Raw genomic sequence first — 226,767 nt, forward strand, 5'->3', positions numbered from 1 at the left:
GCGCCGCCCCGGTCGGTTCCGCAACCCTCGCCCCGCGGGGCCCCCACCCGTGGGGGGGCCCCCCCACTGCTGTTCCCGAAGGCGGCGCCGCCCGGGCGCGGGCCTATGCGGCGGACCGGTTTACCGGTTGAGGGCGGCAATCTCCGCGCTGACCGGAAGGTTGACCCGGTAAACGGTCCCCTCCCCGGGATTATTGACGAAGGTCAGGTCTCCTCCATGCTCTTCGATGATGCTCTTGGCTGCCGCCAATCCTGCCCCCGGAGTAACCGAAGCAAGGGCACGGCGGGAACGCGCGAACTTCGGTGCAGCCTTTTCCTGTTCGGCCTCGCCGGATCCCATGCCGGTATCGGCAATCCGAAGGCAGACAGTCTGCCCTTGCTGCCACAGATGCACATACACGGTTCCGCCCGCCGGCGAAGCCTGCACCGCACTGACCAGCAGGTTGCCCACCACCTGGGAAAGCTTCTGCGGATCAACATCCACCACAGTGGAGACCGGGACATCCGTGAGGAAATCGACTTGGCGGTTCTTTGAACGGGCTGAGGTGATACCCGCGCGGACGGCATCCGCAAGGTTCACCGGGCGGCGCTGCGGTTTGCTGGTTTCCGAAGGCACGGCCACCATGCCGGAAACCGTCGCGAAGAGGCGTTCAGAATTGCGCACCGCAACATCCAGCGCGCCGCGCAGGTGGGGTGCCAGCCTGCTGTCCTCCAGCACCAGATCTAGGTATCCCATAATCGAGGTCAGCGGCGTCCTCAGCTCGTGCGAAAGGTTGGCGGCGAATTCCTCCTGCGCGGCGACGGCACGGGCCAACCGTGTGACCTCGTGGACCGCTAAAACCGATCCGGAGAACGCACCGTTGGCTTTGATGGGGCTGGCCGAAACACTCACTGCGATTTGCTTGTCCCCGGTACCTAGCCACAGCTGCTGATCCGTAAAGGCTTTACCCGAGGAAGCCCGGAGGACGGGGCTTTCCGCCTTCGGCAGGGGCGTCACGCGGTCCGCAGCCAAGACCTGGTCCGGCTTGTGGCCAAGGGGCACCCCCGCAGCCGACGGCCAGATGGAAGACAGATAGTCGTTTGACAGCACTGCGTTCCCTTGGGCATCAACGGCCAGCAGACCCGTATCAGCAGCATTCAGCACCGTTTCCAGCAGAGCGTTTTCCGTGGTTTTCTCAGCCAGGCCCTCCTGCAGGAGCCGGTTCTTTGCCTCCAACGCCCGCTGTTTTTCCCGCAGTTCCGCCTCAACCTCTGCGCGGGCTGCTTCTGCGGCCTCCGCCTTTTCCAGGGCATCCACAAGCTCACGTTCCCTGATCCGGCGGGCAGAGGCCTTGACCACGGTGACGCGGTCTATTGTTCCGCCGTCCGGCCGGGTGGACCGTACGGCGGAAAGGAGGACGGAGAGGTATTCTCCGTCCTTGCAGAGCAGATCCGCTACCAGTTCGTTGACGCTTCCGGCCACTGCCAATTGCGGTACCACGTAGGAGGCGAACACCACCTGAACTGCTCTGGGCATTAGCTCCGCGACGTTGCCGCCGAGAAGTTTTTCCCGCCGGTGCCCGGTCCAGCCGGCAAATGTTTCGTTGACGTCGAGGATTGCTCCATCCGGTGACAGGATGAGGTAGCCGGAGGGTGCCTCATGGAAATGTGCCGCATAGTCGGGAGTTGTTTCCGCTCCCCGGGGCCCGGCATTTTTCCGCAGGCGCGCGGATTTACGCGTTGTGGCGGTTTTCCGCAGTGTCCTAGCCACCGTGGACCTCGCCCAGGTACTTCAGGATGGCCCGTGCAGTTGCGCCGGGAGAGCTGACGTGCGGCATGCTTCCACGGCCTTCCAGCAATGCAAAAGTGCTGCCTGGAAGATGATCGCGCAGGTGCTGCGTTGCCGTGCCCGGGGTCAACGGGTCCAGGGGCGTCTGCAGGATTAATGCCGGTGTGTGGACCAGGGGCAGAAGATGCCGGATGTCCGTAGTGAAGGACATCCGCAGGAAGTCCCGGACGTATTCGGGATCCAGGCGGCAAAACCGGTCGGCCAGTTCCGAGCGCACCGGGGATCCGGCAGGTGTCCCGGACATTTCCACAGCCGCAGCCGTGGCCCACAAGGGATAGTTGGCCTCCGTCGCATCCAGGACCATGTCTATGTCCTGCGGGTCCAGCCCGCCCGCATATTCGCCGTCGTTCAGGTAACCGGGCGAGGTGCAAAGCAGGACCAGCCGTCCGATCCGCGGATTGTCCACCGCAGCGGCCAGTGCCATGGTGCCGGCAATACTGTGGCCCACGATAGTAGCGTCCTGGAGATCAAGGGCGGCCAAAACCTCCTCCAGATCGCTCAGGTAGCCGGCCAATGCTGCATACTTCACTGCGTCGTAGGCGGTGGGATCGGCGCCGCCGGTGCCCACGTGGTCGAACAGGACCACTTTGTACTTGTCCGTAAACTCCGGCAGCATCCGGTCCCAGATCACCTGGTCGCACCCGAATCCCTGCACCAGCACAAGCGCGGGGCCCTCCGCGGGTCCCAAAACCTTCACGTTGTTACGGTAAAGAACCTTTTCCGTGTTCACTTTCAGCCTGCCTTCCGAAAACCTGACGTATTCCCATGTCCTGCAGTAGAGCCCGGGATCCAACCGGGGCTTACGGGCGCCGGGGGGTCCCTCCGGAACGCCTGCGTCGGTAGAGCCAAATGAACATGCCGGCAACCAGGAGAACGGCAGCCGCCACCGCGGCAGCAAGGACCGGACCGTTCCCCGGTTCGGCCGGTGGAACCGCCTCGGTGCCGTTGAACGTCAGATCCGCCTCGGCCTGGGCCGTGGCCAGCCCGCTCTTCAGGTTCAGTTGGGCGTGCCAGGAGCCGGAGGGCAACTCCGGATCCAGGGTGACCGTCACCGGCGCAGATCCTCCCGGGGGGATGGTGACCATACCGTCCAGGGAAACGGGGCCGGCCGAGAGACCGCCCGGCCCGGCGCTAAGTGTCAGGTTCCCCTGCACGTCGATTGTGCGTCCGCCGGTGTTGTTCACCTCGGCGGTGATCCGGCGGACGCCGTCCACGTTTTGTCCTGGCTGCAGGGAGCCCGCGGTGAAGGCAGCGGGCGGCCCATTGCCGGCACCTACGGAGAGGTAGACGCGGATACCAACCCTGCTGGCCGTGACCACCTGGGTATCGGGTGCAGGCGCGGACCGAACCTCCGCCCACAGGACGGCAAACTGCTCACCCTCGGGTGCGTCGCCCGGCACCGCAATCTCCACCACAGCCTGGGCACTCTCACCTGCCGCAAGGTCCACCACCGGCGTATCCGTCTCGATCCATCCGGTGAGTTCGTTCCGGTCCTCCCGCGCCAACCCGGTGAAGGAGCCGTCCCTTACCTCGGCGGCCGAGACATAAAGCGCAATGGACTGCCGTTCGGTGGAGCTGTTCTGCACCTCGACCCGGCGCTTAACAGTTGTTCCGGGCGGAAGGTTATCCACTATGTAGGACCGAGCCCTCGGATCCGCCTGGCTGGCCTCGGGAATGTCGACCAGCCGGATGCCGATTCCCCCGGCCGGGGGAGTATCTGCGGCATATGACGCCGTGGCGGGGGCGAACAGGAAAAGCGCGGCAAGTAAACCGCTATATAAGGTACGCAAAAAAAGACCCCTGGCAGGCAAAAAAATACGGCGTGAAAAAGCGAATACAGCGCTGGGAATAGCGCCGGAAAACGGCGGCCGCGGGTTAGCCGGCCAATCGCAAAAGTGGTGTCGTCCCGGAAAGCCGGGCCTCCCGGGACGACAGCCGCGCTAAAGGACCGAGTGGGTCAGAGTTGCCTTGTATGTTCCAGCCAAGGCGTCATCGGGAACCGGGACACTAAGGGTGGCATTCCATTCAGCCGTATTGTTGCCGCGGACGCCCGACGCCAGTACGGCGTCTTCCGCCCTGGTTGATTCGCTGTCGCCAGCCAGGGTGACGGGAGCCGAGACAAGCGATTCGATAGTACCCGTGTGCGTAAGGCTTTCTTCTGCGGCTGAATAGGTGGCGCCGGCGGCCGGGATCGGCTTCGCCCCGGCAACCTCAGTTTTGAAATCGCTCAAGGACACCGAAACGCTCCAGCTGCCGAGGACGGCGCGGTCATCGGCCACCGCGACGCCGGGAACAGCGAAGGTTGCGGGCGTGCCGGGCTTCAGTTCCGTGGATTCAAGGGCCTGGACAACGTTAATTCCGAGGATTCCGCCCTGAACCTCGATGGTGGCCGAGGAACCATCCTCAGCTGCCGAAGCGGGAATGGCAGAAGTGCTCAGCAGGGCAGCTGATACGCCGAGGGTAAGTAAAATACGGGTTGCTTTACGCATGGAGGTAGAGACCTTTGTGTTGATTCATAAACCACCGGTGAGATTGCCGGTGCCGGAGATGCGCCTGAGAAACGCATTTGACTCTCCGCTGGAAATGTAACAGAGCATCGGTGGATAAAAAAATTCATGCATTTGCATGAAGTGGGCACGTGCTCGCCGGGCCAATGCTCGAATATCCCGGTCTGACCGGGATGCAGGCTTTACGAAGAGGGCTTCGTTTCTCAGGCGAAGCCCTCTTCGCGCGGGGTGGTTGTGATTAACCGCACCGCAAGTCTGTAGGGGTCTCTACGTCCCACAGCCTACTGATCTTTCCACGCCATCCTCAGTGGCAGCTCGGGTTCCCCGCAAGATATGACAAATTTCACTCCGGGATGCCTCCTGTGCGGGTGCCCCCCCAGTCCGGCCGCCCGCTACCGCTGCGTCGGTACGCCGCCGGTCAGTTCCCCCAGGATCCTCGCCAGCTCGGCCCTATCCTGCGGTTCCAGCACGGAGAAGAACTCGTCGGCCTCGCGTTTGCGGTCCGCCAACACCTTCTCCCGCAGCTTTTCCCCCTCCCCGGTCAGTGTGAGCAGCGTGGCCCGCCGGTCCGCGGGGTGGGCGCTGCGTTCCACCAGCCCCTTGGCAGCAAGCTGGTCCACCACCTCGGTGGCTGAACGCGGCGCAATATGCAGCCGCTCGGCCAGCTCCTTCAACCGCAGCCCCGGCCCGCCGCCGTCCGGCCCGCCGCCGCCGGGGCCCCCCGCACTTTCCCCGGCCCGGCCCACAACATTCAGCGCCCGGAACTGGTGCGGCGTCAGCTCAAACGGGGCGAGCTGGAGCATCCACCGTTTGCGCAGCCCGCGGAATGCACCGTGCATCAGTTCTCCCAGGGCGGCCGGATCGGCGCGAGCATCAGTCATGGCACCAGTCTACCCATTTTGCGGTAACCACATAGTGAGGTAACCTCTGCAATAGCTGCCGCGTACGATCCCGGCAGCATAGGAGGACCCCATGGCTATACCCGGACTCGATACCGACCGCTCCGGCGGACCCCGCAGCCCAGCAGGAGAAGGCAGGCCCGGCGGCGGACCAGGCGGCGGCCGCGGCCCCGCAAAACTCAACCCGGCGGACCGGAAGCAACTGAACCAGCACCCCGTCTCCCTGCGCCGCATCGCCGCGCTCTTCGCCCCGCACAAGGGGACCATCGCCGTCGTGGTGCTGCTCATCAGCGCCTCCTCCATGGTGAACCTGGCCCAGCCGTTCCTGGTCCGCGGCGTGATTGACAATGCGCTGCCGCAGCAAAACATCCGCTTGCTCGCCCTCCTCACCGCCTCGATGGTGGCCGTGGCCGCCGTGACCGCAGCCATCGGCGTGGTGCAGACCTGGATGGCCACCAGCATGGGCCAACGGGTGATGCACACCCTGCGCGTGGATCTGTTCACCCACCTGCAGGCCCAGTCGCTGGGCTTTTTCACCCGCACCCGCGGCGGTGAAGTGCAGTCCCGGCTCACACACGACATCTCCGGCATGCAGTCCGTGGTCACCACCACCGCCACGGGCGTGGCCTCCAACCTCACGACGGCGGTCGCCACCGCCGTCGCCATGGTGGCTCTCTCCCCCGGGCTGAGCCTGATCTCCCTGGTGGTGCTGCCGCCGGCCATCTGGCTCTCGCGCCGGGTGGCGAAAATCCGCCGCGAAGTCACCGACGAACGCCAGCGCGAACTCGCCGCCCTGCACACGCAGGTGGAGGAAGGCCTCTCGGTCTCCGGCGTGCGGCTGGCCAAGACCCTGGGCACCATCCCGCGAGACGCAGCCCGCTTCCGCGACCGCTCGGACAAGCTCGTAGGCCTGGAGCTGCGCAGCCAGCTGGCCGGGCGCTGGCGGATGGCCACCATGCAGATTGTCTTCGCCGCCATCCCCGCAGTCATCTACCTGGCCGCCGGCTTCCCCGCCACCAGCGGCGGGATGACCATCGGCACCCTGGTGGCGTTCACCGGCCTGCAGGGCGCCATCTTCCGCCCGGTGATGGGCCTGCTGAACATCGGCGTGCAGTGGGTGACCGCCCTGGCGTTCTTCAGCCGGATCTTTGAGTACCTGGACCTGGTGCCGCAGATCCGCCCCGCAGCCAACCCGGTCCGGCTGGATCCGGCCGCAGTGCGCGGCGAGGTCCGGTTCGAGGACGTGCGCTTCGCGTACGACGACGGCGCGGACGTCCTGCGGAACATCAACATGATCCTTCCGGCCGGAACAGCCACCGCCGTCGTCGGCGCCACCGGCTCCGGCAAAAGCACGCTGGCCTCGCTGCTGCCGAGGCTGAATGACACCAGCTCAGGCACGGTTCTCATTGACGGCGTGGACGTGCGCGAAATAGCCCCCGAAGACCTGGCCCGGATTGTCGGCGTCGTCTCCCAGGAGAGCTACCTGATCCACGCCTCGGTGCGCGAGAACCTGCTGCTGGCTGATCCGGACGCCGGCGACGAGCAGCTCTGGTCCGCCCTGGCCGCTGCCCGGATGGCGGACACGGTCGGTGCCCTGCCCGAGGGCCTGGACACCATGGTGGGCGCCCGCGGGCACCGCTTCTCCGGCGGCGAGCAGCAGCGGCTGGCCATTGCCCGCACCATCCTGCGCAATCCGCCGGTGCTGGTGCTGGACGAGGCCACCTCCGCCCTGGACAACACCACCGAGGCGCAGGTGCAGGCGGCGCTGGAACACCTCTCCGCCGGGCGGACCACGCTGACCATCGCCCACCGGCTCTCCACCGTGGAAAACGCGGACCAGGTGGTGGTGCTCGACGCCGGGCGGATCGTGGAGCGCGGCACCCCGGCTGAGCTGCGGGCCGCAGACGGCGCGTTTGCCCGGCTGGCCGCGCACAGCGCCGCGCGCTAACCGGATTTGCGGCCGGTTTGCGCTTTTGCTGCCGGTTCAAACCGGCAGCAAATGCCTAAACCGGCAGCAGAAGGTGAGGAGCTAGGCCTGGCAGAGGCAGAACGGATGCCCGGCCGGATCCAGGAACACCCGGAAGCTGGTGCCGGGCTGGTGCGTATGCTTGGTGGCCCCGAGCAGGAGCACCGCCGCCTCGGCCTCATCCAGGTCATCCACATCCACGTCAATGTGCATCTGCTGCGGGATGTCCTGCTCCGGCCAGACCGGCGGAGTGTAATTCTCCACCTGCTGGAAGCAGTAGCGCTGCCCGGTGACGTCGGAAATTTCGGTCCAGTTGTCGTAGGGCTCATCCTCGTGCAGGTTCACCTTCCAGTCGAGGAGGGCGCCGTAGAAGGTGGCAAGGGCAACTGCGTCGGGGCAGTCAAGGACAGTGGTGGGATAGCGAGCGATAGCCATGGCGTGAAGCCTAGATGCCGGTGGCGTACCCGGCTACCCCTTGGCCTGAAGCAACCGGTTCAACGCGCCCAGCGATTCCGAGGCAGCCTCCAGCGCTGCCTTCTGTTTGCCGTCCAGCTGCTCGAGGGCTGCACGGACGGGCCCGGACCAGGCCGCGGCGATGGCTTCATTCTGTGCGCGGGCCTCCTCGGTGGGCACCAAGTGGCTGACACGCCGGTCGGTCGGGCTGCTGGACCGGGTGAGCAGACCCCGCTCGGTCAGGGTACGCACTGCGGCGCTGGCGTTGCTTTGCTTCAGCCCCATGAGCCGCGCCACTTCCGTGACCGTGAGACCCGGTGCGTCCAGCACATGCTTCAGCAGGGCCAGTTCGGTGGCCGGCAGCGGATCAATTCCGGTGATCTCCGGCGCCCTGCGGTGGATGTTCCATGCAAGGTCCCGGAGCAGGTCGGCCACGGAGCGCTGCGCCTCGGGCACGCCGTCGATACTCATGCTGACCATCCTAGCGCATATACTTACATATATATGTTGACATATGTTATGCTCGTTCGGCATTCTGACGGTTTAGAAAGAAAGACCCCTCCATGACGAGCTCTCCGCTCCCCGCTCCACCCGCCAAGCGCTCCAACGGCGCACTGCTGACGGGAATCCTCGCCCTGCTGACCGCAGTGGCGCCGCTGTCCATCGACATGTACCTGCCGGCCTTCCCTCACATGGCACAGGATCTGGACACCACGGCCACCGGCATCCAGCTCACCATGACGGCCTTCCTGGTGGGCCTGGCCCTGGGCCAGCTGCTCATCGGCCCGCTCTCGGACGGTGTCGGCCGCCGCAAGCCCCTGCTGATCGGTTCCTTCGTTGCCCTGCTGGCCACAGTGGTCTGTGCCCTGGCACCGAACGTGGAAATCCTCACAGCGGCCCGCTTCCTGCAGGGCCTGGGCGGTGCGGCCGGTATTGTGCTGGCCCGTGCCATTGTCTCCGACACTTCCCGCGGCCCGGCCGCCGCGAAACTGCTGGGCGTGCTGACCATGATCAGCGTCATCGCACCTGTGGTGGGCCCGCTGGCGGGCGGCGCCATCCTGTCCGCCGGCAGCTGGCGGACCGTGTTCTGGGTCCTGTCCATCCTCGTGCTGCTGATGTTCCTGGGTGCACTGTTCGGTGTTCGGGAAACGCTGGATGACGCCGATCGGAACCGCGGCGGCCTCAAGACCACCTTCAAGGTGGCCGGCATCGTGCTGCGCAACCGCAACTACACCGGCTACCTGCTGACCTTCTGCTTCTCCTTCGCCGGGCTCTTCGCCTACATTGCCGCATCACCGTTCGTGGTGCAGAACATCCTCGGCCTGTCCGAAACCCGGTTCTCGCTGATCTTCGCCATGAACGCCGTAGCCATCACCATCGTTAGCGCCGTGGCCGCCGCGCTGGCCGGCAAGGCGCCCTACCGCACCATGATCAGCATCGGCCTGGCTGTGGGACTCCTGGCCGCCGCCGGAATGCTCATCACCGTTGCCAATGGCACACCCATGGTTCCCACCCTGGTGCTGTTCGCCGTGTTCCAGGGCTCAATGGGCATGGTCTTCGGTAACGCCACCGTGCTGGCGCTGGAGGAGGCAGGGCACCACGCCGGCACCGGTTCGGCCTTCCTTGGCTCCCTGCAGTTCCTGCTCGCCGCCCTTGCCTCCCCGCTGGTGGGCCTATGGGGTGAGGAAACCGGCGTGCCGATGGGTGCGGCCATGTTCGGCTTCCTGGTCCTGGCCGCGGCGTCCTACCTGCTGCTGACCCGCAAGGCTCCGAACGCAGTTCCGGACACGGCCCCGGACACGGCGGCGGACACGGCACCAGCCAGTGCTGCCGGGACGGACACGCACACCGCGGTCTAGCCCAGCGGGCAGCACTCCAACACAAACGGCAGGCGCCGCTCCCCCTTTTTTGGGGAAGCGGCACCTGCCGTTTTGGCTATCCGTAGAAGGCTAGCTGCGCGCGTGCGCCTCGACGTTGTCCGACGCCGGCTGGTCCTCCGCGTGCGGATGGCGGCGTTCCAGGGACGCGCCCTCGACGTCGACGTCCGGCAGGATCTTGTCCAGCCACTTCGGCAGCCACCAGGCCTTGTCTCCGGCCAGGTGCATCAGGGCCGGAATCAGCAGCATCCGCACCACGAAGGCGTCCACCAGGACACCGAAGGCCAGGGCGAAGCCGATGGGCCGGATCATGGTGCTGTGCGAGAAGATGAAGCCGCCGAACACGGACACCATGATGATGGCCGCAGCCGTCACCACCGAGCGTCCGTTGCGGAAGCCCTGCATCACGGCCACCCGGGCCGGCGAGCCGTGGACGTAGGCCTCGCGCATGCCGGTGCCCAGGAACAGCATGTAGTCCATGGCCAGGCCGAACAGGATGCCCACCAGGATGGTCGGCAGGAAGTTCAGTACCGGGCCCGGGGTTTCCACGCCGAAGACGCCGGCGAGCCAGCCCCACTGGTAGATGGCCACCACGCCGCCGATCGCGGCGAAGTAGGACAGGATGAAGCCCAGCGTCGCGATGACCGGAACGAAGATGGACCGGAAGACCAGGATCAGGATCAGCAGGGACAGGCCCACCACTACGCCCAGGTAGATCGGCAGGGCCTGGGACAGCTTCTCGGAGATGTCGATGTTGCCGCTGGCAGTGCCGGCCACACCCAGCTCCACGTCCCCGTTTTCGGTCTCCAGCGGGGACAGGTCCCGCAGGGTGTGCACCAGTTCCTCGGTGGATTCGCTGGTGGGGCCTTCGGCGGGAATCACCTGGAAGGCAGTGACGGTGCGGTCCTCGGAAGAGCCGACGGGGGCCACGGCCACTACGTCATCCTGGTCGAAGAGCTTCTGCGCAATCTCGGCCTGCGCCGCCGCGGATTCTTCCTCGGTGGGGTTGCCGGGAAGGTCCGCAACCACCAGCAGTGAACCGTTCTGGCCCTCGCCGAACTTCTGCGAGACCGTTTCGTAGGCCCGGTACTGGCTGGAGTCGTGGGCCTCGGAGGAACCGTCGGGCAGGTTGGTGCGCAGGTCCAGCGACGGAATGGCGATGACCAGCAGCCCCGCGATGGACAGCACCACGGTGAGTACCGCACGCAGCGTGGACATCTGCTTCACCGGGATGCTTTCCGGCTTGCCGGCCGAAGCGGAGGCACCGTGGTCCTTCTCCGCCGCGGCCCGCTCCTTGCGGCTGAGGATCTTCCGGCCGGCCAGCTTGAGCAGTGCCGGAGTAAGCGTGGTGGCCACCAGCACGGCAATGGCCACGCAGGCCGCGCCCACGGTGCCCATCAGGCCCAGGAAGGGGATGCCGGTGATGTTCAGGGCCAGCAGGGCGATGAACACGGTGGTTCCGGCGAACACCACGGCGTTGCCGGAGGTGCCGTTGGCCAGGGCGATGGATTCCTCCAGCGCATAACCGGCCTTCAACTGGCGGCGGTGCCGGTTGACGATGAACAGGGCATAGTCGATGCCCACGGCCAGGCCGAGCATAACGCCCAGGATGGGGGTCACGGACGCCATTTCGACGACGCCGGAGAAAGCCAGCGCACCGGCGGCGCCAACGCCCACGCCGATCAGCGCGGTCACCAGCGGCAGGCCGGCACCGATGAAGGTGCCCAGCATAACCACCAGCACAACCGCGGCGACCACCAGGCCAACCACCTCGCCCACACCCAGGATGCTGGGCACACCGGCGGAAACCTCGGATGAGAAGTCCACCTGCACGCCGTCGACGGGCTCATCTTCGAAGGCCGCTACGATAGCGTCCTTGGTTTCCTGCTCGACCTCCATCTGGGTCTCGCTGAAGACAACGTTGACCACTGCCGCGCTGCCGTCCTCGGACACAGTGCGGATTTCGGCGGCCGCGTCCAACAGGGCAGCACCCTGTTCGGCCTGGGCGGCACCGGCTTCCAGTTCTGCGCTCTTGGCATCAAGCTCGGCGCGGCTGGCGTCCAGCGTGGCCTGCTGAGCGTCCAGCTGCGCCAGCATTTCGGCGGGGGCACCGGCTGCTTCGGCCTGCTGCCGGGCGGCGTCGAGCTGGGCCTGGCCGTCCTCGAGCTGGGCCCGCCCCTGCTCGATCTGGGTGCGGCCGGCGTCGACCTGTGCCTGGCCGGACTGCAGCTGCTGGGCCTGGGCGGCGCGGTCCGCTTCGGTGCTGAACGGGTCCACGACGGTTTCCACGCCGTCAATGTCCGCAGCCTCGGTGATCAGTGCCGAGATGTCCTGCTTCTGGGCATCCGTGAAGGCCGAGCCGTCCTCGGTGCTGACCACCACGGAGCCGGAGCCGCCGGAAGCCTGCGGGAGTTTCTCCTGCAGGTGGTTGGTGACCTGCGTGGTGGGGGTGTCCGGGATGGAGAAGCCGGTGGCAAGCGTGCCGCCGAAGAGCATAAAAGCTCCTCCGGCAACCACAAGCACTCCGATCCATGCCGCAAGCACGGTTTTCGCGCGGCGGGCGGCCGCGGCTCCGAGGCGGTAGAGGAATTCAGCCATTTGAGGGTCTGTCCTTTTATGGTGGGTTGGGAACTACGGGTGGAGTGATTTGGGGGAGGCCGGGTCCCGGACATAGCCGGAGCGCACCTTTTCAAGCAGCGCGTCCAGCAGTTCTGCCCAGACGCGGCGGGATTCGGGGGTATCCACGGCTCCGGTGGCGCAGTGCCAGTGGTGGTACAGCACGCCCAGACCGCTGGTGAGGGCACCGACCAGCAGGTCCACGCCCAGCTTGTTGGCTTCCGGATACCGGCCGAGCATAGCCGCGGAGAGCCGTTCGCTCAGTTCGGTGAACGCCCGCAAGGCAATCGGGTGTGCCTGCGTCTGGGCCGGAGCAGGAATGGGCCCGTCTCCCAGCAGCCGGGTCAGATACGCCATGGGCGCCACCAGGTCCGCTGCTCGGAACGCCTCGGCAATTTCGTCGAACATGGCCGGGCGTCCGACGTCGGAGGCCGGGACGGCGATCAGGCTCTCCACTGCGGAACTGAGGACGTCACTGCACACTTCCGACACAATGTCGCGGACTGAGGAGAAGTGGTTGAACACTGTGCGGCGCGAAACATCGGCGGCCTGGGCCAGCTCGTCCACGGTGAAATCGGTGCTCTGCCGCTCATGCATCAGCGCCGCCGCGGCTGCCACAATGGCCTGCCGGTGGCGGTCTTTTAGCGCCTTGCGGCGGTCTTCCGACGGAACACTGTTCAGCACGCTTACTACACTACGTGCACGTTTGCACTCGGTGCAAACGGTTCCGGCCGTCCCGCTAGTACCGGCTGCCCTCCGGCTGCGGGGCGTTGTCCAGCATCGCCAGGTCCTCGTCGCTGAGCACCAAATCCCCGGCCGCGACGTTGTCGCGCAGGTATTTGGGTGTTTTGGTCCCCGGGATGGGGATGACCCGCTGTCCCTGGGCCACCACCCACGCCAGCGCCACCTGGGCCGGCGTCGCGCCCACCCGTTCAGCGACGTCGCGCACCCGCTGCACAATGGCCAGGTTCGCCATCAGGTTCTCCTGCTGGAAGCGCGGAAGACGGCGGCGCATGTCATCCGGCGGGAGCTGGTCAAAGGAGGTGAACCGCCCGGTGAGGAACCCGCGGCCCAGCGGGGAAAACGGCAGGAACGCGAGCCCGTTCTCCACGCAGTAGGGCACGACGTCGGCCAGCCTGTCCCGGGTCCACAGCGACAGTTCGGACTGCACCGCGGTGACCGGATGCACCGACTGCGCCCGCTTAATCTCCTCCACGCTGGCCTCCGAAATGCCGATGGCGCGGGCTTTGCCGTCCCGGACCGTCTGCGCCATGGCACCCCAGGAATCTTCCAGCGGCACCTCCGGATCCACCCGGTGCAGGATGTACAGGTCCACGTGGTCCGTACCCAGCCGGCGGAGGCTGGCGTCGATGGACTGGCGGATATGGTCGGGGCTGCCGTTCTTCACCAACCCGGGCATGGTCCCCGCCGCCGGGGCCGCGTTGCTGACCTCCAGGCCAACCTTGGTGGAAAGCACGGCCCGCTCCCGGTAGCCGTCCTTCAGGGCCCGGCCCACCAGTTCCTCGTTCGTGTAGGGACCGTACACATCCGCCGTATCGATCAAGGTGGCGCCGAGTTCAATGGCGCCGCGGATCACCGAAATGGAGGTTTCCTCCTCCCGTTTGGCTTCCATGTCATAGGCGTAGCTCATGCCCATGCAGCCCAGGCCGATCACGCCGACCTCGGGTCCGTTGGTTCCCAGTGTGGTGGTACGCATTAGCGGGTTCCTCCCTGCGGTGCCTGCCTTACGGACCCGGGCGGGGCCGTAACCCTAGGCTAGGAGTGTCGCGGCCCGCGCGGGAGGGGCAGGCGCTTATCCGTTCAGATTCACTTCCAGCAGCCCGTCACGGACGCGGGTGGCAAAGCAGGGCTGCGGCGCCGTGGCCGGCCCGTGCACCACTTCGCCGCTCTGCACGGCGAAGGTGCTGCCGTGCCAGGGGCAGATGATGCACAGCTGGCCCTTCTCCTGGCGCAGTTCCCCCTCATGCAGCGGTCCGCCGAGGTGGCTGCAGGTGTCGGCCAACACGGAAATGGAACCGTCGGCGGCGCCGTCGGTCCGCTTCAGCACCATCAGGTCCACCTCCCCCAGCCTTGCCCGCTGCGGTGTGCCGGAGGCAAAGGAGTCCACCGGGCCCAGGGAATGCCATCCGGGCGATACCTCTTCGGGCAGGTCATCGTTGCGGTTCACCCCGGCACCCTGCCGGTAGGACAGGTGCCCACCGAGGAACCCACCGATCATCGTGCTCGTCAGGCCGGCAAAACCCAGGGCCCGGCCCAGTCCCTGGCTACCGCGGAACCGGGCCAGCCAGGAACCTGAATAGAGTCCGAGGGCCAGGATGTTGGAGAGCTGGTGCACCACCCCGGTGCGCTGCTGCTCAGTATCCAACTCGGCGAAGTCCGCGGCTCCGGCGAGCGCAGTGGGAGCGGCGGACAACACGCCCACTCCTATCAGTGTCCGGGCGGCCCGCTCGTTGCCGGGCAGCACATCCAGCACAGCGGCGGACACCCAGGCGCCCAACGGCACTACGATCATCAGCGGGTGCAGCGGGTGGCCCAGCGGGACGCCGTGCAGCACGTCCTTCACCCCTGTGGGCAGCACGGTCCGCACGGAGCGGGCCACCCAGGAGGCGGCGGGATCCAGCCAGCCGGCGTTTTCCAGTTTGTCGGCAACGGTGACCAGTGGCAGGCGGCGCATGGCTTCTCCTAGCGGGGCGGGAACGGTGCCCACAGACTAGGCAGCCGGGGCCGCGGGCGCCACCGAAAACGGCGGGAACTCTCAGATGGCCTTGCCCGGGTTGAGGATGCCCAGCGGATCCAGTGCGGCGCGGAGGGTGTTCATGACCTCCAGCGAGGTTCCGCCCAGCTCGTCTTCCAGCCAGTCCCGTTTCAACAGCCCGACGCCGTGTTCCCCGGTCAAGGTACCGCCCAGCCGGTGCGCCAGGTAGAACATCTCCCCCAGCGCCGCCTTGGCCGGTCCGGCGGTGACCGATTCTTCGGGGTCCGTCACGATCATCGGGTGCAGGTTGCCGTCCGAGGCGTGCGCGATAGTGAAGATCCGCACCCCCGTGCGCGCGGAGATCTCTTCCAGCCCGCCCACCACCTCGGCCAGCTTGCCGCGGGGCACCCCAATGTCCCCGATGGACACCCGTCCCAGCTTCTCCAGCGACGGAATCGCTTCGCGCCGCGCGGTTATCAGGGCCGCGGCGTGCTCGTCATCCACCGCCTTCTCGCAGCTGCCCAGCGGCGACACAACGTCCATCACCACGTCCTGCTCCAGGAACGCGCCGTACCCGTCGGTCTGCACCAGCAGGAACGCTCCGCCCTTGGCGCGGTAGTCGGTGCCCATGGCCATGTCCACCGCCTCCAGCGTGGGCCCGTCCATCAGTTCCATCACCGAGGGCTGGATGCGGGCGGCGACGACGGCGGATGCAGCCCGCGCGGCGGCCGTGACGTCGGGGAAGAACGCGGCCACGGTGGCAGTGTGCACCGGCATCGGGCGCAACCGCAGGGTTGCTTCCACCACCACCCCGAGCGTTCCCTCCGAGCCGATCATCAGGGCATTCAGGTCATAGCCGCTGACCCCTTTTATGGTTTCACGGCCGGTCCGCAGCTCCCGTCCGTCGGCCAGGATAACGCGCAGGGCCAGCACCGATTCGCGGGTGACGCCGTACTTGGCGCAGCGCATGCCGCCGGCGTTGGTGGCAATGTTCCCGCCGATGCTGCAGATGGCCGTGCTGGCCGGATCCGGGGCGTAGAACAGCCCGTATTCGGCGGCCGCGGCGTTGAGGTCTGCGTTCAGGACTCCCGGTTCCACCACGGCCAACTGCTCTTCCGGGTCAATCCGCAGGATCCGGTTCATGCCGGAGACATCCAGCACCAGTTCACCGGCCCGGGCGGAGGATGCGGCTGCCAAACCGGTGCCGGCACCGCGGGGCACCACGGGAATCCGGTGCCGGGTGGCCAGCTGAAGGGTGGTGACGACGTCGTCGGCGGTCCGGGCGAACACCACGCCGTCCGGCAGCGACTCGGGGACATACCCGGAGCGGTCGGTGCTGACCCGCTTGCGGTCCTCTTCCAGGACGGACACGGAAGGAAATGTGCTGAGGAAACCCGGTCCGCCCAGGGCGTTGCCGGGATCCGGATCGAGGGAGTGCGTACTCACGGGATGACTCCTTTTGCTTCGGGGCGTTTGCGGTCGGGGCGCTCAGGGCACCATCCAGCCCAGGATCGAGGTGGACTGCAGCCAGATCAGCAGGGTGAGGAACGCGAGCAGGCCAAGGCTCCAGCCAATGAGCTTGCGCAGCAGCGTGGATTCGGCGCCGTTCAGGCCCACGGCGGCGGCGGCAATGGCCAGGTTCTGCAGCGAGAGCATCTTGCCCATCACGCCGGCGGAGGAGTTGGCGGCGGCCATCAGCGTGGGTGAGAGTCCGGTTTCATTCGCCGCCGCCACCTGCAGGGCACCGAAGAGGGAGTTGGAGGAGGTGTCGGAGCCCGTCAGTGCCACGCCGATCCACCCGAGCAGCGGGGACAGGATGGCGAAGAAGCCGCCGGCGGAGGCCAGTGCGACCCCCAAGGTGGTGGTCTGCCCGGACAGGTTCATTACAAAGGACAGGGCCAGGACGGCGCAGACGGTCAGGATGGTCCAGCGCAGCTGCACCAGGGTCTCGCCGTACACCCGGACCCCGCGCCGTGGCGTAATCCGGTACAGGATCATGGTGATGATGCCGGAGAAAAGCAGCAGGGTTCCGGTGGCGCGGATGTGGTCGAAGCGCAGGGTCTGGGCGGCCACGGGTTTGCCGTTGGAACCGGTGACGTCCAGGCCCGGCCAGGAGAACGTGGTGCTGCCGATGCTGGTCAGCCAGGTTTTGATGCCGGGGACCTGGGCCAGGGAGAACACGGCAATAATGACCAGGTAGGGGGCAACCGCCATCCACACGTCATGCCCGGAAGGCCGGCCGGTCCCCGCGGATGCACCGGTATCACCGCTGCCGCGCGCCCCGCCGTCTTCTTTGGGGACGCGGCCGCCGTCGCCGACGGCGGTGGCTCCCCCGGTGCCCGGGGCCCCCGTCGCTCCCGTGGCCAGAGGGTCGCTGCGGCCGGGTCCGGTGAGAGTATCCGCGCCGGCGGTTTCGGCTACGCGCTCCCCGGCCTCCTCCGCTTCCCGGGTTTCCCCGGTCATTCCGATGATTTCCACCGGTTGCCAGACCCGCAGCATCAGCAGCACGGCCACCACGGTGACCACGGCGGCCACCACATCGGTGAGTTCCACAATGAAGAAGTTGGACGCCACGAACTGGGACAGCCCGAAGGCCGCCCCGGCCACCAGGGCCACCGGCCAGGTCTGCCGCACCCCGCGTTTGCCGTCCACCAGGAAAACCAGGATCAGCGGAACCACCAGCGCTATAAAGGGTGTTTGCCGGCCGGTCATGGAGGACAGTTCCTGCAGCGGGATGCCGGTGACGCCGTTCAGGGCGATGATCGGTGCCGCCATGGCACCGAAGGCCACCGGCGCCGTATTGGCCAGCAGCGCCACGACGGCGGATTTGAGCGGCTTCATGCCGGCAGCCATCAGCATGGCCGAAGCAATGGCCACCGGAGCACCGAATCCGGCCAAGGATTCCAGCAGGGCGCCGAAGCAGAAAGCGATCAGGATGGAGAGGATGCGCAGGTCATCGGAGATCGACCGGATGGTGCGGCCCAGCACCTCGAACCAGGGCGTGGCTACGGTGAGTTTGTAGATCCACAGGGCGTTGATCAGGATCCAGAGGATGGGGAAGACGGCGTAGAACGCGCCAAGCCCGGTGGCGGAGAGGACCTGCCCCACGGGCATCCGCCAGCCGAGGATGGCTAGGAGGATGGAGAGCACCAGGCTGATCAGGGCCGCCTGGTAGGCCTTCATCCGGAACACGCCCAGCATCACGAATAACAGGAGCAGGGGCAGCGCTGCAAGGATTGCGGACAGGGCCAGGGATCCGGCGATGGGTTCGAGCGGCTGTTGGAATGCGGCTACCTGCGTCTTCACAAAAACTCCCTTGTTTTTGTTTCCACACCGTTTGCCCTCCGCCGTTTGGTGTTCCCGGGGGCTGCCCCGGGGGCATGTACGCGGTGAGGATGGGTCCGACACTAGGCCCGGGCTGTGCGCAGGGTCAACGGTTCAGGCGCATCTTAAACACAGCAGCCGCCGCGGTTCCCGTCCGTGAGGAGCGGGAGCCGCGGCGGCGTGCGGTGCGGTGCTGCGTGGAGCCGCCGACCTATTGCCGCGGATCGGGATTCTGCGGCTCTTCGCTCCCCATGTCGGCGGCACCGAAGAGTTTCTCCGCCGGGGAATTCGCGGCGCTGTTCGCGCGGGCCATCAATTCCGGATGATGCAGGTCCAGAGCCGGCCGCTCGGAGCGGATGCGGGGCAGGGAGGTGAAGTTGTGGCGCGGCGGCGGGCAGGATGTGGCCCACTCCAGCGATCCGCCGAAGCCCCACGGATCATCCACTTCCACCTTCTTGCCGTGCCGCCAGGTGATGTACACATTCCAGAAGAACGGAATCATGGACAGCGCCAGAATGCCCGCCCCGATAGTGGAGAGCTGGTTCATTCCGGTGAAATTGTCCTCCACCAAATAGTCTGCATAACGGCGCGGCATTCCGAGCACGCCCAACCAATGCTGGATCAGGAACGTGGTGTGGAAGCCGAGGAAAAGCAGCCAGAAATGCAGCTTCCCGAGCCGCTCGTTAAGCATCTTTCCGGTCCATTTTGGCCACCAGAAATAGAAGCCCGCAAACATTGCGAACACCACAGTTCCAAAGACCACGTAGTGGAAATGCGCCACCACGAAGTAGGTGTCCGACACGTGGAAGTCCAGGGGCGGGGAGGACAGGATGACGCCGGTCAGCCCGCCGAACAGGAAGGTGATCAGGAAGCCGATGCTCCACAGCATGGGCGTCTCAAACGTTACGGATCCCCGCCACATCGTGCCGATCCAGTTGAAGAACTTCACCCCCGTCGGCACCGCAATCAGCATGGTCATAAAGGCGAAGAACGGCAGCAGCACCGACCCGGTCACATACATGTGGTGCGCCCAGACGGTCATGGACAGGGCGCCGATGGCGATGGTGGCAAATACCAGCCCCTTGTACCCGAAGATGGCCTTCCGGCTGAAGACCGGCAGTATTTCGGAAATGATCCCGAAGAACGGCAGGGCAATGATGTACACCTCGGGATGGCCGAAGAACCAGAACAGGTGCTGCCAGAGGATGGACCCGCCGCGCTCCGGGTTGAAGATGTCCGCGCCGAACCGGCGGTCCGCACCGAGGGCGAACAGGGCAGCCGCCAGGGGCGGGAAGGCCATCAGCACCAGGATCGAGGTGACCAGGGTGTTCCAGGTGAAAATGGGCATCCGCCACATCGTCATCCCCGGGGCACGCAGGCAGGTGATGGTGGTGACGAAATTGACCGAGCCCAGAATGGTGCCGAAACCGGACAGCGCCAGCCCGAAGACCCAGAGGTCTCCGCCCACACCGGGGCTGAATTCAGTGCTGGACAACGGCGTATAGGCAGTCCAGCCGTAGGAGGCGGGACCTTGGGGCAGGAGGAACCCCGCCATCGCCACGGAGGACCCGAACAGGAAGAACCAGAACGCCAAGGCATTCAGCCGCGGGAACGCGACGTCCGGCGCCCCGATCTGCAGGGGCATGATCACGTTGGCGAACCCGGCGAAGAGCGGGGTGGCGAACATCAGCAGCATGGCGGTGCCGTGCATGGTGAACAGCTGGTTGTACTGTTCCCGGGTTTGCAGGATCTGCATCCCGGGTTCGAAAAGTTCCGCCCGGATGATCAGGGCCATCACACCGGCCAGCGAGAAGAAGACAAAGGACGCTATCAGGTACATGTAGCCGATGGTCTTGTGGTCCGTTGAGGTGATCCAGCTGACGACAATTCGGCCCTTGGATACCGGCACGACCCGGGGGGCAACGAACGTTCCATCCGGTTCCGCGGTGTACTTCATGGTCGACATGGAATGATCCCGATCCGCTGTTGGGGGTAGTGCGCTGCCAGGAACCACCGAGACTGTCCTTGGTATCGTAGGGCGGCAGCGCACCGCCCACCAGACCCCGCCGGGAATCGGCTGCGTCCGCCGCCAACCTCCGCGGCAGTCGAAGCGAACCGACCGGTTCGGGGAAACGGTGCGGCCGGCGGGGACGGCAAGGCAGAATCGGAGGATGGACACGAATCCCCTGCCCACGCAGCCGCACGACGCCGCCCCGCCCCGCACTGCGGTGGTCACCGGTGCCGGCTCCGGCATTGGCCGTGCCGCCGCGAGGGCCTTCCTGGCCGACGGCTTCCAGGTGGTGCTGGCGGGCCGCCGCGAAACGGAGCTGCGCGAAACCGCGGACGGATCTCCCCGGGCCCTCGTGGTACCCACCGACGTTACGGTGCCCGACGACGTCGAACGGCTTTTCGCCGCGGCCGTCGGGGCGTTCGGAAGGGTGGACGTGCTGTTCAACAACGCGGGGACCTTCGGCCCCACCGGGAGCATTGACGAACTCAGCCTTGAGGACTGGAACCGGACGCTGGCGGTCAATGTCACCGGCACCATGCTGTGCACCGCCGTTGCGGTGCGGCACATGAAGGCACAGTCCCCGCAGGGCGGCCGGATCATCAACAACGGGTCCATTTCGGCGCACACGCCCCGCCCGCTGTCGGCCGCCTATACGGCCACCAAGCACGCGGTGACCGGGCTGACCAAGTCCATTGACCTGGACGGACGCCCCTTCGGCATCACCTGCGGGCAGATTGACATCGGCAATGCCGCTACGGAACTGCTCAGCGGAATCGGCGGCGGCCAGGGCGCGCTGCAGGCCAACGGTACCCGGGCGCAGGAGCCGTGCTTCCCGGCGGAGGAAGCCGCAGCGGCCGTGCTGTTCATGGCCTCTGCCCCGGCGTCGGCGAACGTCCGCTCGCTGGTGCTGACCGCCGCCGGGATGCCGTTCGGCGGCCGCGGCTAAGTCCCCGGCCGCCGGCCCCGGCTGGTTCGGACCCTAGCCCTGCCGGGCCTTCCGGGTCGGCGAGCCGTTCTTGCCGGTCTTAGGCATCCTCGGCCTCCGTTGCTTCGCTGGTAAAGGCCACTGCTGCCCCACCGGCGGGTGCGGTGCCGTTCGGGTCCAGGGCAGCCAGCACGTCCTCGGAATCCGTGTCGTCGGGCATTGGCTCGGGCTGGCGCCACTCCGCCACATGGTCCGGATGGGTGTTTCGGGTCAGCCCGGAGGTCTCAGACTTCATTTCGTCATCGAGCCGGCGCCCGTGAGTGCTGTTGCCGCGTTCCGCCATGATGCGTTCCTTCCGGTGAACCAACAGTAAGTGTACTTACGGTTTAGCACCCGGATGGCGGAGCCTCAACCCGTTACGGGGACGGAATCAGCATTCCACCACATTCACGGCCAAGCCGCCGAGCGCGGTTTCCTTGTACTTCGAGCTCATGTCGCGGCCGGTTTCACGCATGGTCACGATGACCTCGTCCAGGGATACGCGGTGGTCGCCGTCGCCCCACAGGGCCATTTTCGCCGCGTTGACAGCTTTGGCGGCGCCAATCGCGTTGCGTTCGATGCAGGGCACCTGCACGAGCCCGCCGATGGGATCGCAGGTGAGGCCCAGGTTGTGTTCCATCGCAATCTCGGCGGCGTTTTCCACCTGCTCCGGGGTGCCGCCCAGGATTTCCGCCAGTCCGGCTGCGGCCATGGACGACGCCGACCCCACCTCACCCTGGCAGCCCACCTCGGCGCCGGAAATGGAGGCCTGCTCCTTGTAGAGCACGCCCACGGCACCGGCTGCCAGCAGGAACCGGACCACAACGTCGTCTTTCTGCTCCTGCGTGGCGTTTTCCATGCCGGGGCCGTAGTGGGTGGCGTAGAACATCACGGCCGGAATGATCCCGGCGGCACCGTTGGTGGGCGCGGTGACCACCCGGCCGCCGGAAGCGTTTTCCTCATTGACGGCCAGCGCCACCAGGTTCACCCATTCCTGCCAGAACTTCGGATCCCGGTTCGGATCCTCGGCCCGCAGCCGGGTGTGCCAGGCCGGGGCCCTGCGGCGGACCTTCAGTCCGCCGGGCAGCAGCCCCTCGCGCCGGATGGCGGAATTCTTGCATTCCTCCATCACGTCGCGGATGTGCAGCAGGCCGGCGCGGATGTCCGCCTCGGACCGGGCCGCGCGCTCGTTGGCGAGCATCACCTCGCTGATGCTCAACCCGGTGCCGGTGCAGTGCCGCAGCAGTTCGGCCGCGGTGCGGAACGGATAGGGCAGCTCGGATTTGCTGGCCTCCAGTTCCATGGCGTCGGCCCGCTCCTCGCCGTCGCGGACAATAAAGCCGCCGCCTACGGAGAAGAAGGTCGCGTCCCGGAGCACCGCGCCGTCGGCGTCCAGCGCCGCGAACTTCATGCCGTTGGTGTGCCGGGGCAGCACCGTGAGCGGGTGCAGCACAATGTCCGCCTCGCCGTATTCCAGCGGGCGGGCGACGGCGCCGGGAACCTGGGCGCACAGCTGAAGCTTCCGGGTGGCCTGGATGTCCGCCAGCCGGTCCTCCACCTGTTCGGGCAGGATCAGTTCCGGAGCGAATCCTTCCAGCCCCAGCAGGACGGCGGTCATGGTGCCGTGGCCGCGGCCGGTCGCCGCGAGGGACCCGTACAGGTCTACGCGGAGGCCGGCCACGGCGGACAGGATGCCGGCGGTAACCAGTTCCTCCGCGAACACGGCAGCGGCACGCATCGGACCCACGGTGTGTGAGCTCGAGGGGCCAATGCCCACGGTGAACAGGTCAAAAACGCCAACAGCCAAGGGGTATTTCCTAACGGTGTGCTGCAGCCGGTGCTGCGGAAAGGTCCGCCAGGCCGGGGTACAGCGGGTGGGACTGCGCCAGGGCCGTAACCCGTTCGCGCAGCGGTGCCAGGTCCTGCTCCGGTCCGGCGACCAGGGCAGAGGCGATGATGTCGGCTACCTCGCGGAACGCGTCCTCGCCGAAACCGCGGGTGGCCAGTGCCGGGGTGCCGATCCGCAGGCCGGAGGTGACCATGGGCGGGCGCGGGTCGAAAGGCACGGCATTGCGGTTCACGGTGATGTCGATCTGGGCCAGCCGGTCTTCGGCCTCCTGCCCGTTGAGCTCGGCGTTGCGCAGGTCTACGAGCACCAGGTGCACGTCGGTTCCGCCCGAGACGACAGAAATCCCCGCGGCGGCGACGTCGTCGGCCAGCAGGCGTTCGGCGAGGATCCGAGCGCCGGCCAGCGTGCGCTCCTGCCGTTCGCGGAACTCAGGGGTGGCGGCGATCTTGAAGGCCGTGGCCTTGCCGGCGATGACGTGTTCCAGCGGGCCGCCCTGCTGGCCGGGGAAGACAGCAGAGTTGATCTTCTTGGCGATGTCGGCGTCGTTGGAGAGGATGATGCCGCCGCGCGGACCGGCGAGGGTCTTGTGCGTGGTGGTAGTGACAACGTGCGCGTGCGGCACCGGGCTCGGGTGCAGGCCCGCGGCCACCAGGCCGGCGAAGTGCGCCATGTCCACCATCAGGTAGGCGCCCACCTCGTCCGCGATGCGGCGGAACTCGGCGAAGTCCAACTGGCGCGCGTAGGCGGACCAGCCGGCCACGATCAGCTTGGGCTGATGCTCCTTGGCCAGTGCTTCCACCTCGGCCATGTCCACGCGGTGGTCCGTCTCCGAGACGTTGTACGGCACCACGTTGTAGAGCCGGCCGGAAAAGTTGATCTTCATGCCGTGGGTCAGGTGCCCGCCGTGCGCCAGGGACAGGCCCAGGATGGTGTCGCCGGGCCGGATCAGGGCGTGCATCACCGAGGCGTTGGCCTGCGCGCCGGAATGCGGCTGCACGTTGGCGAAGTTGGCTCCGAAGAGCTCCTTGGCGCGGTCAATGGCCAGCTGCTCAATGACGTCCACGTATTCGCAGCCGCCGTAGTAGCGGCGTCCCGGGTAACCCTCGGCGTACTTGTTGGTCAGCACCGAGCCCTGCGCCTCCATGACGGCCACCGCGGTGTGGTTCTCGGAGGCAATCATTTCCAGCCCCTGCTGCTGCCGGCGCCGCTCGTTGTCGATCTGCTCGGCTACCTCGGGATCAACGTCCCCTAGGGACGAGTTGAGGAAATCGCTCATAGTTCGCCGCCGTTCTTCTCTGCGTACTCCTCGGCACTGAGCAGTTCACCCTCGGCCGTGGCGTTGACGGTGAACAGCCAGCCGGCGCCGTACGGGTCCTCATTGAGCAGGGCCGGGTTGTCGATGGCTTCCTGGTTGATCTCCACGATCTCGCCCGAAACCGGGGCGTAGAGGTCCGAGACGGACTTGGTGGACTCAACCTCGCCGCAGGTTTCGCCGGCTGTGACCGTATCGCCGACGGCGGGCAGGTCAACGTAGACCACGTCGCCGAGGGCATCAGCGGCGACGGCGGAGATGCCAACGCGGATGGGGCTGGAGGAGTCGACCCACTCGTGTTCGGCGGAGTAGCGGAGTCCTGCGTTTACTTTGCTCATCTTGGGCCTCTCGAAAGGTTGATCGTGTCTGGTTCAAAGTCTAGGTTCCGAGTGCCCCCGGGGCGGCATTCGCCGCCTCTTAGACACCTCGCTCGTTCCTCGCTCGGCGATGCGGGGCTACACGAATGCCGTACCACCAACGTGTCTCGCCTTAGCGCTTCTCGCGCTTATAGAACGGAAGCTCCACCACCGTGAAGGATTCAGGCTTGCCGCGGAGGTCGACGTCTAGGAGTGTGCCGGGGGCTGAATGGGGGGCGTCGACGTAGGCCAGGGCGACAGGGTAGCCGAGGGTGGGGCTGGGAGCGCCGGACGTGACTTCACCGATGACGTTGCCGTCCTTCAGGACCGGATAGGAGCTGCGGGCCGAACGGCGGCCGGAACCCTTCAGGCCCACCAGGGTGCGGGCCGGACCGGCTTCCTTGCGGGCTTCGAGGGCTGCACGGCCCACGAAGTCACCGTCCTTGGAAAGGGCGACCACGGGGCCGAGGCCAGCCGCGTAGGGATCGGTGTCGAGGGTGAGCTCGTTGCCGTACAGCGGCATACCCGCCTCCAGGCGGAGGGAATCGCGGCAGGCCAGACCTGCCGGAACCAAGCCCGAGTCCGAGCCGGCGGCAAGCAGCGCTTCCCAGAGGGCCGCGGCGTCGTCGTTGGGGACGTAGATCTCAAACCCGTCCTCGCCGGTGTACCCGGTGCGGGCCACCAGCAGGTCCAGGCTGCGCTCCCCCGCGGCAAGGTCCACGGTGTCTGCGGCGTAGTACTTCATACCCGTGACGGCGTCGCGCTGCCCGGCCGGAACCAGGGCCAGCAGGATGGCCTCGGCGGCCGGTCCCTGCACCGCTACCAGCGAGGTCTCGGCGGACACGTTCTTCACGGTGACGTTGAAGCCTTCGGCGCGGGCCGCCAGCTCGGCGGCCACGGTGTCCGCGTTGCCGGCATTGGGGACCACCAGATAGGCGTCCTCCGCCAGCCGGTAGCTGATCAGGTCGTCAATGATTCCGCCGTCGGAGTTCGTGATCAGCGAGTACTTGGCCCGTCCCGGCTTCACGGCGGAAAGCTTGCCCACCAGGGCGTAGTCCAGGAACGCTCCGGCGTCGGGACCGGTGACCTCCACCTCACCCATGTGGGAGAGGTCGAACAGGCCGGCGGCGCTGCGCACGGCCTTATGCTCGGCCAGTTCCGAACTGTACTTGAGGGGCATCTGCCAGCCCCCGAAGTCGGTGAAGGAGGCACCCAGCTGTTTGTGCGCCTCGTAGAGCGCGGTGTATTTCTCAGTCACTGGAGTATCCCCTAGTTCTCGAACTCTTCGATGGGCGGGCAGGAGCAGATCAGGTTCCGGTCCCCGGCGGCACCGTCAATGCGGCCCACCGGCGGGAAGTACTTGTCCGTCCGCAGGCTGCGCAGCGGGAAGGCCGCCTGCTCCCGCGGGTAGGCGCGGTCCCACTCATTGCCGGCCACCACGGTGGCGGTGTGCGGCGCGTTGCGCAGCGGGCTCTGCTCGAGGGTGAAGTCCCCGGCCGCCACCTGGTCGATTTCGGCGCGGATGGCGATCATCGCGTCGATGAACCGGTCCATTTCGCCCAGGTCCTCGGACTCGGTGGGCTCCACCATCAGGGTGCCGGCCACCGGGAAGGACAGGGTGGGGGCGTGGAAGCCGTAGTCCACCAGCCGCTTGGCCACGTCTTCGGCAGTGACGCCGGTCTTCGCAGTCAGTTCGCGCAGGTCCAGGATGCACTCGTGCGCCACCAGTCCGCCCTTGCCGGTGTAGAGCACCGGGAAGTATTCGTTCAGGCGGGCGGCCACATAGTTCGCCGCAAGCAGGGCGTGCTTGGTGGCGCTGGTCAGGCCCTCACCGCCCATGAGGTTCACGTAGGCCCAGGAGATGGGCAGCACGCCGGCGGAGCCGAAGCGCGACGCCGAGACGGGGATGTCCTCGCCGTCGGTCCAAGTGGCGGCGTCGCCGGGCATAAACGGTGCCAGGTGGGCCTTGGCTGCCACGGGTCCGACGCCGGGACCGCCGCCGCCGTGCGGGATGCAGAACGTCTTGTGCAGGTTCAGGTGGGAAACGTCGCCGCCGAATTCGCCCGGCTGGGCCAGCCCGACCAGGGCGTTGAGGTTGGCGCCGTCAATGTAGACCTGGCCGCCGGCCTCGTGCACGGCCTCGCAGACGTCGCGGACGTCGTCGTCGAACACGCCGTGCGTGGAGGGGTAAGTGATCATGATCGCGGCGAGGTTCTCCCGGTGCGCGTCGATCTTGGCACGCAGGTCCGCGTGGTCGATGGCGCCGTCGTCGGCGGTGGCAACCACCACCACCTTCATCCCGGCCAGGACGGCGGAGGCAGCGTTGGTGCCGTGGGCCGAGGCCGGGATGAGGCAGACGGTGCGCTGCTCATCATTGCGGGAGTGGTGGTAGCCGCGGATGGCCAGCAGCCCGGCCAGTTCGCCCTGCGAGCCGGCGTTGGGCTGGATGGACACCGTGTCGTAGCCGGTGATGACGGCCAGCTTCTGTTCCAGGTCCGCGATCAGTTCCCGCCAGCCCTCGGTCTGGGAATCCGGGGCGAAGGGATGGATGGAGGCGAACTCGGGCCAGGTCATGGCCTGCATTTCGGCCGTGGCGTTGAGCTTCATGGTGCAGGAGCCCAGCGGGATCATGGTCCGGTCCAGGGCCAGGTCACGGTCCGAAAGGCGGCGCAGGTAGCGCAGCATCTGGGTTTCGGAGCGGTAGGAGGCGAACACCGGGTGCGTCATGAACTCCGAGGTGCGCAGCAGGTCCGCGGGCAGCCCGAAGCCGTCCGCCGAATCCACCGGGGAGGCACCGAACGCGGCGGCCACCTCGGCGATGACGGCCGGCGTCGTGGTCTCATCCGCGGAGATGCCCACGGTGTCAGCGTCGATGGAACGCAGGTTGATGCCCTTCGCTTCGGCGGCGGCAATGATCTGCGCGGCACGGCCGGGAACGCGGGCTGTCACGGTGTCGAAGAAGGACTCATGCAGCAGCTCGACGCCGGCGGCCCGCAGGGCGGTGGCCAGGGACCGGGCGGACTCGTGCGCGCGGCGGGCAATCGCCGTCAGGCCTTCGGGTCCGTGGTAGACGGCGTACATGGACGCCACGATGGCCAGCAGCGCCTGCGCGGTGCAGATGTTGGACGTGGCCTTCTCCCGGCGGATGTGCTGTTCGCGGGTCTGCAGGGCCAGCCGGTAGGCGGGGGTGCCGGCGGAATCCTTGGAAACGCCGACCAGTCGCCCGGGCAGCGACCGTTCCAGTCCCTTGCGCACGGCCATGTAGGCGGCGTGCGGGCCGCCGAAGAAGAGCGGGACACCGAAGCGCTGCACGGAACCCACGGCAATGTCCGCGCCCTGCTCACCGGGAGGGGTGATCAGGGTCAGGGCCAGCAGATCCGCGGCCACGGTCACCAGGGCACCGCGTTCCTTGGCTTCCGCAATCAGGGCCGCCTGGTTGCGGACCACACCGGAGGCGCCGGGCTGCTGCAGGACGACGCCGGCCAGCTCGCCCTCGGGGAGTCCGTTGGCCAGATCGGTAACGATGACGTCGAAGCCGAGCGCCTTGGCGCGGCCCTTCACCACGGCGATGGTCTGCGGGAAGGCTTCGGAGTCCAGCACAATGGCGCCGTTGCTGTGGGCCTTGTTGGAGCGGCGCATCAGCAGCACGGCTTCGGCCACGGCGGTGGCTTCATCCAGCAGGGAGGCGTTGGCAATGGGGAGGGCGGTGAGGTCCTGGACCATGGTCTGGAAGTTCAGCAGCGCTTCAAGGCGGCCCTGGGAGATTTCGGGCTGGTACGGGGTGTAGGCGGTGTACCAGGCGGGGTCCTCCACGACGTTGCGCAGGATCACCGGCGGGGTGTGGGTGCCGTAGTAGCCCTGGCCGATCATCTGGACGGCGGTCTTGTTCTTCCCGGCGATCTTCCGCAGGGCGGCGAGGGTTTCCTCTTCGGATTTTGCCGGATCCAGCACCAGCGGGAAGCCCTGCCGGATGGCGGCGGGAACGGCCATGTCTGCCAGCCCGTCCAGGGTGTCATACCCCACGGCCTTGAGCATGGTGTCAACGGCGTCGGCACGGGCACCGATATGCCGGTCCGCAAACGCGGCGGCAAGGGTAGGGGAGGACGGATCTACAGGCATGAGGGGCTCCAGGAAAGGCAGACGGGGGTACGCCAACTAACGAAGGCTCCTCCCCGCTCTGTATTGGACCTGAGAGATTCCGCGGGTGTACTTCCGCTTGCACCGTCGGTGAGTTCCGGCCGTGCCGGAACTGCTTTCCAGAGTTGCCTCGCCCTGGCGGTACAGGGGCCTGAGAGATTCCCGGGGAGGGTTTGCTCCTACGGCGCCCGGCGCGATGCTCATGTGCATCCGGCAGGACTCTCCCGCCACGGCTGATAAAGGCATGTTCATTTGTAGGTGTCACAAGCATGTGACACAGCAAACTCTAACCTGCCGCCTGCACCGCCTCAACCCCTCGACACACCCGGGCGCGGGGGAGCAGCCGGCCTCGAATGTGCCCTGTGACCTGCAACGTCACAATCCCTTGATTTGACGGGGCCAGCAAGCGGCTTTCAAACTGAAATGTCGGCGGCAGCGCCAACAGCAGGGTGCTGTCCCCCCGGGGAGCGGCATAGGCGATTACGGCGGTTAGCTGCCGGCGGGTGCCTATTAGAAGGATTTTGATGTCTGAGCGCATTACCCGCCCCCCGAGCGACAGCGCTGTTTCCGCGCCGCAAAACAACTCCCCCGAGCCGCATCTTGCCCGCTCCCTGTCCAGCCGCCACATCCAGCTGCTGGCCATCGGCGGAGCCATTGGCACCGGCCTGTTCATGGGCTCGGGCAAAACCATTTCCGTGGCCGGCCCGTCCGTGATCTTCGTCTACGCGATCATCGGCTTCATGCTGTTCTTCGTGATGCGGGCCATGGGTGAACTGCTGCTCTCGAACCTCAACTACAAGTCCTTCAGCGATTTCTCCGCGGACCTCCTCGGCCCCTGGGCCGGCTTCTTCACCGGCTGGACCTACTGGTTCTGCTGGGTGGTCACCGGCATTGCCGACGTAGTGGCGATTGCCCATTACGTGACCTTCTGGTGGGGCAGCGCCCCACTGTGGATTCCGGCGCTGGCCTGCATCCTGCTGCTGCTGGCCTTGAACCTGCCCTCGGTGAAGGCCTTCGGTGAAACCGAATTCTGGTTCGCGCTGGTCAAGATTGTGGCCATCCTGACCCTGATTGTGGTGGGCCTGGTGATGATCCTTACCGGCTTCACCCACGGCGACGGCGTGACGGCCGGCTTCGGGAACCTCTGGGAGCACGGCGGGTTCTTCCCCACCGGACCCATGGGCTTTGTTGCCGGCTTCCAGATTGCCGTGTTCGCTTTTGTCGGCATCGAGCTGGTGGGCACCGCCGCCGCCGAAACCAAGGATCCCGAAAAGAACCTGCCGCGCGCCGTGAACTCCATTCCGATCCGCATCCTGCTCTTCTACGTAGGCGCCCTGGCCATCCTGATGGCAGTGGTGCCGTGGGACGAGTTCAGCGCCGACGAGAGCCCGTTCGTGGGCATGTTCACCCTCGCCGGGCTCGGCACTGCTGCGGCCGTGGTGAACTTTGTGGTGCTCACTTCCGCGGCTTCGTCGGCGAACTCGGGGATATATTCCACTTCGCGCATGGTTTTCGGTTTGGCGCACGACGGCGACGCCCCCCGGCCGTTCGGCCGGCTGTCCCGGCGCAAGGTCCCGCAGAACGCACTGTTCTTCTCCTGCACCTTCCTGCTGGCCGGCGTTGTCCTGCTGTACGCAGGCGAGTCGGTGAGCGCGGCCTTCACCCTGGTGACCACCATTTCGGCGCTGTGCTTTATGTTCGTCTGGTCCATCATCCTGGCCAGTTACCTGGTCTACCGGAAGCGCCGCCCGCAGCTGCACGCGGCGTCGAAGTTTCCGATGCCCGGCGGCGTCGTCATGGTTTACGCGGTGTTCGCGTTCTTCGCGTTCCTCCTGTGGGCCCTTACCACCCAGCCGGACACGCTGCAGGCCCTGCTGGTGACCCCCATCTGGTTTGTCCTCCTGGGCATTGTGTACGCGTTCCTGCGCCGCACTCCCGTGCACCAGGCACGGGTGGCAGCGCACCGCGACGCCGTCGCCCGCGAGCGCGCCGGACTGGCCGACGCCGGACTGGCCGACGCCGGAACACCGGTCCGCGGCTAATAAACCACTGTCCCCCGGGAGCTGACCGCTGCGCCGCCTCCCGGGGCGCCCGCCTTGGCGCTTGCGTCAATTTCCAGCCCGAAGGTATTCAGCGGCACTTCCAGCGCGGAAACCAGGTGCGGGACTACTTCGTGCTGGATCCGGCCGATTACGCCCTGCACATCGGCATCCGAGTTCACCGTGACCTTCATGGCCAGGTCCGGTTCGTCGGCTGTGCCGCGCAGCCGGACGGTTGAGCCCACCACGCCGGGGAGCTCCGCGGTTTCACGGTTGGCTGCGGCCGCCAGGATCTGCGGGTCGCACACCGTGATGCCGTGCGTGGGGTCTTCCTGCAGGCGGAACGTTCCCGCCGCCCGGTTCCGCGGAATCTGGGCGAGCAGCCACCACAGGCCCAGCAGCCCCAGCACCACTCCGGCGAGCAGGACACCCCACGGCGCGTACTCCCCGCTGAGGAAACCTTCCCCGTCCGCCAGCAGTGGTTCCGACGGGTCCGCAGCGGCCGTGCCTTTGAGCGCTCCTCCTGCGATCAGTGCAGCCAGGACCCCGGCGGCGAGGAGGATGATCCCCAGGACAATCAGCCAGGTCCGGTTCGCTGGTCCGGCATGTGCTCTCATAGGACTGCCCTTCCTACTCCCTGGTCCGGATGCTGGCGGTAACCTCCGGCACGGGGTCCAGGCCGGTGGCCGCCAGGCGGGAGCGCACCCCGTCCACCACCCAGTGCTCCAGGTCGGAGGTGCCGTGCAGCGCCGTCGTGACGTCCAGGTGGACCCGGCGCGCGGAGGCGGTGGCGGAAGCTGATGCCACCCCGTCAATGTGGTCGCATGTGGAGGCCGCAAGCCGGGCAACTGCCCGGCGGCTCATCACCACGGTTTCGCCGCCCCGGACCGACGGTACTCCGCCGGTGTCCGCCGCTCCCGGCATCCCCGGCATGTTCACCGGCTTGGCCCGCAGCGGCAGGGAGCGGTACTCGCCCGGAATGATGCCGCACAGCAGCAGGATCAGGCCAAGCACGCCCAGGATGACGGCGGCGGTCCATCCCTGGGTGCTGTCCCAGCTGGTCTCCCGGAGCCAGCGCAGGGGTTCAGTGACGAACACCGGCCAGCTTCCGTTGACGAGCCGGAGCACCGCGGCCCACACCAGGGCCACTCCGAGGGCCAGCAGCAGTACAGCGGTGATCGTTGCCGGTACGGACCGGCTGGGCCGGCGGCGCATGGACACCGGCGGATGGATTCTGGCACTCATTGCAGCTTCCTCCGGCGGGGTTCGGATTGCGGCGGACGGAGCCAGGCCACCGTGATGTCCACCTGCCGCACCTGCACCCCGGTCAGGGCCGTGACCCGTTCGGTGATCCGCCGCCGCAACTGTTCCGTGGCTTGGCGCAGCGGCACCGGATAAGGCAGTCCCACCGTCACTTTAAGGCTGGCGATATTGCCGGCCAGCTGGACGCTGGCATCCGGCCGGGCGGAAAGGTCCGCCCGTACGCCTATGCCCAGGAAGCCTCCGCTGCTGCCGCCGGCGAAGGTTTCGTCCCGGGCCACCTGGCTGGCGGTTTTTTCGAGCACCCGCCGGGCCAGGACGGTTTCCCCGCGGTCATTGATGTCCCGGGCCGGCCGCAGCGGCACCTGCGCCGAGGGCATACTCATCGGCTCGACGCTCTACCGAGCATTCCCTGGACGTCCACCTTCCCGTCCGCCACCAGCCCCACCATCAGTCCAATCAAGCCGAACAGGAGCGTGATGAGGAACGGCACCCAACCACCGAAGGCCAGCACGATTCCCAGCACCAGCCCGACTACCAGACACCACCGCGTTGCAGACATGGAGTCCTCCTTTTGGTTGTTGTTTACTCAAGGCTCTTGGACGGCTTGGCATCCTGGCTGTCGTCGTCCTCGTCCTGGTTGTCCCCGGGCAGGTGCACGTCGGTGACGTTGACGTTCACTTCGAGGACCTCCAGCCCGGTGGCGTTTTCCACGGACCGGATGACGTTGCGCCGAATGCCCTGGCTGACCTCCACTACGGAGTAGCCGTACTCCACCACAATGCTGACGTCCACCGCCGCCTGCCGCTCACCCTTTTCCACCGAGACGCCGTTGCTGACATTTGTCTGCGAACCCGGTATCCGTTCCGTCATGGAACTGAAGGCCCGGCGCGCCGCATTGCCCATGGCATACACCCCGGGCACCTCTCGGGTGGCCATGCCGGCGAGCTTCTGCACCACGGTTTCCTCAATGGTGGTGTCGCCCCGGGGTGTCTGCAGCGGCCCCGACCTGCGCTGGGCGTCTGGGGGCGCCGGCGCTTCCGGGGTGCTCAGTGTGCCCTGCCCCTGTGCTCCCTGCCCTGGTGCTCCCTGCATCCCTTGTGCGCTTTCGACGCTCTGCGCGCCCCGCGGACTGGGCGCTGACGGCGTGGGGGTCTTTGACGGATCTGCCATGGAAATCATCTCCTGCGTATCAACGCGGACTCACCGCGCACGTCCCTTACAGAATTAATGACGTGCGCGGGCCGGATTCGTCACGGCGAAAGCCAAAGTTTGGCTATCTTTCCCGCCGCCCGGGACGGTGTTGTTCCGCCCGGGTCCGCCCTCTGGGAAAATCGGGGCATGGTCCGGTCGCTGCCGGACGGAACAGGGACACCATGGCAGGATCCGAGCTGCCGCAGGCGGCACATAACCATTCTCCCCGCGGCCGTGCCGGGACCGCACTTTCCCTCCCGGACGAGGCTGCGTTGGTGGCGCAGGCCCGGAGCGGCGACCTCCCAGCCTTCGAATATCTGGTGGCCCTCTATCAGGGGCGGCTGTTCCGGCTCGCCTACCGGATGCTGCGGGACCGCGGCGACGCCGAGGACGTAGTCCAGGACACCCTCACGGCCGGCTGGCGGATGCTGCCCACACTGGACCGGGGCGAGGCGTTCGGCGGCTGGGTTTACCGCACCGCCACCAACCGCTGCCTGGACGTACTCCGCCACCGCACCGCGCATCCGCAGGACCTGCCCGGAACCGAGCACCTGGCAGCGGCACTGGATGCGGGGGCAACCCGGCGCGGAGCCGATCCGCACCACAGTGCCGAGGTTTCCGCAGAACTTGAAACCCTGCGGCGCGCACTGTCCCTGCTGCCGGCGGACCAGCGGGCCTGCTGGCTGCTGCGCGAGGTCCACGGCCAGAGTTATGCGGAGATCGGTGCCGCCCTGCGTATCAGCCCGCCGGCGGTGCGCGGGCGGCTGGCCCGGGCACGGGAACACCTCACGGCCGCGATGACCCAGTGGCGGTGACGGCACCCTTGAACTTCCATTTACCAGACAATAATATCCACGATACGGAAGAAGTAACCGGGATCACCCGCCTGTTTTCCCGCTGGTTTCCGCCACTCCCCCTCCGCCGGGGCACCGTTCACAGGAGAACCATCATGGCCGTTGAAGTAACCGACTCCTCCCCCGCGGAGGGAGCGGAGCACATCCTGACTCCCGAAGCACTGAAATTCATTGAAGAACTCCACCGCCGCTTCCGCAGCACCCGCGACGAGCGCCTGGCCGCCCGCGCTGTCCGACGCCGGGAGGTCTCGGCCAGCGGAACGCTGGATTTCCTTTCCGAAACCGCTGATATCCGCAGCGGTGACTGGAAGGTCGCCGAGGCGCCGGCCGCGCTGCAGGACCGCCGGGTGGAAATGACGGGTCCGGCGTCCCCCGCCAAGATGGCTATCAACGCCCTGAACTCGGGGGCCAAGGTATGGCTTGCCGACCTTGAGGACGCCTGCACGCCCACGTGGCACAACCTGGTGGATTCCCAAGTGAACCTTTACCGTGCAGCCCGCGGCGACCTTTCCTACACTTCACCGGACGGCAAGGAATACTCACTGCGCACGGACGTTCCGCTCGCCGTCGTCGTGATGCGCCCGCGCGGCTGGCACCTGCCGGAAAAACACCTGCAGATCGACGGCGAACCTGCCGTGGGTGCGCTGGTGGACTTCGGCCTGCACTTCTTCGCCAACGCGAAACAGCTGCTGGAAAACGGCCAGGGACCGTACTATTACCTGCCCAAGATGGAGAGCCACCTCGAAGCCCGCCTCTGGAACGATGTCTTCGGCTTTGCCGAGGAGTACGTGGGCGCGCCGCAGGGGTCGGTCCGCGCCACCGTGCTGATCGAGACCATTCCGGCGGCCTTTGAAATGGAGGAAATCCTCTACGAACTGCGGGAGCACGCCTCGGGCCTGAACGCCGGGCGGTGGGACTACCTGTTCAGCATGATCAAGGTCTTCCGCGACGCCGGGAAGTCCTTCCTCCTGCCGGACCGCGCGGACGTGACCATGACGGCACCGTTTATGCGGGCATACACCGAGCTGCTGGTGAAGACCTGCCACCGCCGGGGTGCCTTCGCCATGGGCGGCATGGCTGCCTTCATCCCCAACCGGCGGGAACCCGAAACCACGGCAGCTGCGCTGGAAAAGGTGAAGGCGGACAAGACCCGGGAGGCCGGTGACGGTTTTGACGGTTCCTGGGTGGCCCACCCGGATCTGGTGGCCACCTGCACGGAGGTCTTCGACGGCGTGCTGGGCGACAAGCCGAACCAAGTGGACCGGCTGCGCGAAGACGTGTCCGTTACCGCCTCGGACCTGCTCGATGTCAGCACCGCCGGCGGGTCGATCACCGAGGCCGGGCTGCGCTCCAACCTGTACGTGGCCGTCAACTATGTGGCCATCTGGCTTTCTGGCAACGGCGCCGTGGCCATCCGCAATTTGATGGAGGACGCCGCCACCGCCGAGATTTCCCGTTCCCAGGTCTGGCAGCAGGTCCGGAACCACGTAGTCCTGGAGGACACCGGAGAGACCGTGACCGAGGACCTGGTCAGCCGGCTCTTGGCGGAGGAGACCGAGCGGCTCCGCGGCGAGGTGTCAGAGGAGATGTACACCGGGTATTTCGAGCCGGCCAGCAAACTGATCGGCTCGATCAGCCTGTCAGCGGATTACCCCGATTTCCTTACCCTTCCCGCCTACGAGTTGATTGACTAGGCGCGGGCCCGCAGGTACCCGCCGGACCACCGAGTGATGGCATTGTAGGCCTGCGCCCGGACCACCGGGGCAGAGAGGAACACGTCATGCATGGCGTTGGCTATCCGCACCACGCTGACCGAGGGGCCCAGCGATAGCGCCCGGTGGGCCACCACATTCACATCCAGGGCAACGTCGGATCGTTCGGCATCTTCAGACCAGCGCGGGTGCAGGTAGCTCTTGTCCGAGAGGAGCACCAGCACGGGCACGTTCAGCCGCAGCCCGGTGGCTACGGTGGCCTGAGCGGAAAACACCGCATTGAGGAACGCCACGGTCACCGGAAAGCCCCGGACCGGCCGCCATTGTGTGTTGTAGTTCCATTCGCCGCTAAAAGCCGCGGACACCGTCCGGCTGTAGATGCCCGGATCCACCGGAGGCAGCGGCATCCGCGGCCGGCGCTGTGCCTGCATGCTGACCAGCGGGGAGATCATGCGGCGGGCCAGTTCCGTTGCCTGGAACTCCAGCCAGGGACTGTTCAGGATCAGTGCCGCGGTCCGTCCCGGGTGACGGTAGGCCCACGTGGACAAGGTGAGGCCACCGGTGGAATGGCCCAGCAGGAGCAGGGGCCGGGCGTCCGCTGCACCCTGGCCCATGGCGTCCAGCGCCGCTTCCAGGTCCGCGTCGTAGTCGCTGAGGCTTTGCACATACCCCGGTTCCTGCCCGGGGCGCAGGCTGCGGCCGTAGTTGTGCAGGTCCAGGGCGAAGAACCGGGCCCCCTGCGCAGCCCAATAGCGCGCGAGCTCGGTCTGGAAAAAGTAATCGGACCAGCCGTGCACGTACAGGACATCCAAGCCTTCGCTGCCGGCATCCACGCCGGAAAGCATCAGTTCCGGAACCTGCCGGACACCGGCGGGGAGTACCTCATTTCCCGGGGCCGGCGTGTAGCGGACCAGGGTCGCAACGTTGCCGCCGGGAAGGTCCAGGGTGAGCTGCTCGAAGCCCTCTCCGAGGATGTCCGGCTCCCAGCCGCGCAGCGGCGGCCTAGCCACGGGATACCGGGGCTGCCGGGTCCTCGAACAGGATCACCTGGCGGATGGCTTTTCCGTCCGCCAGGGTGTCCATGGCGGCATTGATGTCATCCAGGGCGATGGTCGAGGAAACCAGTTCCTCCACCGGCAGCTTCCCCTCCCGCCACAGCTGGGCGTAAACGGGGATGTCCCGGGCCGGAACCGCGGAGCCAAGGTAGCTGCCGATGATGGTGCGGGCCTCCGCAGTGAGGGTCAGCGGCAGAATTTCGGCAGTTTGATCAGGAGCAGGCAGCCCCACCGTCACGGTGGTCCCGCCGGCAGCGGTGATCCGAACGGCAGTTTCAAACGCACGGGGGTGCCCGGCGGCCTCGATGACCAGGGCTGGGCGGATCCCGGCCTCGAGCGCTTCCTGCGGAGTGTAGACGGCGTCCGCCCCCAGTTCCCTTGCCCGGGCCAGTTTCTCCGGCAGGGAGTCGATGCCGATCACACTGCGGACCTCCAGGGAAAGTGCGGTCAGCAGGGCTGCCATGCCGACGCCGCCAAGTCCCACCACGGCGACGTCGTCGTCCTTGCCCGGGCGGGCAGGGTTCAGCACCGCGCCGCCGCCGGTAAGCACGGCGCAGCCCAGCAGGGCCGCCACCTGCGGGGGGATGTCATCCTCCACCGGAACCACGGATTTACGGTTGACCACCGCGTGGCTGGCGAAGCCGGAGACCCCCAAGTGGTGGCGCACCTCCTCCCCGTCTTCGCCGTGCAGGCGCATGCCGCCGTCGAGCAAGGTGCCGGCGTTGTTGGCCGCCGAACCCGTAAGGCACGGCATTTTGCCGTCCGTGCGGCAACCGGCACATTCGCCGCAGCGCGGCAGGAAGGCCATCACCACGCGTTGGCCCACGGCCAGGTCTTCCACCCCCTCCCCCAGCTCCTCCACCCTGCCGGCGGCCTCATGGCCCAACAGCATGGGCAGCGGCCGGACCCGGCTGCCGTTCACCACGGACAGGTCCGAGTGGCACAGGCTGGCAGCTTCAATGCGCACGAGGATCTCTCCCGGGCCAGGGGCGTCGAGCATCAGGTCACGGACGGCCACGGGCCGGGACCGGGCGTAGGGGCGCGGGGCGCCAATGGTTTCCAGGACTGCGCCGCGGATGGACCTGCTGCCGTTGATAGCCATGAACTCTCCCTTGAAATCCCTGCCCTGCAGCCGCTGTGTTCCCGCCCGGCCGGTGCTGCGGCGCCCGCTCCTCCCGCCATTTGATCATGTCCAGGCCGATCCCACACGGCTTGGGTGGCTGCCGGGGGCAGATTCGTTTGGCAAGATTAGGGCCATGAGCCAGAGTTCCCGAACCGTACCGGCGCTGCCGGACAAAGACATCCGTGCCCTGAAGCGGGCCCTCGCCGCCGGCGACGTAACGGTCTTCGTGGACGGCACGGCACTGCGCCTGCCGGACACCGCCCGCGACGCCGTACTGGACCTGCTCTCGCGCCTTGCGGAAGGGTCCCCCGTAACCCTGTCCACCGCGGCACCCGCTCCCGCGGAAGCCGGTCAGGACGCACCCCTGCCGGCCGGACCCATGCCTCTGCTGACTACCTCGCAGGCCGCTGCTGCTGCCGGAATATCGCACACCTACTTGCGGAACCTGACCGACGCCGGCATCATCCCGGTGGAGTACCGCGGTTCGCACCGCCGGATCCGGATGGAGGACGTGCAGTCCTGGCTGGAGTCCCAGCAGGCCGCGAAGGCCGCTAAGGAAGCCCGCCCGCAGGGCAACGCCGGCTGACCCGGACAAGCGCCGGGAAACCGGTCCTGCAGCGGTCTGCCGGCACGCCGGATGGGCATCTATGCTGGGGCTGTGTCGGCGGACACCTCGCCGGCTGACCCTACTGACGGAGCAATACTGTGATCATCGGTATCCCCAAGGAAATCAAGAACAATGAATTCCGCGTAGCAATTACTGCCTCCGGCGTGCATGAACTGCGCACCCACGGCCATGAGGTGCTGGTACAGAGCGGTGCCGGCACCGGTTCCAATATCACTGATGCGGAATACACCGCGGCCGGGGCGCAGATCCTGGACTCAGCCGACGACGTCTGGTCCCAGTCCGCCATGGTCCTGAAGGTCAAGGAACCCATCGCCTCCGAGTACCGGCATTTCCGGCCGGGCCTGATCCTCTTCACCTACCTCCACCTGGCCGCCGAGCCAAAGCTGACCGCGGCACTCTTGGAAAGCGGTGTAACCGCCATTGCCTATGAAACCGTGCAGCGCGGACGCACCCTGCCCTTGCTTGCCCCCATGTCCGAAGTTGCCGGCCGGCTTTCGGTACAGGTGGGCGCCCAGTCCATGATGGCTCCGGCCGGCGGTCCGGGCCTGTTGCTCGGCGGGGTGCCGGGCGTGCGGCCCGCCCAAGTGGTGGTGCTCGGTGCCGGCGTGGCCGGCACCAACGCCGCTGCAGCCGCCGTCGGAGGCCATGCCGATGTCACGGTGCTGGACATCAACATTGACCGGCTCCGGGAGCTGGATGCGCTGTACGCCGGCCGGATCAAGACCGTAGCCTCCAACGCATTCGAGATTGAACGCGCGGTGGTGGACGCGGATCTGGTGATCGGCTCGGTCCTGGTTCCCGGGGCCAAGGCGCCCAAGCTCGTCACCAACGCCATGGTGGCGCGGATGAAACCGGGCAGCGTCCTGGTGGACATTGCCGTGGACCAGGGCGGCTGCTTCGAAGACAGCCACCCCACCACCCATGAGGATCCCACGTTCCGGGTGCACGGCTCGCTGTTCTACTGCGTTGCCAACATGCCGGGCGCAGTGCCCAACACCTCCACCTACGCGCTGACCAATGTGACCCTGCCGTACGCGGTGGCGCTGGCCAACCTCGGTGTTGCCGCTGCCTTCCAGAAATATCCGGACCTCGCGCACGGCCTGAACATCGCCGGCGGCAAGGTGACACATTCCTCCGTCTCGGCAGCGCACGGACTGGAACTTGCCGCCGACTGGCCGGAACTGGTCGCGTCCTAATCCGGTACGGTACCCGGGTCCGCAGCCGTTCGCGCGGACCCGGGTGCCGGCCATTTTGGCGGGCCGTTCCCCGCTAGTGGACGGGGGCCGGGTCCTTCTCGACCGGACCGTGCAGCGCCGGCTTGCCCAGCATGGAAATAACGACGGCGCCCAGGGCCATGGGGAGCACAAACAGGAAGTAGAGGTCCCCGGCGCTCCAGCCGCCGTCGATCAGGGCGCCGGCAAGAATGGGCGAAATGATGGCCCCAAGCCGGCCCATGCCGATCACCAGGCCCAGCGCCGTGCCCCGGACCTCGCCGGTGTAGTAGGTGGGACTAATGGCAAGCATCCCGGCAATCGGCGCGTTGGAACCGAAGCCCACCAGCGCGGCTGCGAAGAGAGCCCAGCCCACTGATCCGGTGGTTGAATTCGCGAAGACCACAAAGGTTGCCGCTCCGGCCACAAAGAACACCGACAGGACCTTGCGCATCGGGAAACGCGCACCGAACAGCCCCAACGTTATGCCGCCGGCAATGGCGCCGACGCTGAAGAGGACACCGGCGTTGATCCCGTCCCGGGCAGTGAACCCGCTGTCCGTGATCAGCTTGGGTGTCCAGGAATTCGCGAAGTAGAAACTGGCCATCAGGATGAAATAGGCCAGGGACAGCAGGATGGTGCGCCGGGTGTTGTAACCGGTGAGGACATCGGCAAACCGAGAAGTCTTCCGCTGCACCGGTACGGCGTCCGGAAGGGCATCCACTGGCGGCTGCCCTATTGAGCGCAGGCTGCGGTTGAGCTGCGCCAGTGCGTCCGCCGGGCGCCTGGCCAGCAGGAAATCCACCGATTCCGGGAACACCTTCATCACCAGGGGAATCATCAGGAAGGTTGCCACCGCTCCGAGCAGGAACGCGGACCGCCAACCATACTGGCTGATCAGCACGCCGCTGGCCAGCCCGCCCAGCACCCCGCCAATGGGCTGGCCGATGGTGACAATGGACAGGGCGGTGGAACGCCGCTTTGCGCTGGAGAACTCCGAGGCAAAAACGCCGATGGTCGCCTGCAGTGTGCCAATGGCTAAGCCGGTGAGCAGGCGAAGAACCAGCAGCACCGCATAGTTCGGGGCAAAGAAGGACGCCAACATCCCCAGTCCGACAATGCACACACCGACCAGCATGGTGCGCTGCCGGCCGAAGATGTCGGCAACCGTGGAGACGAAGATGGAGCCCACCGCCATCCCCACCAGTGCTGCGCTGAGCAGGTAGCCCAGCTGCGCGCCGTTCAGCCCCCATTCTTCTTCCACATGGCTTGCACTGAAGGCCATCACCAGGACGTCGAAACCGTCGATCATGTACAAGGCTGTACAGATGGCAATGATGGCCACCTGCCGTCGACTCATCGGGGCTTCTTCGATCCGGTCCTTGATGTGCATCGTACAAAGCTATCTGAGGTGCTCATCACACCGGTATTCGGGTCCCCGGGTGACTGTACGGTGACGGGCGGTTCCGGCTCCGCCAAGCCGTCCGCCGCCATAATCCCGCTTGTCAGCGCCGGATAGTCCACCGTAAGCTGTCCTCTGGTCAAGACGTGGCCGAGGCCTGTTTCTGCACAGCCGCACCCTCTTTTAGACCCCAAGGAACAAGTGCCGTTTCGACACGTCAACCCCGACCAGTCCGGGAACTCCGAGCAGCCCGATTCCAGTCCCGGCCCTGATTCCGTTTCCGCATCCCACACCGCTCCGGCCACCCCGGGCTATTTCCCCCGGCTTCTGTCCGCTGCTGCCCATGTCACCCATGTGGCGTCCGACGGCGCCTTGGAACGCTTTGGCCTGAACCGGAACTCTTTCGCCCTGCTCACCCTCCTGGCCGCAGCTGCAACGGGTGACGCCGTAAAGGACACCGCGCTGGCTGCAGGTACCAGGCAGCCGCTGCCGGCCGTCCGGCGGGAGTTGTCTTCCCTTGTTTCGTCCGGATATGCGGAACAGCGGGGCTGTGTGCCGGAGGACCCGGAGACGGCTGGCGGGACCGACCCGGATGTTTTGTCCTGGGCCGTCACCGAAGCCGGCCGCGAGGCCATCAAGTGCGCACAGCTGGCCGAGGCGGAGGTAACCCTGGACGCAGAGGACAGCCAGGAACTGCGCCGGGCGCTGCGGTCCCTGATCGCCTCCCTCGGTTTGGAGCATCCGGACAACTAGTCCCCGGCCAGTCCCGGGCTAGGCCCGGACAAGGGCAGCCACCAGATCCGTCCAGCCCTGCTCAAGCCGCGTCTGGTCCATTCCCGCCTCCCCGCGCAGATGAAGCAGCAGCCCGGCGTCCAGGAACGCCGCCAGCTGGTAGGCGGCAAGTTCGGGGTCCCGCACCGGACCCGCTTCCCGCAGCAACCCGGCCAGATGCGCCACGGCGAGGGCACGGGACGGGTTCCGGTAGCGGGTGCGGGGGTCGACGTCGGCTGCCCGGGCCAATTCGCTGTTCACCATGAGGAGCGACAGGCGTGCCGAGCCGAAGGCCTGTAACCGGGCGAGTGCCGGCGCGCCGGGCCCCAGCGGCGGCGGACCGGACATCCAGTCTGCGCGGAAACCGGCCTCCACGTGCTCCAGGAGCGCCTGCATCAGTCCTGACCGGCTGCCGAACCGGCGGAAGACCGTCCCTTTGCCCAATCCGGCCCGCCGGGCCAGGGCTTCCATGGTCAGCGCATCGGCGCCGCCTGCCGCCACGAGTTCCCGGGCCTCCTCCAGCAGGCGGAGCCGGTTGCGCTCCGCGTCCCCGCGGATGCCGGACGGTACGGGCTGGCTTGCCTCCATCGCGCAAGTGTAACCCGGAGGGAATATATCCGGACCGCGGTCCGTTTAAGCGATCGAAGACAGAACCGCGTCCGTGCCCGGGGGAAATCGGCACGGCCTAGACAGGAGTTCCCTATTTTGAGCACCACCATCCTGACCCTCGTCGGAAGCCTCCGCGCCGGATCCATCAACCGCCAGCTCGCCGAAGTGGCCGCAAGCGGTGCCCCTGAGGGCGTTGACGTGAAGGTATTTGACCGGCTGGGCGAGATCCCCTTCTACAACGAAGACATCGACGCCGAGGGCCTGGTCCCCGAACCCGCGCTGGCCCTGCGTGAAGCGGCTGCTGCCTCCGACGGCCTGTTGCTGATCAGCCCGGAATACAACGGCACCATGCCCGCAGTACTGAAAAACGCCATCGACTGGCTGTCCCGCCCCTTCGGCGCCAGCGCCGTGTCCGGAATGCCGACCGCCGTCATCGGTGCGGCCTTCGGCCAGTACGGCGGCGTATGGGCCCAGGATGATGCCCGGAAGTCCGTGGGCATTGCCGGCGCACGCGTCGTGGAGGAAGTGCGCCTGGCGATTGGCGGCTCGGTCACCCGCTATGCGGAAATCCACCCCAAGGACGACCCCGAGACGGTGGCCCAGCTCAATGAAGCCGTCCGCGTCCTCGCCGAGGCTTCCATTTCCGTAGCCTAGGCGTCAAAACCGGCACCATTTCGCAGGACAAACACAAAAGGGACGGACCCACATGGTCCGTCCCTTTTGTGTTTCTGCCGCACAGGTCCAGCGGACCCCGGCGCCTCAATACCAGGCCTGATCCGCCCACGCAGCATCCCGCAGATATTCGCGGGCCGGCCCAACATTCCACGCTTCACCGAAGGGTTCCAGCAGTCCGCTGTCCTTCATATCGGCCAGCAGATCTTCCGAGCAGCCCAGGACCAGACCCAGGTCTTGGGCGTCTGCCACCACTACCTCTTCTTGTTCGGCCACAGGCTGGGCCCCCTTCCCAATTGTGCGCACGTTTCAGCGCTTATCCAGCAGTACTGATTCCCGTTCCGGGCTCCAGGTGCGTGCGTACAGCCCCATGGCGGCTTCTTCCCGCAGGCTGAGACCAAGGCGGTTGAGGAGCATATGGGCTTGATATACCGTCAAGTGCTGGGCGCTACGGCTCAGCCGGGCCTTGTCCGCCCGGTAGAGGTAAGTGTCGATGCCGCGGAACCACCGGCGGCGCCAGTTTTCAACCGCCGATTCTGCTGCAGTGGCTGCCATTAGCCGGTGCGTCGGCATTACCTTGGCGCCTACCTGAACCGTCATTGCCTGCCGCACGCCTGCCGCCCGGGGGCCAAACCCGGCGGTGCAGCTGCGTAGGTGGCTGTCCCAGTAGTAGTCCCAGGACAAACGGCGCCGGTCCGGCCAGGCCGAGGCGCGCGGTCCCTTCATCATGCTCCGGGCCGCGTCGAAGAGCAGCAGCGACCCGAGCGCCCACCGGTTTTGGACCTTGGGGAAACGCGCGGTTGCCCAGCTGGCCAGATCCGAGGAAAGTTCAAATACTTCTTCGGCGAGGGACAGCCCCTCCACCCCGCCGTACTTTGCGAGGTCCGCTTCGATCCGCGGGTCCTGAGGCTCTCCGCCGCCCGGGCTCAGCCGGTCGGTGGCGGGTTCAGTGAGCTGCTGGCTGGTCTCCAGATGGCCGATCACTCCGCTGGATTGTTCCTGCAGGGCCGGCAAAAGCGACTGCAGCCGGTCCAAGGTCTCGGTGGTTGCCAGCACCCGCATCTTTACGTGCGCAAAGGCCGGATCCGAGCACCGGGTGAAATACCAGCGCTGGGCTCCCAGGACCTGCGCCTGCGCCGCCAGCGGGGTAACCAATTCTCCAATGATGCCGTCCGCTACATCGAAGCCCCCGGTATGGATGGAAAGTGACCACCAATGAGTGCCGGTTTGCGTCCGTGAGGCTGGTCGAACTGCAGCTAGCTGGCTCATGTGGATCTTTCCCCTCGGGGTTGGTTACCGCCGCTGGGGCGGGCCTGCATTGTTGTTATTTCCTGTGTTCGGCCCCTCGGGGGCCGATGGTTAGAACCAATCCCAGCTCTTCATGATTGCTGTCCCCCTTGAATCTCTTGGCTGTTGCTCAGCCGGCACCTTGATTTGACTCCGAAAGCTTCCCCCGCCGTTGACGCGTCTGTAAATAGGCTCCGCTGCCCTGTTCCGGACATGGCCGCTTCCGGCACCGGAACCCGGCATACCCGTGCCAAAATCGGACGCCTGAACGGGTATGCCCCACCTCTGCTTCCTGTACCGGCAGCGCCGCCGTCGTTGGCATTAACCGGACATGTCCGACTTTCCACAGTGTGTTGGCGACATAAAGCACTTTCGTAACGAGCGGACCGGAAACATGCTGTGCTGGGTAGGGTAGCCGTGGGGGCTTCAGCTTGCTGCTTTGAAAGGATTCGCCGTGCTGTCTCAGGTTTCGCTGGACGTCTACCGATTTGCCGTCAGCCGTCCCGGGTGGACGGCTGAAGATGCATCGGAGGCACTGGGATACACCAGCCGCTCCATTGACGCGGCCATTGCCGAGCTGACCTCCCGGTGCCTGCTGCTGGCGCAGGCTGCGGACTGCCCCAGCTACACCGCCGTCTCCCCTGACGTGGCACTGGCCGAACTGGTGGATCCGGACGAGCGGGCACTGCTGGAGCTGCGCGGCCGGATCAATTCCCGGCGCCGGGAAATGGCCGCCCTGACCCCCGCCTATGTGGAGGCACGCAAGCGGCTCGCGGCGGATTCCTCGGTGGAGGTGGTGGAGGACCAGGACAAGGTCCAGCGCGTCCTGATCGAATACGGGCGCAGCGCCACGGACCGCGTCCTGATTGCCCGTCCGGGCCAGGGGGCAAATGCAGACATCCACGAAGAGAGTGTGCAGAAGGACCTGGACCTGCTGCGCAGCGGCGTCCAGCGGCAGACGCTCTACCACTCCAGCACCCGGGACCACGTTCCCACCCGCAAGGCGGTGGAAACCATCACCGCGGCCGGCGGCCAGTTCCGCACACTTCCCTACATGCCGCTGCGGACACTGATTTTTGATGAAAAGGTCGCGGTGGTTGCCCGCCAGCTGCACCCCGGAGACGTTGCCGGCCTGGTCATCCGCGATCCCAACCTCATCCGCATCTTTGGCCTGCTGTTCGAGTTCGCCTGGGGCCTTGCCGAGCCGTTTCTCACGGAGAATCCGGCCCGGGACGAGCTGACCAGCACCCAGCGCTCGGTCCTGACCGCCCTGGCCGCCGGATATTCCGATGAAGCCATCGCCCGCCGGGTGGGTATCAGCGTCCGGACGTGCCGCCGGCACATTGCCTGGATGCTGGAGGAACTCGGTGCCGAGAGCCGGTTCCAGGCCGGAATCAAGGCCCACAAGGCCGGATGGATCTAGGGACGGGAACCTAGATTCAGCCAACGGTGTGCGAAACAGCCGTTGCATAGAGGTCAACACCCGGGGTTAGCATGGTTGCCATGACCCGCGAGGAATTCTCCGATGCCGTAGAACTGCCCGTAGACACCATGGCCGCCCTGGAGCGGGCCGCCGGTGCGCACCGCCATGAGATGCTCTTCTCCAACCGCGCCTTCCACATCAAGCAGTCGGCGGTGCGGGACGTTTTCGACATTTCCATCCGGCCCGGGCTGATTTCCCTCGCCGGCGGCAGCCCTTACCTGCGCTCCCTGCCCCTGGAAGACCTGGGCGAGACCGCCCGGAACATCATTGCCCGGCACGGACTGGAGGCACTGCAGTACGGCGGCGGGCAGGGCATGGAGGACCTGCGGATGCAGGCCTGCAGGGTGATGGCAGCCGAGGGCATCCTCGACGCCGACCCAGCGGACATTGTGATTACCACAGGCTCCCAATCCGCCCAGGATGTCGCCGCGAAGGTGTTCTGCGATCCCGGCGACGTCATCCTCTGCGAGGACCCCACCTACGTCGGCGCCCTGAACGCGTTCGAGGCCTACGAGGTGGACGTCCAAACGGTCCCGATGGACGACGACGGCCTGCTCCCCGAGGCGCTGGAGCAGCGGATTGGCCAGCTGCGCGCCGAGGGCAAAACCATCAAGCTGCTCTACACGATCCCCAGTTTCAACAATCCCAGCGGAGTCACGCTCAGCGCCGAACGGCGGCAGCTGGTGGTGGACATCTGCCGGCGGAACAACATCCTTGTTTTGGAGGACAACCCGTACGGCCTGCTGCGGTTCGACGGCGAACCCCTGGCACCCATGCGGGCCGGGAACCCCCAGGACGTGCTGTACCTGGGCTCGTTCTCGAAGATTTTCGCCCCCGGGGTCCGGCTTGGCTGGGCCCTGGTTCCCCGCCACCTCTACCGGCGGTTCTACCTTGCCTGCGAAGCCGTGGTGCTCTGCCCCTCACCGCTGACCCAGATGCTGGTCTCGGCCTACCTGCGCGACTACGACTGGATGGGCCATGTGAAGGATTCGCGGGCCCTTTACGCCGACCGCTGCGCCTCCATGCTCGCCGCCCTGGACGAGCACATGCCCGAGGGGGTTACCTGGACGCGGCCGGACGGCGGCTTCTTCATCTGGGTGACGCTGCCGGAGGGCGTGGACACCTATCCCCTGCTCTATGAAGCGATCGATGCCGGCACGGTCTTTATCCCCGGAGCTGCATTCACGCCCGGCGAGGGTCCGTCCAACAAGCTGCGGCTGGCCTTCAGCGCGGTGTCGTCGGAAGACATCGGCGAAGGGATCCGCCGGCTGGCACCCATCCTCGGCGCCGCCGTCGGGCCTGCCACGGTCCGCTAGCGGCGGGCGCGGTTCAGCCTCAGTCCAGCAGCAGTGCCGGTTCCTCGAGGATCGAGGCGACGTCGGCGATAAAGCGGGCCGAAAGGTCGCCGTCGACCACCCGATGGTCAAAGGAACCGCCCAGCGTGGTGACCCAGCGCGGGACCACCGCTCCGTCCACCACCCACGGCTTCTGCTTAATGGTCCCGAAGGCGACAATCGCCACCTCGCCCGGGTTAATGATGGGCGTGCCGGTGTCCAGGCCCAGCGAACCGAGGTTGGTGACGGTCATGGTGCCGCCCTGCATGTCCGCCGGGGGCGTCCGTCCTTCCCGCGCCGTGGCCGTCAGGTTGTTAAGCGCGACGGCGAGCTCCTTCAGCGAAAGGTCCTGGGCGTCCTTGATGTTCGGCACCATCAGTCCGCGCGGGGTGGCAGCGGCAATACCGAGGTTCATGTAGTGCTTCACGAGGATCTCGTCCCCGGCCCATGCGGCGTTGACCAACGGGTTGCGGGCGGCGGCCCAGATGACGGCCTTGGCCAGGACCAGCAGCGGTGAAACCCGGATCCCCTCAAAGTCCCGGGAGGCCTTCAGCCGCTTCACGAACTCCATGGTCCGGGAGGCGTCCACGTCCACGAAGATGCTCGCGTGCGGTGCGCTGAAGGCACTTTCCACCATGGCTCGCGCGGTGGCACGGCGCACGCCCTTGACCGGGATGCGTTCGATCCGCGCATCGGCTTCTCCGGTGCCGGTTGTGCCGAACGTCCCGGCGGATTCCGGCGCCTGGCCACGCCGGGCTTGGAAGCCCATCAGGTCCTGCTTGGTAACTTCACCGCTTGCTCCGGTGGCGGGCACCTCGGCAAGGTCGATGCCCAGGTCCTTTGCCGCCTTGCGCACCGGCGGCTTGGCGAGGACCCGCTGGACCAGCCGGTTGACCCGGTCCTGGACGGCGGCAGCCGTCTGGACTGCGGCCTCAACGGGGGCCTTGGCCACCGTTTCTGCAGCAGCAGCCGGGGCCGCGGGCGGGGCCGGACGGCGGCGCTCCCGGCGGCGGACGGCGTCGGGCTTGGGGCCGGTGCCGGTGAGCGAGGCGGCGGGCGCCTCCCCCGTTTCAGCTGCCGGGGCAGACGCTGCCGGGCCGGCAGCCGGTTCCGGGGCAGACGCTGCCGGGGCGGCCGGCGCCGGTGCAGATGCTGCACCGGGGGCGCCCACGGTGACGCTGATGATGGGCGTCCCCACGTCAACCGTTTCGCCTTCGGCCACCATCAGGGCGGAGACCGTTCCGGCGTACGGTGAGGGAAGCTCAACCAGCGACTTGGCGGTTTCGATTTCCACGATGACGTCGTTGACGGCAACCGTGTCGCCCGGCTGCACCTTCCACTGCACAATGTCGGCCTCGGTCAGGCCTTCGCCAACGTCCGGCAGGTTGAATGTCTTTTCAGTCATGGTTTCTCGATCTTGTATGGGCTGCTGATGGGCGCAGCTAAAAGGGGGCGGGCCGGGTTCCGACGCGAGGTCCGTCAGTAGGAGAACGAGCGGTCCAGCGCCTCCAGCAGGCGGTCAATGTCCGGCAGGTAGTGTTCTTCGACCTTGGCCACAGGGTAGGGCATGTGGAACCCGCCCACGCGGAGCACGGGAGCTTCCAGGGACAGGAACGCCCGCTCGGTCACCCGTGCGGCAATTTCTCCGCCGATGCCGCCGAAGGTGGGTGCCTCGTGCGTGACGATCAGCCGGCCGGTCTTCTTCACCGATTCGGTAACCGTGTCGAAGTCGATCGGCGAGATGGACCGCAGGTCCACCACCTCCACGGAACGGCCGTCCTCCTCCGCCGCGGCTGCGGCAGCCAGGGCCACCGGGACCAGCGGCCCGTAGGCGACGATGGTGGCGTCGGTGCCTTCCCGCACGATGTGCGCTGAGAAGGGGTCCGACGTCGGCGCCGAGGTATCCACCTCGCCCTTGAGCCAGTACCGGCGCTTGGGTTCGAAGACGATCACCGGGTCCTTGCAGGCCACGGCCTGCTGGATCATCCAATAGGCGTCCTGCGGGTTCGACGGCGTAATGATGCGCAGCCCGGCCGTGTGCGCGAAGAGTGCTTCCGGCGATTCGGAGTGGTGCTCGATGGAGCCGATGCCGCCCCCGTAGGGAATCCGGATGACCACCGGTGCGCTGAGCGCACCCTCGCTGCGGGAATGCATTTTGGCCAGCTGGGTGGTGATCTGGTTGAAGCCGGGGAAAACGAAACCGTCGAACTGGATTTCGCAGACAGGCAGGTAACCGCGCAGCGCCAGGCCGATGGCGGTACCGATGATCCCCGATTCAGCCAGCGGCGTGTCCATCACCCGGTCCCGGCCGAAGTCGGCAAGCAGCCCTTCCGTGATCCGGTAGACCCCGCCGAGGGCGCCGATGTCCTCGCCCATCAGCAGCGAGTTCGGGTGGCTTTCCAGCGCGGCGCGCAGTCCGGCGTTGATGGCCTTGGCCATGGTCATGGTGCTCATGCAGTGTGCTCCCGGGAAGCGGAGGTGGTATCGGTGCCGGCGGCGGTGTCCGTGTCGGTGTCGGCGAAGCCAGCTTCGTACCGGCGGTGGGCGTCCAGTTCCTCGCGTACCAGCGGGTGGGCTTCGGCGTATACATCGGCGAAGGCGTCTTCGAAGCCGGGTGCCTCCATCTGCTGCACGTTCTCACGCAGCCGGACGGCCATGTTGGCGCCTTCCTTCCGCAATTCGGCGAAGAAGGCACCGTCGGCCAACCCCTGGCTGCGCAGGAACTTTTCCATCCGCAGCAGTGGATCCCGGTCCAGCCAGGCTTCCTCGTCCGCGCTGACCCGGTATTTAGTGGGGTCGTCCGCCGTCGTATGGGCACTCATGCGGTATGTGAAGGCCTCGATAAGGACCGGACCGCCGCCTGACCGGGCGTGTTCCAGCGCCCAGCGGGTCACCGCGTGGACGGCCAGGACGTCGTTGCCGTCCACCCGTACTCCCGGGAAACCGTAGCCCTGCGCGCGGTTGGCCAGCGGGATCCTGGACTGGACCTCGGTGGGAACGGAAATGGCCCAGTGGTTGTTCTGGCAGAAGAACACCACCGGCGCGTTGTACGAGGCGGCGAACACCATGCCCTCGTGCACGTCGCCTTCGGAGCTCGCGCCGTCGCCGAAGTAGGCCACGGTGGCCGCCTCGGGGAGCTTCGGGTCCACGAGCCGGTCACGCGCCATACCCATCGCATAGCCGACGGCGTGAGGCACCTGTGCGGCCAGCACGAGCGTATAGAGGTGGAAGTTCGCTTCCCGCGGATCCCAGCCGCCGTGGGAGATGCCGCGGAAACGGCGCAGCAGATGCGCCAGCTCCAGTCCGCGGGTATACGCGACGCCGTGCTCGCGGTAGGTGGGGAACACATAGTCCTGGGGCAGCAGGGCGCGGCCCGAACCGATCTGCGCACCTTCCTGACCGGTGAGCGGCACCCACATCACCAGTTCGCCCTGGCGCTGGAGGGCCGTGGCCTCTTCGTCAAAGCGGCGCACCAGGAACATGTCCCGGTAGAACCCGCGCAGCTCTTCGGGACTCAGGTCCTGCACGTAGCTGCTGTAGGCCTCATCCTGCCGGAGCTCGCCGTCAATGGTGAGCAGCTGGACCATGTCCGGGACAGGGTTGTCCTCGGGAGCACCCATCAGGGATTGCTCAAGTCCGGCAGCGTTGAACTCGCTTGCCGGCAGGTGTCCTACGTCCATGCCTGCTCCTCGCCTGGACGGCAAAAGCCGCGCCCGCGCTAGAAATATGCCTCGTCGGGAATACATTCCCTGTTTTGCATATGTGTGGAAGTTACTTCCCACAGCCTAACGACGGCGCGGCTTTTGACCCTACTTAGGACCCGCTAGGAAACCCGCGGCCCTTTTGTATAGGTTGCACATAGCTCCAGGAACCGGGTGTTTGCCTCTTCCTCGCCGATGGTCACGCGCACACCCTCGGTTCCGAAGGCCCGCACCGCCAGGGCCTGCTGCTCTGCCATTGCTGCAAACTCGGGGGTGTTCTCGCCCAATTCCAACCACACGAAGTTTCCCTGGGCCGCCGGAATCTTCCATCCAAGGCCCTGCAGGCCCTCCACGACGCGGGTCCGTTCCGCGACCAGTCCTTGTATCCTCTCCACAAGTTGGTCGTGGTGGCGGAGGGACGCAATGGCTGCCTGTTCAGCGATGGTGGAGACCGCAAACGGGACGGCGGCCACGCGCAGGTGCTCCGTGATGTGCGGGTGGGATACCGAGTAGCCCACCCGCAGTCCTGCCAGCCCGGCACCCTTGGAGAACGTGCGAAGGACCACCACGTTGGGGCGGTTGCGGTACATGTCGATGCCGTTGACGGCGGCCGGGTCACGCACGAAGTCTTCATACGCTTCGTCAATCACCACGATGATGTCGGACGGGACCCGGTCGAGGAAGTCCTCCACCTGTGCGGTGGTCAGGACCGGCCCGGTGGGGTTGTTCGGGGTGCAGAGCAGAATGACCTTGGTGTTTTCGGTAATGGCCGCGGCCATTGCGTCGAGGTCGTGGGTCCCGTCTGCCTGCAGCGGAATCTGCACGCTTGCGGCTCCGGCCAGGCCCACGCTGATGGGGTACGCCTCGAAGGAACGCCAGGCATAGATGACCTCGTCGGCTGTTCCGTCCGGGTTCCGTCCGGCGAAGGTGGCCAGGAGTTGGTTCAGTGCCCCCAAGCTGCCTCCGCCGGTGACGATGTCTTCGGCGGGAATGTCCAGGAAGGCAGAGAGTTCGTTGCGCAGTTCCGTGGAAAGCGGGTCCGGGTAGCGGTTGACCGTGGCATGGTCATTGATCGCTTCCAGGACGGCGGGCAGCGGAGCGTAGGGGTTTTCGTTGGAGGAAAGCTTGTAGCTCTCCAGCCCATTGACGACCACCGGCGGTTTGCCCGCCTTGTACTGCGGCAGTTGGCCCACGATGGGCCGCGGGGAGATGCCGATGGCGGGAAGTACAGCTGCGTCGGTGTCATTCTCGGTAGTGGTCATGGCGTTAACAGTAATGGTCCTGCATCTGCCAGCATGGGTGCATGGTCACACTGTTTCTGCGGATTGTCCTGAACGCCATTGCCCTTTGGGTAGCCAGCTGGCTTCTTCCCGGCCTGACACTGACCTCGGAAACGGGCGGCATGACAGGAAACCCGACCCTGGACACGGTCCTGGCCTACCTTTTTGTCGGCTTGATCTTCGGTTTGGTCAACGCCCTGGTCCGCCCGATTGCGCAGGGCCTGACCCTGCCCCTGGCCATCCTGACGCTCGGGCTTTTCCGGATCATCATCAACGCCGCCATGCTCGAACTCACGGCATGGCTGAGCAGTTACACTCCCATCCGTTTCGAGGTGGATTCCTTCTTCTGGACGGCCATTTTCGGGGCGGTCATCATCAGTGTTGTTTCCATGGTGCTGGACACCGTGACCGGCGCGCGGAGGCGCAGCCGGCGCTAGCGGGCAGCGCTAGTTGTACTCAGGCACCACGTTAGTTACACGGGTGATGGGTGTTTGCCGGCCTGGTTTTCTATGTTGTGACTTCGCTCTAACACTGCTGGAGGCAATGGCGTGATCAGATCTGGAAGCTGGATCGTACCTGCGAGTAACCACAGATTCTCCTTACTGGTATCGCCTCCTCCTGTCGATCAGGCTCGGCTTGTAGAGGCCTTCATGGCATCTCGAGGCCAAGCCGAGCCTGATCCTCTCCAAGATTTGGGACTGCAGGTGGTCACGGGCATTTGGGGAGGGCCAGTGCTAATCAATCTGGAAGTATTGAGCGAGGCACCCACGTTGCTTACACATGATCATTGGGAAGATGTCGAGGAGACATCAGTCAAGCTCGGTGAAGGCACGCTCACTCTGGGTAATGACGAAGTCAGGTCGATAATGATCGGTTCACTGGAGAGTCAGGACCATCATCGGTACAGATTCCGTATCTACTCCTCCGGTCGGGACATCAACCGAGACCAAATAGTAGAGGAGCCCAGTGAACGCTACCTCCTCCAGTGCTGGCCGGAACCGTTGGGTCGACCTCCGTTAGTTTTTCGGAGCGGCTCATCGTACGGCGGCGGCAATTATGAACCTCGCAGTTTGACGGCGAAGATGCTCCACGACCCGCAAGTTGTGGAGAGCTTTGAGTGAAGACCTCTTAGTTTCGGGTGTGTAGTAACCACCAAATCCAAGAGGTCTTCACCTATTTGCCGTGTAACTAACGTGCTGTCTGAGCACAGCTAGCGGCCGGCACTACCGTCCGCAGCGCTCCGGCGGTCATCTGTTGGACGGGAGCCGGCTGAACGGCGGGGTAGGCGTTGAAACGTCCGCGGGTGCGGCTACCCGGGCAGGGGGACGTGCAGGGAGCGGTTCCCGCTCGAAACGGTACAAGTGCCTGGTGGCATGGCCTGCCCCCACCGCCAGCGCGAGCGAGCCCAGTGCGGTCCGCACCGAAGCATCGCCGCTGGCATCCGCGAGCGCCGCACCGTCGAGGTAGTTCTCCAGCCGGTGCGCCGGGCCCAGGCCAGCCGGCTCCCCTTCCGGGGTGGCAACCGGATCCGTCAGGGTCAGGGTGACCCGGTCCGGGGTATCCGGGTTGGGCATGCTGTCGATCCCCGGGACCCAGTCCCGCTCGTGCTCCAGGTGCAGCGCCGGCACACCTGGCGGGAGGTTGGCCGTGCCGGTGGGGCTGCCGGCGCTCAGCACAAAATCCACCTGATACGGGCTCTTAGCGGCGAGGAACGCTGCCACATTGGCGGCATGGTCTCCGCCCTGGCTGTATCCGGACAGCACCACGGAATCGCCGGCTTCCGCGTTAGCCTGCCGGAGTGCGTCCGCCACGGCAGCGGCAACATACTGGCTTTCGCGGCCCCGGGCCTCCCCCATTCCGGCGAGGTCAAACGGCACGGATCCCCCGTCGGAAAACCAGCCCTGCGTGCCCGGCAGGACGACGATAAAGGTGTTTTTGCCGCCCTCCTCGATACGGAGGACTTCGACCACTCCCGGATCGTTTTCGTCCTTGAGCACCTGCGACCGGGCGAGCAGGCCGGCCGCCGTTCCGTCCAGCCGGATGTTCTCCGGCTTCCCGGGAAGCGCGGTTACCGTCACGGGCCGCAGCTCCGTCACCCCTGCAGTCTTCAGCAGCGCCAGGGCCGCCAGCAGGGCCACTTCGTCAGCCACGGAACCCAATGCGGCCTCCATTTGGCCGCGGGTCGGCACCAGGGTTCCTCCGCTGGCTGGCGCTGCCGGCCAGGGGGACACCTCGCCGGCCCAGGGCATCCGCAGCTGCACCCGACCCTCGGTGGCGGCGTAGCTGCGGGCGCTCTCCCGCACGCCCTCGGTGAGCTCCTCGAGCGCGGCCGCCGATCTCCGCAGGGCGAAAGACGCATCAAGCATCCGTGCCCGGACACGGTCCGCGGTCACGGAGCCGCCTCCCCACGCTCCGGCCTCCAGCCACAGGCCATTGACCCGTTTCTCAAGGTTCCGCAGCATGGACGTAGTGGTTCCCAGCCGATCCGCCACCCGTGCAAGATCCTCCAACTGCACCAGAAGTCCGGCCGAACCACCCCTCACTTGGAACGCCGGCTGATCGCGGAAGCTATCCGCAGCCCCGATGGCACCCACCCCGATCAACCTCCCGCGATCATCGCGGCCGGGTCCTGTTCCAGATCTGCGGCGGCCGCCCGCAGCTGGTCCGCCACCCACGGCAGCTCCTGGACAGATGCCGCCAAGGCGTGCCGGAATGCATCTGCAGCAGGCGATACCCAGCGGACGCCCGCCGCCGCGGCCACTTCGTCCTCACGTTGGTCCGTTTCCCCGGCGCAGGCCACCAACTGATGCGCGGTCTCCTGTGCATATGCGGCCGCAGCCATTTGATTCATGGGTTCCTCCGCTGTGCTCTTTCAAGTGCCGTGTTAGTGCTGACCGTGCCTGTGCCCGCCCCACAAAAGCTAGGCGCCACAGCTCACCGCCGACGATGACCGGGCGCAACGGTGGGGACTCCCCCGCCCTCCGTCTCCTACCGGAGGCTCTGTGGAGGAGATGTCATCCGACGTCGCCCTCCGGAAAGTCACACACCGGCTCCAACGCACCGGCATGAAAGAATTGCCGCATGGCCGAATCTGAATCCCGTGTATCCCTTGCCTCCGTGACTCCCGCCATCGCTCTGGGCCCCCTGGACGGCCGGTACCGCAGCACCGCAGCACCGCTGGTGGATTACCTGTCCGAAGCCGCCCTGAACCGCGACCGGACCCACGTGGAGGTGGAATGGCTGATCCACCTCACCAGCAACGCCGTCCTTCCCGGCACCGAACCGCTGAGCGCCCAGCAGCAGCACCAGCTGCGCGAAATCGTCACCGGATTCGACGGCAATTCCGTCACGGAGCTCGGCGAAATCGAGAAGCGCACGGTTCACGACGTTAAAGCCGTGGAGTACTACATTGCGGACCGCCTGGCCGCCGCCGGCATCGAGGACCTCAAGGCACTGGTGCACTTCGGCTGCACCTCCGAAGACGTCAACAACCTCTCCTATGCACTTGGCATCAAGGGCGCCGTGGAGAACGTCTGGCTCCCCGCCGCCCAGCACCTAGTGGACCAAATCGCGGCCATGGCCGAGGACACCCGCAGCATCCCCATGCTCTCGCGCACGCATGGACAGCCGGCCACCCCCACCACCCTGGGTAAAGAACTGGCGGTTACGGTACACCGCCTCTCCCGCCAGCTGCGCCGCATCCGAAACACCGAATTCCTGGGCAAGATCAACGGTGCCACCGGCACCTACGCAGCCCACTACGCGGCAGTGCCGCAGGCCGACTGGCAGCAGGTGGCACGCAGTTTCGTGGAGGGCCTGGGCCTGACCTGGAACCCGCTGACCACCCAGATTGAATCCCATGACTGGCAGGCCGAGCTCTACGCCGACATGGCCCGTTTCAACCGGATCCTGCACAACTTCTGCACCGATGTGTGGAGCTACATCTCCATCGGCTACTTCGCGCAGGTACCCGTGGAAGGCGCCACCGGCTCTTCCACCATGCCGCACAAGGTGAACCCGATCCGCTTCGAGAACGCCGAAGCCAACCTGGAAATCTCCAACGGACTGCTGGACACCCTGGGTTCCACCTTGGTGACCTCCCGCTGGCAGCGCGACCTGACTGACTCCTCTTCGCAGCGCAACATCGGCGTGGCGTTCGGCCACTCCCTCCTGGCCATCTCCAACGTGGCCAAGGGCCTGGAGCGCCTGGATGTGGCAGCGGACGTCCTCGCCGCCGACCTGGACACCAACTGGGAGGTGCTCGGCGAGGCGATCCAGATGGTGATGCGCGCTGAGGCGGTTGCAGGCACCCCGGGCATGGAAAACCCGTACGAACGCCTGAAAGACCTCACCCGCGGACACCGGGTGGATGCCGCCCGGATGAAGGAATTCATTGCCGGCCTTGGCCTTCCGGCCGAGGCGGAAGCCCGCCTGCAGGCGCTCACCCCGGGTAAGTACACGGGCATCGCGGAAGAGCTGGTGAACCACCTGTTGTAGTCCGGGCACGCGGCCAGGCCGCCGCACCCCACGGCACTGTCTGACACACGAGAAGGCACGATTTACCGTTTTCCAGCCGAAAACCGGTAAATCGTGCCTTTTCGTTTCCCCGGGGCGGACCGCCCCAGCGGGAACCGGCACCCCGGTCACACCACCAAACCCTTGAATCCGCGACCGCTCACGATATATCGTGATGTTATTGAAGCGCTTCTTTGAGACTCAGGTTGATGATCGTGCAACGACCAGTGCGAATGTCTTCGGAAGGAGAAGGCCATGCATAAATTCCATCCCTTTGACACCCCGCAGGAGGCGGCCCAGGAGCCGAACCGCTGCCACCGCACCCCCGGAGGGCCGGCAGGCTTTGGCGGATCCGGGCCCGGCGGGCCCGGCGGGCTCGGCGGCTTTGGCCCGGGCGGCCCCCGCGGAGCAGGAGCCATGCCCGGGGGTATGCCGTGGCGGGGCCGCGGCAGGGGCCATCACGGTCCCGGCGGCCGCCGCGCAGGCCGCGGTGATGTCCGCGCGGCCGTCCTGCTGCTGCTCGCCGAGGAACCCATGCACGGTTACCAGCTCATCCAGGCGATCAGCGAACGCACCAATGGCCGCTGGCAGCCCAGCCCGGGCGCCATTTACCCCACGCTTTCACAGCTGGAGGACGAAGGCCTGGTCACCATAGAGGTCCGCGGCGGCCGTAAACTCGCCAGCCTCACCGAGGAAGGGCGGGGCGCCGCACAGGCCGAAACCGGGGATCCGTTCGGGGATTTCACCGGAGCACACAGCGGCCCCGACCTGCGCGGCCTGCTGCATGAGCTGGCCGCCGCCACCCGCCAGGTGGGCATGGCCGGGGATCCCGGACAGGTAGCCGCCGCAGCCGCCCTGCTGGGCGAGACCCGGCGGGCCTTGTACCTGATCCTTGCCGGGGAAACGCCCGAAACAGATACTGACGAAACCGGCGGTGCTCCCGGCACCCCCGGCGCACCCCGGGACTGAGCCCCGGAAGCGGCGGACGTTAAACGACGACGGCGGGCAGGGCATTGTGCCCGGCCCGCCGTCGCTTTCTCCACGGAGCTGGCTGCTAGTCCGCGGCAGCGAGCTGGCCGCAGGCGCCGTCGATCTCCTTGCCGCGGGTATCCCGGATGGTGGTGGGGATTCCGGCGTCGAGCAGGTGGTTGATGAATTCGGAGATGACCTCCGGCTCAGGGGAAGTCCAGATGGAGCCGGGCGTCGGGTTCAGCGGAATGGGGTTCACGTGCACCCAGCCGCGGCCGCGGGCGTTGAGCTTCTTGGCCAGCAGGTCCGCACGCCAGGCGTGGTCGTTCATGTCCTTGATCAGGGCATATTCAATGGACACCCGGCGGCCGGTGACGCGGTAGTAGTTGTACGCGGCATCCAGCGCCTCATCCACCTTCCAGCGGCTGTTGACCGGGATCAGCTCATCGCGCAGCTCATCGTCCGGGGCGTGCAGGCTCAGCGCAAAGGTCACCGGGATGTTCTCCTCGGCGAGCTTCTTGATGGCCGGGACCAGGCCCACGGTGGAGACCGTGATGTTGCGGGCGCTCATGCCCAGGCCCTCGGGGACCTCGGCGGCCATGCGGTGCACGGCGTTCATCACGCGCTTGTAGTTGGCCAGCGGCTCACCCATGCCCATGAACACGATGTTGGTGACGCGCTCGGCGTCGTGGCCGCCGTCGCGCCGCTTGCCGCCCAGGCCGCCTTCCTTGATCACCCGGTTTGCCTGGACAATCTGGTCCAGAATTTCCGCGGTGGACATATTCCGGGTCAGGCCGGCCTGGCCGGTGGCGCAGAACGGGCAGTTCATGCCGCAGCCGCACTGGCTGGACACGCACAGGGTGATCCGGCCGGGGTAGCGCATCAGCACGGACTCAACCAGGGAACCGTCGAAGAGCCGCCACAGGAACTTGATGGTGTCCCCGTTGTCCGTGGTCAGGCGTTTGACCTCGGTGAGCAGCGGAGGGAACATCTCCGCGGCGATCTCGGCCCGGCGTTCCTTCGGCAGGTCGCTCATGGCCTCGGGGTCGGTGGTGTAGTGCTGGAAGTAGTGCACCGAGAGCTGCTTGGCGCGGAAGCCGGGCAGGCCCAGGGACTTCACCTTCTCCTGACGCTCGGCCAGCGTCATGTCGGCCAGATGCGCCGGCGGCTGGGATACGCGCGGCGACTTGAACTGCAGCAGCGGGCGGCCGTCCGGTTCCTTGGCCTGTTCCCAACCCTCCGTGGCAGGGCGGACCTGGGGTCCGGTGGCGGTGGGAAGCGCGCGGGCGGGGCGCTGCTTTTTTGCGGGGGGAATTTCGAGGCTTGACATCGCCACTATTCTCGCACGGTTCGCACGCCCGGAACATTCCTTTTGCCCGTCAGCCACATCACGGAAACACGGTGGAAACCCGCTGCTCCTAGCGTGGGGGCATACCCCTTGGCCGCTGGAGGCAGCATGTCGGATTTGCGACCCTTTTCCGGATTCCGTCCCTACTCGACCCCGCACCTGCGGATCCGCGAAGTGCCCTGGACCAACCCGGTGGGCGCGGACCTGCGCGAAGCCCAGCAGGCCGAACTGGATGCCCGCTACGGCAGCACCGCCCACGATCCGCATCCGCCCGGAGCCGCAGACTCGGCTGTGTTCCTGGTGGCCTACGAGCGGAGCACCGGGCAACCGCTGGGCTGCGGCGGGCTGCGGCGCGTGGATTCCGTGACCGCGGAAATCAAGCGGGTGTACGTCCTGCCCTATGCCCGCGGTTCAGGAGTGGCGACGGCGGTCCTCGCGGCCCTGGAAGCACGCGCCAAGCAGATGGGCTACGCCGTCCTGACGGCCGAAGCCGGATCCGCCCAACCGGACGGCCGCCGCTTCTACGAAAACGGAGGCTACAAAGTGGTGCCGAACTTTGGCGCCTACCTGGGCTCGGACGGTTCCACCTGCTACTCCAAGACCATCGGCGCGGCGGTGCCGTTCTGACCTGCGGTGAAGTCCCGCCGGCGCCTTAGTAGTCGACCCGTCCGGCGGCAGCGGTCCAGGCATCGAAGGGCGCTGTGGCCGGCACGCCGTCCACTGCCAGCTGGTTCACCTGCATGGAGCGGCGCTCCAGCGGCGTTTCGAAGTATTCGTAGAACGCGGCGTCGTCGAAACCCGCGGCGGCGGCGTCGTGCCGGTCGGCGGCGAAGACCACCCGGTCCACCCGCGCCCACAGCGCCGAGGCCAGGCACATGGGGCACGGCTCGCAGCTGGTGTACAGCACGGCCCCGGTGAGGTCGAACGTGCCCAGGGTGGCACAGGCATTGCGGATGGCGGTGACTTCGGCATGCGCGGTCGGATCATTGTTGGCCGTCACCCGGTTTACGCCCTCAAAGGCTGCCCCCTCGGCGGTGACGACGACGGCGCCGAACGGCCCGCCGTCGTCGGCTACGTTCGCGGTGGCCAAGCTAATGGCCTGGGACAGGTAGACGTCGTCGGTGGTCAAGTCATCCGTGCTCATGTGGCTTCTCCCGTGGGTCCTGATGCAGTGCCGATGCAGGTATGCCAGGTAGATAACCGGAGATGCCGGCCCGCCTTCGCAGCTGCGAGATTAGCAGTTTTCCGGGCGGCAGCGAATATGGGCGGCGTCACGAACGGACATCCGGTTTCCGTTCCCCCGGACGGGGCTTTCGGCTACCCGTTGTCACGGCCTTCGGCCGGTGGGAACGTGAAAAGTACCCCGCCCGAAAGGACCAGCCATGGAACGCATGATTTTCCCCAACCTCCCCGTCGCGGACCTGAAAACCGCGGAGAACTTCTACCTGGGCCTCGGCTTCACCAAGGACCCGCAATTCAGCAACGACCAGGGCACCGCCATGGTCATATCGGACAGCATTGTGGTGATGCTGCTGCAGCAGGATTTCTACCAGGGATTCCTGCCGCAGGGCGACACACCGCACCTCGCTTCCTCCGGCAAGGAAGTGCTGAACTGCCTCAGCTGCGACAGCCGCGACGAAGTGGACCGGTTCCTGTCCGCCTGCCAGACGGGCGGCGGCGCCGTTTACGCCCCGGCGGAGGAACGGATGCCGGGCATGTACAGCGGCTCCGCCACGGACCCAGACGGCCACGTCTGGGAGTTCCTGTGGATGGACCCGGCCAACACCGGGGAGGCCGAACGAACCTTCGAGGTCTCCTCGAACGCCACGGTGCAGGAGCAGAACCAGGCCCTGTAAGCACGGGTTCCCCCAACCCGGTGTCCCCTACTTGACGGCGCCCATCGACAGTCCTCGCACCAGCTGTTTCTGCGCCACCCACCCGGCCAGGACCACCGGCAGCGACGCCAGGACGGAAGCGGCCGAGAGCTGTGCCAGGAACAGTCCCTCACTGGTCATCTGGGACACCAGGAACACCGGGACCGTGGCGGACTTTCCGGCGGTCAGGATCAGGGCAAAAAAGAACTCATTCCACGCGAAAATGACGCAGATGAGGGCGGTGGCCGCCAACCCTGGCGCGACCATGGGCATCAGCACCCGCCACAGCGTTTTCATCAAGCCGGCACCATCCATCTGTGCCGCCTCCAGCACCTCGCCGGGGACTTCCAGGAAGAACGAGCGCATCATCCACACCGCAATGGGCAGGTTCATGGAGGTGTACAGGACCACCAGGGTCCACACGTTGTCCAGCACCTTCAGCTGCCCGGCAATGACGTAGATGGGCATAATCACGGCTACCACCGGCAGCATGCGGGTGGAGATGAAGAAGAACAGCACATCGGATGTCTTTTTCACCGGCCGGATACTCACCGCGTAGGAGGCCGGGACCGCCAGCGCGATCACCAGGATGGTGGAGACCCCGGTAGCGATGGCCGAGTTGGCAAAGTAGCTGCCGGCCCCGCCCGACAGCACCGCCCGGTACTGGTCCAGGGTGGGCGCGAAAAAGAAGACCGGAGGCGACGACGCCGCAGCGGACTCCTGCTTGAAGGAGGTCAGCACCATCCACAGCACCGGGGAGAAGAAGATCAGTGCCAGCACCCAGGTGACGGTGGTGAGGATTGGGCCGGAATTGAACCGGCGGACCGGCTTGCGGACGGTTCGCCCGGAGGGGGCCGGCGTTTCCTTGCCGGCGGGAGTGGGGGCAGCAGTCTGGGTAGCCACGTCGTTAGTCCTTTACGTCGAAGCTTCGGAAGATCAGGCGCAGCGCGAGGGTGGCAACAACCATGGTTGCAATGACCACCACCACGCCCATTGCGGCGGCCTGGCCGACGTCGAAGCCCAGGAACGCGCGCTGGTAAATGTAGAACGGCAGGTTGGCACTTGCCGTACCCGGCCCGCCTGCGGTCATCAGGTAGATCTGGTCGAAGGTGTTCACCACGTAAATGGCCCCGAGCAGGACGCCCAGTTCGATATACCGGCGCAGCTGGGGAAGGGTGACCGACACGAAGGTCCGCCACCAGCCGGCACCGTCCACCTGCGCTGCTTCGAGCACGTCCTTTGACTGTGCCTGCAGGCCGGAGAGGACCAGCAGCATCATAAACGGGGTCCATTGCCACACCAGCGCCATGAGGATGGAGACGATGGGGTGCTGCGACGTCCAGTCCACCGGCGGGATTCCCACCAGCCCGATCAGCCAGTTCAGGAGGCCGTAGCTGGGGTTGAGGATGGAAATGGACCACAGCAGCGAGCTGGCCACCGGCATGATCAGGAACGGGGTGATCAGCAGGGTGCGCACAATCCCGCGGCCGGGAAAGGAGCGGTCCAGCAGCAGCGCAAAGACAATCCCCAGCACCATTGCGAAAAGCACGCAGCCGACCGTGAAGATGACACTGTTCAGGGCCGCGCCGCGGAACGTGGAATCGGAGAAGATGTCCACGTAGTTGGACAACCCGACAAACTTGTTGCCCTGCGGACGCAGCAGGTTCCAGTTCTGGAGCGAATACCAAAGGGTAAACAGGAACGGGATCTGGGTGACGATCAGGGTGAAGATCAGCGCCGGAAGCAGCGGCAGCCGCCGCCGCCATCCTTCCGCCGATGACATTCCGCCGCCCTGCCGCTCCTCGGCGGCCTTCCGCGCCCGGACCTGCTGGCGGGCTACCAAGGTGGACATCAGCCGCCTCCGTCCTGGTAGCCTTCGGCCACCGTCTCTGCGTAGCTCTGGGACTGCTCAAGTGCTTCCTGCACCGTTTGCTGGCCGGCAATCGCAGCCGAAATCTGCTGGGCCACCCGTGTGCCAAGGTCCTGGAATTCGGGGATGCCGACAAACTGCAGGCCCGTGTAGGGCACCCCCTGGTTCATGCTGTTTTCCTGCGACGCTCCCGCCATGGCGTTGAGGGTGGGCTCCGCATAGGCCTCGGCAATCTCGGCGTATTCGGGGATCTCGTAGGTGGAAAGCCGGCTGCCCGGCGGCACCCGCTCCCAGCCGATCTCGTTGCCGACCAGCTTGATGTAGTCCTTATTGGTCATCCAGGACACAAAATCCCAGGCAGCGTCCTTCTGCTCACTGGTCGAAGGAATGGCAAGCGACCAGCTGTACAGCCAGCCGGCGGAGTCCGTTTCCTGGACAGGTGCTGGCGCGTAGCCGGTTTTGCCCACCACCAGTGACGACGAAGGGTCCTCGATAGCGGAAACCATGGCGGTGGCGTCGTACCACATGGCGGTGTTGCCCTGGCTGTACAGGGTCAGGCAGTCCCCGTAGCCGCTGGTGGCCGGTCCGGCCTGCCCGTAGTTCTGCACCAGGTCCACATAATCCGTCACCGCCGCCTCGACCTCAGGGGAGTCCAGGGTGGCGTTCCAGTCCTCGTCGAACCAGCGCCCGCCGTAGGTGTTGATCATGGTGTCCAGCGGGGCCATCACCTCGCCCCAGCCGGCCAGGCCGCGCAGGCACACGCCGCTCATGTCGGCGTCCGGGTCATCCAAAGTTTCGGCGAATCCGCGGATGTCGTCCCAGGTGGGCTGCTCCGGCATGGTCAGTCCGGCTTCTTCAAACAGGTCCTGGCGGTAGGCCACAAAGGAGGACTCACCGTAGAACGGAACCGAATAAAGGTCCCCCTCGTAGCTGAGCGCCTCGCGAATGTTCGGCACAAAGTCCTCGGGGTCATACCCCTCGGTGGAATCCGCGTAATCCTGCAGGTTGGTGATCCACCCGTTTTCCGCCCACATGGGCGTTTCGTAATTGGAGATCATCACGACGTCGAATTCCCCGCCCTGAGTCGCCACGGAGGCGGTGATCTTTGCCCGGGCCTCGTTTTCCGGAAGGGATACAAAACTGACATCGATATCCGGATACTGGGCCTTGAATTCATTCTGGAGCGAGATGGCGTCCTGCATCTGCGGGTTCGACACAATAGCCACGACAATTTCCTTGTTGCCCCCGGCGTCCGCGTCGCCGCCGCAGCCGGTGAGCACCAGGCCCGTCACGGCGGCGCAGGCCATAAACTGCCGGAGCCGGAAGTGTTCCCTGCGGCGGGTCCGCCTGCTGGGTGGGAATCCCATATGGTCACCTTTGCTCATTTGAGATATCGGTACCGCTGCGTAGGCCGTGACACTACGTCCAGAGCTCCCGTCCGGGCAAGACTCCGGACCCGGAAAGGGGAAAAGAATAATCAGCTACGCGGAAACGTAAGTATTCATCACCACTTCGACGGCGCCGTCGAGCGTTTCGGAAGTCAGCCGGACGGAAATACCCGATATGTCCGCCAGGGAAGACAGATGGGTCCCGCCGCAGGGCATGCTGACCGTTCCGTCGGGAAGTTCGCATACCCAGCGCCGCATTCCGGTGAGCAGCTCCGATTCCCGGTCAATGCGCACCTTCGCTCCGGACGCCGTCCACGCCGCAAGGGCCGCATTCACGCCGGCCTCAACGGCAGCCAGATCCGCCAGCAGAGCCTCAGACTGGAAACCTTTGCGGCGCAGCGACTTCCCCAGCCGGTACACGTCCCGCGAGCCGAATTCCCTGATGGCAGTGGTTTCAACAGCCAGCGCGTCGAAGTTCGGGTTGCCCGCGGCGTCGGGCTGGACGTCCTTCTTCCACCCGTGGGCCAGCTGCCGGTTCAGGGCCAGGGACGCCAGGTGGCAGGCGGTATGTCCGGCGGAGATCCCCGCCCGGTAGCCTTCATCGACCCGGAACCGAACCTCGGCGCCTTCGGCGAGGACGGTCCCGGCGGGCAGGATGTGCACCACCGTAAAAGCCCACCCCTCCGTGCCTTTCCGGACCGGAATATCCCGCCCCAGGAACAGTGTGCTGCCGTCGGTGGCGCCCACAATGCAGTCGGCCACCGGTACCTCGGTACCCTCCGGCGTCGTCAGCGTTGCCCGGTCCGGTCCCTGGTCCGGCCATCCCGCATCCACCGGATGCACGGGTGTGGCATCCACCAGGACCGCCAGCCGCCCGTCCGGGAGGGTCTCGGTGTGCAGAACCGTTCCGGCGCCGGTGAGGGCGCCTGCAGGGTAGGTGACGGCGGTATCAGCGGTAGGCATAGTCATCGGCCCACCCTACCGAAGCGGACCGACCGCAAATGTGAACAGGACCACAGGATTACGCGGCAGGGAGAATGTGCGGTAAAGTCGTAACCACGCCGCGGGGTGGAGCAGTTCGGTAGCTCGCTGGGCTCATAACCCAGAGGTCGCAAGTTCAAATCTTGCCCCCGCAACCAATAAAAAGATCCCGATCCGGATTCCCGGATCGGGATCTTTTGTGTTTGGCCAGCCGCAGGTGGACTGCCCCCAGTAAGCGGATCCCCGGCACTGGGGTCTCGGTCCACCCACCGTTGGCAGCGCCTTTTGGTTGTTCCATTCCCTCCCCTTCCGGTAAGTTGCAGAAACGATCCGTCAACGGAGAGGCGGCACACTCTTATGGAAGCCCGGATAACCCTGTTGGTGGACGGCACACCGCGCACCTTGACGGTGGATACCCGCACCACGGTCCTGGACGCGCTGCGGAACCTGCTGGGCGTCACCAGCCCCAAGAAGGGCTGCGACCACGGCCAGTGCGGGGCCTGCACGGTGCTGCTGGACGGACGCCGCGCCAACTCCTGCCTCACCTTGGCGGTGGCGCACGAGGGCGCTGACATCGTCACTGCGGAGGGCCTGGCCGGCGGTACGCCCGACGGCGGGCTGCACCCCGTCCAGCGGGCCTTCCTGGAGCAGGACGCGTTCCAGTGCGGCTACTGCACCCCCGGCCAGATTTGCTCAGCCGCAGGCATCATTGAAGAGGCCGCGGCCGGGCACCCTTCCACCGCCACCGAAGACCTGCAGGCCGAGGGCGGGATCGAGCTCAGTGACGCGGAGATCCGCGAGCGCATGAGCGGGAACCTGTGCCGCTGCGGCGCCTACGTAAACATCGTGGCCGCGGTAAGGCAGGCCGCGGAGGCAGCCGCCGCCCGGCGAGGCGGCGTCCCCGATCCGGCAGAACCCGCCGTGGAGGATTCTCCCACTGCGGAATCCATGCCCTCCCACGTTGAGGAGCGGTCATGATTCCCTTCGACTACCGCCGCGCGGAGGACGCCGCCGCCGCCGTCGCCCTGGTCAGCGCCAACCCGGACGCCGCCTTCCTCGCCGGCGGCACCAACCTGGTGGACCGGATGAAGCTGGGCATTGCCGATCCGACACTGCTGGTGGACATCAGCCGGCTGCCGCTGGACACCGTGGACGTGCAGGAGGACGGACGGGTGCGGATCGGCACGAATGTCCGCAACGCGGACCTCGCGGCCAACACATTTGTCCGCAGCCGCTATCCGGCCCTGGCCCAGGCACTGCTTGCCGGCGCATCCGGGCAGCTGCGCAACCTTGCCACCACCGGCGGAAACCTGCTCCAGCGCACCCGCTGCGTGTACTTCCAAAACCCCACCACACCGTGCAACAAGCGCGAACCCGGCACCGGATGCTCCGCCGTCGACGGCTACACCCGCTACCACGCCATCCTCGGCGCGTCCGAGGAGTGCATAGCCACCCATCCTTCCGACATGGCTGTGGCCCTCGCTGCCCTTGACGCTTCGGTGGTGGTCCTGGGTCCGGCCGGTGAAAGGATTCTTCCGCTCAGCGAGTTCCACCGGCTGCCCGGCAACGAGCCGCAACGGGATACCGTGCTCGAGCACGGAGAGCTGATCACCGCCGTCGAGCTGCCCCCGGCACCCGCCCGCTCCGCCTACCGCAAGGTGCGGGACCGCGCGTCGTACGCCTTTGCCCTGGTCTCCGTGGCCGCGGCACTGGAACTGGAGGACGACGGCGTGAATCCACCGGTTATCCGCGACGTCCGCATTGCCCTGGGCGGGGTGGCGCACAAACCCTGGCGTGCGCTGCAGGCCGAGGCAGTGCTGCGCGGGGCGCCGGCCACGATCGCCGCCTTCCGTGCCGCGGCGGACGCCGAACTGGCCCAGGCGCGGCCGCTAAGAGGGAACGGCTTCAAGGTACCGATGGTCCGCAACACCATGGCCGCCGTCCTGCGGGACCTGGCCGGGCTGCCCGCACCGGACGCGGGCGCTGCGGGAACCGGCCATCCGGAAGGTCCGGACGGCCCGGAAGATGCCGGCTGGGAGGAGCAAACCCCATGACCATGCCCGCCTCCGCCATTGGCACGCCGTTTGAACGGCTCGACGGCGAACTCAAGGTCACCGGCACCGCCCCGTACGCGTATGAGCAGCCGGTAGAGAACCCCGTCCACCTGTATCCCGTCCTCTCCACCATTGCACGCGGCCGGGTGGAGCGTGTGGACACCGCCGAAGCAGAGGCGCTGGACGGGGTCCTGACCGTGCTCACCGCCGAAACAGCGCCTCGTCTGGCGGACACCTCTGACCGCGAACTGGCCGTCCTGCAGGACACCCGCGTGGGCTACCGCGGGCAGATCGTGGCCGCTGTCCTGGCGGAAACCCCGGAAACCGCGCGGCAGGCGGCCGACTCCGTGAAGGTGACGTACGCAGCGGAGCCGTTTTCCGCCCAGCTGCGCGCTGATGACCCGGCGCTCTACGCGCCGGAGGAACTCAACGCCGGCACGCCCACGGACAGCAGCCAGGGCAACGCGGAGTCCGCCTTCGACACGGCAGCCCTGAAGATCGACCAGACCTATTCCACCCCGCCCGAACACAACAATCCGCTGGAACCGCACGTCACCGTGGCGCAGTGGGACGGCGCTACCCTGACCCTCTGGGACTCCACCCAAGGGGTGCATACGGTGAAGGGCACCCTGGCGCAGGTCCTGGGCCTTGATGAAGGCCAGGTGCGGGTGATCGCCCCGCACGTGGGCGGCGGCTTCGGGTCCAAGGGGATGCCGCACGTACACGTGGTGATGGCCGCCCTGGCCGCGCAGTGCACGGACGGGCGGCCGGTGAAATTCCCGGTCAGCCGCCAGCAGATGTATTCACTGACCAGCCACCGCACCCCCAGCATCCAGCACATCCGGCTTGGCGCCGCCGACGACGGCCGGCTCACCTCCATGTCCCTGGACATCGTGGAACACACCTCCCGGATCAAGGAATTCGCCGAGCAGACCCCTGCCCCGTTCCGGATGATGTACGCCGCCCCCAACCGGCGCACCACCACCCGCCTGGCGCCGCTGGATATCCCGGTGCCGTCCTGGATGCGGGCTCCCGGCGAGTGCCCCGGAATGTTCGGTCCCGAAGTGGCCATGGACGAACTCGCGGCCGCAGCGGGACTGGACCCGATTGAACTGCGCCGGCGCAATGAACCGGAGACCGACCCGGAAACCGGCAAACCCTGGTCCAGCCGGCATCTGCTGGAGTGCTTTGAGCTGGGCGCGGAACGGTTCGGCTGGGACCGGCGGGTCACCCGGCCCCGGTCCGTGCAGGAGGACGGCTGGCTGGTGGGCATGGGCACCGCCAGCGCCGTTTATCCCTTTATGCGCCAACCGTCCAACACCGCCCGGATCGGCTATGAGCAAGACGGGATCTACTCCGTGCAGATAGGCGCTGCGGACATCGGCACCGGATCCTGGACGGCACTGACGCAAATAGCCGCCGACGCGCTGCGGGTGCCGGTGAACCGGATCCGCCTTGGAATCGGCGACACCCGTTTCCCGGTCGCCAGCGTGGCCGGCGGGTCCTCCGGCACGGCCAGCTGGGGCGGCACAATCATCGCCGCCGCACGCGCATTCCGGGCGGACCACGGCGAGCACCCCTCCCCCGGCGCCGCCACCGAAGCGCAGCCGCCCGAAGACGCCGAAGCACAGGAGTACGCCCTCTACTCCTTCGGTGCGCATTTCGCCGAGGTGCGCATCAATGCCGATACGGGGGAAATCCGGGTGCCCCGGATGCTCGGGGTTTTCTCCGCCGGACGGATCATCAACCCCCGCACGGCCCGGTCCCAGTTCCTCGGCGCCATGACCATGGGCCTGGGCATGGCGCTGCACGAGGCGGGCGTCATGGACCCGCGGTTCGGCATCTTCGTCAACCACGACCTGGCCGAATACCACATCCCCACCAACGCGGACGTGCTGGACATGGAGGCCCTGTGGATTGAGGACGACGACGAGCACGCCGGCCCGCTGGGCGCCCGCGGCATCGGGGAAATCGGGATTGTGGGCAGCGCGGCGGCCATCGCCAACGCCGCCTACAACGCCTCCGGCGTCCGGGTGCGGGACCTGCCCCTGACACCGGACAAGTTCCTGGCATAACGAAGCGGTGCGTGGCGCCGCCGCCGGCCTGCGGTGTGCCAAACTGGCGCCCATGACTGCCGTGCGTCCCCTTCCCGCCGTCCTCGCGGGCCGGTTTGTCCGGCTTGAACCGTTGACCGCTGATCTGCTGCCCCAGCTGTACCGGGCCATTGCGGTGCCCGAGGTGTTTGCCGGCGGCTACGGCGGCGGCCCGGCGGGGCTCCGCGAGGATTTAGACGGGTTCACTGAGTGGGCGCGGAGGTATTACCGGTGGAATGAACTGCCCTTTGCGGTCCGCCTTCTGGCCGGGACGGACGCCGGCACGGTGGTGGGCACCAGCAGCCTGGCCGACCTGGAGCTGCACACGGAATCGGCCCAACTGGGATGGACTGCCTATTCGCCTTCCGTCTGGGGCACCGCCGTGAACCCAGAGACCAAGCTCCTGCTGCTGGGACATGCCTTCGCGGCCGGATTAGGCCGCATCACCATTCAGGCGGACGCCCGCAACGAGCGGTCCCGGGCCGCCATCAGCGGGATCGGCGCGGCGTTCGAAGGCATCCGCCGCCGGGACCGGCGCCGCGCCGACGGCAGCTGGCGGGATACGGCCGTGTATTCGCTCCTTGCGGAGGAATGGCCGCAGGTCCGGGCGGGGCTCGAACAAAGGCTGGACCGGTTCGCCGGCCCAGCGGGTCGCGCCGCTGCCAAGAGCGCCCGGGAGTAGCATTTCCGCCACAGGAGCATTCCGGCGACGGCGCCGCGAATGAGATGAAACGGGGACAACAATCGTGAGCGCTAACTTCGGCGACTATCAGCTGGGCATTTACATGAACGGAGCACGGGGAACACTTCCCGGGCTGCCGATGGGCTTTGCCGCCACGGAGGAACTGGCGCAGACCGTCATGGATCCGCGGGTCCTGGGCTACGTGGCCGGCGGCGCCGGCGATGAACACACCCAGCGGGCCAATGTTGCAGCCTTCGAGCGGTTGGGCATCATGCCCCGGATGCTCGTGGGCGCGGCACAGCGGGACCTGGGCATCGACCTGTTCGGGCATCATCTGCCCTCACCCTTGTTCTTCGCGCCCGTGGGCGTGCTGGGCGCAGTGGCCGACGACGGCGACCTGGCCACCGCGGCGTCGTCGTCCGAGCTGGGCATACCGATGGTGGCTTCCACCCTCGCCTCCGCACCGCTGGAACAGGTCCGCGCAGCGGCCGGTGAAACACCCGGATTCTTCCAGCTCTACCCGCCCGCAGACCGGGAACTGGCCGAGAGCCTGGTGCACCGCGCCGAAGCAGCCGGTTACACGGGCATCGTGATCACCCTGGACACCTGGGTCAACGGCTGGCGTCCGCGCGACCTCAGCGCCGCCTACCTGCCGATGCTCTCCGGCCAGTGCCTGGCCAACTACCTCACGGACGACCGCTTCCGGAAGCTGCTGGCCGAGCAGGGCTCCGCCGATCCCGCCGCCGCCGTGATGCTGTGGGCATCCCTGTTCGGAAATCCCACCATGACCTGGGAGGACCTGGCGTGGTTCCGCTCCCTGACCAAGCTGCCGATCCTGCTCAAGGGCATCTGCTCCCCGGAGGACACCCGGCGCGCCCTGGACGGCGGGATGGACGGCATCTACTGCTCCAACCACGGCGGCCGCCAGGCCAACGGCGGCATCCCCGCCATCGACTGCCTTCCCGGCGTGGTGGAAGCGGCCGACGGCGCCCCGGTGCTGTTTGATTCAGGGGTGCGTTCCGGGGTGGATGCTCTGCGTGCACTGTCCCTGGGGGCCACCGCCGTGGGGATCGGCCGGCCGTACGTGTACGGGCTGGCCGCGGGCGGACAGGCCGGGGTAACGCATGTGATGCGCAGCCTGCTGGCCGAGGCGGACCTCACCATGGCCGTCAACGGCTACCCGGACCTGGCCTCGCTGAGGGGAGCCCTGCACCGGCTCTAGGGGGCCGGTGCAGCTGCTGGCCGCCGGGACGGTGCTGATGGCAGTTACCGCGGGCGGGACTAACCCGCCTGCGGGAAACCGTCCCGCGGCCACCAGGCAGGCAGCAGGTTCCGCAGGGAGGCCAGCCATGCTTCGGCGTCGTCGTCCTCGCTGATGACCCACTGCTCAAACCAGGAGGCGTAGGCGCCGCCCAAAAATCCCGCCGTGGCCTCCAGATTGATGTCCGGCAACACCTCGTGCGCCTGCCAGACGTGCAGTGCCAGGAGAATCCGCAACCGCAGGTCCTCGACGAGGACGCCCAGGAACGTCTCCGTATGGAACAGGGCCCGGTAGACGCGCTGCTCATCCTTGGTGTGCCGCAGGATCTGCCGGATGGACTCTACGTAAAGGTCCCCGATCTCCGCGACAGTCCGCCCGGTCCCGCGCTGGTCCAGGTCCACGGTGCCCAGCCGGTCCACCACGCCAGCGTATACGGAGGCGGCAAAGTCGAAAATGTTCCGGTAATGGCCGTAGAACGTGGTGCGGTGCACCCCTGCCTGGCGGCAGAGCGCCGACACGCTGATGTCTGCCAGTTCATGCTCCCGGAGCAGCTCCCAGAGGCCTGCTTCAAGCGCTTCGCGGGTGCGGGCAGTCCGGGGTTCTTCCGGGGAGTGCCGCCGTAGCGGCTTGGGGTCTTCCGGTGCTGGCATGAAATTAATCTTCGCAGATACACCGAAGGGCCCTGCCTAGGCGGGGCCCTTCGGTGCCGCGGCGCTGGGGGACGCCGCAAGCTTTTGGTGTGGAGCAGGCCTAGTAGTTGGCCAGTCCTGCGGTCTCGCCGCCGTCAACCACGAATTCCGCCCCGGAGGAGAAACTGGAATCGTCGCTGGCCAGGAACAGGACCATCTGGGAGACCTCCTGCGCCTCACCCATGCGGTGCAGGGCAACGTGGTTCATGGGGTTCTCCATGCCTTCCGTCATGGGCGTCTTGATGACGCCCGGGTGCACCGAGTTCACGCGGATGCCGTACTTGCCAAGATCCAGGGCAGCAGACTTGCTCAGGCCGCGCACCGCGTACTTGGTGGCGGTGTAACCCGGCAGCTCCACGAAGCCCTGCAGGCCCGCTGTGGAGGAGATGTTGATGATCGATCCGCCCGCGGATTCCTTCAGTGCCGGGATGGCGGACTTGATGCCAAGGAACACGCCGTTGAGGTTGATGTTCACAATGGTGTTCCACTGCTCGAAGCTGTAATCCTCGATGTGCCCGAAGTTGGCGATCCCGGCGTTGTTGACCAGCACGTCCAGTCCGCCGAATTCGGTGACGGCGGTGTTTACCGCGGCGTCCCAGTCGGCAGCATTGGTGACATCCAGGTGGACGTAGCGGGCGGCGTCGCCAAGCTCTTCGGCCGTCTTCCGGCCATCCTCGTCGAGGATGTCGCCGATAACGACCTTGGCACCCTCAGCCACCAGCAGGCGTGCGTGTGAGGCACCCATGCCGCGGGCCCCTCCGCTGATGAGGGCTACTTTGCCGCTTACGCGTCCCATGTCTTTCTCCTTCTAAGTGTTTCAATCCTGCCTTATTCAACACCTGTAGAAGAAATTTGCATTCCCGAATGAGACGAATGTGACTGACAGTACAGCCGGGTAGAACGTCTCAGACCGCCGGCCGGGGGCGGCGGGGCGGCAGCGGAAGGAGCGCCGAGGTGCGCTGCTGGTATCCGGCGTAGGCGGGGTAGCGGGCGCGGGAGATGCTCTCGGTGAAGGCGGTGGAACCGGCGAACAGCATGCTCAACAGAAGCGGCCCGGCCAGGGTCCAGTGCAGCCAGGAGCCCGCGGCGGCAACGGCAAATCCGTAGAAAAACCACCACTGGGCCTGTTCAAAGAAAAAGTTGGGGTGCCGGGAGAAGCGGAACAGGCCGGTCTGCAGAAAGCCGGGGCCCGATTCCTGTCCAGCGGCGCGCCGGGCTTTTTTCCATTGCTGGAAATTCCACTGCTGCTGGTCCGCGATGGTCTCCCCCGCGAGGGCGGCCAGGAACAGCACCGCCAGCCCCCCGTCCCACCCGGTGAGCGGCCCGGGGTGCCGGTAGACGGTAAGGATCGGAAGGGTCATCAGCCAGATGATGAGGTTCTGGTAGATGCTGATGAACCCCAGGTTGAACAGCTGGAACTGCCAGGGCCGCAGCCGGCGGCGAAGGATGCCCCAGCGGTAGTCCTCTCCGCCCGGGGCATACCCGCCCTTGCGGGCGTAGTTGAAGGTCAGCCGGGCGCCCCACAGGGTCACCAGCGCCGCCATCAGCACCACACGGGCGGCTGCACCGGATGCCGCGGCAAACACCCACACATAGGCCACCGGGGTCAGCGACCAAATACGGTCTGTCCACGAGTATTCCCGCGTGGCCAGGGACAGCAGCCACGTGCCGGCGGTGCTGGCGGCGAAAATCCAGAGACAGACGCGTACCGGGTCCATAGGAGGAGGATACGCAGGGCGCTGCCCTTGGCGGGAGCCCTTCAGCCCATGAGCCGGTGCTCGTAGGCGAACGCCACCAGCTGGATCCGGGTGGCCAGGCCCAGCCGGTCCAGAATGCGGCGAATGTGCGTTTTGACCGTGGCCTCGGAGAGGAACACACTGGCGGCTATGTCCGCGTTGCTGAGGCCTTTGGCCACCAGCACAAACACGTCCTTCTCCCGCGCCGACAGCTCGGCGATGGCTGCCAGGTCCGGTTCCGGCGGGTCAGCGCTGCGGGTCAGGTGCGCAAACAGGTCATGTGCGGAACCCGGCGCCACTACTGAATAGCCTGCGTACACCGTGCGGATGGCCGAGAGCAGGAACTCCGGTTCGGCGCTTTTGAGCAGGTAACCGCTGGCGCCGGCGCGGATCACTTCCACCACTGCCTGGTCCCGGTTGAAGGTGGTCAGTGCAATCACCTTGGGCCGGTCCCGGCCGGCTGCGTCGGCGTCAGCCATGATCCGCCGGGTGGCAGTAATCCCGTCCACCACCGGCATCCGCAGATCCATCAGCATCACGTCCGGACGGGCTGTTTCAGCCAGTTCCACTGCTTCCATCCCGTCACCGGCGCCGCCGCAGTAGGCGAGGTCGGGCTGCGAGCGCACCAGCATCTGGATTCCCGCACGGAACAGCGGCTGGTCATCCACCAGGGCCACGCGGATCGGTTCCTCCGCAGCACCTCCGCCCGGTTCACTCATCTGCGCCTACCAGTTCCGCGGCATAAATCTCAGCGCCCGGTGCGCTCAGCGCCAATCCGTAGGGCAGGAACGCACTCACCCGGAAGCTTTCCCCGTCCGGGCCGGCCGTGAGCCAGCCGCCGGCCAGGTGGGCACGTTCGCGCATGCCGGCAATACCGCGACCGGTGCCGGCCGTCGTCGCGCTTGAGTCGCTCCCGGCCGACGACGCCGCGCGGCCGGGATAGGAGGCGATTTGCAGGGAAAGCCCCGGGCCGCTCCAGTCCAGGTGCACCGTAACGCGTGTTCCGGATCCGCCGTGGCGCAGGGCGTTGGTGAGGGATTCCTGCACAATCCGGAACACCGCCAGCTGCTGCCCCTCGGGCAGGTCCACCGGCGACCCGGACTCTGTGCGTTCCACCTGCAGGCTGTTGCCCTGCTGCTCGAGAAGTTCGTCAATATCCGCCAGCCGGGGCTGGGGCAACGCGGAACCGCCGTCGCCCACCCCTTCAATCACCCGCTGGGCATCGGTCAGGGCGCGGCGCGCGGCCGAGGCTATGTTCTCCAAAGCGTCCAGCACCGGCTGGGGCTGGTTCTTCCCCAGGTAGCGCGAACCGTCGGCCTGCGCCGCGATGACGGCCAGGGAGTGCGCCAGGACGTCATGCAGGTCCCGGGAGATGCGGGTCCGCTCCTGTTCCACGATCAGGTCCACTTCCGTGGCCTTCAGGCTGGCCACGGCGGCAGTCCGTTCGGCGGACAGGGTACGGCGCTCTTCCCAGCTGCGCAGGGCATGGCCGGCAAGCCAGGCCGCAGCGAAAATCACCAGCAGGAACGAGGAATAAAGTATCCAGAAATCCCGCATCGTGTACCAAGAGGCCCCGTAAACCGGCAGCCAGCCGACACCGCCCGAGTAACTTCTGTTCAGCATCAGATATGACATGGCACCGGCAAGGAAAGGCGCTGCCGCAATTCCTGCCACCCGCGGCCATTTGCCACCCGACAGCGCCACGAAAAAGAGCACAATCCCCGAACCGAGGTAAATGGGCCAGCTATTGGGCTCCAATGGCGGCACAGCCCTGAGGAACTGCGCGGCGAGGACCAGAACGGGGATGAGGAGCGCGGCGTACGCCACCCGTGACGCAAGCCCGATGGCCAAGGCAAAGGCCAGCAGCGGGAATGCCCCGCCCCAGGTGGCGAAATCGCCACCCATCCGGCCTGCCTCCCCGATGATCCAGAGCACCAAAAATACTGCGGCAGCCGCTGGGGCACCCCAGATACGCGTGTAATTCAGCAATTGAGTCATGGCACCGAAGCTATCCCGCCCCCAAACGACTTTCGGTTGAAAACGCAGTCTTTCATCCCGGCGGCTGGGAATCCTGTCCATTTGGATGGTTTCGCTTTATCGAATTACACCGTCATAGAATCCCCCAATGGCAACCCTGATTACTCCCGATGCCCATTTCCGGAACAGCTGGCTGGCCGCCGCCGAAGAATTCGGCGGCGAGAACATGGACGGTTCCGGTGTGTACGGCGAGAACCGGCTCGAGCGCGTCCGCACGGAAATTTCCGGAGATTTTGCGGCCTTCGTCGACGGGCTGGTGGCAGACCGGCTGCCGGAAACACCCCGTCCGCCGGAATTCGTCGCCTGCACCTACCTCTGGCTGGTGGAAGGAGAGGAGTTCCTCGGTTCCCTCGCCATCCGGCACATCTTGAATGACTTCCTCTTCGAGCGCGGCGGACACATCGGCTACAGCATCCGTCCCTCGGCCCGGCGGCAGGGCCACGCAACCCGCGCCCTGCATGATTCCCTGCCGGTGGCCCGCGGGCTGGGCATCTCACCCGTGCTGGTCACCTGTGCCGAGGACAACGCCGGTTCCCGGGCCGTTATCGAGAAGAACGGCGGCGTTTACGAGGACAGCCGGGAAGGCACTCGCCGGTACTGGATCGACCTGGCGTAGCGCTACTCAGGGGCTACCGGGACCCGCCGGATACGGTCTTCACCCCCGGTTGCGCCGCTCCTGTGCAGCGGGAAGGCCACGGTGAACCGGGTGCGCCCGGGCCTGCTTTCGACGTCGATCGTCCCGCCGTTCACTGCCACCAGTGCCTGCACAATGGCCAGCCCCAAACCGCTGCTGCCGGTGCCGCTCTCAGTCCCCGTACGGGCCGAGTCCGCCTTGCTGAACCGGGCGAAAATCGAGTCAGCGAACGAAGGATCAATGCCCTGGCCGTTATCGGTCACCGTGACCGTGGCCTTGCCCGCGGCCGCCTGCAAAACGATCTCCACCCGGGTCCCCGGCGGTGTGTGCTTGTGTGCATTCGAGAGCAGGTTGATCAGCACCTGCCGCAGCTCGGACTCGGCGGCGTAAACGACGACGGGCTCGTCCGGCAGCTGAAGGGTCCACTGGTCCTCCGGTGCTGAGACCTGCGCGTCGCTGGCGGCTTCCACCACCAGTTCGGAGAGATCGACCCCGGCACGCTCACCGCGCCGGCCTTCATCCAGCCGGGCCAGGAGCAGCAGGTTTTCCACCAGCACCGACATCCGTTTGGACTCGCTGTCCACCCGTTCCAGGGCCGACCTGCCGGCCGCACTGACCTGTTCACTGAGCAGGACGAGTTCGGTGTAGCCCCGGATGGAGGTCAGCGGCGTCCGAAGCTCGTGGCTGGCATCGGCAACAAACTGCCGCACTTTCATTTCGCTGGCCTGCCGGGCGCGCAGCGCCTGGGTGACGTGGTCAATCATGCCGTTCAGGGCCATCCCCACCGTGCCCACTTCAGACCCGGGTGCGGCGGCCGACGGCGGCACCCTAACCGGTATTTCCACCTCGCCCGAGGCCAGCGGAAGTTTTGACACTGAAGTGGCCGCTGCGGCGAGCTGGTCCAGGGGGCGCAGTGATCGCCGGATAATCACGGTTCCGGCCACACCGGTCACCAGCAGGCCGCCCAGGGACAGGACAACCATGGTGAGGTTCAGCGAAGCCAGGGTGCTGTCGCGTTGGGCCGTGGAAAGGCCCGCCACCAGGACGGCGTCCCCTGCAGGTGCCCCCGGGGGCGCCGTGAAAGCGTCCACCCGGTAGCGGCCGGTGGAGAGGGTGAGGTCTTCCGGCCCATCGCCCGGTTTGACCGCGGCAAGCCGTTCCACGTCCTCGTCGCTCAACGGCTGCGCCGCGCCGTCGTCGGGCATCAGCGACGACCGGCGGGGCTCACCGCCCACGAAGAGGGCATTCAGTGAGCCGGGGCGCATGCCGTCCGCCTTGCGGGGAGCAGTGCGGCGCTCCGGCGGCTGGGCGTCGCCGGAGGACCCGGGACGGAAACCAGACCGGACTGCGGACCGCTCCAACCCGTCATCAAGCACCGACGTGAGGTAGTGGCTCATCGCAAGGTGGCTGAAGAGGCCGACGGCGGCGCAGATGGCAGTCAGGAGGGCCAGCGTGGCGAGGATGAGCTTGGTGCGCAGCGGATGGTTGCGCAGGCGGGGCCACTTTCCGGACCGGGGAACGGATGTGTTCACGCGGCCACCGGTTTCAGGACATAGCCCGCACCGCGCACCGTGTGGATCATGGGCGGGCGGCCGGCATCGATCTTCTTGCGCAGGTAGGAAATGTACAGTTCCACGATGTTGGCCTGGCCGCCGAAATCGTAGTTCCAGACACTGGCCAGAATCTGGGCCTTGCTCAGGACCCGCTTCGGGTTCTCCATGAGGTAGCGCAGCAGTTCCCACTGGGTACTGGTCAGGAAAATGTCCTCCCCGCCGCGCGAGACTTCCCGGGTCTCCAAGTTCAGGACCAGGTCACCGACCACCAGTTCGGCGGAGTCCGACGCCGCCACCCCCGAGCGCTGCACCAGCCGATGCAGGCGGAGCATCAGTTCCTCCATGCTGAACGGCTTGGTGACATAGTCATCACCGCCGGCTGCCAGGCCGGAGATCCGGTCTTCCACGGCGTCCCTGGCGGTGAGGAAAAGGGCCGGAACCGCGGGGGAAAAGGAGCGGATCTTCTGCAGGGCCGCAAGCCCGTCCAGCCCCGGCATCATCACGTCCAGCACCAGCACGTCCGGGCGGAACTCCCGGGCAGCCGCCACGGCCCGGTGCCCGTCCGGGGCAGTCTGCACGTTCCAGCCCAGCATACGCAGGCCCATGCCTACCAGTTCGGCCAAGCTTGTCTCGTCGTCGACCACCAGCGCCCGGACCGCGCTGCCGTCCGGATGGGCCAGGCGCGGGAGGTTGACCGTGGGGGACAGTGCGGAAGCGTCTGCCATGGGTTGCGTCCTTTGACTCATGCCGTCGGCCGGCCCGGATTTGAGCCTGACGCCCATTGTGCAGGCCCGGGCCGACTGAACCTGTTCCGAAACTGTGCGTCACGTGTACGGCTTTGCGCAACAGTTCATCAGTAGGCTTATGACGTAGGTGCAGTTTCGCTGCACCGGAGAGGACATATATGAGCGAGGAACGTCGCAGGGAAATCGGCTCCTCCGAGGCGCCCGTGGAGGACGAACTCCAGGAGTCATTCGAGAACACTGTGACGGAAGGTGCCGAGCGCCTGCACCGCACCTTCCGCACCATCCTGATCACCGGGGTGTTCGGCGGCCTCGAAGTAGGCCTCGGAGTGATGGCATACCTGGCCGTGATGCATGAAACGGGTGACCACCTGTTGGCCGGCATTGCCTTCAGCGTGGGCCTTATTGCTCTCTTCCTGGCGCACAGCGAGCTCTTCACCGAAAACTTCCTGATGCCGGTGGCTGCTGTTGCGGCCAAGGAAGGCAGCGTCAAGCAGCTCGCCAAGCTCTGGGCCGGCACGCTGGTGGCGAACCTGGCCGGGGGCTGGGTCTTTATGTGGATTGTGATGCAGGCCTTTCCCCAGTGGGCGCCCACCGTAGCCGAATCGGCAAAGCACTTCACCGAAGCACCGTTTTCACTCCAAACCGTGGCCCTGGCGATCCTGGGCGGCAGCACCATCACCTTGATGAGCCGGATGCAGCAAGGCACGTCTTCGGATCCTGCGAAGATTGTCGCCACGGTTATCGGTGGATTCCTGCTGGCCGGCCTGCAGCTGTTCCATTCCATCCTGGATTCACTGTTGATTTTCGGTGCCCTCCAGTCCGGGGCGGAAATCACCTACCTGCAGTGGCTGGGCTGGTTCGGTTACACACTGCTGTTCAACATGGTGGGCGGCCTGGTGCTGGTGACCGCCCTGCGCCTGGTGCGCACCAAGGAGCTGCTGGCACAGCGCCGCCGCGACGCGCCGGAGGACCCCGACGCCGCCCACCGGGACGCCTAGCTGCGCTTGCGTACCAGTGCGGCTGTGCCGCCGGCGGCACAAAACGCGGTAGCTGCTGCCGCCAGGGCAACGGGGCTCCAGTCTGCGGCGCCAATGGCGGCGGACCCCAGCGCCTGCCCGGTGGCCAGCGCGATAAACAGCACCGAGGTGCCGGCCCCGGCGGCCTGCGGCCACGCGGACCGGGCCCACAGGATCAGCACGGCCGACATTGCCATGTAGCCTGCCCCGAAAACCGCCATGCCGGCGTAGGCCGCCGCGGTGTTGGCCGTGGCAACGGAGAGACCCACGGCGGCGGTGGCCAGAGCCAGCAACCCGGCACAGGCACACCACCCGCTGTGCAGCCCGATGCGTTTCACCAGATGGCCGGTGAAGGTTCCCAGGAGCCCGCCGGCGCCCAGGGCAATCCATAACCAACCAACCTGACCGCCGGAGACGGCGCCGGCCCCAGTGACCAGCAGCGGGCCGAAAGTCCAGGTCAGGGAGGACCCCGCGCCCACCACCAGGGCGGCGGCCGCCGGGAGCAGCAACGCCCGCCAGGCCAGCGGCCCGGAGGTCTCCTCCTGCCGTGCGGTTTGGCTACCTGGCCGGGCTGCCAAAGCGTTGCGCGAGCGCACCGGGTACAGTGCGGCCGCGGCGGATCCTGCGCAGATCAGGGCCATCAGCACCCAGGCGGCACCTACGGATGGAACGGCGAACACAACCACACCCGCCCCGATCACGCCCACTGCTGTGCCGGCGTTGGCAACGGACTGGGCCGTGGCCGCCGCCTCGGGCTTCACCAACGCGTCAATCACCGGAACGAGGGCCGGGGAGGCGAAACCGCCTCCAAGCCCTCCCACGAGAACCGCAAGGATGAACATCATTGGGTCCGTGGCCACTGCCACCCCCAGGCAGCCCGCAGTTGCGGTGGCGCCGGCCAACACCAAGCCCGTCCGCGGATAGCGGTCCACCAGCCGGGCGGCAGCCAAGGCCGCCAGCGAATAGGAAGTGAACTGGGCAGCGGCGGCCCAACCCAGCACATCAACGAGCTGCGGCCGGGACGCTGACAACGCCGGGGCGAACAGCCCCACACCGAAACGGGCCATGCCGTAGGTGGCGGCAATCAACAGCATTCCGGCCGCCGCCATGCCTGCTCCCGCGCCGCCCTGCACACGAATCCCCGCCTGCTGCACATTGCCTCCGTCGCCAGTTAAACGTTCGTTTCACTGAAACGAACGTTACACTAGCGGTATGCCTCTCCCCCAGCCCACCCGGGACCGTATCCTCGACGCCGCCGAAGGACTGTTCTTTTCCGACGGCATTGCCACCACGGGGGTTGACTCCGTGGCGGCGACGGCAGGGGTATCCGTAGTGACCCTCTACAAGCACTTCGGAGCCAAGGACAACCTGCTCCACGCCGTGCTTTCCCGCCGGCTTGAGTCCTGGACCTCCCACTGGGATGCAGCCGTAGCCGCGGCCCAATCCCCGAGGGAGCGCCTGGTGGCAATCTTCGACGCCGTGGACACGTTCCGTGCCGCGGCCGGCCCCACACAGTGGTGCTGCTTCCTCGCCACGGCTTCCGAGCGGCCTGTCCCCGCGGAGGGGGCAAGTGATCCCGTCTTCGACCTTGTAGCTGAAGACACCCGCCTGGTTACCCGCCGGCTTACGGACCTGGCACGCGAAGCCCGCTGCCAGGACCCGGAGCGGGTCGCGGAACTGCTCCTGCTGCTATACAACGGAGTCCTCAGCAGCCTGCTGCGCGGGACGCCCGCAGCTCCGGCAGCCCGGGCGCGCACAGCTGCTTGGACTCTCCTGGACCGGGAATTGCCGGGGCAGTAGTCCCCCGGCCCCTCCCCGCGGAGGCGGTGGATGAGCCGGGGAAACGCGCTACTTCGCCAGGATGTTGCGCACAAACAGCTCAGTGCGTCCGCGCAGTCCCTGGATCCGCTCTGCGGTCACCGCATCCGGATCCGGATGGATGGGCGTGGGCGCAACGTCTGCCCGCACGTTGACCGAACATGTGAAGTCAGCATGGATGAGGGTGCCCACGGTGTTGCCGTCCCGGCCCCGCTGGCCGGCCCGGCGTGCCACGTAGAGGAAGACTTCCTCCTCCGAGAACACATCTTGGCAGAGGGCGCACAGCACCCGCCGGTTCTTCGGGGCGCTCAGTTCCGGTGCGCGCAGCAGCACTCCCACCGGCTTTCCGTCCAAGGGCAGCACCAGATAGGCGCGCTGGGGCATTTTGTGGTCCCGCCAGCCCAGCTGGTCGAGGATCTCCCAATTGATGTTCTCGAACCCGATGGGCAGGTTCATGGCGGCCACCTCGGAGCGGGTGGCGTTGATGAAGGATTTGCGGATGGCCGTTTCAGACAGGGGTTCCATGATGTTCGGCAGCACTTTCGGCGGTTGGGAAAGGCGCGCCGCGGGGGCGCGTCAGGGGCAGCGGGCAGCGGAGGACGCAGTGCAGGGCCCGGGGCCCACCTGCCCTTCCGCGGCGGCAGAGCGCGCGCACATCATGTTGGTCACGCCGCCATCCTAGCAACCGGCGGCGGCGGGCCGATGCCGGGGACTTGCGCAGGGGGGATAAGCTAGCGGCACAGCGTGAGGGCACAAAACGGGAGCGGTACGGCTGAAAGTCAACCCTTCCCCGCAGTTATGCACCTCCTCGCCTGGAATACGACTCCTTCTCTATTGCCCGTCCGTCAGGCCGCCACCACTGGTGGCTCGGCTGGTTTCTCGGTCTTTGGGAGCCCGCGCATCTCGGAACCACCTGAACTCGGAACCACCTGAACAGAGGGACGTCATTTTGAATTTCACCGTTGGGCAGACGCTGGTGTACCCGCACCACGGAGCCGTCACCGTTACCGACATCTCCCCCATGACCGTCAAGGGGATTGAACGCGAAACGCTGACCTTCCGCGTGCACGCCACCGAACTCACCATCAAGCTACCTTCGGACAATGCCGAAGACGTTGGCGTGCGCAGCGTCATTGACGACGCCGGCGTGCAGGCCGTGTTCACCGTACTGCGCGGACCGGCCGGGATGGAACCGGACAACTGGTCCCGCCGTTTCAAGGCCAATGAGGGCAAAATGGCCACCGGCGAACTGCACCTGATCGCTGAAGTGGTGCGCGACCTCTGGTGCCGGGAGCGGACGCACCCGCTGTCCACCGGCGAAAAGCGGATGCTCCTCAAAGCCAGGCAGCTGCTGGTTTCGGAGCTGGCCCTGGCCCGTTCGGCGTCCGCTGAAGAAGCCGGAGAGATGCTGGACTCGGTGCTGATGGAAGCTGCCGGCGAGGCAGAGCTGGCCAACAGCTAGGCGGCGCGGCCCGGCGCCGGTTTCCAGCGCCGGGCCCGTTTTGGCACGGGCCGCACCTTGGTTGTATCAAGGAAAGTAGGACGGATTCCGTCCCCACGGGACACGTCCGGAGTCACCAGAAGATCTTCGAGGGTCCTGCGCCTTCAGGGACCCGGAAAGGCGGCCGTGAACTTTCCCTGCACCTGCTTCTGCCAGCCCATGCCCGGCACCGGCCGGCTGGGGATCGAGATCTATGATCCGTTCTGCCTGGTGCGCCAGCACCGCGTGGCCGGTTCCACCAACCGCGAGCCCAGCTACGGGCAGGGCCGGCGGTAGTCCACTTCCCGCCCCCGCCCCCGCTCGGGCTCCGGCTCCGGCTGGAAAAATCCTTGGAACCGCGCCCAGACGCATCCTGTAATATTCCTTGGACTATGGATGACCCTCCCTCACATAAACCCTTGCCCCTCCCCGTCCTGACCGCAATGCAGACCGTGTCCGCTCCGGCTGCACCGGCTATCGCGAGAGAGGGGCAGCCCCATGTATGAATGGCTAATGGTTGGCGTAGGTTTGCTCCTCACCGTCGGCACCGGACTGTTTGTCGCGTCCGAGTTTTCACTCGTCAACCTGGACCGCGCGGAGCTTGAAGCCCGCCGGGACAAGGGCGAAAAACGGCTTAACCCCACCATCAACGCGCTGAAGATTACCTCGACGCATCTTTCCGGCGCCCAGCTCGGCATCACGCTGACCACCCTCCTGACCGGTTACACCTTCGAGCCGGCCATCAGCTCCATGCTGGCCACCCCGCTTGCGGCGCTGGGTATTCCCGACGCCCTGGTGCCCGGAATCGGCGCCGTGGCCGGCATCTTCCTGGCCACCATCTTCTCCATGATCATCGGTGAACTGGTGCCCAAGAACTTCGCCCTTGCGCTGCCGCTGGCCACGGCGAAGCTGGTGGTTCCCTTCCAGGCAGTGTTCACCACCGTGTTCAAGCCGGTGATCCTGCTTTTCAATAACACCGCCAACGCGATCATCCGGTCCTTCGGCATTGAGCCCAAAGAGGAACTTTCCGGTGCGCGCAGCGCAGAGGAGCTCAGTTCCCTGGTCCGCCGCTCAGCCCTTGAAGGCGTGCTGGACCTGGACCATGCCGTGCTGCTGAACCGCACATTGCGCTTCGCGGACCACAGCGCCGCCGATGTGATGACGCCGCGCGTCCGCATGCATACGGTTCACGGCACGGATACGGCCGAACAGGTGGTGGCCGCTGCCACCGCCACCGGCTACTCCCGCTTCCCCGTGATCGGCCGCGATTCGGACGACATCCTCGGCGTGCTGCACGTGAAGCAGGCGTTCGGAGTTCCGCTGGCCGGCCGAGGTTCCGTGACCGCCGCCGAGCTGATGGTGGAACCGATGCACGTGCCCGAGTCCATGGATGCGGACACCCTGCTGGGGCTGCTGCGCGCCCAGGGCCTGCAGGTGGCCATCGTCTCCGACGAACACGGCGGCACTGCGGGGATTGTGACCCTTGAGGACCTGGTCGAGGAAATTGTCGGCGAGCTCGAGGACGAACACGACCGCGCCCGGGTGGGCGTGGTCCGCACCGGCCGGGCCATCACTTTTGACGCCGCACTCCGGCCCGACGAACTGCTGGACCGCACGGGCATCGAGGTACCGGACGGCGAGGAGTACGACACCATCGCCGGATTCGTCACCGATGAACTGGACCGCATTCCCGAACTCGGCGACGAAGTGGAGATCGGCAGCGGAACGCTCCGCGTCGAACGGGTGAACCGCAACCACATTGAGCGGCTGCGGTTCACGCCGTCGGGTTCCCTGGAGGCGCCCGTAAGTGCCCATGACCGCATTGTCGACTCACTGACCAAGGACCTGACCCATGAGTGAATACCTGCCCGGAATCATCTGGCTCGTAGTGCTGCTGGTGGTCAACGCCTTCTTCGTGGGTGCCGAGTTCGCCGTCATCTCAGCCCGCCGCTCCCAGATCGAGCCCAAGGCCGAGGCCGGCAGCAAGGCCGCCAAAACCACCCTCTGGGCCATGGAACACGCCACCCTGATGCTGGCGACCAGCCAACTGGGCATCACCGTCTGCTCCCTGGTGATCCTGAACGTCTCGGAACCGGCCATCCACCACCTGCTGGAGATCCCGCTGGGCCTGACCTCGCTGTCCGCGGACGCCATCGGGATGATTGCCTTCGTAGTGGCGCTGCTGCTGGTGACCTTCCTGCACGTGGTGGTGGGTGAAATGGTGCCCAAGAACATTTCCTTCTCGGTTCCCACCGGCGCCGCACTGCTGCTGGCCCCGCCGCTGGTGATGGTGTCCCGGATTGTCCGCCCTGTCATCCGGGCCCTGAACGGTATAGCGAACGGTGTGCTGCGCCTCTTCAAGGTAGAGCCCAAGGACGAGGCCACCAGTGCCTACACGCTGGACGAAGTTGCCAACATTGTGGAGCAGTCCACGCGCGACGGCGTGCTCACCGACCGCAGCGGCACCCTGACGGCGGCCTTCGAGTTCACTGAAAAGACCGTGGCCGACGTCGAGGTTCCCATTGCTCAGATGGTGCTGCTGCCCGAAACGGCCTCGCCGGCGGACCTGCAGCAGGCCGTGGATATCCACGGCTATTCGCGGTACATCCTGACCAACGAGGACGGCGACCCGGACGGCTACCTGCACCTCAAGGACGTCATGGACCTGACCGGTCCGGATGAATTCGCCGCGCCGGTGCCGGCCAAGCGCATCCGCCGGCTTGCCTCGGCGTACCGGGGAGGCGAACTGGAGGACGCACTGGCCACCATGCGCCGCACCGGCGCCCACGTGGCGCGGGTCTTCGACGCCAAGGGCAACACCACCGGCGTGCTCTTCCTGGAAGACATCATCGAAGAGCTTGTGGGCGAAGTCCACGACGCCACCACGGTCTAGGCCGGGTCCGGGCTAACGTCGCCGCTTCCGCCGAAACCACCGCCGCCGCTCCGCTTCCGGGGCGGCGGTTTCTCTTTGCGCCTCTTCCGCCGCCCCGGCCGCAGCCTTCCGCTCCCGCCAGCGCAGCATTTCCTGCTCGACGTCGCGGGTCCTGGTCACCACGGGCGGCCCGCCTTCGAGCTGGCGGCGGGCATTGATGACCCGGGCGTTGAAGTCTTCCAGGATCTCGCGGACCTGCCGCTCGCTCCACCGGGTGTCCAGACGGGCATCCAGTTCCGCGTCCTCGGTGCGCAGCAGGATGGCCGCAGGCCCCAGGCCGGTAACGTTTTCACGCTGCAGCAGTCCCTTGATCCACCAGTCCGGATCATGGCCATCGCCCAGGCCGGGGATGGGCTTGCCCGCATATTTCAGGTTGTCGAAGTCGCCGCGCGCCATAGCGTCGCGGACCAGGTAGTCCGCACGTGCGGCGTCGTCCACCTGCCGCCGCTTGTGCTGCAGTTCCTCTTCAGCCGCGGCCTGCTCCACGTCCTCCGGGTCCAGGCCGCCCCCGGCACCGGCCGCCCTCAGCTGTGCCGCGCGTTCCATCCGGCGCCGGTACTGTTCAACACCCCTGCCTTCCATGACCTCTCACCGCCTCACCCGTCCGGCTTCCGTTTTGCGTCCCCACCAGTATTCCGCCGGGGGCGGAGGCAGGCAACGCAACCCCAATGCCTAGCTGCGCAGCCGGCGTACCGCTGCCGCGATGCCCGCGGCCAGCCCTGCACCGGCCAGCAGCCACGGTCCGCCGATGAGGATGGGGTCGATCCACTGGTGGTTAACATCCGCTCGCTTCCGTCCGACCCGGGAGGAATACCCGCGTCGGGAGAACTCACTCAGCACCCCCGTCTCGATCACGGGATTGTCCGGATGCAGGGTCAGGAAGGAGGCCAGATGGCTTTCCACCGCGTCAACCCGGTCCGCTGCCAGCAGGATCAGCCAATGTGCCGCCCGTGCTTCGCTGAACCGGCGGTAGGCGTACCGGCGCATCACACCGGACAGTCCCTTGGGCGGGCAGGACGTGCCGAACACGGGAGTGAGGAACTTATGCTCAATGGAACGTTCGCGCGGATATTTCTCCTCCTGGCGCTCCGGGAACTCCCAGTGGGCGCCGCTGAGGGTGGGGTCGAACTGCAGCTTGGGCACCGCGGGGCGGTCCTTCGGGTCAAGGTCCGCGCCCCAGCCCGGGATCCGTGCGCGCAGTTCATCACTGGTGGGAGTCAGGGCCGGTTTCTGCGGGGTATAGGCCATGGTTGGGTGCTTCCTTTCAGGAACCGGGGACGATCACGGGCTTGATGCAGTTATCCAGCTTGGCCGAGAACATGTGGTACCCCTCGGCGATGTGCTCAAGCGGAATCCGGTGCGTGATGATCTCGTTCGGCCTCAGGTATCCGGCCTTGATGTGCTCGAACAGCCGCGGCCACTGCCGCTTCATGGGCGTCTGGTTCATATTCAGCGTCAACCCCTTATTCATGGCGTCGCCGAACTTCACGGCACTGAACATGGGGCCGTAGGCACCCATCACGGATATGGTCCCCGCCTTGCGCACCGAGTCGATGGCCCAGTTCAGGGCTACGGGCGAACCGCCCTGGAGCTTGAGCTTGGTGCTGGTGACATGCTGGAGGAAGTTGCCGTCCGCTTCGGCGCCCACTGCGTCAATGGCGACGTCGGCGCCCAGATGGTCGGTGATTTTCTTCATGTGCACCACAATGTCGTCGTACTCGGTGAAGTTGTACGTTTCGGCATGCGCGAAGATGCGGGCCTTTTCCAGCCGGTAGTCCAGATGGTCAATCACGATGACCCGCCCCGCACCCATCAGCCACGCCGACTTGGCGGCGTAGAGGCCCACCGGGCCGGCACCGAAGACCACCACGGTGTCGCCCTCCACGATGTCTCCCAGCTGGGCGCCGAAATAGCCCGTTGCCAGCGCATCGGTACACATCAGGGCATCCTCCTCGTCCATCCAGTCGGGAATCAAGGAAGGCCCGATGTCCGCGAAGGGAACGCGCACGTACTCCGCCTGGCCGCCGTCGTATCCGCCGGTGGTGTGGGAGTAGCCGTACAGGCTTCCAACGGCGGTGGCGTTCGGGTTCACGTTGTGGCAGTTCGAATACATCCCGCGGGCGCAGAAATAGCAGGTGCCGCAGTAAATGTTGGCCGGCACCATCACACGGTCCCCCACCTTCAGGTTCCGCACCGAGGGTCCGACCTCTTCGACCACACCGATGAATTCGTGGCCGAAGGTATGGCCAACCCGGGTGTCGGGCATCAGTCCGTGGTAAAGGTGCAGGTCGGATCCGCAAATGGCGGCCAGGGTGACCCGGACAATGGCATCGTTGGGATGCTCTATGGGGGGCCGCGGCTTTTCTTCCACCCGAACCTTGTAGGGTCCTCGGTACACCATTGCTCGCACGGGCCTGCCTCCTCAGTTCTGCCGGATCAACAGCTGCGCGGGACTGCCGTCCCTCCGGGACGCGCCCCGGGCACCTTAACCATAAGCAGACTTACTAGCTTTGCAAGTCCGTATCCGGTCCGGCCACCGGCAAACTCACGGTAAAGAGCGTTCCGGCTCCCGGCTCGCTGCGGACCCGGATGTTGCCGCCGTGCTCTTCCACGATGCGGCGGCTGATCACCAGACCGAGGCCTGCACCGGGAATGGCGGCCGTAAGCGCCCGTCCCGAGCGGAAGAACGGGGTGAAGGCTGCCTCCTGCTCCTCCTGGGACATCCCCATGCCGCTGTCAGCAACTTCAATCACTGCCATGCCCGCTTCAACCCGCGCGCTCACCTGCACCACGCCGCCGTCGGGCGAATACTTGACCGCGTTGGAGACCAGGTTTTCCAGCACCTGCCCAATCCGCCTGGGATCGGCCACGGCAGAAAGGTCGCCCGGCAGGTCAACCTTGAATTCCACCCCGTTCACCCGGGCGCGCGGCCCAAAGGAATCGACAGCAGCACGCACGACGGCGGCGAGGTCGACTTCCCTGGCCTCCACGGTTTCGTTCCCGGCGGCCACCGAGAGCAGGTCCGTTACCAGCTGCAGCAGCCGCTCGGCGTTCCGCACCGCCGTCTGCAGGGCGGAACGGACGTCTTCGGCCAGGTTTTCGCCGCTATCCAACGCCATGTCGAGATAGCCCAGGATCGACGTCAGGGGAGTGCGCAGCTCGTGGGACACATTGGCTACAAACTCACGCTGGGCCGTCAACGCCCGGACCAGCTGCGTCACGTCGCTGAACGCCAGGACAGATCCCTTGAATCCGCCGCCGCCCCGGACGGAGCGGGCCGAGACGCTGACCGCCAGTTGTCCCTGGCCGGTACCGACCCAGACGATTTCCTCGGCGAAGGACTCCCCGGAAACGGCCCGCCGGATGGGGCGCTTGCTGTCCGGAAGCGGAGTAACCCGGTCCGGGCCGTAGACGGGCCACTCGGAACCGCCGGGGCCGGCAATATCTCCGGTGGCTGCCCCGGCGCGGCTGCTTTCCATCAGCGCATTGGCAAGGATTTCCCGGCCGTCCCGGTCCACCACCAGCACGCCCACATCCACGGTGTCCAGCACCGCGTGCAGCAGTGATTCCCGCTCGCGGGCGCGCAGTTCCGCCGCTCCGCGGGCTTCGTCGGCGGCTTCGGCCTGCTGCAGGGCTTCCACCAAGTCCCGTTCATACCGGCGCCGCCCGGTTTCGGGAAGAACACTGATCAGGTCCAGGCCCCGCCCGGGGCTGCGTGCCCCGGCGATCAGGGCCGGGAGCCGCTCACCGTCCGGGCCGTGGAAGTCCACCGCCAGGTTCTGGACCGGCCCGGTTCCGGATCTGAGGGCCGCCGTCCAGCGCTGGTATTCGAGCAGGTCTTCCGGAGCGAGCAGGTCCGTAAAAACGGTACCTTCCAGCGCACTGCGGTTCCGGCCGGTCCAGGCAGCAAACGAGTGGTTGGCCTCTTCGATCACCCCGCGTGCGGAAAGGACCACATATCCGGAGGGAGACTGGTGGAAAAGCGTGGAAAGATCCGGGACGGACCGCCGCCGCCGCCCGCCAATGCGCGGGAAGCCGCGGGAAAAAATATGCATGCCGGACCTTTGGGGAAAGAACAGATATCTACAGCGCGCTGCGGAAACAGGCGCACCCGGCGGTTTCGTAATTCGCCGGTAAGTGAACTTATCAGGCTGCTTCCCGGCACCATGAATGTGACACGGCAAACCGGCGGCTTGCCCCGGCGGGAACCGCGTCCGGTGGCCGCTTCCCACCAGCATCCGGGCAGGTGATATTACTCCAATTCGGGCCATCTGGGAGGGGGTACAGCAGTCTTCGCGGAGAGGTTCCGCGGGCTGTGGACACGGTCCCCGGATTGGGAAAGACTTCCTTCCCGGGACATGCTGCGAGAAGGTGTTCCGGCAGGGGTGGCCCAGCATGAACAGCACCGAAAGGATGGCCATGAGCCAGCCAGCCGCGCTCCGCACCTCCTCCCGCACCCCCTCCCGCACCTCGCCCCGGCCCGCCGCCGATCTCCTATGGTGGAATCTGTCCATTGACGCCGGCGGTTTCGATTTGGCTGACCGCATTATCAGTGAACTGGTAACTCCCCTAGTTGCCCAGGCGAGGCTCTGGGGCACCCGGCGATGGTTTTTTACCCGCCGCATGCAACCGCCCAACGCGCAGGTTCGGCTGCGTGTCCTGGCCCCGACGGAGGCCTTGGACCGGCTCAAGTCCCTCCTCGGGGCCCTGCAGGAGCAAGCCGGGGACCCCGTCCGCAGCATGGCGGTGGCACAGGAATTCAGCGAGCCGGTGCTGGACCGGACGGTTGGAACCGAGCCTTTGCTTCCCTGGGTCGAAGCGGACCTGGCCCGCTACGGCGGCGTGGAGGGGCTCGCCCAGGCCGAGGAAGTCTTTGAGTTGTCCTCGGATCTCTGCCTTTGGGCCACGGCGCGCTTTGCGAAGGCGCAGAACCGCTCCGCCCTGGCCTCGCTGCTGCTGTTCGATTCCGCCTACGCAATGATGAAAGGGCCGCGGGCGTCCACCTGGCCGGACCGCCGCCGGGTTTCCTGGGAATACTACTGGGACAGCCACCTGCACAGCTGCACGGCCTCGGACCCCCGGGCGGCAGGCGTGCAGAAGGCCACCGGAGCCCAGGCACAGGCACAGCTCATGCCGGTCCACCGGCTGATGGTCGCAACGGCGTCCGAATCCGCCGTCGCGAACTGGCGCCGCCGCTGGCTGCGGGCCATTGACACCTACCTGTACCGGGCGGACAAGGCCGGCGCCAGCCGCAGCGCCCAGCACCTGACCGTCTATCAAGCGCATACCCTGCTGAACCGGCTCGGATTCACCCTCCGCCAGGAAGCCCTGATCGGTGTCTACGCGCGAACCTGGAGCCGGGAAAAGGAAGTCGAAATGAGCGACACGCTCTAGCGGACGCCTAGCCCCGCCGGGCCCTGTCCGTAACGGTAACGGGGCCCGGTGGCGATAGACTCAGCCCATGAACCTAGTCCCGGAGCAGCACTCCGTCGCGGCCGAACTTCAGCAGATCCTTCTGCGGACCGAGTCGGTGGAGTTCTTCCTCGAGGCCTTCGTTGTCCACGCCGCCGAAAAGTTCAGCAAGGACACGGAAGTGCTGGCAGGAGTGACCCTGCTGCGGAACAAGGAAGGGACTACGGTGGCCAGCAGCAGCGAGGCGGCCAAGGCACTGGATGAGGTTCAGTACGGTTTTGGCGACGGCCCTTGCCTGCGGGCCTCCCGCACCGGACGGACGGTCCTGGTGGCGGACGTGCGCACCGAAGAGCGGTGGCCGGACTATACGGATGCCATTCAGGACCGGGGCTTCTATTCGATCCTTGGCGTCCCGCTCCTCTTGGGCAACGACGGCGGTGCAGGACTGAATCTCTACACCCGCGAGCCCGGGTACTTCACGCCGGAAACGGTGCAGGCCGCGGAAGCTTTTGCAGCAGAAGCGGCGATTGCCCTGCAGTTGGCAGTCCAGTTGTCCCGGCACAAGAGTGCTGCCGAACACCTGCGCGCCGCCATGCAGGCACGCACGGTCATTGACCTGGCGGTGGGAATTGTGATGGCCCAGAACAAGTGCAGCCAAGAGGCGGCCTTTGAAATACTGCGCCAGGCCTCCAGCAACCGGAACGTCAAGCTGCGGGACCTGGCCAGCCGCATAGTCAGCTCGGTAACATCCGAGGGCGTTGAAACCCACTTCGTGGACTAACGTCCCAGCGGTACAACGCAAGCCGGTGCTCAGGCTCCGTCCACCAAGCCGGCGACGGCAGCTTTCGCGCCGTGGCTGTGCAGGGCGTCCAGGGCGGCGAGATATGCCCCGGTGAACCGCGGATCCGCAGCGAGCTCACCGAAGAACTGCGGCTGCGACACAAAGGCCAGCGGATCCTCCCGGTTCCGGGCCGCCGCCTTCATCACGTCTTCCCGGTGGCGATCGAGCACATTTATGGGTTCCCCTGCTTCGTCCACACCCTCGGCGTAGCGCGCCCAGGCGGCAATGATGGCCGCGGAACGGGACACCTCGCCGTCCCGGGCCAGGTTTTCCCGCACTACCGGTACCAGCCATTTGGGAATCCGGTCCGAGCTCTCGGCACACAGACGCGCCAGGGTGTCTCGCACGTATTCGTTGCCGAAGCGTTCCAGCAGCCGCCGTTTGTAGGCGTCCAGGTCCACCCCGGGCACGGGCAGCAGCGTGGGCGTGGCTTCCTTGTCCATGTAGTCGAGCAGGAACCTGGCCAGCTTCGGGTCCGCCACCGCCTCGTGCGCGTACCGGTACCCGGCCAGATAGCCCAGGTAGGCAATTCCCTGGTGTCCGCAGTTCAGCAGGCGCAGCTTCATCCGCTCAAACGGTTCCACGTCTGCCGTCACGCTCACGCCTGCGTCCTCCCAGGGCGGCCTCCCCTGCACAAACGTGTCCTCCAGCGCCCACTGCGCAAAGTCCTCGGACACTACGGGCCAGGCGTCCTCCACCCCGAACTCCTGTGCCAGCAGGGTGCGGTCCTCGTCCGTTGTCACCGGTGTGATCCGGTCCACCATCGAGGAGGGAAAAGCGACGTTGGCCAGTACCCACTCCCCCAGTTCCGGATCCAGCAGCCGCGCAAACTCTCCGAAGGCCTTCCTCGCGACCTCCCCGTTGCCGGGGATGTTGTCGCAGGACATCACGGTGAACGCCCCCAGACCCCTGTCCCGGCGGCGGCGCAGGGCCTCGGTCACCAGGCCGAAAACCCCGGAAGGTACGGCCCCGGGTGCCAGGTCCGCGGCAACCTGCGGCGTTCCGGCGTCGAACTCCCCGGTGGTGTCACTGATGCTGTAACCGCCCTCGGTGATGGTCAGGGAGACGATCCGGGTGCCCGGCAACGCCATCTTTTCAATAACGGCTTCCGGGTCCTCCGGGGCGTAAAGGTATTCAACGATGGAGCCGATCACCCGGGCTTCGCGGGTACCGTCCGGATACTTCAGCATCAGCGTGTACAGGCAGTCCTGGCTGTCCAGGACAGTTTTCATGGCCGCATCCTGGGGCAGCACGCCTACGCCGCAGATCGCCCAGTCCAAGGCCAGTCCCTGGTTCATCAAGGTGTCCAGGTACATCGCCTGATGCGCGCGGTGGAAGCCGCCCACACCAAAATGCACAATGCCGGTGCTCAACTGCGACCGGTCATAACCGGGCCGCGCGACACCGGGCGGCAGGTGGGAAAGGGACTCTTCACTGAGTTTGGTCATAACGCCGCCTTAGGCCGGAGGTCCGGACAATCTAGCAGGTCCGTACCGTTCTTGGCACGCGTCCGGCCGTCCGGGCGGGTTCATCCCAGGAGAGGTCTCCGCTTGGCCGCCCTACTCCACTGCCTGGGCATCGAGTTCAATGAATACCCAGTCCGGCTCAGCAAGAATGGGGTCCATTACCGGGCCTCCGGCCTCGGCAATCCGGTCCTGCACCTTCGAGGGCAGACCGTCCTGCCGGAGGTTATGCCTCAACCAGTCCTTGGCCGAACCGTCCAGGTACGGCCACCAGCGTTCTATTCGGATAGGTTCCACAGCAGCCCCCTTCAGCGTTGCGTAAACCCACGGTGACACCGGCCGTCAGGGGGCGCAAGAGGGCACCGTAAGAGGAGTTGCGGCAGGCGGCGGGATACCGGAAGGTAGGCCCCAAAGCCGTGGAAACTACTTCCGGACGGTGATCGATTCCATGGCTGCGCGGGCCTCCTCGGCGAGGGATTTGGGGATGGGCGCGCTCTTCGCCGCGTCCGCGGATGCCTGCTGGCCTTCCTCGCTTACAACGTATTTACCGAAGGCCTGAACGCGCTCTACCAGCCCGGCGTCGTCATAGGAGCTGCAGTAGATCTGGTAGGACACCAGTACCAGCGGATAGGCGCCCGCCGCTGTGGTTCGCCGGTCCAGCTGCAGCGCAATGTCGTGTTCGCTGCGCCCCGGGACCCGGGTGGACTGTTCGACGGCGGTGCTCGCGGCGTCGGCGCTGATCGGCACGAAGTCCTCCCCCACCAGGAGGTTGGCGGTGCCCATCGACTCGTCAATCACCGAGTCATCGGCATAGGTGAGCGCCCCTTCCGTCCGGGTCACGGTGCTGACGACGCCGGAGCTGCCCTGCGCGTTCTCGCCCTGCAGCCCGCCGGGCCAGGTCCCGGACGGCGCGTCCGGCCAGGCATCCGGGGCCACCTCATGCAGGTACTCGGTGAAGTTTTCCGTGGTCCCGGAGTCATCCGCCCGGCTCACGGGAGTGATCCGGGTGGAGGGCAGGTCCACATCCGGGTTGAGCGCAGCAATAACCGGATCGTTCCACTGGGTGATTTCGCCGCGGAATATCTTGGCGATGGCGGCCGCGTCCAGGTTCAGCGACTGGATGCCGGGAAGGTTGAAGGCCACGGCTATGGGGGAAATGTAGGCCGGGATGTCCAGCGCCCCTTCGGGACCGCAGACCGCCCGGGCGTCCACCAGTTCCTCCTCCTGCAGGTAGGCGTCGGAACCGGCAAAGTCCACCGCGCCGGCCAGCAGCGCGCTGCGTCCGGCACCGGAGCCGTCCGGGGAGTACTGCAGCTGAACGTTCGGATGCAGGGTGCCGAACCCGGCGATCCAAGCGTCCATCGCCGGGCCCTGCGCGCTCGAACCGGCGCCCGACAAGACACCGCTGAGCATGGAGGTGCTGTTCTCGGCTGCGTCCCGCTGGGCGTCCCCGAGCGGATAGTCGGACCCGCAGGCGGCCAGCGCCAGCGTGGCTGCCAGTGCGGCGGCGAGCGTGCGGAGGGGACGGATTGGGCGCAAGGGATGTCCTTCCTGGGGAAGCGGCGGTGGCGTCCAAGGCCGGCGGGGGAGCTGCGGGGGTGCAGCGGTCAACCGGCCGCTCTTTCAAGGCTAGCTGGCTTTGGACCGCAGCCGCCATCAGATAGTCCAGCTTCCCCTTGAGGGGCCCGGCCCCGGCTGTCAGGATGGACGGCACCGCGGAGATTACCCGCCGCCATGTGCCGGGGCCGGCGGGCTCCGCCCACGCTCAACCCTCTGCCGGCGCCTTGCCTAGGGAGCACCCGTGCTGATTGCCGCAGCTATCCTCGCCGTCGTCGCAGCGGCCGTTGCCTTCTATTTCTTTATGCTCGAATCCCTGCGCTGGACCGAGCCGGACACGGTGGCCATCTTTCAGCTGCGGGGCGCGGGCACTCCAGCCGCCACGGCGCAGCTTGCCTACAACCTGGGCTTTTACAACCTTTTCCTGGCTGTGGGGGCCGGGCTGGGGGTAGTGCTGCTGGTGGCCGGCAATCCGGTGGCCGGGCTGACCCTGATGACGTTCACCACTGCCTGCATGCTGCTGGCTTCCGTAGTGCTTGCCCTCAGTGACCGGCGGCTGGGACGGCTGTCCCTGATCCAGGGCGGGCCCGCAGCCTTTTCCCTGGTTTTTTCGCTGCTCGGGACCTGAGCGGTTAGGCCTCGGCTGACGTCTATGCCCCGGAGGGTGCCGGGGCGTAAGCCGCCTCTGTCCACAGGTGGAACAAGGCGTAGGAGCGCCACGGGCGCCACGGCTGGGACAGCCGGGCCGCTTCGCGTCCGGTTCTGACTCCGAGCGCGCGCTTGAGCACCAGATCGTCGGCAGGATACGCGTCCCGGTCCCCCAGCACACGCACCGCCAAGTAGTCGGCCGTCCACGGGCCGATGCCCGGCTGGGCCAGCAATCCTGCCCGGACCTGCCCCGGATCGGCGCCCGGCTGCAGCGGCAGCCCGGCGGCGACGGCAGCGGCCAGGGCCCTAACGGTCCTGGCCCTGGCGTGCGTGATCTTTACGGCCGCCTGGATCTCCTCCGCCGGGACCGCGGCGAGCCGGTGCGCGGAGGGGAAGGCAGTGAGTCCTGCCGGGCCGGGCTCGCCGAAGGCTGCCACCAGGCGGGCACCGAAGGTTCGGGCCGCGGCGAGGGATACCTGCTGGCCGAGGACCGTTTGGATCCCGGTCTCGAAGCCGTCCGTGGAGCCGGGCACCCGCAGGCCGGGATGCCGCCGGACCAGCGGCGCCAGCACATCAAATCCGGCGAGGAAGGGATCCACCACGCCCGGATTTGCGTCCAGGTCCAGCCAGGCCCGGACCGTCGTGATGAGGGCGGCTTCCTCCGGCTGCGGCAGCGCCGGTGCTTCCAGGTCCACCCCGTCCGGGTGCAGGTGGACCTTCAGCGGAACCACTGTGGATCCAACCGTCAGCAGCCGTTCCACGCCCACCCCGCCGCCGGGCTTCGGCGTTACCCGTTCCAGCCCCGGGACGGCGTGGGCGAGCAGTGCGCTGGCCAGCGGCGCCCAGGCCAGCGGTCCCCGGAAGGGCAGGCTGCGGGTACGCGCGCCGCCGGCCGTTCCGCCGGCCGCGCCGCCGGCCGTTCCGCCGTCGAGCTTTTCTTCCCCTGTTCCTTTCCCCGTTTCTTCCCCCGTCAGCGTCATCCGCTGAGGCCGGTCATGCGCAGGGTGATGTTGATCCGGCCGGTGGCCAGTCCCGACTCCGGGTCCGCGGTTCCGGCCACCGTGCGCGGGACACCGTGGTAGGCGAACCGGGACGGTCCGCCGAAGACAAACAGGTCACCGGACTCCAGCTCCAGGTCCGTGTAGGGGCGGTTGCGGGTTTCGGTGTTGCCGAACCGGAAGACACAGGTATCGCCGATGCTGATGGAAACCACCGGGGCGCTGGACTTTTCATCCTTGTCCTGGTGCATCCCCATATGTGCGCCCTCGGCATAGTAATTAATCAGCGCAGTGTCCGGCGTGTAATTCTCCGGGCGGAAGTCCTCCCTCGCGTAGCTGCCGTCCGCCTGCCGGTAGGCCTCTTTGAGCGCGTCGCGGCCCAGCTGCACCAGCCAGTCGGGCAGCTCCGCGACGCGCCCGCCGCCGGCGTCGTCGGCCGTGCGCGTGTACTTGTACGGCTGCCAGTGCCAGCCCAGGCACACCGTCTGGACCGACATGGGATGCCCGCCGGGCAGCACTGCCGACCGCATCGGCACCGGTCCGATGGCCCACTGACGGCACGCTTCAACAATGGATCGCTGCTGTCCCGGCGGCAACCAGCCGGGCACATGCACCGCCCCGACGGCGGGTTCGGAGCGTTCGCGGGGGAAAAGGGAGGAGCTCATGCGGCGGCTTCCAGGTCGAGGAGGGTTTTCTTGACAGCCGGGCCGCCGCGGTAACCGCCGGTGGTTCCGTCGGAGCGCAGCACGCGGTGACAGGGAATCACCAGCGGCAGGGGGTTGCGGCCGCAGGCGGTGCCCACAGCGCGGACGGCCCCGGGATTGCCGGTCAGGGCTGCTATGCCGGCATAGGTCACCGTGCGCCCGTAGGCGATCCCCTGCAGCGCCTCGACGACCGTCCGCCGGTAGCCGGTGGTCAGCCGCAGGTCCAAGGCGAGGTCGAAGCTGCGCCTGCTGCCCTCGAAATACCCGCGCAGCTGGGCAGCGGGTTCGGCCAGCCGCTCCGGCGCTTCCAGCAGCCGCGGACTGATCCGGGTGCTGAGGTCCTGCAGCACGGTATCCACTCCTTCACATTCGAAGGCCACCCGCACCAGGCCGGCGTCGGTGGCGGCGAGGATGAGTCCACCGACCGGACTGTCCACCACGGTGTAGGCCACATCCAGCACCCCGGCGGCCTGCGCGTCCTCCGCCAAGCGGGAATGCAGGGCGGTGAGGGCGGCGGTTTCCTGCGGATCAGCGGCGGCTGCGTCCGCAGCGGCAAGGACAGGTTCGGGTACGGACGCTGCGGGGAGATTGAATGCGGGCACATTGAACAGGTCAAAGGACGCCATTGCTGTCCTCCTTATACAGGGCACGGAGTTTCTTGATGCCGTCGGCGGCGGATCGGCGGCAGGCGGCTTCGCTGCTTCCGAGCACACGGGCCACCTCGGCGTACGGGAGCCCGGCCAGATGGTGATAGGCGAGCGCCTCCCGCTGCCGGACAGGCAGGGTCTTCAAGGCAAACCACAGCCCGTCGGTGTCGGCCGGTACGGGAGCGGGTGTATCCGGAACCGCCTCCACCGGCAGCGGGCTGCGGGAGGTGCTCCGGTACTGGTCCACTGCCTTGCGCTTGGCGATGGTGACCAACCAGGCCTGCACATTGGCCCCTTCGGGCAGGTCCGGATAGGCGCGCAGGGCAGCCAGGAAGGTTTCGGACCAGGCATCCTCGGCCTGGTCCGGCCCCACAACGGCGCGGCAGACCCGCAGCACGGCCGCGCCGTGCTCCCGGACAATCTGCTCAAAGGGTTTCACTTCCACATACGGTAGACGGTTTCAGCGGACGGTTTGTGAGCCCGGTGCCGGAAAAAAGATTTACGGGCAGCCGGCTGTGGCTAGACTGCCTCCTACATCGCAGGGATCAGCCGCCCGACGATGCCGCAGAGATCAAAGGAGATCCTTATGCAGAACCTCGCCGGAATCCTTACGGAAACCGCGGCCCGCTTTCCGGAGCGGACCGCCCTGAAACTCGACGACACAGTGGTGTCCTACGCCGCCCTGGACGCGATGAGCTCCAAGGTAGCCGGGCTCCTGGCCGCCCGCGGGGTGGTGCCGGGTGAGCGCGTCGGCCTGATGATGCCCAACATTCCGCAGATGGCCTTCGTGTATTACGGTGTCCTGCGCTACGGCGCCGTAGTTGTCCCCATGAATCCGCTGCTGAAGGCGCGCGAGGTTGCCTACCACCTGCAGGACTCCGGCGCCCAGCTGGTTTTCGCCTGGGAGGGCGTGGCCGGTGAAGTCTCTGCCGGAGCAGAAGAGGCCGACGGCGGCGTGGAAGTGGTGCCGGTGGACTCCTCCTCTTTCATGGGACTGCTGGCCGGTGCCGATTCCCGGCCGGACCTGGCGGAGGTGGACGGTGAGGACATCGCGGTGATCCTCTACACCTCGGGCACCACCGGACGGCCGAAGGGTGCTGCCCTGACGCACCGCAACCTGCGCAGCAACGCCATCGTGTCCAGGTCCCTGCTGGATACCCGGGAAAACGATGTGATCTTCGGCGGGCTGCCGTTCTTCCACGTGTTCGGGCAGACCGCTGCGTTGAACTCGGCCCTGCTCGCCGGCGCGTCCATCAGCCTGCTGCCCCGGTTTGATGCCGGCAAGGCCCTGGAAATCATCGAACGCGACGGCGTGACGATCTTTGAGGGTGTCCCCACCATGTACGTGGGCATGCTCCGCCATCCGGCTGTGAAGGACACCAAGCTCTCCTCGCTGCGCGGCGCCATCACCGGCGGCTCCGCAATGCCCCTTGAAGTGCTGCACGAGTTCGAGGACGTGTTCGGCATCCAGCTGCTTGAAGGGTACGGGCTTTCGGAAACTTCTCCGATCGTCTCGTTCAACGTTCCGGGCGAGGGCCGGCGTGCCGGCTCCATCGGAAAGACGGTGGACGGCATGGAGGTGCGGATGCTGGATCCCGACGGCGCTGACGTCCCCGTGGGAGAGATCGGCGAACTCTCCGTCCGCGGAGAGGGCGTCATGAAGGGTTACTGGCGGAACGACGACGCCACCGCTGCGGCCATTCCCGACGGCTGGTTCCGCACCGGGGACCTGGCCCGGTTTGACGAGGAGGGCAACATCTACATTGTGGACCGCAAAAAGGACATGATCCTGCGCAGCGGCTACAACGTGTACCCCCGGGAGGTCGAAGAAGTGCTGTACGAGCATCCCGCCGTGGCCGAGGCCGCAGTGATCGGGGTGCCCGATTCCCTGCACGGCGAGGAAATCGTGGCCGTGGTGGGCCTGCGCGAGGAAGCCGCCCCCGCCGACGACGCCGCCCGCGAAGCCCTGCTGGCGGACATCGCCCAGTTCGCCAAGGACCGGCTGGCCGCCTACAAGTACCCGCGCCGCATCGAACTCACGGACGCTCTCCCCAAGGGGCCCACGGGCAAGATCCTCAAGCGCGAAATCAGGGTCTCCGCCCCTCCCCGCCCGCTTCTGGACGAAACCCCCACGGCGTAGTTCTCAGGAGTACGGCTCGACGTCGGCGGCAGCTTCGCCCGGAAGCCCGGCCGGTTCATCGGAGCGGACCAGCACTACGCCGGCAACAATCAGGGCTCCGCCGGCCAGCTGTACCGGGCGTGGCAGCTCCGCAAGGAGCAGCCACGCCCACAGCACGGCGAAAAGCACTTCGGTCAATGAAACGAAGGAGGCCACACGTGAGCCCAGGGCCCGCGCGGCGATGATGCCGGTGACGTAGGCCAATACGGTGGAGAACAGGACCAGTCCGGCCACGGGCACCCACCAGGTGGTGTGCCAGCCGCCCAGTTCCACTCCGGCTGTGCTGAAGCCCAGGGGAAGAATCCCCATCAGGCCAAGCAGTGCCATGGTGGCGCCGCCCACGAGCATGCCCCCGGTGGCGAGCACCAGCGGCGGAAGCGAGTCATTCTGCTTGGCGGTGATGAAGAAGTAGATGGCCAGGCAGACTGCGGCGGCCAGGCCCCACAGCACACCCACAGGATCTATCCGGATGCTGCCGCCGAGGTCCAGCACCAGGACCAGCCCGGCGATGGCTGCCAGGGCACCGAGGATGGTGCGGATACCGGGACGGCGCCGGGTGGCGGCCCAAATCCACAGCACCATCAGCACCGGTGCCAGGAATTCCAGCAGAAGCGCCACACCCACGGAGAGGCGTTCCACCGCGTTGAAGTAGAAAAACTGGCAGCCGGCCACCCCGATGAATCCGAACAGCACAATGGTGCGCCAGTTGCCGCGCACCTGTTCCCAGCGGCCGTGCAGCGCAATGAAGGCCGGCACAGCCAGGACCGCCGCGGCTCCAAGCATCCGCACGGCAACGGCACCGGCAGTGGTCCACCCAGTTTCCAGCAGGGACTTGGCGAAGGAGCCGGAGAGCCCAAAGACGGCGGATGAGGACAGGGCAATCACCAGCCCGGAAACGCTGGCGGGCAGCGCCTTGGGGGCGGCTCTCTGCTCTGGCTCCATGGGTCTCCTCAGGACTGGTTCCCGGTACCGTGCCGGGAGGGAACAACGACGGCGACGCTACCCCGGGGCGGGACGGGTTTCAATACATTTGCACCCCCGACCACTCGGTGCGGTTGCCGTATCCATCGCGGACGGATATGGCAACCATCCGTTCCTGCACAGTGCGCCCGGCCGGATGGCAACCCCTCGGCCGCCAAATCGGAGCCATGCACGGCAGAACCCCCGCACGCGACGGCGAGGTGCCTAGGGTTGATGGGTCAAGAAGACGGCGCCTCCAATCTTCCCCGGGATTTTCCTGCCATGAAGCAGAAACTGATTACCCTTGTCAGTCAGCGCACCGCCTGGCTCCTCCTGGCCGTATGCATAGCCTTCTGGGTGGTTTCCGCCGCCGGGTTCCTTGAGGCGCCGCTCGGCACCCCGGCTGCCCTGATGTTCCTCTGGATGTACTGCAACCTCATGGTTGCGTTGGCCACCGCCCTGGCCGCGGCAGCCGCCGTCGCCGCCCTGGTCCTGCACCGCAGCGCGAAGACGACGGCGCGTGAACGGGGACGCGGCCCTGCAGCGGGACAGGAGCCGGTGCAGGAGCCGGTGCAGGAGGACGGCGAGGCGGGGACTGCCGCTCCGGACCATTCCGTCACCTCACTTCGCAACCTGCTGGCACGGAGGCGCTAACCGCCTTCCCCCGCCGCCGGACCTTATACCTTCTGCTCTCTGCGCATTTCAAGGAGCAGCAGCAAAACAAGTGGTCCGGACTCTTGATAACAGGTGGCCGCTCTGGTGTCCTGTTCAGGCGGTCCAGCAGAGGGCCGGACCTGCGGCTGAAATACCTGCCCGCCCATGCGCTCCTCCAGCAGCCCTCCCCTGTCCCTGCACCACTTCGAAGAAGCCCGCCAGGCCCGCGGGGACCTGCAGCAGGCGCTGCACAACGAACTGGTCCTTAAGTACCGCGACATAGCCGAAACCGCTGCCGCCGCCTACGCGGGCCGCGGCCGTGAACTGGCCGACCTGCGCCAGGTGGCCTACATGGGATTGATCAAGGCCGTCCGGCGCTTCGACCCGGCGGTCGGTCCGCATTTCCCGGCCTTCGCAGTGCCCACCATCCACGGCGAGCTCAAGCGGTACCTGCGCGACCATTCCTGGGTGGTACGCCCGCCGCGCCACCTGCAGGACCTCCGCACCGCCATCGCCCGGCTGCAGCCGGAGCTGTTCCAGTCACTGGGGCATGCGCCCTCGCTCTGCGAACTGTCCGAGGCGCTGGGCGTGGACGCCAAAACGGTTGCCGAGGCGCTGAACTGCCAAAGCAGCCTGCGGCCGGAATCACTGGACGCCATCGCCGGCACCACCGGCGCGGAACGGTGGGCTTCGGCCGACGGGCGGCTGGAACACGCGGAAAACCTCGCCATGCTCCGCCGGGCCGTGCGGAACCTGACGGATGCTGACAAGGAGCTGCTGTTCCGGCGGTATTTCCACGAGGAATCACAGCAGGCCATCGGTACCCGGCTGGGCCTTACCCAAATGCAGGTTTCCCGGCGGCTCGCCCGGATCCTGGTGCAGTTGCAGCACGAGCTGCTCGGCCCTTCAGAAGCTGCCGCAAACGCGGCCCGCCCGGCAACTGCCTGACCCGCCGGAACCCTCTGAACCGAACCGCCCGCGCACCCGTGGGCCAGTGCCTACAGGGCGTCGAGCTTATCGACGGCGGCCAGGACATCTTCCACCGTGACGGCCATAAGCGCCGGGTCGGGATCCACGGCGAAGGTGTCTCCGCGGCGGCGGCTTTCATCTGTCAGGGCAATGTGCGGGCCCGGCGGCGGACCCCATTCTGCTACCGGCGCCGGGCCAAACAGCACCACCGACGGCCGGGCGTAGGCCGAGGCCAGATGGGCAGCACCAGTGTCTGCCGAGACCACCAGACGGGCGCAGGCGATCAGGGCGGCGAACTCCGCCAGCCCCAGCTCGCCGGCCACCACTGAGTCCGCATCCAGCCCGGCAGCCTCCGCCACGGCAAGTGCCCGCGGCCGTTCGGAGCTGCTGCCTGTCAGCAGGACCTGTCCGCCGGCGGCATCGAGTTCCCGGGCGACGTCCGCGAACCGGCCCGCGGGCCACAGCCTGCTGCCGTAGGCGGCACCCACATGGAGCACTACGGCCCCGGGGACGGAAACCGCCGCGGCCGGCGGGTCCAACCGGTAATCCAGCGGATCGGCTGGAATTCCGTGCCACGACAACAGACCGGCCCAGCGCTCCCGTTCATGCACGCCGTCCTTCCAAGGCGGACCGTCCCATCCCGGCCCGGCGTGGCCGATCAGCCGGGCCGGCTTCAGTGCTTCCAACCGGCCGCAGCTTTCCGGGCCCCGGCCATGCAGGTTCACTGCCACGTCCACCTGTCCGGGCGGCAGGTCAATGGGCACGTCCAGGCCGTGCAGCGGCAGCAGGCCATCCACGGCGCCGGTCAGCGGCAGCAGCGGGCGCAGCCATTCCTGCGCTGCGTATCGGATGCGGTGTCCGGGGAAGGCCCTGCGCAGGGCCTTAAGTGCCGGGACTGCCACCAGCAGGTCCCCGAGTTTCAGGGCCCGCAGGACCAGGAGTTCGGGGCGGTCCGATGCCTGCTCGGGCATGGTTCAGGGTCCTTCCGATTGAGGATTGGAGGGACATCCTGCCAGATCAGCGGCCCGCCCGGTACAGGTGTGTTCCCCCGTGGCTGGAGGCACCCCCGGAAAAAGATGTGGCTGCGGGTGTTTAGCAGCAGTGCCGAAGGGGGACAGAGGCGGTATGGAAGTTATGCCGTCACCGCCGCGTGCCGTCCTGTTTGACCGGGACGGCACGCTGATTGTTGACGTGCCCTACAACGGGGACCCGGAACTGGTGCAGGCGGTGCCCGGGGCTGCCGATGTGCTGGCACGGCTGCGGCGGGACGGCATCCCGGTGGGTGTGGTGACCAACCAGTCCGGCATCGGCCGCGGGCTGCTCTCCGCCGGGCAGGTGGAAGCCGTCAACGCCGCCGTTGACGCCCTGCTGGGTCCGTTCGATGTGTGGGAGATCTGCCCGCACACCCCGGAACGCGGCTGCATCTGCCGCAAGCCCATGCCTGGAATGGTGCTGCGTGCCGCCCGGCGCCTGGGCCTGGACCCGGCGGAGGTGGCGGTGATCGGCGACATCGGCGCCGATGTCCAGGCGGCCGCGGCGGCCGGCGCCCGCGGCGTCCTGGTCCCCACAGCCGTCACGCGGCCCGCCGAAACCGCTGCAGCTGATCTGGTGGCCGCCGATCTGCGGAAAGCAGTGGACCTGTTATGGGGCGGCGCGTGAGCCGCCGGGTCCTGGTGGCGAGGCTCGACGGCGCGGGCGACGTCCTGCTGGCCGGCCCCGCTGTCCGTGCGGTGGCGTCCGCGCCGGGGGTGGAGGCCGTGCTGCTGGCCGGCCCGGCGGGGACCCCGGCCGCCCGGCTGCTGCCCGGCGCCGCGCAGGTGCTGGAGTGGTCCTGCCCGTGGATCGTGAACCCCGCCCCGGAACCGTCGCCGGCGCACCTGGCAGCGCTGGTGGACATGGTCCGCGCTGCCGGAACCCGTGAGGCGGTGATCCTCACGTCCTTCCACCAGTCCCCGCTGCCCCTGGCGCTGGTGCTCCGAACCGCCGGGGTGCACACCATCACCGGTGCTTCCACCGACTACGCCGGTGCGCTCCTGGACCAGCGGCTGCGGCCCGGCGAGGATTTCCCCGAAGACCAGCCGGAACCGGAACGGAACCTTCGCATTGCCGCAGCCGCCGGTTTCCGGCTTCCGGCCGGTGACGACGGCAGGCTCCGGCTGGGTCCGCTGCCCGATGCAGGGCATCTGGCGGGCGATGACCCCTATGTGGTGGTGCATCCCGGCACCGCCGTCCCGGCGCGCGCCTGGCCTGCCCTGCACTACGCCGCCGCCGTCGAGCTCCTGACCGCTGCCGGCTACCGCGTGGTGGTGACCGGCGGCCCCGGCGAGAAGGCACTGACGGCCACGGTGGCGGGGGTGGCCGGGCTGGACCTCGGCGGCCGCACGGACCTGGCCTCGCTGGCCGGTGTGCTGGCCGGTGCCGACGCCGTGGTGGTGGGAAACACAGGCCCCGCGCATTTGGCGGCGGCTGTTGGCACGCCGGTGGTCAGCCTCTTCGCCCCGGTGGTGCCCGCTGTCCGCTGGGCACCGTACCGGGTGCCGCTGGAACTGCTGGGCGACCAGCAGGGACCATGCCGGCTTTCCCGGGCCCGGACCTGCCCGGTGCCGGGGCACCCCTGCCTGTCCGGCGTCGCGCCGGAACAGGTGGTGGAAGCCGTGCAGCGCCTGGTCCGCGGTGTTTCGTCCCTGGGCACGCGGCGGGAAACCCGGCACGGCGGCCTTCCGGCACACGTATCCGGGCACCGGAGAGCGGGGAAACCATGAAGATCCTGCTCTGGCATGTGCACGGAGGGTGGATGGAATCCTTTGTCCGCGGCTCCCATGAGTATCTGCTGCCGACCACACCCGCCCGGGACGGCTGGGGGCTGGGCCGCGGCGGCCGGGCCTGGCCGGCGTCCGCCGTCGAAGTGGCGCCCGAGCAGCTGCGCGGTCAACAGGTCGATGCGGTGGTGCTGCAGCGTCCGGAGGAACTTGTTGCCTGCGCCCGACTGCTGGGCCGCCGGCCCGGCCGGGACCTGCCCGCGGTTTACCTGGAACACAACACCCCGCGCGGCGCGGTGCCGGAAACCCGGCATCCGCTGGCCGGCCAAAACGCTATCCCCGTGGTGCACGTTACGCAGTTCAACCGGCTCTTCTGGGATACCGGCGACGCCCCGGTCCGGGTGATTGAGCACGGCATCCCCGACCCGGGGTACCTGTACACCGGAGACCGGCCGCACCTGGGCGTGGCAGTCAACGACCCCGTCCGGCGCGGAAGGATCACCGGCACGGACCTGCTGCCGGCCTTTGCCCGGGCCGCTCCCCTGGAAATCTTCGGCTTCGGCACCGGTCAGCTGCCCGCCGCCTTGCAGCTGGACGGGGAGGGCAACCGGGACCGGCTGCTCCTCCGCGGAGATCTCCCCGCCGCCCGGATGCACGCCGAACTGGCCGGCTGCCGGGCCTACCTGCATCCGATGCGCTGGACCTCCCTGGGCCTGTCACTGCTCGAAGCCATGCACCTGGGCCTGCCCGTCCTGGTGCTGGCCACCACGGAGGCCAGCCGGGCGGTTCCGCCGGAGGCAGGGCTGGTCAGCAACAACCCCGAAGAACTCCTCGCCGCAGCACAGATGCTTCTGGCGGATCCGGAACACGCGCGCACCTGCGGGCTGGCAGCGCGTGAGGCGGCGCTGGCACGTTACGGCCTGGCCCGGTTCCTGTCCGAGTGGGACAGGCTCCTTACCGACGTGGTCTCATACAAGCTTTCCGCCGCGCCGCAGCAGGCGCCGGCAGGACCGATAACGGCATCAACAGGAGGGGGACAACAGTGAGAATCTCAATGGTGTCCGAGCACGCTAGTCCGTTGGCTGCGCTGGGCGGCGTGGATGCCGGCGGGCAGAACGTCCATGTAGCCGCCCTTTCCGTGGCGCTGGCAGCCCGCGGGCACACCGTGCAGGTGTACACCCGGCGTGATGACCCCGGGCTGCCGGACCGGGTGCAGGTGCAGGACGGGCTGGAAGTAGTGCACGTGGCGGCCGGACCGGCACTGCCGCTGCCCAAGGATGACCTGCTGCCGTACATGGGACAGCTGGCCGAAGGCATGGTGGCGGACTGGGGAAACCAGCCGCCGGACGTGGTGCATTCACACTTCTGGATGTCCGGCCTGGCCGCGCTGGAGGCGGTCCAAAGCGCGGCCGACGACGGCGCCCGGGTACCGGTGCTGCACACCTTCCATGCGCTCGGGACGGTGAAGAAACGGCATCAGGGCGCGGAGGACACCAGCCCGCCGGAGCGGACCTGGCTGGAACCCTCGGTGGGCCGGCGGGCAGACCGGGTCCTGGCCACCTGCTCGGACGAGGTTTTTGAACTCAAGGCCATGGGCGTGCCGGGCAGCCGCATCTCCATTGCGCCGTGCGGTGTGGACCTGTCCCTGTTCAAGTCCCGCGGACCAGCCGAGCCCCGCGGCCGGCGGCACCGCATTGCCGCCGTCGGGCGTCTGGTGCCTCGCAAGGGCGTGGACCTGGCCATCCAGGCGCTGGGACTGCTGCAGGAGGCCGGAATGGCGGACGTGGAACTGCTCATTGTGGGCGGCTCAAGCGACTGTGCCGGGCTGGAATCGGATCCGGAGGCTCGCCGGTTGATGTCCCTGGCCCGTTCCCTGGGCGTGGCGGACCGGGTGCTGCTGCGCGGACAGGTTCCGCGCGAAGACATGCCGGCGGTGCTGCGCAGCGCGGACGCAGTGGTGTGCGCACCCTGGTATGAGCCGTTCGGCATCGTTCCGCTGGAGGCCATGGCCTGCGCAGTGCCGGTGGTGGCCACCGCGGTGGGCGGACTGATCGATACGGTGGTCCACGGCAAAACCGGGCTGCTCGTACCGCCGCGGGACCCGGCCGCCCTGGCCGCCGCGCTGGGCGAACTGCTGCAAAACCCCGGCTACGCCCGGCGGCTCGGCACCGCCGGCAGGCAACGTGCCTCCGCCCGGTACTCCTGGGACCGGGTGGCACAGGAAACCGAAAAGGCCTATCAGTTGGCTCTGAGGGGAGTCCCCCTCGGCCAGGCCCGGCCGGCCCGGCTGCAGCCGACGGGAGGGCAGGCACTGTGAGTATCGAACCGGCCACCGCGCCTCCGCCCGTGACCGATGCGGCGCACGGGGCGGTTCTGGCCCATCTGGCCGGCACCGGCCCCGCCCTGCTCTCCGTACAGCAGCAGGCCGGGCGGCTGGCCCAGTGGGGCGTGGAGCTTGCCGGGCGCCTGCTGGATGGACACCGGCTGCTGACCGCCGGCAACGGCGGTTCCGCCGCCGAGGCCCAGCACCTCAGCGCGGAACTGGTGGGCCGGTTCGACGGCGAGCGCCGGCCCTTTTCCGCCATCGCCCTGCACGCGGACACCTCCGCGGTCACGGCCATCGCCAACGACTACGGATTTGAACAGCTCTACGCCCGGCAGGTGACGGGCCATGGCCGCCCCGGCGACGTGCTGCTCCTGTTCTCCACCAGCGGCGCCAGCCCCAACCTGCTCGCCGCCGTGCAGGCCGCACGCCGTGCCGGGCTGCGCACATGGGCGCTAACCGGCCGGGGACCCAATCCCCTCGCCGCGGCGAGTGAGGAGGCGGTCACCGTGGATGCGCCGGCGGCCAACGCGCAGGAGGCCCATCTGGTGGCCCTGCATGCGCTGTGCCGGTCCTTTGACGCCGAGGTGCAACGGTGCACCCAACCCCAACAGCGCACCTCTGCAGGAGGAATGCCGTGAAAACGATTGTCGTAGTAGGCGACACCTTGCTGGACACGGACATAACCGGTTCCGCCCAGCGCCTCTCCCCCGATGCCCCGGTGCCGGTGGTGGACGTCGCCGACGTCGGCCGCCGCGCCGGCGGGGCGGGCCTGGCGGCGCGGATGCTGGAGCGGGACGGGGTGCAGGTGCACCTGGTGACGGTGATCTCCGATGACGGGGCCTCCGGGCTGCTGCGCACCGCGCTGGCCGGCATCCCCCTGACCAGCGGGCCGTCGGATGCTCCCACGCCGGTCAAGACCCGGATCCGGGCCGGCGCCCAGGCCGTGGTCCGCTTCGACGAAGGCTGCGCCCCGCCCCCGGTGCCGGCAGTGACCGCGCAGATGCTGGCGGCCGTGGCGGCTGCGGACGCCGTGCTGGTCTCGGACTACGGCCGCGGCCTGACTGCCAATCCCGCACTGCGGGAACTGCTCGGTGCCCTGGCTGGCCGGATCCCGGTGGTGTGGGATCCGCATCCGGCCGGAGCCGACCCGGTACCGGGGGTCGCCGCCGTCACCCCGAATATGACCGAGGCACTGCAGGCTGCGGGAGAAACGCCGGGCGGTGTTCCGGCCGGGCTGCGCGCTGCCGAGCGGCTGCTGGAGCGCTGGAGCAGCCGTTCGGTGGTGGTGACCATGGGTGCCCAGGGAGCCCTGGCGTTGCCGGCCGCCGGTCTGGCGCAGGTCCTGCCGGCGCCCCGGATCCGCGAGAATGACAGCTGCGGGGCCGGGGACCGGTTCGCGGCGTCGCTGGTTGTCCGGCTGCTCGACGGCGACGGGCTGGAAGCGGCGGTTGAAAGCGCCGTCGGCACCGCGGCGTCGTTCCTGGCTGCCGGCGGCGTGGCCGCCCTGGACCGGGAGGAGACGCTGCCGGTGCTGGGCAGCGACGTCCCCGACGCCCTGGCCACTGCCGCACTGATCCGGGAACGCGGCGGAACCGTGGTGGCCACCGGCGGCTGCTTCGACCTGCTCCATGCCGGGCACGCGCGCACGCTGCTGGCTGCGCGGGGGCTGGGCGACTGCCTCATTGTGTGCCTGAACTCCGATGACTCGGTGCGGCGGCTCAAGGGCGAGGAACGCCCGATCATCGGTGCAGAAGACCGGGCGGAGCTGCTGCAGTCCCTGGAATGCGTGGACGGTGTGCTGGTTTTCGAGGAGGACACCCCGTCCGCCGTACTGGAACGGCTGCGCCCCGACATCTGGGTCAAGGGCGGGGACTACCGCGAGGATCAACTGCCCGAGGCCGAGCTGATCCGTTCCTGGGGCGGTGAGACCGTCACCGTCCCGTACCACCCGGCCCGCTCCACCACGGCGCTGGCCTCCGCCCTGGCCAAAGTCGGCTGACCACGCCTTTCCGCCGTCCCCGTCCCGATTGAAAGGAACCGTCCATGTCTGTCTCCCCTTCCGCTGTCCCCGCCGTCCCCGCACCCGGCTCCGCGCTCGACGCCGGCGCCCCGCAGCCGGACCCTGCCCTGCGCGGCACCCCGGTACGCGCTGCAAACACCCTCCGCGTACTGGTTACCGGCGGGGCCTCCGGCCTGGGCGCCGCCGTCACCGAAGCGGTGACCGCCGCCGGCGGCAGCGTGGTGGTGCTGGACCTCGACACCAGTTCCGTCACGGGTGCCAAGGCCCTGCAGGTGGACGTGGCGGACCGTGCCAGCGTGGAAGTGGCGGTCCGGGAAGCGGCGTTGATGCTCGGCGGGCTGGACGCTGTGGTCACCGCGGCCGGAATCGACCGCTGCGGCCGGCTCGAAGACGTTGCGGCCCGGGAGTGGGAGAAAGTCATCGGCGTGAACCTGCTCGGCACGGTGTCCGTGGTGCGTGCCGCCCTGCCGTACCTGATGGCGTCCCGCGGCCGGGTTGTCACCGTGGCTTCCACTCTGGGGCTCAAAGCCGTCTCGGATGCGACCGCGTACTGCGCCTCCAAGTTCGGGGTGGTTGGGTTTAGCCGGGCCCTGGCCGCCGAAACGGCCGGACGCGTGGGCGTCACCACCATGATTCCCGGCGGCATGAAGACCCGTTTCTTCGATGACCGCACCGAGCAGTACCGGCCGCAGGACGATTCCCGGCTCAATGACCCCGCCCGGGTGGCCGACGCCATCCTGTTCGCCCTCTCCCAGCCGACCGGCTGCGAAATCCGCGAAATGCTGATCTGCCACGAGGAGGAGGATTCCTGGCCCTGAGTCCCCGTCCGTTCAGGCCGGCATCGGCTTCGGCTTCGCGGCAGGCTGCACCTTTCGGCTGCGGGTCCGCACGGCGACGCCGGCGCACAGGATCACCGCGAGCCCGCCGAGTACGGTGGCCCAGGTCAGTTCCTCGTGCAGCAGCAGCGCCGCCCAGCAGATGGTCAGGACCGGCTGGACCAGCTGCACCTGGCTGACCTGCGCCATGGGGCCGATACCGAGCCCGCGGTACCAGGCGAAGAAGCCCAGGAACATGCTCACCACGCCCAGATAGGCGAAGGCTGCCCACTCGCCCGGGCCGGCGGCAGGCGGCCGGCTGAGTGCCGCGGACACGGTCAGCCCGCCCATCACCGGTGCGGCCAGTACCAGTGCCCAGGAAATGGTCTGCCAGGCACCGAGCTCCCGGGTCAGGACGCCGCCCTCCGCGTATCCCACTGCCCCGGCCATCACCGCAGCGAACAGCAGGAGGTCCGACGGGTGCAGGCCGGCCTGCCCGCCGCCCTGCACCGCAGCGAATCCTCCGGCTGCACCCGCTCCGACGGCTGCCAGCAGCCAGAACCTCCGCGGCGGCCGCTCCCCCGTGCGCAGGACCGCCACGGTGGCGGTGGCCGCCGGCAGCAGCGCGACGACGACGGCGCCGTGGCTGGCGGGAGCAGTGGCGAGCGCGAAGGACGTCAGCAGCGGGAACCCGGCCACCACGCCGCCTGCCACCAGTGCCAGACGTGCCCACTGGGTTCCCCGCGGCAGCCGCTGCCGCGTTGCGGCCAGTACTGCGGCGGCCAGAACCGCGGCAACCACGGCCCGCGCCGATCCGGCGAAGAGCGGGGACATTCCGCCGCCCGCCACCGCAATGCGCGTGAACGGGAGGGTGAAGGAGAAGGCTGCGACTCCCAGCAGGCCCCACCAGAGCCCGCTGCGGGCACTGGGTAGCACTGTTGGGACAGCGAGAGTAGCGCTATTATGTGGCTTCATGGCCGATAGTAGCAGTGCCGACCGGATCGTGGCAGACCTGCGCACCTGGATTTCCTCAGCCGCTCCGGGAGCCCAATTGCCGCCGAGCCGGACACTCGTGGCGCGGTACGGCGTCAGCCCGGTGACGGTGCAGCGGGCGCTTCGAACGCTCTCCTCGCTGGGGCTGGTGGAGGGCCGGCCGGGCGCGGGCACCTTTGTCCGTGCCCGCACGGTGGCCCGGGTGCAGGACTACGGCTGGCAGACCGCCGCCCTGGGTGCTCCGCGCAGCATGCCCACCCTTTCCGCCGCCATGCGCGCTGCGCCTGATGACGTGATTGCCCTGCACTCGGGCTATCCGGACGCGGAGCTGCTGCCCGGCCAGCTGGTGCGGGCAGCCTTTGCCCGTGCCGCCCGCAGCGACACTGTGCTCTCCCGCTCCCCTGCCGCCGGCCTGCCCGACCTCCGTGCCTGGTTCGCCGCCGAACTGGGGGCGGGCGCACCGGCGGACATCGCCCCGCCGGCAGCAGCCGACGTCGTGGTCCTGCCGGGCAGCCAGGGCGGACTCAGTGCCGCGTTCCGCGCCCTCGTCGGACCCGGCAGGCCGCTGCTCATCGAATCACCCACCTATTGGGGTGCACTCCTTGCGGCCGCACAGGCCGGGGTGCAGGTGGTTCCGGTTCCCAGTGGAAGCGACGGCCCGGATCCGGAGGAGCTGTCCCGCGCCTTTGCGCAGACCGGTGCGCGGGCGTTTTATGCCCAGCCCGCCTTCGCCAACCCCACCGGGGCCTACTGGTCCCGGCAGCGGGCGGACCAGGTGCTGGCCACCGTTCGTCGGCACGGCGCCTTCCTGATCGAGGATGACTGGGCCCATGACTTCGGCATTGCGGCAGATCCGGAGCCTCTGGCGGCCCGGGACGACGGCGGGCACGTGGTTTATCTGCGGTCCCTCACCAAAAGCGTTTCCCCGGCGGTGCGGGTGGCGGCCGTCATCGCGCGCGGACCGGCACGGGAACGGCTGCTGTCAGATGTGCAGGCCTCGTCCACCTACGTGAGCGGTGTCCTGCAGTCGGTGGCGCTCGACGTCGTCACGCAGCCCGCCTGGCGGACGCACCGGCGCCACCTGCGCGGCCAGCTGGCCGCGCGGCGGGACCTGTTGCTGGAAGCGCTGCGTGAGCATGCCCCGCTGGCCCGGGTCGAGGCGGTCCCCAAGGGCGGGCTGAACCTGTGGGTGCGGTTGCCGGATAACACCGATCCGGCCGTGGTGGCCCGGGACTGTGAAGCGGCCGGCGTCCGCGTTGCTCCAGGCAACGAGTGGTTTCCCGCCGAACAGGCCGGCGCCTATCTGCGGCTGAATTACTCCGGACCCGATCCGGGGGCTTTCGGTGAGGGGGCGCGGATTATCGGCCGGGTCCTTGAGGACCACCGGGGGCGCTGAGGCGCTGGGACCCGGGCCGTGCGCCCGTCCAGCCTTGGGGCTCAGGCGGCGGCACCAAGAGTTCGAAACCCCGCAATGCCGTCGCCACCGTTTCCACCGGGGATCTGTCACCGTCGGAGAAGGCCCAGACAGCCAAAGCCTCCATGATGCCGGCCTGCACCGCCGTTGCGAGCACCCTGGGCCGCAGCGCATCCGCGGGTTCACCCAGCCTCCGGGCGATGACTTCCACCAGCTGCCGGTGCCACAACTGGTACATCTGCGATGAGGCGGCCTGCAGCTCCCTGGTGGTGACAATCAGCTGGATGCGCTGGCGGCCGTCCGCATACTCGTCGCCAAACGCCGCGGCCACGGCCGCAATGATCTGTTCCATCAACGGCAGACCGGCGTCGGCCGATTCAAACCCTTCCCGCAGTGCGTCAAAGGTTTGGTCCACGGCGCCCCATACAATGTCTGCCTTCGCCGGAAAGTGGCGGTGCAGGGTCCGGACGCTGACCCCCACCTCGGCGGCGATGCCGCCCACCGTCACATTTTCGTAGCCGTCCCGGAGTACGACGCCGAAAGCGCGGGCGCGCAGTTCGGCCTCTTCCACCGCGGGGGGACGGCCCGGTGCTCGTCTGGTCATCCACCCACGGTAAGCCCTTGTTCCGCGTTGCGGGGTTATGGCAGACTCTGCCGAAATAAGGTTGCCGACAAGGAGGTCGTTATGCCCGAGGGCGAGCAGTTTGACGTGATTGTGGTGGGGTACGGAGATGCCGGGGCGGCAGCGGCCATCGAAGCGGCGGATAACGGAGCGCGTGTGCTCGTCCTGGACCGCTCCTACGGGGGCGGCGCCAGTGCCTTGTCGGGCGGGGTGGTCTATGCCGGAGGCGGCACCCGCCAGCAGCGCGAGGCCGGTTATGACGACACCGTGGAGAACCTGTACAACTACCTTCGGCAGGAATCCGGCGACAGCGTGGACGACGAGACCCTCCGCCGCTTTTGCGCAGAAAGCCCGGGGACCATTACCTGGCTCGAACAGCAGGGAGCGGTCTTCGGCAGCAGCGTTCCGGACTACAAGACGTCCTACCCCACGGACCGGCACTACCTCTATTTCTCCGGCAACGAGAAGGCCCATCCCTATAAGCTCCACGCCGAACCGGCTCCGCGCGGACACCGTGCCGTGGCCAAAGGGCTGGCTTCCGGCAAGGTGCTGTGGACCGCCCTCGCCTCATCCGCCCGCCGCAAGGGCGTCACTTTCGTTCCGCTGGCCCAGGTGCATGACCTGATCATCGAGGACGGTGCCGTGGTGGGAGTGAAGTACCGCGTCCTGGACCGGAACCATGCAAACGCCGCAGAACACGCCCGGCTGACCCGCCTCACCGGCAAGATCGGCAACTGGGCACCCGGATTGGTCAAGGGACCGGTGGCGAAGATCAAGCGTCTCTGGGAGGAGGGCGCGGTGGACCGGGAAGCGCGTGCAAGCGCGGTGGTTCTCGCCGCCGGCGGCTTTATCTACAACGAAGAATGGCTCCAGCGCCACGCTCCGGAGTTCACCGGTATTTCCCCGCTGGGGACCCCGGCTGACGACGGTACGGGAATCCGGCTGGGCATGGACGCGGGCGGCACCACAGCCAAAATGGGCAACGTCACGGCCTGGCGCTTCCTTTCACCCCCTAGCGCCTTTATCGAGGGTGTGACCGTAGGCCTCAACGGCCGCCGGATCAAGAATGAAGACTTGTACGGAGCCACCCACGGCAACACGCTCATGCGCGAATTCGGCGGCAAGGGCTGGGCGGTGTATGACTCCGTCACCTGGAAAAAGGCACAGGGCCAGGTCCGTTCCCAAACCCAGATTTTCCAGCGGCTTCAAGTGGCCTTCCTGCTCACTGTCGGCCACAAAAAAGCGGGCACACTGGCGGAACTGGCCATGAAAATCGGCGTAGACGCCGCCGGGCTCCAGCGGACCGTTGAGGCCTACAACCATGGCATCGCCGACGGCACCGGGGATCCGGCGCACAAGGACCCCGCCTTGTCCGTTCCGCTGCTCAAGGCACCGTTCTATGCCTACAACATCTCCGTGGACGCTTCCCCGTTCTATCCGATTCCCGGTTTGACGCTGGGCGGACTGGTGGTGGACGGCGAGTCCGGTCTGGTGCAGCGGCAGGACGGCACACTGATTCCCGGGCTCTACGCCGCCGGCCGCAACGCCGTCGGTGTCTGCTCCGAAAGCTATGTCAGCGGCCTGTCGCTGGCCGACTGCATTTTCAGCGGCCGCCGCGCCGGCCGGCACGCCGTGTCTGCACGGGAGGCCAAGGAGTTGGACGCGGATATGGCCTAAGGGACGGGCGGGTGCTGCCCGCCGCCGTCGTCCCGGTTTCCACCTGCTGCGCTGATATCCGCTGTTTCGGGCTCCCAGCGCAGCAGGTCCCCGGGCTGGCAGTCCAACACCTCACAGAGCGCGGCCAGGGTGGTGAAGCGCACCGCCTTGGCCCGCCCGTTCTTCAGGACGGCAAGATTGGCTGGAGTAATGCCAATCCGCTCCGCGAGGGTGCCCACGGCCATCTTGCGCCGAGCCAGCATCACGTCAATATCCACGACGATCGGCATCAGATCACCCCGCCGAGTTCGGTGCGCAGGTGGTGCGCCTCCGCCGCGGTGGCGACGGCTGAAGCCAGCAGGGCCCGCATCACCAGCACGAGCAGGGCGCCGGCGGCAACGGTCACCCCCATGCCGCCAACCAACAGCACGACGCCGGGTGCCACCCCTTCGCCCGGCGCCAGCACGGCTCCCAGCGCGAACAGCAGCAGGGCAGCGGCCGCCACCGCTCCGATAACCACGTCCACGTAGCGGAAGGCTGCGGACGAGAACACCGTCCCCCGGCGCACCATGGTGAGCAGCCGCCAGACGCACACCAGGCAGACCTGGAAGGCCAGGATGCCCAGCACCACAATCACCAGGACCGGTACGCGGACGGCTTCAGCACCCGCCTCGGCCAGGTCGATGCCGAACAGCGGCACCATTACTGCCTCGACAAACAGGGTGCCGAGAAACACCAGCACCAGCACTATCCGTAACGCCAGGATGGTTGCTTTTCCCATGACACTCTCCCTGCGGAACCCCGTCGATTGAAGGACAGCCAATACTTATCGATAATCGAGAGGTCCCGCAAGGGTTTCCGGAAACCAGTAGCCGAACTTCCCACGCTCTGTGACTGCTGTGCCCAGTGGGACCACACCAGCAACACCGGCACCAAAGCGTGGGAAGTTTCCGCGGCGCAGGTTCCCTAGGGCGCTGAATCCACCACCGAGGTGGTGACCGCGGACCATCCGAGCGCGGTGCCGGCCGGGAAGATTTTTCCGTCTTCCAACAACACCGTCCGCTCACCGATCATCAGGCCGGTCTGCGGATCAATGATGATCTCACTCCGGAAGCCTTGCTCGGGCGATCCGATGCCCAGCGAGATTCCGGTCCGCCCGTCCAGGGCTGCCTCCCGGTCAACAACGGAGACCCCGGGAATCAGCGCTGCCGCCCGGTACAGGGCGGCCCGCAGATCCGCCGGGATGGCGCCGGTCCCCAGGGTTTCAGCGATCCGTTCGAACGCTTCCTCATGGGGGGTCTGTCCCCCGCCGGCATTGCCTTCATAAAGCAGGTCAAGGAGTTGCCGGGGGTCCCTGGGCGCACCCTCAACTGCTTCCTGCAACGGCATGTCGTTGAGAACGTGCTGGGTTGATCCGCCGAACTCCCCGCGCGGGGCACGCGTCACGTCACCGCTGTCAGAGCTGCCCGCACCAACACGTTCGGCCTCCTGTCTGGACCCGTCATCGAAGAACTGCACCGGTTTGGATGGTTCGCGGATCCACACCCATTCCCCGGTCCGGTCCGCGGGTATGTACACCTGGTGGTCCCGGCGGGTCAGCCAGGAGAACTCTTGCCCCTCCGGCGTGACCGTGGAGGTGGTGCCCACCATGTCGGTGTCCACCAGCAGGTACTGGCCGGGGGCCAGCACCGGGTCGGAGCTGGTGATGGTTGCCGCAGCGGCGGCGTTCAGCACTTCGGCGGCCTCCGCCGTCGCACCGGGGCGCTCATCCGAGCCAACGACGTCGACCGCCACCAGCGCCGCGACCAGGGCGGCCGCAGCAGCGGAGGCCAGCAGGGCGCGCCGCCAGGGTCTGCGGGGGTGCAGTACCGGTGCCGGCTCCCGTGCAGAGTCTTCCTCGGCTGTTCGTTGCATCAGTTTCTCCCGGCCGGCGGCCAGGACGGCCGGGGGAACGGTTCCGGTGGTGTTACGCGTTGCGCGCAGCAGGTGCAGTTCGTCCATGATCACTGTCCATTTCGTCGAAAAGGGCAAAGCCGAGGTCCGCGCGGAGCTTGCGCCGGGCGCGGTTGATGCGGGAGCGGACGGTGCCCACGGGCACCCCGGCGGCGGTGGCGATGCCGTCATAGGTCAGGTCCGCCCAGGCGTAAAGCAGGATCGCTTCCCGGTCGATCGGGGCCAGCGCCTGCAGGGCCGCGCCGATCCGGGACCGGTCGGCGTCGGCGTCCACCTGTTCGTCCACTGCAGCCAATCCATCGGCCGTGTCCCCGCGGCTGCTGTTCCGCACCAGGGCACGCAGCATCCGCGCTTCTGCGCGGTGGTGCCGGCGCAGCAGGTTGGTGGCAATGCCGAAAAGCCACGGTCGGACCGCTTCGGCCGGACCGGTGAAACCCGCCCTCCGTTCGAAGGCGATGAGAAAGGTCTCGGCCATCACGTCTTCGGCGGCAAAGTCACCGGCACGGCGGGCCGCGTACCGGTAGATGTCCGGCGCGTGCCGGTCATAGAGTTCCCCGAATATGGAGGGACCGCTGCGCGAGAGCTCCACAATCTCTTTGTCTGTCTTCACACCCTGTAATGCCCGCTCACCGCGAATGGTTCACGGTTCCCCCGGTTTTCTTTTCGGTTTTCCTGGACACCGCATTAAACGACGACGGCGCCGCCCGGACCGTGGAAGCGGTCCGGCGCGGCGCCGTCGGGGATGTTGCGGGTATTGCTAGCTGAGCTTGGAGGCAACCAGGCCGGTGAGGTCCACCAGGCGGTTGGAGTAGCCCCACTCGTTGTCGTACCAGCCGACGATCTTGACCTGGTTACCCATGACGCGGGTCAGGCCGGAGTCGAAGATGCAGGAGGACGGATCGCCCACGATGTCGGAGGAAACAATCGGATCCTCGGTGTACGTGAGGATGCCTTCCCAGCGCGGGTCCTGTGCGGCCTTGGCGTAGGCAGCGTTGATCTCCTCGACCGTGGCTTCCTTTTCCAGGGTGACCGTCAGGTCGGTGACCGAACCGGTGGGAACGGGAACGCGGATGGCGAAGCCGTCCAGCTTGCCCTTCAGCTCCGGCAGGACCAGGCCGATGGCCTTGGCGGCACCGGTGGAGGTGGGCACCATGTTCAGGGCTGCGGCGCGGGCGCGGCGCAGGTCGCTGTGCGGCCCGTCCTGCAGGTTCTGGTCTGCGGTGTAGGCGTGCACCGTGGTCATCAGGCCCTTTTCGATGCCGAAGGCGTCGTTGAGGACCTTGGCCAGCGGGCCCAGGCAGTTGGTGGTGCAGGAGGCGTTTGAAATGATGTCGTGGTTTTCGGGATCGTAATCGCCGTCGTTCACGCCCATCACCACGGTGAACGCGTCACCCTTGGCCGGTGCGGAAACCAGGACCTTCTTGGCGCCTGCGGAGATGTGCTTCTGCGCATCCGCGGCGTTGGTGAAGAAGCCGGTGGATTCGATGACGATGTCCACGTCCAGCTCGGCCCAGGGCAGGTTGCCCGGATCGCGCTCGGCGAGGACCTTGATGGTGTGTCCGCCAACCACCAGGTTGCCGTCTTCAACCGTGACCTTCTCGGCCAGGCGTCCGGCAACGGAGTCGTACTTGAGCAGGTGGGCCAGCTGCGCGGGATCGCCGAGGTCGTTGACTGCTACAACCTCGAACCCTTCACCGTGCTGCAGGGCCGCCCGCAGGTAATTGCGGCCGATCCGACCAAAACCATTGATTCCGACGCGTACCGTCACTGCGGCCTCCTTGAAGCTAGAGTAAATTTAGAGACTAAATTTAATGTCTTCTACAATTATGCTGTTATTACCGCCACACGTCAAAGGGACACATGGACGCCTCCGCCAACACCCCGCAGCTATTGCGCCGCGCCAACCTGCGCGCAGTGCTGCACGTGCTGCGCTCGGCACCATCGGTCACCGGCACCGACCTGATCGACGCCACCGGCCTCACCCGCGCCACCGTGATCGCCGTCTGTGATGACCTGATAGCCCGCGGCTGGGCCCGGGAAACGGACTCCCCCCGCGCCGGCGGGCAGAAAGGCCGTCCGGCCCGCCGCTTCCAGTTCAACGAGAGTGCCGGGTACGTCCTGGGGCTCGACGTCGGCATTGCCACCGTCCGCGTGCTCGCCGCCGACCTCGCCGGCGCCGTCGTCGGCGGTGCCGAGGCGCGCTTCCCCCGTCACGGCGGGCAGCGGGAGGACCGGCGCCGGGTGGTCACCGCCGCCGTTGACGCGGCCCTGGAGGATGCCGGAATTACTTCCTCGGCGGTGCTCTGTGCCGGAATGGGCATTGCCGCCCAGGTCACCGGCGCCGGTCGGGTTGCCCCGGGGCAGGACGTGGCACCCATGTTCGATCTGGGGCTCACGCAGGAGTTCAGCAAGGCCCGGGGCTGGCCGCTGCTGGTGGAGAATGACGCCAAGCTGGCCGCTTTAGCCGAACGCTGGCGGGGCGTGGGGGCGGGGGAAGAGAACCTTGCCGTGATCCTGGCCGGCGAGCGGCTGGGCAGCGGCATCATTGAATCAGGCCGGCTGCTGCACGGCGCTTCGGGCGGCACCGGCGGCATGGGGGCGCTGGACCTGGTGGACGGTGTGGGCAATGAGGACGGCATTGCCAAGCTGGCCCGCCTGTGGGGCAGCGCCGCCCTCGAGGACGGCCACAACGGGCGGATCCGTGAACTGGTGGGGCCCAACACCAACCGCGCGTCGGCCCGCCTGGTGTTCGAAGCGGCCGAGGCGGGCGACCCGGTGGCCGTGGAAATCCTGGACCGGATTGCTGCCCGGATGGCCCGGGTCCTGGCGCTGGTGTCCTCGTTCTTCGATCCCCGGCTGATCGTCATCGGCGGTGCCGTGGCCGCGTCCGCCACCGCCCTGCTACCGGCGATGCGGCAGGAACTGGAACGGTATGTGGTGCAGCCGCCGCGGATTGCCGTCTCCGGGCTGGGCAAAACGCTGGTGCCCACGGGCGCGGTGCGCCTGGCCCTGGACTACGTGGAGACGCACCTGCTGGATCTGGTCCCCGAACTGCGGCGCTAGGAGCGACCCGGCCGCTTAGCGCCAGTAATTGTTAGCGGCGGCGATGGTGGCAAACTCGGTGGCGACCACGGCCGCCGCGGCAATAAGCGCTTCGGGGTTGTTCGCGTAGGCGTCGCGGATAATCTCCTGGACCTTTTCATCCGGCTGGATGGCCAAAGATGTCTGCAGTGCCAGGCTGAGGGCCAGCTTGCGTCCATCCTCGGGGGTGGGGCACTGCAGTGAATTGTTCGGCACAAGCTCCATGGTGTCCGTCCTTTGAACGCGTGGCACGGCGGCTTGTTTCATTGTGGGCGGGGCCGATTCCGGGGCGCAAGGGCCTGCAGGTTTCCCCTGCGGCAGGGGCCCCACTCGGCCCCGGCTCAGTCCCGGTGCGTATTGCGGTAGCCGCGGGCCTGCACCGCCAGCAGGGCAAGGGCACCGGCCAGGCCGGACGGCAGCAGGTAGACACCCGTCATCTGGAAGTTGAGCAGGATCAGACCCTTCCGGGTCATGGTCGTAGTGCCGTTGCCGTATACGGTGTCCAACTGCAGGCCGCCAAAGAGCCAGATCAGTCCGACGCCCAGCATCAGCACCACAATCGCCCAGGCGGCGCCGAGGTAGGGGTTGAGCCTGCTCCGTGACAGGTCCGTGCCATTCGGGTTGCCGTGCGGGGGCGCTTCCAGTCCGGTGCCGGCGGCGGGGGCTTCCCCGCTGCCGTCATCCACCACCTCCACCCAGTCCCGGCCCGCGTGCTCGGTGCCGGCGCTGTCCCGGCCGGCACCGGTGTCGCCGATCCGATCATCCCCGGGCTGGGGGCGGCCAAACAGCCGGCGGTCTACCTCGTCATAGTTTTGCTGGTTCGCCATGCACCGGAGCCTACTGGAAGCATCCGTCCGGATCGGCCACCAGCAGGGCGGCAACGTCGTCCCACACATCGGTAGGGCGCACTTCGGCCACAAAGGAATCATTGTGCTCGCACCGCTCCGCCGTCCAGCCGACCTGCGTGACGTCCGCTTTGCAGACCGGGCACGCCGAAACCCAGGACATGTGCACCCGGTGCCGGCTGCGGCCGATGGCCCCGGCATTAATGACGTTGCCGAACCAGTAGATCCCCACTGTGGGCGTGCCGACCGCCTGCGCCAAGTGTCGCGGCCCGCTGTCGTTGCCCACCAGCACCGAACTCGCCTGCAGCAGCCCTGCCAACGTGCCGATATCCAGGTCTCCGGCCACCGAGCGCACAGGCGCCTGAGGGCCGGCGTCGGCGAGCGCCAGCTCCACCACCAGCCCGGCTAGATCCCGGTCAGCGCCGTCGCCCACCACCAGGACCTGGCAGCCGCGCTCCACGGCGCGTACCGCAACCTCCGCGAAGCACGACGCCGGCCAGCGCCGCCGCGGGTCCGTGGCCCCGGCGTGCAGGGTCACCAGTTTCCGGCCCGGGAGGAGCATGGTGCGGGCCCGCGCCGCCTCGTGCGGCAGGACGGGCAGCTGCGGCTCCATGCTCACCGGTACGGCTCCGGCCAGGCCCACGACTTCCAGCGCCCGGAAAACCTCGTGCTGGTAGTAGATGTACGGGATGTTCCGTTCCAGGGCGGCGGCGTCGGGAGTGCGGGTGCCCACGGTGTGCCGGGCACCCAGGCCCAGCAGGAACGGATTCGAGTTCCGTCCGCCGCCGTGGACCTGCACGGCCAGGTCAAAGTCCTCCTGCCTCATCCGGGACAGGAAAGCCCCGGTTCCCCGCCGGTCCTCGGGGCCGGCGGAAATCCCCGGAGCAGCGGGCAGGATTTCCACCCGGTCCACCGGTCCCGGCCGGTCCGCCAGCAGTGCGGCGTGCAGCGCTGTGCCCAGCAGCGTGATGGAGGCCTGTGGATACGCCGCAGCAAGCGCTTCAACGGCCGGCAGGGCAAACATCAGGTCGCCCAGGCCGCCGCCCCGCAGCACGGCGATCTTCCGTACGCCGGGAAAACGCGGAGCCACGGGGCCTACACCGGGTGCGGGGGCCCGCCCCGGCCGGCGACGGGCACGGATTTCATGCGTCATGCCGCTCCTGTTCCCGGAGGACCTCCCCCCGTTCTGCTGAGGGCACCCACCATAGGACTTCCGCGGCACATCTCCACCAGTAACTGCGCGCCGGCAGCGAATCGGTAACTCCCGGCGTCCGCGCAGATCCTGCGTCTGAACCGGCCCGAAAGCGGGTACGGGTCCTGTACGACGCGGCCTAAGGAGCAGCATGTCCACCACAGTTACCCCGGAAAGTACCCCGGTTTCCTCCCCGGCACCCTATCCAGTGCCGTCCGCAGGCACGGAGGACAGCATCACCATCGTGGACCCGCGGGACGGCACACCGGTGGGTAGCCTCTCGGCGGCCAGCCGCACCCAGGTGAAGTCCGCTCTGGCGGCCGCCCGCAAGGCACTGCCCGCCTGGGCGGCAACAGATCCCGCCGAACGCGGCCGGCTGCTGCGCAACGCTGCGGAGGACCTCCAGTCCCGCGCCGGGGAACTGGCGGCCTGGAACAGCAGGGAAACCGGAAAACCCGGGCCGGAGGCCCTGGCCGGGGTACGTGCCGGCGTCGCCACGCTGCAGCAATACGCCGAACTCGGACCCGTACACCGCGGCCACAGCCTCCGCGGCGCACTGCTGGCGGCCGACTACACGGTGAGCGGACCCCGCGGCGTCGCCGTGCTGCTCACCCCGTGGAACGATCCGGTGGCGGTGGCCGCGGGGCTGGCCGGCGCTGCGCTGGCGGTGGGCAACACGGTGATTGCCAAGCCCAGCGAGCGCTGCCCGCACACCGGGAACCTGCTCATGGAGATCCTCGCACCGCATTTTCCCCCGAATGTGGTCGCCGCCCTCACCGGCGGTGCGGAGGTGGGCGCCCAGCTGGCCATGGACGCCGGGGTGGACGTCCTGGCCCACGTGGGTTCCAGTGCCAGCGGCGCGCGCATCGCCCGGGCGGCCGCCTTGACCGGCGCCCACGCCATCTTGGAGAACGGCGGCAACGATCCCCTGCTGGTGGACGCCGACGTCGACCCCCGCTGGGCCGCGGAGCAGGCCGCCGTCGGGGCCTTCAGTAACAGCGGGCAGATCTGCACGGCCGTGGAACGCATCTACGTCCACCGGCACATTGCCGAAGAGTTCTGCACCGAACTCGCCGCCGAAGCGCAGCGCAGGAACCGGGAGCAGTCCGTTGCACCACTGGTGGACATCCGGCTGCGCGACGCCGTGCACCACCAGGTGTCCGAAGCAGTGGCGCAGGGCGCCGCGGCAGCGGTGGGAGGACTGATCCCGGACGGCCCGGGCGCCCACTACCCGGCCACGGTCCTGCTGGACTGTTCGGCGGAAATGTTGGTTTTCCGCGAAGAGACCTTCGGTCCCGTAGCTCCCGTGCAGGTGGTGGACAGCTTCGAGGAGGGCCTGGCCCTGGCCGCTGCGGGAGCCTATGGACTGGCCGCCACCGTCCTCACCGGCAGTCTGGCCCACGCGCAGCAGGCGGTCGCCGCACTGGACGTCGGCACGGTGAAGATCAATGCAGTGTTCGGCGGCGCACCGGGCGGGTCCGCCCAGCCGCGCCGCCGCAGCGGCCGCGGGTTCGGGTACGGCCCCGAACTCCTGGACGAGTTTTCCCTGACCAAGGTGGTCCATTTGGAGAGCCCGCCGGTCGGTCCCGGACCAGCGGGAGCGCAGCGGTGAGCCACGCGCCCGGCAGCCCGCGGCTGGATGAGGTGCGCAGCCTCTCCCCGGACTTGCCCGGAAGACTCGCTGCTGCCTCCCTGCGTGTGGCCGTCATCGGCGACGTAATGCTCGACGGCTGGTGGTCCGGCGTCACCGAGCGGTTCTGCCGGGAGGCACCGGCCCCGGTGGTGGACCTGCAGCAGAAACGCGCCGCAGCTGGCGGAGCCGCCAACACTGCCATGAATCTCCAGGCGCTGGGAGCCAGGGTGCGGCTGGGCGGGGTCACCGGCACGGACGCCGCCGGCCGGGAGTTGCGCGGCATCCTGGCCGGCGCGGGCGTTGACCTGCAGGCGCTAATCCACCACGAGGACGCACATACAGCCGCCAAAAACCGCATTGTGGCCGGCGGGCAGGTGCTGTTCCGCCTCGACGAGGGAGGCGGCGTCCCGCCCGGAGCCGAGGACCTGCTGGCAGCGTCGGTGGCTGCGCTGCTGGACGGAGCCGATGCGCTGGTGGTCTGCGACTACGGGAGCGGCCTGTTGCACGGCAGCGTCCGTGATGCCCTCGTCGCCCTGCGCGGCGGGCGCCTCACCGTAGTAGACGCCCACGACGCCGCGTTGTGGGCAAGGCTGGCTCCGGACCTGGTCACACCCAATGCCGCTGAAGCGGCCATGCTGCTGGGCAGGCCTGCCGGCCTGGACTCCGTCCCGGACCGGGCCGCTGCCGTGCGGGCCGCCGCTCCGGAGCTGCTGGCCGCGGCCGGCGCCGGCACCGCCGTCGTCACCCTGGACCGGGACGGCACGGCACTGGTGGGCGCCGACGGCGGGTTCCACCGCACCTGGGCCAGGCCGGCCTCGGAAAAGCAGGCGTCGGGGGCGGGGGACACGTTTGTTGCCTGCATGACCCTGGCCCGGGCGGCAGGCCTGCCGCTGTCCACGGCAGCGGACCTCGCACAGAACGCTGCCGACATTGTGGTCCACCGGCCCGGCACCTCGGTATGCAGCACCGCGGACCTGGAACAGCATCTGGACAGCTTCGCGGACTCGGCGTTGAGCCCTGCCGGGCTCCTCGCGCGGATCTCGGCGGAACGGGCCGCGGGCCGGCGGATTGTGCTCACCAACGGATGCTTTGACGTCCTGCACCGCGGACACACGCGCTACCTGAACCAGGCCAAGCAGCTGGGGGACATCCTGGTGGTGGCCCTGAACAGCGATGCCTCCGCCCGGCGGCTCAAAGGCCCGGGCCGGCCCATCAACACGGCCCACGACCGCGCGGGGATCATTGCCGCACTCAGCTGCGTGGACTACGTCACCGTTTTCGACACGGACACGCCCATCCCGCTGATCCGGGAGCTGCGGCCGGACACCTATGCCAAGGGCGGCGACTACTCGGCGCAGATGCTGGCGGAAACCCCCGTGGTGGAACAGTGCGGAGGACGCGTGGTGATCCTGGACTATGTGGCCGACCATTCCACTACCGCCCTGGTCTCCCGGATCCGGGCGGGCGGCAGCGGTGCCGGGGCCGGGAGCGGGAGCACGGTGTGATGCGGCGCGGGTCCGCGGACTGGGGGCTGCCGGCCACGCCCCGGCCGGCAGCAGTTGACGTGCTGATTCCCACCCGGAACCGGCCTGCGGAACTGGCAGTCACCCTGGCCGGTTTGGCCGCCCAGGACGGTCCGGACTTCAACGTCACCATCAGTGACCAGAGCACGCACGTACCCTCCTGGAACCACCCGGCCGCCGAGGCCATGGTCCGGGTGCTGGAAGCCCAGGGACACCGGGTCCGGCTGCTGCGCCACCTGCCGGCCCGGGGGCTGGCAGAGCAGCGCCATTTCCTGCTGGAAAACGCAGCGGCGCCCGCCGTGCTTTTCCTCGACGACGACGTGTGGCTGGAACCGGGCATGCTGGCCAGGCTGGCCGGCGCCCTGGCCTCGTCCGGTGCAGGGTTTGTCGGCGCCGCCGTGCAGGGGCTGTCCTATCTGCCGGACAGCCGGCCGGATGAAGAAGCCCCCTTTGAACTGTGGGACACGGGGAAGGTGGAGCCGGAAAGGATCCGGCGGGGGGAACCGGGCTTCGAACGCTGGACCCTGCACAACGCCGCCAATCTGGCGCATGTGGCTTCCCGGCTCGGCCTGCCGGCCGGAGAATGGCAGCTGTACAAAGTCGCCTGGGTGGGGGCCTGCGTCCTGTACAACCGAACGGCGCTGCTGGACTGCGGCGGCTTCGGTTTCTGGGACCAGCTGCCTCCCGGGCATGCCGGGGAGGACGTAGCGGCGCAGTGGCGCGTGATGGAACGGTACGGGGGCGCCGGGCTCGTTCCGTCCGGAGCCGTGCACCTGGAATCACCAACCACGGTTACCGACCGCTCCGCTGATGCGGCCGAGATCCTGCTCGGCGGCAGCGGGACGGCCGCCGGCAGCGGGACGGCCGCCGGCGGCGGGCAGGATGTCCACCCACCACACAACCAGTAAACGAAGGAGAACCAATGGCTGACAAACCCAGCCCGATCGACGTCCAGAAGGTCCTCGGCGGCATGGACTACCCGGCGTCGAAAAAGGACATTGTTTCCAAGGCGGAAGGATCAGGGGCGGGCGGATCCGTCTTGGAAGCCCTGAATAACCTGCCTGAGCGCCAATACGACGCCCCGACGGACATCAGCAAGGAAATTTTCGGCTAGGAACCGGCGGTTACGCCGGCGGAACATTCAGGCGGTCGGATCCGTGGGACGCGGTGCTTCGGGGTCCTCGCTGTCCGCTGCCGGGGACGGGGAGGGCCGGCCCACGCTGCCGGCGCCGCCGGGGATATTGGCCGAGCTGCGGTGGATGCCCGATCCCTGGCTCAGGTGCTCAGGGTTGGGCTTTTCCGTCATCAGCAGCAGCGAGGAAACCAGCAGGGACGCGATAAACGTGATGCCAACGGCGATGAGCCCCAGGTCCAGGCGCAGTTCCTGTTCGGCTCCGCCGGTGGCGAAGATCATGGTGGCAACACCGGCAATCAGTGCCAGCACGGCCGAGAAGATCAGCGGTGCCTTAACGGAGTTCCGCTTCTGCGGGCCTCCGGTTGAGCTGTTCGCCACTATGAATCCTCCTGCTGCGTTGGTTTGGCGCGGTTCAGTGCAGAATGCACAACGCGCGTCTCCTAGTTTACGGCCTTCGCCTGCTCCTGCGCGGCGACCCGGGAATCATGCCGGGCCCCCAGGGCGGAGATGGCAACGATGACGGCGATGACCACGGCTGCCCCGCCGGTGACGCCGAGCATGGCGCGCACACCCAGGTCGTAGACCAGCGGCACCAGGAGCCCGGATACGAGGGCTGCAGCACCCGTGATCAGCCAGTCCCGGGCCGGAAGGAACGTCCGGCGGTGCCGGACCCACAGGACTATTTCGATGACGCCGCCCAGGATCAGCGCGGCAGCGGCGGCAGGTCGGAAGGCTTCCGCTGAGGCGAAAATCAAGGTCGCGGCGCCGGCGAGGACGTAGGCCGCGGCTTCAACCAGCAGGAACGGGCGCATGGTGCCGTGGCCGCGGGACGCGGAGAGCATAGGCAGCAGTGCCGCGCCGCTCAGCAGCAGATAGGCGCCGCCGGCATAGGCCAAGACGGGTTCAGTGGGGTCCTGCCAGAAAATGGTGAGCACACCGTAGACGGCCGCCACCGCCGCCCGGACCAGCATGGGTCCCCAAGGTGCTACGGGATGGGACGCAGCCATGTGCAGAGCCTCCGCTTTCACTTTTGCCGTTACGGTGGCCGGTTGGCCACCGTCCAGCTTAGTCGCTCCCGCTTACCGCAACGGAACCGGTCAGCATCCAGGCGTCCCGGCGCACCCGCCAGCTCAGGGTGATGGCGCGGGCGCTCATGTAACCCAGTGCGAAAGCCGCCCACAGCCAGGCAATGCCGACGGCGCCCGTGCTGCCGCCGGCGGACACCCACAGCAGCAGCGGCAGATACGCCGCCAGGTTCAGCATCCCGGTCACCGCGAGGTACTTGGCATCCCCGGCACCGATCAGCACCCCGTCCAGCACAAAGACCAGTCCGCAGATCGGCTGGGATACCGCCAGCACCCACAGTCCGGCGGTCATGGCCTGCTGCACTCCGGGGTCACCGGTGAACAGGACGCCGGCCACCGGTGCCACCAGGGCCAACAGCACGCCGGTGACCACCCCGAAACCTCCACCCCAGAGGATCATGCGCCGGGTAAGGGCGCGGGCCAGCACCGTGTCCCCGGCCCCTAGTTCCTTGCCAATCATGGCCTGCGCGGCAATCGCCAAGGCATCCAGGGCGAAGGCGAGGAAGGTGAAGACGGTCATCACCAGCTGGTGCGCAGCCAGGGATTGCGGTCCCTGGGCCGTGGCCACCAGGACAGTGGCCAGCACCGCCGCCCGCAGGCTCAGGGTGCGCAGCATCAGCCACGACCCCACATGGGCGGTGGCGCGGATCCCGGACGAGGCCGGGCGCAGCGGCACGCCCCGGGCCCGTGCCATCCGGGCCACGGCCACCAGGTAGAACCCCGCCATCCCCCACTGCGCCAGGCTGGTGCCCAGGGCCGAACCGGCCACGGAGAGCGAGAAGCCGTACACCAGCAGATAGTTCAGCCCGATGTTGACGGCGAACCCCACGGTCGCCACCACCAGCGGGGTCCGGGTGTCCTGCAGCCCGCGCAGCACACCGGTGGCCGCCAGGACCACCAGCATGGCCGTCAGCCCGGGCATGGAATAACGCAGATAATCCACCGCATACCGGTGCACCTCGCCGTCGGCCCCCATGGCCGTGCACAGCTGCGGAGCCAGCAGGTAGCCCGCAGTGGAAAGCAGTACGCCCAGCAGCACCGCCAGGGCAATGCCGTCACGCCCGGCGGCGAGCGCCTTGTCCTGCCGGTTCCCGCCCAGGAAGCGGGCCACCGTTCCGGTGGTGGAATAGGCCAGGAACACCATCAGGCCGACGGCGGTCTGCAGCACCGTGGAGGCCAGGCCGACGCCGGCCAGCTGCGAAACGCCCAGATGCCCGACGATGGCGGAATCTGCCAGGAGGAACAGCGGTTCGGCGATCAGCGCGCCCAGCGCCGGCACGGCCAGGGCAAGGATCCGCCGGCTGAGTTGCCGGGAGGACATATCGGTCTTCACGCCATCCAGCCTACGGTTTGCTCCCGCGCTCCGGCGCCGCATGCCCGTGCCCGGGCCGTCCGGCGCCGTACTTCCCGGCGAAATCCTGCCCAGCGGCGGGCTGCACGGCGTCGTCCCGGCGCAGAACCAGGACCGCAACCACTGCGGCGGCCAGCAGCAGCGCGCCGACAAACAACGCCAGCGCCGGCCACCCGCCCTGCTGGAAGCAGTACCCGCCGGCCCAGCCCAGGACGCTGGAGCCCGTGTAGTAGAACAGGTTATACAGCGACGATGCCTGCGCCCTGCCCTCACGGGCCAGCATCGGCGTCCATCCCGAAGCGATGGAATGCGCGGCAAAGAACCCGCCGGTGAAGACCAGCAGTCCGGCCACGATCGCCGCTATGTTCTCTGCAAGCGTCATGGCCAGACCGGCCGCCATGGCACCGATGGAGAGCAGCAGGACCGGTTTCCGGCCGCCGTGCCCGGCCAGCCGGGCCGCCAGCGTACCGGCGGCGCGCGAGGACCAGGTGCCCGCAAGGTAGGCAAGGAACAGTGCACTGGCCACGCCCTGCGGCAGTCCGAAGGGCGGAGCGCCAAGGCGGAACCCCAGATAGTTGTACACCGCCACGAATCCGCCCATCAGCAGGAAACCCTGCAGGTAAAGGGCCAGCAGCCGCGGGCTGCGCAGGTTCGCCGCGAGCCGGGCGGCCAGCCCGTGGCCCGGCGCCGCGCGGCGCACCGGCACAAAGCCCTGTTGCCGCGGAGCGGTGAACAAAAACACCGCCGCTGCACCGGCGGCCAGCATGCTCACTGCCGCCACTCCCACCCGCCAGTTCACCAGTTCTGCCAGCGGGGCGGCCACGATGCGTCCGGCCAAGCCGCCTATGGTGGTGCCCGATACATACGTGCCGGCGGCTACCGCGGCGTGCAGCTGGCTCACTTCCTCGCTCAGGTAGGCCAGCGCCACTGCCGGGATTCCGCCCAGCGCCACCCCTTCAAGGAACCGCAGCCCCAGCAGGGCGGGCAGTCCGGGGCTCAACGGCACGGCCAGTCCGAGCACCACCGCGGCCAGGATGGCCGCCCGCATGACCGGCAGCCGGCCGAAGCGGTCCGCCGCGGCGGACCACGGAATAACCGCGGCAGCCAGGCCGAGGGTTGCCGCGGAAACGGTCAGGGCGGCGGACGACGCAGAGATGTCCATTCCGGCGGCCAGTTCGGGCAGGACGCCCTGCAGCGAATACAGCTGGGCGAACGTCGCCACGCCGGCGGCGGCCAGCCCCACCAGGACACCGCGGTAGCCCGGGCTGCCGCGCCGGTGTCCGGTAAAGGTTCCGTTCGGAGAGCCGGTGGTACCGGCACCTTTTCCGGTGCCGGTCACGGCCGGTCTCCGCTGCCGGGCCCAGCCGGACCGGGATGCCCGGACAATTCTGATCCCAGTTCCGACAGTTCGCCGCCCAGGTTGTGCCGGGCCCGGGCTTCCCAGTGCCGGCGCCCGGCCTCCGTGCAAAACAGCGGTTCCGCAGCGGCCAAGTGTGCCACCACCCGCCGTCGTCCGGCCCGGAAATCCTCGGCGGAAAGGTGCGCGTACTCCGCACGAACCGCCTGCCGGTAGGAGCGATACCGCGCGGGATCACGGGCCAGCACCGACAGGTCTGCGTCAACGAGCAGCGCTCCGTGGTGGTCCCCCGGGTCCGGAGCGTGGGCGGCAGTGAGCCGGACCAGGCGGGCGCATTCGGCCACGGCAGCGGGATCTTCTCCGGCGGCGGCCAGCAGGTCCTCCGCCAGGCAGGCGGAGGCTTCCTCGTCCTCGCCCGGCCGGCAGGCATACACCGCGTCATGGAACCAGGCAGCCAGCGCCACGGGGCGCGGAACGCTGCTGCCGGTGAGCAGATCCAGGGCTTCCAGGACCTGGAGCAGGTGCCGGCGGTCGTGGTACCGGCGGTGCGGTTCATTCCAGCGGTCCAGCAGCTGCCCGCCGAGTTCCGGCCGCCCGGGAAGAAGCCGGTTCCAGCGTTCCAGCAGCGGCCCGGCCAGGGCGGACGGGCGCTCCCGGGCAGGGATCCGCAGACCGCTGCCAATGAGGATGCGGACCAGTTCCCCGCCGGTTACGGCGACGGCGCCGCGGCGGACCAGTTTGCGGTGCAGGTGCTGCGGCACGTCGTAGTGGTCGCCGTCGAACGCCCTGGGCGAGATACCGGCGCCTTGGGCGAATGCGTGCAGCTCCTCCACACTGGTGTCGGAGACCAGATGGGAGAACAGGGTGTTGTGCGCCGGCCACATCGGCGGATCGATGTAGATCATGGGTGCCGGGCCTCCGGACGGGTGAAGAGCATCCTGTATGTCTATCGCACCGGCGCCCGCAATTGCCATGCGGTGCTGCCGCCCGGGTTTGCCGGCCGCGTACGGTCTTTACGGAAAACCCTTGTCCCAACGGACCCCCAATGCTGGAATAACCGCATGGATGACGTGCCCTCCAATCTGCCGTTCAATGCCGGCTCCGCCGAGTCTTCACCCGGGCCTTCGGGGGCTTCGGGGTCTTCCCCCGGGCCGTCCTCCACCGTCCTGGCCATCGGCACCCGCAAGGGGCTGTGGCTGGCGACCAGCAGCGACCGCGTTACCTGGGAACTGCGCGGACCGGAATTCGCCATGACTGAAGTGCCCTCGCTGGCATTCGATGCCCGCAGCGGCACGCCGCGGCTGCTGGCCGGGGTCCGCTCCGAATGGTGGGGACCCAACGTTGCCGTCTCGGAGGACCTCGGGCACACCTGGCAGGAACCGCAGGAACAGGCAATCGCTTTTCCGGAAGACACCGGGGCCACGCTGGAGAGGATCTGGCAGCTGCGTCCGGATACCGCGGACCGCCCGGGCGTGGTCTGGGCCGGCTGCGAGCCCATTTCGGTGTTCCGGTCCGAGGACGGCGGCCGCCACTTCGAGCTGGTCCGGGGCTTGTGGGACCATCCGCACCGCCCGCAGTGGGGCGCCGGTTACGGCGGTCCCGCGGCGCACACCGTCCTGCCCAGCCCCGTCGATGACAGCGTGCACGTAGCCATCAGCAGCGGCGGCGTGTACCGCTCAGATGACCGCGGGGACAGCTGGGACGCGTTCAACAGCGGCATCATCGCGGACTTTATGCCGCAGGAGTATCCCGAGTTCGGCCAGTGCGTGCACAAGGTTGCACGCGACGCCGGAAACCCGCAGCGGCTCTACGCCCAGAACCACGGCGGGGTGTACCGCAGCGACGACGCCGGAGATCGGTGGATTTCCATTGCCGACGGCCTGCCCGCGGACTTCGGGTTTGTGATGCTGGCACACCCCTCCCGTCCGGACACCATCTGGACCATACCCCTGGGCTCCGCCGGCGAGCGCAACCCTCCGCAGGGACGGCCTGCGGTTTACCGCAGCACCAGCGCGGGTGAAGACTGGGAGCGGTTCGACACCGGCCTGCCCGCCTACGACTTCAACGCGGTACTGCGCGACGCCGCGGATGTGGACACCGCCGACCCCGCCGGCATCTACTTCGGCACCAGGGGCGGCGAGGTTTATGCCAGCGCCGACGAAGGCGAAACCTTTAATCTGGTGGCCGCCAACCTTCCGGATGTGCTCTGTGTCCGCGCCGTCCGGACCTGACACCCGCTCCGCCGGCGCCGTCGGACTTCTGCTGCCCGCAGCGTTGGCCGAAGCCGTCGGCGGACAGCGCCTGCTGGTGCTGCCGCAGCGGCCCGTTTCGGGGGCTGATACCGGCGCCCATCCGGAGGCCGACGCGGCAGGCAGCATCACGGTTGCGGTGGCCTTGGACCGGCTGCGGGAGCAGCAGCCAGGGGTGTACAGCCGGATCTGCGACGAGACAGGCGCCGTGCGCCGCTACGTGAACCTCTACCTGGACGGCGAGGACATCCGGGACTTAGCCGGGCAGTCCACGGTGCTGGCTTCCGGTGCCCAGCTGCTGGTACTGCAGTCAATCGCCGGGGGCTAGGTTCGCGTTAAACAGCAGAAACGGGTGCTTCCGCGCAAGGCGGAAGCACCCGTTGTTTCTCCGGTTAGTCCCTCCAGCTGAGCTGGAAGGAACCGGTGCCAGCTGTGTGGCGGCCTATTAGGCCGGCAGCTGCAGGGTGTGACCGGTGAAGATGAGGTCGGGGTGGATGATGGTGTCGGCGTTGGCGTTGTACAGCGCCTGCCAGCCGCCCTCGATGCCGAGCTTCTCGGCGATGGCGGACAGCGTGTCACCGGACTGGATGACGTAGGTGTCACCGGACAGGGCCGGAGCCTCGGTCTGGATCGGAGCCGCTGCCTCCACCTGGATGTTCTCCGCGGTGGTCGGTGCCGGAAGCTGCTCGGCCTGCGGCTGGACATAGGTCTCAACAGGGGCTTCAACCGGAGCGGCGGCCTGCGGCTCGACGTAGGTCTGGGCCGGAGCTTCGGCAACCGGAGCGGCAGCCTGCGGCTCGACGTAGGTCTGGGCCGGAGCTTCAGCAACCGGGGCCTGGGTCTGGGCGGGGGCCGGGGTGGCAGCCTGCGGATTGGCGGTGGCACCGGTCAGGCCCAGCTTGGCGGTGCAAGCAGGCCATGCGCCGGGGCCCTGTTCAGCCAGAACGCGCTCGGCTACGGCAATCTGCTGCTCGCGGCTGGCGTTGGCCGGGTCGCCGGTACCGCCGAAAGCGGCCCAAGTGCTGGGGGTGAACTGCAGCCCGCCGGAGAAACCGTTACCGGTGTTGGTAGCCCAGTTTCCACCGCTTTCGCACTGTGCAAGCGTGTCCCAGTCCATGGTGCTGGCGTTGGCCGGAGCGGCCAGACCTGCCATACCGGCGGCACCGGCTCCGGTGATAACGGCGGCAGCGAGGCTTCGGCGTACGACACGACGGATCTTCTGGTTCTTCATCGGTTTATTAGCTCCCAAGGGTTCCACCTGCGCTCAGCCCGTCCCCGGGCTTCTCCACGCCGTCGCCTACCCCAGACATATAGAGGTCTTTTCGGTACCACGCAGCGGCGACGTACAGTGGACGCGTGGCACTCGGCATTGTGCGATTCATGCATCGGCCGCACCAGCTTTGGGTGCCGACCGCCGCCGGCCTCAGAACGGCCAGCGGTCCAGCCCTCGATCTCCGGGCTCGTTAACAACCTAAAACATCATTTTGTCGAGACCAAATCGGTATCTAATCGAAATGCAATTGTTATTGACTAAGATCCGCGTAAACAAGCGGATCGAAGCGGGTTTTGTAGAATTCGTCACTATTGATTTCGGATAACCCTCGACACATCCCCAAACCGGTCGTATTGTGTCTCGTCGCACGTTCGGGAGTGCCCCGGTATACAGGAACCGGATATGGCAGGGCTTAACGACGACGGCGGCGGACCCCGCGCAGGGAGTCCGCCGCCGTGCCGCCTGGCCAGCGACTATTTCAGGGCGTTGGACGCCTTGCGCTTGTTGAAGACGTCGAAGCCCACGGCCAGCAGCAGGACCAGCCCCTTAATGAACTGCTGGTAGTCAATGCCTACACCCAGCAGGGACATGCCGTTGTTCAGCACACCCATGATGAGGCCGCCGGTGATGGCGCCCACAATGGTGCCCACCCCGCCCGTAACCGCGGCGCCGCCGATGAAGGCTGCTGCGATGGCGTCCAGTTCGAAGAGGTTGCCGGCGCCCGGTCCGGCGGAGTTCAGGCGTCCGGTGAAGATCAGCCCGGCCAGGGCGGCCAGCACCCCCATGTTGACGAACAGCAGGAAGTCCACCCGTTTGGTGTTCACGCCGGACAGGTGGGCGGCCTGGAGGTTGCCGCCGCGGGCATAGACGTGCCGGCCGAAGACGGACCGGTTCATCACGGCGCTGTAGGCGACCACCAGGATGCCCAGGACCACCAGCACAATGGGTGTTCCGCCGCGGGAACTGGCGAGCAGGTAGGTCAGTCCCAGGATTACGACCACACCGAAGACCAGCCGCGTCAGGAACCAGGCCCGGGGCTCGTCGTCGAGGTTGAGCTTCATCCGTGCCGCACGTCCGCGCAGCTGGCTGACAACCAGCAGGGCTGCCGCCAGTACCCCCAGGCCAACGGTGGTCCAGTCAAGGATGTTGGTCTCGGCAGGGAAGAGGCCGGGGAACAGGGAGCCGCCGCCGAGCTGGCGGTACTCCTCGGGGAAACCGGTGATCCGCTGGTTGCCCAGGATGATCTGGGTCAGCCCGCGGAAGACCAGCATGCCGGCGAGGGTAACGATAAAGGCCGGGATGCCTATGTACGCCACCCAGTAACCCTGCCAGGCGCCCACCAGGGCACCCACCACGAGGGAGGCCACCAGCGCCAGCCACCAGGGCATGCCCCAGTCCCGGATCATAATGCCGGACATGGCCCCGACGAACGCGGCAACGGATCCCACGGAAAGGTCAATATGGCCGGCCACAATGATCATGACCATGCCGATCGCCAGGATCAGGATGTAGCTGTTCTGCACAATGATGTTGGCCACGTTGTCCGGCTGCAGCAGTGAACCGCCGGTCAGCACCTGGAACAGTGTCACGATAACCAGCAATGCCAGGAAGATACCGATCTGGCGCAGCCGGCTGGTGAGGAAACGTCCCGCTTCGGCAAGCCTGGAAGGCTTCTTGGAGCTCTTGGTACCGAGGGCCGGCCCCTCGCCGGCGAGTGTGGAAACCATGGTCAGTCCTTTTCCTGGGTCATGTACTGCATCAGTCGTTCGGGGGTGGCTTCATCAATGGGGACCTCAGCGGTGATTCGGCCCTGGGCCAGGGTGTAAATGCGGTCGCAGATGCCCAGGAGCTCCGGCAGTTCCGAAGAGATGACCACCACCGCTTTGCCCTGCGCGGCCAGCTCGTTGATGATCGTGTAAATCTCGTATTTCGCCCCCACATCGATTCCGCGCGTGGGTTCATCGAGGATCAGCACGTCCGGATCCGCGAACATCCATTTGGACAGGACAACCTTCTGCTGGTTGCCGCCGGACAGTTTCCCGGCAACCGCCGTGACTGACGGTGCCTTGATGTTCATGCTCTGTTTGTAGCCCTGCGCCACTACTGTTTCCTTGCCGCCGTCGACCCAGCCCCTGGAGGCCAGTTTGGTCAGGGCAGATGCGGAGATGTTCCGCTTGATGTCTTCGATGAGGTTCAGCCCGTAGCGCTTGCGGTCCTCGGTGGCGTAGGCAATGCCGTGGCCGATGGCGTCCTGCACGGTGCGGACGGTGATTTCCCGGCCGTTTTTGTAGAGTTTGCCGCTGATGTTCGTGCCGTAGCTGCGCCCGAAGATGCTCATGGCCAGCTCGGTCCGTCCCGCCCCCATCAGCCCGGCAATCCCCACGATCTCTCCCGCCCGCACAAACAGATGCGCCCGGTCGATCACGGTGCGGGTGTGCTCCGCGGGGTGGTACACCGTCCAGTCCTCCACCCGCAGCACTTCGTCGCCGATGTCCGGGACGCGGTCCGGGTAGCGGTTGGTCAGTTCCCGGCCAACCATGCCCCTGATGATCCGCTCCTCCGTGACGGAGCCGTCGTGCAGGCTCAGCGTTTCGATGGTCTGCCCGTCCCGCAGGATGGTCACGGAGTCTGCGATGGCCCGGATTTCATTGAGCTTGTGGCTGATGATGATGCAGGTGATGCCGTCGTCGCGCAGGCCGCGGACGAGCCCGAGCAGGTGCTCGGAATCCTCGTCGTTCAGGGCGGCGGTGGGCTCATCCAGGATCAGCAGCTTGACGTCCTTGGACAGTGCCTTGGCTATTTCCACCAACTGCTGCTTGCCGACGCCGATCTCCCCGGCGCGTGTAACCGGGTTGATGTCCAGTCCCACCCGGCGGAGCAGTTCGGCGGCGCGCACGTTGGTTTCGTTCCAGTTGATCCATCCCCGGGCAGACCGCTCGTTGCCCAGGAAAATGTTCTCCGCCACCGAAAGGAACGGTGACAGGGCCAGTTCCTGGTGGATGATCACCACGCCACTGCGTTCGCTGTCCTTGATGTCGCGGAACGATACCGCAGTCCCGTCCAGGAGGATCTCCCCCTCGTAGCTGCCGTGCGGATAAACCGCGGACAGGACCTTCATCAGGGTTGACTTCCCGGCGCCGTTTTCCCCGCACACCGCATGGACTTCTCCGCGGGTGACGGCGAGAAACACGTCCTGCAGCGCCTTGACGCCGGGGAACGTTTTAGTAATCCCGTTCATTTGGAGGATGTAGTCGCTCACGCGGACCTCTCTGGCCTTGCCTTGGTGGAATGGATAGTGCCCGGGCGGGCAGGCGGGCGGCTCGGTGCCGCCCGCCTGCTGCCGCTAGTCGAGGTCGGACTGCTCGTAGTATCCGCTCTCGAGCAGGACTTCCTTGTAGTTGTCCTTCGTCACAATCTGCGATTCCAGCAGGTAAGAGGGGACAACCTTCACGCCGTTGTCGTAGGTTTCCTCGTCGTTGACCTCCGGTTCCTCGCCCTTCATGAGGTCGTCCACCATCACCACCGCACGCTTCCCCAGTTCACGCACGTCCTTGAAGATGGTGGAGTACTGCTCGTCATTGACGATGGACTGCACCGACCCCACCTCGGCATCCTGTCCGGTGATGACCGGGAGGTTCTCCTCGGTGTAACCGCCGGAGCGCAGGGCCGAAATGATGCCGATGGACAACCCGTCGTACGGGGAGAGCACGCCGTCGATCTGCTGGCCGTTGCCCACGGTCAGGAGGTCCTCCATCCGGTCCTGGGCGGTGTCGGGCAGCCAGCGCAGGATCGCCGCCTGCTGGAAGTCGGTCTGCCCGCTGGGGACCTTCAGGATGCCCTTGTCCAGGTAGGGCTGCAGGGTGTCCATGGCGCCCTCCCAGAAGAAGGTGGAGTTGTTGTCATCCGGGCTGCCGGCGAACAGTTCCACGTTGAACGGTCCGGTCTGGCCGGTGTCCGTACCGTTTTCGTCCAGGATGCCCAGGCCGGTGAGCAGCGAGGTGCCCTGCTGCACGCCCACCTCGTAGTTGTCGAAGGTGGTGTAGTAGTCCACCGTGTCGGATTCGTTGATCAGCCGGTCGTAGGCAATGACGGGGATGTCCTGGGATTCGGCGGTTTCCAGCACGCCGGTGAGCGTGGTGCCGTCAATGGAGGCGATCACCAGTGCCTCGGCGCCGGCATTGATCATGTTCTCGATCTGGGAGACCTGGGTGGGGATGTCGTCGTTGGCGTACTGCAGGTCCACCTCGTAGCCGAGCGCTTCGAGCTGGGACTTCACGTTCTCGCCGTCGGCGATCCAGCGTTCGGACTGCTGGGTGGGCATGGCCACGCCAATCCGTGCGCCTTCATTCGAATCGCCGGCCTCGTCACCGCCGCCGCGGTTGCCGCTGCAGGCGCCGAGGCTCAGGGCGAGCGCCAGCGAAACCCCGCCGACGAGGGCCTGCTTCAGTGTTGGTTTCGTGCTCATTGGTGTGCCTTTCGTTGTGCCGGGGTGTCGTAGTGCCGGGGTGATCGGGGTCATAGCTTTTGGGCGAGCCGGTAGTAGGCAGCATTCCAGCGCACTTCCCGCTGGAAGGCGCGCAGTTCGGTGGAGCGGTCGATAAGCAGCAGTTCAACACCGGCCATGTCGGCGAAGTCCGTGACTACGTCAGCACCGACCGCCGTGCTGAGCACCGTGTGGTGGGCTGCGCCGGCGGTGAGCCAGGCGGCCGCAGAGGTGGCGAGGTCCGGGTGGGGCTGCCAGACGGCGCGGGCCACCGGCAGGTGCGGCAGCGGTGCGTCGGGCGGCACCACATCCACGGTGTTGGCGGTGAGCCGGAACCTGTCGCGCATATCGGACAGGGCGACGACGACGCCGGGGCCCGGGTCGGTGTCGAACACCAGCCGCACGGGGTCTTCCCGGCCGCCGATGCCCAGCGGGTGGATCTCCAGGGAGGGCCGCTGCGTGGTGAGGCTGGGGCATATTTCGAGCATGTGCGCGCCGAGGATTTTTTCTTCGCCCGGGACCAGGTGGTAGGTGTAGTCCTCCATCAGCGACGCCCCGCCCGGCAGTCCGGCACCCATGACCTTCGCGGCCCGGACCAGCATGGCGGTTTTCCAGTCGCCTTCGGCACCGAAGCCGTAGCCGTGGAACATCAACCGCTGCACGGCCAGGCCGGGCAGCTGCCGCAGCCCGCCCAGGTCCTCGAAGTTGGTGGTGAACGCGCCGAAGCCGCCCTCTTCCATGAACTGCAGCAGTCCCAGCTCCTGGCGTGCGCCGTAGCGCAGCGACTCGTGGCGGCCGCCGCCGGGGCGCAGCTCCGGTGCCAGATCGTATAGTTCCTCGTACTCGGCCACGAGCTTGTCGACGCCGGCCTCGGACTGGGCCTCCACCGCCTCAACGAGGTCGTTGACTCCCCAGGTGTTGATGGAGACCCCGAAACGCAGCTCGGCCTCCGTCTTATCCCCTTCGGTGACCGCCACGTTGCGCATGTTGTCCCCGAAGCGGGCTATGCGCAGGTCCTGCATGGCGGCCCGGCCGGCGCAGGCGCGCTGCCAGGATGCTATCTGCCCGGTGACGGCGGAGGTGGAAACGTGGCCGACGACGGTTTTGCGGGGAACCTCGAGCCGGGTGGCGATATAGCCGAATTCGCGGTCGCCGTGCGCGGCCTGGTTCAGGTTCATGAAGTCGAAGTCGATCTCGGCCCAGGGCAGCTCCACGTTGATCTGCGTGTGCAGGTGCAGCAGCGGTTTGCGCAGGGCGTCCAGGCCGCTGATCCACATCTTGGCCGGGCTGAAGGTATGCATCCAGGCGATCACGCCAATCACTGTGTCCTGCGTATTGGCCTCCAACGCTGCTTGGCGGATGGACCCGGCGTCGGTCAGGGTGGGTTTCCAGACCACCCGCACGGGCAGGCCGGCGGCCTCGAGCATGCCGACAATGGCCTGGGACTGTTCAGCGACCTGGCGCAGGGTGTCCTCGCCGTAGAGGCCCTGGCTGCCGGTCAGGAACCAGACCTCGTACGGGTCCAGGGTGGTGGTAAGCGGGCTCAAGTCAGTGCGCTCCTGAAGTCGAAGGGGTTGCAGGTGTTGGCGAGGGGACGTCCGGCGTGCCCTGCCCGTAGACGTTCTGGTACCGGTGGAACAGAGCGTCAATATGCTCGGGGTCAATGGGCACCGGTTCGCCCAGTTGCCGGGAGAGGTGCACTGTGCGGGCAACGTCCTCCAGCATGACGGCGGCTTTCACGGCGTCCCGGGCATCGCGGCCCACGGTGAACGGCCCGTGGTTGCGCATCAGGACCGCACGGGAACGGTGCCCGTCCAGGGTGGCCACAATGCCGCGTCCGATCGAGTCGTCCCCGATCACGGCAAACGGGCCCACCGGTATTTCGCCGCCGAATTCATCTGCCATGGCGGTCAGGACGCAGGGCACCGGCTCTCCCCGGGCGGCCCATGCAGTGGCGTACGGGGAGTGCGTGTGCACCACTCCGCCTACGGCGGGCAGATGCCGGTACACGTAGGCATGCGCGGCGGTGTCGCTCGACGGTGCCAGGCCGGCTGCGGAAGCACCGGGGACCGGCTGCCCGTCGCCGTCGCAGAGGATGAGGTTCGCCGGTGTCAGCTCCCCGTAGGCCACGCCGCTGGGCTTGATCACGAAAAAGTCGGTGCCGGGCACCCGGCCGGAGATGTTTCCGGCGGTCCAGGCCACCAGTCCGTACCGCACCAGCTCAGCGTGCAGCGCCCAGACCTCCTGCCGGACCCGGTCCGCGGCCTCCTCGAGGTCCGGTGTCAGCTCGTTCACGCCGGCACCTCCCGGACCTGGTGAGCCGAACGTTTAAGCGCCTTGAGCCGGCGCATCACTTTGTTGCCGCCCCGGCCAAAGTAGTCGTGCAGGGCCGTGTATTCGGCGTAGAGCACGGAATACGCCTCGGCGCGGACCGGATCGGGCAGGTATTCGTTGCGTTTGATCCGGCCCATGGCGGCCGCGGCGTCGCGGACGTGGGGATAGGCACCGGCGGCGACGGCGGCGTGGATGGCTGAGCCGAGCGCCGGGCCCTGGTCGCTGCCGATCACGGAGATCGGCATGCCCAGCACATCGGCGTAGACCTGCATGAGGAAGCGGTTCTTGATCAGTCCGCCGGCGGCGATGAATTCCGTGACGGGCACCCCCGAGGCGCCGAAGGCCTCCACAATGGTGCGCGTGCCGAATGCGGTTGCCTCCAGCAGGGATCGGTAGACCTCGTGCGGCCGCGTGGCGAGGGTCAGGCCCACCAGCAGCCCCGAAAGTTCGTGGTCCACCAGCACGGAACGGTTGCCGGACTGCCAGTCCAGGGCCAGGAGCCCGTGGGCACCCACTTCCTCCCGGGCTGCCTGTTCGGTCAGCAGTTCGTGGACACTCAGGCCGCGCGCCGCCGCTTCCTCCGAGAGTTCAGCGGGCACGAAGTGCTTGGTGAACCAGCCGAAAATATCGCCCACGCCGGACTGTCCGGCCTCGTAGCCGTATAAACCGTCCACAATCCCGCCGTCCACCACGCCGCACATTCCGGGAACCTCACGCAGGTGCTCGGCACTCATCACATGGCAGGTGGATGTGCCCATAATGGCGGCCATCTGGCCGGGGGCCACGGCCCCGGCGGCCGGCGCGCACACGTGCGCATCCACGTTGCCCACAGCGACGGCGATCCCCGCGGGGAGGCCGGTCCAGGCAGCCGCCTGGTCACTGAGGGTGCCGGCTGACGAGCCGAGCCGTCCAATGGGATGTTCCAGTTTCTCCGCCACAAAACCTGCGAAGTCCGGGTTCAGCGCCGCCAGGAAGTCCGGGTCCGGGTAGGCGCCGTCCTGCAGGATGCCCTTGTAGCCGGCCGAGCAGGCGTTGCGCACGTAGGTGCCGGTCAGTTGCCAGACAATCCAGTCCGCCGCCTCCACCCAGTGGTCCATCCGCTCGTACAGCTGCGGGTCTTCCTCGAGGAGCTGCAGGCCCTTGGCGAACTCCCATTCGCTGGAAATCAGTCCGCCGTACCGCGCCAGCCATGCTTCCCCGCGGTCCGCCGCGAGCTTGTTGATGCGGTCCGCCTGGCCCTGTGCCGCGTGGTGCCGCCACAGTTTCACGTAGGCGTGCGGGCGGTCGGCGAGGCCGGGAAGTTCGTTCAGCGGCGTGCCGTCGGCGGTCACGGGGACCATGGTGCAGGCAGTGAAGTCCGTGCCCACCCCGATCACCGACGCCGGATTGATGCCGGCGGCCCGGATGGCGGCGGGCACGGCTTCCCGCAGCACTTCGATGTAGTCGGACGGGACCTGCAGGGCCCAGTCGGAGGGAAGCGGCGAGCCGGTAGCCGCCAGCACGGAGTCCATAACCCCGTGCCGATAGGTGGAGACCGCCGAACCCAGCTCGGCGCCGTCGTGCACCCGGACCACCACAGCACGTCCGGACAGGGTGCCGTAGTCGATCCCCACTACATGTGCGGGGGCTGTACTGGTCTGGCTCACGGTGACCTCATTGTCAGCGGGACCGCGGATCCGCGGAATAAGAATCCGCTGCGGATTGTGAACGGTCACATTGGTATTTCGAGCCAGACTACTCTTGGAAATGTGGCGTGCGCCACACTGATAGATTACGTTTTGATAACGGCCGGCGGCGGCGGTGCGGTGGACGCCCGGCGGATAAGGCGCGGCGCCACATCTCCGGCCGTGGGCGGTGCCTCACCGCGCAGCTCCGCCAGAAGCACGGCGATGCACCGGCGTCCCAGTTCCGGAAAGTCCTGCCGCACCGTGGTCAACGGCGGCAGGAAGTGTCCAGCCTCAGGAACGTCGTCGAAGCCCACCACACTGAAATCCGCAGGGACGCGCAGCCCGGCTTCGGCATAGGCATGGACCAGGCCAAGGGCTATGTGGTCATTCCCGCATACTGCCGCACTGAACCTCTCCTGCGCGCGCAGGGCCACGCCCACCCGGTAGCCGGACTCCGCCGTCCACTCCCCCGCCGGCACAACAGCGGGGGGCAGGTCCCAGGCGGCCATTTCCTCCAGGTAGCCCTGGCGGCGCGCCTGGGTCTCCACCCATTCCTGCGGTCCGGGCACATGCACCACGTCACGGTGCCCCAGTTCCAGCAGGCAGCGGGTAGCCAACCGGGCGCCGGCCAGCTGGTCCACGGACATGCGGTGGTCCTCGCTGTGCAGGGAGTGCACGGTGACAAAGGGAATCCGGATGGAGAGCTGCTCAATGACCGCCAAGGTCCGGGACTGCGGGGCCAGCAGGACCAGGCCTTCGACGGCGTGGCTCATCAGGCGGTCCAGTGCCGCTTCGATGGAGGCCCGGTCCGCGGTGTCGATGTGCGCGGCATCCACTACGTAACCGGCTTCGTTGGCCGCCGTCTGCACGGCCTGCAGGCTGGCCGTAGGTCCGTATTCGGCACCCGAGGCCACCAGCGCGCCAATAATCCGGGATTCCTTGGTGACCAGCGCACGGGCCGCCCGGTTGGGTCGGAACTGCAGCTCCTCCATGGCGTCCAACACCCGGCGGCGGGTTGATTCGCGCAGGTTCGCGTGGCCGTTGATCACGCGGGAGACCGTCTGGTGGGAGACCCCCGCCGCTGCCGCCACATCCCTGATATTCGCGGCACGCCGCGGCCGATCGGAGCCAGCACCATCCACAGAGACCATAGTCGTAAACGGTACTGCACCAGCACCGCCCCGGCACCCGCCGCCGTCGCTGTCCGGTGTCCCGGCCTGCGGGGCCAGCAGTGCCGTGCCCGGGCTTCTGGACAGTGCCAACAGACCGGTCTAACGTAGGACCTCGTGCTCACATTCTTCAATGCGCTCAAACGCATTCTGGTCGGGCGTCCTTACGGTAATGAACGCCTTGCGCACACCCTGCTTCCCAAGCGGATCGCGCTTCCGGTTTTTGCCTCTGACGCATTGTCCTCGGCTGCCTACGCGCCGGATGAAATCCTGCTGACCCTGGCGCTGGCCGGGGTCGCTGCCGTCACCGTATCCCCGTGGGTGGGTTTGGCCGTTATCGTGGTGCTGCTCACCGTGGTGGCCTCCTACCGGCAGAACGTGCACGCCTACCCCTCCGGCGGCGGTGACTACGAGATTGCAAGCACCAACCTCGGCAAGCCCGCCGGGCTGACCGTCGCCTCGGCACTGTTGGTGGACTATGTGCTGACGGTGGCTGTGTCCATGTCCTCGGCGGCGTCCTATCTGGTGACTGCCGTTCCGGCGCTGCACGGCACCCAGGCCACCATTGCCGTGATCGGCGTGGCGGTGCTGGTCCTGGTGAACCTGCGCGGTATCCGTGAGGCGGGCGCAGTGTTCGCCGTGCCCACCTACATTTTTATGGCTTCGGTGGTGGGCATGTGCCTCACCGGCCTGATCCAGTTCCTCTCCGGCAACCTGCGGGAAGCTCCGTCCGCCTCCTTCGGGCTGGTGCCCGAGGCCGGCCTGGACGGCGGCCTGGTGGGTCTGGCCGGGGCGTTCCTGCTCCTGCGGGCGTTCTCCTCCGGGGCTGCCGCGCTGACCGGCGTCGAGGCCATCAGCAACGGGGTGCCCACCTTCCGCAAGCCCAAAAGCACCAATGCCGCCACCACGCTGCTGCTCCTGGGCGTGATTGCCACGGCCATGATTGGCGGTATCCTCGCCATGGCCAACCTGACCAAGGTGCATGTGGCCCAGGACCCTGCCACCCAGCTGACCGTCAACGGCGCACCGGTGGGTGAGGACTATGTACAGCATCCGGTGATCAGCCAGCTGGCCGAAACCATTTTCGGCGGCGGCAGCCTGCCGTTCTACGTAGTGGTGGCCTCCACCGGCCTGATCCTGGTCTTCGCCTCCAACACCGCGTTCAACGGTTTCCCGGTCCTGGGTTCGATTCTGGCCAAGGACGGGTACCTGCCGCGCCAGATGCGCACCCGCGGTGACCGGCTGGCCTTCAGCAACGGGATTATCTCCCTGGGCCTGGGCGCGCTGGTGTTGATCGTGGCCTTCGACGCCGACGTCACGCGGTTGATCCAGCTCTACATCGTTGGGGTCTTTGTATCCTTCACCGCCAGCCAGCTGGGCATGATCCGGCACTGGACGGCCAAGCTGCGCACCGAACGGGACAAAGACGCACGACGCCGGATGCAGCGGTCGCGGGCGATCAACGCGGGCGGCTTCGGCATGACTGCCCTGGTGCTGCTCATCGTCATTATCACCAAGTTCACACACGGCGCCTGGATTGCCCTGCTTGCCATGGCCGTGCTCTACGTGATCATGTACAGCATCCGGGTGCACTATGACACAGTCGCACGCGAGCTGGCGCTGAAGGAGGACGAACACGGGCTGGCCCTGCCTTCCCGGGTCAACGCGGTGATCCTGATCTCGCAGGTCCACAAGCCCGCGCTGCGGGCCATCGCCTACGCCCGGGCCTCCCGCCCGTCGAGCCTGAACGCCATCATTGTGGACATTGATCCGGAAGAGACCCGGCGTACCCTGGCCGAATGGGAGCGCCTGCAGATCCCCGTCCCGCTGACGGTCCTGTCCTCTCCCTACCGCGAGACCATCTCGCCCGTCCTGGCGTATCTGCGCGAGGCCCGCCGCAACGCCCCGCGGGAACTGTTCGTGGTGTACATCCCCGAATATGTGGTGGGCCGCTGGTGGGAGCAGCTGGTACACAACCAGACAGCGCTGCGGATCAAGGCGCGGCTGCACTTCGAACCGGCCATCATGGTTGCCAGCGTGCCGTGGCAGCTCGCCTCCAGCCACGATGCGCACGGGGAACCCGCCGGCGGACCGGGCGCACACAACCGGGGCTGAACTAAAACAGCAGGCCCCGCCCGGTCCAGCGGCGCCGGAGCCAGCGGTCGTGGCTGGCCAGCACGACCGTTCCGGGATACCGCAGCAACGCTTTCTCGAGCTCTTCCGCCAGCACCAGCGACAGCGACAGGTGGTTGGTGGGTTCGTCGAGCAGGAGCAGCTCCGGCGGCTCCGCCATCAGCCCGGCCAGGGCCACCCGGCGCCGCTGCCCCGGCGACAGTGCGTGCAGGGGCTGTGCCGCGGACGCGGGCGCGGAAGTCTAGGACAGGAACATGCCCCCGGTGCTAGTGGGATTCCCCGGGGCGGGCAACGCCGCGTCCGGCCAGGACCGAGTTGTACGCGTACTCGGTAAGCCGGCCGTCCTGCACCGCCTGCTGCACGGCCGTGAAGGAACGGGGACCGTCATCGGCGCTGTAGGGGAAGTGGATCAGTTCGGCGATCAGTTCCCACTCCTCGGTAATGGAGTCGATGAGGTCCGCCGGGGTTTCGTCGGCGCTGCCGGGCAGGGCCGTCCAGGCGCCGTCGGGAACCCGGTAGGCCTCCAGGCGGTCGAGGTCCGCTTCCAGCTCCGCCAGGGAAGCATATTCGGCCTGCGCCTCCGGCGGCACCGAGCCGTCCGGTGTGGCCAGCTGCCCCACGAATGTTGTATCGGAGGAGGGATAGACGGACGTGGGCACCGGCTCGCCTTCTTCGAGGTAGGCGGGCAGCTGCGAGGGCATCCAGTACCACGCATCACCCTGGTCCGCGCCGCCGGGCTGGTTCCGCTCGCTGACCCAGCCGCGCGAGGTCAGCAGCTCCTCGGCGTCGTCACTGAAGTAAGCGGTCTCCCCGCTCAGCATGGCGTTGATCTCATGCTCGGCCCGGCGGGCCTGCTTTTTCTTGTTGACGGCCTTCTTGCGGGGCTTGGACTTGGGCACGGCGGATCTCCTGCTGTGGTGGGTGGAACGAAGCGGTGGGGGACGGGGCGGGGCGCTGGGACGGGCGGCAGCTAGAAGCCGCTGCCGCCTTCGACCGCCATGTTGGAGAAGCGCGAGTAGTGGCCCTGGAAGCCCACCACGATGGTTTTGGTGGGACCGTTACGGTGCTTGGCCACGATCACGTCTGCCTCACCGGCCCGCGGCGATTCCTTGTCGTAGATGTCCTCGCGGTGCAGCAGGATGACCATGTCGGCATCCTGCTCAATGGAGCCGGATTCACGCAGGTCGGAGACCATTGGCTTCTTATCCGTTCGCTGCTCGGAACCACGGTTCAGCTGGGACAGGGCGATCACCGGCACTTCGAGTTCCTTGGCGAGCAGCTTCAGGGCACGGGAGAACTCGGAGACTTCCTGCTGGCGGGATTCCACGCGCTTGCCGGAGGACATCAGCTGCAGGTAGTCCAGCACGACGAGCTTGAGGTCGTGGCGCTGCTTCAGGCGGCGGCACTTGGCGCGGATTTCCATCAGGGACATGTTGGGGCTGTCATCGATGAACAGCGGAGCGTCGTTCATCCGGCCCATGGTGGTGGCGATCTTGCCCCACTGTTCGTCCTTGATGGTGCCCTTGCGCAGGTCCTGCAGGCCGATGGTGGCCTCCGCTGAGAGCAGGCGCATGGCAATCTCGTTGCGGCCCATTTCCAGGCTGAAGAAGACAGTGGTCATGTTGTGCTTGATGGCGGCCGAGCGGGCGAAGTCCAGTGCGAAGGTGGACTTGCCGACGGCGGGGCGGGCGGCAATGACGATCATCTGCCCGGGGTGCAGTCCCTGGGTGAGTTCGTCGAGTTCGTAGAAGCCGGTGGGCACACCGGTCATGCCCTCGCCCCGGTGCCCGGCGGACTCGATCTCGTCCACGGTGCCTTCGATGATGTCCTTCAGGGGGACGTAGTCTTCCGCTGTGCGGCGTTCGGCGACGGCGTAGATCTCGGCCTGGGCAGCGTTGACGATGTCGTCCACTTCCATGCCGTCATTGGAGTAGCCGAGCTGGACAATCTTGGTGCCGGCGCCGACCAGGCGGCGCAGGACGGCCCGTTCCCGGACGATTTCCGCGTAGAAACCGGCGTTGGCCGCGGTGGGCACAGACTGGATGAGAGTGTGCAGATATGCGGGACCGCCGATACGGGTGATTTCGCCGCGTTTGGTCAGCTCATCGGAAACGGTGACGGCGTCAGCCGGTTCGCCGCGGCCGTACAGGTCAATGATGGCTTCGTAGATGGACTCGTGCGCGGGACGGTAGAAGTCAATGCCGCGCAGCACCTCGACGCAGTCGGCAATGGCGTCCTTGGACAGCATCATGCCGCCCAGCACCGACTGCTCGGCGACCAGGTCCTGAGGAGGTGTCCTCGCGAAGTCCGGACTTGATGATGATGCCTTGGAGTCCGTATGCGTGAGCGACACTGTGACCCTTTCCAGGATAAAAGAATGGTGCGATCCCAGCCCTGCAGGGCACCGGACCATTAGTATCAGCCGGCTCCGACCATCCGGCAGGAAACCGGCGGCGGTGCTGACTGATCCGGACCGGCGGGCATGCGTGGCGATGAAGGGATTCACCGCAACCGTATGCCTCTGCGGCCTTCCCGACAAACGGGTTATCCACAGGTCTTGTGGATAGGTTGTGCATAACACGGCGTGTCTTGTGCACAGGTTGGGTATAAGCATGTGGATAAATATTCAGTTTTTCCACAAATACCGCTCTGACTAGGGCAAACGCTTGTCCACACCTGTGCAAACCAACTATTTTCCGCCGCGCCCGGGTGTCGGGTCCGTGTTGACAGCGGTGCTAAATGGGCATATTGAGCGGGATTTTCCCCAACCCGTGGTGACGATATCCACAAGAACCAAGGCTGCTGTGGAAATAAACACCCCGGGAACGCAGAACACCCCCCGGCTCGGAAGCCGGAGGGTGTCCTGCGCAACTGCGTTGGACGCTAGCTGGCAACGACCTCGAGGTCGATGACGGCAGCAACGTCGTCGTGCAGGCGGACGTTGGCCTGGAAGGAACCAACCGACTTGATGTGCGTCGGCAGTTCAACCTTGCGCTTGTCGATGGCGCCGAGACCGGCAGCCTCAACAGCAGCAGCAACATCTGCGGGCTTGACGGTGCCGAAGAGGCGTCCGGATTCCCCGGCCTTGACGGTCAGCTTGACCGGCTTGGCGGAGAGAGCGGCAGCCTGCTTCTGAGCATCTTCCAAGGAAGCGTGCTCACGGGCAGCGCGGGCAGCCTTGATGGACTCAACCTGCTTCTCGCCACCCTTGGTCCAGGTCAGAGCGAAGCCGCGGGGCAGGAGGTAGTTACGTGCGTAACCGTCCTTAACCTCGATGACGTCGCCGGCAGCGCCGAGACCGGTTACTTCGTGGGTCAGAATGAGCTTTGCCATTAGTGTGGTTCCTTTCCTTAGCCGCGGCCAGCGCCGGAGTACGGCAGGAGAGCAACTTCGCGGGCATTCTTGATTGCCTGGGCGATCTTGCGCTGTTCCTGCACGGTTACGCCAGTTACGCGACGGGCGCGGATCTTTCCGCGGTCGGAAATGAACTTGCGCAGCAATGCTACGTCCTTGTAGTCGATGACAGTGATGTCAGCGGCCTTCAAGGGATTGGACTTTGGTTTGGGCTTGCGAAGTTCAGCCTTAGCCATCGTGGAGCTCCTTATGTCTAGTGGAGCCCGTGGATACATATTCCACGGGATGGGCTCGACGGCGGTTGCCGTCTGAGGATGGCGCCCAGGGGCGCCGGGTGAAGGGCTGCTTGCGCCGAAAGGTGTAAGCCGCTCTTCGGGTGAAGGGGTTAGAAGGGCGGATCGTTGGAATCCGGACCGTTGCCCCATCCGCCGGAGTTGCCGCCCGCAGGGGCACCCCAGGGATCGTCAGCCGGCGCGGACTGCGGCTGCTGCTGCTGGCCGCCACCCCAACCGGAGTTGGAGTTGCCGCCGAAGCCGCCGCCGCCACTGCCGCTGTTGCCGCCGAAGCCGCCGCCGCCACCGCCGGAGCGCTGGGTGCGGGTGACCTTGGCAGAGGCATAGCGAAGCGAGGGGCCGATTTCGTCGACCTCAAGCTCCATAACGGTGCGCTTTTCGCCCTCTTTGGTTTCGTACGAACGCGACTTCAGGCGGCCCTGGCAAACTACGCGGGTTCCCTTGGTGAGGGACTCGGCGACGTTTTCAGCTGCTTCACGCCAGACAGACGCACGGAGGAACAGCGTTTCGCCGTCCTTCCACTCGTTGGACTGACGGTCGAAGGTCCGAGGGGTCGAAGCAATGGTGAAGTTCGCCACTGCCGAACCGGACGGAGTGAACCGCAGTTCCGGGTCGTTGGTTAGGTTACCGACGACGGTGATTGTTGTCTCGCCTGCCATGAAAGCCTCCTGGTATCAGTACGGGTTGTCCGAAATTACTCTGCGGAAACCTTTGCAGCGTCCTTGGCGGCCTTCTTGGCATCCTTCTTCGAGATCTTCTGCTCTTCCGGGCGGATGATCTTGGTGCGCATGATGGTCTCGTTCAGGTTCAGCTGGCGGTCAAGCTCAGCTGCTGCTGCGGGCGTACCGGTGAAGTTAACCACCGCGTAGATGCCCTCAGACTTCTTCTGGATTTCATAGGCCAGGCGACGACGGCCCCAGATGTCGACCTTATCGATGGTTCCACCATCGTTGCGGATTACATTGAGGAACTTGTCGAGCGAAGGCTCGACGGTACGCTCTTCGACCTCGGGGTCGATGATTACCATCAGTTCATAAGCACGCATTTGTGAACCCACCTCCTTTGGGCTGTACGGTCACGGTATTTCCGTAACAGGAGGTTCTTTTGCGTTGTCTCCCCTGAGCACGCGGCTGATCCGCGGCAAGGGGAATCTGCCGGCCAAAGCCGACAGCACAGACTTTCCTATCCTATCCGATTTCCGCAGGCCGGAAGAACACGGACCGTCGGTACGCGGCGTCCTGCGCGGTCACGGTGCTCCGGCGCTGAAGAACAACTCCGCCACGGCGGCCAGGCGCAAGGGGTCCTCCACGCCGGCCATTTCCCGTGCCGAATGCATGGACAGCACCGGGATGCCGACGTCGACCGTCCGGATTCCCAGCCGGGTGGCGGTCAGCGGGCCGATGGTGGATCCGCAGGGCACGGAGTTGTGGGACACGAACTCCTGGAAGGGCACACCCGCGCCGGCGCACAGGCGGGCCCACTTGGCCGTGCCGGGCGCATCGGTGGTGTACCGCTGGTTGGCATTGATCTTCAGGAGCGGCCCGCCGTTAAGCACCGGATGGTTCGCCGGATCGTGGCGCTCGGCGTAGTTGGGATGCACGGCATGGCCCACATCAGCGGAGATGCAGAAGGATGCGGCCAGGCCGCGTGCCCGCTCCGCGGCAGTGGCACCCAGCCCGTCACTGATCCTCAGGAGCACATCCTCCAGGAACGGGCCTGCTGCGCCGGACCGGCTGCCGCTGCCCACTTCTTCATGATCAAAGGCTGCCAGCACCGCAATGGGGGCGGCAGGCGCAACATCGGCACCGATCAGGGCTGCCACACCGGCATGGACCGAGGTGAGGTTGTCCAGCCGGCCGGAGGCGAAGAACTCCCCTTCGGCGCCGAAGACCTGTGCCGGCTGGGTATCCGCCGCCACAATGTCGTAGCCGCCGATCTCTTCGGGGGCCAGCCCCGCCTTGGCTGCGAGCAGCTCGACCAGGTCCGCAGCGGACGGGTCGCCCAGTCCCCACACCGGGTTCATGTGCTGCTGCTTGTCCAGTTTCAGGCCCTCGTTCACTGCGCGGTCCAGGTGGATGGCCAGCTGCGGGAAGCGCAGCAGGGGCCCGGTCTCCACCAGGTGCTCCACGCCGTCCAGGGTGACCATGCGGCCGGCGAGCTGCAGTTCGCGGTCCAACCAGGAGTTCAGCAGCGGACCGCCGTAAACCTCGACGCCGGCCTGCAGCCAGCCGAGGCGTCCGGTGGTGGGACGGGGCTTGAGCTTGAAGGTGGGCGAGTCGGTGTGGGTGCCCAGGATGGAGAATCCGGTTGCCGGGCCGGCGGCATCCGGAGTGACCCACGCGATGAACGCGCCGTCCCGGACGACGTAGTACTTCCCCGGTGAGTGCGGGAAATCCCCGGTCTCTTCCACTTCGGTAAAGCCGGCTGCTGCCAGGCGGCGCGCACCTTCGCGGGCGGCGTGGAAGCTGGACGGGGAGGCGCTGACAAACGCGCCGAGATCATTTACGTGGGCCAATGCGTCAGACATGCTCCGATTCAACCAGAGCGAACAGCGGCGGCGTAACCGGCAGCCGCCCCGAACGTAACCAACCCCCGGAAGCACGCTTCCAGGGGTTGGGGAGGAGGTGTCCGGTGAAGGCGGGGCGGCCGTTCTTCCGCTGCCGCCTTCACCGAAGTTTTGGGGGCCTAGACGTCGCGCCTCTTGGTGGCGACCAGGGATGCAACAAGCAGGACAGCAGCCCATGCGGCAAGGACCAGCCCGCCCTGGAGCTGGGTAAGATCACCATCGGCGATCGGTCCGGCGGAGACCAGCTGCGCTCCGGCGTTGCTGGGCAGGAACCGTGCGGCATCGGGGATCCAGTCCGCAAGCCCTGACACAATCTGCACCACCAGCGGCAGGACGAAGATGATGCCGATGGCCGTCACCACTCCCCCGGCCGTGTTCCGCAGCAGGGTGCCGATGGCCATGGCGAACACCGCGATGAGGGCCAGGCAGGTTCCGGTGTTCAAGATGCTGGCGAGCACCCCTTCGTCACCCAGGGACAGGCTCAGGTCAGCAGTGCCCAGGATCGGCCGGGCAATCAGGTAGGAGATAAATGCGGCTCCGGCGCCCACCACAAAGGAGACCACGGCGATGATCAGGTTCTTGGCCAGCAGCGCCGGGGTGCGCTTGGGCACAGCACTGAAGGTGGAGCGGATCATTCCGGTGCCCCATTCCGAGGCGATCAGCACTACGCCCAGCGAGGCGATCAGCAGCTGGCCGAAGAAGAGTCCGCTGGCCGGGATGTCGCGGACCAGGCTGTCCGCCGCCGGCGGTCCGGCCTGGGTGTCCACGCCCGGGGCGGTCTGTTCGGCGGGAGCGGTTGCACCCTCGGGAACGGCGGGGGCGGTTGCACCCTCTGGGACGGCCGGAGCGGTTGCGCCCTCCTCTCCCGGGACTGCGGAAGCGCTGGCCCCGGCGGCGGGAGCGGAATCACTGGCGAGCTGGGCGGTTCCCCAGGCCGCGAGGCTTGCGAGGCCGATCATCACCACTACGGTCACGGCCAGGAGGATTACGGTGGACGGTACGGTGGTGACCTTGATCCATTCGGACTTCAGCACCCGCAGGAAGTTCACGCCGGATCCGGCAGGGCCGCCGGGTGCGGTACCGGTCTGGTTTTTGTCGGTGGTTGCAGTGCTCACGGCTTTAATTTCCCTTCCCGGCAGAGGCTGCGGCTGGAACTTGTTCCTGCGGCAGGTCCTGGGACCGGTATTCAACGTCGTCACGGGTCAGTTCCATATAGGCGTCCTCGAGGGAAACCTGCTGCGGGGTCAACTCGGTGATCAGGATGCGGCGCGCCAGCGCAGCCTCCGCAATGCTGCGCGGCTCCGCGCCGGTGATTTCCAGCAGGCCGGCCTCCTTGCGTTCTCCCGTGACCTCCGGGTCGGCTGCCAAGGCCTGGAGCAGTTCATCCGGACTGTCCGTGCGCACCAGGATCCGGTTCCGGCCCTGGTTGGCGATGACGTCGGCAATGGGGGCATCAGCGATGATCCGGCCCCGTCCAATGACGATCAGGTGGTCTGCAGTCTGCGCCATTTCGCTCATCAGGTGTGATGAGAGGAAAACGGTGCGTCCTTCCGCGGCAAGCCCGCGGGCCAGATGCCGCACCCACAGCACACCCTCCGGGTCCAGCCCGTTCACCGGCTCATCCAGGATGACGGTGTGCGGATCCCCCAGCAGCGCCACGGCGATGCCCAGCCGCTGGCCCATGCCGAGGGAGAACCCGCCCACCCGCTTCTTCGCCACCGGCGCCAAACCGGTGAGTTCAATGACGTGGTCGACGCGCTTGGCGGAAATGCCGTGCGTTGCTGCCATGGCACGCAGATGGTTGTAGGCGGTGCGCTTGGTGTGCACTGCCTTGGCATCGAGCAGGGCGCCGACTTCACGCAGCGGCGCCTTGTGCTGGGCGTAAGGCTTGCCGTTGACCAGCACAGAGCCGGAGGTCGGGTTGTCCAGGCCCACGATCATGCGCATGGTGGTGGACTTGCCGGCCCCGTTCGGGCCCAGGAAGCCGGTGACCTTGCCCGGCTGGACGGTGAAGGAAACGTTTTCGACGGCGGTCTTGGTGCCGTACCGCTTCGAGAGGCCGGTTGCCTCGATCATGGATGGTCCTTAGGAGTTGACTGCGCCGGACTACTGCCTTGGCTTTCTTCAGCCTAGGCGAGCGCAGGGCGTAAAGGGACCGGCACTAAGGATGACCCGGGATGATTCAGGGTCCCCCCTAGGGATGACTCAGGGGTCCGCTCAGGGACTGGTACTCCACCTCGCCACGGGTCAGCTCCATGTACGCGTCTTCCAGCGACACCTGCTGCGGGGTCAGCTCGGTGACCAGGATGCGGCGGGCCAGCGCTGCCTCGGCAATGCTGCGGACCGGAACATCGAAGACCTCAAGCTGGTCCTCGGCAGTGCGCCGGACTTCGGCACCCGGGACCGCCGCGGCCAGGGCGTCCGCCAGCTCCCCGGCGTCGTCGGCACGTACCAGCGTGCGCTGCCGGCCCGCACCGGCGATGACTTCCTCCATGGGTGCGTCCGCCAGGATCCGGCCGCGGCCAATCACAATGAGATGGTCGGCGGTAACGGCCATCTCGCTCATTAGGTGGGAGGAAATGAACACCGTCCGCCCCTCCGCTGCCAGTTCCCGGGCCAGGTGCCGGACCCACTGCACGCCCTCGGGATCCAGGCCGTTGACCGGTTCGTCGAAGATCAGGGTTTGCGGATCGCCCAGCAGGGCCACGGCTATGCCCAGCCGCTGCCCCATGCCCAGGGAAAAGCTGCCTACCCGTTTCCGGGCCACCGGGCCCAGCCCGGTCAGGTCAATGACGGCGCGGATCCGCCGGGCCCCGATGCCGTGGGTGGCGGCCAGGGCCCGCAGATGGTTGTACGCGGTGCGGCGCGGATGGACCGCCCGGGCTTCCAGCAGCGCTCCCACCTCGTGCAGGGGCGCCCGGTGCCGGGCGTAGGGCAGGCCATTGACCGTCACCGTCCCTGCGCTGGGTTGGTCCAGGCCCAGGATCAGGCGCATGGTGGTGGATTTGCCGGCACCGTTGGGGCCGAGGAACCCGGTGACCTTGCCGGGCTGGACGGTGAAGGTAATGCCGTCAACGGCGGTTTTTCCGCCGAACCGCTTGGCCAGGTCCTGTGCCTCGATCATGGGATGTCCTTTGCGCTAGCGCGAACTGATGGACTGGAATTTCCTTACCGCCAGGGGCACAAACACCACCAGCAGGACCAGTGACCCGATCACCACCGTGGGGATGGCGTTCTGCATCGGCCAAGTGTCCGGAACGGGCGCGGTGCCTACATTGCCGAACAGCTCCCGCGCCGCCTGCACCAGGGCGGAGACCGGATTCCAGTCCGCGAAGATGCGCAGCGGTTCCGGGAGCGTGGAGCTCTGCACAAAGGCATTGGAGATGAACGTGATGGGGAACAGGATGATGAAGGACGCGTTGTTGATGGTCTCCGGAGTGCGGACACTCATGCCCAGCAATGCCATGACCCAGCTGAAGGCGTAGGAGAACAGCAGTAGCAGCCCGACAGCAGCCAGGAACGATGCGAAGTTGGTGTTGACCCGCCATCCCACCAGCAGCCCCGTGCCCATCATGATGATCATGGAGATGGCGTTCAGCGCGAGGTCCGAGTTGGTCCGTCCGATCAGCACTGCGGAGGGGCTCATGGGCAGGGTACGGAACCGGTCGATGATTCCTTCCTTCAGGTCCTGCGCCATGGCCGCGCCCGAGAAGGTGGAACCGAAGACCACCGTCTGGGCGAAGATGCCGGCCATCAGGTACTGCGTGTAGTCGGTGCCGGCAACATTGATGGATCCGCCGTAGACCTGGCTGAACAGCAGGACAAACATGATCGGCTGCAGCACGGCGAAAATGATCATGTCCGGTGAGCGCTTGATCTTGATCAGGTTGCGCTTGGTGACGGTCCATCCGTCGCCGGCCCAGCGCACGGGTGCGCTGGAGGCCGATCCGGTCCGGATGCCGGCTGCCGATACCGCGGCGTTCATCGGTGAGCCTCCTCTTTTTCCGTTTCGGCGTCTTCCTCCGCCGGGCGCCCCGTGAGCTGCAGGAAGACATCATCCAGGGTGGGGCGGCGGATGCCGGCGTCGTGGAGTTCGACGCCGGCCGCATCCAGCTCACCGAGCACGCGCTGCAGGGCGGCTGGCCCGTCGATGACGGCGACTTCGAGGGTGCGGCCGTCCCCCGAGGCGTGGGGCTCACCGGAGCCGTGCCGGGCCAGGATGGCCGCCGCACTCTCGGCATCTGCCTGGTCCACCAGGGCCACGGCTACCCGGTGCCCGCCGATCTGCGCCTTCAGGTCATCGGAAGTGCCTTCGGCGATGACTTTCCCGTTGTCGATGACTGCCACCCGGTCCGCGAGCTGGTCCGCTTCCTCCAGGTACTGGGTGGTCAGCAGCAAGGTGGTGCCGCGCGCCACCAGGTCCTTGATCACCCCCCAAAGGGCGATGCGGGAGCGGGGGTCCAGTCCGGTGGTGGGCTCATCCAGGAACAGCACCCGCGGCTGGTTGACCAGGGCTCCGGCCAGGTCCAGGCGCCGGCGCATGCCGCCGGAATAGCCCTTCACGGGACGGTTCCGGGCTTCGGTCAGCTCGAACATGTCGATCAGTTCCGCTGCGCGTTCCTTCGCCTGCCGCCCGGGCAGGTGGTAGAGCCGGCCCACCATGTCCAGGTTCTCCAGGCCGGTGAGGTTTTCGTCCACCGCGGCGTACTGGCCGGACACGCCGATGGCGCGGCGGACCGCCTTGGGATCAGCGATCACGTCGAGGCCGTCAATGACGGCCGTGCCGGAGTCCGCCCGGATCAGCGTGGTCAGGACCTTGACCGCCGTGGTTTTCCCGGCTCCGTTGGGACCGAGCAGGGCGGTGACCGTTCCCTGCGGAACGGAAATGTCCAGTCCGTCCAGGGCGCGGACGGGACCGGACTTGGAGGAGTAGACCTTGGTCAGCCCTTCGGCATGGATCAGCGGTGCTGACTGCATGGGTGATGCTGGTTGCAGGAAAGGGGACATGCGTTCGAGGGTAGGACCGGGACCCCGTCCGGCGCCCGCCCAATGCGGACAGGACCGGTCCGCAGCTTTAAGCGGTTTCGGAAACGGCTTTCCGCTCGGCTGCGGCAGGAGCGAAAACGAGGGACAGCGCTATCGCAAGGCCCACCGTCAGCAGGGCATTGCGCACGCCCCAGTGTTCACCGAGGAAGCCAAGCACCGGCGGGCCCACGAAAAAGGCCATGTAGCCGATGGTGGACACCACGGATACGCGTCCCGCCGCGTGCAGCGGGTCCTCGCCGGCCGCGGACATTCCCATGGGGAAGCCCAGCGCGGCGCCTATTCCCCACAGGACCGCCCCGATCCCGGCCAGCACGATATTGGGCGCCAGCACAAAGAGCAACAGGCCGGCCAGGGCAGCGCTCATACATATCCGCAGCGCCGGGACACGGCCGATCCGGTCAATCAGCCGGGCACCGAACCAGCGGGTAAGGGTCATGGCTGCCACGAAGACGGCGAACATCAGCGCGCCCGTGGATTCACTGGTGCCCAGCCCGTCCACCGTTGCCTTGGCCACCCAGTCGTTGGCCGCCCCTTCGGTCAGGGCGGCGCCCAGGACGACGACGCCGATCAGCAGCGTGCGCCCCTCGCGCCAGGCACCGAACCGGGATGCGGGTGCTCCGCCGGCGCCCTCGGCATGCGCCGGGTGCGGAAGGTGAAGGAAATCGCGCGGGACAATCAGCACCACAAGGGCCACCACGGTGAGGATGGCCAGCAGGTGCAGGGACAGGGACACACCTGCGGCGGACAGTCCGGCCCCGATCAGGGCCCCGGTGAAGGACCCGGCACTGAACGCGCCGTGGAACTTGGGCATGATGTTCCGGCCCAGCCTGCGCTCGACGTCGGCGCCTTCCAGGTTCATCGCAACGTCCCAGCCGGCAATACCCACGCCGAACACCAGGAGACCGGCAGCGGTCAGCGGAATGGAGCCCAGGTGCAGGCCCGCGGCGATGGCCAGGGACGCCGCCGACGACGTCAGGCCGCCAACCCGCACAGTGCCGGCGGTGCCGATCCGCTGAGCCACCGAACCGGCCAGCGGCAGCGCGGCCACCGACCCGATGGCCGAAAACAGCAGCAGCAGGCCCACGCCGGCAGCACCGATCCCCAGGTCCTGGGCAGCGGCCGGGATGCGGGCGGCCCAACTGGCGAACACCAGGCCGTTGAGCCCGAAGCACACGAACACGGCGATAAGTGCCTTGTTCAGGGCAGTATCAGAGGGGTTCATATGGGTCACGCCAATATTGTCCCCTACCGAACCCGGTCCACCCGTTTTTCGTCCCAGACCGGCGTATCGGACTCGTAAACCCTGCCGTCGGAACCGAATACCAGGAACCGATCGAAGCTGCGGGCAAACCAGCGGTCGTGCGTGACCGCCAGTACGGTGCCCTCAAACGCGTCGATCGCCTTTTCCAGTGCTTCGGCCGAGTGCAGGTCCAGGTTGTCGGTGGGTTCATCCAGCAGGAGCAAGGTGGCGCCGGACAGTTCCAGGAGCAGGATCTGCAGCCGGGCCTGCTGGCCGCCGGAGAGTGATTCGTATTTCTGTTCCGAGGACGCCGCCAAGCCGTAGCGGTCCAGGGCACCGGCGGCCGCTTCCCGGCCCAGTCCGGAACGGTGCTCATCGCCGCGGTGCAGGATGTCCAGCAGGGTCTTCTCGGCCAGGTCCGGCCGCATCATGGTCTGGGCAAAGAAGCCGGGCCGGATCCGTGCGCCCAGTTTCACCGTGCCGCCGTGCGGTACCGGCGCAATCTCCACCTCGGAGACCGGCTCGTGTTCCTTTTCCGGATCAGTGCCGCCCAAAGCGAGCAGGCGCAGGAAGTGGGACTTCCCGGAGCCGTTGGAGCCGAGTACGCCCACCCGGTCCCCGAACCAGATTTCGGTGCTGAACGGCTTCATCAGCCCGGTCAGTTCCAGCTTCTGTGCCACCACGGCGCGTTTGGCGGTGCGCCCGCCGCGCAGCCGCATCTTGACGTTCTGCTCCACCGGCAGGGCTTCGGGCGGTCCCGCCTCGAGGAACTTCGCCAACCGGGTCTGGGCCGCCTGGTAGCGGTTGGCCATGTCGGAGCGGAACGCCGCCTTGTTCTTGTACATGTTGACGAGTTCCTTGAGCTTGAGGTGCTCCTCGTCCCAGCGCCGGCGCAGTTCCTCGAACCGGGCATTGCGGTCTTCGCGGGCCTTGACGTAGCTGCCGAACCCGCCGCCGTGGATCCAAGCGGAAGCACCGTTGATCCCGGGTTCCAGGGTGACGATCCGGGTGGCGGCGTTGTCCAGCAGTTCCCGGTCGTGGCTGACGAACAGCACCGACTTCTTGGACTGCGCGAGCTTGTCCTCCAGCCATCGCTTGCCGGGCACGTCCAGGTAGTTGTCCGGCTCGTCCAGCAGCAGCAGCTCGTCCGGCCCGGCAAAGAGCGCCTCCAGGACCAGGCGCTTCTGCTCACCGCCGGAGAGCGTGGCGGCCTTGCGGTACTGGGCCCGGTCAAAGGGCAGACCCAGTGCGGCCATGGTCACTTCGTCCCAGACGGTCTCCTGCTCATAGCCGCCGACGTCGCCCCAGTCCGTGATCGCGGTGGCGTACCGCATCTGCGTGGGCTCGTCGTCGTGCTCCGTCATGGCCAGTTCGGCGGCGTCCACTTCCCGGGCTGCTGCTGCCAGCGCCGGCGGAGCGGCGGAAACCAGCAGATCCCGGACGGTGCTCTCATCCCTGACCTGGCCAACGAACTGGCGCATGATGCCCATGTTGCCCGAACGGGCCACGGTGCCCTCGTCCGGGACCAGGTCACCGGCAATGATCCGCAGCAGGGTGGTTTTACCGGTGCCGTTGGGTCCGATCAGCGCCGTCTTGTGCCCGTCGCCGACCTTGAAGCTGACGCCGTTGAGCAGCTGCCGGCCGTCGGACAGGAAATAGTCAATATTGGATACGTCGAGGTGCGCCACGTATTCATCCTCCCATTCCGCGTCCCCCTCCTCCGCCGCCCTGCATGGGCATGCTCCGGAAACCGGGCATACGATGAAGAAATGATCTTTATTACCGTCAAATTCCTCGTCAAGCCCGAATGGACCGAACGCTGGCCCGAACTTACCGCCGGTTTCACCGCCGCCACCCGGGCGGAGCCGGGCAACCTGTGGTTCGACTGGTCCCGCAGCCTGGAGAACCCGAACGAGTTTGTCTTGGTGGAAGCCTTCAAGGACGACGCCGCCGCCGCGCACGTGCAGAGCGATCACTTCCAGCAGGCCATGAAGGACATGGTCCAGGCGCTGGTGGAAACCCCGAAGATCATCAACACGGTGATCGAGGGCGAAGAGTGGTCCCGGATGGGTGAACTGACCGTCGAATAGAGACGGTTGTTCAGGTGCTCGGTCATGGGAAACCTCCTGCTTACAGGTCCCCATGACCGGCGCCTGGGCACAAGGCCCGCAGCAGAAGAGCAGCGGCTCCGGGCGCTACTCTCCGAACACCATGGTGATTGCCTCGCCCTGGATATTCACCTTGGCGGGCATGGAATAGAGCTCAACCGTGCCCTTCTGCATTCCCCAGTCATCGCCCTGCTTCATTTCGGCTTCCAGCGTGAACTGCCCGTTTTCCGCCGTGACTGAGAACGGGGCGGTCGGATCGCCCTCGATCACGGCGTAGGTGGGCTCCCTGGTCATGCTCCACTTGATGTTGCGGAAGTTGTTGGGGTCTTCGCCGTCGGCCTTGTTCGGGCAGCCCTTTGGCAGCAGTTCGGTGGACTTCATGCAGGCATCCAGGTGTGCCCTGGTCTGGGCCTTGATCTCATCGCGTGCCGCGTCCGTGATCTCCGGGAGGAACCCCACTCCCATCAGTGATTCCTGCGAGTCCAGACCGACGTTCATGACTTCGTCCTCGCCGTAGCTGACGAATTTCGTGCCATTGGGAGCGCTGAAGGTGTAGTCGCCCGGCATTACCGCGAGCTTCCGGCCGTCCTCGGGGGCTTTGAAGTCCACGCCGTTTACGGCGGTACCGGTGACATCCGCGTCCATCATGTAGCGCACCGACCACGTGCCCAGCGGTGCGTCGACTTTCCATTTCTTGAAGAGCACTGCCTCGGTCCCGGCCTTGGACAGCGACAGTTTCATGGCCTCGCTCTCCCCGCCCTGCTCCACGTCAACCGATACCTCGGCCTTGTCGCCGTCGACCGCGATGTCCGTGATTTCAAAACCGCTGATCCGGTTCTCCACCTTCGAGTAGACCTCATCGGTCATCAGGGAATTGTCCAGGTCCGAATCGGCAGGCGCCATGTCCAGGGCCTTTTCCAGCTCCCCGTCGACCAGTGCCTGGAGGTACTCCTCCGCCTGGACCCTCGGGCTGTAGACCGTGTCGTCCATGTACTGATAGCCGAAATAGCCTCCTACGCCCAGGAGCACCAGCAGGCCGCCTGCCACGCTGCCTGCGATTATCAGGCGCTTGCGTCGCTTCGGGTTCGGCTGCCGCTGCGGCAGGGTGCCTTCCCCGCCGGGAGGCGGCGGGAGCTGCGGCCACTGCTGCCCGGGCTGCGGCGCAGTACCTGCACCGGGTGGAGGCGGCGGAGCCCCCTGGAATCCCTGCGTCCCCGCAGCCGACCCATAGTTCTCCATATGCCTGTCCCCCATTGCCTTGCTCCCCCAGTCAAGTACCGGCAGGCGTGCCGGTACCCGATAACATACAAGCTTTTATGCTCCAGGTCACAGTCCGGGTTCCACCGGGATCCGGACCTGCCGGCACCCGCAGGAAAGGCTGCCCGGCGAACGTCCGCTAGTTGTACCCGGCAGCGGGTGCCAGGGAGGGCATCGGCAGCCCGAAAACGTCTTTAAGCGCCAGCTGCGCAGCATGCTGCCCGCCCATGCCGTGCACGCCGGGGCCCGGGGGCGTGGAGGCCGAACTGAGATAGACGCCCGGAAGCGGCGTCCGCCAGGGACTGGGTGAGAGTACGGGACGGATCAGCATTTGCTGCAGCGTCACCGCTCCTGCACCAAAGTCTCCGCCTACATAGTTGGCGTTGTACGCCTCCAAGCCGGCCGCCGTCGTCACCTTGGAGTCCACAATCAGGTCCCTGAACCCGGGGGCGAACCGTTCAATCTGCGCAGTGACTGCCTCGGTCATGTCTACGGTTGAGCCGGCCGGGACATGGCAGTAGGACCACAGGACATGCCGTCCTGCAGGGGCCCGTGTGGGGTCGAATCCGCTGGGCTGGGAGGCCAGGACGTAGGGACGGCGGGGGTGCCTGCCGGCGGCGACGTCGGCCTCGGCCTCGGTGAGTTCGGCCCGGGTGCCGCCCAAGTGGGCCGTTCCCGCACGGGCCACCTCCGGATTCGCCCAGGGCACGGGACCGGAAAGGATGTAGTCCACCTTGCAGGCGGCGTTGCCGTATTTGAAGCGCTCCAGCGCCCGCGCGTACCGTCCGGGCAGCCGGTCGGATGCCAGTTCCAGCAGCACCGAAGGAGCAACGTCCAGGATGACGGCGCGGGAGTCCGCCACTTCGGCCAGCGAGGTGACCCGGTGGCCGGTGATGATCTTGCCGCCGTGCGCCCGCAGGTCATCGGCGAGCGCCTCGGCAATGGCCTGTGAGCCGCCCACCGGGATGGGCCAGCCAACCGTGTGGGCAAGGGTGCCGAGCATCAGCCCGCCCCCGGCCGACGGCAGCGAGGGCATCCTGCCCACCGGGTGCGCTGCCACACCTGAAAGCAGTGCGGGGGCGGCGTCCTCCGTGAACCGCCGGTTCCACCAGGCGGTCCCCTGGTCCAGGACGGCGAGCCCGAAACGGACCAGCGCCACCGGGTCGCGGGGGACGCTCAGCAGCGAACCCATCAAGAGCTCGGTGACCGCTTCGCTGCGCTCCACCAGGGGTGCCATCAGCTGCCGGTAGGCGGCGCCGTCCCGGCCCAGCCCTTCCACGGTCCGTTCCAGGTCCTTGTACGCCAGCCCGGCGCGGCCGCCGTCCAGCGGCGCGGCGTAGGAGATTTCGGGAACCACCAGGTCGATTCGCCGGTCCAGCCCGAAGCTGCGGAAGAACGGGGAGGCCAGCGCCATGGGATGCACGGCCGAGCAGATGTCGTGCAGGTGGCCCGGCTCCATCAGCTCCTTGGTCCGGCTCCCGCCGCCGATGGTCCCGGCCGCCTCGAAGACCCGGACCGAGAGTCCCGCTCGGGCCATGATGACCGCTGCCGCCAGCCCGTTGGGGCCGGCACCGACTACGCTGACATCGCTCATCCGGTGTGCCTTACTGCCCCTTGCGCCCGGTGACCCGGGCGGCCAGGGACTTGGTTGCGGCCGGCAGCGCCCGGAGTTTGCCGGGCGCCTCCCGCCGGAGCTTCAAAGCCGTTGCCACCAGAGCGTACCGCCCCGGCTGCAGGGGGATGTCGTATGTGGTGGGAATGGTGACCACGGTCTTGGAGAAATTCCGCTTGAACGTCGTGACGTTGATCAGGCCCGGGTAGTTCTCGCTGACAATGCCGGTGAGCCCGCAGGCGGTGTTGCCGGCCGCCTTGAGCACCTTGAACGCTTCCCAGAGCAGCAGGTAGGGCGCGTTGGTCTTCCGCGCGCTGTGCGAACTGGCCGCGAAGTAGTAGACGGAGTAGCCGCGGTACTCGGTGGTGATCAGCCAGGAAACCGGTTTGCCCTCTACGTAGGCAACCATCAGCCGCAGGTACTCGCCGAGCTCGGTCAGCAGCGTCTCATAGAACGTCGATTCGAAACTCGAGAAGCCGTCACGGGCCGCGGTTTCCTGCATGATCGGGAACAGCTCGGCACGGAACACCTCGGCCCACCGTTCCGGTTCAATGGTCCGCACCTCCACACCCAGCTTTTCCGCCTTGCGGATCAGGTTGCGCGCATTGGACCGGAATGAGGCGAAGATGGCGTCCGTGTCCGGAGTCAGGTCCACGACTATTTCGCGTTCGTACCAGCCGTGTTCCAGGGGACCCGTCACCGGCGGCTGCGGGTGTTCCACCTGCATCCGGATGTACAGGGGATCCACGGACGGATCGGCCCGGAACTGTTCCTGCACCGTATGGACCAGGCGTGCTTCGGCGTTGTGCGTGCGGACGGTGAACCAGGTGGGTCCGTTGACCACCACCAGGGACGGACGCAGCCGCCGTTCCGAGCGCAGGTAACTGGCGGTCGCGACCAGTGTGCCGCCGTCGTAATAGGCCCAGATGCCGTAGGGGCTGCGGCCGAGCTTTGCCTCAAAATCAGCCCAGTACGGGGTCTGCTCCAGCGGAATCACAACGTCGGGATGCGCGGCGGCGAGAACTTCGAATTCCTTGGAGTTAAGCTGCTCGGAACGGTATGGAACGGGTGTCACTGTGCTTCTTTCGCCGGGGCCGCATGCGCTTCTAAGGATACGGCGTTGCTCCGCTTCAGGAGCAGCCGGTCCGGGGCGCCGTCGAACGGGCCTCCCTGGGGATCGTCGGCGCCGGTGCGGCGCACCGGATCACCGTCGGGGTGCAGGATGTCTGCCACCACCCGGTACATCAGGTAGGCGGTGGCCAGCACATGCCCCAGGACGGCCAGTACGTAGTACGGGGAGTCGATGTTGTTCTGCGCCGCACCGCCGGAGGTGTCCTTGGCGAGGTACATCCAGATGGCCCACCAGTGCATCACTTCGAAGAACTGCCAGATCAGGAAGTCCCGCCACCGCGGCCGGGCCAGGGCCACCAGCGGAATCAGCCACAGGACAAACTGCGGGGAATAGACCTTATTGGTGAGGATGAACGCGGCAACAATCAGGAAAGCCAGCTGCGCCAGCCGCGGTCGCCGCCCGGAACGCAGGGCCAGCACGGCGATCCCGGCACATGCGAGGGCAAACAGGGCGTAAGCCCAGAAGTTGATGAATCCGGCGTCCACGCCTACCCCGCCGTAGCGCTCCGCGGTCAGGTTCCAGGCAAACCAGATGGAGGAAAACCCCGCTGGCCGTTCGGACGTGAACGTGAGGAAAAAGCGCCAGGACTCGAAGTCGCGGAGCATAAAGGGCAGGTTGACGGCCGCCCAGGCCAGGCCCGCCGCGGCAAAGGTGAGCAGTGCCGGACGCAGCCGCATGGTCCGCAGGGCCAGCACCAGGACTGCACCGAGGATCAGGACGGGGTACAGCTTCAGGGCCGTGCCCAGGCCGATCAGCACGCCGGCCGCCAGCGGCCGGTTCCGCGCAAAGGCCAGCATGCCCGCCGTGGCGAGCATCACTGCCCAAATGTCCCAATTGATGAAGACAGCCAGGATGGCCGCCGGGGCCACCGCCACCATCGCAGCGTCCCAGGGCCGCCGGCCGGACATACGCATGGTGGCCACCACAGTGACCATCCAGGCGCCGGCGGCCAGGAAGGCGTTGACATCGAAGTAGTGCAGGGCGCGGACGGCGGAAGCACCCTCCCCCGGAACCACCAGTGCGGTTGCACCGGCCAGCAGCCCCAGAAGCACCGGGTATTCAAACAGTGCACCCTCGGTGAAAAAGGGGAAGACGCCCTCCCCAAGGCCCCTGGTCCCGAACAGTTCGGGCCAGTCGGAATAGCACGCCTGGTAGAAGTGGTCCGGGGTGGACCAGCCGCCGGCGCGGCAGGGCATCTTGACCAGGACGGCCAGCAGCGCCGAGACCGTGGTGAACAGGATCAGCACCCGTTCCACTGTGAAGAATCCGGGGGTTACAACACCTGGCGCGGTGAAGCGTCCCAGCGGACCGCCGATGCCCTCCGTGAATTTCCGCAGGAAGGGATCGTTGCGGCTGGGCACCACTATGCGCAGCGGGCGGCGCTGGGGGTTGGGCTCCATGCCTATCAGTATCCAGCAGGACGGCGCTCCGGACAGGAGGTCCGCCGCGCGGCTACCCCGGTGTAAGTGTTCCTCCCCGTGCCAAGGCGTAGGTGCCGCCGTCCAGGTACGCGTTCTGAGGCGCGGACGGATCGTACGTGAGCGTGTGTCCGTTGCCGGTGATGTTGGTGACCTGGCCGCCGCTGACCAGGGCGCCTGCCACCGAGGAGGCCGCGGAGTCTGCCTGCAGGCTGATCCGCGAGGTGTCGTCCAAGGTGACCCCTACGTTGGCGAGCGTCCCCGTAACGCTGCTGTTGGCGGTCAGGGAAACGGCCAGGCTGCTGCCCTGCTGTGCACTGAGGTTGCCGGTAAGTTCGGTTTCGGTCATCTCCACCGTGCCGGCCCCGCCGCCGGTGACGCTGACCAGGTTTCCCGAGTCGGCGCTCACGGTGCTGCCCTGGCTGATGCTCACAGTGGCCGGCACCCCTTCGATGAGCACGGCGTCGCCGTCTCCGGCATTCAGGCTGCCGCCGGTGAGCGTCAGGCTGCCGCCCGCCGGTCCCCCGTCGCTGCCCTGGAGAAGGTGCACGCCGTGGGTGCCGCCCGAGAGTTCGGACCGGGTACTGATAAGGGTGTTGGTCCCTTCTACCACTGCCGCTTCGGCAGAGCGGGACGTTCCGGCCACTGCGCAGACCGAAATATCCCCGGCGGAATAAATGGCCGGCGCCGCCTCCCCGACGGCGGTGGATCGGTTAATCGAGATCTGGCCTTCGCTGCCGGCGGCAATAGGGCTGGCGTTCCCCTCGTCCGTTGACAGCGTCAGGTCCGTTCCCGTCACCGATCCGCCGTCCCCTGCACCGACAGCGGGGGCCGAGGCACCGTCGGTGCGCACTGTGGCGCTGCCCAGTTCCACCAGGGAACCGGTGCCGCTGCTGAATACCCCGCCGGCGCCGGCACCGGTGGAGCTGACCGTGGCATTTAACAGGGATAGCCGGCTGCCGCCGGACACCAGCACGGCAGCGTTGAGTCCGGCGGCCGCGGACGCCTCGGGGTTGGACGAGCTGCCGCTCTTGGTGATGTCCGCATCAGCCACGGCCGTGCTCCCGCCGTCGGACCGCGTGAGCGCGGAGGTGTCGGCGTCGGCAGTGGAGAAGTTGCCGCGGTCGGGATTATTGGAGGGCACCGTAGCCGGCAGGGGCGAGCAGTCCGCTGCCGAGCCGGCACCGGCGGAGAAGGTGGGCGTTGAGGAGGGTCCGGTGGTCGGACTGGAAGCCGGCGCCGACTGGCTGTCCTGCTGCGGCGGCGGGGCAGGCGTGCACGCGGCCAGCCCGAGCGCAACGGCCAGGACTGCGGCACGAAGCGCGGCCGGCACCGGGCCCACCGATGCGTGCCGGAAGGCCGGTGCAGAATGCACCGAGCCCCCGGCAGAAGGCGCTGGGCTTTGGGAAAAGGCGGTCATCAGCGGCTCCCGGGCCGAAGTGGCGGAGACTCTTCGCGGGTCCAGTCTAGGGGCGCACCGCTGCCGGGTGGCAGGCTGTGCGGCCAATACGTTTCGAAACCGGTAAGAGATGTGAGTGCCAGCACGTAGACTGTGTTGGTTGTCTGCGCCCGCGGGCGCAGCATTCAACATATTCTTCGAAGGAGAACCGTGTCCGAGAACCCCATCCGGGTGGCAATCGTGGGTGTTGGAAACTGTGCAGCTTCGCTGGTGCAGGGTGTCCAGTACTACCGCAACGCCGACCCCAACGAAACTGTCCCTGGCCTGATGCACGTGAAGTTCGGCGATTACCACGTCAATGACGTGCAGTTTGTTGCCGCTTTCGACGTCGACAGCAAGAAGGTCGGGCTGGACCTGGCCGATGCTATCGGCGCGAGCGAGAACAACACCATCAAGATCGCCGATGTGCCGGAAACCGGCATCACGGTCCAGCGCGGGCCCACCCTTGACGGGTTGGGCAAGTACTACCGGGAAACCATCGTCGAGTCCGACGCCGCGCCGGTGGACATCGTTGCGGCCCTGAAGGACAACGCTGTTGACGTTATGGTCTGCTACCTTCCGGTGGGTTCGGAGCAGGCGGCGAAGTTCTACGCCCAGTGCGCCATCGACGCCGGCGTAGCGTTCGTCAACGCGCTCCCCGTGTTCATTGCCGGCACCAAGGAATGGGCCGACAAGTTCACCGAGGCGGGCGTTCCGATTGTGGGCGACGACATCAAGAGCCAGATCGGCGCCACCATCACCCACCGCGTGATGGCCAAGCTGTTCGAAGACCGCGGCGTGATCCTGGACCGCACGTACCAGCTCAACGTCGGTGGCAACATGGACTTCAAGAACATGCTTGAGCGCGAGCGGTTGGAGTCAAAGAAGATCTCCAAGACGCAGGCCGTCACGTCCAACACGTCTGCGGACCTGAAGGCCGACGACGTGCACATCGGCCCCTCGGACTACGTTGCCTGGCTGGATGACCGCAAGTGGGCATTCGTCCGGCTCGAAGGCCGCAACTTCGGCGATGCGCCCGTGTCCCTGGAGTACAAGCTGGAGGTCTGGGACTCCCCCAACTCCGCCGGCGTCATCATCGATGCGGTACGGGCCGCCAAGATCGCCCTGGACCGGGGCATCGGCGGACCGATCCTTTCCGCTTCCAGCTACTTCATGAAGTCGCCGCCGGAACAGTACAACGACGACATCGCCAAGGCCAAGGTTGAGCAGTTCATCCGCGGCGAGGTTGAGCGCTAGGAAAAGCTCCCGGCCAACGCTGCTGCCGCAAACGCCCCTGGGCTCCGGTTTCCGGGACCCGGGGGCGTTGCTGTGTCCGCCCCGCGGCGGACCCGGCGGTCAGATCAGCCCTGCGGGCGTACCGTCCGCTGCCACGCCCATGCGCAGTGCCGCCGGTTCCTTCGGCAGCCCGGGCATGGTCATCACCGCGCCGGTCAGCGCCACCACAAACCCGGCACCGGTCTTGATCGACAGGTCCCGCACGTGCAGGGTGAACCCGGACGGTGCACCCAGCGCCGCTGGATCGTCGGAGAAGGAATACTGGGTCTTGGCCATGCACACCGGCAGGTGGTCTAGGCCGCGTGCGGAGATTTCCTGCAGCCGGCGGCGGGCGGCCGGAGCGAATTCCACGTCGGCCGCGCCGTAGATTTCCCGGGCCACCGTGCGGATCTTCTCCTCCACCGGCATTGCGTCCGGGTACAGGAACCGGAAGTCCGCGGGCTGCTCCAGCGCCACCCTTACGGTCCGTGCCAGCTCGTCGCCGCCGGTTCCACCGCCGCCGCGGGCCCACACATCCGCCACTGCGGCGCTGACCCCTTCCTCCGCGCACCAGTCCGCCAGCCGGCGCAGCTCAGCCTCCGTGTCGGTGCCGAACCGGTTAATGGCCACCACGGGGTTGATGCCGAATCGGCGGATGTTTTCCAGGTGCCGGCGCAGATTGGCCGTACCCGCCTCCAGCGCCGGAAGGTTCTCCGCTGCGAGGTCGGCCTTCGGCACGCCCCCGTGCATTTTCAGGGCCCGGACGGTGGCCACCACCACCACTGCGTCGGGGGCGACGTCGGCGGCCCGTGACTTGATGTCCAGGTACTTTTCCGCGCCGAGGTCCGCACCGAAGCCGGCCTCGGTCACCACGATGTCCGCCAGCCTTCGGGCGGTGGACGTGGCAATGACCGAGTTGCAGCCATGGGCAATGTTGGCGAACGGACCGCCGTGGACCAGTGCCGGGGTTCCGGCCAGGGTCTGCACCAGGTTGGGTTTCAGCGCCTCGCGCAGCAGCAGCGTCATGGCGCCCTCGACGCCCAAGTCGGCAACGGTCACCGGCCGGCGGTCGTAGGTGTAGCCCACGGTGATCCGGGACAGGCGGTCCGTGAGGTCGGCGAGGTCCCGGGCCAGGCAGAAGACCGCCATCACCTCGGAAGCGACGGTGATGTCGAAACCGTCCTGCCGGGGCACACCCTGCGCGGGCCCGCCCAGTCCAATCACAATCTCCCGCAGCGCACGGTCGTTGAGGTCCAGGACGCGCCGAATCACGATCCGCCGCGGATCCAGGCCCAGCGGATTGCCCTGGAAGATGGAATTGTCCAGCAGCGCGGCGAGGGCATTGTTGGCGGCAGTGATCGCGTGGAAGTCTCCGGTGAAGTGCAGGTTGATGTCCTCCATCGGGACCACCTGGGAATACCCGCCGCCCGTGGCTCCGCCCTTCATGCCCAGCACCGGTCCCATGGAGGGTTCACGCAGGGCGATGCATACGTTCTCTCCGGCGCGGTGCAGGGCGTCGGCCAGCCCCACGGTGACGGTGGACTTACCCTCACCGGCGGAGGTGGGGCTCATTGCGGTGACCAGCACCACCCGTCCGGGCGCGGTACCGGCAGGCAGCAGGGCAGGGTCCACCTTCGCCTTGTACCGCCCGTAGGGTTCCAGCGCCTCTTCCGGGATGCCGGCGGCACGGGCGATCCCGGTGATGGGCTGCAGGATTGCCGTGCGGGATATCTCGAGGTCAGAGGGGACGCTGGTGCCCATGGTGCGTGTTCCTTCCGCTGCGCCGCCAACGGATGACGTTAACGGCCGGTGTCGTTGGGTGGAAGCCAAGCTACCAGCAGGAGGGCCACCGGACCGGGATCGGAGCGGAGGGGACCAGGAGGAACGGAAAAGAGAAGCTACTTGCGCACGGAGCTGCTGGCGAAGTGCTCCGCTGCCTCCCGGTAGCTCTCCGCGGTGAGCATGGCGGTCCGCCGCCAGCCGAATGCCTGGGCGTGGGCGGCGGCTCCTTCTCCGAGCGTACGACGGCGGTCCGCGCCGTCGTACAGTGCTTCCAGTTCAGCGGCCCAGCGGCCCGGAGCATGCCCGTCCACCAGGACACCGCTGCGTCCGTCCCGCACCGCTTTGGGCAGGCCGCCCACATTGGCGGCCAGCACGGGGGTGCCGCAGGCTTGGGCTTCCAGTGCCACCAGTCCGAAGGATTCACTGAAGGACGGTACGGCCACCACATCGGCGGCACGGAACCAGTCAGCCAACTGGTTCGGTTCGGCCGGGGGGCGCAGCGAAACCGTGTCCTGCAGCCCGTAGCGGCGGATCAGAGGCGCCAGGTCCAGCACGGACGAACCGCTGCCCGCGCCCAGGATGCTCACGCGCAGCGGGATGTCCGGCCTGCGCCGCCGCAGCTGGGCAGCGGCCTCCACCAGGACCTGCGGGCCCTTCATCCGCTGGATCCGGCCGGCAAACACCACGTGGAAAACGCCCGGCAAGAAACCCTGCCCGGGCTGCACTCCCGGCCTGCCCCGCGGGGAGAAAACGTTCAGGTCAACACCCGGAGCCACTACGTCCACGGCAGCCGGATCGGCACCGTAAAGGGTTTCCAGTTCGGCGGCTTCGGTGCTGGTATTGGCAATCAGGCGGGTCGCCCCCTGCACTACCTGCTGCTCGCCGTCGATCCGGATCTGCGGTTCAGGGGTTTCCCCGGGCTGGGCCTGGATGTTCTTGACCCGCGCCATGGTGTGCATGGTGTGTACCAGGGGCAGGTCCCACTGGCGGGCCACGGCCAGTCCGGCCGTTCCTGACACCCAGTAATGCGAATGCACCACGTCAAAAGCGCCGTCCAGCAGGAACGGCTGGGCTGCCGCCACCGCGGAGGCGAGGTCCAGGTAAGGCAATCGTTCCTTGGGCATCTTGCACACCGGTCCGGCCTGGACGTGGCGGACCCTGACCCCCGGGGCCAGTTCGACGTCCGCAGTACGCTGCGGGTCCGTTGCCCGGGTAAAAATTTCCACTTCGGTGCCGGAGCGGGCCAGTTCCAAAGCTACGGAACGGACGTACACGTTCATGCCGCCGGCGTCACCGGATCCGGGCTGTTCAAGCGGGGAGGTATGAAGGGAGAGCATGGCCACACGCTTGACCTGGGGCACTTCGCTCCCTTCCTGACCGATATCTTCTCTATCGACTTTATAACGCCGCGGGACCTGCCTTTGTTTCCTGTCGGCCAGAACACGTTGGGCACCCCTCCCCTGCCGGGCCTACGGGGCCGGGCACGGCAGCGCCGCCCGGCCCCTCTGGGGAACCGGGCGGCGCTGCCGCCGTATACCGTCGCATGGCGTGGATGAAGTCACTTCACGGAATGGAAGTAGTGCAGCAGCAGGTAACCCTGCTCTCCGGACAGTGCGTAATCCAGGCGCGAAGAGCGGACGGCACTTGAGCGGAGGTAGGAGCTGCGCAGGCGTTGGAACATGGAGGACACCTCCTTCAATGCGCGTTGCAGGGCAGGAGCCGGCAGTCCGGGCGGACGCGGCGGGGGCAGGGGTGCTGCGGCACGCTCGAAGCCGGCATCCGGCCGCATTGAATCGGGCAGAGTCAAAGAGGGCAGGGGATATTCAGGCACGGAAGTCTCCAAAGGCATAAACCCGTAAAAGGGCATGACGGAATAAGGCAGGGAAGATGAATGAAAAGTCCACCGATAAACAGCATTGAAATTACCCCGAGGCGATTTGCGGATATTAATCCGACCATGGCGGAATGCTGTTTATGCGGGGTGGTTACCGATCCGCGTGAAATCCCTTGCCGGCATTGCCCTGGACCTGCAAAGGCGGCAGGTGCACAGGGAGCGGGAGGGGCTGCCGGACGCTGCGGCGATTAGCCGGACTGGACCGGTGCGCGGGGCGGGGGCCCGGGCTGGATAGCCGGGGCAGGTGCCGGGACTAGGCGGAAACGGCCGTCCGGGACAGGAATACACCCGGTGCCCGGAACCATGGCCGGAGATTGCCGCCGTCAATGCCGGCACCTACCCAATGGGTATTCATCATGGTATTCATCAATCTCCACCTCCTGTTCGCGGGGCACTCTTCTGGGGTCTATCTTCTGGGGTCTACTGCGCCTGACGGGTGTTTTGCTGTCTGGCTGGCGGGCCGTAAAGTTGCCCGCACAAGAAAAGATACAACAGAAAACCCGGCCCTGCCAAGTACTTTCCGTAAATTCCCGCAATTAATTCTGCGGGCGGATGCTGGCAGGGCCGGGAGGTCTGCTCGTCAGAGGTTCCAGCCGACCACGGCGGGGGTGCGCTTGTCCCAGCCGAGGGTGCAGACAGCTGCCGTGCTGAGGGCAAAGTGCCGGCCGAATTCCGGGGGCAGTCCCAGCCAGCGGGCCGCCAGGATGCGCAGGAAGTGCCCGTGCGCCACCAGGAGCACCTTCTCCACCGGTGCTGCCTCAGGATCGAGGTCCATCTCTGTGCCGGAACCGGCCTGCACGGAAGAGATGATCCGGTCTGCCCGGGCGGCCACCTGGGCCAGGGTTTCCCCGTTGGGAACCCCGTCCTTCCAGATCAGGTATCCCGGGTTCTCATCCCGGACCTGCCGGCTGTTGCGCCCCTCGTTGTCGCCGTAGTCCCACTCATGTGCATGCGGGACCACTTCGGCGTCGGGGTAGCCCACCAGTTCTGCGGTCCGTCGCGCACGGGCCAACGGCGAGGTGAGCACCCGGTCGAAGGTCACCGCACCTATCTTGTCGCGGGCAGCCCGGGCCTGGGCTTCTCCGTCGGCGGTCAGCGGGATGTCCGTCAGGCCCGTGTAGTTTCCCTCGCGGCTCCATTCGGTCTCGCCGTGCCGCAGCAGCCAGAGCCGGGGCAGCCGGGTCCCGGCCGGGGTCAGGTCCGGTACTGCCGGTCCAAAATTATCCCCGTTGCTCATCTATTTGTCCTTCGCGTTTGTACCTGATTCATCCTGCGCCCGCAGGGTTTCCTTTTCCGTTGTATCAGGTGCCGCGTCCGCGGACTCAATCGCACTTTCGGGCTGTGCTGCCCACCACTCCCGGAGCAGGGCGGCGGCCTCCGCTTCACTCCGGGGACCGTTTTCCATGCGTTCTTCCAGCAGGAACCGGTAGGCGCGCCCCACCACCGGCCCCGGCCGCACGTTGAGCAGGGCCATGATGGCTTCGCCGTCCAGGTCCGGACGGATGGACGCGAGCTCTTCCTGCTCGGCGAGGGCGGCAATGCGCTGTTCCAAGTCGTCGTAGGCGAAGGCCAGGCGCTCTGCCTTCCGCCGGTTCCGGGTGGTGACGTCGGAGCGGGTGAGCCGGTGCAGCCGCTGCAGCAGCGGGCCGGCGTCGGTGACGTAGCGGCGGACGGCGGAATCGGTCCAACCGGCATCGCCGTAGCCGTAGAAGCGCATGTGCAGTTCCACCAGGCGGGACACAGCCTTCACAGTGTCATTGTCGAACCGAAGCTCCTTCATCCGCTTGGCAGTGAGCTTGGCGCCCACGGCATCGTGATGCAGGAAACTTACCGCGCCGGAGGGATCGAACCGGCGGGTGGAGGGCTTGCCGACGTCGTGCATCAGCGCCGCGAAGCGCAACACGAAATCGGGACCCGGCACCGGACCCTCGCTGTCGGTTTCAAGTTCGCAGGCCTGGCGGAGGACGGTCAGGGAGTGCTGGTAGACGTCCTTGTGCCGGTGGTGTTCGTCAATTTCGAGTTTCAGTGCGGCAACCTCGGGCAGCACGTGCTCGGCCAGCCCGCTTTCCACCAGCAGGTCCACCCCGGTCCAGGGCGCCTTCCCGTTGATCAGCTTCGTCAGTTCATCCCGCACCCGTTCCGCGGAGATGATCCCGATCCGGCCCGCCATGTCCCGCATCGCCTCGAACACTTCCGGGGCCACGTCCACCTGCAGCTGCGAGGCGAAACGGGCGGCGCGCATCATCCGCAGCGGATCGTCGGAGAACGACGTCGACGGCGCCCCGGGGGTGCGCACAATGCCGGCGTGCAGGTCCCGGGCACCGCCGAAGGGATCCACCAGTTCCATGGAGGGCAGCCGCAGCGCCATGGCGTTCATGGTGAAGTCCCGGCGGAACAGGTCATCCTCGAGCTTGTCGCCGAAGGCAACCTCAGGTTTGCGGGAGGACGGGTCATACGCGTCGGCACGGTAGGTGGTGACCTCCACCTGGAAACCGTCCTTGCGCATGCCGATGGTGCCGAATTCGCGGCCGATCTCCCAGAAAGTATCCGCCCAGCCCTTGATCACCTTGATGATCTCGTCCGGACGGGCGTTGGTGGTGAAGTCCAGGTCCGGGGACACCCGGCCCAGGAACAGGTCACGCACGGGACCGCCGACCAGGGAAAGCTCAAACCCGGCGTCCTCAAAACGTGCACCGAGCGCCGGGATCACGTCGGGCAGCGGGGACTTCAAGGCAGAACTATCAAAAAGGTGCACCATAGTCCTTTAAGCCTGCCAGATAAAACGGTGAAGACCGACAATGGGGCGCTGCGGCAGGGCGGACACGCCGAGGGTTCCCGCTTACGCTCCGGCGGCCCGCAGAACAGTCATCATCCCCCGGGAAAGATCGTTACAGTGGGAGTATGGCCCATCCCGTACCGAGCGCCCCGAAACGGACCCCGTTGACAGCGTCAATGGGCGTCGCCGGTGCGCATACGGTACATGCCCCCCTTCCCACCGTCGAAGAGGTTTCGGCCGGCGGAATTGTGGTGGATACCTCAGCGGAGCAACTGCCGGTGGCCATCATTGCCCGGCTCAACCGCGGCGGACGCCTGGAGTGGTGCCTGCCCAAGGGCCACCCCGAGAACGACGAGGACAGCCCGACGGCGGCCATCCGGGAGATTGCCGAGGAAACCGGCATTGACGGCCGGATCCTGACCGCGCTGGGCAGTATCGACTACTGGTTTACGGTCAGCGGACACCGCGTCCACAAGACGGTGCACCACTTCCTGCTGCAGGCCTGCGGGGGAAACCTGACCATTGAAAATGATCCGGACCATGAGGCCGTGGACGTGGCCTGGGTTCCGCTGGCCGAACTGGGCCGCAGGCTGTCCTTCCCCAATGAGCGGCGGATCGCCGACCTCGCCCGCGAGATCCTTCCCCGCTACCTCTGACCTGTGCGGACGGCGGTGCTGCGCGGCTCCGGTTGAGTCATTCGGGACCGGAAGTGAGAACATAGGGTCACGATGGCCGAAAAGACTATAGCCCCCAGTACCGCGCGCTCCAGCGCCGTGATGGCAGCGGGCACGCTGGTTTCCCGCATCCTTGGACTCATCCGGACCGCGCTGCTGGCAATCGCCATCGGCAACACCGGACTGGTCTCCGACATCTTCATTTCGGCGAACGTGCTGCCGAACTTCATCTACCTGCTGGTGGCCGGCGGTATCTTCAACGCCGTCCTGGTCCCGCAGATCATCAAGGCCAGCAAGCAGCCGGACCGCGGCTCGGAGTATGTATCCCGGATCCTTACCCTCAGCCTGCTGGTGCTGGCCGGCCTTGCCGCACTCGCCACCCTCGCCGCGCCGCTGATCCTGCCACTGGTCACCTCCATGAACGCGGAGCAGCTGCCGCTGGCCGTCACGTTCGCCTATTGGCTTTTCCCGCAGATTTTCTTCTACGGCGCCTATGCCGTGATCGGGCAGACCCTCAATGCCAACGGGAAATTCGGCGCCTACATGTGGGCCCCCGTAGTGAACAACATTGTGGCTATTGCCGGCCTGCTGCTGTTCATCACGGTGGTCGGCCGGGAAGGAACCACTGAGTTCTCCCCGGATACGTGGACCAGCCAGGCCACCATGATCCTGGCCGGCAGCACCACGTTGGGCGTCGCCCTCCAGGCCGCCGTCCTCGTTTTCCCGCTGCGGCGCCTGGGCCTTGGCCTTCGTCCCTCCTTCGGGCTGCGCGGCGTCGGACTCCGGCAGACCGGCAGGGTGGCCAAGTGGACCATCCTGACCATGCTGATCGGCAACGGGACGTACCTGGCCTACACAAAGGTGGCAACCATAGCCACCGACGCGCGGCCGGAATTCCGGGCCATGGGACAGGAAATAGCGGGCTACGCGAACCTCGAAACGGCGGCGATGCTGTACATCATCCCGCATTCGGTCATCACCCTTTCGCTGGCCACCGTCCTGTTCAACAGCATGTCCCGCGCGTTCACCGAGAAGGACTACGACGCCGTGCGGGCCACCCTGTCACAGGGGCTGCGGGCCATCGGAGTGGCCACGGTGTTCTGCTCCGCCGTGCTGATTGTCCTCGCCGGACCCATCAGTGTCTGGTTCAGCGGCGGTTCGAATGTATCCGCCGCCCTGCAGGCCCAAGTCCTGGTGCTGCTTGCCGCGTCCGCGCCGTTCCTTAGCGCCACGTTCCTGATGAACCGCGCCTTCTACGCCAACGAAGACGCCAAAACCCCGCTGGTAATGCAGATCATCCTCTCTGCTTTCGGGTTGATGCTGGCGTTGGCGGCCGCCGCGCTGCCGGCGGACCAGATCATCTTCGGCCTGGCTATCGCCTATTCGCTGGGCAATGTCGCCGCCGTCATCGTCAGCCACATCTACCTCAAGCGGAGCCTGGGGAACTACGGCGCCGGACAAGTGGTGGACGTGCATATCCGCTTGGTGCTGGCTGCCATGGGTGCCGCCGGCGTCGGTTCGGTCGCCCTCGGCCTGCTGGGCGGTTATGCGGTGGACGGCTTCGCCTGGCAGTCGCTGCCCTCGGCCACCGCGGTCCTGGTGGTCTGCGGCCTGCTGATGGCCGGGACCTACTTCCTGCTGCTGCGGGTACTGAAAGTTGCCGAGCTCGATGCGTTCCTGAAACCCGTCCTTGCCAAACTCCGCAGGACTCCCTAAAGTCCCGACTCCGGCTTTGCGCACCGGCGCAGGTAGCATGGAAACAAAGCAGGCAGTTCAGGGCAGCGGTGGGCTGCCGCGTACCTTGTCCGTGAATGAACATCCGAATACGCAACTGTCAGCCCGGCTGACGCAGTCTTATTGCCGTTTTCATTGGAGGAACACGTGCCACAGTCGGTAGACGTCGGGTCAGTACTGGGCGGCCGCTACAAGGTGACCGCCCAGGTGCTCGCCTCAGCGGAACAGGATCTGGTGCTGGACGGTGTGGACCAGGTGCTGAACCGTTCGGTCAGCATCCTCGTAGCTGCGCCCGTGAACGCAAGCCAGGTTTCGGCCAGCGCCCGTGAAATCGCCACCGGTGAACGCCACGGCAGTGTGCAGGTCCTCGACCTGGGCATCAGTGACGGCCGCACCTACCTCGTGACCAACACCGCCAATGCCGTGGACCTGCTGGACCTGGTGATCGAGCGTGACGCTCCGTACGTTGAGCCGTTCTTCACCGACACGCTGGGATCGGAAATCTTCGGTATGCCCCGTTCCCGGGAGCCGGAGAAGGTGGAAGAGGACCGGTACGTAGAAGAAGAGGACCGCGCTCCCCGCCGTCCCCTGCTCTCCGGGGCGCACAAGCCCAAGCTGCCCAAGTTCGGGCGCTCCGGCGCGGTTGCCGGCACCGTTGCCGGTGCCGAGTCCGCCGCAGCGGCCCGGGACCTGGAATTCGGGTCGGCATCCGATGCCCCTGCGGAAGCGGCCACCGGCGGCGCCAATGTTCCCCCGCCGCCCGCCGCCCGCCCGCGCGGCGGGGCCGCGCGCAGCCCGAAGGTCACCAAATGGGCAGAGGAAGAGCCGCAGGCTGTCCCCGTCCCCGAGCGTCCGGCAAGGCCCGCGTCCAACTTTCCCAAGTCAATGCTGGCCTCCGGCCACTACGACGACGATCCGTACCATGCCGCCGGCTATGACGACGGCGGTGACGACACGGACGAGGACTACGACACTGACGAAAAACCGAACCGGAAGCCCGGACGCGTCCTGATCGGTGCAGTGCTCAGCCTGGTGCTGGTGCTCGCCGTCGTGCTCGCCGTGAGCCAGCTGGGCAAGATGGGCGACCTCTTCGGGTCCGACACCGAAGCCGGGCCAGCCCCCGAGGTGACCACCGAAGCCCCTGCTGCTCCCCAGGCCAGTGCCGCACCCGCTGCCCCGGCACCGGAAGTCTCCGGCATCACCCGGTTTGTACCGGGCAACCCGCAGCTGGATTCTGCCAACGACGCCGCCCTGCCGCAGATCATTGACGGCAACCCCTCGTCCTACTGGTCCAGCTATGTGTACGCCAGCGACACCTTCGGCGGACTGGCCCCGAGCCTGGCACTGGTAGTGGATCTGGGCGCCGAATCGGCTGTCAGCGAGGTCAAGATCACCCAGCTCAACGGCACCGGCGGCTCCTTCTCGGTGATGCTAAGTGACACCCCGGACCTGGACGGTGCGGTGCCGGTGGCCCAGAGCGGCTTCACCGGGCCCACCACCAGCATCCCCGTCCCCCAGACGGACGGCGCGCCGGCCACCGCCCGCTACGTCATCGTCAACTTCACGCAGCTGCCCCGGCTCAGCGGGGTCCAGGCTGCATATCCCTGGGGCCTGAGGATCGCCGAAATCGGCGTGTCCTAACCCGTTTCCGCCGTGCCGGTTCCGAACCGGGCGCCCGGGCCGCCGCATCGCGGAGCGGGCGTGTCCCCGGCACGGCCGTCGGAATAAGCTGGACCCGGCATTGGTTGTGCCGGGTGATCCACTCGGACCGGACTCCTGCTCCGTTCCGCAAATCAAGTTCTACAAGGAAGAGGTTCACCGCCCCGTGAGCACCGAAAACCCCGTTGCCACCGACGGCGCCGCTGCCGGCGACGTCCGGGATGTCATCATCGTCGGCTCCGGCCCCTCCGGCTACACCGCCGCCATCTACACGGCGCGCGCCAATCTGTCGCCGTTGGTCATCGCCGGCTCGGTTACTGCCGGCGGTGAACTCATGAACACCACCGAAGTGGAGAACTTCCCGGGCTTCCCCGAGGGCATCATGGGCCCGGACCTGATGGCGAACTTCGAGAAGCAGGCCGACCGCTTCGGCGCGGAGATCCTGTTCGAAGACGTGACCGAGGTGGAGCTTTCCGGCGACATCAAGCGCGTGACAATCGGCACCGGTGAAACCTTCCTTGCCCGCGCCGTCATCATCTCCACCGGCTCCGCCTACCGCGAGCTCGGCCTGGAAGATGAAAAGCGCCTCTCCGGCCGCGGTGTCAGCTGGTGCGCCACCTGCGACGGTTTCTTCTTCAAGGGACAGGACATCGCCGTGATCGGCGGCGGCGACTCTGCCCTGGAAGAAGCGCTGTTCCTCACCAAGTTCGCTGCCTCCGTGACCCTGGTCCACCGCCGCGACTCGCTGCGTGCCTCCAAGATCATGCAGGAACGGGCCCTGAACCACGAGAAGATCCGCTTCGCCTGGGACTCCGAGGTCGCGGCCATCCACGGCGCTGACAAGGTCACCGGCCTGACCCTGCGCAACACCAAGGACGGGTCCGAATCGGAGCTGCCGGTCACCGGTGTCTTCGTCGCCATCGGCAATGACCCCCGCACGGACCTGGTCCGCGGGCAGCTGGAACTCACCGAAGAGGGCACCATCGCCGTCCTGGGACGCACTTCCAAGACCTCCCTGCCGGGTGTCTTCGCCGCCGGCGACGTCATCGATCCCACCTACCGCCAGGCCATCACCGCCTCGGGTTCCGGTTGTGTGGCCGCCGTCGACGTCGAACACTTCCTTGCCGATCTCGGGCCCTCGGTTCCCACCGCGGCCGAGGTTCCCACCCCGCCGTCGGAGGCCGTCTCCGAACACGCCGCCCTCTAGATTCGATCCCCCAAGGAGATACAAAAATGAGCAGTGCAAAAGCAGTAACCGATGCTTCCTTCGGCACCGATGTCCTGACGTCCGAGAAGCCCGTCATCGTGGACTTCTGGGCCGAGTGGTGCGGTCCGTGCCGGATGCTTTCCCCGATCCTGGACGACATCGCGGCGCAGTACAGCGACAAGGTGGACGTTGTGAAGGTGAACGTGGACGAGAACCCGGCCATTGCCGCACAGTACGGCATCACCTCCATTCCCGCCGTCTACGTATTCCAGGGCGGTGAGGTTGCCGCGACGTCGATCGGCGCCAAGCCGAAGCAGGTCCTGGAACAGGAATTTGCGGCCTTCCTGAAGTAAATATCCATGACTGTGCACGGCGAGAGCCTGCGGAGGCTGGATGCCGGCCGGCGCGTGGTAACGCTTCGTGAAGCGTTGCTGCGGGCCGGCGTCAGCCTGTCCTATCTGGCACCGGACTCCGTAAACGACCCTTCCATCTTCGACGACCACGTTGACGCTGCCGTGCGCGCGTTTCAGCAGAGCCGCGGCCTGATCGTCGACGGCGTAGCCGGCCCCGACACCCAGCGGGCCCTGCAGGAGGCACAGTTCCGGTTCGGGGACCGCACCCTGAGCTATGTTGAGGACGCGCAGCTGCGCGGCGACGACGTCGCCGAACTGCAGCGCCACCTCTCCCACCTCGGGTTCTACTACGGACATATTGACGGCAGTTTCGGTGTACGCACCCGCTACGCTGTGGCCGAACTGCAGCAGAACCTCGGGTTGCCCGGCAGCGGCGTCTGCGACGGGGACACCATGACCGCCATGTCGCGGGTGAACCGTGCCATTTCCCCGAGCCAGGCGTTTGCGCTGCGGGATTACGAGCGTTTGGACCGCTCCACTGCCGCGCTGCGCGGACGCCTGATTTCCGTTAACATAGGCCGTTCCCGGAAAGTGTCACCGCACGTGAAGGAACGCCTCACAGGTGATCCGCTGACTGAAGTGCTCATCACCACCGACATTGCCGGCCGGGTGGAACGGATCCTGCGCGAGTTCGGTGCCCGGCTGGTTCCCCAGGCCGCCGATGCCGGTGCCGGATCGCGGTCCACCAGTCCGAGCCTGAACCTGGACATTCACTGCGACTGGCTGGACCAGCAGGCTGCGTCCGGCATTGCCGCCTACTACTGGGGCCTGCCCGGTACCGGCGAAGCCCGCTCCCCCATCGGGCATCGGGCTGCCGTGCTGCTGATGAAGGAACTCGGTGCCCGCACGGATATGGACAATCTGGGAGTCCATGCCCGGACCTGGGACACGCTTAAGCTGCCGGGAGTACCGTCCGTCGGGTTGGATCTGGGCTACCTGAGTAACGCACACGACGCCGAGCGGCTCGCGGATCCGGTCTTCCGGCAGACCGTGGCGGACTCCATCGTGATCGGCATCCAGCGGCTGTACTTGATGGAAGAAGAGGATCAGCCCACGGGCACCCTCGCTCTGGACGACGTACTGAGGTTCAACCCGATGGAAGAGCCAGCCCGGCGCGTGTCCGGTCTATAGGCGCCCTGTCTTCCGCCTCCGGGTTTCCCCGGGAAACGCCCCTGCCGTGTTGCGGTTAGGGGCGTTTTTGCGCCGTGCTCCTGCCTTCCCAACACCGTTGAGTTGAGTACGCGGAATCATCCGGCGCTGGCTGCGGAACCGCCGGGCCAGGGGCTGGATTCCAGCTCCGCCAGGACAAAGCCCTGCCGGTTTCCTTCTGCACCCTCCGGACTGCGGTCCAGGCTGGCCACTTCCTGGAAGCCGACGCGCTGGAGCGCCGCGAGGACCTCCGGAACAGCGTGAAGGCATGCGGTCATCTCAACACTGTGTCCGTACGCATTGGTAATCCTCCGCCGTCCCGAACCTGCCTGGAATCCCAGGAGCAGCACGCCGCCGGGCCGCAGGACACGCCGGAATTCACCGAAGATACCTGCCAGCTCCTCCGGGGGTGCGTGGATTATCGAGTACCACGCCAGCAACCCGTGAAAGGACCGCGGCGCATAAGGCAGCGCTGCGAGATCCGCGGCCAGGATTCGGCGGTTCGGGTGCACGTTCCGTGCAATGGCCGCCATCCCCTCCGATAAGTCGCATCCCTGGATCACCAACGGCTGCTCATTCCCCTGTGCCAGTGTGTCCAGGTAGGTGATCATCCGGCCCGTCCCGCAGCCCGCGTCCAAGACCTCCGCGCCCGCGGGCAGTAACGCCGTGAATTTCCGGATCAGCGCCAGGTCCGTATCCCGCTCGGGACCGCCCGCCCCTCCCGGAACCTGGACCACTTGGGCGTATGTGCCCGCAACGACGTCGTAGGCCGCCTTGATAATGTCCTTATCCCGCATCGGCCCAACCTACCCCGATTCCGCCGTCGCCTATAGTTCTGGGTAAGCCGCCGGCGTGCCGGACCGGATGGGGTCTATGTTGGGGGGAACTACATGCCGGACCAGCTCTACGAAAATCCGCGCCTGGCCGCGATCTACGACGCCTTGGATCCAGACCGCAGCGACCTGATCCCCTACCTCTTCATGGTGCGCGAATTCGACGCACGGACGGTCGTGGACTTAGGCTGCGGGACCGGTGTGCTGGCGCTGGAGCTGGCCGGACTCGGGCTGGCTGTGACCGCCGTGGACCCGGCGGGCGGGTCCTTGACGGTGGCCCGCGGTAAACCCGGCGCCGAAAGGATTCGCTGGATTCACGGTGACGCCTCTGCGCTTCCGGCGGCATTCGCCGACATGGTGCTGATGACCGGGAATGCCGTCCAGGCGGTTACTGACGAACTGCACTGGGGAACGTTGCTTGATCACGTGCACCAGGCCCTGGTGCCCGGCGGCCGATTTGTCTTCGAAACCAGGGACCCCGACCATCGTGCCTGGGAAACATGGACCGAGGACTCAACCCGGCGGATCACTGCCATTGACGGGGTTGGAGAAATTGAGAGCTGGGTCGAGTTGACGGATGTCTCCCCGCCTCTGGTCAGCTTTCACTGGACCTACGTCTTCGGCAGTGACGGGCAGCGCCTGACCTCCGATTCCACGCTCCGGTTCCGGAGTGCCGACGAGGTTCGGCTCAGTCTGCAGGCCCACGGTTTCGAGGTGGAGGGCATTCGGGATGCACCGGACAGGCCCGGCAAGGAACTCGTTTTTGTAGCCCGGAAACCCATGGGGTCCAAGTGCTAGGGGCGACGGCGAAGGCCACTCTTTCTCCTAATGAACGTGCCGTTGCCGCTATGACCCGCGCTGAGCCGTTCCTCGTTGATGTACTGCCGGCCCTCGAGGCCGTGCCGGGCATGCAGCCCAGCACGATACTGGTTGCCGGTCCCTTACTGCCATGGGTCCGGTATACCGGGATTCAGCGACTGGCCATTATCGGGGCGGCGCTCTTTGAAGGACTCGCCGCGACACCCGAAGAGGCCGACACCCGGCTGCGGTCCGGCGCTATCCGGCTTGGGTCTTGCCATGAGCACGGCTCCGTAGGGTCCCTCACCGGCGTTTGCACGGCCTCCATGCCGGTCCTTGTGGTGCGCGACGCGGCTTCCGGTACCACCACCACGTGCCGGATGAATGAGGGCCCTGGTGCTCATGCCCTGACCTTCGGTTCCACCGGGGACGCGGTGTATGCCAACCTGGCCTGGATCAGGGACAAAGTAGCCCCGGCCCTCGGTGCAGCGGTCCGTGATAGTCCCATTCCGTTGCTTCCCATCATGGCCCGTGCCCTGGCCGACGGTGATGATCTGCACGGGCGGCAGCAGTCCGCCGGACGTATCTTCCACCACGCGGTGCGCGACCGTGTGGTTGCCGGCGGCCGGCAACCGGAGGAACTGCTGTCCTATCTGGAAACCGCAGCGTTCCACTTCCTGCATATCGCCATGGCCGCCGCTAAAGCCATCTCTACAGCAGCCGAGGGGGTGCCAGGCAGCACTGTAGTCACCGCCATGGCGATGAACGAGAGGGAGTTCGGCGTGAGAGTATCGGGGGCACCCGGCGTCTGGTTCCGTGCGGCATTGCCTCCCCTCGCGCCGTTCCGCGGCGTACTGCAAGCTCCGTGGACTCCCGAGGACCTCGGTTACGGCGGCGGAGACAGCCTGCTCATGGAAACACTGGGGATGGGTGGCGCGGCCGCTGCCGCAGCCCCCTCGCTGACGCGGGTATCGGTAGGCAGCGTCGAAGCCATGAAGCGCTTGACTGCCTCTCTGTATTCGGTGACGGTGACTGAGCATCCGATCCTTCGGATCCCTTCCCTTGGCAGGGGCATTCCGTGGGGGCTGGACAGCGCCGCCGTCACCGCACACGGGCTGGTTCCCCCGGTGCATTTGGGCGCCACGCTGCGTACCGGCGGGCTGGCCGGGGCCATGCTGTTCACGCCGCCCCTCCAGCCCTTCATAGACGCGACGAAGTCTTTACACGATTCCGCTGGAGCGCGCAACGGTACGGGGGTGGACCTGGTTGAATAGGGCCAACGCTCGTTTGTTCACACTCGCGGCGGTGCTCCTGTTGTTTGTGTAGGCATTGTTTGCGGGAGTGAACTAGATCGACGATGGGGACACTCCACCGGACTCGGCGTTTCCTGATGTTCCGCCGGGCACCGCTGTGGAGGGCATAGAGCTGGAGTGTGGATCCGGCGGGTGCTGGCGGGAAATGGTTATCCCGGTAGATTCGGCGGCAGCGGCCACTGAAATAATCAATGCCATGGACCTGGCTGAGGAGCGCTGCGGTGCCAGGAACATCCTGACATTCAGCAGGATCTGCACTGGAGCAACCACTACAGCGATGAAGTCCGCGTCTACCTCGGATACGGCTATTAGGTAGTTGCTCCTGATACATGTTCATGCCGTGCTGGCTCCCCCAGCATGCCATCCGCGTTGAGGGTTGGCGCCACTGCGGTGTTGCATGGGTGCCGCCACTACGCCACCAGGCAGTCACTGCCACACGCAGACAGAAGCCGGCGTGCCAGTCGGTGCGAAATCGTTGGTCCCTCACCTGTATCACTGGAACCGTTTCACGTGAAACACGCGAGGCTGTTGACGGTGTACCCGAGCTCGCGGGATGCTTCGGATCAGCCCCGACACCGCTCAGATAGCCGTTTCACGTGAAACGTCACGTCTCGAAAGCTACAGCTGTAGCCGGCGCTGTAGTGGGCTGGAAACTCACCAGAACTGACAATGCCAGGTGAACCAACAGCGAGAACCGTAGGATAAACGTCTTGGGCATCGCGGCCACGCCCGCCGGCAGGGTATCTAGTCTGTCGGATTCAGGCATGGCTGAGGCTGCTGCCTCGCGGCCAGGGCGTGGGGGCGCAATATCTCTGGCCCATACATCACCGGCCGGCGTTATGAATCGCGTCCGTCCATGCTGGCAGCGGCAGAGCTCCCGATGGGCATACCGCCCGGGATGAGTGCGGGCCCTGTGCACTTGATCGGGCCACCAACGGTGAGATATCCGTCCCGGCGCTGAGGGCGGCATCTGAAAGTTTTGGACCCGCAATGTCGGCATTCGTTGGGAGGCAGTGCTGCGTCGAGTAATCAGCATCTGGAGAAGAACTACGCCCAGGCAGCCCGGGGTATCCACTGTAACCGCGACCAGTCTCGGGGGCAGCCTGGGAATCAATCGGGTGAATTGGTAGTCCGAGCACGCTGGCCCGGCGGTACGTTTCACGTGAAACATAAGCACAGCCCAGCATCGACTCCCATCGCGATAGCCCACGTCGGCATGGCTCAGGAGACAAGCCGATACGCTTCAACCAGGGCTGCACCCGTGCCCCCTCCGTGGAGTACAGCCAGCCTAGACTCACCAGAACAATAGGCAGGCCTCACATTGCTCAAGCAACAACCAGGGAGAACCAGCCCGCACACCGGTGCTCTCACCCTGCCACGTTGAATCGTGCACGAATACGGCCGCCCGCTCCGGCACCGATTCACGCTTGACCCCCCACGGATGTTGAGCAGCCTCGATAGGAGCAGTACCTCGACACCCTAGAGGAGCAGCATCGAACTCAGCCCGCAGCTGGGGCAGAACCTTTCATGTTTCACGTGAAACCGGCCCTTTACGCGCTGCCGAAAGTATAGTCACTGTTGCGTGGCGCCGCCGTAATCGAGCGGCTCGGCTACTGCCTTCGTTCTGTGGGGACGGACTGGATAAGCGGGAAGGCCCGAGCGGTTTGAACATGGTGCGACGTTGGCCGGTGGAGCCGCACCCGACGGTCTCCATAAATCTATAAGCGAAACAACCAATCATGTGCGCGTCTGGCCGCTCTGTGCGCCCGACGGAACAGTGGGAGCGTCTGGCGCGCTATGCGCGATCGGCATACTAAGCGGGGAGGACAGGGCCTTCACCCGGCGAGCCATCGAAGCCGGGATTCACCAGGAGGACGTCACGAGTGCAGTTCTGCTATCTACACACCGACCGGCTCGACGCAGCCTTGCCCCGGCCTGGGCCGGCCCGGCCCGGCCCAAGAAGATGTTTCACGTGAAACGGACCAAAATCCTTGAGGAGGCGCCGCCAACGTTCTGAGTTGCCGCGGGCGGCCTGCCCGGGTGACGGTCAGGGAGGTGCCGACGGTAGGCCCCGAGCGGGCCTGGGGGTCCAAACCTTCCGCCAAATCCGAGAATTTACTGAAGCGCAGCGCGCATGTTGGCGACATGCCGGCTGCACCGCTGAACCGCATTCTCGCTGGCAGGGAACAGCTACTCCCCACCGTAGCCGCTCCTATGCAACCCTTGGCGTGACGGGACTGAAGGAAGCCGCATGGCACCATCGCCGCCAGGCCGACGTATGCCGCAACGACCCTTCACCGGGCCCGCCCAGGTTTCACGTGAAACACATTCTCAGCGCACCGCGCCGCGGCTCACAATCGGCACGGTAAACGAAAGTACCAAGGCCCTGGGCAATCCCGGCGTGGGACAGGATAGGGGCCGATGTTCCACGTGGAACATCGGCCCCTATTCGAGCGAGCCAGTCGTTCGACTGCTAGCGGCAGTTCCTAACGTCAGTCAACCGTCGGGGTAAGTACACCCATGATGCGGTTCAGGTCGTCAACGCTGGCAAACTCGATGCTGACTTTTCCCTTCCGGGCACCTAGGGTGATCTTCACGTTGGTGTCGAGACGGTCCGAAAGCGAGGTAGCCAGGTAATCCAGGCGCTCGTGGCGTGCTCCAAGCTTCGGCTTCGCTGACTTTGCCGGCTTGCGGATCCCGTCAGCCAACGAGACGATCTCCTCGGTGGCCCGCACGGAGAGTCCCTCAGCAACAATTTTCTGTGCCAGCTTCTCCATTTCCGCCGGGTCTCCCAACCCAAGGAGTGCGCGTGCATGGCCAGCTGATAGGATGCCCGCGGCCAATCGGCGCTGCACGAGCGGGGGCAGCTTCATCAACCGAAGTGTGTTGGTTACCTGTGGACGCGACCTGCCAATTCGGTCAGCCAGCTCCTCGTGCGAGCATTCGAAATCGTCCAGGAGCTGCTGGTAGGCCGCTGCCTCTTCCAACGGATTCAGCTGGCTTCGGTGGAGGTTCTCCAGGAGGGCGTCACGGAGCAGGTCCACGTCCTGCGTGGAACGGATAATGGCTGGCACTGCGTCCAGGCCGGCCGCACGGGATGCACGCCAGCGGCGCTCACCCATAACCAACTCGTACGGGTGCTCTGCATCATCCTCGGGTGACGGACGGACGACGATCGGCTGTAGTACACCGATTTCCCTGATGGAGTGAACAAGTTCGGCCATGTCGTCTTCATCGAAGACGGAACGGGGCTGTTTGCGGTTGGGATGAATGGAATCGATGGCAAGCTCGGCAAAGGTCGCACCAGGCACCTGCACCAATTCGGTACTGGACTGCGGGTCTGAGCCCAATGTTTCACGGGAAACATCCGAACCTACCGCCGTTTCATCCGCGCTGACGGCAGATTCCTGCGAGCTGGCGGCGCCAGACGCGGCGTCGGACTCTGTGCGGTCTTGGACGGCCTCCATGGGGCCTTCCGGCGCCTCGCCGGCCTCGCTGCGTGACTGCCGCGCAGCGGCACCCCGGGAGGCCTTTACTGCGCGCTTAGCTGCAGCCGTGCCACTCGCGTCCGTCGCCTTCGGCCGGCCGGAAGGAACAAGGGCAACCTCCTCCGCCGCCCCCTCCGCGTCGGCCGCACGGGCTGCCGTACGCGGTGCCGAACTGCGCGTGGTGGACTTTTTGGCCGGCCCACGCAGTGCTTCTTTGTTTATGCCCGCTCCACGCCGCGGCCCGGCGGCGGAAGACGTACGGGGCTCGTCGGCTGCGGCGAAAAACAGGTCAACAGGACGTCCGGCAGCAACGGGTCCCTGGGTGGAGGTTGCAATTTCTTCCGGCTCCGCACTGCTAGGAATCAAAGCTCCCAGACCGCGGCCCAAACCACGACGCTTTTCGGCCATGGGTAAGTCCTTCCCTTATGCACACTTCAAGCTGCATGGATTGATTGTGAGAGTAGTCTAAGGCGCGGCGCCGTGCTGGCAGCCGAACCGACTCGGGGTGTCCCTAAGCGCGCTGGGCGATTTCGGCGGCTGCTTCAAGGTATGAAAGCGCACCGCTCGAGGACGGATCGTAAGTCATAACGGTCTGCTGGTAGCTCGGCGCCTCGGAAATGCGCACGGACCGGGGAACAACGGCGCCCAGAACCTGCTCCGGGAAGTGCTCCCGAACCTCTGCGGCAACCTGCGCCGCCAGGTTGGTCCTGCCGTCGTACATGGTCAGCAGAATAGTGGAAACAACCAGATCGGCATTGAGGTGCTTCTGGATCATCTCAATATTCTTGAGCAGCTGGCTTAGTCCCTCGAGGGCGTAGTACTCGCACTGGATCGGGATCAGGACCTCGCGGGCAGCAACAAAGGCATTCACCGTAAGGAGCCCGAGGCTGGGCGGGCAGTCAATGAAGATATAGTCGAGGCGTTCCAGCCCCTGTTTCTCCCGCTCCGCCGCATATACATCGATGGCCCGGCGGAGACGCTGTTCCCGCGCAACGAGAGAAACGAGCTCGATTTCGGCGCCGGCAAGGTGGATCGTCGCCGGTGCGCAGATGAGGTTGCTGATGTCAGGGCACGGAGCAACAACGTTGGCCAGCGGCAGATCGTCAATCAGGACGTCGTAGATGCTCTCAACCTCGGCGCGGTGGTCAATCCCCAGTGCCGTGGAGGCATTTCCCTGGGGATCAATATCAATCACCAAGACATTTTGTCCCGCAGTGGCCAAGGCCGCGGCAAGGTTCACCGTGGTGGTGGTCTTCCCCACGCCGCCTTTTTGATTACTCACGGTCATAATCCGGGTCTGCGCCGGCCGCGGCAGGACGCGTCCCCGCAACTTGTCGCGCCGGCGGTTCTCACTGGCCAGTTCCCGCGCCAGCGGCGTGCTCTCGTCCATCAAATCCATAACGTCTACCGATGTCGACACAGGAGCGGCTTCACCGGATACACCACCTTCGATAGCTTGGGGCGCCGGCACCGGTTCGGCCTCGGGGGCCGGCACAAGTTCGGCACTGCTTTCAGTTTGGGCGGGCTCCTGCGGCTCCGGGACCACTGTTTCACGTGAAACTTCAGCACGGGGAGCTGCAGCAGCTTCTGGAGCTGCAATCAATTGCGGTTGCTTCCTGCCGAAAGAGGCGGACAGGGCCGAACCGAGTGCGGCGAAAGGAGGAATTCGTTTTGCGGCAGAATCGCGCACACTCACCTGGTCATGCTCACTTTCCAACATAAAGCGTTAAGGCATTAGTTCATCTAGCCTATCCGCTTGCCGGCCAATCTCCGTGACCGGCGAGGGTGTGTGCATCCAGCGGCGGTGTCGCGCGGGTCACCCTACGGAAATACGCACAACAGTGGTGGGTTCTTCCAGGAGGTCGGCGCCTGCCGTGACGACGGCTGTGTCCCGCCCGCCGAGCTTCCGGATGGCCTTGGCGGCCTTCTGGACCTCCTCTTCGGCGCTGCGTCCCTTGATGGCCAGGACCTGGCCTTTTCCGTGCAGCAGGGGCACAGTCAGACCCGCCAATCCGCCCAGTGCGGAGACGGCCCGGGCTGTGGCCACATCCACGTTCACATCGTCTACTACCTGCTCTGCACGCCCGCGGAGAACCCGTACGTTGTCCAGCTCCAGGTCTTCAATGACCTCGTTCAGCCAGATCACGCGCCGCTCCAACGGCTCGATCAGGGTCATGGAGATGTCTGGGCGGGCTATGGCCAGGCACAGCCCGGGCAGTCCTGCGCCGCTGCCTACGTCTGCAACGGACGCGTTCGCCGGGATGAGCTCCGCGACCACGGCGCAGTTAAGCACGTGCCTGCTCCACAGCCTTGGAACCTCGCGGGGGCCCAGGAGGCCGCGCTCCATCCCTGACGTTGCGAGGTGCTCCACGTACCTTCCGGCCAGGTCCAGGCGGTCACCGAAGATCTTCCGGGCGGCATCCTGCTCTGCGGGCGTTGATTCAACCACTTACTTGATATTCCTTGTCTGCGCTGCGGACGGGATAACTAGGATGCAGGCAGGGAAACGACGATGTGGCGGTCTGCGCCTTCACCCTCGGATTCGCTGGCCAGTCCAAGGTCGGCCACTGCGTCGTGGACTATCTTCCGCTCGTAGGCGCTCATGGGTGCCAGGGCCACGGCTTCTCCGGCGGCCTTGGCCCGCTGCACCGCGTCCTCGGCAATGGACTGCAGCTGCTCGCCGCGTTCCGTCCGGTACCCGGTAATGTCCAGGACCAGGCGGGACCGGTTCTCGGTAGCCGTCAGCACCGAGAGACGCGCCAGTTCCTGAAGGGCCTCCAGCACTTCCCCGTCGCGTCCCACCAAAGCCTGCAGCGCGGCGTCGTCGCCCTCTTCACTGACGATGGAGATGTAAGTGCGTCCGTTGCGGACCTCAATGTCGATATCTCCGTCGATATCGGCAATATCCAGGAGCTCTTCCAGATAGTCCGCCGCGACGTCGCCCTCTTCTTCGAGTCGTCCGCCGCGTGCCGTTACCGGCTCGGATACGACGTCGTCAGCTACCCCAGCCGGTACCGCGGGATCATCAATGCGCTCGGTGCTCATCTCTTTTTCCTGTTCTTCCGCTGGGGTTGGACACGCTGGACCTTGGCGGCGGCAGGGACCTCAACGGGTTCCGCGCCCTTCTTCTCACCCAGCAGCGGCGTCATAGGCAGGCCCTTGCGGGCGCGGCGCTCAGCAAGTGCCTTGGCGGCCGGCGAACCCGGGGTGGGCATGCGGCGGATTACGAAGAACTGCTGCCCCATGGTCCACAGGTTGGTGGTGGTCCAGTAGATGAGCACACCGATGGGGAAGTTGATGCCGCCGACACCGAACACGAGGGGCAGTACGTACAGCATCATCTTCTGCTGGCGCATGAAGGGGCTGGCCAGGGCTTCTTCAGACATGTTCTTGGACATGATCTGCTTCTGCGTAATGAACTGCGAGGCCGTCATGGCCAGGATCATGATGATCGAAAGCACCACCACGGAGAGGTGCCCCTCGTCGCCGAAGCCGTGCAGCAGCGAGGAGGACAGCGGTGCGCCGAGGATCGTGGCCTCGTCAAACTGCTGGATTGCCTGGGAGGAGAGGGCGCCGATGTGCTCGCCGCCGGCACTGGCCTTGGATACACCGTTGAGCACCTGGAACAGGGCGAAGAAGAACGGCATCTGGATCAGCATGGGCAGGCAAGCCGCAAACGGGTTGGTCCCGTGCTTCTTGTACAGGGCCATCTGTTCCTGCGTCATCGCCTGGCGCGACAGCTGGTCCGTTTTGCCCTTGTACTTCTGCTGCAGCTTACGCAGGTCCGGCTGCAGCGACTGCATGCCGCGCTGCGCCTTGATCTGCTTGACGAAAACCGGGATCAGCGCGGCGCGGATCACGATCACCAGACCGATAATGGACAGCATCCATGTCCAGCCGGATGCAGCATCCATCCCGAGGAAAACGAAACCCTCGTGGAAGATCCACATGATCCATGACACTACCCACTTAAAGGGGAACAGTATCGTCTCGAAGAAACCCATTTACTCTCCTCAGGCCGCCGAGCGGCTGTCTTCGTCAGCTGGAATCACGGGATGATTCAGCACAATGATCCTCGGGACCTTCTTTGTGTCCCAAATCCGGTGTCCCTCAGGTACGTGGTCCACCCCTCCGCCGTTCCACGGATGGCAGCGGATCAGCCGTCGGAAAGCCAGCCAGGAACCTTTAACGGCGCCGTGGACTGTGACTGCTTCGAGGGCGTAGGCGGAACATGAGGGGAAAAAGCGGCAGACCGGACCGTACAGCGGCGAGACGGTCTTCCGGTAGGCAATCAGCAGCCCGATGAGGACTGCGCGGGGGAGGTTCCAGACGAACCGGGCAACAGCAACCAAGGCCCTCAACGGATATGCTCCGGAGTCCCTCATTGCTGGCTCATCCTCCCTGTCTGGCTTGTTCGCGGCTTCGCGAGTTTGGCTATACAGGCGTTTAGGGCGCCCTGATAGTCGGCACTGAGGTCCTGCCACGACGCCGACGCTGATGCGGGCAACGCCCTCACCACCACATCCAGTCCGGACGGGTGGAATGCAAGACCCTGCGCGGCCGCTTCCCTCAGTCTTCTCTTAACGAGGTTGCGTGTCACCGCGTTCCCGACGGATTTGGACACAATGAAGCCTATGCGGGTCGGGTTCTCACCGGTAGGAACCGCATATAGCACTACGTTCCGGCGCCCACTTCGGGCACCGGAACGTACAGTACGGGAAAAGTCCGCCGATACCCTTACCCGGTTCCTTACGGCCAGCATTGGGACCACCTGGAATCCGGGATAGAGCTGCTGTAAGGCAGCATCGACAAACTTTGAGGTTATTTAGGCCGACAGTTCGGTACGGCCCTTGCCACGGCGTGCAGAAAGGATGGCACGGCCGGCACGGGTACGCATGCGAAGGCGGAAGCCGTGCTTCTTGGCACGACGGCGGTTATTCGGCTGAAAAGTCCGCTTGCTCACGGTAGTTACTCCAAGACAATCTTGAGTCGCGCCGGCACTTGTTGCGACAAGGGGGAAGAACAAGCGGCGCTTTTTTCATGTGTCTGTCTGTACTCGCCCGGACCTGGACCCTGATTTCCAGAACCCCTGCAGGGCATGTGTGAGTACAGATAGCAGACACAAAGGACTACTCAACGTTAGGTGAGACCGGGGCACCAGTCAAACCGGCGGTACACCGGTTGTGCACCGCGGTTTTTCAACACCTGTGGACAACTGCTGTGGGTATCCCCGCTCATCCGTCCCTGTGAAACAGCCGACAGGCCCGTGAACCAGCGGAATTCCAGCTACCACGACGGGAAATCATCCTCTAGGCTTGGCGTCGGGTACTTTATCCACTATCTGTGCATAACTCTGTGGATGAAGTGCCGGGATCCCCGCCGGGATCCCTGGTTTTCTTAGACCGCCGCGAGGCGTCACGAGAGGTTTTTGTGGGTACGGACGAAATCAACGATGTTGGCAGCTCTTGGCGCAAGGTCATTCGGACCCTGGAGACCGACGACAGGGTCACCCCACGACAGCGCGGATTCGTTGTGCTGGCGCAGGCCCAGGGCCTCATCGGCACCACCCTGCTGGTCGCCGTCCCGAATGAGTTGACGCGGGAAGTACTGCAGACGCAGCTTAAGAACATCCTCGATGAGGTCCTGCGCGGCGTCTTCCAGGCGGACATTCAGTGCGCGTTCGTTATCGATGCGGACCTCACACCCGTTGTCGAGGCTGAGCCCGAACCCGAGGAAGAGGCAGCGGCGCCCAGCCCGGTACCGTCCGGGGAAAGCGCCCCTTCACCTACTCCGCCCAGCACCAGCCAGGAATTCGGCCGGCTCAATCCGAAGTATGTCTTTGAAACCTTCGTGATTGGTTCATCCAACCGCTTTGCCCACGCCGCCGCCGTGGCCGTGGCGGAAGCACCGGCCAAGGCCTACAACCCGCTCTTTATCTACGGCGATTCCGGGCTGGGCAAGACCCACCTGCTGCACGCCATCGGCCACTATGCACGCCACCTGTACACGGGCATCCGGGTCCGGTACGTCAACTCGGAAGAATTCACCAACGACTTCATCAACTCCATCCGGTACGACGAAGGCGCCAGCTTCAAGCAGCTCTACCGCAACGTGGACATCCTGCTGATTGATGACATCCAGTTCCTGGCCAACAAGGATGCAACGCAGGAGGAGTTCTTCCACACCTTCAATGCGCTGCACAACCACAACAAGCAGGTGGTCATCACCTCCGACCTGCCGCCCAAGCAGCTTTCCGGATTCGAGGAACGCATGCGCTCACGGTTCGAATGGGGCCTGCTCACTGATGTGCAGCCGCCGGAACTCGAAACCCGCATTGCCATCCTCCGGAAAAAGGCCATTGGAGACAGCCTTAGTGCCCCGGACGACGTGTTGGAGTACATCGCCTCCAAAATCTCCACCAATATTCGCGAGCTTGAAGGCGCCTTGATCCGAGTCACTGCGTTCGCCAGCCTGAACCGCCAGCAGGTCGACGTCGGACTGGCAGAGATTGTGTTGAAGGACCTGATCACCGACGACGGCGCGCAGGAAATCACTGCCGCGTCCATCCTCGGGCAGACGGCGGCGTACTTCCAGATCAGCCTGGAGGAACTGTGCAGCAAGTCGCGGACGCGCACCCTGGTGACCGCGCGGCAGATTGCCATGTACTTGTGCCGGGAGCTCACGGACATGTCCCTGCCGAAGATCGGCCAGGAGCTTGGCGGGCGCGACCACACGACCGTGATCCATGCGGACCGGAAGATCCGTGAACTGATGGCTGAACGCCGCGCCATTTACAACCAGGTCACGGAGCTCACCAACCGCATCAAGCAGCAGCAGCGCGAGGCCTGATCCGGCCGGTTTCCAGAGCCCCGCAGGGGCTCGAATTAACATTTGTGGACAAGGGTGTGGATAACCCGGTGGACAACCCGTGTTTACCCACACTTCCCTGTGGATACGCGGAACCCTCGAAAAGTTTCCAACACCCCCGCCGCCAACCGCTGCAGAGGATCCACAGGTTATCAACAGGCTTAAACAGCAGGGATGCGGGGACACCGCGGGTTATCCACAGTATCCACAGGAGTTATTAACACTACGGACCTTAAGCAATTCGGTTCCACCAAATAACAACTAAGCTCAAGACCCCTCGGACCAACCAGCCATCCGGCAGCTCAAAAACATCAAAGACGAGCATGCACCCGTGCTGCCGCCTGTTGAATCACAAACCCGGTACATCGTTGGCCGGGACCGGGCTAAGCTGTCACAGAGTATGGTTGTCATTCGCATGCATCCGCCTCCAACCCATCCACAGATGGAGGGATGAGGGCGGACACAGGCGGTGGCGGACATACCACCCCACCAAGTTCCACACATGTTCCACCACGGAACTCACCTCGAGTTCTGAAACAAGTTCAGTTGTACTGAGAAGTACGTTGCGAAAGGCGGCACCCTTCAGTGAAGTTCAGAGTTGAGCGGGATGTCCTGGCAGAGGCCGTCACGTGGACAGCACGATCCCTGTCCCCGCGCCCGCCGGTTCCTGTCCTTTCGGGGCTGCTTATCAAAGCCGAAAACGGTTCCTTGAGCCTGGCCAGTTTCGATTACGAAATCTCGGCCCGGTTGCAGATTCCTGCCGATGTCAGCGAAGAAGGCACCATCCTGGTCTCCGGCCGCCTCCTTGCGGAGATCTGCCGCAGCCTGCCATCCGCCCCGGTGGAGGTCGAGACCGACGGCGCAAAGGTGACGCTGACCTGCCGCAACAGCCGCTTCAACCTGGCCACCATGCCCGAGGCGGAATATCCGGAACTTCCCGCGCTTCCCGAAGTCAGCGGCGTAGTCGACGGCGATGCCTTCGCGCAGGCTGTTTCCCAGGTCATCATCGCCGCGAGCCGGGATGACACGCTGCCCATCCTGACCGGTGTCCGGATGGAAATTGAAGACGATCTCATTACGTTCCTGGCAACTGACCGTTACCGGCTGGCCCTGCGTGAACTGGCCTGGAAGCCTACGGTTCCGGGCATCTCCACCAGTGCGCTGGTCAAGGCCAAAACCCTCAACGAAGTTGCCAAGACACTTGGCAGCGCCGGCGACCTGAACATCGCGTTGTCCGAGGACAGCGAACTGATCGGCTTTGAAAGCGGAGGCCGGCGGACCACGTCGCTTCTGGTTGACGGCGACTACCCCAAGATCCGGTCGCTTTTCCCGGAAAACACCCCCATCCACGCCACCGTGGAAACACATGCCCTGGTTGAGGCGGTCCGCCGCGTATCCCTGGTTGCCGAGCGCAATACTCCGGTGCGCCTGGCCTTCACCGACGGCCAGCTGACACTCGACGCCGGCACCGGCGAGGATGCGCAGGCCTCCGAAGCGCTTGAGGCCGCACTTGTCGGCGACGACATCACTGTTGCCTTCAACCCGCACTACCTGAGCGAAGGCCTTGGTGCCTTCCCCAGCAAATACGTCCGCTTTTCCTTCACCACACCTCCCAAACCGGCGGTCATTTCGGCCCAGGAAGAGCTCACCGGCGAGGACCAGGCCGACTACCGGTACCTGTTGATGCCGGTGCGGCTTCCCAACCAGTAAGGCCTCGGTCACCGGATCCGCTGCCCGGGAGCCCAATCAGAGGAGCAGAAATGCACATCGGCCTCATCGGACTCGGGAAAATGGGTTACGGAATGCGTGCAAGACTGCGCCGTAACAATGTGGATGTAACAGGATTTGACAGGGACCCCGTTCATAGTGACGTGGGATCGCTGGCGGAAATGGTTGCCGAGCTGCCGGTTCCGCGGATTGTGTGGGTCATGGTTCCGGCCGGTGATCCCACGGACGGAACCCTCGCCGAGCTTTCGGAGGTACTCGAAACCGGAGACCTGGTGATCGACGGCGGGAACTCCAGGTTCAGTGATGACCGGGAAGCCTCCCGGCTGCTGGGCCTGAAAGGGATCCGTTTCCTGGACTGCGGCGTTTCCGGGGGTATCCGGGGCCAGGACAACGGGTACGGGCTGATGGTCGGCGGCGCGGCCGAAGATGTGGATCGGGCCATGCCTGTCTTTGACGCCCTCCGCCCGGACGGTGACCGGACGGAAAGCTTCGTCCACGCCGGCCGTACGGGTGCCGGGCATTACGCGAAGATGGTCCACAACGGGATTGAATACGGGCTGATGCAGTCCTATGCAGAGGGATATGAACTCCTGGCAGCCAAAGACATCATCGAAGATGTTCCGGGTATCCTCGGGGCTTGGCAGCAGGGAACGGTGGTGCGGTCCTGGCTGCTGGAGCTGGCGGTCAAGGCACTGCAGGAGGACCCCGGACTAAGCGGAACCGCCGGCCGGGCTGATGATTCGGGGGAGGGACGCTGGGCTGTGGAAGAGGCCGTGGCCTCGGGCATCCCGGCTCCTGCGATCACGGCCGCCCTGTATGCCAGGTTTGCCTCCCGGCAGCAGGACGCGCCGGCCATGCGGATGGTGGCCGCACTGCGCCGCCAGTTCGGCGGCCATGAGGTGCACAAAGTTGTCCGCCCGGATCCGGACCTGCCGAGCGCGTAAGGTAAAAAGACCGGAACCAACTGAGACCTACAGGATGGGAGAGCACGGAACCGATGTACGTTGACCATCTGTCGCTGACCGGTTTCCGGAGTTATCCCCAGCTGGACGTGCGGCTCGAGCCCGGCGTCACCGTGTTTGTCGGGCCAAACGGAACAGGCAAGACCAACATCGTCGAAGCCATCGGTTACCTGGCCACACTCTCTTCCCACCGGGTTAGCACAGATGCGCCGCTGGTGAACTTCGACGCCGGCCAGGCACTGGTCCGGGCTCGGCTGGTCCGCGGTTCCCAGGCCACCTCGGTGGAATTGGAACTCAACCCTGGCCGCAGCAACAGGGCGCGGATCAACCGTGCCAATCCGGTGCGGGCCCGCGACATTCTCGGCCTGTGCCGCACCGTCCTTTTTGCCCCGGAGGACCTGGCCCTGGTCAAGGGTGATCCGGGCAGCCGCAGGCGGTTCCTCGACGAACTCATTGTTTCCCTGGTCCCCCACCATGCCGCTACGCGTGCCGATTATGAACGGGTGCTGAAACAGCGGAACGCGCTGTTGAAGTCGGCGCGCGCCACGGGCCGTTTCACTGCAGCGCACGAAGCCACGCTCGAGGTATGGGACCAGCACATGGCCGAGGCGGGCGCACGGCTGGTCGCTGCCCGGCTGCAGGCACTGGAACGGCTGCAGCCGCATCTGCAGGCGGCCTACCGGGACCTGACAGACGGTTCAAAGGCGGCAAAGGCGGTTTACCGCTCCACCTTGCAGGGAGCGGTAAACGACGACGGCGCGGTCGAAGGCGCCCAGGACCCCGATGAGCTGTACGCCCTCGGCACGGAGGAACTGACCGAACGCTTCCTGCAGGCCTTTGCCGCCAACCGGCGGCGGGAGATTGACCGCGGCATTTCGCTGGTCGGCCCGCACCGGGACGAGCTGGAACTCATCCTCGGGCAGGCCCCGGCCAAGGGGTACGCCTCGCACGGAGAAACCTGGTCCTTTGCCCTGGCCCTTCGGCTGGGTTCCTACTACCTGCTGACCAGCGACGATCCCACGCCCGGGGCCGGGCCCATCCTGATCCTCGACGATGTATTTGCCGAATTGGATGTGCAGCGCCGGCAGCGTCTTGCCGGAATAGTTGCCGGAGCAGAGCAGGTGCTGGTCACCGCAGCGGTGGGAGATGACATTCCGGAGGCGCTGGCGGGGCGCATCATCACGGTGGTTCCCGGAGGCATCAGTGTGCCCGTCTCCTGACGCAGACAATCCGGACGAACGCCCCGATGCCGCACGCGAACAGCTGAACCGCATGCGCCAGGCCGCACTTGCCCGCGGCAACCAGCGCACGCCGGCAACCCGGCGCAAAACAGGGAAGCGGCAGCAGGGCCCGTTCATCCCGGGCGAATATGTAGGCCGGGACCCGCAGGGCTTGGGCAAGGTGTTCACCCGGTTCGTCAGCGAACGCGGTTGGAACTCCCCCGTTGCCGTCGGATCGGTGATTTCCCGGTGGGAGGAATTGGTGGGAAGCGAGGTCAGTGCCCACTGCAAGCCCGAGTCCTTCCAGGACACCACCGTCCAGGTCCGCTGTGATTCCACGGCCTGGGCCACGCAGCTGCGGTTGCTCCGTGATGCCCTGATTGCCCGCTTCGACTCCGAACTGGGTCCCGGCGTCGTTACCAAGATCGAAGTGATCGGACCCGCGGCACCCAACTGGCGCAAGGGCTTGAGAAGCGTCAAGGGCCGCGGCCCCCGTGATACCTACGGATAAATCCCGGCCGCAGGCCCCGCCGTGATCCACGCCACCCGGCCCTTCTCCGGCAGCGTAATTCGAAGCCTTGCAGGAGCCGGTCAGGGGCTTTGGGACCCCCGGACCGGTATCCGGCCTTATCCGGGGCGGTGTGGTTGGCTGCAAACCGTCATTAGTGGCCTGCCAGAGGGTGTTTTGGGCAGGTTTACGGCTCGCAGCGCGGTAGAATTGACGGTGGAGATGCCTGTCCGCTGGGGAGGCTTCAATTCTGACGAACACAAGAGGAGTCGACAGCACCTGTGGCTAACGACAATGAGATGGACAACTCAGAGGTAACACCAGAGGACCACACCGCCCCGGAAAACTCCACCCCCGTGGAATACGGCGCGAATGAAATTACGGTCCTGGAAGGCCTTGAGGCAGTCCGTAAGCGCCCGGGCATGTACATCGGTTCCACCGGCCCCCGAGGGCTGCACCACCTGGTGTACGAAGTGGTGGACAACTCGGTTGATGAGGCCCTGGCTGGCTACTGCGACCACATTGAAGTGGTGCTGCAGGCCGACGGCGGCGTCAGAGTTACTGATAACGGCCGCGGCATCCCCGTAGACATGCACCCCACCGAGGGCATCCCCACCGTCCAGGTGGTTATGACCATCCTGCACGCCGGCGGCAAGTTCGGCGGCGGCGGGTACGCCGTGTCCGGCGGCCTGCACGGCGTGGGTATTTCAGTGGTCAACGCCCTCTCCGAACGGGTGGAAACCGAAGTACGCCGGCAGGGCTACACCTGGCACCAGAGCTTCGCGAACGGCGGCCACCCCGTGGGTGAACTGCGCCAGGGCGAGGCAACCGAGGAAACCGGCACCACCCAGACGTTCTACCCGGACCCGGAAATCTTCGAAACCACCGAGTTCGACTTTGAAACCCTGCGTGCCCGCTTCCAGCAGATGGCCTTCCTGAACAAGGGCCTGCGGATCCGGCTCACCGACGAGCGGACGCTCGAAGAGGAAACCGAGGAAATCACCGAGGCTCCCGACGGAGCCGGAGACGCGGCGCCGAAGCACCGCATGGTGGACTACCTGTACGCGGACGGCCTCCTGGACTACGTCAAGCACCTGAACTCCTCGAAGAAGGTTGAAGTAGTCCACGACGACGTCATCGCCTTTGAAACCGAGGATTCGGATAAGAAGATGGCCGTGGAGATGGCCATGCAGTGGACCACCGCTTACTCGGAGAGCGTCCACACCTACGCGAACACCATCAACACGCATGAAGGCGGAACGCACGAAGAAGGCTTCCGCGCCGCCATGACGTCGCTGATCAACCGGTACGCCCGTGAGAAGAACATCATCAAGGAAAAGGATGACAACCTCACCGGTGACGACATCCGCGAAGGCCTGACCGCAGTCATCTCGGTCAAGCTGGCCGAACCGCAGTTCGAGGGCCAGACGAAGACCAAGCTTGGCAACTCCGAGGTCAAGGGCTTTGTACAGCGTGTGGTCACCGACCAGCTCGGCGATTGGCTTGAGCGCAACCCCGGCCCCGCCCGCGACGTCATCCGCAAGTCCATCCAGGCCTCGCAGGCCCGGCTGGCTGCCCGCAAGGCGCGTGAATCCACCCGCCGGAAGGGCCTGCTGGAATCCGGCGGCATGCCCGGCAAGCTGAAGGACTGCTCCTCCAAGGACCCGTCCAGGTCCGAAATCTACATCGTGGAAGGTGACTCGGCCGGCGGCTCCGCCGTCCGCGGCCGCAACCCCGAGACCCAGGCCATCCTGCCGCTGCGCGGCAAGATCCTCAACGTGGAACGGGCCCGCCTCGACCGGGCACTGAGCAACGCCGAAGTCCAGGCCATGATCACCGCCTTCGGTGCCGGCATCGGTGAGGACTTCGACGTCGAAAAGGCCCGGTACCACAAGATCGTGCTGATGGCCGATGCAGACGTTGACGGCCAGCACATCACCACACTGCTGCTGACCCTGCTGTTCCGCTACATGCGTCCGCTGATCGAAAGCGGTTACGTGTACCTGGCCCAGCCGCCGCTGTACCGGATCAAGTGGTCCAACCACGCCCACGACTACGTCTACAGCGACCGGGAACGGGACGAAGTGATTGCCCGCGGTCTGGCCAACAACCAGCGCCTGCCGAAGGAAAACGGCATCCAGCGTTACAAGGGCCTGGGCGAAATGGACTACACCGAGCTCTGGGACACCACCATGGACCCCGAGCACCGCACGCTGCTGCAGGTCACAATGGACGACGCAGCCGCCGTGGACTCGGTCTTCTCGGTCCTCATGGGCGAAGACGTCGAATCCCGCCGCAGCTTCATCCAGCAGAACGCCAAGGATGTGCGCTTCCTGGACATCTAGCGGATTCGCCCAGCCGGCCCCCGCTGCCGGCGAATATGGACTTTAGCGACATAGAACGGAAGCAGAACCAATGAGTGATGAGACTCCCGAGGTAACCGGGGACACGGCTCCCCTGGCCGGGACCGCACTGACCGACAGGGTCGAGCAAATCGACCTGCAGACCGAGATGCAGCGTTCCTACCTTGACTACGCCATGGCTGTCATTGTGGGACGTGCGCTGCCCGACGTGCGCGACGGGCTCAAGCCCGTGCACCGCCGCGTCCTGTACGCGATGTTCGACGGCGGGTACCGCCCGGACCGTTCCTTCAACAAGTGCGCCCGTGTGGTGGGCGAGGTCATGGGCCAGTACCACCCGCACGGCGACTCGGCGATTTATGATGCCCTCGTCCGCCTGATCCAGGACTGGACCATGCGCTACCCGCTGGCCCTGGGCCAGGGCAACTTCGGTTCGCCGGGTAACGACGGCGCTGCGGCGCCGCGGTATACCGAAACGAAGATGGCGCCGCTGGCCATGGAAATGGTCCGGGACATTGACGAGGAAACCGTCGATTTCCAGGACAACTATGATGGCCGCAACCAGGAACCGACCATTCTTCCCTCCCGGTTCCCGAACCTCCTGGTCAACGGTTCCTCCGGCATTGCCGTCGGCATGGCCACCAACATCCCGCCGCACAACCTGCGCGAGGTTGTGGACGGTGTCCAGTGGTACCTGCAGAACCCGGACGCACCGAACGATGTGCTGCTTGAGGAACTGATCCGGCGGGTCAAGGGCCCCGACTTCCCCACCGGCGCGACCATCCTGGGCCACAAGGGAATCGAGGACGCCTACCGCACCGGCCGCGGCTCCATCACCATGCGTGCCGTGGTGAACGTGGAGGAACTCCAGGGCCGTACCTGCCTGGTGGTCACCGAACTCCCCTACCAGGCCAACCCGGATAACCTGGCCGTCAAGATTGCCGAACTGGTCAAGGACGGCAAGATCACCGGCATCGCCGACATGCGCGATGAAACTTCCGGCCGCACCGGCCAGCGCCTGGTGATCGTGCTCAAGCGTGACGCCGTGGCGAAGGTGGTCCTGAACAACCTGTACAAGCACACGCAGCTGCAGGACAACTTCGGTGCCAACATGCTGGCCATCGTGGACGGGGTGCCCCGCACCCTGAGCCTGGATGCCTTCATCCGGCACTGGGTGACCCACCAGCTCGAAGTGATTGTCCGCCGCACCCGGTACCGCCTGCGCAAGGCCGAGGAAGCTGCGCACATCCTGCGCGGCCTGCTCAAGGCCCTGGATGCCCTCGACGAGGTCATCGCCCTGATCCGGCGGTCCTCCACGGTGGAAGATGCACGGACCGGCCTGATGGGCCTGCTGGAAATCGACGAAATCCAGTCGCAGGCCATCCTCGATATGCAGCTGCGCCGCTTGGCTGCCCTGGAACGCCAGAAGATCCAGGACCAGCACGCGAAGCTTGAAGCTGAAATCGCCGAATACAACATCATCCTGGCTTCCGAAGAACGCCAGCGTTCCATTGTCAGCGAGGAACTGCAGGAAATCGCCGACAAATACGGTGACGACCGCCGCACCAAGATCCTCATGGGCTATGACGGCGACATGAGCATGGAAGACCTCATTCCCGAAGAGGAAATGGTGGTCACCATCACCCGCGGCGGCTACGTCAAGCGCACCCGCAGTGACAACTACCGGCAGCAGGCCCGGGGCGGCAAGGGCATCAAGGGCGCCCAGCTGCGCGGGGACGACGTCGTGGAGCACTTCTTCGTCACCACCACCCACCACTGGCTGCTGTTCTTCACCAACCTTGGCCGGGTTTACCGTGCCAAGGCCTACGAACTGGCCGAAGCCGGGCGGGATGCCAAGGGCCAGCACGTGGCGAACCTGCTGGCCTTCCAGCCGGACGAGCACATTGCCCAGGTCCTGGCGCTGCCGGATTACGACGCCGCCCCGTACCTGGTACTGGCCACTAAGCGCGGCCTGGTGAAGAAGACCCGCCTGGCGGACTACGACACCAACCGCTCTGCCGGCGTTATTGCCATCAACCTCCGCGACGAAGACGAATTGGTTTCCGCCCAGCTGGTCTCCGAAACCGATGACCTGATGCTGGTTTCGCGGCTGGGCCAGTCGCTGCGCTTCACGGCCACCGACGACGCGCTGCGTCCCATGGGCCGTGCCACCTCCGGTGTCACGGGCATGAAGTTCCGTGAGGATGACGAACTGCTGGCGGCCGACGTCGTCACCGAGGACTCCTTTGTCTTCACCGTGACCGAGGGCGGCTACGCCAAGCGCACCAGCGCGGACGAATACCGGGTCCAGGGCCGTGGCGGCCTGGGTATCAAGGTGGGCAAGTACGCCGAGGACCGCGGCCATCTGGTCGGTGCCATGGTGGTCCAGGAAGAAGACGAGGTCCTGGTGGTTATGCAGGGCGGCAAGGTAGTCCGGTCCTCCGTGACCGGTGTGCCCGCCAAGGGCCGCGACACCATGGGTGTTATCTTCGCCAAGCCGGACAAGAATGACCGGATTATCGCCGTTGCGCGGAACTCCGAGCGCGACTTGGCGGTCGAAGAGGACGAAAACTCCGAAGACGGAACATCAGGCACGGCACCGGTAACCGCCGGAACCGAACCTGTGGGGGCCGCAGGCGATGAAGTACCGTTGTCTACAGACGAAACGGCTGGGCGCGATGCACAGTCAGCACAAGATGGAGGTAACGAGTGAGCTCGACCAACTCAAGCCCTAGGTCGTCCTCGGGCGCCGGGCCGCGGGTGAAGACCCCGGCACGGCCGGCCCAGCGCCCTGGGGGAGGTCAGAGCGCAGCGGGGAACCGCCAGCCGCTGGTGAAACCCGTACCCAAGGCCAAAGCCCGCAAGGCCCGGCTACTGGTCAGCAAGATCGATCCCTGGTCCGTCCTGAAGATGGCGTTCCTGCTGTCGGTTGCACTGGGCGTGGTCACCGTGGTGGCAGCCATCGTGCTGTGGACCGTGCTGGACCTGACCGGCATCTTCGACCGGGTTAACACCCTGCTGGGCGAGATTGCCGGCAGCGAGTCCGGCGGCTTCGACCTCCGGGACTTCGCTTCCCTGGGCCAGGTGGTGTCCTTCGCGACCATCATCGCCGTGGTGAATGTGCTGCTGCTGACGGCACTGTCCATGCTGGCCGCCGTGCTCTACAACATTGCCTCCACGCTGGTCGGCGGCATTGGTGTGACCCTCACCGACGACTAGTGTTTTCCGGTTCCGGACGCGCTCCTGCAGCCGCTCCGGAACCGGAAAACAGCCCGATTTGTTCTTCCGGGCAAAGGTACGGTAGAGTCATATCTCGGCCCGAAGAGGTTCGGGGCGTATAGCTCAGGCGGTTAGAGCGCTTCGCTGATAACGAAGAGGTCCCAGGTTCAAGTCCTGGTACGCCCACGGAAAACCTTGCAAAAGGTGGACCGGAACGGCAAGGAGGATTCCATGAAGAAGTTGCTGACAGTCATGGCAGCGGCTGCTGCTGGAGTCTTCGCCTATAAGAAGTGGCAGGAAACTGCCGCTGAGAAGACAGTTTGGAAGGAATCGACCGACAAGGTCGGCTAACCGCCAAAAGGTCGAATCTGGTAACCCGGCCGGTAACGGTGGGTTATACTGGATAGGTTCTCATTTCGGGGGCATGGCGCAATTGGTAGCGCACCTGCTTTGCAAGCAGGGGGTTCGGGGTTCGAGTCCCCGTGCCTCCACCGAAAGAATAGACAGAAGGTCCCCGCTCCTTGGAGCGGGGACCTTCTGCGTTAAGCCGCTGTGACTCCCGGAAACAGTCCGGCGCCGGTGCAGGAGCGGGGCTGCACTACTGTTGGCCTGTGAATATTTTCCTGGCCGCAGTGGGTGTCCTGGGCGTGTCCGCGTCCGGGCCCATTATGGCCGCTACGGCTGCCCCCGCCCTTGCCATCGCCTTCTGGCGCAATGCCCTGGGCGCGGTACTCATGGGCGGTCCCGCAGCTTTGGGACGGCGCCGGGAATTCGCACGGCTTGGGGCACGCGAGTACCGGTGGACTGCTGTTGCGGCGGTGGCCCTGGCATTTCACTTCGCCTGCTTCATCACTTCACTGCAGCTGACGTCCGTGGCCGCGGCTACGGCGCTTGTCTGCCTCCAAGCGGGGTGGATCGCCCTGTTTAATGTGCTGCGCGGTATCCGGGTTGCGCCTGTTGTGTTGGCAGGGCTGGCCGCCGCGTTCGCCGGAGTTGTGGTGATTTCCGGCTTTGACCTGGGTCTTTCGCGGGAGGCACTGATCGGGGATGTCCTGGCGGTGGCCGGCGGTGCCCTCGCGGGTGTCTACACCATCGCAGGCGGAAAAGCCCGTGAGTCCATGTCTACGGGCACGTACACCACTCTCTGCTACGGAGCATGCGCCGTGCTGCTCCTGGCGCTCTGTGCGGTCTTCCGGCAGCCGCTGGTCGGCTTTCCGCCGGCGGCGTGGCTGGGGATCCTCAGTGTAACCGTGGTGGCGCAGATCCTGGGCCACTCGGTGTTCAACCACCTGCTGGCTGTCATCAGCCCGTTGGTGGTTTCCATGATTATCCTGCTGGAGATCCCCGGCGCGGCCATCCTGGCGGCGGTGTTCCTGCACGAGCAGCTTCCGGCGGGCACATACGCCGGGCTGGGCCTTATCCTCGCCGGATTAACGGTGGTAGTGGCCGGACAGGGCAGGGCACGACGCCGGCCCGGCACCGAACCTATCCCCCCGGCACCACCGGCCCTGGGCGGAGACGTGCAACCCTAGTTCAGAGAGCAGCCCGGCACATAAGGCCGGAACCAAAACAGGGAGGTCCCCGCCGCAGCGGGGACCTCCCTATTTTTTCTAACCGGTGTTACTTCTTGCCGGTGTTGTTATCTGAGTGGGCGCCTGAAGGCTTGGCAGCTTCCTTGGCCTCGCCCGCGGCTTCCTTGCTGTGCTTGCCGGCTTCGGATGCCTTGTCGCCGGAACGGGAGGCAGCACGCTCGGCTGCTTCCTTGATACTGGCGACCGTTTCCTTGGTCTCAGAGGAGGCAGCCGCAGCGTTCGTGCCGGCCTTCTCGGCCGGAGTGGAGGCAGCCGCAGCCTTCGGCTTGGGCACCTCGACCGGTGCCGGCGTCGCCGACTCAGCGGGCTTGGCCGTGGAGGCCCCGGAGGAGGTCCCGGTAGCCGCCGGTGCCGGAGCCGTGGCGGGAGTGGTGGCAGCAGCCGGCTTCGGTGCGGGGGTCTTCCAAGGATCCTCAACCGGACGCGAGGCACGCCAGGCAGCTACGCCGGCGGTGACGGCAGCGGCGATGATGCCGAAGACCAACCACCCCTTGCCGCCGCCCTTCTGGTTCTTGCGGGCCTGCTTGGCAGCCTGGGCTGCAGCCTTCTGTGCGCGCTTGAGCGCCTTCTTGTTGCCCGTGACCTTGGAAACCGCGGTCTGTACAGGAACGTTGGCTGCCGTCAGGCTACGCGAAACGCTGTCCGCGGCCACACCGATCCGGGTGGAAAGCGCCGGGAGGTAATCATCGACGACGCGGTCCTTCGCGGTGTTCAGGGCCGGTGTAGCCCGGTCCAGGGTGCTCTGGATCCGCGGAGCGGCTTCATCCACAGCGTGGCTGATCCGCGGCCCAACCTTCTCAAGCCCGCCTTGGATGCGGGGCGTTACGGTGGCTACGCCCTGGGCAAGCTCGTCAGCAGCACGCTTGATACCGTCCTGGATCTTCGGAGATGCGGTTTCGATCCCCTTCTCAATGCGCGGAACGGCCCAGCCCTTGGCTGCGTCCACCTTGGGCGAAGCCCAGTCGCGGGCCGTTACGAGGCCAGCAGCCACATTGGCTTCAAGGTCATGGGTGATGCGGTCCTTCTTCAAAACTACCTCCCGGGATAGTGTCGTTTCAGCCTTAGCCTACGTGTTCGAGCTGATCTCTGCTATCGGAGGCCGCGGCAGGCCGCGGTTTTCACTGTGCGCTGAACCTGCCGGTTTCCGCCCCTGTGCGCAAGCGCCGTGGAAGAATGTTGTTATGACTGCTATTCCTACAGCAAAAGCGACCATCCACACGTCCATGGGCGATATCCGTATCGACCTGTTCGGCAACCATGCCCCCAAGACGGTCAAGAACTTCGTTGGCCTGGCCACCGGTGAGATCGAGTGGACCGACCCGGCAACGGGCGAAAAGACGAGCCGCCCGCTCTACGACGGTACGATCTTCCACCGCATCATCAAGGATTTCATGATCCAGGGCGGCGATCCCCTGGGCCGCGGCACCGGCGGACCCGGCTACCAGTTCGACGACGAAATCAACCCCGACCTTGATTTCGCCACCCCGTACAAGCTGGCCATGGCCAACGCCGGCATCCAGATGGGACGCGGCACCAACGGTTCGCAGTTCTTCATCACCTCGGTGCCCACCACGTGGCTGCAGGGAAAGCACACCATCTTCGGTGAGGTTGCCGACGACGAGTCCCGCGCATTGGTCGACCAGCTCAATGCGGTCTCCACCGACGGACGCGACAAGCCGACCGAAGACGTGGTTATCCACAGCATTACCGTCGAGCAGCTCTAACCTGTTCGAAGGGTGCCCCGGCCGGACTATCCGGCCGGGGCCTTTCGTCAATCCGGGAGTTTCGAGCAATGTCATATGGAGTGCCGGCCGGAGCGCCGGCGTCGCAGGTTCCAGTGTGTCCGCGCCATCCGGACCGGGTCAGCTATATCCGCTGCCAGCGTTGCGGACGCCCGGCCTGCCCTGAATGCCAGCACAACGCCGCCGTAGGCGTGCAGTGCGTGGATTGCTTTGCCGAACAGAACCGGAAGCAGCCGGCCTACCGCACCGTGTACGGCGGACGCACGGCCCCGGCTGCCGGGACGGGCAAACCGGTAGTAACCATCACCATCATGGCGATTTGCGCCGCTGCCTTCCTCCTGCAGCTGGCGGTCCCCGGCTTTACCTCCGACTTCTGGTACCGGCCGGTCTACACGGACTATGAGCCGTGGAGGATGCTGACGTCTGCCTTCCTGCATTCAGCAGGCGGCTTCGTCCACATTGCTTTCAACCTCTATGCGCTGTGGTTCCTGGGCCGGACGCTGGAGCCGATGTTCGGCCGGGCGCGCTTCGCCCTGCTCTATCTGATCTCGGCCGTAGGCGGCTCGGTGGGCGTTATGTACCTTGCCGACCCCGGAACACCTGTCGTGGGAGCCTCGGGAGCGATCTTCGGGCTCTTCGGTGCACTGTTCGTGGTGATCCGCCAGCGGAGGGGTGAACTGCGTTCCCTGGTGATCCTGCTCCTGCTCAACCTGGTGATGGGCTTTGTCTTCCCGAATATCGCCTGGCAGGCCCACGTGGGTGGACTGGTGACCGGGGCCGCCTGCGCGGCCATCATTGCCTATGCGCCCCGGGGTAAGAACCGGACGGTTGTCCAGTTGCTGGGGCTGGCGGCCATAGCCCTGCTCCTGGTGGTGGCAACCATCCTTTGGCCGTCTCCCGTGTAGCGCTTGCCTGCCCGTGCGTGCCCGCTGTCCTTGTGACGGCGGCCACTGTGCGTTAAGGCAAAGTTATCCACAGAGATACCCACAGTGTTAATAACTAACAAGCGTGTAGTTTCTCCTCCGGACCAGCGATCCACAGGGTTATCCATAGCCTGAACGGACTTACACACATGTAATTCCACAGCTGTGGATAACCCGGATCCCTTTGTTTGCGCGGAAGTTGCGGAAGTAACCCACAGAGTTACCCACACCTGTGGATAACTCCGTGCACAACCTGTGAACAACAGGAAAACCGGGGATAACGACTTCAGGCCAACAGAAAGGGCCCTCCGGCTGCGGGTGGCAGCGGGAAGGCCCCTAAGGTTGCGAGGCTGAACGGAGTCAGCGCCAGCGCGTAGTCATCAGAAACCCCACAATGGCAATAGCAAAGCCCACCAGGATGTTGGCGGCACCCAGAGACGGGACGGGGAAGCCTCCCTGGGTGATGTAGTAGGTGATGATCCACAGCAACCCGATGATCATCAGGCCGAACATCACCGGCTTGTACCAAACGGGGTTCGGCTTGGCTGCGGAATTAACACGGGGCTCGGCAGCGGGGCGCGGCGGCTTCTTGCGGGACTTGGACTCAGGCACGGATCCTCCTGGCAGAACCGGCTCTGCGGATGCCGGCGGTTTGTTGGTGGCGGTCTCAGGGGCGGGGACAACACTGCATGGCTGCAGGCGCTGCATGGCACGGCTTCCCGTTCCTGATTATCCTAGCGAATTCCCGGGGCAGAGTATCCTTGGGCACACTAAGCTTCGAAGACCATCCCGCCGAGGAGCGTATGGACCAGTCCCCAGCAGTCCGCGAGGAGCACCGCCCACGCTCCCGCCCGTCCCCCGCGGGCGGCCCGGTACGCATGGTGGTCCACGTCCTAGGGGAAATCCTGGTGACCCTGGGGGTTATCCTGGGCCTGTTTGTGGCCTGGCAGCTGTGGTGGACGGATCTGGAAGCAAACAGGTCCCAGCAGGAGGCCGTGCAGGACCTGTACAAGGATTTTGACCTGCCTCCTGAGGACGCGCCGGCCCCCGCGCCGGCCGGCTACGGCGAACCGGTAGTGATGGAACCGCCGGCTGATGAGGGAACCACTTTCGCGGTCGTTTACGTTCCGCGCTTCGGGGAGGACTATGCGGTGCCGGTCAGCTCGGGTGTGGGTACCCGGGTCCTGGACACGCTGGGACTGGGCCACTACTCCGCCACGGCAATGCCCGGCGGGGTTGGCAATTTTGCGGTGGCCGGACACCGGCAGAGCCACGGCAAGGCCCTGGACGCCATCCACACATTGGTACCCGGAGACCGGATCTATGTGCAGACAAAGGACGGGTACTACAGCTACGTGTACCGCAACACGCAGTTTGTCCTGCCGGACCAGGTTGATGTTTTGGCACCGGTGCCTACAAAACCGGAGGCGGTCCCCACGGAACGGTTCCTCACGCTGACCAGCTGCAATCCCCGCTTTGGCTCACAGGAACGGATCATTGCCTACGCACTGATGGACTCGTGGCAGCCTCAGTCTGCCGGGCCGCCTGCAGAGATAGCAGACGCCGTCGCCGCTAATGTGCAAGGAGGTCGCTAAAATGTATGCATGGCTCTTCCGACGCCTGCCCGGCCCGCTGTGGGTCCGGATTTTCCTTTCCGCGGTGCTTATTGCCGCAGCTGTGCTGGTGCTCATGGAGTTTGTTTTCCCGTGGCTTGCAGAGACCAGCCTTCTTCCATCCTTCACGGAGTCAACGATTGGCGGTTCCTAGCACTATGACCACGCGCATTCTGGTGATCGACAACTATGACAGCTTTGTATACACGCTGGTGGGTTATCTGCGGGAACTTGGAGCGGAAACCACGGTGGTCCGCAACGATGACTTGGACGCGGCACAGGCACTGGAACTGGCGGCAGGGCACAACGGCGTGCTGGTGTCCCCCGGTCCGGGGACCCCGGCCGAAGCCGGTGTGTCCATTGACCTGATCCGCTGGTGCGGGACCACCGGCACCCCCATGCTCGGCATCTGCCTGGGGCATCAGGCCCTGGCCGAGGCTTTCGGGGGAACGGTAACGCACGCTCCGGAACTCATGCACGGCAAGACCTCGTTGGTGGAACATGGAGGTGAGGATGTGTTCACCGGGCTGAACAGCCCGCTGACCGCCACCCGCTACCATTCCCTGGCGGCCGTAGCGGACAGTGTGCCGGCTTCGCTGCAGGTAACCGCCCGCACCGCCAGCGGCATCATCATGGGCCTGCGCCACACCGAGGCGCCTTTGTCCGGGGTTCAGTTCCATCCCGAGTCCGTCCTCACGGAGGGCGGCTACCAGATGCTGGGAAACTGGTTGGAGTCCTGCGGCCTGGCCGGCGCCGCCGCCCATGCATCGACCCTCAGCCCGCTGATCTCCCGCACCGGCCGACCGGCGCAGGAACCGAACGCCGCCTAGCGCTGGGCGGCGCTCGGAGACGGGCTGGGGGACGACGGCGAGGGGGACGGGCTGGGCTCAGCCGGGGCCTTCGCTACGTTCACCACAATGCTTGTCCCCGGCGCGACCTCGGTTCCCGGCATAACGCTCTGTGAGAGCACAATACCCGGGGCAGCTTCGGTGGACTCCACCTCCACCAGCTTCGGCGTAAGCAGCAGCGTGGGATCCAACAGCGTGGCTTCAGCCTGCTCACCTGTGAGGCCGGCCAGATCCGGGACCACCACTTTGCCGGTGGACACAATGATGTTCACCTCGGTACCAGCGGGCACTCGCTCCCCGACAGCGGGTTCCGTCCCCAGCACACGCCCCTCGGACATGGTGGAACTGTTGTCGGTTTTGGTGGCCCCGCCCTTGAGGTCCAGCTCGCGCAGCGCATCACGGGCACCGGACTCGGTCATTCCGATCAGGTCGCCCGGGATCTCTGCCGTGGAGGGTCCCTTGGAGATATAGAGCGTGATGTCCTCTTGCAGATGGGCCATTGCACCGGCGGCGGGGGAGGTTCGTATTGCCAGCCCGTCCTGCACGGTATCGCTGTACTCCTCGCTGATGGACGGCGCACGGAAACCGGCGTCCACTATCGCGTTGAAGGCATCGGATTGCGACATCGCTTCCACAAGGGGGACCGAGGCCGTGGTGGGAGCCGCGGGCTTGGCGTTAAGCACGTTCCAGCCCACAACCCCGGCCGCGCCCAGGACCAGGACAAGGAGAATGACGAAAACGGTGGTCCAGGCACGCCGCCGTGCCTTTTGCTGCGGCTCGCGCTCCCCCGTGGAACCGATGTTCAGGACCGGACGATCCGCGTCTTCCTCGGCAGTAAGCGAGCCGCCCGCCAGAACCTTGGCCATGGCGCGGGTACGCGGTTCCTCATCCTGCGGATCAGCCGGATGTACGGCATGCGGGGGCACCGCAATCGCCTGTGTGGCAGCCGTGGCGGGTCCGCCGTCGCGCACTGCCAGCAGAGCTTCACGGAACTCGCGCGCCGTTTGGTAACGGTGGTTCCGGTCCTTGGCCAAACCGCGTTCCAATACGTCGTCCAGGGCCGTTGAAACCTCGGGGTTGAGGCTGCTGGGCGCCACGGGCAGCTCGCGGACGTGCTGGTAGGCAACTGACACCGGGCTGTCACCGGTGAACGGCGGCCTGCCGGTGAGCAATTCGAAAAGCAGGCAGGCGGCGGAGTAGAGATCGCTGCGTGCGTCCACTGTTTCACCGCGTGCCTGTTCCGGAGAAAGGTACTGGGCGGTGCCGATCACTGCCTGGGTCTGCGTCATGGTGGCAGCTGAATCCGCCATGGCACGGGCGATGCCGAAGTCCATGACCTTCACGCCGCCGTCGACCGTAACCATCACATTGGCTGGCTTGATGTCGCGGTGGACAATCCCGGAACGGTGGCTGTAATCCAAAGCGGCCAGGACGCCCAGGACATACTCCACCGATTTGTCGATGGTGAGCTCGTCCGCCTTCAGGAGGTCCCGCAGGGTCCGGCCCGGCACGTATTCCATCACGATATAGGGCAGCCGGACATCGTCGCGGGTAGACGCTGACTCCTGGTCCCCGGTGTCGTAAACGGATACAACCGAGGGATGGTTCAGCCCCGCGACTGCCTGCGCTTCGCGCCGGAAACGGGATTGGAACAGTGGATCCCGTGCCAGGTCAGGACGCAGCACCTTGATGGCGACCGTCCGGCCCAGGCGGATATCCCGGCCAAGGTAGACGTCGGCCATGCCGCCGCGTCCGATCAGTTCACCGACCTCGTAACGTCCGTTCAGGACGTTGTCGGTGTTGAGGGTGGGTTGCCCTCGAAGGAAATCTGCGCTCATGGTTACTGGTTGCCGGTCGTGGTGCCGGGATCGGACTGGGCGGTGTCGCCGATGCTGGCGCCGCCGTTGGTGGAGGGCGACGGCGCGGGGGGAGATGGCTGTGCCGGGGCGGGGGCAGGCGCCGCCTTAGCGACGGTGTAGGTCACCGAGGAGCCCTTGGGCACGGCAGTGCCTTCGCTCGGATTCACCGCAATGACCGTGCCGGCCCTGGCGTTTGAAGTCTCGCTGCCGCCGTTGCTTGCCACCAAACCGGCGTCGGCAATCCGCTGGCGTGCAGTCGCTTCGTCAAGCCCCGTCAGGGAAGGTACCGAAACAAGTTCCGGTCCGGAGGAGTAGACGACGGTCACCGCAGACCCCGGAACGAGGCTGCCGGAGGGATTGACCTCAATGACCATTCCCTCGGGAACATCGGCGTCGGAAACCGGGAGCCGGTTGACCTGCAGTCCGAGATCCAGCAGTTCCGCGTAGACATCATTGACGGGCCGGCCCGCGTAGGCGGTGGAGTCAACGAAGATTTCCTCATCGCTGGGGGATTCCGACGGCGTGGCGGACGGCGATTTGGACGGCGACTTGGAGGGTAATGCGCTCTTGGACGGACTGGCCGCGGAGGAACTGGCAGCCGGATCCGGGTCTGCATTGTCGTCTGAACCGGTCAGGACGAAGAAGGCCACCACACCGGCCAGGATGAGTACCAGCAGGGCAATCAGCGGGATGGTCCACGGGCTGCGCCCGCGCTTTTCTTCCTCGACGTCACCGTTGTCGTCGGCGCCGTCGTAGTCGACCTCGTCGTCGTCATCGGTCCATTCACGGGACGCGGCGAGCTGGCCCGTGGAGGCATCGCCCGCTACCGTGGCGCCGGCAACGGTGGGCAGTGCCGACGTGGACGGTGCCGTGTCCACCACGCGCGTGGCAGCGGTGCCTGCAGTGGGAACCGGGGCCGTCACGGCACCGGATGCGAACAGCAGCATTCCGGGAACAGCGGTCTCAGCTGCCTTGATGTCGCCGCGTCGGATGGCCGCAACGGCCAGGGCGAGGGCCTCGGCGTCGGCCGGGCGGTCCGCCGGGTCCTTCGCGAGCATGGACATGATCAGGGCGCGGACCGGCTCGGGAATGGACTCGGGCAGCGGCGGCGGGGTGTCGTTGACCTGGGCCAGGGCGATGGCGATCTGGGACTCGCCGGAGAACGGCCGGCGTCCGGCCAGCAGTTCATAGCCGATCACGCCGAGGGCGTAGATGTCACTGGAACCGGTGGCCTGCTGTCCTGTCGCCTGCTCCGGGGCGAGGTACTGGGCGGTGCCCATCACCTGGCCGGTGGCCGTCAGGGGCACCTGGTCGGCGATGCGGGCAATCCCGAAGTCGGTGATCTTGACCTTGCCGTCGGGCATGATGAGCAGGTTGCCCGGCTTGACGTCGCGGTGGACCAGTCCCTGATGGTGGGCAACGGCCAAGGCGGTAGCGGTCTGGCCGATGATGGACAGGGTCCGGTCCGGCGACAGGACCTTGTCGCGTTCGATGATGGTGGAAAGCGGCTGTCCGGGGACAAGCTCCATCACGAGGTAAGCGGAGCCCTCTTCCTCGCCGTAGTCAAAGACATTGGCAATGCCGGGGTGGTTCAGCAGCGCCGTATGCCGGGCCTCCGCACGGAAGCGGTTGAGGAATCCGGGGTCGCCGGTGTACTCCTCCTTGAGGATCTTAATGGCAACAATGCGGCCCAGGACAAGGTCCCGTGCCTTCCAGACCTCGCCCATACCGCCGATGGCAATACGGTCGGTCAGCTGGAACCTGCCGCCTAAGGTGATACCCGATGTAGGCCTCACTTATTCAACACCGCCTCTAGGAGTTTCTGCGCGCTTGGAGTGGTCAATTGGGCACCGGTGGTCAAGTCCACGTCTTCCATGACGACGGAAATGACAACTTGGGGATCGTCGGCAGGTGCGAAGCCAGTGAACCAGGCGTTGTCGCCCCGGCCCTCCACCTCGGCAGTGCCGGTCTTCCCGGCCACCTTTACGCCGGGAATACGGGCGGCACTGGCGCTGCCGTTATCCACAACACCCACCATCCATTCGGTGAGTTGCCGAGCAGTGTCAGGACTGATGGAGGTGTTGAGCTTGGTGGGCTTCGGCTCGTCAATCACGGACAGGTCCGGGGCACGGACGCTGCGGACCAAATTGGGGGTCATTTGCTCGCCGTTGTTGGCGATGGCAGCGGAGATCATGGCGACCTGCAGCGGCGTGGCCGTGACGCTTCCCTGACCGATGGAGGATAGTGCCAGCTGGGCCTGGTCCTCGTTATCCGGGAAGTGGCTGGGAACCACGGGTGTGGGAATGGTCAGCGGAGTGTCAAAGCCGAACTTCTCTGCCTGTGCCGCCAAGTTGTCCTGCCCGAGTTCAAGGGCCACCTGGGCAAAGACCGTGTTGCAGGACTGCGCCAGGGCAAATGCGAAGTCGGCCTCGGAGCGGGAAGAACACGCACCCGTGACAAAGTTCGGCAGGTAGGTATTGGTTCCCGGGAGCAGGAATTCCTGCGGATTCGGAATCACGCTGTCGGCGTCGTACTTTCCCGATTCCAGGGCTGCGGCCGTGTCTACCAGCTTGAACACCGAGCCGGGAGCCAGCAGCGATTCGGTGGCCGGATTGATGTACGGAGACAGTCCGGGGATGGAGGTGAGTTCAGCCATGGTCGATTCGATCAGGCCGGTGTCGTGCACAGCCAGTGCATTCGTGTCATAGGTTGGCTTGGAGACCATGGCGAGGATGTCGCCCGTCTTCGGGTCCATCATCACGATGGAGCCCTTCTGACCGTCCGGAATGAGGTCATAGGCCAGCTGCTGCAGTTCCGGATCAATGGTCAGCTCCACTGAAGCGCCCTGACTCTGGGCCCCGGAAAAGACCTGGACCAGCTTGTCGTAGAACTGCTGCGGGCTGTTGCCGGAAAGTTCTTCATTCATCGCCGTTTCCAGCTGGGAGGTGCCGTTGAGGTTGAAGAAGCCGGTTAGCTGCGAATACAACTCAGGGTTGTTGTAGACCCGCTGGTAGTTAAACTCATCATTGGAAGGAACCGACTCGGCAACGGCCTTGCCGTCCACCAGGATGGAGCCGCGGTTCTCGCCGAAATCCCGGTAAATGGAACGCCGGTTGTCAGTATTTTTGTTCAAGTCCTCAGCCGCGAAGAACTGCACGTAGGTCAGCGAGCCGAGAATGAGCGCGAACATTGCCAGGGCTACTACCCAGCTGTTCCGGATGGCCTGGTTCATTCGACTCCTTCCTTAGGGGTGCGCCGGGCGCGTGCGGAGGCGCCGATCGGGGATTCACTCATGGCCGGAACCATGTCGGTGGACACCGGACCGGAGGTCACGGGGCGCCGAGAGGCATCCGAGATCAGCAGCAGCAACGCCACAATGATCCAGTTCGCCAGCAGCGACGAACCGCCGGCGGACATGAACGGCGTGGTTAGGCCGGTCAGCGGGATCAACCGGGTAACACCGCCAATGACCACAAAGCACTGCAGCGCAATGGTGAACGAGAGCCCGCACGCCAGCAGTTTTCCGAACCCGTCTTTGGTCCCCAGAGCGGCACGGAAGCCCCGGGATACGAGAAGTACATACATGAGGACAATCGCGAAGATGCCGATCAGGCCCAGTTCTTCGCCCAGGGCGGCAATGATCATGTCGCTGTTGGCGAAGGTCACCAGATCCGGGCGGCCCTGGCCCAAACCGGTGCCGATCAGTCCGCCGCTCGCCAGTCCGAAGAGACCCTGAACCACTTGGTAGCTTCCACCCACCGCGTTGTAGACCTCGGGGTCAAAGGCGTTGAGCCAGCCGTGGATACGCTGCTGAACATGGCCGAACAGCTGCAGGGCAGCAAACCCGCCTACGGCGAGCAGGCCCAGTCCGATGACCACCCAGCTCACCCGGCTGGTGGCGACGTAGATCATCGCCATGAAGAGTCCGAAGAAGAGAATGGATGAGCCGAGGTCCCGCTGGAAGACCAGCACTCCGATGCTGACCAGCCACGCCACGATCATGGGACCCATGTCCTGCATGCGCGGGAACTGCAGGGGACCGACCTTGCGGCCGGCCAGGAGGATCAGATCCCGGTTGGTGGATAGATACCCGGCGAAGAATATAGCCAGGGTGATCTTGGCGATTTCGCCGGGCTGGAAGGTACCCACACCAACATTGATCCAGATCCGTGCACCGTTAATGGTGGTTCCGAGCGGCGTCAGCGGCAGCAGGAGGAGGATGGCACTGACGATCAGCGAAATATAGGTGTAGCGCCGCAGGATCCGATGATCCTTGATCACGAACATCACGGCGATGCCCGCGGCAACGGCCACGGTGCTCCACAGCAGCTGCCGGTCCGCTGCGGTGTCGCCGTTGGTGATGTCCAAGCGGTGGATCATTGCCAAACCGATGCCGTTGAGGGCGGTGACAATGGGAAGTATTACCGGGTCGGCATATTTCGCCCGGAAGCGCAGGACCAGGTGGAAAACAACCACCAGGGCCATCAGCGTGCCGCCCTGCACCCAGAAGTCGGAGTCGAACCCGCGGTCCTCATCCAGGCCGACGATCATGTTGGCACCCACCCCGACGAGCAGGGCGACCAGCAGGAGCAGGGCTTCGATGTTGCGGCGGGGTTTGGCAACGGTCAGGAGATCAGACATTACTGCTTACCTCCGCAGGCACTGTTGGCCGCAGCGTCGGGCTGCGCCGTGGAAGTGGGAGCCGGTGTGGAAGTGGGGGACGGCGTGGAGGTGGGTCCCGGAGCCGGATCCACAGGAGGACACATGACAGCCTTGGCAGTGTCCCGCAGATCCTCTACGATCTGGTCGGCATGCTCAAGGTCCCGCGCGGGAAGAGTGTCTTCCACCCGGTTGCGGTGGTACTCGGAAAGGCTGTCCACGGGAATGTCAGAGATATCCGTGACGTGGGAAAGATGGATGGGGCCGATCGTCTGGGAAACACCGTTGAAGACGGCCACCCGGTTGTCATAGGAGCCCACGTAGTAACGGGTTTGGGTCCAGGTGTACCCGAGCCACATCACAGCCGCGAGCAACAGGGCCAGTACGGTCAGGAAAGCCGGGAGCAGCCAGCGGCGCCAACCGGGCCGCTTGGTGTCCTCCGGAGCGGGTCCCGGGGACTGTGCGTCGTCGGCCTTGTGCGTCAGCATGCGGGCGGCGCGGCGCTCGGCCGAGCGCTTAGTGACAATGGGAATCTGGCCGGTTTCGGTGGCGAGCGATGCTGCACCTACCAGGACATGGGGGCGCGAGGAGAGGTCCTGCCGGATCAGCTCCGCGCGTTCCTGAAGACTTTCGTCGTCTTCTTGATCTTCGCCGGAAGAATCGGCCTCTTCCTTGCCTTCGGTCACGGCCGGTGCCGGGGTACTCACGGCAGGGGCTGCTGAGACGGTTGCCTGACGGGGACGGCCCTGCCCGGCAGGAAGCTCTGTCATCGCCGCAGTGGACGGAGCGGACCCGGCGTCGGGATCATCGTCGATCTCGATCACTGCAACAGTGACGTTGTCCGGGGAGCCGCCGGCGAGGGTCAGTTCCACCAGCGTGTCGACGCACTGCTGCAGGTTGGAGGTGCCCCGCAGGACGCCCTCGATATCGGAGTCGCGGAGCACGGCGGTGAGACCGTCCGAGCACAGCAGCCAGCGTTCGCCCGGTTCCACATCGAAAGTGGCCAGGTCCAGTTCAGGGCTCGCGTCGACGTCGCCCAGTACGCGCATCAGGACGTTCTTATGCGGATGGACTTCAGCTTCTTCGGGCCGCAACCGGCCCTCGTCGATGAGACGCTGGACGAATGTGTGGTCGATGCTGACTTGGCTGAACTCGCCGTTCTTGAGCCGGTAGGCGCGGGAATCGCCGATGTGGGCCAGGGCCAGCCGCCGGTCATGGAGCAGCAGTGCCGTGACGGTGGTGCCCATGCCGGAGAGCTGCGGGCTTGTGGTCACCAGTTCGGAAAGGAGGGAGTTTGCGGCCTGGATTTCGTCCGCAAGGACGGTCAGCGGCTCGTCCTCCTGGACCCGGCTGTCCAGATGCACCAAATCCAGCACGGTGGAGGCAGACGCGACGTTGCCGCCGGCGTGGCCGCCCATTCCGTCAGCGACCACTGCAAGGTACCGCCCCACATAGGCGGAGTCGTCGTTCTTGAAACGAACCATGCCCACGTCGGAACGTGCTGCATATCGAAGGACCAAAGCCACGGTCAGGGCCTCAGCTCAATGACCGTTTTGCCGATTCGGACAGGTACGCCGGGTTCCACGGGCAGCGCCCGGGTGAGCTGGCTGCCGCCCAGATAGGTGCCGTTGGTGGAACCCAGGTCCTCGATGAACCAGCGGCTGCCCTGCGGAAACAGGCGTGCGTGGCGGCCGGAAGCGTAATCGTCCTCAAGGACGAGGGTCGCTTCCTGTGCGCGGCCGAGCAGGATGGGACTGGCGGCGAGGTCCAGGGTGGTGCCGCGCAGCGGACCTTCCGTGACAACGAGTTCCCGCGGCGTGACCTTGGCCGGGGCCGGGGCGCGCTTCTCCAACTCGGGGTTCCGGCGCATCTGCCGGGCGGTGGGGGTTCCGGTCCGGTTACGGCTGCCCACGGCAAGGTCGCGGCGGATGGCGCCCACTACGGAGATCACCATGATCCACAGGACCAGTAGGAAGCCGTACCGCAAAAGGGTTTCGGTCAGTTCGCCCAGCACTAACGTCCTCCGGCCCGGACAGGCAGCAGCCGGAAGACTATCCGGGTACGTCCCATGGCAATGGTGGATCCGTCGGTAAGCACTGCTTCACCCTGAACTTTCTGGCCGTTGACGAAGCTGCCGTTGGTGGAGCCCAGGTCAATGGCGCGGCTTGCACCGTTCTCGGTGCGTATTTCCAGATGCCGCCGGGAAACACCGGTGTCATCCACAAGAATGTCGGCCTCGGAAGAGCGTCCCAGGACCACCGACGGCGCATTCAAGGAATAACGCTGTCCGTCAATGTCCAGGACTGGCTGCACCCGGGCCGAAGGGCCTTGCCGGGGTGCCGGCGGCTGCGGAACCCTGGGCGTGGCTGAGGGGGATTTCTCGGTGGCGGAATCCACTTCCAGTACCCCGGACTTCAATGAGGCGTCACGGGTGAAGGACACCCGGACGGGACCCTGCAGGCTGTAGGACTGGCTGCGCGCGTGCTTAATGACGACGTCGCACAGTTCTTCCGCCAGCGGGGCACCCCACTGCTGGGCCTGTGTGAAGTCCGAGCTGGACAGCCGCACCGTGAAAACGTTGGGAGCCAAGGTGCGTCCCTGCCCGAGGACCATGGAGCGCTCATCAAGCTCCCGGCGCAGCGCAATGGCCAGTTCCAGCGGTTCTACCCGGCCTGAGGAGCCGGACGTGAAAGCGCCGCGGACCATCTTTTCGATGCCGCGTTCGACATTGTCGAGTAAGCCCATGTCCGTCTCCTTCCGCGTCCTGTCCGGTGAATAGCCACGCCTGCCACCCGTCTCCCGGCGCCGGGGCGCCGGGCGGAATGAACCGCCGGGACTGCGTTGGGACTGGTTCCGGCAGGTCACAGGTACATACGTCCACTTCGATACTACTGGGGAGCGCTGATAAATGTCTTACCGCGCCTCCCGGTACTCCGTGTCCGTCAAGCCCCCGCGGGATCTTTGCGGTGCATTTATTGGAAGTGTCCGGGCCGCGCACCTGGGCGCCGGCTGCGGTCCATCCCGCACCTACATCCCTGCAATGACGCGGATTTCAGGGGTGTCGAAGGGGCGTTTAGGTGTTTCGCCAAAATGCCGGTATGCTTGATTCTGCTGTTCCCGAGGAAACGCAACGCAGATGGTCTCAGGAAGATTTGAGATCATTCGCACATAGCTTCCGAGGGAAACCATTTTGCGCGAGTGGCGGAACGGCAGACGCGCTGGCTTCAGGTGCCAGTGTCCGAAAGGGCGTGGGGGTTCAAATCCCCCCTCGCGCACAGTTAGGAATGACCCCGGCTCACCAGCCGGGGTCATTTTTTATGCCCGGGTGCGTTGATCCAGCAGGGTGCACGTATAGAAACGGTGCATCCGCAGGCAGAGCACAAAGGAGGGGACCGCCTGGCAGCAGGCGGTCCCCTCCTTTGGAAGCAGAGCGGTATTTAGGAGCGTTCGGCCTTCTTCGCCTCTGCGTCCTTGACCCGCTGGGTTTCGGCGCGGACGGCGGCAAAACTGGCCCGCTCTTCCACGAGCCAGGCCGGGGGCTGGGCGAGCAGTGCCTTGATTTCCTCTGTGGTGAGCGGCTCCGTAATGCCGGACCGGGTCAGGCCGCCAATGGAGATGTTGAGCTTCTGGGCCACCACCGGCCGCGGGTGCGGCCCGTTGCGGCGCAGTTCGCTGAGCCACTCCGGCGGGTTGGACTGGAGTTCGTCAAACTGGGCGCGTGAAATGGGCCCGTCCTGGAAGTCCTGCGGCGCGGCGGGCAGGTAGATGCCCAGTTTCTTGGCTGCCGTGGCAGGCTTCATGGTTTGGGAGGATTTCTCGGTGGTCATATTCCAAGGGTATCCGCACGCCGCCGCCCGGGCCGGTGGGCTAAGGTGTTCTGATGCCCACAGACACTTCAGCTCTTCAGAACGGGGCGACTCCGCGGCCGCTGACCGTGGCCTATGTTCCGGGCGTGACCCCGGGCAAATGGATCACCCGCTGGCAGGAACGCAAGGACCAGGAACTGAGGACGTTCCAGTGTGAGGAAGCTGCCGCTGTGGAGGAACTGTCCTCCGGCCGCGCCGATCTCGCTTTTGTACGCCTTCCCGCTTCCGGCTTCACGCGTCCGGAGGGGCTGAACCTCATTCCCCTCTATGAGGAGCAGCCGGTTGCCGCAGCGGCGAAGGACCACCCCCTTACGGCCTTTGACGAGGTTGAACTGGCGGATCTGGACGGCGAAACCCTCCTGGACGTGGAAGAAATGGGCGGAGCCGCCGTCGCCCTGGAAGTAGTGGCGGCGGGCAGCGGCGTCGTTATCCTGCCCATGTCCGTGGCGCGGCTGTATTCGCGCAAGGATGTCACGGCCCGCCCCGTGAACGGGGTGCCGCCCACGAGGATCGGTATCGCGTGGCTGCAGGAACGGGACGGCGATGACGTCGAAGAGTTTGTGGGCGTGGTGCGGGGGCGCACTGCCAACAGTTCCCGCCAGCCTTCTGTCCTCGAAGAGCAGAAAACGACGGCGCGGCAGCGGACGAAGGCACGCCAGTCCCGCAGCGAGGGCAAGCCGGCGGCCAAGTCCGGCGGCCGCACGGCAGGCAAGGGCGCCGGCGGCAAGGGAAAAGCCACAGGCAAGGGTGCGGCCAAGGGTGCAGGCAAGAGCGGCAAACCGCGTCGCAGCCGCTGACTTGTACCGCGTACCGCTCCGGACGGATTTGGCGGTACTCTTCGCGGATGCGAATCAAGATGAGCAGTATCCACGTGCTGGACCCGCAGCGGGCCTACGGGTTCTACACGGGGACCCTCGGCATGGAACCCCTGATGGCCATGCCGGAGTACAACCTGTTCATTGTGTGCTCCCCGGAGGAACCGGGAGGGCCAGGGCTCCTGCTTGAACCCAGCGAAGATCCTGTGGCGGAAGCCTACCGGGCCGGGTTGTACGCACAGCAGCTCCCGGTCCTGGTGCTTGGTGTCCGGGATGTGCAGGCGGAGTACGACCGGCTCAGCGGCCTGGGGGTGGAGTTCATCGGCGAACCGACCCTGGATGCAATGGGCACGCAGGCTGTTTTCGACGACGGCTGCGGCAACTACATCCAGCTGCACCAAGACTGAACTGGCCATGTTGCTGCTCTGACCATCCCCGGAAGTCCTAGCGTTCGCCCAGCCGCGGGCGCAGCCGTGATTCCTCCAGATCCAGCAGGCGCTGCGCCTCCGCCAGCGTCCGGGATGCGTAACGCCCTTCGCGCCGGGCCACCAGCAGCTGGTCACGTTCGGCTTCCACGACGGCGCGGCGAAGCCGGCGGTACTGCAGCTGCGGCGTCGCCTCCTCGCTCATGCCCAAGGCGCGTACCCGTTCCCAAGCCAGTTCGCTGCGCAGGAAGGTGCTCTGCCGGACCCGTTCCACCACATCCGGATCAACTTCCTCCCGCGCACCCAGGCATTCCGCCGGTTCTTCCAGAATCGTCAGTCCGGCGCCGCTGAGTTCATCCAGGAGTTTGGCCAGTTCCCGCTGGTCTGCCGCGACGTCGCGTCCCTGGACACCCAGGACCCGGATCACCCACGGCAGGGTTCCACCCTGCAGCAGCAGGGTGGCCACAGCCACGGTAAAGGCAATCAGCACCAGCTGTTCGCGGTACGGGGTCTGTTCCGGCAGGGACTGGGCGGCGGCCAGCGTCACCACTCCGCGCATGCCGGACCAGGAAATCACTACGCCGCCGCGCCAGCCCAGACCCTCGCGGCGCAACTGTTCGACGTCGGCCCGCCGCCGTCGATACAGCAGCTCAGCGCGGCGATGGCGCCTGCGTTTGCGCTCATTGGTGAAGCCACCGGCCTTGATGCGGTCCAAGCCCAGCCGGAACCGCTGGGTCCGCAGGTCCTGGTACCGTACTTTGGCCCGCAGCACGTAGATCAGCGGAGTGACCCAGGCGAAACGGACCAGGACCAGCAGGCCGGTGGTGATCAGTCCGATCAGCACGGCGTCCCAGACCGAAAGCAGTGCCGTGTCCACGTTTTCCACCAAATGGCGCAATTCAAGGCCCATCAGCAGGAATACGCCGTTTTCGAGCAGGAACGAGATGGTGCGCCAGTTGATGCTGTCATTGATCCGCACCTGCGCCGTGAACGCTGAAGCGCTGCGGTGTCCCGTGTATAGCCCGGCAACCACCACGGCCAGCACACCCGAGGCGCCCACTTCTTCGGCGGGAATGAACGCCACAAACGGCACCACAAAGGAAATAGCGGTGTCCAGCACCGGGTCGTGCAGCTTGGAACGGAGAAAGACTGTGGCGGCGCCTACCAGCAGTCCCACGGCAATGGCCGTGATGACGGCAAATCCGAAGTCTCCGATGCCTGCCCAGATACTCGACAGCCCACCGGCCGAGGCAGCCACGGCGGAGCGCAGCAGCACCAGCGCCGTGGCGTCATTGACCAGCCCTTCGCCCTCCAGGACGGTCACCAGCCGCGGCGGCAGTCCCAGCCGCTTGCCGATCGCAGTGGCGGCGACGGCGTCGGGCGGGCTGACGACGGCGCCCAGGGCCACGGCGGCTGCGAAATTCAGGTCCGGGAGCAGCACATAAAGCACCGTCCCGGTGGCGAAGGCGGACACGAGCACCAGGAACACCGAGAGGGAGGAAATCGCGCCGATGTTCCGCCTGAAATCGACCACGGGCACGTTGACAGCCGCCGCGTAGAGCAACGGCGGCAGCACACCCATCAGGATCCACTCATGCGGAACGGAGAACGCCGGCACGCCGGGGGTATAGGACAGGGCAAATCCCACAACCACCAAGATGATGGGAGCCGCGATGCCGAGACGTTTGGAGAAAGCCGCTACGGTCACAATCACCGAAACGCCTACTACTGCGAAGAGAGCCAGTTCCACACTTCAACCCTAGCCCTGCACACAGGGAAGGCTGCAGCCGGGACGGCTAGGTGTACGGTGACCAGCCGGTGACTGCGCTCAGAGCCGCCATGGTGACCCCGAAGATCGCATAGACAGTGACCGGAACCATGATGGCCCATTCCCGCCAGGAACCGGCCGCTCCGATCAGGGGGAGGGAGAAACTGCCGCTGCTGCGCCAGAGCTTGTTGACCACCGGGAAGCGGGCCAGGGAACGCGGACGTTTGATGCGCAGCGGCCACAGGACCATCACGCCCTGGTGGGTCAGCAGATCACCCAGGATATGCACGGCCACACCCAGGCCCACGGCAACTGGCAGCCAGTCATTGTTCTCCGGTGCGTACACGGCAATGAAAACGGAAAACGCCAAGGCGAGGAACCAACTGCGGGCCGGTCCGCCGGCGATCTTCAGGGCCTTGAAAGCGAAACCCATCAGCAGGACGGACAGGATGCCCGCACCCAGCGCCACCGAACCGAAGACGGGTACGTCCGCCGTCACCTTGCCCAACGCAGTAGCAAGGGCAACAAACACGGCAAGCCCCAGGAGCGAGTGCGTCCCGCGCCGGTGCCCCCCGCTGATGGTTTCGGTGAGGCGGGCCAGGATCTTGGTAATCGGCGGCAGTGAATGGGCTATCGTGCCGCTGTGGTGGTCAAGGTCCGGCAGCAGTGCCGCACCGGCCGTCAACAGGGCACCCGTCACCACGCCCAGCGGTGTGACCGGGTACCAGCCAAGGGCGTGCGGGGCAGTGGAAGCAACGGCAACCCAGGCCGCGGCGCCGCTAGCGGCATGGTGGCCACCCATCATGGTGTAAGAAATCCTTCGAAAGGGCGGAGCAGGCGCCGGTGATAAAGGGCGGAAAAATAGAAAGCTTTCTATTTTTCCACGGTTTCGGGCGGCAGCGGTTCACGGCGACGCCGCCGTGACGATGGCGCCTCAGGCGACGGCGTACCCCAGGTGCCGCAGTACCGTGTCCACTATTTCCGCCGGAGACGAAGTGATGTCCAGGCGGAGGCCGTCTTCGTCCGGTGCCAGCGGCTCCAGGGTGCTCAGCTGGGACGGCAGCAGAGAGGGCGGCATGAAGTGGCCGCTGCGGGTTTTCATGCGTTCTTCCAGCACTTCACTGCTGCC

214 protein-coding genes, 4 tRNA genes, 1 pseudogene and 1 riboswitch (1 of these 220 only partly in view) are annotated in these 226,767 nt (G+C 66.3%); of the genes and pseudogenes, 84 read left to right on the forward strand and 135 right to left on the reverse strand.

What is annotated here, in order from left to right:
- Positions 1-120 precede the first annotated feature (120 nt).
- From LOC57_RS04260 to LOC57_RS04280, 5 genes are all read right to left on the reverse strand, one after another.
- Positions 121-1,749 carry a sensor histidine kinase gene (locus LOC57_RS04260; RefSeq protein WP_229958359.1) on the reverse strand — a complete coding sequence of 543 codons (1,629 nt, stop codon included), beginning with the start codon at positions 1,747-1,749 and terminating at the stop codon, positions 121-123.
- Positions 1,742-2,524 (reverse strand): alpha/beta fold hydrolase, encoded by a 783-nt coding sequence (locus LOC57_RS04265; protein ID WP_229958361.1) that lies wholly within the window; start codon positions 2,522-2,524, stop codon positions 1,742-1,744. The genes LOC57_RS04260 and LOC57_RS04265 overlap by 8 nt, the downstream gene beginning before the upstream one ends.
- A gap of 103 nt (positions 2,525-2,627) precedes the next feature.
- Positions 2,628-3,617, reverse strand: a complete 990-nt coding sequence (locus LOC57_RS04270; protein ID WP_229958363.1) for a hypothetical protein — start codon at positions 3,615-3,617, stop codon at positions 2,628-2,630.
- Between the two features lie 150 nt (positions 3,618-3,767).
- Entirely contained in the window at positions 3,768-4,316 is a 549-nt protein-coding gene (locus LOC57_RS04275) for a WxL domain-containing protein (protein ID WP_229958365.1), read from the reverse strand.
- A gap of 410 nt (positions 4,317-4,726) precedes the next feature.
- Positions 4,727-5,215: a MarR family winged helix-turn-helix transcriptional regulator gene (locus LOC57_RS04280; protein ID WP_229958367.1), complete on the reverse strand. Its 489-nt coding sequence runs from the start codon at positions 5,213-5,215 to the stop codon at positions 4,727-4,729.
- Between the two features lie 91 nt (positions 5,216-5,306).
- On the opposite strand from LOC57_RS04280, the gene LOC57_RS04285 reads away from it, so the two are divergent.
- The gene (locus tag LOC57_RS04285; protein WP_227912071.1) at positions 5,307-7,181 is read left to right on the forward strand and encodes an ABC transporter ATP-binding protein; all 1,875 of its coding nucleotides are present in this window, start codon (positions 5,307-5,309) and stop codon (positions 7,179-7,181) included.
- A gap of 81 nt (positions 7,182-7,262) precedes the next feature.
- Here the strand turns inward: LOC57_RS04285 and LOC57_RS04290 are convergent, their stop codons facing one another.
- Complete coding sequence (locus tag LOC57_RS04290) at positions 7,263-7,634, reverse strand: VOC family protein (RefSeq protein ID WP_227925789.1); 372 nt, start codon at positions 7,632-7,634, stop codon at positions 7,263-7,265.
- A 33-nt stretch (positions 7,635-7,667) separates the two neighbouring features.
- A complete protein-coding gene (locus LOC57_RS04295; protein ID WP_229958370.1) occupies positions 7,668-8,123 on the reverse strand; it encodes a MarR family winged helix-turn-helix transcriptional regulator in 456 nt (151 codons plus the stop codon).
- 92 nt (positions 8,124-8,215) lie between these two features.
- Here LOC57_RS04295 and LOC57_RS04300 point away from each other — a divergent pair, with 92 nt between their 5' ends.
- Positions 8,216-9,511, forward strand: coding sequence for a multidrug effflux MFS transporter (locus LOC57_RS04300; RefSeq protein ID WP_229958372.1), 1,296 nt, complete (start codon positions 8,216-8,218; stop codon positions 9,509-9,511).
- 90 nt (positions 9,512-9,601) lie between these two features.
- On the opposite strand, the gene LOC57_RS04305 is transcribed toward LOC57_RS04300, so the two are convergent.
- From LOC57_RS04305 to ctaD, 7 genes are all read right to left on the reverse strand, one after another.
- The gene (locus tag LOC57_RS04305; protein WP_229958374.1) at positions 9,602-12,127 is read right to left on the reverse strand and encodes an MMPL family transporter; all 2,526 of its coding nucleotides are present in this window, start codon (positions 12,125-12,127) and stop codon (positions 9,602-9,604) included.
- Positions 12,128-12,160: 33 nt separating this feature from the next.
- Positions 12,161-12,829, reverse strand: coding sequence for a TetR/AcrR family transcriptional regulator (locus tag LOC57_RS04310; protein WP_227912079.1), 669 nt, complete (start codon positions 12,827-12,829; stop codon positions 12,161-12,163).
- A gap of 55 nt (positions 12,830-12,884) precedes the next feature.
- Positions 12,885-13,862, reverse strand: coding sequence for an aldo/keto reductase (locus LOC57_RS04315; RefSeq protein ID WP_227912080.1), 978 nt, complete (start codon positions 13,860-13,862; stop codon positions 12,885-12,887).
- Between the two features lie 96 nt (positions 13,863-13,958).
- Positions 13,959-14,840, reverse strand: a complete 882-nt coding sequence (locus LOC57_RS04320) for a Rieske 2Fe-2S domain-containing protein (protein ID WP_227925797.1) — start codon at positions 14,838-14,840, stop codon at positions 13,959-13,961.
- A gap of 81 nt (positions 14,841-14,921) precedes the next feature.
- Positions 14,922-16,307, reverse strand: a complete 1,386-nt coding sequence (locus LOC57_RS04325) for an FAD-binding oxidoreductase (RefSeq protein ID WP_331460633.1) — start codon at positions 16,305-16,307, stop codon at positions 14,922-14,924.
- A 42-nt stretch (positions 16,308-16,349) separates the two neighbouring features.
- Positions 16,350-18,167: an L-lactate permease gene (locus LOC57_RS04330; RefSeq protein ID WP_229958376.1), complete on the reverse strand. Its 1,818-nt coding sequence runs from the start codon at positions 18,165-18,167 to the stop codon at positions 16,350-16,352.
- A 229-nt stretch (positions 18,168-18,396) separates the two neighbouring features.
- Positions 18,397-20,151 carry an aa3-type cytochrome oxidase subunit I gene (gene ctaD / locus LOC57_RS04335; protein ID WP_227912085.1) on the reverse strand — a complete coding sequence of 585 codons (1,755 nt, stop codon included), beginning with the start codon at positions 20,149-20,151 and terminating at the stop codon, positions 18,397-18,399.
- Between the two features lie 205 nt (positions 20,152-20,356).
- Between ctaD and LOC57_RS04340 the strand changes: the two genes are divergently transcribed.
- Complete coding sequence (locus LOC57_RS04340) at positions 20,357-21,142, forward strand: SDR family oxidoreductase (RefSeq protein WP_227925803.1); 786 nt, start codon at positions 20,357-20,359, stop codon at positions 21,140-21,142.
- Between the two features lie 79 nt (positions 21,143-21,221).
- Here the strand turns inward: LOC57_RS04340 and LOC57_RS04345 are convergent, their stop codons facing one another.
- From LOC57_RS04345 to gcvP, 6 genes are all read right to left on the reverse strand, one after another.
- Entirely contained in the window at positions 21,222-21,464 is a 243-nt protein-coding gene (locus tag LOC57_RS04345) for a hypothetical protein (protein ID WP_227912088.1), read from the reverse strand.
- Positions 21,465-21,551: 87 nt separating this feature from the next.
- On the reverse strand, positions 21,552-22,967 hold the full coding sequence (locus tag LOC57_RS04350) for an L-serine ammonia-lyase (RefSeq protein WP_229958378.1): 1,416 nt from the start codon (positions 22,965-22,967) through the stop codon (positions 21,552-21,554).
- Between the two features lie 10 nt (positions 22,968-22,977).
- Entirely contained in the window at positions 22,978-24,285 is a 1,308-nt protein-coding gene (gene glyA, locus LOC57_RS04355) for a serine hydroxymethyltransferase (protein WP_227912091.1), read from the reverse strand.
- A complete protein-coding gene (gene gcvH / locus LOC57_RS04360) occupies positions 24,282-24,659 on the reverse strand; it encodes a glycine cleavage system protein GcvH (RefSeq protein ID WP_227912093.1) in 378 nt (125 codons plus the stop codon). The genes glyA and gcvH overlap by 4 nt, the downstream gene beginning before the upstream one ends.
- Positions 24,660-24,810: 151 nt before the next feature.
- The gene (gene gcvT, locus LOC57_RS04365; protein WP_229958380.1) at positions 24,811-25,935 is read right to left on the reverse strand and encodes a glycine cleavage system aminomethyltransferase GcvT; all 1,125 of its coding nucleotides are present in this window, start codon (positions 25,933-25,935) and stop codon (positions 24,811-24,813) included.
- An 11-nt stretch (positions 25,936-25,946) separates the two neighbouring features.
- Complete coding sequence (gene gcvP, locus LOC57_RS04370; protein ID WP_229958381.1) at positions 25,947-28,796, reverse strand: aminomethyl-transferring glycine dehydrogenase; 2,850 nt, start codon at positions 28,794-28,796, stop codon at positions 25,947-25,949.
- A 147-nt stretch (positions 28,797-28,943) separates the two neighbouring features.
- Positions 28,944-29,051, reverse strand: a riboswitch (glycine riboswitch).
- Between the two features lie 287 nt (positions 29,052-29,338).
- On the opposite strand from gcvP, the gene cycA reads away from it, so the two are divergent.
- The gene (gene cycA / locus LOC57_RS04375; RefSeq protein ID WP_229958383.1) at positions 29,339-30,856 is read left to right on the forward strand and encodes a D-serine/D-alanine/glycine transporter; all 1,518 of its coding nucleotides are present in this window, start codon (positions 29,339-29,341) and stop codon (positions 30,854-30,856) included.
- On the opposite strand, the gene LOC57_RS04380 is transcribed toward cycA, so the two are convergent.
- Genes LOC57_RS04380 through LOC57_RS04400 form a run of 5 tightly spaced genes read right to left on the reverse strand, consistent with a single transcriptional unit; the run spans position 30,853 to position 33,286 of the window.
- Positions 30,853-31,470, reverse strand: coding sequence for an alkaline shock response membrane anchor protein AmaP (locus LOC57_RS04380; RefSeq protein ID WP_227912100.1), 618 nt, complete (start codon positions 31,468-31,470; stop codon positions 30,853-30,855). The two genes, cycA and LOC57_RS04380, sit on opposite strands and share 4 nt — an antisense overlap.
- Positions 31,471-31,483: 13 nt before the next feature.
- A complete protein-coding gene (locus LOC57_RS04385; RefSeq protein WP_227912103.1) occupies positions 31,484-32,098 on the reverse strand; it encodes a DUF6286 domain-containing protein in 615 nt (204 codons plus the stop codon).
- On the reverse strand, positions 32,095-32,499 hold the full coding sequence (locus LOC57_RS04390; protein WP_227912104.1) for an Asp23/Gls24 family envelope stress response protein: 405 nt from the start codon (positions 32,497-32,499) through the stop codon (positions 32,095-32,097). Before LOC57_RS04390 ends, LOC57_RS04385 begins: the two co-directional genes overlap by 4 nt.
- A complete protein-coding gene (locus tag LOC57_RS04395) occupies positions 32,496-32,675 on the reverse strand; it encodes a hypothetical protein (protein ID WP_227912106.1) in 180 nt (59 codons plus the stop codon). Before LOC57_RS04395 ends, LOC57_RS04390 begins: the two co-directional genes overlap by 4 nt.
- A 23-nt stretch (positions 32,676-32,698) precedes the next feature.
- Positions 32,699-33,286, reverse strand: a complete 588-nt coding sequence (locus tag LOC57_RS04400) for an Asp23/Gls24 family envelope stress response protein (protein WP_227925812.1) — start codon at positions 33,284-33,286, stop codon at positions 32,699-32,701.
- A gap of 203 nt (positions 33,287-33,489) precedes the next feature.
- Here LOC57_RS04400 and LOC57_RS04405 point away from each other — a divergent pair, with 203 nt between their 5' ends.
- Both LOC57_RS04405 and aceB read left to right on the forward strand, forming a co-directional pair.
- Positions 33,490-34,122 (forward strand): RNA polymerase sigma factor, encoded by a 633-nt coding sequence (locus LOC57_RS04405; protein ID WP_227912109.1) that lies wholly within the window; start codon positions 33,490-33,492, stop codon positions 34,120-34,122.
- A gap of 134 nt (positions 34,123-34,256) precedes the next feature.
- The gene (gene aceB / locus LOC57_RS04410; protein WP_227912110.1) at positions 34,257-35,855 is read left to right on the forward strand and encodes a malate synthase A; all 1,599 of its coding nucleotides are present in this window, start codon (positions 34,257-34,259) and stop codon (positions 35,853-35,855) included.
- On the opposite strand, the gene LOC57_RS04415 is transcribed toward aceB, so the two are convergent.
- Both LOC57_RS04415 and LOC57_RS04420 read right to left on the reverse strand, forming a co-directional pair.
- Positions 35,852-36,883: an alpha/beta hydrolase gene (locus LOC57_RS04415; protein ID WP_229958385.1), complete on the reverse strand. Its 1,032-nt coding sequence runs from the start codon at positions 36,881-36,883 to the stop codon at positions 35,852-35,854. The genes aceB and LOC57_RS04415 overlap by 4 nt on opposite strands.
- Positions 36,876-38,030 carry an alcohol dehydrogenase catalytic domain-containing protein gene (locus LOC57_RS04420; RefSeq protein ID WP_229958387.1) on the reverse strand — a complete coding sequence of 385 codons (1,155 nt, stop codon included), beginning with the start codon at positions 38,028-38,030 and terminating at the stop codon, positions 36,876-36,878. The genes LOC57_RS04415 and LOC57_RS04420 overlap by 8 nt, the downstream gene beginning before the upstream one ends.
- Before the next feature lie 154 nt (positions 38,031-38,184).
- Between LOC57_RS04420 and LOC57_RS04425 the strand changes: the two genes are divergently transcribed.
- Both LOC57_RS04425 and ald read left to right on the forward strand, forming a co-directional pair.
- Positions 38,185-38,637 (forward strand): helix-turn-helix domain-containing protein, encoded by a 453-nt coding sequence (locus LOC57_RS04425; RefSeq protein ID WP_229958389.1) that lies wholly within the window; start codon positions 38,185-38,187, stop codon positions 38,635-38,637.
- 119 nt (positions 38,638-38,756) lie between these two features.
- Positions 38,757-39,875: an alanine dehydrogenase gene (gene ald, locus LOC57_RS04430; RefSeq protein WP_229958391.1), complete on the forward strand. Its 1,119-nt coding sequence runs from the start codon at positions 38,757-38,759 to the stop codon at positions 39,873-39,875.
- A 73-nt stretch (positions 39,876-39,948) separates the two neighbouring features.
- Here the strand turns inward: ald and LOC57_RS04435 are convergent, their stop codons facing one another.
- Complete coding sequence (locus tag LOC57_RS04435; protein WP_229958393.1) at positions 39,949-41,283, reverse strand: MFS transporter; 1,335 nt, start codon at positions 41,281-41,283, stop codon at positions 39,949-39,951.
- A gap of 210 nt (positions 41,284-41,493) precedes the next feature.
- Between LOC57_RS04435 and LOC57_RS04440 the strand changes: the two genes are divergently transcribed.
- Complete coding sequence (locus LOC57_RS04440; RefSeq protein WP_229958395.1) at positions 41,494-42,045, forward strand: hypothetical protein; 552 nt, start codon at positions 41,494-41,496, stop codon at positions 42,043-42,045.
- Positions 42,046-42,063: 18 nt separating this feature from the next.
- Here the strand turns inward: LOC57_RS04440 and LOC57_RS04445 are convergent, their stop codons facing one another.
- On the reverse strand, positions 42,064-42,651 hold the full coding sequence (locus LOC57_RS04445; RefSeq protein WP_229958397.1) for a TetR/AcrR family transcriptional regulator: 588 nt from the start codon (positions 42,649-42,651) through the stop codon (positions 42,064-42,066).
- A gap of 114 nt (positions 42,652-42,765) precedes the next feature.
- On the opposite strand from LOC57_RS04445, the gene LOC57_RS04450 reads away from it, so the two are divergent.
- Positions 42,766-43,326 carry an NAD(P)H-dependent oxidoreductase gene (locus LOC57_RS04450; RefSeq protein WP_227912413.1) on the forward strand — a complete coding sequence of 187 codons (561 nt, stop codon included), beginning with the start codon at positions 42,766-42,768 and terminating at the stop codon, positions 43,324-43,326.
- Between the two features lie 105 nt (positions 43,327-43,431).
- Here LOC57_RS04450 and LOC57_RS04455 read toward each other — a convergent pair whose 3' ends face one another.
- Positions 43,432-43,620 carry a hypothetical protein gene (locus LOC57_RS04455; protein WP_227912127.1) on the reverse strand — a complete coding sequence of 63 codons (189 nt, stop codon included), beginning with the start codon at positions 43,618-43,620 and terminating at the stop codon, positions 43,432-43,434.
- A 33-nt stretch (positions 43,621-43,653) separates the two neighbouring features.
- Positions 43,654-44,613: a lantibiotic dehydratase C-terminal domain-containing protein gene (locus tag LOC57_RS04460; RefSeq protein ID WP_227912130.1), complete on the reverse strand. Its 960-nt coding sequence runs from the start codon at positions 44,611-44,613 to the stop codon at positions 43,654-43,656.
- A 472-nt stretch (positions 44,614-45,085) separates the two neighbouring features.
- Here LOC57_RS04460 and LOC57_RS04465 point away from each other — a divergent pair, with 472 nt between their 5' ends.
- Together LOC57_RS04465 and LOC57_RS04470 are read left to right on the forward strand one after the other, a co-directional pair.
- Positions 45,086-46,054, forward strand: a complete 969-nt coding sequence (locus LOC57_RS04465) for a helix-turn-helix transcriptional regulator (protein ID WP_227912131.1) — start codon at positions 45,086-45,088, stop codon at positions 46,052-46,054.
- Between the two features lie 80 nt (positions 46,055-46,134).
- A complete protein-coding gene (locus LOC57_RS04470; RefSeq protein WP_229958398.1) occupies positions 46,135-47,430 on the forward strand; it encodes an aminotransferase-like domain-containing protein in 1,296 nt (431 codons plus the stop codon).
- Between the two features lie 19 nt (positions 47,431-47,449).
- Here the strand turns inward: LOC57_RS04470 and LOC57_RS04475 are convergent, their stop codons facing one another.
- The 4 genes from LOC57_RS04475 to LOC57_RS04490 all read right to left on the reverse strand — a co-directional run bounded on the left by LOC57_RS04475 (position 47,450) and on the right by LOC57_RS04490 (position 52,411).
- Complete coding sequence (locus LOC57_RS04475; protein WP_229958400.1) at positions 47,450-48,853, reverse strand: dihydrolipoamide acetyltransferase family protein; 1,404 nt, start codon at positions 48,851-48,853, stop codon at positions 47,450-47,452.
- Between the two features lie 74 nt (positions 48,854-48,927).
- Positions 48,928-49,902 (reverse strand): alpha-ketoacid dehydrogenase subunit beta, encoded by a 975-nt coding sequence (locus tag LOC57_RS04480; protein ID WP_227912134.1) that lies wholly within the window; start codon positions 49,900-49,902, stop codon positions 48,928-48,930.
- Positions 49,899-51,128, reverse strand: coding sequence for a pyruvate dehydrogenase (acetyl-transferring) E1 component subunit alpha (gene pdhA / locus LOC57_RS04485; RefSeq protein ID WP_229958402.1), 1,230 nt, complete (start codon positions 51,126-51,128; stop codon positions 49,899-49,901). The genes LOC57_RS04480 and pdhA overlap by 4 nt, the downstream gene beginning before the upstream one ends.
- A 143-nt stretch (positions 51,129-51,271) precedes the next feature.
- Positions 51,272-52,411, reverse strand: a complete 1,140-nt coding sequence (locus LOC57_RS04490; protein WP_229958404.1) for a histidinol-phosphate transaminase — start codon at positions 52,409-52,411, stop codon at positions 51,272-51,274.
- A 41-nt stretch (positions 52,412-52,452) separates the two neighbouring features.
- Here LOC57_RS04490 and LOC57_RS04495 point away from each other — a divergent pair, with 41 nt between their 5' ends.
- Entirely contained in the window at positions 52,453-52,866 is a 414-nt protein-coding gene (locus LOC57_RS04495) for a phage holin family protein (RefSeq protein WP_227912137.1), read from the forward strand.
- Positions 52,867-53,676: 810 nt separating this feature from the next.
- Here the strand turns inward: LOC57_RS04495 and LOC57_RS04500 are convergent.
- On the reverse strand, positions 53,677-54,921 hold the full coding sequence (locus tag LOC57_RS04500) for a hypothetical protein (RefSeq protein ID WP_229958406.1): 1,245 nt from the start codon (positions 54,919-54,921) through the stop codon (positions 53,677-53,679).
- 107 nt (positions 54,922-55,028) lie between these two features.
- Positions 55,029-55,280 carry a hypothetical protein gene (locus LOC57_RS04505; RefSeq protein ID WP_227925826.1) on the reverse strand — a complete coding sequence of 84 codons (252 nt, stop codon included), beginning with the start codon at positions 55,278-55,280 and terminating at the stop codon, positions 55,029-55,031.
- Between the two features lie 230 nt (positions 55,281-55,510).
- On the opposite strand from LOC57_RS04505, the gene purB reads away from it, so the two are divergent.
- Positions 55,511-56,926: an adenylosuccinate lyase gene (gene purB / locus LOC57_RS04510; protein WP_227912140.1), complete on the forward strand. Its 1,416-nt coding sequence runs from the start codon at positions 55,511-55,513 to the stop codon at positions 56,924-56,926.
- A gap of 273 nt (positions 56,927-57,199) precedes the next feature.
- Positions 57,200-57,913: a PadR family transcriptional regulator gene (locus LOC57_RS04515; protein WP_229958408.1), complete on the forward strand. Its 714-nt coding sequence runs from the start codon at positions 57,200-57,202 to the stop codon at positions 57,911-57,913.
- Positions 57,914-57,998: 85 nt separating this feature from the next.
- On the opposite strand, the gene rlmN is transcribed toward LOC57_RS04515, so the two are convergent.
- Positions 57,999-59,243 carry a 23S rRNA (adenine(2503)-C(2))-methyltransferase RlmN gene (rlmN, locus tag LOC57_RS04520; RefSeq protein ID WP_229958410.1) on the reverse strand — a complete coding sequence of 415 codons (1,245 nt, stop codon included), beginning with the start codon at positions 59,241-59,243 and terminating at the stop codon, positions 57,999-58,001.
- Between the two features lie 126 nt (positions 59,244-59,369).
- Between rlmN and LOC57_RS04525 the strand changes: the two genes are divergently transcribed.
- A complete protein-coding gene (locus LOC57_RS04525) occupies positions 59,370-59,888 on the forward strand; it encodes a GNAT family N-acetyltransferase (RefSeq protein ID WP_227912143.1) in 519 nt (172 codons plus the stop codon).
- 25 nt (positions 59,889-59,913) lie between these two features.
- Here LOC57_RS04525 and LOC57_RS04530 read toward each other — a convergent pair whose 3' ends face one another.
- Entirely contained in the window at positions 59,914-60,405 is a 492-nt protein-coding gene (locus tag LOC57_RS04530) for a nucleoside deaminase (RefSeq protein ID WP_229958412.1), read from the reverse strand.
- 238 nt (positions 60,406-60,643) lie between these two features.
- Here LOC57_RS04530 and LOC57_RS04535 point away from each other — a divergent pair, with 238 nt between their 5' ends.
- Entirely contained in the window at positions 60,644-61,117 is a 474-nt protein-coding gene (locus LOC57_RS04535) for a VOC family protein (RefSeq protein WP_229958414.1), read from the forward strand.
- 27 nt (positions 61,118-61,144) lie between these two features.
- On the opposite strand, the gene LOC57_RS04540 is transcribed toward LOC57_RS04535, so the two are convergent.
- The 4 genes from LOC57_RS04540 to LOC57_RS04555 all read right to left on the reverse strand — a co-directional run bounded on the left by LOC57_RS04540 (position 61,145) and on the right by LOC57_RS04555 (position 65,362).
- The gene (locus LOC57_RS04540; RefSeq protein WP_227912414.1) at positions 61,145-61,936 is read right to left on the reverse strand and encodes a carbohydrate ABC transporter permease; all 792 of its coding nucleotides are present in this window, start codon (positions 61,934-61,936) and stop codon (positions 61,145-61,147) included.
- Positions 61,937-62,042: 106 nt separating this feature from the next.
- A complete protein-coding gene (locus tag LOC57_RS04545) occupies positions 62,043-62,987 on the reverse strand; it encodes a carbohydrate ABC transporter permease (RefSeq protein ID WP_442860704.1) in 945 nt (314 codons plus the stop codon).
- On the reverse strand, positions 62,987-64,372 hold the full coding sequence (locus LOC57_RS04550) for an ABC transporter substrate-binding protein (RefSeq protein WP_442860705.1): 1,386 nt from the start codon (positions 64,370-64,372) through the stop codon (positions 62,987-62,989). The genes LOC57_RS04545 and LOC57_RS04550 overlap by 1 nt, the downstream gene beginning before the upstream one ends.
- Positions 64,373-64,486: 114 nt before the next feature.
- Positions 64,487-65,362, reverse strand: coding sequence for a metal-dependent hydrolase (locus LOC57_RS04555; RefSeq protein ID WP_227912146.1), 876 nt, complete (start codon positions 65,360-65,362; stop codon positions 64,487-64,489).
- A gap of 93 nt (positions 65,363-65,455) precedes the next feature.
- Here LOC57_RS04555 and LOC57_RS04560 point away from each other — a divergent pair.
- From LOC57_RS04560 to LOC57_RS04585, 6 genes are all read left to right on the forward strand, one after another.
- A tRNA-Met gene (locus LOC57_RS04560) sits at positions 65,456-65,532 on the forward strand.
- Positions 65,533-65,731: 199 nt separating this feature from the next.
- Positions 65,732-66,352 (forward strand): 2Fe-2S iron-sulfur cluster-binding protein, encoded by a 621-nt coding sequence (locus LOC57_RS04565; RefSeq protein ID WP_229958415.1) that lies wholly within the window; start codon positions 65,732-65,734, stop codon positions 66,350-66,352.
- Complete coding sequence (locus LOC57_RS04570) at positions 66,349-67,428, forward strand: FAD binding domain-containing protein (protein ID WP_227912148.1); 1,080 nt, start codon at positions 66,349-66,351, stop codon at positions 67,426-67,428. The genes LOC57_RS04565 and LOC57_RS04570 overlap by 4 nt, the downstream gene beginning before the upstream one ends.
- Entirely contained in the window at positions 67,425-69,503 is a 2,079-nt protein-coding gene (locus tag LOC57_RS04575; RefSeq protein ID WP_229958417.1) for a xanthine dehydrogenase family protein molybdopterin-binding subunit, read from the forward strand. The genes LOC57_RS04570 and LOC57_RS04575 overlap by 4 nt, the downstream gene beginning before the upstream one ends.
- Positions 69,504-69,555: 52 nt before the next feature.
- On the forward strand, positions 69,556-70,203 hold the full coding sequence (locus LOC57_RS04580; protein ID WP_229958419.1) for a GNAT family N-acetyltransferase: 648 nt from the start codon (positions 69,556-69,558) through the stop codon (positions 70,201-70,203).
- 64 nt (positions 70,204-70,267) lie between these two features.
- Positions 70,268-71,425, forward strand: coding sequence for an alpha-hydroxy-acid oxidizing protein (locus LOC57_RS04585; protein WP_229958421.1), 1,158 nt, complete (start codon positions 70,268-70,270; stop codon positions 71,423-71,425).
- 59 nt (positions 71,426-71,484) lie between these two features.
- Here the strand turns inward: LOC57_RS04585 and LOC57_RS04590 are convergent, their stop codons facing one another.
- The 5 genes from LOC57_RS04590 to LOC57_RS04610 form a co-directional block, all read right to left on the reverse strand.
- The gene (locus LOC57_RS04590; protein WP_229958423.1) at positions 71,485-72,114 is read right to left on the reverse strand and encodes a TetR/AcrR family transcriptional regulator; all 630 of its coding nucleotides are present in this window, start codon (positions 72,112-72,114) and stop codon (positions 71,485-71,487) included.
- Between the two features lie 100 nt (positions 72,115-72,214).
- Complete coding sequence (locus LOC57_RS04595; protein WP_227912153.1) at positions 72,215-72,949, reverse strand: glucose 1-dehydrogenase; 735 nt, start codon at positions 72,947-72,949, stop codon at positions 72,215-72,217.
- A 109-nt stretch (positions 72,950-73,058) separates the two neighbouring features.
- Entirely contained in the window at positions 73,059-73,871 is an 813-nt protein-coding gene (locus LOC57_RS04600; protein WP_229958425.1) for a DUF1295 domain-containing protein, read from the reverse strand.
- Between the two features lie 41 nt (positions 73,872-73,912).
- The gene (locus tag LOC57_RS04605; protein WP_227912155.1) at positions 73,913-74,608 is read right to left on the reverse strand and encodes a response regulator; all 696 of its coding nucleotides are present in this window, start codon (positions 74,606-74,608) and stop codon (positions 73,913-73,915) included.
- Positions 74,601-75,887, reverse strand: coding sequence for a sensor histidine kinase (locus tag LOC57_RS04610; protein WP_229958427.1), 1,287 nt, complete (start codon positions 75,885-75,887; stop codon positions 74,601-74,603). The genes LOC57_RS04605 and LOC57_RS04610 overlap by 8 nt, the downstream gene beginning before the upstream one ends.
- Positions 75,888-76,014: 127 nt before the next feature.
- On the opposite strand from LOC57_RS04610, the gene LOC57_RS04615 reads away from it, so the two are divergent.
- Positions 76,015-76,542 carry a GNAT family N-acetyltransferase gene (locus tag LOC57_RS04615; RefSeq protein ID WP_229958430.1) on the forward strand — a complete coding sequence of 176 codons (528 nt, stop codon included), beginning with the start codon at positions 76,015-76,017 and terminating at the stop codon, positions 76,540-76,542.
- A gap of 2 nt (positions 76,543-76,544) precedes the next feature.
- Here LOC57_RS04615 and LOC57_RS04620 read toward each other — a convergent pair whose 3' ends face one another.
- Positions 76,545-78,092 (reverse strand): sensor histidine kinase, encoded by a 1,548-nt coding sequence (locus LOC57_RS04620; protein WP_229958432.1) that lies wholly within the window; start codon positions 78,090-78,092, stop codon positions 76,545-76,547.
- Positions 78,089-78,838 (reverse strand): response regulator transcription factor, encoded by a 750-nt coding sequence (locus LOC57_RS04625; RefSeq protein WP_229958434.1) that lies wholly within the window; start codon positions 78,836-78,838, stop codon positions 78,089-78,091. The genes LOC57_RS04620 and LOC57_RS04625 overlap by 4 nt, the downstream gene beginning before the upstream one ends.
- A gap of 179 nt (positions 78,839-79,017) precedes the next feature.
- Here LOC57_RS04625 and LOC57_RS04630 point away from each other — a divergent pair, with 179 nt between their 5' ends.
- Entirely contained in the window at positions 79,018-79,857 is an 840-nt protein-coding gene (locus LOC57_RS04630) for a formate/nitrite transporter family protein (RefSeq protein ID WP_227925846.1), read from the forward strand.
- Here LOC57_RS04630 and LOC57_RS04635 read toward each other — a convergent pair.
- On the reverse strand, positions 79,854-80,984 hold the full coding sequence (locus LOC57_RS04635; protein WP_229958436.1) for an MFS transporter: 1,131 nt from the start codon (positions 80,982-80,984) through the stop codon (positions 79,854-79,856). The genes LOC57_RS04630 and LOC57_RS04635 overlap by 4 nt on opposite strands.
- Positions 80,985-81,087: 103 nt before the next feature.
- Between LOC57_RS04635 and LOC57_RS04640 the strand changes: the two genes are divergently transcribed.
- Complete coding sequence (locus LOC57_RS04640; protein ID WP_227912162.1) at positions 81,088-81,675, forward strand: TetR/AcrR family transcriptional regulator; 588 nt, start codon at positions 81,088-81,090, stop codon at positions 81,673-81,675.
- Positions 81,676-81,723: 48 nt separating this feature from the next.
- On the opposite strand, the gene LOC57_RS04645 is transcribed toward LOC57_RS04640, so the two are convergent.
- The gene (locus LOC57_RS04645) at positions 81,724-82,218 is read right to left on the reverse strand and encodes an FBP domain-containing protein (RefSeq protein WP_229958438.1); all 495 of its coding nucleotides are present in this window, start codon (positions 82,216-82,218) and stop codon (positions 81,724-81,726) included.
- A 424-nt stretch (positions 82,219-82,642) separates the two neighbouring features.
- On the opposite strand from LOC57_RS04645, the gene LOC57_RS04650 reads away from it, so the two are divergent.
- From LOC57_RS04650 to LOC57_RS04665, 4 genes are all read left to right on the forward strand, one after another.
- Entirely contained in the window at positions 82,643-83,155 is a 513-nt protein-coding gene (locus LOC57_RS04650) for a CarD family transcriptional regulator (protein WP_227925850.1), read from the forward strand.
- Positions 83,156-83,320: 165 nt separating this feature from the next.
- Positions 83,321-83,470, forward strand: coding sequence for a hypothetical protein (locus LOC57_RS04655; RefSeq protein WP_227912167.1), 150 nt, complete (start codon positions 83,321-83,323; stop codon positions 83,468-83,470).
- Between the two features lie 201 nt (positions 83,471-83,671).
- On the forward strand, positions 83,672-85,033 hold the full coding sequence (locus LOC57_RS04660) for a hemolysin family protein (protein ID WP_229958440.1): 1,362 nt from the start codon (positions 83,672-83,674) through the stop codon (positions 85,031-85,033).
- Entirely contained in the window at positions 85,026-86,066 is a 1,041-nt protein-coding gene (locus LOC57_RS04665) for a hemolysin family protein (protein ID WP_227925852.1), read from the forward strand. The genes LOC57_RS04660 and LOC57_RS04665 overlap by 8 nt, the downstream gene beginning before the upstream one ends.
- Positions 86,067-86,078: 12 nt before the next feature.
- Here LOC57_RS04665 and LOC57_RS04670 read toward each other — a convergent pair whose 3' ends face one another.
- From LOC57_RS04670 to LOC57_RS04685, 4 genes are all read right to left on the reverse strand, one after another.
- A complete protein-coding gene (locus LOC57_RS04670; protein ID WP_227912172.1) occupies positions 86,079-86,687 on the reverse strand; it encodes a J-domain-containing protein in 609 nt (202 codons plus the stop codon).
- 90 nt (positions 86,688-86,777) lie between these two features.
- Positions 86,778-87,353, reverse strand: a complete 576-nt coding sequence (locus LOC57_RS04675; protein WP_229958442.1) for a hypothetical protein — start codon at positions 87,351-87,353, stop codon at positions 86,778-86,780.
- Positions 87,354-87,369: 16 nt separating this feature from the next.
- Positions 87,370-88,515 carry a zinc-dependent alcohol dehydrogenase gene (locus tag LOC57_RS04680; protein WP_229958444.1) on the reverse strand — a complete coding sequence of 382 codons (1,146 nt, stop codon included), beginning with the start codon at positions 88,513-88,515 and terminating at the stop codon, positions 87,370-87,372.
- Positions 88,516-88,609: 94 nt separating this feature from the next.
- Complete coding sequence (locus LOC57_RS04685; protein WP_229958446.1) at positions 88,610-90,160, reverse strand: ATP-binding protein; 1,551 nt, start codon at positions 90,158-90,160, stop codon at positions 88,610-88,612.
- Between the two features lie 364 nt (positions 90,161-90,524).
- On the opposite strand from LOC57_RS04685, the gene LOC57_RS04690 reads away from it, so the two are divergent.
- On the forward strand, positions 90,525-91,499 hold the full coding sequence (locus LOC57_RS04690; RefSeq protein WP_227912179.1) for a lantibiotic dehydratase C-terminal domain-containing protein: 975 nt from the start codon (positions 90,525-90,527) through the stop codon (positions 91,497-91,499).
- Positions 91,500-91,566: 67 nt separating this feature from the next.
- A complete protein-coding gene (locus LOC57_RS04695) occupies positions 91,567-92,298 on the forward strand; it encodes a GAF and ANTAR domain-containing protein (protein ID WP_229958447.1) in 732 nt (243 codons plus the stop codon).
- Positions 92,299-92,327: 29 nt separating this feature from the next.
- Here the strand turns inward: LOC57_RS04695 and LOC57_RS04700 are convergent, their stop codons facing one another.
- From LOC57_RS04700 to pstS, 3 genes are all read right to left on the reverse strand, one after another.
- Positions 92,328-93,806: a mannitol dehydrogenase family protein gene (locus tag LOC57_RS04700; protein ID WP_227912183.1), complete on the reverse strand. Its 1,479-nt coding sequence runs from the start codon at positions 93,804-93,806 to the stop codon at positions 92,328-92,330.
- A gap of 111 nt (positions 93,807-93,917) precedes the next feature.
- Positions 93,918-94,118, reverse strand: coding sequence for a hypothetical protein (locus tag LOC57_RS04705; RefSeq protein ID WP_227912184.1), 201 nt, complete (start codon positions 94,116-94,118; stop codon positions 93,918-93,920).
- A gap of 126 nt (positions 94,119-94,244) precedes the next feature.
- Positions 94,245-95,360 (reverse strand): phosphate ABC transporter substrate-binding protein PstS, encoded by a 1,116-nt coding sequence (gene pstS / locus LOC57_RS04710; RefSeq protein ID WP_227912186.1) that lies wholly within the window; start codon positions 95,358-95,360, stop codon positions 94,245-94,247.
- 262 nt (positions 95,361-95,622) lie between these two features.
- Here pstS and LOC57_RS04715 point away from each other — a divergent pair, with 262 nt between their 5' ends.
- A complete protein-coding gene (locus LOC57_RS04715; RefSeq protein ID WP_227912188.1) occupies positions 95,623-96,006 on the forward strand; it encodes a DUF1304 domain-containing protein in 384 nt (127 codons plus the stop codon).
- A gap of 22 nt (positions 96,007-96,028) precedes the next feature.
- Here LOC57_RS04715 and LOC57_RS04720 read toward each other — a convergent pair whose 3' ends face one another.
- The 4 genes from LOC57_RS04720 to LOC57_RS04735 are packed head-to-tail and all read right to left on the reverse strand — an operon-like array spanning position 96,029 to position 98,814.
- A complete protein-coding gene (locus tag LOC57_RS04720; RefSeq protein ID WP_229958450.1) occupies positions 96,029-97,006 on the reverse strand; it encodes a DNA-3-methyladenine glycosylase family protein in 978 nt (325 codons plus the stop codon).
- On the reverse strand, positions 97,003-97,689 hold the full coding sequence (locus LOC57_RS04725) for an alpha-ketoglutarate-dependent dioxygenase AlkB family protein (protein WP_227925859.1): 687 nt from the start codon (positions 97,687-97,689) through the stop codon (positions 97,003-97,005). Before LOC57_RS04725 ends, LOC57_RS04720 begins: the two co-directional genes overlap by 4 nt.
- The gene (locus LOC57_RS04730; protein ID WP_229958452.1) at positions 97,686-98,354 is read right to left on the reverse strand and encodes a methylated-DNA--[protein]-cysteine S-methyltransferase; all 669 of its coding nucleotides are present in this window, start codon (positions 98,352-98,354) and stop codon (positions 97,686-97,688) included. Before LOC57_RS04730 ends, LOC57_RS04725 begins: the two co-directional genes overlap by 4 nt.
- Positions 98,341-98,814: an RNA polymerase sigma factor gene (locus LOC57_RS04735; RefSeq protein WP_442860706.1), complete on the reverse strand. Its 474-nt coding sequence runs from the start codon at positions 98,812-98,814 to the stop codon at positions 98,341-98,343. The genes LOC57_RS04730 and LOC57_RS04735 overlap by 14 nt, the downstream gene beginning before the upstream one ends.
- A gap of 147 nt (positions 98,815-98,961) precedes the next feature.
- On the opposite strand from LOC57_RS04735, the gene LOC57_RS04740 reads away from it, so the two are divergent.
- A complete protein-coding gene (locus LOC57_RS04740; protein ID WP_229958455.1) occupies positions 98,962-100,515 on the forward strand; it encodes a long-chain-fatty-acid--CoA ligase in 1,554 nt (517 codons plus the stop codon).
- 3 nt (positions 100,516-100,518) lie between these two features.
- Here LOC57_RS04740 and LOC57_RS04745 read toward each other — a convergent pair whose 3' ends face one another.
- Positions 100,519-101,496, reverse strand: a complete 978-nt coding sequence (locus LOC57_RS04745) for an EamA family transporter (RefSeq protein WP_229958457.1) — start codon at positions 101,494-101,496, stop codon at positions 100,519-100,521.
- A 300-nt stretch (positions 101,497-101,796) separates the two neighbouring features.
- Here LOC57_RS04745 and LOC57_RS04750 point away from each other — a divergent pair, with 300 nt between their 5' ends.
- On the forward strand, positions 101,797-102,168 hold the full coding sequence (locus LOC57_RS04750; RefSeq protein ID WP_229958459.1) for a hypothetical protein: 372 nt from the start codon (positions 101,797-101,799) through the stop codon (positions 102,166-102,168).
- Between the two features lie 165 nt (positions 102,169-102,333).
- Positions 102,334-103,116 carry a sigma-70 family RNA polymerase sigma factor gene (locus tag LOC57_RS04755; RefSeq protein WP_227912205.1) on the forward strand — a complete coding sequence of 261 codons (783 nt, stop codon included), beginning with the start codon at positions 102,334-102,336 and terminating at the stop codon, positions 103,114-103,116.
- Between the two features lie 50 nt (positions 103,117-103,166).
- On the opposite strand, the gene LOC57_RS04760 is transcribed toward LOC57_RS04755, so the two are convergent.
- Complete coding sequence (locus LOC57_RS04760; protein WP_227912208.1) at positions 103,167-104,108, reverse strand: glycosyltransferase family 9 protein; 942 nt, start codon at positions 104,106-104,108, stop codon at positions 103,167-103,169.
- A gap of 154 nt (positions 104,109-104,262) precedes the next feature.
- Between LOC57_RS04760 and LOC57_RS04765 the strand changes: the two genes are divergently transcribed.
- Genes LOC57_RS04765 through LOC57_RS04795 form a run of 7 tightly spaced genes read left to right on the forward strand, consistent with a single transcriptional unit; the run spans position 104,263 to position 111,060 of the window.
- Entirely contained in the window at positions 104,263-104,796 is a 534-nt protein-coding gene (locus tag LOC57_RS04765) for a D-glycero-alpha-D-manno-heptose-1,7-bisphosphate 7-phosphatase (protein WP_227912209.1), read from the forward strand.
- Positions 104,781-105,899 (forward strand): glycosyltransferase family 9 protein, encoded by a 1,119-nt coding sequence (locus LOC57_RS04770; RefSeq protein WP_229958461.1) that lies wholly within the window; start codon positions 104,781-104,783, stop codon positions 105,897-105,899. Before LOC57_RS04765 ends, LOC57_RS04770 begins: the two co-directional genes overlap by 16 nt.
- Positions 105,896-106,942 carry a glycosyltransferase gene (locus LOC57_RS04775; protein WP_229958463.1) on the forward strand — a complete coding sequence of 349 codons (1,047 nt, stop codon included), beginning with the start codon at positions 105,896-105,898 and terminating at the stop codon, positions 106,940-106,942. Before LOC57_RS04770 ends, LOC57_RS04775 begins: the two co-directional genes overlap by 4 nt.
- A complete protein-coding gene (locus LOC57_RS04780; RefSeq protein WP_229958464.1) occupies positions 106,939-108,213 on the forward strand; it encodes a glycosyltransferase in 1,275 nt (424 codons plus the stop codon). The genes LOC57_RS04775 and LOC57_RS04780 overlap by 4 nt, the downstream gene beginning before the upstream one ends.
- Positions 108,210-108,860 carry a D-sedoheptulose-7-phosphate isomerase gene (locus tag LOC57_RS04785; RefSeq protein ID WP_442860153.1) on the forward strand — a complete coding sequence of 217 codons (651 nt, stop codon included), beginning with the start codon at positions 108,210-108,212 and terminating at the stop codon, positions 108,858-108,860. Before LOC57_RS04780 ends, LOC57_RS04785 begins: the two co-directional genes overlap by 4 nt.
- Positions 108,857-110,221, forward strand: a complete 1,365-nt coding sequence (locus tag LOC57_RS04790) for a PfkB family carbohydrate kinase (protein WP_229958466.1) — start codon at positions 108,857-108,859, stop codon at positions 110,219-110,221. Before LOC57_RS04785 ends, LOC57_RS04790 begins: the two co-directional genes overlap by 4 nt.
- Before the next feature lie 44 nt (positions 110,222-110,265).
- Positions 110,266-111,060, forward strand: coding sequence for an SDR family oxidoreductase (locus LOC57_RS04795; RefSeq protein ID WP_227912215.1), 795 nt, complete (start codon positions 110,266-110,268; stop codon positions 111,058-111,060).
- Positions 111,061-111,072: 12 nt separating this feature from the next.
- Here LOC57_RS04795 and LOC57_RS04800 read toward each other — a convergent pair whose 3' ends face one another.
- Positions 111,073-112,032 (reverse strand): DMT family transporter, encoded by a 960-nt coding sequence (locus LOC57_RS04800; RefSeq protein ID WP_229958468.1) that lies wholly within the window; start codon positions 112,030-112,032, stop codon positions 111,073-111,075.
- On the opposite strand from LOC57_RS04800, the gene LOC57_RS04805 reads away from it, so the two are divergent.
- A complete protein-coding gene (locus LOC57_RS04805) occupies positions 112,031-113,446 on the forward strand; it encodes an aminotransferase-like domain-containing protein (protein ID WP_229958470.1) in 1,416 nt (471 codons plus the stop codon). The genes LOC57_RS04800 and LOC57_RS04805 overlap by 2 nt on opposite strands.
- On the opposite strand, the gene LOC57_RS04810 is transcribed toward LOC57_RS04805, so the two are convergent.
- Positions 113,409-114,068 (reverse strand): acyl-CoA-like ligand-binding transcription factor, encoded by a 660-nt coding sequence (locus LOC57_RS04810; protein WP_227912220.1) that lies wholly within the window; start codon positions 114,066-114,068, stop codon positions 113,409-113,411. The genes LOC57_RS04805 and LOC57_RS04810 overlap by 38 nt on opposite strands.
- Before the next feature lie 81 nt (positions 114,069-114,149).
- Here LOC57_RS04810 and LOC57_RS04815 point away from each other — a divergent pair, with 81 nt between their 5' ends.
- Positions 114,150-115,763, forward strand: coding sequence for an FAD-binding protein (locus LOC57_RS04815; protein ID WP_227912221.1), 1,614 nt, complete (start codon positions 114,150-114,152; stop codon positions 115,761-115,763).
- On the opposite strand, the gene LOC57_RS04820 is transcribed toward LOC57_RS04815, so the two are convergent.
- The 4 genes from LOC57_RS04820 to LOC57_RS04835 form a co-directional block, all read right to left on the reverse strand.
- Positions 115,760-116,032 (reverse strand): helix-turn-helix domain-containing protein, encoded by a 273-nt coding sequence (locus LOC57_RS04820; RefSeq protein ID WP_227912222.1) that lies wholly within the window; start codon positions 116,030-116,032, stop codon positions 115,760-115,762. The genes LOC57_RS04815 and LOC57_RS04820 overlap by 4 nt on opposite strands.
- Positions 116,032-116,523: a DUF2975 domain-containing protein gene (locus LOC57_RS04825; protein ID WP_229958472.1), complete on the reverse strand. Its 492-nt coding sequence runs from the start codon at positions 116,521-116,523 to the stop codon at positions 116,032-116,034. Before LOC57_RS04825 ends, LOC57_RS04820 begins: the two co-directional genes overlap by 1 nt.
- A 185-nt stretch (positions 116,524-116,708) precedes the next feature.
- The gene (locus tag LOC57_RS04830; RefSeq protein ID WP_229958474.1) at positions 116,709-117,743 is read right to left on the reverse strand and encodes a CU044_5270 family protein; all 1,035 of its coding nucleotides are present in this window, start codon (positions 117,741-117,743) and stop codon (positions 116,709-116,711) included.
- Entirely contained in the window at positions 117,709-118,305 is a 597-nt protein-coding gene (locus LOC57_RS04835; protein WP_229958476.1) for an RNA polymerase sigma factor, read from the reverse strand. The genes LOC57_RS04830 and LOC57_RS04835 overlap by 35 nt, the downstream gene beginning before the upstream one ends.
- An 8-nt stretch (positions 118,306-118,313) precedes the next feature.
- Here LOC57_RS04835 and LOC57_RS04840 point away from each other — a divergent pair, with 8 nt between their 5' ends.
- Positions 118,314-118,460, forward strand: coding sequence for a hypothetical protein (locus tag LOC57_RS04840; RefSeq protein WP_227925878.1), 147 nt, complete (start codon positions 118,314-118,316; stop codon positions 118,458-118,460).
- Here LOC57_RS04840 and gap read toward each other — a convergent pair.
- Positions 118,453-119,463, reverse strand: a complete 1,011-nt coding sequence (gap, locus tag LOC57_RS04845; protein WP_227912229.1) for a type I glyceraldehyde-3-phosphate dehydrogenase — start codon at positions 119,461-119,463, stop codon at positions 118,453-118,455. The two genes, LOC57_RS04840 and gap, sit on opposite strands and share 8 nt — an antisense overlap.
- 92 nt (positions 119,464-119,555) lie before the next feature.
- On the opposite strand from gap, the gene LOC57_RS04850 reads away from it, so the two are divergent.
- Entirely contained in the window at positions 119,556-120,758 is a 1,203-nt protein-coding gene (locus LOC57_RS04850) for an ROK family transcriptional regulator (protein ID WP_227912230.1), read from the forward strand.
- 15 nt (positions 120,759-120,773) lie between these two features.
- Here LOC57_RS04850 and LOC57_RS04855 read toward each other — a convergent pair whose 3' ends face one another.
- The 3 genes from LOC57_RS04855 to LOC57_RS04865 all read right to left on the reverse strand — a co-directional run bounded on the left by LOC57_RS04855 (position 120,774) and on the right by LOC57_RS04865 (position 122,774).
- A complete protein-coding gene (locus LOC57_RS04855) occupies positions 120,774-121,001 on the reverse strand; it encodes a hexameric tyrosine-coordinated heme protein (RefSeq protein ID WP_227912233.1) in 228 nt (75 codons plus the stop codon).
- A 116-nt stretch (positions 121,002-121,117) separates the two neighbouring features.
- A complete protein-coding gene (locus LOC57_RS04860; protein ID WP_227912234.1) occupies positions 121,118-121,603 on the reverse strand; it encodes a hypothetical protein in 486 nt (161 codons plus the stop codon).
- A gap of 10 nt (positions 121,604-121,613) precedes the next feature.
- Entirely contained in the window at positions 121,614-122,774 is a 1,161-nt protein-coding gene (locus LOC57_RS04865) for a glycosyltransferase family 9 protein (RefSeq protein WP_227912235.1), read from the reverse strand.
- A 190-nt stretch (positions 122,775-122,964) separates the two neighbouring features.
- Here LOC57_RS04865 and LOC57_RS04870 point away from each other — a divergent pair, with 190 nt between their 5' ends.
- Genes LOC57_RS04870 through LOC57_RS04885 form a run of 4 tightly spaced genes read left to right on the forward strand, consistent with a single transcriptional unit; the run spans position 122,965 to position 127,083 of the window.
- On the forward strand, positions 122,965-124,425 hold the full coding sequence (locus LOC57_RS04870; protein WP_229958478.1) for an aldehyde dehydrogenase family protein: 1,461 nt from the start codon (positions 122,965-122,967) through the stop codon (positions 124,423-124,425).
- Positions 124,422-125,951, forward strand: coding sequence for a D-glycero-beta-D-manno-heptose 1-phosphate adenylyltransferase (gene rfaE2, locus LOC57_RS04875; RefSeq protein WP_229958480.1), 1,530 nt, complete (start codon positions 124,422-124,424; stop codon positions 125,949-125,951). Before LOC57_RS04870 ends, rfaE2 begins: the two co-directional genes overlap by 4 nt.
- A complete protein-coding gene (locus tag LOC57_RS04880; RefSeq protein ID WP_229958483.1) occupies positions 125,951-126,877 on the forward strand; it encodes a glycosyltransferase family 2 protein in 927 nt (308 codons plus the stop codon). Before rfaE2 ends, LOC57_RS04880 begins: the two co-directional genes overlap by 1 nt.
- A 14-nt stretch (positions 126,878-126,891) precedes the next feature.
- Positions 126,892-127,083, forward strand: coding sequence for a DUF2795 domain-containing protein (locus tag LOC57_RS04885; protein ID WP_227912241.1), 192 nt, complete (start codon positions 126,892-126,894; stop codon positions 127,081-127,083).
- Between the two features lie 27 nt (positions 127,084-127,110).
- Here the strand turns inward: LOC57_RS04885 and LOC57_RS04890 are convergent, their stop codons facing one another.
- The 5 genes from LOC57_RS04890 to LOC57_RS04910 form a co-directional block, all read right to left on the reverse strand.
- Positions 127,111-127,482: a hypothetical protein gene (locus LOC57_RS04890; RefSeq protein WP_227912243.1), complete on the reverse strand. Its 372-nt coding sequence runs from the start codon at positions 127,480-127,482 to the stop codon at positions 127,111-127,113.
- Between the two features lie 62 nt (positions 127,483-127,544).
- Positions 127,545-128,111, reverse strand: a complete 567-nt coding sequence (locus tag LOC57_RS04895) for a DUF308 domain-containing protein (RefSeq protein WP_227912245.1) — start codon at positions 128,109-128,111, stop codon at positions 127,545-127,547.
- 58 nt (positions 128,112-128,169) lie between these two features.
- A complete protein-coding gene (locus LOC57_RS04900) occupies positions 128,170-129,510 on the reverse strand; it encodes an MATE family efflux transporter (RefSeq protein WP_227912418.1) in 1,341 nt (446 codons plus the stop codon).
- A 22-nt stretch (positions 129,511-129,532) separates the two neighbouring features.
- Entirely contained in the window at positions 129,533-130,879 is a 1,347-nt protein-coding gene (locus LOC57_RS04905; RefSeq protein WP_229958485.1) for an MFS transporter, read from the reverse strand.
- Positions 130,876-131,802, reverse strand: coding sequence for a DUF4031 domain-containing protein (locus tag LOC57_RS04910; protein WP_227912248.1), 927 nt, complete (start codon positions 131,800-131,802; stop codon positions 130,876-130,878). The genes LOC57_RS04905 and LOC57_RS04910 overlap by 4 nt, the downstream gene beginning before the upstream one ends.
- Before the next feature lie 156 nt (positions 131,803-131,958).
- Between LOC57_RS04910 and LOC57_RS04915 the strand changes: the two genes are divergently transcribed.
- On the forward strand, positions 131,959-133,128 hold the full coding sequence (locus LOC57_RS04915; RefSeq protein ID WP_229958487.1) for a WD40/YVTN/BNR-like repeat-containing protein: 1,170 nt from the start codon (positions 131,959-131,961) through the stop codon (positions 133,126-133,128).
- Positions 133,106-133,474 (forward strand): MoaD/ThiS family protein, encoded by a 369-nt coding sequence (locus LOC57_RS04920; RefSeq protein ID WP_229958488.1) that lies wholly within the window; start codon positions 133,106-133,108, stop codon positions 133,472-133,474. The genes LOC57_RS04915 and LOC57_RS04920 overlap by 23 nt, the downstream gene beginning before the upstream one ends.
- Before the next feature lie 117 nt (positions 133,475-133,591).
- Here the strand turns inward: LOC57_RS04920 and LOC57_RS04925 are convergent, their stop codons facing one another.
- From LOC57_RS04925 to LOC57_RS04960, 8 genes are all read right to left on the reverse strand, one after another.
- A complete protein-coding gene (locus LOC57_RS04925) occupies positions 133,592-134,377 on the reverse strand; it encodes a transglycosylase family protein (RefSeq protein WP_229958490.1) in 786 nt (261 codons plus the stop codon).
- A 515-nt stretch (positions 134,378-134,892) separates the two neighbouring features.
- The gene (mmsB, locus tag LOC57_RS04930; RefSeq protein WP_229958492.1) at positions 134,893-136,146 is read right to left on the reverse strand and encodes a multiple monosaccharide ABC transporter permease; all 1,254 of its coding nucleotides are present in this window, start codon (positions 136,144-136,146) and stop codon (positions 134,893-134,895) included.
- 2 nt (positions 136,147-136,148) lie between these two features.
- Positions 136,149-137,657 carry a multiple monosaccharide ABC transporter ATP-binding protein gene (mmsA, locus tag LOC57_RS04935; RefSeq protein ID WP_231700512.1) on the reverse strand — a complete coding sequence of 503 codons (1,509 nt, stop codon included), beginning with the start codon at positions 137,655-137,657 and terminating at the stop codon, positions 136,149-136,151.
- A gap of 105 nt (positions 137,658-137,762) precedes the next feature.
- The gene (gene chvE / locus LOC57_RS04940; RefSeq protein WP_229958494.1) at positions 137,763-138,884 is read right to left on the reverse strand and encodes a multiple monosaccharide ABC transporter substrate-binding protein; all 1,122 of its coding nucleotides are present in this window, start codon (positions 138,882-138,884) and stop codon (positions 137,763-137,765) included.
- 50 nt (positions 138,885-138,934) lie between these two features.
- Complete coding sequence (gene araA, locus LOC57_RS04945) at positions 138,935-140,449, reverse strand: L-arabinose isomerase (protein ID WP_229958496.1); 1,515 nt, start codon at positions 140,447-140,449, stop codon at positions 138,935-138,937.
- A 1-nt stretch (position 140,450) separates the two neighbouring features.
- A complete protein-coding gene (locus tag LOC57_RS04950) occupies positions 140,451-141,197 on the reverse strand; it encodes an L-ribulose-5-phosphate 4-epimerase (protein ID WP_229958497.1) in 747 nt (248 codons plus the stop codon).
- The gene (gene araB / locus LOC57_RS04955; protein WP_229958584.1) at positions 141,194-142,882 is read right to left on the reverse strand and encodes a ribulokinase; all 1,689 of its coding nucleotides are present in this window, start codon (positions 142,880-142,882) and stop codon (positions 141,194-141,196) included. The genes LOC57_RS04950 and araB overlap by 4 nt, the downstream gene beginning before the upstream one ends.
- A 125-nt stretch (positions 142,883-143,007) precedes the next feature.
- Positions 143,008-144,165, reverse strand: coding sequence for a LacI family DNA-binding transcriptional regulator (locus LOC57_RS04960; RefSeq protein WP_331460634.1), 1,158 nt, complete (start codon positions 144,163-144,165; stop codon positions 143,008-143,010).
- 24 nt (positions 144,166-144,189) lie between these two features.
- Between LOC57_RS04960 and LOC57_RS04965 the strand changes: the two genes are divergently transcribed.
- A complete protein-coding gene (locus LOC57_RS04965) occupies positions 144,190-146,187 on the forward strand; it encodes an APC family permease (protein WP_229958499.1) in 1,998 nt (665 codons plus the stop codon).
- A 1-nt stretch (position 146,188) separates the two neighbouring features.
- Here the strand turns inward: LOC57_RS04965 and LOC57_RS04970 are convergent.
- From LOC57_RS04970 to LOC57_RS05040, 15 genes and pseudogenes are all read right to left on the reverse strand, one after another.
- A pseudogene (locus LOC57_RS04970) lies at positions 146,189-146,419 on the reverse strand (ATP-binding cassette domain-containing protein); the annotation flags it as partial.
- Positions 146,420-146,471: 52 nt separating this feature from the next.
- Positions 146,472-147,104, reverse strand: coding sequence for a cell division protein CrgA (locus LOC57_RS04975; RefSeq protein WP_229958501.1), 633 nt, complete (start codon positions 147,102-147,104; stop codon positions 146,472-146,474).
- 71 nt (positions 147,105-147,175) lie between these two features.
- Positions 147,176-148,558, reverse strand: a complete 1,383-nt coding sequence (dnaB, locus tag LOC57_RS04980) for a replicative DNA helicase (RefSeq protein WP_227912268.1) — start codon at positions 148,556-148,558, stop codon at positions 147,176-147,178.
- Between the two features lie 530 nt (positions 148,559-149,088).
- Entirely contained in the window at positions 149,089-149,538 is a 450-nt protein-coding gene (gene rplI / locus LOC57_RS04985; protein ID WP_227912270.1) for a 50S ribosomal protein L9, read from the reverse strand.
- A 17-nt stretch (positions 149,539-149,555) separates the two neighbouring features.
- The gene (gene rpsR / locus LOC57_RS04990) at positions 149,556-149,795 is read right to left on the reverse strand and encodes a 30S ribosomal protein S18 (RefSeq protein WP_003800144.1); all 240 of its coding nucleotides are present in this window, start codon (positions 149,793-149,795) and stop codon (positions 149,556-149,558) included.
- A 149-nt stretch (positions 149,796-149,944) separates the two neighbouring features.
- Positions 149,945-150,511, reverse strand: coding sequence for a single-stranded DNA-binding protein (locus tag LOC57_RS04995; RefSeq protein ID WP_229958503.1), 567 nt, complete (start codon positions 150,509-150,511; stop codon positions 149,945-149,947).
- Positions 150,512-150,546: 35 nt separating this feature from the next.
- A complete protein-coding gene (rpsF, locus tag LOC57_RS05000; protein ID WP_227912274.1) occupies positions 150,547-150,897 on the reverse strand; it encodes a 30S ribosomal protein S6 in 351 nt (116 codons plus the stop codon).
- 201 nt (positions 150,898-151,098) lie between these two features.
- Positions 151,099-152,379 (reverse strand): M18 family aminopeptidase, encoded by a 1,281-nt coding sequence (locus LOC57_RS05005; RefSeq protein ID WP_227925896.1) that lies wholly within the window; start codon positions 152,377-152,379, stop codon positions 151,099-151,101.
- A 158-nt stretch (positions 152,380-152,537) separates the two neighbouring features.
- The gene (locus LOC57_RS05010; protein WP_229958505.1) at positions 152,538-153,533 is read right to left on the reverse strand and encodes an ABC transporter permease subunit; all 996 of its coding nucleotides are present in this window, start codon (positions 153,531-153,533) and stop codon (positions 152,538-152,540) included.
- Positions 153,534-153,537: 4 nt separating this feature from the next.
- Positions 153,538-154,494 (reverse strand): ABC transporter ATP-binding protein, encoded by a 957-nt coding sequence (locus LOC57_RS05015; RefSeq protein ID WP_229958507.1) that lies wholly within the window; start codon positions 154,492-154,494, stop codon positions 153,538-153,540.
- A 118-nt stretch (positions 154,495-154,612) separates the two neighbouring features.
- Positions 154,613-155,542, reverse strand: a complete 930-nt coding sequence (locus tag LOC57_RS05020; RefSeq protein WP_227912280.1) for an ABC transporter ATP-binding protein — start codon at positions 155,540-155,542, stop codon at positions 154,613-154,615.
- A gap of 15 nt (positions 155,543-155,557) precedes the next feature.
- The gene (locus tag LOC57_RS05025; RefSeq protein WP_227912282.1) at positions 155,558-156,403 is read right to left on the reverse strand and encodes an ABC transporter permease; all 846 of its coding nucleotides are present in this window, start codon (positions 156,401-156,403) and stop codon (positions 155,558-155,560) included.
- The gene (locus LOC57_RS05030) at positions 156,400-157,425 is read right to left on the reverse strand and encodes an ATP-binding cassette domain-containing protein (RefSeq protein ID WP_229958509.1); all 1,026 of its coding nucleotides are present in this window, start codon (positions 157,423-157,425) and stop codon (positions 156,400-156,402) included. Before LOC57_RS05030 ends, LOC57_RS05025 begins: the two co-directional genes overlap by 4 nt.
- A 67-nt stretch (positions 157,426-157,492) precedes the next feature.
- A complete protein-coding gene (locus LOC57_RS05035; RefSeq protein WP_227926047.1) occupies positions 157,493-158,686 on the reverse strand; it encodes an MFS transporter in 1,194 nt (397 codons plus the stop codon).
- 23 nt (positions 158,687-158,709) lie between these two features.
- Positions 158,710-160,392, reverse strand: coding sequence for an ABC-F family ATP-binding cassette domain-containing protein (locus LOC57_RS05040; RefSeq protein ID WP_229958516.1), 1,683 nt, complete (start codon positions 160,390-160,392; stop codon positions 158,710-158,712).
- 81 nt (positions 160,393-160,473) lie between these two features.
- Between LOC57_RS05040 and LOC57_RS05045 the strand changes: the two genes are divergently transcribed.
- Positions 160,474-160,794: a putative quinol monooxygenase gene (locus LOC57_RS05045; protein ID WP_229958518.1), complete on the forward strand. Its 321-nt coding sequence runs from the start codon at positions 160,474-160,476 to the stop codon at positions 160,792-160,794.
- 105 nt (positions 160,795-160,899) lie between these two features.
- Here the strand turns inward: LOC57_RS05045 and LOC57_RS05050 are convergent, their stop codons facing one another.
- From LOC57_RS05050 to LOC57_RS05070, 5 genes are all read right to left on the reverse strand, one after another.
- A complete protein-coding gene (locus tag LOC57_RS05050; RefSeq protein ID WP_229958520.1) occupies positions 160,900-162,051 on the reverse strand; it encodes a hypothetical protein in 1,152 nt (383 codons plus the stop codon).
- A gap of 157 nt (positions 162,052-162,208) precedes the next feature.
- On the reverse strand, positions 162,209-163,663 hold the full coding sequence (locus LOC57_RS05055; protein ID WP_229958522.1) for a phytoene desaturase family protein: 1,455 nt from the start codon (positions 163,661-163,663) through the stop codon (positions 162,209-162,211).
- Positions 163,664-163,673: 10 nt separating this feature from the next.
- The gene (locus tag LOC57_RS05060; RefSeq protein ID WP_229958524.1) at positions 163,674-164,756 is read right to left on the reverse strand and encodes a lipid II:glycine glycyltransferase FemX; all 1,083 of its coding nucleotides are present in this window, start codon (positions 164,754-164,756) and stop codon (positions 163,674-163,676) included.
- Positions 164,753-166,213, reverse strand: coding sequence for a glycosyltransferase family 87 protein (locus tag LOC57_RS05065; RefSeq protein ID WP_229958526.1), 1,461 nt, complete (start codon positions 166,211-166,213; stop codon positions 164,753-164,755). The genes LOC57_RS05060 and LOC57_RS05065 overlap by 4 nt, the downstream gene beginning before the upstream one ends.
- A 52-nt stretch (positions 166,214-166,265) precedes the next feature.
- The gene (locus tag LOC57_RS05070) at positions 166,266-167,606 is read right to left on the reverse strand and encodes a hypothetical protein (protein WP_229958528.1); all 1,341 of its coding nucleotides are present in this window, start codon (positions 167,604-167,606) and stop codon (positions 166,266-166,268) included.
- 234 nt (positions 167,607-167,840) lie between these two features.
- On the opposite strand from LOC57_RS05070, the gene LOC57_RS05075 reads away from it, so the two are divergent.
- Complete coding sequence (locus tag LOC57_RS05075) at positions 167,841-168,926, forward strand: inositol-3-phosphate synthase (protein ID WP_227912300.1); 1,086 nt, start codon at positions 167,841-167,843, stop codon at positions 168,924-168,926.
- Between the two features lie 99 nt (positions 168,927-169,025).
- Here LOC57_RS05075 and LOC57_RS05080 read toward each other — a convergent pair whose 3' ends face one another.
- The 5 genes from LOC57_RS05080 to LOC57_RS05100 all read right to left on the reverse strand — a co-directional run bounded on the left by LOC57_RS05080 (position 169,026) and on the right by LOC57_RS05100 (position 175,378).
- The gene (locus LOC57_RS05080; protein WP_229958530.1) at positions 169,026-170,705 is read right to left on the reverse strand and encodes a formate--tetrahydrofolate ligase; all 1,680 of its coding nucleotides are present in this window, start codon (positions 170,703-170,705) and stop codon (positions 169,026-169,028) included.
- Positions 170,706-170,842: 137 nt separating this feature from the next.
- Entirely contained in the window at positions 170,843-172,087 is a 1,245-nt protein-coding gene (mshA, locus tag LOC57_RS05085; RefSeq protein WP_229958532.1) for a D-inositol-3-phosphate glycosyltransferase, read from the reverse strand.
- A gap of 197 nt (positions 172,088-172,284) precedes the next feature.
- The gene (locus LOC57_RS05090; protein ID WP_227925908.1) at positions 172,285-172,557 is read right to left on the reverse strand and encodes a hypothetical protein; all 273 of its coding nucleotides are present in this window, start codon (positions 172,555-172,557) and stop codon (positions 172,285-172,287) included.
- Between the two features lie 643 nt (positions 172,558-173,200).
- A complete protein-coding gene (locus LOC57_RS05095; RefSeq protein ID WP_227925909.1) occupies positions 173,201-173,857 on the reverse strand; it encodes a histidine phosphatase family protein in 657 nt (218 codons plus the stop codon).
- Complete coding sequence (locus LOC57_RS05100; protein WP_227912308.1) at positions 173,858-175,378, reverse strand: CCA tRNA nucleotidyltransferase; 1,521 nt, start codon at positions 175,376-175,378, stop codon at positions 173,858-173,860.
- Between the two features lie 143 nt (positions 175,379-175,521).
- Here LOC57_RS05100 and LOC57_RS05105 point away from each other — a divergent pair, with 143 nt between their 5' ends.
- The 6 genes from LOC57_RS05105 (at position 175,522) to LOC57_RS05130 (ending at position 182,214) form a co-directional block, all read left to right on the forward strand.
- A complete protein-coding gene (locus LOC57_RS05105; protein WP_227912310.1) occupies positions 175,522-176,052 on the forward strand; it encodes an NUDIX hydrolase in 531 nt (176 codons plus the stop codon).
- A gap of 72 nt (positions 176,053-176,124) precedes the next feature.
- A complete protein-coding gene (gene murJ / locus LOC57_RS05110; RefSeq protein ID WP_229958534.1) occupies positions 176,125-177,786 on the forward strand; it encodes a murein biosynthesis integral membrane protein MurJ in 1,662 nt (553 codons plus the stop codon).
- Between the two features lie 165 nt (positions 177,787-177,951).
- On the forward strand, positions 177,952-179,445 hold the full coding sequence (locus LOC57_RS05115) for a discoidin domain-containing protein (protein ID WP_229958536.1): 1,494 nt from the start codon (positions 177,952-177,954) through the stop codon (positions 179,443-179,445).
- A 184-nt stretch (positions 179,446-179,629) separates the two neighbouring features.
- Positions 179,630-180,670, forward strand: coding sequence for a thioredoxin-disulfide reductase (trxB, locus tag LOC57_RS05120; protein ID WP_227925914.1), 1,041 nt, complete (start codon positions 179,630-179,632; stop codon positions 180,668-180,670).
- A 26-nt stretch (positions 180,671-180,696) separates the two neighbouring features.
- Positions 180,697-181,023 (forward strand): thioredoxin, encoded by a 327-nt coding sequence (gene trxA / locus LOC57_RS05125; protein ID WP_227912318.1) that lies wholly within the window; start codon positions 180,697-180,699, stop codon positions 181,021-181,023.
- A 6-nt stretch (positions 181,024-181,029) separates the two neighbouring features.
- Positions 181,030-182,214, forward strand: a complete 1,185-nt coding sequence (locus tag LOC57_RS05130; protein WP_227912319.1) for a peptidoglycan-binding protein — start codon at positions 181,030-181,032, stop codon at positions 182,212-182,214.
- A 116-nt stretch (positions 182,215-182,330) separates the two neighbouring features.
- Here the strand turns inward: LOC57_RS05130 and LOC57_RS05135 are convergent, their stop codons facing one another.
- Positions 182,331-183,029 (reverse strand): class I SAM-dependent DNA methyltransferase, encoded by a 699-nt coding sequence (locus tag LOC57_RS05135; protein WP_227912320.1) that lies wholly within the window; start codon positions 183,027-183,029, stop codon positions 182,331-182,333.
- Positions 183,030-183,122: 93 nt separating this feature from the next.
- Here LOC57_RS05135 and LOC57_RS05140 point away from each other — a divergent pair, with 93 nt between their 5' ends.
- Together LOC57_RS05140 and LOC57_RS05145 are read left to right on the forward strand one after the other, a co-directional pair.
- Complete coding sequence (locus tag LOC57_RS05140; RefSeq protein ID WP_229958538.1) at positions 183,123-183,863, forward strand: class I SAM-dependent methyltransferase; 741 nt, start codon at positions 183,123-183,125, stop codon at positions 183,861-183,863.
- Between the two features lie 50 nt (positions 183,864-183,913).
- On the forward strand, positions 183,914-185,137 hold the full coding sequence (locus LOC57_RS05145) for an oxamate carbamoyltransferase subunit AllG family protein (RefSeq protein ID WP_227912326.1): 1,224 nt from the start codon (positions 183,914-183,916) through the stop codon (positions 185,135-185,137).
- Between the two features lie 2,531 nt (positions 185,138-187,668).
- Here the strand turns inward: LOC57_RS05145 and LOC57_RS05150 are convergent.
- The 8 genes from LOC57_RS05150 to rpmH all read right to left on the reverse strand — a co-directional run bounded on the left by LOC57_RS05150 (position 187,669) and on the right by rpmH (position 193,627).
- Positions 187,669-189,072 (reverse strand): ParB/RepB/Spo0J family partition protein, encoded by a 1,404-nt coding sequence (locus tag LOC57_RS05150; RefSeq protein WP_229958539.1) that lies wholly within the window; start codon positions 189,070-189,072, stop codon positions 187,669-187,671.
- Positions 189,073-189,175: 103 nt separating this feature from the next.
- Complete coding sequence (locus tag LOC57_RS05155; RefSeq protein WP_269437370.1) at positions 189,176-190,267, reverse strand: ParA family protein; 1,092 nt, start codon at positions 190,265-190,267, stop codon at positions 189,176-189,178.
- A gap of 213 nt (positions 190,268-190,480) precedes the next feature.
- Positions 190,481-191,113 (reverse strand): 16S rRNA (guanine(527)-N(7))-methyltransferase RsmG, encoded by a 633-nt coding sequence (gene rsmG / locus LOC57_RS05160; protein ID WP_227912330.1) that lies wholly within the window; start codon positions 191,111-191,113, stop codon positions 190,481-190,483.
- A gap of 38 nt (positions 191,114-191,151) precedes the next feature.
- The gene (locus LOC57_RS05165) at positions 191,152-191,709 is read right to left on the reverse strand and encodes a Jag family protein (protein WP_229958541.1); all 558 of its coding nucleotides are present in this window, start codon (positions 191,707-191,709) and stop codon (positions 191,152-191,154) included.
- A complete protein-coding gene (gene yidC / locus LOC57_RS05170; RefSeq protein ID WP_227925921.1) occupies positions 191,706-192,668 on the reverse strand; it encodes a membrane protein insertase YidC in 963 nt (320 codons plus the stop codon). Before yidC ends, LOC57_RS05165 begins: the two co-directional genes overlap by 4 nt.
- A gap of 9 nt (positions 192,669-192,677) precedes the next feature.
- Positions 192,678-193,049, reverse strand: a complete 372-nt coding sequence (gene yidD / locus LOC57_RS05175; protein WP_227912335.1) for a membrane protein insertion efficiency factor YidD — start codon at positions 193,047-193,049, stop codon at positions 192,678-192,680.
- Positions 193,046-193,426: a ribonuclease P protein component gene (rnpA, locus tag LOC57_RS05180; RefSeq protein ID WP_227912336.1), complete on the reverse strand. Its 381-nt coding sequence runs from the start codon at positions 193,424-193,426 to the stop codon at positions 193,046-193,048. The genes yidD and rnpA overlap by 4 nt, the downstream gene beginning before the upstream one ends.
- 63 nt (positions 193,427-193,489) lie before the next feature.
- Positions 193,490-193,627: a 50S ribosomal protein L34 gene (gene rpmH, locus LOC57_RS05185; RefSeq protein ID WP_022892375.1), complete on the reverse strand. Its 138-nt coding sequence runs from the start codon at positions 193,625-193,627 to the stop codon at positions 193,490-193,492.
- Between the two features lie 467 nt (positions 193,628-194,094).
- Here rpmH and dnaA point away from each other — a divergent pair, with 467 nt between their 5' ends.
- The 12 genes from dnaA to LOC57_RS05245 all read left to right on the forward strand — a co-directional run bounded on the left by dnaA (position 194,095) and on the right by LOC57_RS05245 (position 207,060).
- Positions 194,095-195,513, forward strand: coding sequence for a chromosomal replication initiator protein DnaA (gene dnaA / locus LOC57_RS05190; RefSeq protein ID WP_227912338.1), 1,419 nt, complete (start codon positions 194,095-194,097; stop codon positions 195,511-195,513).
- A 603-nt stretch (positions 195,514-196,116) separates the two neighbouring features.
- Complete coding sequence (gene dnaN, locus LOC57_RS05195; RefSeq protein ID WP_227912340.1) at positions 196,117-197,241, forward strand: DNA polymerase III subunit beta; 1,125 nt, start codon at positions 196,117-196,119, stop codon at positions 197,239-197,241.
- A 50-nt stretch (positions 197,242-197,291) separates the two neighbouring features.
- Positions 197,292-198,203, forward strand: coding sequence for a phosphogluconate dehydrogenase (NAD(+)-dependent, decarboxylating) (gene gnd, locus LOC57_RS05200; protein WP_229958544.1), 912 nt, complete (start codon positions 197,292-197,294; stop codon positions 198,201-198,203).
- A gap of 53 nt (positions 198,204-198,256) precedes the next feature.
- Positions 198,257-199,441: a DNA replication/repair protein RecF gene (gene recF / locus LOC57_RS05205; RefSeq protein ID WP_227912344.1), complete on the forward strand. Its 1,185-nt coding sequence runs from the start codon at positions 198,257-198,259 to the stop codon at positions 199,439-199,441.
- Positions 199,425-199,952 carry a DUF721 domain-containing protein gene (locus LOC57_RS05210; RefSeq protein ID WP_227912348.1) on the forward strand — a complete coding sequence of 176 codons (528 nt, stop codon included), beginning with the start codon at positions 199,425-199,427 and terminating at the stop codon, positions 199,950-199,952. Before recF ends, LOC57_RS05210 begins: the two co-directional genes overlap by 17 nt.
- Positions 199,953-200,248: 296 nt before the next feature.
- Positions 200,249-202,294, forward strand: coding sequence for a DNA topoisomerase (ATP-hydrolyzing) subunit B (gene gyrB / locus LOC57_RS05215; RefSeq protein ID WP_229958588.1), 2,046 nt, complete (start codon positions 200,249-200,251; stop codon positions 202,292-202,294).
- Between the two features lie 70 nt (positions 202,295-202,364).
- Positions 202,365-205,022, forward strand: a complete 2,658-nt coding sequence (gene gyrA / locus LOC57_RS05220; RefSeq protein WP_227912350.1) for a DNA gyrase subunit A — start codon at positions 202,365-202,367, stop codon at positions 205,020-205,022.
- Positions 205,019-205,528 carry a DUF3566 domain-containing protein gene (locus LOC57_RS05225; RefSeq protein ID WP_227912352.1) on the forward strand — a complete coding sequence of 170 codons (510 nt, stop codon included), beginning with the start codon at positions 205,019-205,021 and terminating at the stop codon, positions 205,526-205,528. Before gyrA ends, LOC57_RS05225 begins: the two co-directional genes overlap by 4 nt.
- 112 nt (positions 205,529-205,640) lie before the next feature.
- Positions 205,641-205,714: transfer RNA gene (locus LOC57_RS05230), tRNA-Ile, on the forward strand.
- A 45-nt stretch (positions 205,715-205,759) separates the two neighbouring features.
- Complete coding sequence (locus LOC57_RS05235; RefSeq protein ID WP_227912355.1) at positions 205,760-205,879, forward strand: DLW-39 family protein; 120 nt, start codon at positions 205,760-205,762, stop codon at positions 205,877-205,879.
- 67 nt (positions 205,880-205,946) lie between these two features.
- Positions 205,947-206,019 (forward strand) — tRNA-Ala (locus LOC57_RS05240).
- Between the two features lie 120 nt (positions 206,020-206,139).
- Positions 206,140-207,060 carry a DMT family transporter gene (locus LOC57_RS05245; RefSeq protein ID WP_229958546.1) on the forward strand — a complete coding sequence of 307 codons (921 nt, stop codon included), beginning with the start codon at positions 206,140-206,142 and terminating at the stop codon, positions 207,058-207,060.
- 88 nt (positions 207,061-207,148) lie between these two features.
- On the opposite strand, the gene LOC57_RS05250 is transcribed toward LOC57_RS05245, so the two are convergent.
- A complete protein-coding gene (locus tag LOC57_RS05250) occupies positions 207,149-208,150 on the reverse strand; it encodes a hypothetical protein (protein ID WP_229958548.1) in 1,002 nt (333 codons plus the stop codon).
- Between the two features lie 151 nt (positions 208,151-208,301).
- Here LOC57_RS05250 and LOC57_RS05255 point away from each other — a divergent pair, with 151 nt between their 5' ends.
- Both LOC57_RS05255 and LOC57_RS05260 read left to right on the forward strand, forming a co-directional pair.
- A complete protein-coding gene (locus LOC57_RS05255; RefSeq protein ID WP_229958550.1) occupies positions 208,302-208,844 on the forward strand; it encodes a peptidylprolyl isomerase in 543 nt (180 codons plus the stop codon).
- Between the two features lie 218 nt (positions 208,845-209,062).
- Complete coding sequence (locus LOC57_RS05260) at positions 209,063-209,767, forward strand: rhomboid family intramembrane serine protease (RefSeq protein ID WP_331460635.1); 705 nt, start codon at positions 209,063-209,065, stop codon at positions 209,765-209,767.
- A gap of 378 nt (positions 209,768-210,145) precedes the next feature.
- Here LOC57_RS05260 and LOC57_RS05265 read toward each other — a convergent pair whose 3' ends face one another.
- Positions 210,146-210,397, reverse strand: coding sequence for a cell division protein CrgA (locus tag LOC57_RS05265; protein ID WP_227912360.1), 252 nt, complete (start codon positions 210,395-210,397; stop codon positions 210,146-210,148).
- Positions 210,398-210,588: 191 nt separating this feature from the next.
- On the opposite strand from LOC57_RS05265, the gene LOC57_RS05270 reads away from it, so the two are divergent.
- From LOC57_RS05270 to LOC57_RS05280, 3 genes are read left to right on the forward strand one after another with little or no spacing between them, the layout of a single operon-like run.
- Positions 210,589-211,380, forward strand: coding sequence for a class E sortase (locus LOC57_RS05270; protein WP_227912361.1), 792 nt, complete (start codon positions 210,589-210,591; stop codon positions 211,378-211,380).
- A 1-nt stretch (position 211,381) separates the two neighbouring features.
- Entirely contained in the window at positions 211,382-211,552 is a 171-nt protein-coding gene (locus tag LOC57_RS05275) for a hypothetical protein (protein ID WP_227912362.1), read from the forward strand.
- Positions 211,553-211,556: 4 nt separating this feature from the next.
- Complete coding sequence (locus LOC57_RS05280; RefSeq protein WP_227925929.1) at positions 211,557-212,228, forward strand: aminodeoxychorismate/anthranilate synthase component II; 672 nt, start codon at positions 211,557-211,559, stop codon at positions 212,226-212,228.
- Here LOC57_RS05280 and pknB read toward each other — a convergent pair.
- The 7 genes from pknB to LOC57_RS05315 are packed head-to-tail and all read right to left on the reverse strand — an operon-like array spanning position 212,225 to position 221,509.
- Positions 212,225-214,084, reverse strand: coding sequence for a Stk1 family PASTA domain-containing Ser/Thr kinase (pknB, locus tag LOC57_RS05285; protein WP_229958551.1), 1,860 nt, complete (start codon positions 214,082-214,084; stop codon positions 212,225-212,227). The genes LOC57_RS05280 and pknB overlap by 4 nt on opposite strands.
- A 2-nt stretch (positions 214,085-214,086) precedes the next feature.
- Positions 214,087-215,901 carry a protein kinase domain-containing protein gene (locus tag LOC57_RS05290; protein WP_229958553.1) on the reverse strand — a complete coding sequence of 605 codons (1,815 nt, stop codon included), beginning with the start codon at positions 215,899-215,901 and terminating at the stop codon, positions 214,087-214,089.
- A complete protein-coding gene (locus LOC57_RS05295; RefSeq protein ID WP_227912366.1) occupies positions 215,898-217,337 on the reverse strand; it encodes a peptidoglycan D,D-transpeptidase FtsI family protein in 1,440 nt (479 codons plus the stop codon). The genes LOC57_RS05290 and LOC57_RS05295 overlap by 4 nt, the downstream gene beginning before the upstream one ends.
- Positions 217,334-218,746 carry an FtsW/RodA/SpoVE family cell cycle protein gene (locus tag LOC57_RS05300; RefSeq protein ID WP_229958556.1) on the reverse strand — a complete coding sequence of 471 codons (1,413 nt, stop codon included), beginning with the start codon at positions 218,744-218,746 and terminating at the stop codon, positions 217,334-217,336. The genes LOC57_RS05295 and LOC57_RS05300 overlap by 4 nt, the downstream gene beginning before the upstream one ends.
- Entirely contained in the window at positions 218,746-220,248 is a 1,503-nt protein-coding gene (locus LOC57_RS05305) for a protein phosphatase 2C domain-containing protein (protein ID WP_229958590.1), read from the reverse strand. The genes LOC57_RS05300 and LOC57_RS05305 overlap by 1 nt, the downstream gene beginning before the upstream one ends.
- A 44-nt stretch (positions 220,249-220,292) precedes the next feature.
- A complete protein-coding gene (locus LOC57_RS05310) occupies positions 220,293-220,775 on the reverse strand; it encodes an FHA domain-containing protein FhaB/FipA (RefSeq protein WP_227912425.1) in 483 nt (160 codons plus the stop codon).
- A gap of 2 nt (positions 220,776-220,777) precedes the next feature.
- Positions 220,778-221,509, reverse strand: a complete 732-nt coding sequence (locus tag LOC57_RS05315) for an FhaA domain-containing protein (protein WP_227912368.1) — start codon at positions 221,507-221,509, stop codon at positions 220,778-220,780.
- A 447-nt stretch (positions 221,510-221,956) separates the two neighbouring features.
- Here LOC57_RS05315 and LOC57_RS05320 point away from each other — a divergent pair.
- A tRNA-Leu gene (locus LOC57_RS05320) sits at positions 221,957-222,039 on the forward strand.
- A 162-nt stretch (positions 222,040-222,201) separates the two neighbouring features.
- Here LOC57_RS05320 and LOC57_RS05325 read toward each other — a convergent pair.
- A complete protein-coding gene (locus tag LOC57_RS05325) occupies positions 222,202-222,564 on the reverse strand; it encodes a DUF5997 family protein (protein WP_227912426.1) in 363 nt (120 codons plus the stop codon).
- Positions 222,565-222,644: 80 nt separating this feature from the next.
- Here LOC57_RS05325 and LOC57_RS05330 point away from each other — a divergent pair, with 80 nt between their 5' ends.
- Both LOC57_RS05330 and LOC57_RS05335 read left to right on the forward strand, forming a co-directional pair.
- Positions 222,645-223,427: a LysR family transcriptional regulator substrate-binding protein gene (locus LOC57_RS05330; protein ID WP_227912369.1), complete on the forward strand. Its 783-nt coding sequence runs from the start codon at positions 222,645-222,647 to the stop codon at positions 223,425-223,427.
- Positions 223,428-223,474: 47 nt separating this feature from the next.
- Positions 223,475-223,852, forward strand: a complete 378-nt coding sequence (locus tag LOC57_RS05335; RefSeq protein ID WP_229958558.1) for a VOC family protein — start codon at positions 223,475-223,477, stop codon at positions 223,850-223,852.
- Between the two features lie 37 nt (positions 223,853-223,889).
- On the opposite strand, the gene LOC57_RS05340 is transcribed toward LOC57_RS05335, so the two are convergent.
- From LOC57_RS05340 to LOC57_RS05350, 3 genes are all read right to left on the reverse strand, one after another.
- Positions 223,890-225,620, reverse strand: coding sequence for a cation:proton antiporter (locus LOC57_RS05340; RefSeq protein WP_227912371.1), 1,731 nt, complete (start codon positions 225,618-225,620; stop codon positions 223,890-223,892).
- 46 nt (positions 225,621-225,666) lie between these two features.
- Entirely contained in the window at positions 225,667-226,443 is a 777-nt protein-coding gene (locus LOC57_RS05345; protein ID WP_227912372.1) for a metal-dependent hydrolase, read from the reverse strand.
- A gap of 129 nt (positions 226,444-226,572) precedes the next feature.
- A protein-coding gene (locus tag LOC57_RS05350) for a gluconokinase (protein ID WP_227912373.1) crosses the window boundary here: on the reverse strand, positions 226,573-226,767 show its 3' portion. Its footprint extends 324 nt past the window's final position; only the last 195 of its 519 coding nucleotides appear in the window; its start codon lies beyond the right edge, outside the window; the stop codon is at positions 226,573-226,575.

The organism is Arthrobacter sp. zg-Y750, from assembly GCF_020907365.1.
Taxonomy (GTDB): domain Bacteria; phylum Actinomycetota; class Actinomycetes; order Actinomycetales; family Micrococcaceae; genus Arthrobacter_B.

What these genes read in the sequence shown, in the direction of transcription:
- LOC57_RS04750 (WP_229958459.1), top strand. Translation starts at nt 101,797, where the DNA reads ATGAAGCAGAAACTGATTACCCTTGTCAGTCAGCGCACCGCCTGGCTC.
- LOC57_RS04380 (WP_227912100.1), bottom strand. Translation starts at nt 31,470, where the DNA reads ATGAGAGCACATGCCGGACCAGCGAACCGGACCTGGCTGATTGTCCTG.
- LOC57_RS04660 (WP_229958440.1), top strand. Translation starts at nt 83,672, where the DNA reads ATGTATGAATGGCTAATGGTTGGCGTAGGTTTGCTCCTCACCGTCGGC.
- mmsA (WP_231700512.1), bottom strand. Translation starts at nt 137,657, where the DNA reads ATGAACGGGATTACTAAAACGTTCCCCGGCGTCAAGGCGCTGCAGGAC.
- LOC57_RS05270 (WP_227912361.1), top strand. Translation starts at nt 210,589, where the DNA reads ATGGACCAGTCCCCAGCAGTCCGCGAGGAGCACCGCCCACGCTCCCGC.
- LOC57_RS04925 (WP_229958490.1), bottom strand. Translation starts at nt 134,377, where the DNA reads ATGAAGAACCAGAAGATCCGTCGTGTCGTACGCCGAAGCCTCGCTGCC.
- LOC57_RS04840 (WP_227925878.1), top strand. Translation starts at nt 118,314, where the DNA reads ATGCCCGCTCACCGCGAATGGTTCACGGTTCCCCCGGTTTTCTTTTCG.
- LOC57_RS05335 (WP_229958558.1), top strand. Translation starts at nt 223,475, where the DNA reads ATGCGAATCAAGATGAGCAGTATCCACGTGCTGGACCCGCAGCGGGCC.
- LOC57_RS05280 (WP_227925929.1), top strand. Translation starts at nt 211,557, where the DNA reads ATGACCACGCGCATTCTGGTGATCGACAACTATGACAGCTTTGTATAC.
- LOC57_RS05105 (WP_227912310.1), top strand. Translation starts at nt 175,522, where the DNA reads ATGGCCCATCCCGTACCGAGCGCCCCGAAACGGACCCCGTTGACAGCG.
- LOC57_RS04910 (WP_227912248.1), bottom strand. Translation starts at nt 131,802, where the DNA reads ATGATCTACATCGATCCGCCGATGTGGCCGGCGCACAACACCCTGTTC.
- LOC57_RS05325 (WP_227912426.1), bottom strand. Translation starts at nt 222,564, where the DNA reads ATGAAGCCTGCCACGGCAGCCAAGAAACTGGGCATCTACCTGCCCGCC.
- LOC57_RS04820 (WP_227912222.1), bottom strand. Translation starts at nt 116,032, where the DNA reads ATGCCGATCGTCGTGGATATTGACGTGATGCTGGCTCGGCGCAAGATG.
- ctaD (WP_227912085.1), bottom strand. Translation starts at nt 20,151, where the DNA reads ATGTCGACCATGAAGTACACCGCGGAACCGGATGGAACGTTCGTTGCC.
- LOC57_RS04275 (WP_229958365.1), bottom strand. Translation starts at nt 4,316, where the DNA reads ATGCGTAAAGCAACCCGTATTTTACTTACCCTCGGCGTATCAGCTGCC.
- LOC57_RS04545 (WP_442860704.1), bottom strand. Translation starts at nt 62,987, where the DNA reads ATGTCCACCTTGGTAGCCCGCCAGCAGGTCCGGGCGCGGAAGGCCGCC.
- LOC57_RS04635 (WP_229958436.1), bottom strand. Translation starts at nt 80,984, where the DNA reads ATGGCGGCGGCCGGAATGCTGTTGATTGCCGCCACCTACGGCATGGCC.
- chvE (WP_229958494.1), bottom strand. Translation starts at nt 138,884, where the DNA reads ATGAGCACGAAACCAACACTGAAGCAGGCCCTCGTCGGCGGGGTTTCG.
- LOC57_RS04390 (WP_227912104.1), bottom strand. Translation starts at nt 32,499, where the DNA reads ATGAGTATGCCCTCGGCGCAGGTGCCGCTGCGGCCGGCCCGGGACATC.
- yidD (WP_227912335.1), bottom strand. Translation starts at nt 193,049, where the DNA reads ATGAGGGACTCCGGAGCATATCCGTTGAGGGCCTTGGTTGCTGTTGCC.
- LOC57_RS05295 (WP_227912366.1), bottom strand. Translation starts at nt 217,337, where the DNA reads ATGAACCAGGCCATCCGGAACAGCTGGGTAGTAGCCCTGGCAATGTTC.
- murJ (WP_229958534.1), top strand. Translation starts at nt 176,125, where the DNA reads ATGGCCGAAAAGACTATAGCCCCCAGTACCGCGCGCTCCAGCGCCGTG.
- LOC57_RS04685 (WP_229958446.1), bottom strand. Translation starts at nt 90,160, where the DNA reads ATGCATATTTTTTCCCGCGGCTTCCCGCGCATTGGCGGGCGGCGGCGG.
- LOC57_RS04730 (WP_229958452.1), bottom strand. Translation starts at nt 98,354, where the DNA reads ATGGCGTCCTTTGACCTGTTCAATGTGCCCGCATTCAATCTCCCCGCA.
- LOC57_RS04740 (WP_229958455.1), top strand. Translation starts at nt 98,962, where the DNA reads ATGCAGAACCTCGCCGGAATCCTTACGGAAACCGCGGCCCGCTTTCCG.
- LOC57_RS04605 (WP_227912155.1), bottom strand. Translation starts at nt 74,608, where the DNA reads ATGAGTGAACCGGGCGGAGGTGCTGCGGAGGAACCGATCCGCGTGGCC.
- LOC57_RS05130 (WP_227912319.1), top strand. Translation starts at nt 181,030, where the DNA reads ATGACTGTGCACGGCGAGAGCCTGCGGAGGCTGGATGCCGGCCGGCGC.
- LOC57_RS04495 (WP_227912137.1), top strand. Translation starts at nt 52,453, where the DNA reads ATGGTCACACTGTTTCTGCGGATTGTCCTGAACGCCATTGCCCTTTGG.
- LOC57_RS04995 (WP_229958503.1), bottom strand. Translation starts at nt 150,511, where the DNA reads ATGGCAGGCGAGACAACAATCACCGTCGTCGGTAACCTAACCAACGAC.
- mmsB (WP_229958492.1), bottom strand. Translation starts at nt 136,146, where the DNA reads ATGGTTTCCACACTCGCCGGCGAGGGGCCGGCCCTCGGTACCAAGAGC.
- LOC57_RS04475 (WP_229958400.1), bottom strand. Translation starts at nt 48,853, where the DNA reads ATGACTGAAAAGACATTCAACCTGCCGGACGTTGGCGAAGGCCTGACC.
- trxA (WP_227912318.1), top strand. Translation starts at nt 180,697, where the DNA reads ATGAGCAGTGCAAAAGCAGTAACCGATGCTTCCTTCGGCACCGATGTC.
- LOC57_RS04915 (WP_229958487.1), top strand. Translation starts at nt 131,959, where the DNA reads ATGGATGACGTGCCCTCCAATCTGCCGTTCAATGCCGGCTCCGCCGAG.
- gyrA (WP_227912350.1), top strand. Translation starts at nt 202,365, where the DNA reads ATGAGTGATGAGACTCCCGAGGTAACCGGGGACACGGCTCCCCTGGCC.
- LOC57_RS04400 (WP_227925812.1), bottom strand. Translation starts at nt 33,286, where the DNA reads ATGGCAGATCCGTCAAAGACCCCCACGCCGTCAGCGCCCAGTCCGCGG.
- LOC57_RS04880 (WP_229958483.1), top strand. Translation starts at nt 125,951, where the DNA reads ATGCGGCGCGGGTCCGCGGACTGGGGGCTGCCGGCCACGCCCCGGCCG.
- LOC57_RS04345 (WP_227912088.1), bottom strand. Translation starts at nt 21,464, where the DNA reads ATGGCGGAACGCGGCAACAGCACTCACGGGCGCCGGCTCGATGACGAA.
- LOC57_RS04340 (WP_227925803.1), top strand. Translation starts at nt 20,357, where the DNA reads ATGGACACGAATCCCCTGCCCACGCAGCCGCACGACGCCGCCCCGCCC.
- LOC57_RS04810 (WP_227912220.1), bottom strand. Translation starts at nt 114,068, where the DNA reads ATGACCAGACGAGCACCGGGCCGTCCCCCCGCGGTGGAAGAGGCCGAA.
- LOC57_RS04610 (WP_229958427.1), bottom strand. Translation starts at nt 75,887, where the DNA reads ATGACTCAATTGCTGAATTACACGCGTATCTGGGGTGCCCCAGCGGCT.
- gcvP (WP_229958381.1), bottom strand. Translation starts at nt 28,796, where the DNA reads ATGCCTGTAGATCCGTCCTCCCCTACCCTTGCCGCCGCGTTTGCGGAC.
- pdhA (WP_229958402.1), bottom strand. Translation starts at nt 51,128, where the DNA reads ATGGACGTAGGACACCTGCCGGCAAGCGAGTTCAACGCTGCCGGACTT.
- rnpA (WP_227912336.1), bottom strand. Translation starts at nt 193,426, where the DNA reads ATGCTGGCCGTAAGGAACCGGGTAAGGGTATCGGCGGACTTTTCCCGT.
- LOC57_RS05050 (WP_229958520.1), bottom strand. Translation starts at nt 162,051, where the DNA reads ATGGAGAACTATGGGTCGGCTGCGGGGACGCAGGGATTCCAGGGGGCT.
- glyA (WP_227912091.1), bottom strand. Translation starts at nt 24,285, where the DNA reads ATGAGCGATTTCCTCAACTCGTCCCTAGGGGACGTTGATCCCGAGGTA.
- recF (WP_227912344.1), top strand. Translation starts at nt 198,257, where the DNA reads ATGTACGTTGACCATCTGTCGCTGACCGGTTTCCGGAGTTATCCCCAG.
- LOC57_RS04760 (WP_227912208.1), bottom strand. Translation starts at nt 104,108, where the DNA reads ATGCCCGAGCAGGCATCGGACCGCCCCGAACTCCTGGTCCTGCGGGCC.
- LOC57_RS04670 (WP_227912172.1), bottom strand. Translation starts at nt 86,687, where the DNA reads ATGGAAGGCAGGGGTGTTGAACAGTACCGGCGCCGGATGGAACGCGCG.
- LOC57_RS04460 (WP_227912130.1), bottom strand. Translation starts at nt 44,613, where the DNA reads ATGAGCCAGCTAGCTGCAGTTCGACCAGCCTCACGGACGCAAACCGGC.
- LOC57_RS04615 (WP_229958430.1), top strand. Translation starts at nt 76,015, where the DNA reads ATGGCAACCCTGATTACTCCCGATGCCCATTTCCGGAACAGCTGGCTG.
- aceB (WP_227912110.1), top strand. Translation starts at nt 34,257, where the DNA reads ATGGCCGTTGAAGTAACCGACTCCTCCCCCGCGGAGGGAGCGGAGCAC.
- LOC57_RS04690 (WP_227912179.1), top strand. Translation starts at nt 90,525, where the DNA reads ATGAGCCAGCCAGCCGCGCTCCGCACCTCCTCCCGCACCCCCTCCCGC.
- LOC57_RS05275 (WP_227912362.1), top strand. Translation starts at nt 211,382, where the DNA reads ATGTATGCATGGCTCTTCCGACGCCTGCCCGGCCCGCTGTGGGTCCGG.
- LOC57_RS05345 (WP_227912372.1), bottom strand. Translation starts at nt 226,443, where the DNA reads ATGATGGGTGGCCACCATGCCGCTAGCGGCGCCGCGGCCTGGGTTGCC.
- LOC57_RS04725 (WP_227925859.1), bottom strand. Translation starts at nt 97,689, where the DNA reads ATGAGCTCCTCCCTTTTCCCCCGCGAACGCTCCGAACCCGCCGTCGGG.
- LOC57_RS04850 (WP_227912230.1), top strand. Translation starts at nt 119,556, where the DNA reads ATGGACGCCTCCGCCAACACCCCGCAGCTATTGCGCCGCGCCAACCTG.
- LOC57_RS05145 (WP_227912326.1), top strand. Translation starts at nt 183,914, where the DNA reads ATGACCCGCGCTGAGCCGTTCCTCGTTGATGTACTGCCGGCCCTCGAG.
- LOC57_RS04470 (WP_229958398.1), top strand. Translation starts at nt 46,135, where the DNA reads ATGACCCGCGAGGAATTCTCCGATGCCGTAGAACTGCCCGTAGACACC.
- LOC57_RS04645 (WP_229958438.1), bottom strand. Translation starts at nt 82,218, where the DNA reads ATGGAACCCCTGTCTGAAACGGCCATCCGCAAATCCTTCATCAACGCC.
- LOC57_RS04745 (WP_229958457.1), bottom strand. Translation starts at nt 101,496, where the DNA reads ATGGAGCCAGAGCAGAGAGCCGCCCCCAAGGCGCTGCCCGCCAGCGTT.
- LOC57_RS05095 (WP_227925909.1), bottom strand. Translation starts at nt 173,857, where the DNA reads ATGAGCAACGGGGATAATTTTGGACCGGCAGTACCGGACCTGACCCCG.
- LOC57_RS04490 (WP_229958404.1), bottom strand. Translation starts at nt 52,411, where the DNA reads ATGACCACTACCGAGAATGACACCGACGCAGCTGTACTTCCCGCCATC.
- LOC57_RS05035 (WP_227926047.1), bottom strand. Translation starts at nt 158,686, where the DNA reads ATGAACCCCTCTGATACTGCCCTGAACAAGGCACTTATCGCCGTGTTC.
- rlmN (WP_229958410.1), bottom strand. Translation starts at nt 59,243, where the DNA reads ATGTCAAGCCTCGAAATTCCCCCCGCAAAAAAGCAGCGCCCCGCCCGC.
- LOC57_RS04775 (WP_229958463.1), top strand. Translation starts at nt 105,896, where the DNA reads ATGAAGATCCTGCTCTGGCATGTGCACGGAGGGTGGATGGAATCCTTT.
- gyrB (WP_229958588.1), top strand. Translation starts at nt 200,249, where the DNA reads ATGGACAACTCAGAGGTAACACCAGAGGACCACACCGCCCCGGAAAAC.
- rpsF (WP_227912274.1), bottom strand. Translation starts at nt 150,897, where the DNA reads ATGCGTGCTTATGAACTGATGGTAATCATCGACCCCGAGGTCGAAGAG.
- LOC57_RS04870 (WP_229958478.1), top strand. Translation starts at nt 122,965, where the DNA reads ATGTCCACCACAGTTACCCCGGAAAGTACCCCGGTTTCCTCCCCGGCA.
- LOC57_RS04300 (WP_229958372.1), top strand. Translation starts at nt 8,216, where the DNA reads ATGACGAGCTCTCCGCTCCCCGCTCCACCCGCCAAGCGCTCCAACGGC.
- LOC57_RS04445 (WP_229958397.1), bottom strand. Translation starts at nt 42,651, where the DNA reads ATGGAGGCAAGCCAGCCCGTACCGTCCGGCATCCGCGGGGACGCGGAG.
- LOC57_RS04590 (WP_229958423.1), bottom strand. Translation starts at nt 72,114, where the DNA reads ATGCCAGCACCGGAAGACCCCAAGCCGCTACGGCGGCACTCCCCGGAA.
- LOC57_RS04640 (WP_227912162.1), top strand. Translation starts at nt 81,088, where the DNA reads ATGCCTCTCCCCCAGCCCACCCGGGACCGTATCCTCGACGCCGCCGAA.
- LOC57_RS04385 (WP_227912103.1), bottom strand. Translation starts at nt 32,098, where the DNA reads ATGAGTGCCAGAATCCATCCGCCGGTGTCCATGCGCCGCCGGCCCAGC.
- LOC57_RS04900 (WP_227912418.1), bottom strand. Translation starts at nt 129,510, where the DNA reads ATGTCCTCCCGGCAACTCAGCCGGCGGATCCTTGCCCTGGCCGTGCCG.
- LOC57_RS04770 (WP_229958461.1), top strand. Translation starts at nt 104,781, where the DNA reads ATGGGGCGGCGCGTGAGCCGCCGGGTCCTGGTGGCGAGGCTCGACGGC.
- LOC57_RS04830 (WP_229958474.1), bottom strand. Translation starts at nt 117,743, where the DNA reads ATGGACGAACTGCACCTGCTGCGCGCAACGCGTAACACCACCGGAACC.
- LOC57_RS04285 (WP_227912071.1), top strand. Translation starts at nt 5,307, where the DNA reads ATGGCTATACCCGGACTCGATACCGACCGCTCCGGCGGACCCCGCAGC.
- LOC57_RS05150 (WP_229958539.1), bottom strand. Translation starts at nt 189,072, where the DNA reads ATGGCCGAAAAGCGTCGTGGTTTGGGCCGCGGTCTGGGAGCTTTGATT.
- LOC57_RS04675 (WP_229958442.1), bottom strand. Translation starts at nt 87,353, where the DNA reads ATGGCCTATACCCCGCAGAAACCGGCCCTGACTCCCACCAGTGATGAA.
- LOC57_RS04865 (WP_227912235.1), bottom strand. Translation starts at nt 122,774, where the DNA reads ATGACGCATGAAATCCGTGCCCGTCGCCGGCCGGGGCGGGCCCCCGCA.
- LOC57_RS04580 (WP_229958419.1), top strand. Translation starts at nt 69,556, where the DNA reads ATGACTGCCGTGCGTCCCCTTCCCGCCGTCCTCGCGGGCCGGTTTGTC.
- LOC57_RS05005 (WP_227925896.1), bottom strand. Translation starts at nt 152,379, where the DNA reads ATGTCTGACGCATTGGCCCACGTAAATGATCTCGGCGCGTTTGTCAGC.
- LOC57_RS04280 (WP_229958367.1), bottom strand. Translation starts at nt 5,215, where the DNA reads ATGACTGATGCTCGCGCCGATCCGGCCGCCCTGGGAGAACTGATGCAC.
- LOC57_RS04855 (WP_227912233.1), bottom strand. Translation starts at nt 121,001, where the DNA reads ATGGAGCTTGTGCCGAACAATTCACTGCAGTGCCCCACCCCCGAGGAT.
- LOC57_RS04600 (WP_229958425.1), bottom strand. Translation starts at nt 73,871, where the DNA reads ATGGACCCGGTACGCGTCTGTCTCTGGATTTTCGCCGCCAGCACCGCC.
- LOC57_RS04420 (WP_229958387.1), bottom strand. Translation starts at nt 38,030, where the DNA reads ATGGCTATCAACGGCAGCAGGTCCATCCGCGGCGCAGTCCTGGAAACC.
- pknB (WP_229958551.1), bottom strand. Translation starts at nt 214,084, where the DNA reads ATGAGCGCAGATTTCCTTCGAGGGCAACCCACCCTCAACACCGACAAC.
- LOC57_RS04805 (WP_229958470.1), top strand. Translation starts at nt 112,031, where the DNA reads ATGGCCGATAGTAGCAGTGCCGACCGGATCGTGGCAGACCTGCGCACC.
- LOC57_RS05065 (WP_229958526.1), bottom strand. Translation starts at nt 166,213, where the DNA reads ATGGAGCCCAACCCCCAGCGCCGCCCGCTGCGCATAGTGGTGCCCAGC.
- LOC57_RS04515 (WP_229958408.1), top strand. Translation starts at nt 57,200, where the DNA reads ATGCATAAATTCCATCCCTTTGACACCCCGCAGGAGGCGGCCCAGGAG.
- LOC57_RS04895 (WP_227912245.1), bottom strand. Translation starts at nt 128,111, where the DNA reads ATGGCTGCGTCCCATCCCGTAGCACCTTGGGGACCCATGCTGGTCCGG.
- yidC (WP_227925921.1), bottom strand. Translation starts at nt 192,668, where the DNA reads ATGGGTTTCTTCGAGACGATACTGTTCCCCTTTAAGTGGGTAGTGTCA.
- LOC57_RS05015 (WP_229958507.1), bottom strand. Translation starts at nt 154,494, where the DNA reads ATGATCGAGGCAACCGGCCTCTCGAAGCGGTACGGCACCAAGACCGCC.
- LOC57_RS05055 (WP_229958522.1), bottom strand. Translation starts at nt 163,663, where the DNA reads ATGAGCGATGTCAGCGTAGTCGGTGCCGGCCCCAACGGGCTGGCGGCA.
- LOC57_RS05020 (WP_227912280.1), bottom strand. Translation starts at nt 155,542, where the DNA reads ATGATCGAGGCACAGGACCTGGCCAAGCGGTTCGGCGGAAAAACCGCC.
- rpsR (WP_003800144.1), bottom strand. Translation starts at nt 149,795, where the DNA reads ATGGCTAAGGCTGAACTTCGCAAGCCCAAACCAAAGTCCAATCCCTTG.
- LOC57_RS04530 (WP_229958412.1), bottom strand. Translation starts at nt 60,405, where the DNA reads ATGAGCACGGATGACTTGACCACCGACGACGTCTACCTGTCCCAGGCC.
- LOC57_RS04665 (WP_227925852.1), top strand. Translation starts at nt 85,026, where the DNA reads ATGAGTGAATACCTGCCCGGAATCATCTGGCTCGTAGTGCTGCTGGTG.
- LOC57_RS05165 (WP_229958541.1), bottom strand. Translation starts at nt 191,709, where the DNA reads ATGAGCACCGAGCGCATTGATGATCCCGCGGTACCGGCTGGGGTAGCT.
- LOC57_RS04405 (WP_227912109.1), top strand. Translation starts at nt 33,490, where the DNA reads ATGGCAGGATCCGAGCTGCCGCAGGCGGCACATAACCATTCTCCCCGC.
- LOC57_RS04885 (WP_227912241.1), top strand. Translation starts at nt 126,892, where the DNA reads ATGGCTGACAAACCCAGCCCGATCGACGTCCAGAAGGTCCTCGGCGGC.
- LOC57_RS05025 (WP_227912282.1), bottom strand. Translation starts at nt 156,403, where the DNA reads ATGAACGCCGCGGTATCGGCAGCCGGCATCCGGACCGGATCGGCCTCC.
- LOC57_RS04755 (WP_227912205.1), top strand. Translation starts at nt 102,334, where the DNA reads ATGCGCTCCTCCAGCAGCCCTCCCCTGTCCCTGCACCACTTCGAAGAA.
- LOC57_RS05235 (WP_227912355.1), top strand. Translation starts at nt 205,760, where the DNA reads ATGAAGAAGTTGCTGACAGTCATGGCAGCGGCTGCTGCTGGAGTCTTC.
- LOC57_RS04565 (WP_229958415.1), top strand. Translation starts at nt 65,732, where the DNA reads ATGGAAGCCCGGATAACCCTGTTGGTGGACGGCACACCGCGCACCTTG.
- LOC57_RS04765 (WP_227912209.1), top strand. Translation starts at nt 104,263, where the DNA reads ATGGAAGTTATGCCGTCACCGCCGCGTGCCGTCCTGTTTGACCGGGAC.
- LOC57_RS04305 (WP_229958374.1), bottom strand. Translation starts at nt 12,127, where the DNA reads ATGGCTGAATTCCTCTACCGCCTCGGAGCCGCGGCCGCCCGCCGCGCG.
- LOC57_RS05140 (WP_229958538.1), top strand. Translation starts at nt 183,123, where the DNA reads ATGCCGGACCAGCTCTACGAAAATCCGCGCCTGGCCGCGATCTACGAC.
- LOC57_RS04800 (WP_229958468.1), bottom strand. Translation starts at nt 112,032, where the DNA reads ATGAAGCCACATAATAGCGCTACTCTCGCTGTCCCAACAGTGCTACCC.
- LOC57_RS04700 (WP_227912183.1), bottom strand. Translation starts at nt 93,806, where the DNA reads ATGACCAAACTCAGTGAAGAGTCCCTTTCCCACCTGCCGCCCGGTGTC.
- LOC57_RS04695 (WP_229958447.1), top strand. Translation starts at nt 91,567, where the DNA reads ATGAACCTAGTCCCGGAGCAGCACTCCGTCGCGGCCGAACTTCAGCAG.
- gcvH (WP_227912093.1), bottom strand. Translation starts at nt 24,659, where the DNA reads ATGAGCAAAGTAAACGCAGGACTCCGCTACTCCGCCGAACACGAGTGG.
- rplI (WP_227912270.1), bottom strand. Translation starts at nt 149,538, where the DNA reads ATGGCAAAGCTCATTCTGACCCACGAAGTAACCGGTCTCGGCGCTGCC.
- LOC57_RS05330 (WP_227912369.1), top strand. Translation starts at nt 222,645, where the DNA reads ATGCCCACAGACACTTCAGCTCTTCAGAACGGGGCGACTCCGCGGCCG.
- cycA (WP_229958383.1), top strand. Translation starts at nt 29,339, where the DNA reads ATGTCTGAGCGCATTACCCGCCCCCCGAGCGACAGCGCTGTTTCCGCG.
- LOC57_RS04290 (WP_227925789.1), bottom strand. Translation starts at nt 7,634, where the DNA reads ATGGCTATCGCTCGCTATCCCACCACTGTCCTTGACTGCCCCGACGCA.
- LOC57_RS04625 (WP_229958434.1), bottom strand. Translation starts at nt 78,838, where the DNA reads ATGGCAGACGCTTCCGCACTGTCCCCCACGGTCAACCTCCCGCGCCTG.
- LOC57_RS04570 (WP_227912148.1), top strand. Translation starts at nt 66,349, where the DNA reads ATGATTCCCTTCGACTACCGCCGCGCGGAGGACGCCGCCGCCGCCGTC.
- LOC57_RS04505 (WP_227925826.1), bottom strand. Translation starts at nt 55,280, where the DNA reads ATGAATCAAATGGCTGCGGCCGCATATGCACAGGAGACCGCGCATCAG.
- purB (WP_227912140.1), top strand. Translation starts at nt 55,511, where the DNA reads ATGGCCGAATCTGAATCCCGTGTATCCCTTGCCTCCGTGACTCCCGCC.
- LOC57_RS04555 (WP_227912146.1), bottom strand. Translation starts at nt 65,362, where the DNA reads ATGACTATGCCTACCGCTGATACCGCCGTCACCTACCCTGCAGGCGCC.
- LOC57_RS04320 (WP_227925797.1), bottom strand. Translation starts at nt 14,840, where the DNA reads ATGCGCCGCCTGCCACTGGTCACCGTTGCCGACAAACTGGAAAACGCC.
- LOC57_RS04535 (WP_229958414.1), top strand. Translation starts at nt 60,644, where the DNA reads ATGGAACGCATGATTTTCCCCAACCTCCCCGTCGCGGACCTGAAAACC.
- LOC57_RS05305 (WP_229958590.1), bottom strand. Translation starts at nt 220,248, where the DNA reads ATGGTTCGTTTCAAGAACGACGACTCCGCCTATGTGGGGCGGTACCTT.
- LOC57_RS04295 (WP_229958370.1), bottom strand. Translation starts at nt 8,123, where the DNA reads ATGAGTATCGACGGCGTGCCCGAGGCGCAGCGCTCCGTGGCCGACCTG.
- LOC57_RS04315 (WP_227912080.1), bottom strand. Translation starts at nt 13,862, where the DNA reads ATGCGTACCACCACACTGGGAACCAACGGACCCGAGGTCGGCGTGATC.
- LOC57_RS04815 (WP_227912221.1), top strand. Translation starts at nt 114,150, where the DNA reads ATGCCCGAGGGCGAGCAGTTTGACGTGATTGTGGTGGGGTACGGAGAT.
- LOC57_RS05080 (WP_229958530.1), bottom strand. Translation starts at nt 170,705, where the DNA reads ATGGGCACCAGCGTCCCCTCTGACCTCGAGATATCCCGCACGGCAATC.
- LOC57_RS05135 (WP_227912320.1), bottom strand. Translation starts at nt 183,029, where the DNA reads ATGCGGGATAAGGACATTATCAAGGCGGCCTACGACGTCGTTGCGGGC.
- LOC57_RS05045 (WP_229958518.1), top strand. Translation starts at nt 160,474, where the DNA reads ATGATCTTTATTACCGTCAAATTCCTCGTCAAGCCCGAATGGACCGAA.
- LOC57_RS04525 (WP_227912143.1), top strand. Translation starts at nt 59,370, where the DNA reads ATGTCGGATTTGCGACCCTTTTCCGGATTCCGTCCCTACTCGACCCCG.
- gnd (WP_229958544.1), top strand. Translation starts at nt 197,292, where the DNA reads ATGCACATCGGCCTCATCGGACTCGGGAAAATGGGTTACGGAATGCGT.
- LOC57_RS05300 (WP_229958556.1), bottom strand. Translation starts at nt 218,746, where the DNA reads ATGTCTGATCTCCTGACCGTTGCCAAACCCCGCCGCAACATCGAAGCC.
- LOC57_RS05100 (WP_227912308.1), bottom strand. Translation starts at nt 175,378, where the DNA reads ATGGTGCACCTTTTTGATAGTTCTGCCTTGAAGTCCCCGCTGCCCGAC.
- LOC57_RS04795 (WP_227912215.1), top strand. Translation starts at nt 110,266, where the DNA reads ATGTCTGTCTCCCCTTCCGCTGTCCCCGCCGTCCCCGCACCCGGCTCC.
- LOC57_RS04575 (WP_229958417.1), top strand. Translation starts at nt 67,425, where the DNA reads ATGACCATGCCCGCCTCCGCCATTGGCACGCCGTTTGAACGGCTCGAC.
- LOC57_RS04630 (WP_227925846.1), top strand. Translation starts at nt 79,018, where the DNA reads ATGAGCGAGGAACGTCGCAGGGAAATCGGCTCCTCCGAGGCGCCCGTG.
- LOC57_RS04860 (WP_227912234.1), bottom strand. Translation starts at nt 121,603, where the DNA reads ATGGCGAACCAGCAAAACTATGACGAGGTAGACCGCCGGCTGTTTGGC.
- LOC57_RS05255 (WP_229958550.1), top strand. Translation starts at nt 208,302, where the DNA reads ATGACTGCTATTCCTACAGCAAAAGCGACCATCCACACGTCCATGGGC.
- LOC57_RS04480 (WP_227912134.1), bottom strand. Translation starts at nt 49,902, where the DNA reads ATGAGCACCATGACCATGGCCAAGGCCATCAACGCCGGACTGCGCGCC.
- LOC57_RS04425 (WP_229958389.1), top strand. Translation starts at nt 38,185, where the DNA reads ATGAGCCAGAGTTCCCGAACCGTACCGGCGCTGCCGGACAAAGACATC.
- LOC57_RS05315 (WP_227912368.1), bottom strand. Translation starts at nt 221,509, where the DNA reads ATGGGCTTACTCGACAATGTCGAACGCGGCATCGAAAAGATGGTCCGC.
- LOC57_RS05030 (WP_229958509.1), bottom strand. Translation starts at nt 157,425, where the DNA reads ATGTCCCCTTTCCTGCAACCAGCATCACCCATGCAGTCAGCACCGCTG.
- LOC57_RS04825 (WP_229958472.1), bottom strand. Translation starts at nt 116,523, where the DNA reads ATGGGAAAAGCAACCATCCTGGCGTTACGGATAGTGCTGGTGCTGGTG.
- LOC57_RS04395 (WP_227912106.1), bottom strand. Translation starts at nt 32,675, where the DNA reads ATGTCTGCAACGCGGTGGTGTCTGGTAGTCGGGCTGGTGCTGGGAATC.
- LOC57_RS04435 (WP_229958393.1), bottom strand. Translation starts at nt 41,283, where the DNA reads ATGCACATCAAGGACCGGATCGAAGAAGCCCCGATGAGTCGACGGCAG.
- LOC57_RS04595 (WP_227912153.1), bottom strand. Translation starts at nt 72,949, where the DNA reads ATGGGACGCGTAAGCGGCAAAGTAGCCCTCATCAGCGGAGGGGCCCGC.
- LOC57_RS04720 (WP_229958450.1), bottom strand. Translation starts at nt 97,006, where the DNA reads ATGACGCTGACGGGGGAAGAAACGGGGAAAGGAACAGGGGAAGAAAAG.
- LOC57_RS04550 (WP_442860705.1), bottom strand. Translation starts at nt 64,372, where the DNA reads ATGGGATTCCCACCCAGCAGGCGGACCCGCCGCAGGGAACACTTCCGG.